The sequence below is a fragment of the Sphingopyxis sp. genome (assembly GCF_016704835.1).
Taxonomy (GTDB): Bacteria; Pseudomonadota; Alphaproteobacteria; order Sphingomonadales; family Sphingomonadaceae; genus Sphingopyxis.
On the sequence record NZ_JADIZJ010000006.1, the window covers coordinates 1 to 225,790 of the forward strand.

Below are 225,790 nucleotides of genomic sequence, written 5' to 3' on the forward strand. Positions count from 1 at the left end.
TATATGAAGGACATCAGGCGCGTCACGCGCATCAAGTCCGAGCCGATGCCGCTGCCGGAGAATTTCAATGAGCTGGTGCCCAACCTGCCCCCAAGCCGGTTGCGGGGCCCGCGTGAGCACCGGCGGCCAGGGCCGCGACCCGAACCGTCAGCGTCAGGATGCGCCGCCAGCCGGCGGCGGCCAGCCCGCGCGGTGATCGCGGTCCGCGCCGCGATACTCCGGCCGGCGAAGGCGCCGAAAGGCCAGCGCAAGCGCCGCTTCCGCCCGCGCAACAAGGCGTCGGCGCGCAAAGGTGCGGTGACGCGCGTCGGTTGATGCGCTAAACAATATTCTCTTTCCGCTCGCGCTGGGCTTGTCGAAGCACCGCTCTTTCCTTTAGCGTCGCTAAACGGAGAACGGCCTTCGACTGGCTCAGGGCGATCGGGGAAGAGGATGACCGGACCGATCAGGGCAACACCCCATCGACACGCGCCAAAGCGAACGCAAGGTTATCCTCGCCTTTGGCGCTCGGCGGCGAATATGGCGGCGCGGCGACGTATGTGGCCGAACATGCGCCCGAGGGAAAGCGTGGGCTCTTCACCAGCTTCATCAGACCACCGCGACGCTCGGCCTGTTCGCGGCGCTGGGCGTCGTCATCACCATCCGCACCCTGATCGGCGAGGAAGCGTTTGCCGATTGGGGCTGGCGCATCCCGTTCCTGGTCTCGATCATCCTGCTCGGCGTATCGTTGTGGATCCGCATGCAGCTCAACGAAAGCCCCGTTTTCCAGAAAATGAAGGATGAGGGTACGACGTCAAAGGCGCCGCTGACCGAAGCGTTCGGGCGCTGGGGCAACCTCAAATGGGTGATCATCGCCTTGTTCCGGCGCTGCCGGGGCAGGCGGTCGTTTGGTACACCGGCCAATTCTATGCGCTGTTCTTCCTCGAAAAAGACGCTGAAGGTTGACGGCGCGACCGCGAACATATTGATCGCCATTGCGCTCGCGCTCGGCACGCCTTTCTTCATCCTGTTCGGTTGGCTGAGCGACAAGATCGGGCGCAAGGCGATCATCCTGACAGGCTGTGCGCTCGCCGCGCTGACCTATTTTCCGGCGTTCCACATGCTGACCACCGCCGCCAACCCGGCGCTGGCCGAGGCGCAGGCGCGCGCCGGTGACTCTCATCACGGACGCAACATACTGCTCATTTCAGTTCGATCCGATCGGTCAAAACAAGTTCAACACAAGTCCCTGCGACGTCGCCAAGCCCTGTTGGCGAGGCAGGTGTGCCTTATCAGACGGAAGACCGGCAACTCGCGCCGGGATCGAACGAAATGCGGCTTCTCGTCGGAAATCGCATCGTGCTGGAGGTAGCGACAACGACCTTCGGCGGCTCGCCAGCGCCAATGGAAGAATCTGGGCGAGATCAGGTCCATCCAGAGGCGCTGACGGAAGCTGGCTATCCGCCGAAAGCCGACCTTGCGGCGATCAACAAACCGCTCGTCGTCGCGATCCTCTTCTACCTCGTGCTTCTGGTGACGATGGTTTATGGTCCGATCGCCGCGATGCTGGTCGAGTTGTTCCCAAGCCGCATCGCTACACCTCGATGTCGCTGCCCTATCATATCGGCAACGGATGGTTCGGCGGCTTCCTGCCGACGACCGCGTTCGCGATGGTCGCGGCGACGGGCAATATCTACTACGGCCTGTGGTACCCGGTCGTGGTAGCGGTGATCACGCTGGTCATCGGGCTGTTCTTCCTGCCGGAAACTTTTCGTCGCCAAATTCACGACTAGCCTCGCATTGACGGACTGCGCTCGCGCGCTAGGGTCGCGCCAGCCGTGAGGGGGGCGTGATGATGATCGAAGACGACGATTTCGAACCACAGCCGCCGCGGCGTCCGTTGTTCCGGCGAAAGCGGTTACTGATCCCGCTGGGGTTGCTCGTCGCGATCCTCGCCATTTTCCTCGCGCTGCGCACGTCGGATACCGATCGCGAGGCGATGATCGCCAAATATGGCGGACCGAACGCGGTGTTCGCGGCCGGACCGGCGGGGCAGCGCATCCACTATCGCGACCAGGGCAAGCGCGGCGGGCCTGCAATTATCCTCCTGCACGGGTCGAACAGCAGCCTGCACACCTGGGAACCGCTGGTGCAGCGGCTGGGCGCCGATTACCGTATCGTCACGCTCGACCTGCCCGGCCATGGGCTGACCGGTGGCACTCCGGACAAGGATTACAGCGCCGACGGCATGGCAGCGGCGGTCGATGTCGTCGCCGCAAAGCTTGGCCTCGATCGCTTCATCCTTGGCGGCAATTCGATGGGCGGTTGGGTTGCATGGCGTTACGCATTGGCACGGCCGGGGCGGGTCGATGCGCTGCTATTGCTCGACGCAAGCGGCATGCCGCCGCGCCGAGGAGAGAAGGCGCCCGAATCCAATGTCGGCTTTCGGATCCTGAAATATCCCTTCGGTCGCTGGCTCGCGACCCAGATCACGCCGCGCGCGCTGGTCGAACAGTCGCTGCGCGGATCGGTCGAAAAGCAGACGATCGTCGATGGGGCGATGATCGACCGCTATTGGGAGTTGCTGCGCTTCCCCGGCAATCGCGAGGCGACTGTGCTGCGGGCGCGGATGGACCGCGAACCCGCGATGGCGGCGCGGGTCGGTGAAATCAAGGCGCCGACGCTGATCCTGTTCGGCGATAAAGATCGCATCATCAATCCCAGCGGGGCGCAGACTTTCGGTGAAAGGATGCGGGGGTCTGAAGTGGTGCTGCTCAAAAATATCGGTCATTTGCCGATGGATGAAGACCCTGACGCGACAGCGGCTGCGATTGCCGATTTCCTTAAGCGGCGGCTTGTTGCCCCGCCGCCGGTTGAACCAGAAACGCGCTGATCCGCGCCGCAATCGCGGCGGCGTGGGTGAAGGGAAACAGGTGCGATCCCGGCACCACCTCCAGCACCGAGCCGTCGATCAGGCTGGCAAGCATCTGACCATAGCAGGCGGGCATGACGCCATCCCGTTCGCCGGTCAGTACCAGCGTCGGCAGCGCCTCCAGCTTCGGCAGACAGGCCGCGCTGGTCCAACCCGCCATCGCCGCCGTCTGATACGCTATGCCCAGCGGGGTCGCGGTCTGGATTTTCAGCCCGCTCGCCTGCATGTCGTCGTCGAACATCGCGGCCCACCCAATCCCGGGCGCGCCCATAACGGGTGTCGTTGCCATCAGGACGAGGCGGCGGACGCGGCCGGGAAACTGGACCGCAATCTGCTGCGCCAGCGCGCCGCCCCAGCTGAACCCTGCGATGTCGATCATCTTGTGATCAAAACGATCGGCGATCTCCATCACCACTGCGGCGATCGTCGATGCGCCATAGGGCAGCAGGGCGTCGGGCGAGCCGCCGACCCCGGGCATGTCGAGCGTCCACACCTCGCGGCCGTGGATTTGCGCGAGCAGCGGCGCCGCGGCGGCCAAGTCGGCACCGATGCCGTTCAGAAACAACAGCGGCGTGCCTCCCGCGCCAGCCCGCCAGCGCGCGACGCGCAGTGTCAGGCCATAGACATGTTCGGTACTGATGGCCGGCCGGCCGCTGATCCTGCTCATGGCTCCCGCCTTTGCATATCCTGGTGATGCGGGGAAGGCCGCTGCGGTTTAGTCCGCCATTTTGGCGCGCGCCGCGGCTTGTTCATAGCGCAGGCAGTCGAAAATCTTGGCTCCAGCCAGAAAAACCGCGCCGCTGCACGCGACTAGCAGCAGCTTGCCGCCGATCCCCGGATATTCGTGCAGATAGGCGCTGCCGCGCGCCATCGCGCCCACCGCCAGCGCATAGATGATCAGGCACGCTTCAAAGCGGGTCTTGATGACGAAGAGGCGTCCGATTTTTTTCCACATCATCACTTATCCAGCAAGAGCCGTGCCACCGGCGCAAAAGCGGGATTTGCTGCGCCGGACTTATGGTAAACTGTAAGTTAATCCGACAGAATGGGAAAGGGGGTAACGCGGGTGTCGCCGATCTTGACTTACCGCGGCGCAACAGACTGCTGCGCCCGCAGCTTTTGCAACGCGCTTTGCGATACGCGCTCGAGCGACGCGGCGGGCCTGCCCCTGCGCAGCCGCTCACGATCTTTCTCCGACGGCTCGACACGTCGCACGCGCACTGCGGCATGACCCTGTGCCTTGATGCCCAGAAGTTCGGCGGCGCCGCGCGACAGGTCGATAATCCGACCCTGCGCGAACGGTCCGCGATCATTGACCCGCACGATGATCCGCCGCCCGGTATCAAGCGCGGTCACTTCGACATAGGTCGGCAGGGGCAGCGTGGTGTGCGCGGCGGTGATCCAGCCGGGGCGAAACTGCTCGCCATTGGCGGTGCGATTGCCCGATTCGCTGCCATACCAGCTGGCATAGCCGAGCGCGTCATAGCCGGGGGCGGCGGCCGGCACATAGGTCGTACCGCGGATTGCATAAGCGGGGCCGATGCGGATCGGCGTGTCGGCAACTGGCCGAAAATTGTTCCCGGCGCAGGCGGACAGCAAGAAAGCCAGCGCGGCAGGGCCTGTCATGGCATGCATCCGCATGGGTGCAACCCTAGGTCCAGCGCACGCGGCGACAAACTCCTTGTCGTGGGGCAGGCTCACGCCGCTCGCGCAAACCAGATCACGTGGCGTGGACCTTTGCCATTGCTGCGGGCGCGCACGCCGACCTCTTCGACCTGAAAGCCCGCCGCGCTCAATCGGCGCATAAAGCGCGCGTCGGGCGCGGCCGACCAAATCGCCAATATCCCTCCGGGGCGCAGCGCGGCCTTGGCTATCGCCAATCCTGATGGCGAGTAAATCTGGTCGTTGGCGGCGCGCGTCAGGGCGTCGGGACCATTATCGACGTCGAGCAGAATCGCGTCATAGCGGCGCGTCGCCGCGCCAATCACGATCGCGACATCTTGCAGGACAAGCTCGACGCGCGGATCGTCGAGGCAATTTGCGGCGAGCTCAGCCATCGGCCCGCGCGCCCAATCGATGATGCCGGGAACGAGTTCGGAAACGGTGATCCGGGCGTCTGGCCCCAGCGTTGCTAGCGCCGCGCGCAAGGTAAACCCCATACCATAGCCGCCGATCAGCAGATGGGCGGCGTCCGGACTGCGTAGCCGGTCGCAGGTCATCGTCGCCAGCGCTTCTTCCGAACCGCTCATCCGGCTGCTCATCAACTCATTGCCCTCGACCGCGATGATGAAATCATCGCCGCGCCGGAAAAGGCGCAGTTCGTCGCCGCCGGGGACCTGCGCTGTGCCGAGCAATTCGCGGATTTTCATGGCTCAGGTCAGCTCGCTGATGTCGAGCGCCGCAAGCAGCGCGGCGCGCGCGCTGCGCACGTCGGAAGCCAGCGCCGCCGAAGCGAGATCGCCCGGCGCGATCGCCTCGGGCCAGTGGCTTGCCACCACCTCGGCAATCCGGTCGAGCTTCGCGTCGTCCGCCATGAATCGCGGATCGACGGTGGCGGGATCGGCGACGACGCGCAGCCGCAGGCACGCCGGGCCACCGCCGTTTGCCATCGACTGGCGAACATTGACCGGCAGCAAGCGGCGGATCGGCCCGTTGCCTGCGACATGCGCCTCCAGCCAGTTCCACACTGCGGGGATTGCCTGCGCCTCGGTCGGCAGTACCAGCCCCATGCCGCCCACTGGCAAGCTGACGAGCTGGGCGTTGAAGAGATAGGATTTGATAGCATCAGGAAGGCTCACCGCGCTTGCGGGCACCTCGACGATCTCGACCGCGGGAAAGGCGGCGCGGATTTCGGCGTGCGCGCCCTCGCGGTCTTCGAACGCGGCCTCGTGAGTGAACAGGACATGCTCGTTCGCGACCGCGACGACGTCATTGTGGAACGCGCCGCCCTGAATCGCAGTGTCCGACTGGCGGATGAAGAGTGTGCGCGCGGGGTCGAGCCGGTGGTGGCGCGCGATCGCCTTCGACGCATCGAGATGCTGGCGCGCCGGGAAGCGGCCGCCGCCAACGCCATAAACGAAGATCTCGACGCCCTGCCCGTCGTGCCCGCTGCACAACCGCATATGGTTCGCCGCGCCCTCGTCGCCGAACGGGGCTGGGATCGGTGCGTGGACGGCAAAGGCGGGGTCGGCGAAGGCGAGGCGAAGCTGTGCCAGCGTCCCCGGCCATTCGTGGCTGCGGTGCGGCATGGTGACGAGGTTGGCGACGGTCAGATGGCATTTGCCGTCGCCGCTGTCGGGCGCGGGGGAGACCGTCGCGGCATTCGCCGCCCACATCGACGACGCCGACCAAGCCTGCGCGCGCAAATGGCCCTCGGCTTGTTCCAATGTTGTGCCGAGCGTTTCCAGCCAAACCACGTCCGGGCGGTCGAGCGGCATGAAGAAGCCTTGCGGCAGCCCGAGCGCGAGATTGTGGCGCATCTTCTCGATGCCCTGCAACGCCGCGGCGCGCGGCTGCGACACGTCGCCGGCGTTGTTCGCTGATGCGATATTGCCGCGGCTGAGCCCGGCGTAATTATGGCTCGGGCCGATGATCCCGTCGAAATTGATCTCGGTCAGCATCTTTAGCGTCCGATCCAGCTGATGTTGGCGCCCTTGCCGACGCCGAGCAGCTTTGCCGCCTCGCTGTTGATCGTCGAACCTTGGCCGACCTTGCCGAAACAGCAGCGGAAATCGGCAAGCTGTCCCGTCGCGACCAGTGCGTCGTTGGCACCCGGGTCGTCGGCGCCGGCGATCCCCGAAATCTCGACATGTCTGGCGCCGGCGATGCTGGCCACTTGGTCGGTGCGCGCGGTCATCGTCGGGCCGCCGTCGAAAATGTCGACGTAATTTTCGAACGCGAAATTCTCATTCTCCAGCATCCGCATCGCGGCGCGGCCGCTAGGATGCGGCACGCCGATGACGCTGCGCGCATGTTCGCTGAGCATCGCGATATAGACCGGATGCTTGGGCATCAGGTCTGCGATGAACTGATTGCCGTGGACCGCGTTGAACTGGTCGGCTTCCTGAAAGCTCATCCCGAAGAATTTGCCCGCGACTCCGTCCCAGAAGGGCGAGCCCCCGGCTTCGTCGATCACCCCGCGCAGCTCGGCGAGGATCCGGTCGCCAAAACGCGCCCGGTGCCGCGCGATAAACAAATAGCGCGAGCGCGCGAGCAGCAGCCCGAGCCCGCCGGCGCGCGCCGCAGGGTGCAGGAACAGTCCGCCGACCTCGCTCGACCCGTTGAGGTCGTTGCTCAGCATCAGGATTTGCGCGTGAAAGGTGCGGCCGAGCTGTTCGCTATGCTTGCTGTCGGTACCGATGCGATAGGAATAAAAGGGCCAGCGCTGGCCGACCTGTCCGAAAATCTGGCAGGTCCCGCGCACTTCGCCGCTGTCGAGGTCTTCGAGCACGAGCAGGTACAGTTCGTCCGAGGGATATTCCTTGTCGCTCGCGAACGAGGCTTCGGTGCGTTCGAGCTTTGAGCGCAGCGCCTTTTTGTCGGGGGGCAAGTTGGTGAAGCCGCCGCCGGTCAGCTTTGCCATCTCGTAAATGCTCTGCAAATCGCCCGGCTTGGCTGCCCGGATCACGTAATTCACACTGTCCCCCGTTCCGCTAATCTTATCATGGTGAGTGCCGACAGCTGCGCGCGCTCGGCGAGGCTGTCGACGATCAGAAATTCGTCCGCTGAGTGGATCGCGCCGCCGCGCGGGCCCATCGTATCCACCACCGGGATGCCGCAGGCGGCGATATTATTGCCGTCGCACACCCCGCCGGTGGCGTTCCAGCGGATCGGCAGCAAGCCCAGCGCGGCGCCGCAGTCGCGCACCAGTTCAAACAGTCTGGTGCCGGCGGGATCGAGCGGTTTGGGCGGGCGGTTGAAGCCGCCGTGGAGGTGGCAGTGGACGTCGTGGTCGCGCTGGATGTTGGCTATAGTGTCACGTAGCGCGACTTCGGCGGCCACCATCGCTTCCGGGGTCGTGGGGCGCAGGTTGACGCGCAGGATGGCTTGATCGGGGACGACATTATTAGGGCCTCCGCCGTCGATCCGGGCAGGATTAACTTTTAATTCCATGGACTTGAGTGCATTCAGGCGCATCGCGAGGTCGGCTGCCGCGACGAGGGCGTTGCGGCCCTCTTCGGGGTTGCGGCCGGCGTGGGCGCTGCGGCCGTGGATGATGACGCTGAAGTTGCCGCTTCCCGGCCGTGCCCCCGCCAGCGTGCCGTCGGGCAGCGCGGGCTCGTAGGTCAAAGCGGCGGTTTTTCCGACGGCAAGTTCGGCAATCAGCCGCGCCGAGGCATGGCTCCCGGTTTCTTCGTCGCTGTTGATCATCAGATCATAGCCGACGCGTTCGGCGAACGGCGAGGCTTCGAGCGCGCCAAGCGCGGCGAGGATCACCGAAATCCCGGCCTTCATGTCGGCGGTGCCGGGGCCGTTCAGCACGCCGGGTTCGAGCCATTTCAGGTTTTGGAACGGATGATCGGCGGCGAACACGGTGTCCATATGGCCGGTGAGCAGCAATTGTACCGGTGCATCGGGACGCACTCGCACGTGGAGATGATCGCCGCGCTGGATGGTGTTGACATGGCCCGCAGCATCGACATTCTCGACCGGATCGGCGGCGACGAGGCGAACATCGCCGGGCAGCACCGCGAACGCATCGGCGAGTTGCCCTGCGATATTCTTCAGCCCCGCGAGGTTACCGGTACCGCTGTTTACCGCGGCCCAGCGCTCCACCTGCGCCAGCATCGGGGCGTCGGCGGCGCGTTCAAGCGTGGCGGTTTCGGTGGCCGTAAGCGAGGTCATCGTACGGCTATAGCGAGCGGCGCGGGGCTTGCCACCCCCACCGGGATCGAATCATCGGTCGCTTATGACCCGTGGTTATGCCGCGGCGGTCAGACCGCGAGGAGCAGCGTATCGTCGCTTTGTGGCGGTGCGGCCTCGAACGACGGCAAGGGTTCGAAGCTGTCATCGATCAGCGCGGGGTCGACAAGCCCGTCGAGTTTGAAATGGCCGAGCCGCCGTTCGTCGTCGGACCGCCAGCTCTTGTCGAGGTTGAGCGCGCTGACGAACAGGTCGCCGCGGCGTTCGAACATCTGGTGCGGCGCGAGCTTCATCTGCTGGCCGTTGTACTGCGCGGTGACGACGCGCTTGCGCGCGATCGCTTCCATCAATGTCAGTCGGGCTTCGTTCATGAGCTTGCCTGGGGGAGGAGGGGAGAGATTGCGTTGTGCATTGCAACATAATGCACATGCTGGCCGTCCCGGCAAGTGCCGAAACGAAACCCATTGCCTGAAATCCTATGCATGAAATCGCCGCCATTGCCATATCCGGTCAATCGCGGCATAGGGCGGCGGCCCTTTCCTCCCCGGGTCCACTGGCGCAGCCGCGCCGACCAGAGGGTGCTAGCATGACTGATTTTCTCGATCGTTCCGGCCTGTCGGTCGATTCGCGTCTGGCCGACTTCATCGACCAGCGCGCGCTGCCCGGAACGGGGCTCGATGCAGCCAGATTCTGGAGCGATTTTGCCGCCTTGCTGGGCAGTTTCGCGCCCGAAAATTCGGCGCTATTGGCCAAGCGCGAGGATTTGCAGGCGCAGATCGATGCGTGGCACGAAGCGCGTGTCGGACAGGCGCACGACCCGCAGGCCTATCAGGCGTTCTTGCGCGAGATCGGCTACCTCGTCGATGAGCCCGCGCCGTTTGCGATCGCCACGCAGAATGTCGATCCCGAGATTGCGACGATGGCGGGGCCGCAGCTGGTCGTCCCCGCGCTCAACGCGCGCTTTGCCCTCAACGCCGCCAATGCGCGCTGGGGCAGCTTGTATGACGCGCTCTACGGCACCGATGCGCTCGAAGCGCCGCCTGCACGGCCCGGCGGTTATGACGCCGACCGCGGCGCCGCCGTGATCGCGCGCGCCAAGGCATTTCTCGACCAAGCGGTGCCGCTGGCATCGGGCAGCTGGGCCGACTGGCAGGGCGGGCAATTGACGCTCGCCGATCCGGCGCAGTGGGTCGGCAGCAAGCCCGGCGGCATCCTGCTCCGCCACAACGGGCTGCACATGGAACTGGTGATCGACCCCGACAGCGCGATCGGCAAGACCGACCCGGCCGGCATCGCCGACGTCGTGCTCGAAGCCGCGCTGACGACGATCATCGATCTCGAGGACAGCGTCGCCGCGGTCGATGGCGAAGACAAAACGCTCGGCTACACCAACTGGCTCGGGCTGATGCGCGGCGACCTCACCGAAAGTTTCGCCAAGGGCGGGGCGACGGTCACGCGCGCGATGGAATCCGACCGTGAATGGACGTCGCCTGCGGGCGAGCCCTTCGCTCTGCACGGGCGCAGCGTGATGTTCGTGCGCAACGTTGGGCATCTAATGACGACGCCAATGATCCGGTTGCCCGGCGGGGCCGAAGCCCCCGAGGGGCTGTGCGATGCCGTGATCACCAGCCTGTGCGCGCTCCACGATCTCAAGGGGCTCGGCGCGCTGACCAACAGCCGTGCGGGCAGCATCTATATCGTCAAGCCGAAGCAGCACGGACCTGAAGAGTGCGGCTTTACCGACCGATTGTTCGACGCGGTCGAGGATATGCTCGGCCTTGCGCGCCACACGGTTAAGGTCGGGGTGATGGACGAGGAGCGTCGTACCAGCGCGAACCTCGCCGCGTGCATCCACGCGGTGAAGGACCGCATCGTGTTCATCAACACGGGCTTCCTCGACCGCACCGGTGACGAGATCCACACCAGCATGCGCGCGGGGCCGATGATCCCCAAGGGCGAGATGAAGGCGAGCGATTGGATCGCCAGCTACGAGGATCGCAACGTCCGCATCGGCCTTGCCTGCGGCCTCAGCGGCAAGGCGCAGATCGGCAAAGGCATGTGGGCAATGCCCGACCTCATGAAGGCGATGCTCGAGGCGAAGATCGGCCATCCCAAATCGGGCGCGAATACCGCATGGGTGCCGTCGCCGACCGCCGCGACGTTGCACGCGCTGCATTATCACCAGGTCGATGTGTTCGCGCGGCAGAAGGAGATCGCGGGTGAGGCGGTGCCGTCGCTCGATCGTTTGCTGAACATTCCGGTCGCCACCGGACGCAACTGGAGTGAGGCCGAGATTACCCGCGAACTCGACAATAATTGTCAGGGCATCCTCGGCTATGTGGTGCGCTGGATCGACCAGGGCGTCGGCTGTTCGAAGGTACCCGATATCGACGACATCGGGCTGATGGAAGACCGCGCGACGCTGCGAATTGCGTCGCAGGCGCTGGCGAACTGGCTGCTGCATAGTGTCTGTTCGGCGGAGCAGGTCGACGCGGCGCTGGCGCGGATGGCGGTCAAGGTCGATGCGCAGAATGCGGGCGATCCGCTCTATGAAACGCTCACCCCCGACGGGATCGCCTATCAGGCCGCGCGCGCGCTGATCTTCGAGGGCGTGACCCAGCCGTCGGGTTACACCGAGCCGCTGCTGCACAAATTCCGGCAGGCGAAGAAGGCGGTGTAGAAGGCGGTTCGACGGGGGTCAGGTTCGCTGCCCGCGAAATTGCCTTCGTTCACGAACAGTTGCGGACGTTGGAAATTCTCCCTCTCTCCCCTTGAGGGAGCGATACGAAGGCTTGGCAGCTTGCTGCCTCGCCGAAGTTGAGAGGGGTCTTCGCCCGCTGGCGGCTCACCCCCTCACCAAGCTTCGCAAGCTCCTTACGGAGCAAGCTGCGCTATCCTCTCGCTCAGGGAGAGGATTTGGATTTCGGCTCCGCAACCCAAAGCGGACAAGCCATTGTAAGCATTGCGAGACAAGCGTAGTCCATCACGCATAAATCGATCCTTTGGGTGAGCAGCTATCGTGGCGATCCAGACCCCTCGAAAAGGCCAACCGAAGGCGAGTGGCCCGCAAATGCAGTTGGGTCCGCGCGCGCGCCTTGCCGCGGCGGCGCTGCTGCTGGTCAACGCCAGTTTTGCCACCTCGCCCGCTGCCGAAGCGCAGGACAAGGTCAGCACCGTCATGCAAATTGGCGGGAGCAGGCTGGCGGTGTCGCCGCAGGAGATGCGGGCGCTGTCGAACCTTGGCAATCTGGCCCGCGCGACGCAGTCGGCGCGGCAGGACCGCGCGCTGGCCGATGCGCGGCGGATCGCGAACAGCCGCGATGCGCACTTCGCGCTGGCGCTTTACGAACTCGAGATCGGCAATCGGCGCGGCGACGACGGCATGCGCGCCGGGGCGCTGGATGTGCTGATCGCCAGCCCGTTGACGCGGCCCGAACGGCTGGCCGGCTATCTCGCGGTGCGCGGGCAGATCGCCTATCGCGCCGGGGATTTCGATACAGCGGGGCGGTTGTGGGGGCGACTGGCCGAGCTGGCGCCCTCCGATCCCGACGCGCTCGCCAATCTGGCGCAGGTCCGTTTGGCGCAAACGGATGCGCCGGGTGCCATGGACCTGTTGACGCGCGCGATCGCGGCGCGGGCCGCGCTGGGCCAGCCGGTTGCGGAGGTCTGGTATCGGCAACGGCTGAGCATCTCCCAGCAGGGTCGGCTGGTGGCACCGGGGATCGACGCCGCGCGCGCGCTGGTCGGCGCCTATCCGACGCCCGAAAACTGGCGCATCGCGCTGGTCGTGTACCGGCAGCTGGTGGCGGCGGAGGGGGCGCTGGAAATTGACCTGTTCCGCTTGACGCGCCACGTCGGGGCGCTGACGCAGGCGGCCGAATATCAGCGAATGGCGCAATTGCTGAACCAGGCGGGCGAACCCCGCGAGGCGAATGCGGTGCTGGGCGAAGGGGTGACCCGCGGGGTGCTCGACGGAGCTGTCTCGCCGACGCGCGAGATCTTCGCCGAGGTCGATCGGGCTATTACCAAGGCGCGGCCCGGCGCGGCGCGGGCGGAGTTGCCGAATGCGGCGGGTACGCAGGTGCGGCTGGGCGTGGCGCGGCTGAACGCCGGGCAGCGCGGTGAAGCGGAAGCGGCGTTTCGCGCGGCCGCGGGCGATCCGGCGGGCGGCGGTTATGCCGATCTGGGCTTTTTCTGGCTCGCGTGGCTGGGGCGGGGATTTTGATCCTCCCTGTCGCGCAGCCACGGGGAGGTGGCAGCGCGAAGCGCTGACGGAGGGGCGTTGGCGCTCCCGTTGCCGCCCCTCCACCATTCGCTTCGCGAACGGTCCCCCTCCCCATGGCGTCGCCACAGGGAGGATTTTTTCCGATGCTGGGAGATGGCAGCTCCCACCCGCGTCCCGCCGCTTCGATACAATACGCCTTGCCTCGACCCGCTATAACGCGCCATCTTTGACGCTGGGAATGCAGGGGGCAGGGCGATGACGGCACCGTTTAATTTCGGGCAACTCAAATTTCTGAAGGCGCTGACCGAGGGGCTGTTTCATGGTGCGACCATGGCGATCACCGCCGCTCAGGTCGTCGACAATATCTGCGAGTTGTTCGCCAAGGTCGGAGGGACGAAGCTCGACGAAATCCGCCTGTCGCTGACCGCGACCGAGGTCGTGCTGGGGGGGGCGTTCTTTACCGAGGATGATGTCGCGGGGCGTGCAGCCAAGCTGAAGGACCGGTTGCAGGACAGTCAGATCGACCTGTTTCAAGACATGGCGCGGCTGCGCGGGATTGTTTACGCCTGCTATTATGGCCATTGGCAGCCGGGGCTGGTGCCGGGGGATCAGGACGCCAATATCGCCAACCCGGTCCACCGCCAGATCGGGTTCACGCTGCCCAAGCACCGCGTCCGCGGCGATGACGAGGTGCCGATTAAGCCGGTCACGGGACGCGAGATCGACGATGCGCATATCCTTGATGCCAGCACGCTGGGCGATGAATATGATGTCGTCGTGATCGGATCGGGCGCGGGCGGCGGCGTTGCAGCGCATAATATCGCGGCGCAGGGCTATAAGGTGCTGATCGTCGAGGCGGGGCCGTTTTTTCCGTCGCACAAGATCCATCACCACGAACTCGACATGATCGCGAGCCTGTACAAGCATGGCGCGTTGCAGACCTCGACCAACCGCGATTTCGTGGTGTTCCAGGGGCGCTGCGTCGGTGGATCATCGACGATCAACAACGGCATCTGCCTGCGCGTCAACGAAGCGGGGCGGACACACCCTGATGCGAAGGATGTGTTGGCGAAATGGGCGAGCATCGGCGCACCGATCGACGCCGCGGCGTTTCATGCGAGCTATGACGCGGTGCAGGCGAAGCTGGGCATTGCGCGGATCGAGCCGCGCAGCGGACGGCACAACGGACCGCACCTGATCGAGGGGTGGCGCGCCTATGCCGCGGCGTCGGGCAGGCCGCGCGATACGCGGGCGATCACCGACTGGTTTGCCAAGAATTTCGGCCCGCCGAACACGCCAAACGCCTGTGCTTACTGCGGCTATTGCAATTCGGGCTGTGCCTATGGCCGCCGCATGGGGGTGGCGCAGACCTATTTGCCCGCGGCGTGCCGCGATTATGGCGCGCGCATCGTGCCCGAGACCAAGGCCGAGCGGATCGTCTGGCAAACCGCTTATGACGGGCGGCGCGAGGCCGAGGCGGTAGTGCTGGTGCTGCCCGGCGGGGCGCGGGCAAAGGTGCGGGCGCGGGTCGGGGTGGTCGTCGCGGGGGGCACGATCGCGTCGTCGAAGCTGCTCGACCGCAGCGACATTGACGGCACCGGCTATCAGGTGTCGCTCAACGTCGCCTCGCCGGTGGTCGCGCTGATGCCCGAGGGGGTTGGCGGCGACGCGTGGGACGAGGATCAGATGTCGAGCTATGTCGATGTTGGCGACTATCTGCTCGAAAGCCATTTTCAGCCGCCGATGTCGATGGCGTCGCTCATGCCCGGCTGGTTCGCCGACCATGCGAACCGGATGAAGAATTTCGGGCGGGTGCATTCGGCGGGCATCCTGTTCCCCGCCGACCGGCGCGGGCGGGTCGTGAACGACAAATTGCAGTTCCAGCTTGATGCCGCCGATGATTTGCCGGTGCTGCGCGATGCAATGGCGACGCTGACCAAGGTGCATTTCGCGGCGGGGGCGATCGAATGTTATCCGGCGCTGGCGCGGGGGCAGGTGGTCACCCCCGATATGGACGTCGATGCCTTTTTCGCGGACGCGATCGGCGAACAGGATGATGTGACGCTGTCGAGCAGCCATCCGCACGGCGGCAATGCGATCAACGAAGACCCGCAGCATGGGATCGTCGACCTCGACTGCCGCGTGCATGGGACGACGAATGTGCTGGTCACCGACGCGAGCGTGTTCCCGACCTGTATCCGCGTCAACGCGCAATGGACGACGATGGCGATGGCGCATTATGCGACCGGGCGGCGTGATCCCTTTCGTTGAGCCGCAATCGCGCCTACATGGCGCGCCGATGATCCAGGTTGCCGCCCTCTATCGTTTCGCGCCGTTCGACGATCCCGCCGCGTTGCGCCAGCCGCTGATCGACCTGTGCGCCGCGCAGGGCGTGAAGGGGACGGTGCTGCTGGCGCGCGAGGGGGTGAACGGGACGATTGCGGGGAGCGGCGATGGGGTTGCAGCAGTGCTGGGCCACATCCGCGCGCTGCCGGGTTGCGCCGAGCTCGACGTCAAATATTCGGCGGCGGCGGCGATGCCGTTCAAGCGGCTGAAGGTGCGGCTGAAGAAGGAAATCGTGACGATGAAGGTCGCGGGGCTCGACCCGGCGCGCGATGCCGCGCCTTATGTCGATCCGGCCGACTGGAATGCGCTGGTCGACAATCCGGAGACGGTGCTGATCGACACGCGCAACGGGTTCGAGGTGGGGTATGGGAGCTTTGCCGGGGCGGTCGACCCTGCGACGAATAGCTTTGGCGAATTTCCCGACTGGTGGCGCGCCAATGCGGCGCGCTTTGCGGGCAAACGGGTTGCGATGTTCTGTACCGGCGGCATCCGCTGCGAAAAATCGACCGCGTTCTTGCGGCATGAGGGGGTCGAGGATGTCGTCCACCTGAAGGGCGGGATATTGGCGTATCTGGAACAGGTCCCCGCGGAAGAGAGCCGCTGGCAGGGAAGCTGTTTTGTCTTCGATGAGCGGGTGAGCGTCGGGCATGGGCTGGTCGAGGTGGGGGAGAAGGAATAGGCGGCGGATTTGGTGCAGAAACGGCCCTCTAAACCTCGTCATGCTGAACTTGTTTCAGCATCCATCCCCTGAGTTCTCGTCTTACGCCGCGGTAAAGGAAACGACCAGCCATGGAGCCTGAAACAAGTTCAGGGTGACCAGATAAGAGGCGGCAGGTTTCGGTCGCTAGCTGACCGTCAGCGTGTACGTCACCCGGTAATCGCTGGCATCGCCGTCGAGCGTCCGCGTGAATGTCCCCCGTGTTTCGCCGAGGTTGATCGTCCCGATATTGTCGCTGCCGCCGATGTCGTCGAATTCGCGCAGCTGCAGGCTGACCGGCTGGTCGAACTCGAAGCTCTGGTTCACCGCCCAGCTTTCACCCTTCTTGATCGAGTAAATCTCGCTCTTGCCCTCGGGGAAGCGCTGGCCTGTGTTGAAGCGCAGGAACAGCTGGTCGGGGAGGCCGAGGCCGAGGCGGCCGGTCAGCTTGATGCATTCGACGCGAACGTTGGTCAGGTTGAATCTGCGCGCCGCGGGGCGAGCAGCTGCTGCCGGTTCGGTCATCGTGGTCATCGTGACGGGTGCGGTGGCGCCTCCCGGAGTTTTCAGCAACCGGCTGATATTGTCGCCCGCAATGCCCGCATATTTGCCCGCTGGAAATTCGGCGAGATAGGCGCTGAAGCCGCGGACGTTGTTTTCCGCGAGTGCGCCCTTCCACACCAGCTCCTCGAGCCCGCTGCGATCGCCCGAAGCTGCGGGCGCCGCGGTCGGGGTGGCGCGCGGGACGAGATAGACCGGGGTGCCTGTGATGCTGGCGCTGACGAACGGCCGCTGGCTGCCGCCGGTCGCCGCGAGCACATCGTCGCGGATCAGGCCGCCGAGCAGCTGGACTGGCAGGTCGGGCTGCGGCAGCCGTTTGGCGAGCGAGGTCGCGAAGGGCGAATTGCCCGTCGTGCCGTCGGCGGCGGTCTGTCCCGGCGCGGCGGCGAAGATGACGAGGACATCGTCGGCCTCGACCCCCGCCAGTCCGCTCACCACCGCGCGCGTGCCCGATCGCCACGAGCGACCGAAGGGGTTGTTGCGGCACGAATCGAGCACGACCATGCGGATCTGCGCCCCCGACACCGATTCCATCAATCGATCGAGGTTGATCGCCTCATAGGGCAGGTCGAGGTCAGATTTCAGCTGCGCGTCGGTCGGGATCAGCCAGTTCTTGCCCTGCGCCTCTATCCCGTGCCCGGCGAAATAGACCATCGCGACATCGGCGCCGTCAGCCTTGGCGCGAAAATCACGCATCGCTTTCTGGAAATCATTGACCGACACGTCGGCGGCAATGGTGACGTCGTCGAAGCCCGCCTGCCGCGCCGAGGCGGCGATGATCTTGATGTCGTTGACCGGGTTGGCGAGGCGGCTGGTGTTGGCATAGTCGCTGTTGCCGATAACCAGCGCAACCTTGCGCGCTTCCGCCGCGTTCGGCGCGATCACGAACAGTGCGGTGAGGGTGATCAGCCAGAATCGCATCATCTCGCAAACCTCTCTGTGTCAGGCCACCCGCGCCGTGCCATATTCGTACCAGCCGAACGGGCGCGGGGTTTTGGGGATGTAGGCGGCCGCCTGGCGGTCGACGGCAAAGCCCGCCTGTGCGTAAGCGCCGGAAATCAAGCGGGTCAGGTGGCAATTGCCGCCGATGCGTTTCCACACCGGCTCGATCCGCCGCTGCCATTTCGCGACGCTTGCATCGGGGGCGGCGCCATGTTCGAGGAACAGCGCGGTGCCGCCTGGCTTCAGCACACGGCGGATTTCGGCGAGCACCGCCGCCTGATCGGCAACCGAGCAAAGGGTGAAGGTGGTGACGACGGTGTCGAAGCGGCCGCTGGCGAACGGCATCGCCTCGCCGACCCCGCCCTGGATGTCCGCTACCATGCCGCGCGCCTGCGCCGCCGCGCGGCTCATCGCGAGCAGTTCGGGCGACGGGTCGAGGCCGGTGAAGCTGGTCACGCGGGCGGGGTCGTAGAATTCCATGTTGATGCCGCCACCGCAGCCGAGCTCCAGCACGTCGCCGCTGGCATGGGGCACAACCTGACTGCGCACCTTCATGATCTGCCCCTGCGAACAGGCGCATTTGATCAGGCGCGGCACCCCATGACGTTCCCACCAGCTTGCCATTTATCGGACTCCCCTTGGCGTGGAAGGTGACCCTTGCTAGCGCGGTTGGCAACACCCATCTGTGCGTGTCCGCACAGCCTTTGAAAGACCGTCATGCCCAGCATTCACCACACCAAGATGCTCATCCTCGGCTCCGGCCCCGCGGGCCTGTCGGCCGCCATCTATGCCGCGCGCGCGGGAATGATGCCGATCGTCGTGCAAGGGTTGCAACCCGGCGGCCAGCTGACGATCACCACGGACGTCGAAAACTATCCCGGCTTTGCCGAGGTGGTGCAGGGACCGTGGCTGATGGAGCAGATGACGGCGCAGGCGACGCATGTCGGCACGAGCATGATCTGGGACACCATCGTCGACGTTGACCTGTCGCAGCGGCCGTTCAAGATCACCGGTGATGGCGGCGATGTCTATATGGCCGAAACTTTGGTGATCGCGACGGGTGCGCAGGCGAAATGGCTGGGCGTGGCTGGCGAGCAGGAGTTGGGCGGCAAGGGCGTTTCGGCGTGCGCGACGTGCGACGGATTCTTCTATCGCGGCAAGAAGGTCGTGGTGATCGGTGGCGGGAACACCGCGGTTGAGGAGGCGCTGTACCTGACCAATCACAGCGATGACGTGACGCTAATCCACCGCCGCGACCATCTGCGCGCCGAAAAGATCTTGCAGGACCGGTTGCACGCCAATCCGAAAATCAAAGTGCTGTGGAACAAGCGCGTCGAGCGTTTCGTCGCGGGTGAGGGCGTTTCGGGGCTGGTCGGGGTCGATTTGATCGACACGGTGACCGGCGAGGCGAGCCATGAGCCGACCAATGGCGGGTTCGTGGCAATTGGCCACAGCCCGTCGACCGAGCTGTTCAAGGGCAAGCTGCCGCTGGATAGCGATGGCTATCTGGAAGTGACGCCGGGGACGTCGCTGACGTCGATCCCGGGGGTGTTCGCGGCGGGTGACGTGACCGACAAGGTGTATCGCCAGGCGGTCACCGCGGCGGGCATGGGCTGCATGGCGGCGCTGGATGCCGAGCGGTTCTTGGCCGAGGCGGAGTATAAGGCGTTGGTCGACGCTTAGTTCAACCTCGCAATGACGACGATTTAAGCGCGGTGAGTATTCGCGCTTTCAGCCATTCTCCATCATTCCCGGTAAAGCTGTGCGACGCGCTGTCCAGCCGTTCGACCGGCACCGCGCCCGGATGGCATTTTTCGACAAACGCCTGTGCCGTGCGGTCGCTGGTGGCGAGCAGGATCGTTGCGGGGCAGGGCAGAGTAGCGAGCGCTGCATTCAGGCGGGCCGGCAGGTTGTCGGGCGCGGCGGGTGCGGCGCGGCGTCCCAGTGCCGACAGGCCGCGCGCCAGCTTTTTGACGTCGATCTCGCCCTTGAGCAGCCGGAGCAGGCTTTTGGGGTCGGTCAGCCGCGACAGGTAGCGTGCGCGGATCGCTGCGGCGGGAGGAAGTGCAGGTTCGTCGGTTTCTTCGCTATCGTCGTTTTCGTAAGTCCACGGATTGGCGAGGATTAGCGCGTCGAGTGCGAGCGGCTGGTGGAGCAGTAGCGCACTGGCGGCGTCGCAATTGCCGAAGGCGATGATGCGGGTCAGTTGCGGCGCGGCGCGGCGGAAGGCGGCGAATGCAGCGGCGATGTCGGGGGCGCTGCTTTCGTAGCCGCCGTTCTCGCCCTCGCTGTCGCCGATGCCGCGGCGATCGAAACGGAACACGGGGTGACCGGTTTCGGCGATCGTTTGCGCCAGCGTCGCCATGCCGCGATGCGCGCCGCTGCGGATTTCATTGCCGCCCGAGATGATGAGCAGCCCGGTCGTTCCGGGCGCGTCGTCGAGCGTCGCGGCGAGCGTGGCGCCTTCGCAGGAGAAGGTCAGCTGATGCCGCAAGTCGTGCTCCATGCGGAAATGTCGGCGGCGATGGCGGCGGCCATCGTAGCATCCTCGCCGGGTTCGGCGCGAAGCCATAGCGGGGTTCCGGCGACGGCGTCGGCGCCGCTGCCGAGGGTGACGGTGCGGAACGGGGCGACGGGGTGGATTTCGGCGGCACCGAGCTGAGCGATCATGGCGGGGGAGAGTTTGTTACCGGCGAGGAGCAGCGGTGCGGTAGCGGCTTCGGCTTGCAGACTGTCTAGCGACGAGGTCACGCTGCCTTCGCGATCGGCTGCGACCCGCGCGCGCATTAGGGTGCGGAGCAGCGAGGCGCCGCCGACGGGGGCCAGACGCCACCAGGCGGCGGCCTTTGCGTGGTGATCGATTAGCGCCCCGCCGCGCAGCGAGGCGATGATCAGCGGGCCGTCGATGGTGGCTGCGGCATCGGCGAGCACGTTTTGCCAGATGGCAAGATCTACCTGTTCGAGCGGGACGAGGCTTTCGTTCTGGCCGGGGAGGTCGGGCAGCAATGTGGCGAAACCGTCGGCGGCCAGCGCGCGCATTGCGAGGACGAGGGTGCGGCGGCTGCGGTTGGCTTCCTCGAACAGCGGCGGGACGAACAGGATCGTGGCACGCGGGCTGCCGGCGGGGGTGATGTGGAGGATATGTTCGGGGGCGGCGGTGGCCATTCGCGTGCTCCCTATCGTCATCCCGGCAAAGGCCCGGATCTCACCGCGGCGTAAGTCGCGACGGCGAGATCCGGGCCTTCGCCAGGATGACGATAAACAGAGGGAGGCGTGGGCTTCAATCGGTCACCTTGCGCAGCGAGAAGGCGAGCAAATTGCCGTAGGTTTCAAAGATCTCGCCGTCGATCTCATCATCGTCGATGAGGATGCCGAGGCGGTCCTCCATCTCGGTCAACACTGTCGCCACCGCCATTGAATCGAATTCGGGGAGGGCGCCGAACAGGCCACTGTCGTGGGTGAGCGCCCCGGCGCGGTTTTCGCCAAGGCCCAGCACGTCTGCGAGCAGGGCGCGGAGGGTGGCGTCGACGGAGCTGGGTTCAGTCATGGGGCTTTCCTCAGGGCAGAACGGGCAAAGGCCTTTAATGCCGGTCCCCATGCCGCGACGCGCGACGGATTGAAAGCCTCGATCCGCCACAGCGGGTCGTGGCAGTTCATCCAGTCACGCTTGTAGGCGTCGTTGCCGGTGCCGAAGTCGATGCGTTTGACGCTGTCGATCTCGATCACATGGCGGAACAGCGCCGCGGACAATAGCGTGCCGGGGGAGGCTTTCAGACTGTCCTCGACATGCGCCAGCTTGTGGATGAAGGCAGTTCCGGCCTCGACAGTCCAGAACTGCGCGGCGACGGGGATGCCATCGATGCGCGCGATGCCCATCCGCAGGCGGCCGCCTGCGCCCTCGGCCTCGGCAAAGGCGCGGAGCAGCGCGGGGTGGCCTTCCTCGGGTTTCCAGCTCGCGGCGTAGATGTGTTCGTAAGCGGCCCAGCTGCCATCATCGAAGGCGGTGAGCAGCTGGATGTCGACGACGCCCTTTTTCGCCTTGCGCTGGACGGTGCTGCGCAGCGCGCCGGGGCGGCTGGCCCACCAGGCGTCGTGACCCATATCGCCGAGGTCGAGCCAATGACGGTCGCCCGCGGGCGTTGCTTTGACCCACCAGCCCGCGGCGCGGAGCGCGGCAATGAGGTCGTCGGGATCGCTGACGGGGTAGAGCGTCAGGTGCGTGGCGGTGCGGCGGAGATTGTGGAAGAGCGCGCGCAAGGCGGGGCCGCGGTCGCCGTCGCCGGTGTAGAGCGGGCGGATGGCGAAGCTGTACCAGTTGGTGAGGCCCGCGGCATCGCCCGGCTTTTCGATCCGCAGCGGCAGCCATGCGGTGACGCCGCCCGCGCGGCCGTGCGCGTCGATCCGCCCTTGCCCGGCAAAGCCATAAGCTTCGAGCAGGTCAAACCAGGTGGCGCGGTCGAAGGGCGAGGCGAAGCCCGCCGCGCGCGCTGCAACGGGCATGCGTTCATCGTTAGCGTGATCTTCACCGTTCCCTTGCATGGTGTCGCCCTCTATCACTTCACTCCTAACAGCCGATGACCAAAGCCGAAAAGCCATCTTCGCGACCGATCGACCATCTCGCCCGCTGCGGCGCGCCGGAGGCGGCTGCCTTGCTGATCGGCGATGGGGGCATGACCTTTGCCGAACTCGATGCCGGGGTCGGGCGGCTGGCGACGTGGCTGTGGGAACATACGGGCGGGCCGGGCGAGCGGGTAGCGAGCTGGAGCGCGAAGACGCGGCTGGCGTGCCTGATGCCGCTGGCGGCGGCGCGCGCGGGACTCGTACATGTGCCGGTCAATCCGCTGCTGAAAGCGCCGCAGGTCGCGCATATTCTGGCCGATAGCGGCGCGAAGCTGCTGATCACCAATAGCGCGCGCGCCGAGATGCTGGGCGACGGGCAGCCCGCGGGCTGCGCGGTGGTGGATTTGACAGTTGCCGAGGCGGTGATCGTTTCGGACGGGGAGAGGTTGACGCCGTCGGTGGCCGATCCCGACGATCTGGCTGCGATCCTTTATACGAGCGGATCGACCGGGCGGCCGAAGGGGGTGATGCTGAGCCATGCCAATCTGTGGCTGGGGGCAGAAAGCGTTGCATCCTATCTGAAGATCGTGCCCGAAGACCGGGTGCTTGCGGTGCTGCCGCTGAGCTTCGATTATGGGCAGAACCAGTTGTTGTCGGCCTGGTATGCGGGCGCCGCGGTGGCGCCGCTCGATTATCTGACCCCGCGCGATGTCGCGAAGGCGGTGGCGCGGCATCGCGCGACGACGCTGGCGGGGGTGCCGCCTTTGTGGGTGCAGCTCGTCGAAAACGACTGGCCGGCCGAGGCCGCGGCGCATTTGAAGCGGCTGACCAACAGCGGCGGGGCGCTGACGCCGTCGCTGATCGACGCGATGCGCGCGACGTTTCCCGGTGCCGACATCTATCCGATGTACGGGCTGACCGAGGCGTTTCGATCGACCTATCTTGAGCCGAAATTCGTTGCCGATCATCCGAACTCGATGGGGCGCGCGATTCCACATGCGGAGATATTGGTGTGCCGCGCCGACGGAACGATCACCGCCGATGAGGAGCCGGGCGAGCTGGTGCATTGCGGGCCGCTGGTCGCGCAGGGCTATTGGCGGGATGCGGAGCGAACCGCGCAGCGGTTCCGGCCGGCACCGCGCGCGTCGGAATATGGCGGGATGGCGGTGTGGTCGGGCGACACGGTCCGCCGCGACGCCAATCATCTGCTCTATTTCGTCGGGCGCGACGATGCGATGATCAAGACCGCGGGCAATCGCGTCAGCCCGACCGAGGTCGAGGATGTGGCGGTGGCGTCGGGGTTGATTTTCGAAGCCGTTGCGTTTGGGGTGCCCGATGCACGGCTCGGCGCGGCAATCATCCTGATCGTGCGCGGCAAGGGCGGGGTCGCCGATGAAGCGGGCCTGGCCGCCTATCTGCGGCAGAGCCTGCCCAATTTCATGCAGCCGCAGGCGATCGAATGGCGCGATGCACTGCCGCGGGGCCCCAATGGCAAACTCGACCGGGTGGCAATTGCCGCCAATTGGGCGCATGAGGTGGCGGCATGAAGCCGCACGGCCCCATCCCGCCCGGCTTTGCCGCCGATGACGATGGCATGCTGCTGATCGGCGGTGACCGCGCTGACTCGCTCGCCGATGTGACGGGCGATACGCCGCTGTTCGCTTATGACAGCGCGATGCTGACCGCACGGGTCGCCGAATGGCGCGCCGCGATGCCCGCCGAGGTGCAGCTCCATTTTGCGATGAAGGCGAACCCCTATACGCCGCTGCTGACGTTCATGGCGCGGCTGGTCGACGGGTTCGACGTCGCATCGGGCGGCGAGTTGAAAATCGCTATCGACAGCGGGATGGCGGCGGCGCGCATCAGCTTCGCCGGTCCCGGCAAGCGCGACCGCGAACTGGAAGCGGCGATTGTCGCGGGAGCGACGCTCAATCTGGAATCGGCGGGGGAGGCCGCGCGGGCGCTATCGATTGCGGCGCGGATCGGGGTGACGCCGCGGCTCGCGGTGCGGGTCAATCCCGACTTCGATCTGAAAGGGTCGGGGATGAAGATGGGCGGCGGCGCCAAGCCGTTCGGGGTCGATGCGCCCGAGGTTCCGGCGCTGGTCCGGCGGCTGATCGCTACAGGCGCCGACTGGCAGGGTTTTCATATTTTCGCGGGATCGCAGGCGCTTGATGCCAACGCGATTGCCAATACCCAAGCGCAGACGGTCGCACTGGCAGCGTGGCTGGCGGATGAGATTGGCGCCACGCCGCCGCTGGTCAATCTGGGCGGCGGGATGGGGGTACCGTATTTTCCGGGCGACAAGGCGGTCGACGCGATGGCGGTCGGTGCGGCGCTGGGCGAAACGCTTGCGGGGCGCGCCGACGTGCTGGCGGGCAGCCGCTTTGCGATGGAACTCGGCCGCTGGCTGGTCGCCGAGGCGGGGGTCTATCTGACCCGCGTCGTCGACCGCAAGACGAGCCATGGCGAGACGTTTCTGGTCACCGATGGCGGGCTGCACCACCAGCTGGCGGCGAGTGGCAATTTCGGGACGGTCATCCGGCGCAACTATCCGATTGCGGTCGCCCATGCCTTTGGCGCCGAGCCCGCCGAGACCGTCTCGGTCGTCGGCTGCCTTTGCACGCCCCTCGACCGCCTCGGCGATCAGGTCGGGTTGCCATATGCCGACGTCGGCGACCTGATCGCGATTTTCCAGGCGGGAGCTTATGGGGCCAGTGCGAGCCCGGCCGCCTTTCTGGGGCAGGGACCGGCGCGCGAAATGCTCGTCTGAGTCGGCGAAAACTTGTTCCTTAATGGGACAGTTCTGCCGATGTGCTAGTCAAACCTATCTCAATACTAACTCTATGTTCACCCTTTTCGCGCAAGGGTGGAAGCTGACGCAATGACGGTTGCCGCGGGGTTTTGGACCGCGGCGGCTGCCCGCGGCACGAAAGGTTGATTGATGATGGCTTCGTTCCCCTCGCTTCGCGTCGCCCGCGCCGCGCTTGTTTCCGGTATCGCGGCGACTGCGCTCTCCGGCTGCGCCAGCGGCGGCGGCAGCGCGCCGCAGCTGCCCAGCGCGAACTTTGTCCAGAATCAGGAAGGGCCGGGCGAGGAATATATCATCGGCCCGCTCGACGAACTCCAGATCTTCGTGTGGCGCAACCCCGAACTGGGCGGCAAGGTGCAGGTGCGCCCCGACGGACGGATCACCACCCCGCTGATCACCGACATGCCCGCGGTCGGCAAGACCCCGACGATGTTGCAGCAGGACATCAAGCTCCAGCTGAGCCAATATATCACTGACCCGATCGTCAGCGTGATCGTCACGACCTTCAACAGCACCTTTTCGCAGCAGGTGCGCGTCGTTGGCGCGACCGAAAAACCCGCTTCGATTCCCTTCCGCGCCAACATGACCGTGCTCGACGCAATGATTGCAGTCGGCGGGCTGGGCGAATATGCCGCTGGAAACAAGGCACGACTCGTCCGTTTCGACAAGGGCAGCGGCAAGCAGCAGGAATTTGGCCTGCGCCTGAACGACCTGATCAAGCGCGGCGATATCAAAGCCAATGTGCGGTTGCAGCCCGGCGATGTCATCATCATCCCCGAAAGCATGTTCTGAACCAGACCGACCGCCGGTAAACCCATCTCCCAAGGATTGATCGCAACCGATGACCAGCCTTTACGACGAATTCCGGGTGGCGCTGCACAGCGTCTGGACGCGCCGGTGGCTGGTTCTGGCCGTGGCTTGGGGCATCTGCATCCTCGGCTGGCTGGCGATCGCGTCGATCCCAAACCGGTATGACTCGCGCGCCCGCCTGCTCGTCGATATCAATGAAATTCTGCCCGACGATCCGCAGGGCGGCAGTTTCGGCGGGCGTCAACGGATCGACCAGATCCGCGAGACATTGACGAGCGCGCGCAACCTGGAAAAGGTCGCGGCGACGACCGGCCTGCTCCCCGCAGGTGCGGGCGAGCGCGAGAAAGCCAGCGCGGTCGCGATGCTGCAAAAAGACATCAAGGTCGTGCCGCAGCAGGACAATATCTTTGAAATCACCTCGAGCATCGGGGTCGGCAGCCTGTCCGACGCCGACAATGCCAAGCTGGCGTCGGGGGTGCTCGACAGCCTGATCACCGTGTTCCGCGACGATCAGCTGCGCGGCGGGCGGATGAACGCGCGTGAGGGGCTGAAATTCCTCGATGCGCAGATCGCCGATCGCGAAAAGGCGCTGCGTGAAGTTGAAGCGCGCCGCGCCGCGTTCGAAGCGCAGAACATTGGGCTGATCCCGGGTGGTTCGGGCTCGCCGGCGCAGCGCATCGATACGGCGCGCGCCGAACTTGGTCAGATCGATTCGCAACTCGTCTCGGCGCAGGCGCAGCTTGCAGCAGCGAATGGCCAGCTTTCCTCGACCCCCGCGACGATCAATGTCCCCGGCATGGGCAGCGTCGGCGGCGGCGTCGCGCGGCAGCAGTTGGCCGGCGCCCAGAACGAACTGTCGTCGATGCGCGCGCGCGGGCTGACCGACGCGCACCCCGACATCATTGCGCTGAAGAGCCAGATCGCTTCGCTGAAGGCCATGGCCGACCGCGAAGGCGTAGGAGGCGGCGGTGGCGGCAATTCGCAGAACCCAGCCTATGCTTCACTCGCCGCGATGCGCGCCGAGCGGCAGGCGACGGTCAGTGCGCTGAACGCGCGCAAAGCGCAATTGACCGGCGACATCACCCGCATCACCAGCCAGCAGATTCAGAACCCCGGCATCGCCGCCGAATATGACCGGATCAACGGCGAATATACCGCATTCAAGGCGCAATATGACAAGCTTCTGGGTCAGCGCGAACAGGTACGGATGCGCGGCGACGTGCAGACCGAAACCGACGCGATCAAGATCGAACTGCTCGATCCGCCGACGAAGCCAACCAGCCCCGCGGCGCCCAACCGGCCACTGTTCCTGACCCTCGTCCTGCTCGCCGGCATCGGCGGCGGTATCGGTGCGGCCTTTGGCCTCGCGCAGGTCCGCACCAGCTATGCGACCGCGGCGAAGCTGGAACGCGCGAGCGGATTGCCGGTGATCGGGTCGATCACCGAAGTGGTAACCCCTGAACGTCATGTCGAACGGCGCAAGAAGCTGGTGTGGCTGGCGAGCGGCGGGGGGGCGCTGATCGGGCTCTACGCGCTGCTGCTGGTCGCCGAATTCATCCAGCGCGGCATGGTTGCGTGACGGGGGACGATGACATGAACGACCAACGCAAAGTCAAGCGCCCGCCCTCGCTCCTCGAACGCGCAGCCGACATGTTCGGCCTCGATCCCGCTGCCAATGCGCCGACGATCGACGTGTCGAGCCTGCCGCCCGAAGCGCCCAAAAAGGCGAAGAAGGTTAAGGCCGAGCCGGTCATCGGAACGCCTTCGATCGAGATCCTTGATCCCGTTGTCGAGGCCGCACCGACGGTCGAAATGGCGCCGACGCCCAAGCCTTCGCCGCGCAAGGATGTCGCCAAGGCGGCGCCCGCAGTGGTGCCGGCGCGGCAGGGGACGATCGATCGCGCGCGGCTTGCGTCGCGCGGGATGATCGTGCCGGGCACCCCGGTCACGGGCATTTCCGAAGAATATCGCATCGTGAAGCGCGAACTGATCCGCAATTTCGGCGGCGTCGCCAATCGGCCGATCCTGCCGCGCGGTCACCGCGTGCTGATCGCATCGGCCAATCCGGGCGAGGGCAAAACCTTTTCGGCGGTCAATCTGGCGCTCAGCCTGGCGGTCGAGGCCGATCACGACGTGCTGCTGATCGATGCCGACATTGCCAAGCCGAGCGTTCTCGAAGCGCTGGGACTGGACGATGGTCCGGGGTTGATGGACGCGCTCGCCGATGCGCACCTGCCGCTGGGCGATTGTCTGATCCAGACCGATATTCCCGGGCTGAAGGTCATGCCCGCAGGAACCGGACATATGCACGACACCGAATTGCTCGCTTCGGCACGCACCGATGCGTTGCTGGCGCAGCTCGAACAGGGCGTGCCGGGGCGCATTCTGATCATCGATTCGCCGCCGGTGCTCGCGGCGTCACCCGCCGCGGTGCTCGCGGGGCATGTCGGCCAGACGATCATGGTCGTGCGCGCCGATGAAACATTGGAATCCGCACTGCGCGACGCGATCGGCCTGATGGGCGCGTGTCCGCATATCCAGCTGCTGCTCAACGGCGTGAAATATTCGCCGGGCGGCCGCCGCTTTGGCACCTATTACGGACAAGGAGGCGCGTGATGCGCACCACCACCACCCTGCGTCATATCGGCGTGCTCGCGGGCCTGCTGCTCGCGGGGACGGCGACGGGCGCGCACTCGCAATTTTCGGGCGACCCTGGATCCGGCGCCACCGATACGCCGACGAGCGCCCCGGCGGCCGAACCGGGCCGCGCGGCGAAGCGCGCCGAAGGTCGCCGCAACCAGCGGCAGGTCGATGTCAGCCCCTATCTGGAGGTCGGCCAGGTGCTGACTGCCGATCTGAAGAATGGCGGCGACGTCTTGACATATACCAATGTCGCAGTCGGGGTCGATGCGGCGATCGTGACCAATCGCGCGGAGATGGCGGCGACGCTGCGTTATGAGCATCGCTTCGGGTGGAACGGCGGGCTTGGCGATGCAGATACGATCAGCGGGCTGGCCCGCGGCCGGATCGAAGCGGCGCGCGGCCTCAATCTTGAGGGCGGCGCGCTGGCTACCCGCACGCGTGCCGATGGGCAGGGCGCCGACAGCGGCCTGTTCATCGGCAACGCCAGCAATGTCGCGAACCTTTACTCGGTTTATGCCGGGCCGACCTTGACGCGCCGGATTGGCGGGCTCGACGTCGGCGCTGGCTATCGCTTTGGCTATACCAAGGTCGATGTCGATGAGCCGGCGATCCTCGCCCCGGGCAGCCAGCCGCAGGATATTTTCGACAGCTCCACCAATCACTTTGCCTGGGCCAGCGTCGGCGCGCGGCCCGGCGACCTGCCGTTCGGCTGGCAGGTGTCGGGCGGCTACGAACGCGAAGATGCGAGCCAGCTCGATCAGCGGTTCGAGGGCAAATATGCCCGCGCCGATGTGACGATGCCGATCGGCCCGACCGTCGCGCTGCTCGGCGGGGTGGGTTATGAGGATATCGAGATCGGTCAGCGCAACCCGGTCATCGGCACCAATGGCGTGCCGGTGCGCGATGCGAACGGTCGCTTCATCACCGACAAATTGACCCCGCGCCAGCTGTCGTTCGACACCGACGGGCTAATTTGGGACGCCGGGGTGATGTGGCAGCCGAGCCGCCGCACGTCGGCGACCGCACGCGTTGGCCGCCGCTATGGCGATACGATCTACACCGGCAGCTTTGCCTATCGCGCCGACCATGCAACGACGATCCAGGTCGGCGTCTATGACGGGCTGTCGAGCCCGGGCCGCGGCTTGTCGGGCGGACTTGCGGCGCTGCCGACGCAGTTCGATCCGACGCGCAACCCGATTGGCGGGACGATCAATCCGTGCGTGTTCGGGCAGGACGGCGGCGGCTGTCTGAACAACCAGCTCGGCAACGCGACCTCGGCGCAATATCGCAGCCGCGGGGTGCAGGCGACGATTGGATCGCGCTTCGCGGGCTGGAGCTATGGCGTCGGCATCGGATATGACCAGCGCAAGCTGCTGGCGCCGTTGCTGTCGCCGATCGCCAGTCTGAACGGGATCAAGGACGAGAATTACTATCTCTTCCTGTCAGCGGGGCGCCAGCTCGACGTCGATTCGGACCTCAGCCTGACGGGTTACGTCAATTATTTCGACAATGGCGCGCCGGGGGCGAGCGATGTCCAGTCGGCGGGTCTGTCGGCTTCCTATGCACGGCGCTTCTGGCGCGGGCTGACCGGGACCGCGGCGGCCAGCCTCAACGCCTTTGATCAGGACGGCTTCAACAGCCAGCTTATTGGTTCAGCTTTGGTGGGACTGCGTTACAACTTCTGACCGAGCAACGGGAATTTCAGCGATGTACGATCAATTCTATGGTTTCACCGGGCGTCCGTTCCAGCTGACGCCAGACCCGCATTTCTATTTCGAAAGCGGCACGCACCGCAAGGCGATGTCCTATCTGGGCTATGGGCTGGCACAGGGCGAAGGCTTCATCGTCATCACCGGCGACGTCGGCGCGGGCAAGACGACGTTGGTCGGGCATCTGATGAACACGATCGATCCCAACCGCTTGACCGCGGTCAAGCTGGTGTCCACGCAGGTCGAAGGCGATGATCTGCTGCGTCTGGTCGCCGAACAGTTCGGCATCGAGTGGGAAGGCGAGAGCAAGGCCGAACTGCTTCGGTCGATGGAGCAGTATCTGCGCGAACAGGCGCGCGCGGGAAAGCGCACGCTGCTGATCGTCGATGAGGGGCAGAACCTTGCCATCTCGGCGCTCGAAGAATTGCGAATGCTGTCGAACTTCCAGCTCGGCGGCCATTCGCTGCTGCAGATTTTCCTGCTCGGCCAGCCCGAGTTTCGCCAGACCCTGTTTCATTCGCCGACGCTCGAACAGCTGCGCCAGCGGGTGATCGCGACGCATCATCTCGACCCGATGGAGCCCGAAGAGGTCGAACCCTATATCTTGCACCGGCTGGGCAAGGTCGGCTGGACGGGCAACCCGAGCTTCAGCCCCGATGCGTTCGAGGAAATTTTTGACTATTGCGAGGGCGTACCGCGCAAGCTGAACGTGCTGGTCAGCCGCCTGTTGCTCTACGGCGCGGTCGAGCAGATGACGCGGATCACGGCGCAGAATGTGCGTTCGGTGGTCGCCGAGATTGAAGCCGACCGCGGTATCGACGCATCGACGCTGGCGCCGTTGCCGGTCGAACAAGTCGTTGCGGCTGCCGCCGCTGCGGTTGCGCCGACGCCGACGTCGTTTGCGGCGCCGACCCCCGCCAACGAAACCGCGCTCGAATGGCCCCAGCGCGCTGCCGACGGGCGCCCGCCCTTTGCGGAGCCTGCGCCGACCCGGCCGGAGGCCGACGTACTGGAGCTGATGCCCGATGTGGCCCCGGCTACGGCGGCGATCGATCCCGAGCAGCTGGCGGCGCTCGAAGCGCAGATCGCTTCGCTCGAAACGCGGCTGGTTGAACAGGATGCGGCGCTGCGCCGCGTGCTCGATCTGCTGATTGAATGGGTCGAGCGCGATCCCGAGAATGCGCCGAACCCGGCAACATCGCAGACCTGGGCGGCCTGACAGCGGACGCGAAATCGGCTATCCGGTCGACGAAGGTGAGAAAAGATGCAGAACGGCCTGTCGGTCGATGTCGAGGACTGGTTCCAGGTCGGCGCCTTTGAGCGCACGATCGACCGCGCCGACTGGCCGACGCTCGAGGGCCGCGTCGAGGCGAATTGCGACGCGGTGCTGCAGATTTTTGCCGATGCGGGGGCAAAGGGGACATTCTTTACATTGGGCTGGGTCGCGGAGCGCTATCCGGCGCTGATCAAGCGGATCGTCGGCGCGGGGCATGAACTCGCGAGCCACGGCTATGATCACAAGCGCGTGTTCAACATGACCGCCGGCGAATTCGCTGCGGACCTCAGGAAGACGCAGACGATCCTCGAGGATCTCGGCGGGCTCGCGGTGCGCGGCTATCGCGCGCCGAGCTTCTCGGTCGATACGCGGACGCCCTGGGCGCACGCGGTGCTCGCCGAACAGGGCTATGCCTATTCGTCGAGCGTCGCGCCGGTCGTGCACGATCATTATGGCTGGCCGCAAAGCCCGCGCCACGCGTGGCGGCCGTTGCTGGATAGCGATCTGGTCGAATGGCCGGTGACAACCGCGCGCTTTGCCGGGCGGACGCTGGCAGCAGGGGGTGGCGGCTTTATGCGGATGCTGCCCTATGGCTTCACGCGCTGGGCGATCGCGCGAATGAACGCCGAGGGCCATCCGGCGATCCTCTATTTCCATCCGTGGGAAATCGATCCCGGCCAGCCGCGCGTTGTCGATGCGCCGATCAAGTCGAAGATCCGTCATTACAGCGGCTTGGCGGCGATGGGTGGCAAGCTGAAGAAACTGCTCGCCGATTTCGAATGGACGCGCGCCGATGCGCTGCTCCCCGCGCAGCAGCAGCGTGCCGCGCCGTGGCGCGCGGCGGCGTGAATGCGCCGATCCGTCCGATGAAGGTTGGTTTTTCCGCGGCGCCGTTGTCCGACGCGGCGGCGTGGGATGCCTATGTCGCGGCGCATCCTGACGCGACGCCGTTTCACAGCCGCGCCTGGTGTGAGGCGGTCACCGCGGCGACGGGGCATGTTTGCCATCCGGTGACGGCGCGCGGTGCGGGCGGGGTGCTGACCGGGCTATTGCCGCTGCACCATGTCCGCTCGCCGCTGTTCGGGCAGGCGTTGGTCGGCAGCGGGTTTGCAGTGAATGGCGGCATCCTGGCCGATGATCCGGCGGTTGCGGCAACACTGGCCGAGGGTGCAACGGCGATGGCAAAATCGCTCGGCGTCCCGTCAGTCGAACTGCGCGGCGGTCTGCGGCCGGATGGCGAGGGCTGGCGACGCGAGGAGGGCGTTTATGCCGGTTTCGCGCGCGATCTCGCCAGCGACGACGATGCCGAATTGCTCGTGATCCCGCGCAAACAGCGCGCCGAGGTGCGCAAGGTGCTGGAGAGCGGATTGTCCGTGACTACCGGGCGCGACGCGGCGGAGCGAAGGGACCATTATCGTGTCTATGCCACCAGCGTCCGCAACCTCGGAACACCGGTCTTCCCCAAAGCTCTGTTCGATGCGGTACTCGATGCGTTTGGCGATGATGCCGATATCTTGACCGTGCGGCAGGACGGGCGTCCGGTCGCTAGCGTGCTCAGCCTGTATTGGCGCGGCACGGTGATGCCCTATTGGGGTGGCGGAATCGCCGACGCGCGGCGGCTGCGCGCCAACGAACTGATGTATTTCGCCTTGATGCGCCATGCCCGGGCGAAGGGCTGCACGCGGTTCGATTTCGGGCGGTCGAAGGTCGGCACGGGGCCGTTTAGCTACAAGAAGAATTGGGGTTTTGAGCCGCAGCCGCTTGTCTATGGGCGCTGGCTGGCGCCGGGCGAAACGCCGCGCGACACCAATCCGAACAGCGCCAAATATCGGTTGCAGGTCGATCTGTGGAAAAAGCTGCCGCTGTGGGCGGCGAACCGGATCGGGCCGCTGATCGCGCGCGGGATTGGGTAAGTCGCGGGTGATGCCCGAAATTCTGTTCCTCGTTCACCGCGTGCCCTGGCCCCCCGACCGCGGCGACCGGATCCGCAGCTGGCATATGTTCGAGGCGCTGGCGAGGCTGGCGCCGGTGCACGTTGCGGCGCTCGCCGACAACGCTGACGATGCCGCCATCGCGCGCGAGAAGATGGCGCCGCTTTGCAAGAGTTTGGCGATCGAATCGCGCAACGTGTCGCGCCCGGTGGCGCTCGCGCAGGCGGTGCTGCGCGGCGAGCCGGTATCGAACCGGCTGTTCAAAAATGCTGCGCTCGCGCGGCACGTCGATGCGTTGGTTCGCGGTGGGGCAATCACCCACATTGTCGGCTTCTCGGGTCAGATGGCGCAATATCTGCCCGCCGATTTCGGCGGACCGGTGCTGATGGACTTTGTCGATGTCGATTCGGCCAAATTCGCGACCTATGCCGAGCAGAACAAGCGCCAGCCGCTGCACTGGGTGCATCAGCGCGAGGCGCGGGTACTCGGCGCTTATGAGGCGGCGGTGGCGCGGCGCGTCGATGCGAGTCTGTTCGTCAGCGAGGCCGAAGCGGCGCTGTTCCGGGCGCGCAGCGGGCTCGGCGCTGACACGGTGCGTGCGGTTGAGAATGGCATCGACACCGCGCGGTTCAATCCGGAGCTGATTTTTGATGCGGTCGATGGCAGCGAGGGGCCGCTGGCGGTGTTCACCGGCCAGATGGACTATCGCCCCAATATCGATGCGGTGCGCTGGTTCGCCACCGACATTCTGCCGCTGATCCGTCAGCGTCACGCGGCGGCGCGGTTTGCGATCGTCGGGCGGGCGCCGACCGACGAAGTTCGCGCGCTCGCCAAGCTCCCCGGCGTCGTCGTGACCGGCGAAGTTCACGATGTGCGGCCCTGGCTTGCCGCCGCCGATGCGGTGGTCGCGCCGCTGCTGCTGGCGCGCGGGGTGCAGAATAAATTGCTTGAGGCGATGGCGATGGCGCGGCCGGTCGTCGCCAGTGCAGCGGCAGCCGAAGGGATCGACGCGGCTGCGGGTGAGCATCTGCTGGTCGCCAGTGACGCCGAGAGTTTGGCTGCCGCCGTGGGGTCGCTGTTCGATGACCGCGAGGCCGCGGCCAAGATGGGGCAGGCGGCGCGGGCGCGGATGATCACGCGCTATGGCTGGGACGCGCGGCTGGCGCCGCTTGGCGAGCTGCTGGGGCTATCGGCATGACGTTGTGGCAACGCCATCTGGGCGCATTCGCCCTGTTGTCGGCGGCGATCCTCGCGATTTTCTGGCGCGACGCCGCCGATATGGCGGGGATCTGGTGGCACAGCTCGACCTTTACCCACTGCCTGCTAATCGTGCCGATGATTGGCTGGCTGGTGTCGCAGCGGACCGCGCTGCTCCGTCCGCTGACGCCCGCTTTTTGGGGGCCCGCGCTCGTCTGGATGGCGGGGGCGGGGCTGGTGTGGCTGGTCGGCGAGGCGGCAGGCGTCGGACTGTTCCGCCAGCTCGGGCTGGTGCTGATGCTCCAAGGCGCGATCGCGGTGACGCTGGGCGAGAAGCTGGTGCGCGGCTTGCTGTTCCCGATCGGCTATACGCTGCTGCTCGTGCCGTTCGGCGAAGAATTGGTGCCGCTGCTCCAGACCTTTACCGCGCATATCAGCGTCGTCCTGCTGCACCTGTCGGGCATTTCCGCCGAAATGGAGGGGGTGTTCATCACGACGCCCGCTGGATTCTTCGAGGTTGCCGAGGAATGTTCGGGGGTCAATTTCCTGATCGCGATGCTCGCCTATGCGGTGTTCGCGGCGCATCTGTGTTTCAAAAGCTGGACGCGGCGGATCGTCTTTATCGCCGCGGCGCTCGCGACGACGATTTTTGCCAATGCGCTGCGCGCTTATGGCACGATGGTTGCCGCCGAAATCTGGGGGATCGAAGCGGCGGGCGGCATCGATCATATCTTCTATGGCTGGATCTTTTTCGGGCTGGTGATCGTGATCGTGATGCTGGTGGCGCGGCGCTGGTTCGACCGGCCTGCGAACGATGTCGCGGTCGATATGAGCGGGCTGGAGGGTCCGTTGCGCTTTGCCGGGTCGGCGAAGGCGGTGTTGCCGATAGCGATCGCTATCCCAATGATCTTTGCGAGCTGGGCATGGCTGGTCGGCGGGCGCACCGCGCCATTGCCCGCGACGATGGCGGTCGACACGCCATCCGGATGGCGTGAGGCGCGAGCCGACGGCGTGGCATGGACGCCGCGCTTCGACGGCGCCGACCAGCGGCTGCTGCGGCACTTTGTCGATGCTGAGGGGCGCCGGGTGACCGTCGCGATCGGTGGCTACGAACGCCAGGCCGAAGGGCGCGAGGTCGTCGCGTTCGGGCAGGGCGCGGTCGATCCCGACAGCCAATGGGCGTGGAGCGCGTGGCTGCCCGCAGTCGAGGGCGCGAAGACCGAACGGCTGCTGCACTCCGGGCCGGTGCTGCGCGATGCGGCGACCTGGTATGTCGTTAGCGGCACCGTGACCGGCGACCCGCGCCGCGCCAAGCTGGCGGGACTGAAGACGCGGCTGCTCGGCGGCGATCCGCGTGCGCTGTCGCTGATCGTGTCAAGCGAGGAGCGGCTCGGCGGGCGCGATGCGATGGAGGATTTCGTTTCCGCGTCGGGCGGAGCCAAGGCAATGGCTGACCGCGCACTCGAAACGCGTTAGAGCACCGATATGTGTGGGATCGCGGGCATCTATCATCTGGAGACGGCCAAGCCGGTCGATCCGGCGCGGCTGCGCGCGATGCTGTCGCCGATGCAGCACCGCGGCCCCGATGGATCGGGCGAATGGACTGCCGCCGGGGTCGGGCTGGGCCACCTGCGCCTGTCGATCATCGACATCGAGGGCAGTCCGCAACCGATGGCGAGCGATGATGAGGCGGTGACGCTCACCTACAACGGCGAGATCTATAATTTCCGCGAGCTGCGCACCGAACTGGAGGATCGCGGGCATCGGTTCCGGACCAGCGGCGATACCGAGGTCATCATCGCGGCGTGGCGGCAATGGGGGCCGGATTGCCTGTCGCGGCTGAACGGCATGTTCGCCTTTGCCATCCACGATCACCAGCGCGGCTGTCTGTTTCTGGCACGCGACCGGTTGGGGGTGAAGCCGCTGCACTATGCGCGGCTGTCCGACGGGTCAGTGGCGTTTGCGTCCGAACTGAAGGGGCTGCTGCGCAATCCGCTGTTGCGGCAAGAAGCCAATCTGACCGCGATCGAGGATTTCCTCGCTTTCGGTTATGTTCCCGACGACAATTGTATCGTCGCCGGGGTCGAGAAGCTGCCCGCGGGCCACTTCCTTTTGCTCGAACGCGGCAAGCCGGTGCCCGCGCCGACGCGCTGGTGGGCGCCCGATTTTTCAAAGCGCATTAGAGCTTCCGAAGGTGAGGCGGCCGAGCATCTCGTTCACCTGATGCGCGCCGCGGTGACTGACCGGATGGTCGCCGACGTGCCGCTCGGCGCGTTCCTGTCCGGCGGGGTCGACAGCAGCGCGGTCGTTGCCCTGATGGCCGAAGCGAGTTCGAAGGCGGTCAAGACCTGCACCATCGGCTTTGATCAGGCGGCGCTCGACGAGACCGAATATGCTCAGCAAATCGCCGAGCGGTTCGCGACCGATCACCGCATCCGGACGGTGTCATCGGGTGATTTCGCGTTGGTCGACACGATCGCCGATCACTTCGACGAGCCCTTTGCGGACGCCAGCGCGCTGCCGACATATCGCGTGTGCGAACTGGCGCGCGAAGAGGTGACGGTGGCGCTGTCGGGCGACGGCGCCGACGAGGCGTTCGCGGGCTATCGCCGGCTGGTGTTCCAGCATCAGGAGGAACGGTTGCGCGGGCTGATCCCAGGCTTCCTGCGCCGCGGAGTGCTGGGGCCCCTGGCGAAGGTGTGGCCGCAGATGGACTGGGCGCCGCGCCCCTTGCGCGCCCGCGCGACGCTCGCCAGCCTGTCGAAGAGTGGCGCCGAAGGCTATGCCGAGGCGGTCGGGGTGACCGGAATGGGGCAACGCTCGCGCCTGTTCAACGACGCTGCCCATCATGCGCTGGGCGATCATGTCGCCGAGGCCCGCTATTGGAAAGCGATGGCCGAGGCGCCGGCCCGCGAACCGCTCGACCGCGCCCAATATGCCGACCTGATGATCTGGCTGCCCGGCGACATCCTGACCAAGACCGACCGGATGAGCATGGCGGTGAGCCTGGAAGCCCGCGAACCGCTGCTCGATTACCGGCTGATTGAATTTGCCGCGAGCCTGCCCGCGTCGATGCGCGTCAAGCGCGGGACCGGCAAGGCGATCATGAAGCAGGCGATGGAACGCTATCTGCCGCATGACATCCTGTATCGACAGAAGATGGGATTTGTGACCCCGGTGTCGCAATGGTTCCGCGGGGCCTTGGTCGAGCAGGCGCGGGGGCTGGCGACGTCGTCGACGCTGGCGCGGTCGGGGTGGTTCGACATGGCGGAGATCGAACGCATCGTTGCGGCGCATCAGTCGGGGCGGCGCGACCACGGGCGGTTGATCTGGCAGTTTTTCATGCTGGAGAAATCGCTGGCGAAATTATTCGGGATATAGCTCCCCTCCCGCTTGCGGGGCGGGGACAGCGGAATCGCCACTGCATTTTAACGCTTCCCTGCTAACCTCCACCCGATGACGGTGCATCCCGCCTTTCCCGCCAACGCCGCGTCCGCCGACCCGCTGATCGTGCGCGTTGTCGACCCGCTGGCGCTGTCACCTGAGCTGGCGGCTGCGTGGGACCGGCTGGCGGCGGAGGCGAGCGAGCCCAATCCCTTTGCCGAACGCTGGTGTCTGCAATCGGCACTGCACCTGCTCGATCCCGAGCGGCGCGCGCGGCTGGTGATGGTGCAGGGCGGCAGCGATGGACCAGTGATCGGGATTATGCCGGTTGCGCTGGCGAAACATTATGGCCGCTTGCCGTTGCGGCATGTCAGCGGCTGGGCGCATCCCAATCATTTTCATGGTGCGCCGCTGGTGCGGGCCGGATTCGAAAGCTTGTTCTGGTCGATCCTGCTCGGCTGGTGCGATGCGGCGCCGTGGGCGCGAATGCTGCTCCATGTGCCGCGCCTGACTGCGGACGGGCCGCTACACCGCGCGTTGGTCGATGTGGCGCGGGTACGCGGGGGAGAGGCTGAGGTTGTTCACCGCGAGGAACGCGCGCTGCTCGACAGCCAGCTGTCGCCAATTGATTATTGGGACGCCGCGGTGCGCGCCAAGAAGCGCAAGGAATTGCGGCGGCAGGCGAACCGGCTCGCCGAATTGGGCGCGGTGCATTATCGGCGCTGGCAGGCGGGCGAAGCGATCGAGCCATGGATTGATGCCTTTCTCGATCTGGAAGCACGCGGTTGGAAAGGGCGGGCCGGATCGGCGCTCGCCAGCCACAGCGAGACCCAGGCGTGGTTCCGCGCGATCATGGCGGGCGCCGCCGAGGCGGGGCGGCTCGATATGCGCGCGCTCGATCTGGACGACCGGCCACTCGCGATGCTGATCAATTTCCTGTCGCCGCCCGGCGGCTTTTCGTTCAAGACCGCCTTCGACGAGGATTATGCGCGTTTCTCGCCCGGGGTGCTGCTGCAACAGGCGAACCTCGACCTGCTCGGCGATCCGGCGATCGCGTGGGTCGACAGCTGCGCGGCGCCAGGCCATCCGATGATCGACAGCGTATGGCGCGAGCGCCGCACTTTGGTGTGGGTCAACGCCGCCTTGTCGGCGCCCGCCGACCGGTTCCGCTTTGCGCTGCTGACCAAGATCGAACGGCTCTGGCGGCGCTGGAAGGGTGCTGCGACGACCGAAAATGAGGTAGAAAGCCCGTCATGACCGCGCATCAATCGATTACTGCGCCCGTTTTTCCCGCCGATACGCTCGCGCGGATGGCGGCGCTGTATCCACTCCAGGCGGGATTGCTGCACCATAATCTGCCCGACCATCCGTTGCTGGCGATCGAGGCGCTGGCGCAGCTGAGCGAAAGCCTGCCCGCGAGCGAGGTCGAATATAATCCGGGCGATGTGCCGATCGGGATCCGCCCGGAAGATGTGCCGTCGAACGGCCTGTCGATCGGCGAAACGATCCGCACCATCGATAAGAATGGCAGCTGGGCGGTGCTCAAGAATGTCGAGAATGTCGCGGCGTATCGCAACCTGCTGATGGACCTGCTCGGCGAACTCAAACCGGTCGTCGAGCCGCGCACCGGGGCGATGCTGACCCCGCAGGGGTTCATCTTCATTTCATCGCCGGGGTCGATCACCCCGTTCCACTTCGATCCCGAGCATAATATCCTGCTGCAACTGCGCGGGACCAAGGTGATGAACGTCTGGCCGGCCGGCGACGAACGCTTCGCGCACCGCCGCGAGCATGAGCGGTATCACACCGGCGGCCACCGCAACCTTCCGTGGGACGAAACCTATCGAGAGGGCGCGCAGCAGGTGCCGCTCGGCGCGGGTGACGCGGTGCTGATGCCGGTCATGGCGCCGCATTTTGTCGCCAACGGCGATGCGCCGTCGATCTCGCTGTCGATCACCTGGCGCAGCGAGTGGAGTTACCGCGAGTCCGAAGCGCACGCCGCCAACGCCGCCTTGCGGCGTATGGGCCTCGACCCCGCCATGCCGCCGCGCTGGCCGAGCTATGCCTTGGCAAAGACGGTGGCGTGGCGGGTCGCGCGAAAGCTGCGGCTGGTCGCATGACAGACCGCTTTCCATCGCCGCATTTTGCGGCTATGGGCGCGCATCCTTTGATAGCGAAACCCTTTGAGGACTGATGGCGAAAGAAGAACTTCTGGAAATGCGCGGCCAAGTGGTCGAACTGCTGCCCAACGCGATGTTTCGCGTCAAACTGGAAAATGGCCACGAGATTCTGGGCCACACCGCGGGCAAGATGCGCAAGAACCGCATTCGCGTGCTGGTCGGCGACGAAGTGCTCGCCGAACTCACCCCCTATGACCTGACCAAGGGTCGGATCACCTATCGCTTCAAGTGAGCAGCGCGGCGAACATTCCCGCGCTCGTTCTGGCCTCCACCTCGCCGCGCCGCCGTGAATTGCTGGCGCGTATCGGCGTGACTCCGGCGCGTATCGCTTCCCCCGACATCGACGAAACGCCGCTGAAGGCCGAGCTGCCCCGCGACTATGTGGCGCGCCTCGCGAGGGGCAAGGCGCTGGCGGTCGAACGCGCCGCGGACGAGGTGGTGCTGGCGGGCGACACGACCGTCGCGATCGGACGACGCATTCTGGAAAAGCCTGCCGATGAGGCCGATTTGCGCCGCATGCTCGGCCGGTTGTCGGGGCGGCGCCACCATGTCTATTCGGGGCTGTGCGTCGTCGGCACCGACGGCAAGCCGCGGGTGCGCGTCGCCGACACCGTAGTGGCGTTCAAGGTGCTGAGCGCTGCCGAGATCGACTGGTATGTCGCGTCCGGGGAAGGCATGGGCAAGGCGGGCGGCTATGCAATCCAGGGACGCGCCGAATGCTTTGTCCGCTTCCTGGCGGGCAGCCATTCGAACGTCGTCGGCCTGCCGCTGTTCGAAACGCGAACGCTGCTGACCAGCGCCGGTATCCCTCTTGGCTGAATGGCTCTATGAAGCCGGGATCGGCGAGGCGCGCGCCGCGCTGATCGACGGCGAGCAGATCCTTGAGGCGCGGATCGAGCGCGAGGGCGAGGGCCCGCGCGTCGGCGCGGTACTCGCGGCGCGGCTGGTTGAGGCCGGCAAGTCACCGATTGTGGCGCTCGATTGGCCCGGTACGCCGCTGGCCTCGCTGACGGGGCTGCCACCTGCGACATCAATCGGCGCGGCGTTGACGATCGAGATCACCCGCCTGGCGCTGCGCGAACGCGGCCGCGACAAACTGGCGCGGGCGCGGGATGCCGCGGCGGGGGCGGTGATCGGCGATGGCCCTGATTTGCGAGCGCGCATCGCGGCGACCAGCTTGCCCGTCACCGAACTGCGCCCGACCGACCCCGATCGGCTGGAACAGGCGGGCTGGTCCGAACTGATCGACCATGTCCGCACCGGCCATTGGCCGTTCGGCAGCGGCGCTTTGTGGGTCGATGCGACCCCGGCGATGGTGCTGATCGACATCGATGGCGAGGGTGATGCGCTGACGCTGGCCAAGGCAGCTGCGCGCGCCGCCGCGGGCGTGATCCGGTGCTGCGACATCGGCGGTTCGATCGGCATCGATTTCCCCTCGCTGCCCGACCGTGCCGGGCGCCAGGCGATCGACGCAGCGGTCGATGCGGCGCTGCCGCAGCCCTATGAACGCACCGCGGTCAATGGCTTCGGGCTGATGCAGATTATCCGCCGCCGCGATCGTCCGTCGTTGATCGAGCAGGTGGTGCTCGATCCCGTCGCCACCGACGCCGCGTTGCTGCTGCGCCAGGCCGAGCGCGCGGTGGGAGCGGGGATCTTGACGCTGACCGCGCGGCATGCGGTAATCGATCATATCGCGGCGCATCCGACGTGGATCGCGCTGCTGCAAAACCGCACCGGCCGCCCGGTCCAGCCGATCGCCGATGCCGCCATCAAAGGAACCGGACATGCCCAGTAACCCGCCGCAGTGCCCGCTGTGCGGCAAACCGCGCGAGCCCGAATTCAAACCCTTTTGCAGCCGCGGTTGCCGCGATCGTGACTTGCTCAAGTGGTTCGGGGAAGGCTATGCCGTGCCCGCCGCGCAGGCGCCCGACGGGACCGCAGACGACGATCGTTTCGACGATCGTTGAGGCCGGAAATCGGGCATCACAAAGCCACTGGACAGGACCCAACGCCCTGCCTATAGCCGCCGCTCGCCAGCGCGACCGTCGGGTCGCAGCGGCCCTGCCCGGGTAGCTCAGTTGGTAGAGCATGCGATTGAAAATCGCAGTGTCGGCGGTTCGAACCCGTCCCCGGGCACCATTTCGCTGCTATGCATCTGGATAAGTGCTCGAGCCTGTGGCTCGGCGTGGCGGGAGGGAAAGCCGTGGGTCGCATCATCCTGTTCAACAAGCCCTATGGCGTCCTGTCGCAGTTCACAGATCGCGGCGCGCCTGAGGCACGCGCGACGCTGTCTGACTATATAGATGTCCCGCATGTCTATCCCGCCGGGCGGCTCGACCGTGACAGCGAAGGCTTGCTGATCCTAACCGATGATGGTGCCCTGCAGGCGCGCATTGCATCGCCGCGGCACAAGACACCGAAAACCTATCTGGTGCAGGTCGAGGGTGAGCCCGATGCCGCCAGTCTCGACCGGCTGCGGTCGGGGGTGGTGCTGAACGACGGACCCACCCGACCCGCGCTGGTCGAACCCGTTGAACCCCCGCAGCTTTGGCCGCGTGATCCGCCGGTTCGCTTTCGCAAGAGCGTATCCGACCGCTGGGTGGAAATCACGATCACCGAAGGCCGCAATCGCCAGGTGCGCCGGATGACCGCGGCGGTTGGGCATCCGACGCTACGGCTTGTGCGGCTGCGCGTTGGCGCATGGAAGCTGGGCGACCTTGCTCCCGGCACGTGGCGCGAGGTGAAGTAGGGCCTGCGCGGCAACCATATGGGCCGGCGCGCGACGTTTATGCGGCATTGCAAACTGTTGCTTTTCGGTCACAAATCGGCAGAAAATCGGCCTAGTGCATCGGCGCCGCGTTGACGCGGCGCGCGGGGTTACTACAGCGATCCGTTCCGGTGGGGCATCTCCCTCTTTGGCCGCAGGGCCGCGCTTGCACCGGTTTGGAGAGAGAGACATCATGACTTTGCGCAACCTTTTGCTGGGCGCCACGATGCTGTGCGCCAGCGCCACCCCCGTTTTCGCTTTTGCCCAGGACGCCGCCCCCGCCGACGAACCCGCGGTTGCGGTCGACGACAGTGATTATGGCAACGACATCATCGTCACCGCGTCGAAGCGGTCGCAGACATTGCAAGACACGCCGGTGGCCGTTTCGGTGACGTCGGCGGCGCAGCTCGAAGAATCGCAAATCCGCGACCTCATCGACCTGCAGACCGCGGTCCCCAGCCTGCGCGTGTCGCAGCTCCAGTCGAGCGCCAACACCAATTTCATCATCCGCGGTTTCGGCAACGGTGCCAACAACGCCGGGACCGAACCGTCGGTCGGCGTGTTCATCGACGGCGTCTATCGCTCGCGTTCGGCCGCTCAGATCGGCGACCTTCCCAACGTCGAGCGCATCGAAGTGCTGCGCGGCCCGCAGTCGACGCTGTTCGGCAAGAATGCGTCGGCGGGCGTCATCAGCATCGTCACGCAAAAGCCGCAGTTCGATTTCGGTGGTTCGGTCGAGGCGACCTATGGCAATTTCAACGCGGTCACCGTCAAGGGTGACGTGACCGGCCCGCTCAGCGAAACCATCGCTTTCTCGATCGGCGGCAGCTACAACCGCCGCGACGGCTATGCGCAGGATCTGAAGCTCGACACCGACGTCAACGACCGTAACCGCTATGGGGTCCGCGGCCAGTTGCTGTTCGAACCGAGCGACGCGCTATCGATCCGCCTGATCGGCGATTACGACAAGATCGACGAAAATTGCTGCATCGCCGGCAACGTCATCGCGGGTCCGACCGTCGCGATCACCAATGCGCTGGCGGGTGGCCCCAGCGTCGATGCCAACAACCCCTTCTCATTCAACGTTTACAACAATTTCCTGTCGACGAACGAGATTGAAAATTACGGCGGCTCGGGGCAGATCGACTATGATCTCGGCAACCTCGCACTGACATCGATCACTGCGTACCGCAAGGTCAAGGCGCTGACCAACCAGGATTCGGACTTCACCGGCGCCGACCTGATCGGCGAGAACAGCCAGGATCTGGGAATCAATACCTTCACCCAGGAACTGCGCATCACGTCGGATTTTGACGGCCCGATCAACTTCCTGCTCGGCGGCTATTATTTCAACGAAAAGATTCGGCAGAAGAACGACATCCGCTTTGGCACCCAGTTCCGGCCTTATGGTGATGCGCTGATCCGTGCCGCCAGCGGCAATGCGCTCAACGTCGCGCTGCTTGAGGGGACGTTCGGCGCACTCGAAGGTGCCCCGACGCGCTATGTCGGCACCTTCTTCCGCGCCGGCGACGGCCTCGACGAAGCGTATCGCCTGAAGGACGAGGCGTTCTCGATCTTCGGCACCGTCGATTTCGAAGTGACTGACCGGCTGACGCTTTCGCTGGGCGGCAACTACACCAAGGATCGCAAGAATTTCTCGACCGATGTGATCAGCACCGACACGTTCTCGGGCATCAATCTCGATGCGCCGCAATATGCGCCGTTCCGCAATCAGCTGCTGTTCCAGGGTGGCCTTGCGCAGACGATCGGCGGCCCTTCGGTGCTGAACCTTGGTCGTCCGGCGACCGCGGCCGAAATCGGTGCTTTTGCGGGAGCTAACCCGGCCGCGTTCGCGGGAATTTCGGGCCAGGTGCAGGCTTTTGCCAACGCCAACCAGAACAATCCGGCGGCCAACCCGCTCAATGGCCTGAAGGCGTTTCAGTTCCTGCCGCCGTTCCTGAACGTCCCCAATGCGGTCGAGAGTGGTAAAACCAACGACGGTGATTTCTCGTACAGCGTTCGCGCTGCTTATGAACTGACCGACACGGTCAACGTTTATGCGACCTATGCGACGGGCTTTAAGGCGAGCTCGGTCAACCTGTCGCGCGACAGCCGTCCGCTGGCTTCGGACCTTGCAGCGATCACCGCTGCAGGCCTGCGCGCCCCCAACCTGACTTCGGGTTCGCGCTTTGCGGCGCCGGAAGAGTCGACCGTTTACGAATTCGGGATCAAGGGCCAGTGGGACGTTGCGGCGGTGAACATCGCGGTGTTCAAGCAGTCGATCAAGGGCTTCCAGTCGAACGTCTTTACCGGCACCGGCTTTGCGCTGGCCAACGCCGGCAAGCAGTCGACTTTCGGGATCGAGTTCGACGGTTCGGTGCGGCCGGTCGAGGGGCTTAACTTGACGCTGGCGGCGACCTATCTCGACGCCAAGTACGACAGCTTCGTCAATTCGGCATTCGGTGACATCTCGGGAACCACGCCCGCGGGCATCCCTGCCTTGTCGATGTCGATGGGCGCCACCTATACGCATGAATTTGCGGGCGGCACCAAGGCGATCGCGCACGTCGATTATGCTTATGAAAGCCCGGTCCAGATCGTCGAAGGCCTGAGCGGCTTCCCGGCAGGCGTCGCGGAGGGTTTGCAGCGCGAGGTCAACTCGCTCAACGCATCGTTCACCATCCGCCTGACCAACGGGCTGGACGTTGGCGTGTGGGGTCGCAACCTGACCAACGCGCAATATCTGACAACGATCTTCCCGGCGGTGGCGCAGGCCGGCAGCGTGTCGGGCTATCCCAGCCAGCCGCGCACCTATGGCGGTACCGTTCGCTTCAAATTCTGACGGGGAATGGCCGGAGCGATTCATCGCTTCGGCCGCCCGATCAGCGGACAAAAGAAACCCCGGCCTCTCGATCGAGAGGCCGGGGTTTTTTGTGGCGTTGCCTGGTTGGCTTTGCCTTCTTGGCTTTAGAATTTCACGCCGGCCGCGATGCCGTAGCGGCGCGGTTCGAGGGTGAAGATGTTGGTGTAATTCCCCGACGACTGGTCGGTGATGTACAGCCCGGTGACGCTGTTGGCGTCAAAGACGTTCTGGATGAAGCCTTTGACATACCATTTGTCGTCGGCGCCGTTCAGCTGCAACTGGGCATTGACCTGCGCATAGCCTTTGATCCGGTTGACGTTGCCGTTGAAAATGCTGCCATAGCTTTCGCCCGTATAGGCGAGGTCAACACGCGGAACGAGCGTCATGTCGCCGTTTCCGAGATTCGCGGTATATTGCACGCCGGCGCTGAATTTGTAGTTCGGCGCCTGCGGCAACTGGTTGCCCTTGATGTTGACGGGTACGCCAGCGGAGAAATATTCGATCCCGCCAAATGCCGCCCCGACAGTGCCTGCCGTCGCTTCCATCACCGAACAGATGCTGAAGGCGCCGGTCGATGCGATGCCGCCGTCGGCCGGGAAGCTGGTCGTCGGTTGCAGTCCGGCGCCGGCGGCGACGCCCGGGATCAGGCCGCCGTTGATCAGCGCCTGGACCTGATTGACATAGGCATTGACCCCGGCGACGCTGCCCGAACGCGAAGCGACGGCGCAGTTGGCGGCGTTAGTGATGTCCTTGATAATCACCGCATCGGCGCGTCCACCGCCAAAGTCGCGCGGGTTGCTGGTGAACTTGTCTTCGGAAACCTTGCTGTGCAGGTAGCTGAAACCAAGGTTGACCACGACATCGGGATCGGGCCGCACGATGGCCTCGGCCTCAAAGCCATAGATATTGGCGCTGACATTGTCGTTGACCGCGGTACGGGCGACGATCTTGCTGAGCTGCAGATCCTTATATTTGTAATAGAACGCAGTCAGGTTGAGCTGGAGCGCGCCATTGCCAAAGCTGTTCTTCGACCCGATTTCGAACGCATCGACCTGCTCGGGCCGGAAGGATTCGGGGACCGCAAAGATCGGCTGCAGCGGCGGATTGATGCCGCCCGACTTATATCCGCGCGAGTAGGATGCGTAGAGCAGATTGTCGTCGGTGACCTTGAAGTCGAGCACCGCGCGTCCGGTCAGCTTGTTGAACTTCACCTGGCGTGACTGGATGATCTGGTTGCCCGGCGTTCCGGGATCGGCGTCAAACGATCCGACGAACGGCGAACCGAACACGGTGTCCGTCGTGCCGCCGTGCGGCGCCAGGAAGCTGGCCAGCGTCGAACGCGCGCTCACTGCCTTTTTGTCGTTGTTGTAGCGCAGGCCCGCGGTGAGTTTCAGCCGATCGCTGAACTCTACATAGGCTTCGCCGAACAGACCGTAAGACGTGATCTTGAGATCGTCGGTGTTGTTGCGGAAGAACGGCGTCGCGAGGAACGACGGCGGCAGCCCACCGCCCAACGCGGTGAAGGCGCCCAAGACCCCGGTGAGATAATCGATCGGGAACGCGTTCACATAATAGCTGTTCTCGGTCAGATGATAGTCGGCATAGATGCCGCCAACCAAGAAGTTGAACGGCCCGTCGAGGTCGCTCGACAGAATGGCCTCGGCCGACCAGCTGCTGTTATTCTGGTTTGAACGGTCGAACTGCAGCGATTGATCATTACAGATTTTCTGGCCGCCATAGCTGCCATAACCGGTTTCCTCAGCCAGTGAGGTGCATAGCTGCCCGGTTGGGCCATTGGGAATGATCGCGGCGGCGACGGGTGCAAAATATGGTATTAGCGCTGCGCCAAGACCGCCTGTTGCTGCGGCCTGCAACGTAGCTAAACCGCCCGCGTAGAGCGCGCGATTGCCGATGTTGCTGTTATAATCCTGCGATGCGTCGAGTTTGACCTTCTGGTACTGGCCCGACACCTGCAACGAGACGGGGCCGAAATTATGTTCGATCTGGCCCTGCAGCGTCAGTTCGCTGGTGAAATAGCTGGGCGTATATGCAGTGTTCACAACCCGCGGATCCGCGGGCACGGTGGTGTTCGCGTAAACGTCGGGGCCATAGAGGCTACCGAGTGCGAACGCCTGCGGAATTCCGCGGATCGCCAGAAATTCGCGCGAGGTGAGTGCCGCCGTGAACGTGGCATTGCCGTTGAACGGCGCGTTATCGCGCCGCGTGTTCAAACAACCGAGAATGCCGGTCGGATCGCGCTGGCACTGTTGTTTCTGGATGCGCGTGCGCTGGTCCTTTTCGTGGAAATAGGAGGCCAGAAAATCGATCGTCGTGTCGTCGCTCGGTTCCCAGCGTAGCGAACCGCGGACCGAGTAGAGATCGCGATCGTCGATGCGGGTGTTGAGGAAGGTGTTCTTGGTATAGCCGTCGCGGTTGAGGTAAATGCCCGCGACGCGGAAGGCCATGGTGTCGCCGATGGGAATATTCACCATCGCCTTGCCCTTCATCGAATCATAATTGCCATATTCGGCTTCGGCCGCGGCTTCGAAAGCGCCGAGCTTGGGTTTGGCGGTGATGACGTTGACCACGCCCGACGTCGCGTTGCGGCCGAACAGGGTGCCCTGCGGCCCGCGCAGCACTTCGATGCGTTCGAGATCGTAGAATTCGGTTTCGAACAGGCGGGTCGAAAATAACGGATCACCGTTCAAGTGAATTGCGGTCGCGCTGTCGCAGGTGGTGCCGACGCAAAGGTCGCCGATGCCGCGAATGGTAAAGCTGGCGCCGGTAAAGTTGGTTTTCGTGAACGTGACGTTGGGCAGCGTCAGCTGAAGATCCGACGGGGTCTTGATCTGCTGGGCTTCGAGCGCCTCGGTCGAGAAGGCGCTGACTGCGATCGGCACGTCCTGCAGACGTTCCGACTGGCGTTGAGCCGTGACGACGATCTCGCCGCCGAAAGCATCGCGTTCCGCTTCGTCCGCTGCATCCTGCGCAAATGCCGGCGTCGCCACCGTCATCGCAAGGATCGACGTTCCGATCAGTGCCTTGAACTTCATTTATAGCCTCCCATTTTTCGACCCCACAGGTGCGGGGCCGCCCAAATTTAACTTGTGGTAAGGGGAGGGGATAAGACCAGACGTGGCAAAGGCAGTCCGGCCAAAGCGGCCGAATGCCTGCAGGTATCCCACTTATTGCCAGCTGTGCTGGTCATCGTCCTCTCCCACCGGCGTCGGGGAAAACGCCGGCCTCTCCGGATCACGACCCGCTTAGACGGGTTCTGTAATGCAACTAAAATACGACCTAAAGGTGCGCTTAGTTGACGCGAGCGTCAAGCCACTTGTTCGATCCGGAAAGCGACATGAAATGGGGCAGTTGCAAAAATGCAAAATGCCAAGTTTCCGCAACGTAAACTTGCGCACTCGGCAATATTGTTGTTGTCCTGCCCTTGCTTATCAGGGCATTCGCACCGAAATGTGCGGCAAGAATGCAACAGTGAAAGTGGGGCGATGAGCGACAGCAAAGTTGAAGTGGGAGCCGACGGCAGGTGGTCGTTCCCGACCATGTCGCAGAAGCGGTGCGGACGCTGATTGAGTGGACGGGCGATGATCCGGCGCGCGAAGGATTGCGCGATACGCCCAAGCGCGTTGCGCGGGCGTGGAAGGAATATTGCAGCGGCTATGCCGACGATCCGGCAATCCATCTGGCGCGCACCTTTGAAGAGGTCGGCGGCTATGACGAGCTGGTGCTGCTCAAAGACATCCCTTTCCAGTCGCATTGCGAACATCATATGGCGCCGATCACCGGCAAGGCGTCGATCGCCTATATGCCGCGCGACCGCGTCGTCGGCATTTCCAAGCTGGCGCGCGTGCTCAACGGCTACGCACGACGGTTGCAGGTGCAGGAGCGGCTGACCGCCGAGGTGGCGCGCTGCATCTGGGACAATCTTCATCCGCATGGCGTCGCGGTCGTCATTGATGCGCAGCACGGATGCATGACCGGGCGCGGGGTGCGCACCCCGGGGGTGGGGATGGTGACGAGCCGTCTGCTTGGGTGCTTCCTGGACGATCAGCGCAGCCGGAAGGAAGTGCTGAGTTTGATGGGATATTGACCATGCGTTGGCGCGGGCGACGAAATCATTCGTTCCGTGCCCGGTTGCGGGCTTTTCAGGAAATGCGCGGCGAGACGCCCGACGCGGGCTTTATCGCCGATCTCGAGTTTCTCGAGAATCGCGACCTCGATCTGTCGGTGCGTATCGGGGGCTTATTGGCGTTCAATGCGCTGGCGATCACTATTGGTACGCATCCTATCTCGGCCAGCCCGGGTGCGCCGCTCAGCGTGAACGCCGCCGCACAGCCATGGCTTACGATTGCCAGCCTGATCGGCATTGTGCCGCTGATACTCTCGAGCTTTCTGTGCCTGCGCGCCTTGCTGCTCGGCGAAGAGTTCGACAGCGATGGCCTCGAAAAGGCCGATGGCCTGCGCCAGCGCCTGTTCGCCGCCTTTACTCATTCGATCGATGCGCAGGCAAAGCTGTTATCTGCAGCGGTCCGATGGACGATCGTCGGCGGCGCAGCAACGCTGGCGATATGGGTATGGATTCTGGCCGAAAAAATGGCCTGAAGGACGGCGCCGCGCCAGAAAGAAAAGGCTCCGGAACACTAGGTTCCGGAGCCTTTTTGTGTCTCCCAAAGAAGCGGAAGGAGATTAGTCCTTGTCGCCCTCTTCGTCCGCAGCGTCGTCGCTGGTTTCGACAGCGCGTTCCGACGGCGGCGTCGCGTCGGCGAATTCGTCTTCGCTGTCGGGTTCCAGGGCGGTGGCAACCGCCTCGGCCTGTTCTTCCTCGAACATCGCGGCGATGACGTCGATGCCCTGCTTCTGCATCTCGGCTTCATCGGGCGAGCGGGCCACGTTGACGCCGACCGACACGATGACTTCGGGGTGCAGCTTGACCTTGACGTCGACCAGGCCGAGCGCCTTGATCGGGCGTTCGAGGACGACCATCGACTTGCCGAGGCCTTCGACACCGTCTTCGGCCAGCGCATCGACGATGTCGCGCACCGACACCGAGCCATAAAGCTGGCCGGTGTTCGACGCCTGACGGATCAGGACGATCTGCTTGCCGTCGATATCCTTGGCGCGGGTTTCGGCGTCGGTGCGACGTTCGGCGTTGTCAGCCTCGATCTTGCCGCGGTTGGCTTCGAACAGCTTGCGGTTGGTGTCGTTCGCGCGCAGCGCCTTGTTGTTGGGCAACAAATAGTTGCGGGCAAAGCCGTTCTTGACGTTGACGACATCGCCGATGCCGCCGAGTTTCTCGATACGTTCGAGCAGAATGATTTCCATCAGATCAGCCCTCCTTACTTCACAATGTAGGGCAGCAGGCCGATGTGGCGCGAGCGTTTGATCGCTTTTGCCAGCTCACGCTGCTTTTTGGCGGACACCGCGGTAATCCGCGACGGGACGATCTTGCCACGCTCCGACAGGTAACCCTGGAGCAGACGAACGTCCTTGTAATCGATGACCGGTGCGTCCTTCGCAGTGAAGGGGCAAGTCTTGCGGCGGCGGAAAAAGGGTCGTGCCATGTTCGTTATCCTTATTCTTCGCCGTCGCGGTCACGGCCGCCACGGCCGCCCCGACGTTCCTGCTTGCGCATCATGACCGACGGGCCTTTTTCGAGTTCGTCGACCTTGATCGTCATCCAGCGGATGATGTCTTCGCTGATCGCCGCCTGACGCTCGATCTCGGCGATCGCTTCGCCTGACACTTCGGCCGACAGCATCACATAATGACCCTTACGGTTCTTCTGGATCTTGTAAGCGAGTTGCTTCAGCCCCCAGGTTTCGGTCTTGTGGACCTCGCCCTTAAATTCGGTGACGATGTTGGTGACGGTTTCCGCCAGCGCGTCGACCTGAGCCTGGCTCAGGTCCTGACGCGCGATAAAAACATGCTCGTAGAACGGCATGATGCGCTTCCTTCGATTTGGCCGATCGCTGACCTGCGCCAATCGCAGGCCCCTCCGGCTGTCGTCTCGCCTTGCGATTCGGTGCAAAGCAAACGGGGCGATGGCTCAAAGCCTCGCCCCGATGCGGCGGCCTATACAGATTCGCGTGCGGAAATCAAGCGCGCGCGGCCAGCTTTCCCAGCAGTTCCAACCCGAATTCGGTGAGCGTGTCGTCACGCGCGCCTAGGATCAGGATGCGGTCGCCCGCTTTTGCCTCGTCGAGCATGGCCGCGCCGCAATTGGCTCTGGTCGTCAGGTGGACGCCATCGCCGCCGCACGCGACGATATCGGCGACCAGCGTCTCGCTGCCGATGCTGCGATCGACGGTGCCGCCGAAATAGACGGGGTCGCAAACAAAAAGCTTGTCGCCGTCGCGCATCCCCTTGGCAAAGCTCGCCGCGAGTTCTTTGCCCATCTGGCGCAGCGGGCCGTAGCCGTGCGGCTGGAAGAACAGCAGGGCGCGGCCCGGCAGTTCGGCGACGGCACCAAGCGTGGCGGCGACCTTGTCGGGATTGTGCGCGAAATCGTCGATCACGGTGACCCCCCCCGCTTGTCCGAGCACTTCGTAGCGGCGCGCGAGACCGGTGAAATCGGCAAGCGCGGCGACCGATCGGGCAACGGGAATATTGACCGCGTGTGCCGCCGCGATCGCAGCGAGGGCGTTCATCGCATTGTGGCGGCCGGGCATCCGCAGTTGCACCGCGTGGCGGTCGCCCGCGAACCTGACGCTGAAACGGCAACCGTCAGGCAAGGCTTCGAAATCGCCGCCGCGGATCGCAGCGGCGGCGCCAAACCCAAAACGCACGACATTGTCGCCAGTGAGCAGCGGCGCCGATTCGGGATCGTCGGAGTTGATCACCGCGATGCGCGATTTCGCCGCGAAATCGGCGAACAATTCGTGAAGTTCGGCAAGGCTTTTGTGATCGAGGCTGATGTTGGTGACGACCGCAACATCGGGGTCGTAGAGCGCAATCGAACCGTCGCTCTCATCGACCTCGCTGACGTAGGTCTCCGCATCGCCCACCAGCGCGCTCGCAAATGGCAGATCATCGTTGGCGAAATTGCGCATGACCGCGCCGTTCATCACCGTTGGTTTGCGGCCCGCGCTTTCGAGGATCCAGCCGATCATGCCGGTGACGGTTGACTTGCCGCTCGTCCCGCCGACGCCGATCGCCTTGTTGGCGGCGTTGAACAGCGCGGCGTTGAGATCGGCACGGGTCATACGCGAAAGGCCGAGTGCGTTGGCTGCGGCGATGTCGGGGACGCTATCTTCCACCGCTGCCGAGGCGACAAGGACCTGTCCGGCTTTGGGGCCGCTGCCGTCCTGCGGAAAAAAAGCTATGCCATGCCGTTCGAGCCAGGAGAATTTGCACGGTGAGCGTCCCTGATCGCGGCTGCGGTCCGATCCCGCGACGCTGGCGCCGCGAGCAGCGACGATTATCGCCAGCGGCAACATGCCCGATCCGCCGATGCCGCAGAAGAAATAGGATTTGTTTTCCGACATGACGGCGCGATATGGCGTCTCGTAAGCAATGGCAACACTCCCTCTTCCGTCGGGAGAAGGTTGCGCAGACTTGGTGCGAAGCGCCTAATCGTAGTTGGGTGAGGGGATCAGCGGTGGCTTGGAAATCTGGCGGCAGACACCCTCATCCAACGTCGCCTGGCCGGCAAGCTGGCAAGGCTACGTTTCCTCCTCCCATGGGGACAAGGTTTTGATGCGTATCGGGATTGTTGCTCCCTCGACTTCCATAATGCCCGACGACGCCGAGGCCGTGCGCGCACTCGCCAGTCTTGGCTATCCCGATGTTGACCTGGTATTTGACCCGCAGTGCTTTGCCACCCACGGCCATTTCGCGGGCGAGGACGGGCATCGCTTTGCCGCGCTGGTGGAGATGGCGAACCGTCCCGATATCGACGCGATCTGGTTTGCGCGCGGCGGCTATGGCGCGTGCCGCATCGCCGAGGATGCGGTCGCGGCGATGACCGACGTCGCGCGGGCCAAGGCGTTCCTGGGCTATTCGGATCAGGGCAATCTGCTCGGCGCGCTCTATCGCGACGGTTTTGACCATGTCGCGCATGGGCCGATGGTCGCCGATATTCGCCGCGACGGCGGCGATGCCGCGGTGCTGCGCGCGCTCGACTGGTTGGTCGCGCGCGATCCGGGGGCGTGCGAGGGGGGATTGCAGCATGGTGCGCGTCATGCGGCGTTCAACCTGATGACGTTGTCGATGCTGCTGGGCACCCCGCTCGAACCTGACCTCTCGGGGCATGTGCTGCTCATCGAGGAGGTGAGCGAATATCTCTACGCCTTTGACCGGGCCTTTTTTCATGTCGCGACGTATCTGGGTCCGCGTGGGCTGGCGGGGCTGCGGCTCGGGCGGGTCAGCGACATTCGCGAAAATGATCGGCCGTTTGGGATCGAGGCTGAGACGATCGCGCAGAGCTGGTGCGCGCGGTGCGACATTCCCTATCTTGGCCGCGCCGATATTGGCCATGATGCGGACAACAAGGTCGTTCCCTTCGGCTTGCATCGCGCCGGGTGAGGGAATAGGCGCGGCACCTTTCGAAGACGATGAGGAATTTGTCATGCGCGCATTCATCTTTCCGGGTCAGGGCAGCCAGGCGGTCGGTATGGGCAAGGCGCTCGCCGACGCGTCGCCGGTGGCGCGCGAGGTGTTTCAGGAGGTCGACGACGCGCTGGGGCAAAAGCTGTTCCGGCTGATGACCGACGGACCGGAAGACCAGCTGGTCCTGACCGAAAATGCCCAGCCCGCGATCATGGCGAACGCGATCGCGACGCTGCGCGTGCTCGAAAAAGAAGGTGGCGTGACGCTGGCGGCAAGGGCCGACTATGTCGCGGGCCACAGCCTGGGCGAATATAGCGCGCTCTGCGCTGCTGGCGCGTTCGACCTCGCCACGACCGCGCGGCTGCTCAAGACGCGCGGGCAGGCGATGCAGGCGGCGGTGCCCGTCGGCATCGGTGCGATGGCGGCGCTGCTGGGCGCCGATATCGAGACCGCGCAGAAACTCGCTGACGCGGCGGCTGAGGGCGAAATCTGCACCGTTGCCAACGACAATGACCCCTCGCAGGTTGTGATCTCGGGCCACAAAGGCGCGGTCGAGCGCGCAGTCGCGCTGGTGAAAGAATATGGCATCAAGCGCGGTGTGCTGCTGCCGGTGTCGGCGCCGTTCCACTGCCCGCTGATGCAGCCCGCCGCCGACGCTATGGCCGAGGCACTCGGCGCCAACCCGCCCGCCGCGCCGCTGGTTCCCGTGGTAGCTAATGTCACCGCCAGCCCGGTGAGCGACGCAAACACGATCCGCGAACTGCTGGTCCAGCAAGTCACCGGGCGCGTCCGCTGGCGTGAAAGCATCGGCGCGATGGAGGATGTCGGGGTGATGCATTTTGTCGAATTCGGCGGCAAGGTGCTGTCGCCGATGGTCAAGCGCAGCGCTTCGGGCGAGGTCGAGACGGTGAGCGTGATTTCGATGGACGACATCGAAGCGCTGCTGAAAACACTCTAAGCTCAAAATTCAGGAGAATAACATGTTCGATCTCACCGGCATGACTGCCCTCGTCACTGGCGCTTCGGGCGGCATCGGTTCGGCGATTGCGCAGGCGCTGGCGGCACAGGGCGCGCGGCTGGCGGTGTCGGGGTCCAACGCCGACAAGCTGACCGCCTTTCGCGACACGCTCGGCGGCGATCATGTCGCTCTGCCTTGCAATCTTGGCGATGCCGCCGCAGTCGATGCGCTGGTGCCGTCGGCGGTCGAGGCGCTCGGCAAACTCGACATCCTCGTCAACAACGCCGGCGTCACGCGCGACAATTTGATCATGCGGATGAAGGACGAGGAGTGGATGGACGTCATCCGCATCAACCTCGAGGCCAATTTCCGTCTCGCCCGCGCTGCCGCCAAGCCGATGATGAAGGCGCGCTTCGGCCGCATCATCTCGATCACCAGCGTCGTTGGCGCCACCGGCAATCCGGGGCAGGCCAATTATGCCGCGTCGAAGGCGGGGGTCACCGGCATGACCAAGGCGCTGGCGCAGGAACTGGCAAGTCGCGGCGTAACCGCGAACTGCGTCGCGCCGGGCTTCATCGCTACTGCGATGACCGACGACCTGCCCGACGCGCAGAAGGAAGCGCTGAACCAGCGCATCCCGGCGGGGCGGATGGGTGAGGGCAGCGATATTGCCGCTGCGGTCGTCTATCTGGCGTCGAAAGAGGCTGGATATGTCACGGGTCAGACATTGCATGTGAACGGCGGGATGGCCATGCTGTCCTGAAGGATCGCGCGGTGACGGTGAAGGGAATATCTGCATGTTGAAGGGATTGATCGCGGGCGCTGCGCTGGCAATCACGGCACTGCCGACGATCGTCACGGCGCAGGAAGGCGCGAAGCTCGATTGCGCCGTGTCGGCGGTCGCCGCCGACACCAAGGCGTCGATCGGCGCGGCGATGGCGGGCGCGGGTGATGACGCGTCGCGCGAGGCGCTGTTCAAGCAGCTTGCGACGATAACCGAGGGCTGCGTTGCCACGCACGGCATCGCCGAAGCACAGAAGTCCGCCTATTTCGACTACAGCCTCGCACGCATTTCGCGCGAGTGGCTGGTCGGCGACATCGCCAAGCTCAACCTGCCAGCGGCAATCGTCGACAAGGCGCTCGATTTTGGCCCTACTGGTGCCAATCCCGACCTGTCGAGCGACATGTCTGAAGACCAGATCATGACGATCGTTCAGGCTTATATCGACAGCGGTGTCGACATCGAAAAGATTGATGACGCGGCGTGGGAAAAGGTCGGCGCTTATGCGGCGGCGACTTCGATTTACTGGAACAAGCGCAAATCGTTGCCATTTTGACGATCGATTAGGGAGATGCCTCCCGCCCGTCTCGTCATTGCGAGCGAAGCCAAGCAATCCAGATCGGTTACCGCCTGCTCTGGAACATTGATTCGCTCCGCGCAACGACGAGGTTTTATTCAAGCTTGTTGGTCAAAAGCTTGCGCGCGCCGTGATCCGAATATCGCGGCCGGCTAACGGCACATAATCCTTGGTAAAGCTGGCGTGGCGCCGTGCGTTGACGTCGAAGATATTGTTCGCTGCCAGCGACAGCGTCAAATTTTTCGTATCGGGCAGCGGACGCCAGCTGATGGACGCGTTGACCAGTGTGAAACCCTTGGTCGGCGTTTCGAACGCGGCGATACGGGTCTGGTCATCGGTCCATTCTACCTCGGCGCGCGCGTCGATGCGTTCGCCTTGTGCCTCCAGCCCGCCCAATATGCGCAGCGGCGGGATCCGCGGTACGTTCCCGTCGATGCCGGCACCCTTGATTTTCGCACGAGTCATATCGGCCGTGGCATCGGCGACGATGTTGAAACCGCCGATCTGGGCAATTGGTGCAGCGGCTTCGAATTCGAACCCCCAAGTGCGCGCCTTGTTCTGCAGGAACTGAAACAACGGCAGATCATCCTCGATCAGCCCCGTGTCGCTTTCATAGATGAAGCCGTCGAACCAGCTCGCATAGCCGGTCAGCGCCAGCGAATAGCCGTCGCGATTGAATTTGAGCGAGGCTTCGCCGCCCCAACTCGTTTCCTTGTCGAAATCGGGATTGCCGCGTTCGAAGGTCTGCGTCGCGGCATGCGGTCCGTCTGAGAGCAATTCTTCTGCGGAAGGCGCGCGTTCGCTGTGCGAAACCGAAACCGCCGCCTTGATGCCGTCGGCAAGCGCATAGCTGAAACCACCGGCGCCGGAAAAGGCGTTGAACGTCCGGTCGAACCCCGTGCTGCTCGCCTTGACGTTCGATTTTTCAAACCGAAGCGCGCCTTCGAGGGTCAGCGGCCCCATTTCCTTTTCCTGAAGTGTGAAGGCGGCAAGGCGGGTGGTCTCGTTGGGCGGCAGGAAGGCTTCGTCGCCGATCGCGGCGAAGTCGCGGAAGCTGTATTGTAGCCCGCTCGCGCCGCGCCAGCCGCCACGGTCGTTCTGCGCCAGCTCGGTGCGGAACTCGATCCCCTTGTTGAGGAAGGTCGTGCCGGGAACGCCGTCGTCGAACTCGGTGTGGGCATAATCGCCATAGGCGCCGCGGATGCGCAGCTTTTCGAATAGGCCGTCGCCCAGATCGACCTCGCCGCGCAGATCGACGCGGTACTGGCGCGACGAAATCGTCGGTTCTTCGCCCAGGTCGGCGCGCGGCGGGATTCCATAATCGCTTTCGAGATAACCGAACGACAGGCCCAGCATGCCGCCGTCGTTGATATAGGCAGCGCCAACGCCGGCACTGGTGCTGGTGCTCGCGCTATTGGGAATGCGGCCGCGGCTGCCCGCGGCGCTGGTCAGGCGCGCGGCTTCGTCGGCGTCTCCGTCGGCGGCGGCATCGGCAGCGAGGCCCCGCAAGTGCTGACGCAGTGGTTCGGCATAGATCAGCCCACCTGCGCGGACATCATTGGAATCGCGATAATTGCCATCGACATGGACAACAAACTGTTGCCCCAGCGGAACATCGATCGAGGCGCCCACGCTCTTGTCATCGGCGGCGCTGCCGTAGCTGGCGAGCGCGTCAACATGGAACGGCTCTTCGGGGATGGTGCGCGGGATGCGACGGTCGAAGACATTGACCGCGCCGCCGATCGCCTGGCTGCTGAACAGCAGCACTGACGGGCCGCGCAGGACTTCGATGCGCTCGGCGGTCAACGGATCGATGCTGACGCCATGATCCGCCGAGGTCGAAGAAGCGTCGATTGCGCCGAGCCCATCGACGAGCACACTCACCCGTTCACCCGAAAAGCCACGCAGGATCGGGCGCGAAGCGCCGGGCGAAAAGCTACTCGTCGACACGCCGGGCAGACGCGTCAGGCTGTCGCCAATCTGACCGCGAATATCCTGCGCCAGCTGTTCGCCCTCCATCACCGACACATTGCCCAGGATATCGAGGCTGCGAACAAAGGGCGCCGTTACCACGATGGGCTGGTCGGTGTGATAATCGTCGTCGCCCGTTTGCGGCGCCTTCTCTTGTGCGATGGCGGGAGGGGCGAGAAAGATAGCGAGAGTAAAACCGGCGGTGCAAAGCAAACGCATTTGGGAGAGTCCTGTTCTATGACGACCTGTACGCGTTCCCGTAATGATATACTGTCACAGTGACAACCCCCGCCGGAGGAAACGCACTGCCGTTCGTCGGAGGAGGGCGCCTGTTGGTCGACAAAGACTGATCTTTGCTGGCGCAAGCGAAGCTGTCTTGCGAGGCCGGGGGCGCGGCCCTAGATCATGGGCATGACTATTGCTGCAAACAGCCTCGATCTGATCGGCAACACTCCGCTGGTGCTGCTGAAGGGGCCGAGCGAAGCCACCGGCTGCGAAATCTGGGGCAAGTGCGAATATGCCAACCCCGGCGGGTCGGTGAAGGACCGCGCCGCGCTCTATATCGTCCGCGACGCCGAAGCGAACGGCAGCCTTAAACCTGGCGGCACGATCGTTGAGGGCACCGCGGGCAACACCGGCATCGGGCTGGCGCTCGTCGGTAATGCGCTGGGGTATAAGACGATCATCGTCATGCCGGATAACCAGAGCGCCGAGAAAATGGCGACGATCCGCGCGCTAGGCGCCGAATTAGTGCTCGTCCCGCCGGCGCCTTTCGCCAATCCGGGCCATTTCGTCCACACCTCGCGCCGCATCGCCGAGGAAACCGACAATGCAGTCTGGGCCAACCAGTTCGACAATATCGCCAATCGCAAATCGCATGTGATGGGGACGGCCGAGGAAATCTGGGAGCAGATGGAGGGGCGGATCGATGGCTTCACTTGTGCGGCAGGGACCGGCGGCACGATCGCAGGGACCGGGCTGGGGCTGAAGGCGCATAATCCCGACATCGTGATTGCGCTGACCGACCCGCATGGTGCGGGGCTCTATAATTATTACCAGTGCGGCGAATTGAAGGCCGAAGGCAGCAGTGTCGCCGAAGGGATCGGCCAGAACCGCATCACCGCCAATCTCGACGGCGCGCCGATCGACACCCAGTTCCGCATTTCGGATGCCGAGGGACTGGCGGTAGTCCGCGCGCTGCTTGATGACGAGGGGCTATGCCTGGGGCTGTCATCGGGAATCAATGTCGCTGGAGCGATGGCGCTGGCGCGGCAATTGGGGCCGGGCAAGCGCATCGCAACCATCTTGTGCGACAGTGGGTTTCGCTATCTCTCGACGCTCTACAATCCCGAGTGGCTGGCGAGCAAAGGGCTGTTGGAGGCCGCAGCATGACCGATATGCGGATCGACAAAAAAGCGCCGCCGGTGGCGCCGGTCCCGGCCCCTGTCAACGATACGATGCGGCGGTTGCAGATTGGCATCGCGGGGGTGCTGACGGTGTTGTTGCTCGTCGGCATGGCCGGGCTGATCGGCGACCGTGCCCGCGAAAATGTCGAGAGCGACGCTGCGGCTTCGACCGAAATCAAGATGCCCGGCGAAGAGCAGGGGAGCGGCGCACCGCTTGAAGAATTGGGGGTTCAACCGGTGTCCCCGTCGTCGAAGGACGAAAACGCCGCGACGGCGGTAAAGGTACCGCAGGCGGCGCCGTCGTCCGCGACCGTACCCGATCTGGAACCCGATCCTACTCTTCAGCGCGCGCGCAAATCTAACCCGTAATGCATGCGCCGCGCCGCCCGTTGGTGCGCGCTGCCTCGATTGCCGCGCTCGCGTTGCTGCTGGCGTGGATTGGCGGCGGGCAGGCGCTGCTCGGTCGCATTGACCCCGCGCTCGCGCTGCCTATCCTCGCGCTGCCGATGATCCTGCTCGCGTTCTGGCACCGCGGTGAAGGGGCGGCGTTGCGATGGTCCACGCTGTTCACGGCGCTCGCTCTCCTGGCGGTCGCGCAAGCGCTGCTCGCGCTCGTCCTGGCGCGTTCAGCGGATTGGCCACAACTGGCGCTGGTCTTTGTGTCGGGCGCGGCGTCGGGACGGGTTGCCGACCGGCTTGTGCAGTGGCGTCCGCGTGCGCGATGGCTACCGCGGCTCGCAGGACTCGCGCTCGCGATCGGCTGGTTCGCGGCGGGACATATGCTACTCGCGTCGCTGTATCGCCCCGCCGCCGCGTCAGCCGACGCACCTGCGGCAACGATGCTCACCGGCCTGCCGCTGCGCTGGTTGGGCAGCGGCGACATCGCGAATATCATCGCGGACAGGACGGGGGATGATCCGGCACTGGTCCAGCTCGAGGCGATGGGGCCGGTGTTGCTGATCGACAGTCTGGTCGATCATGGGGTGCCGCGGGGCGGCACGTTGCTGATCGCGCACCCGCGCGCGCTGGCGCCGCAGGAACTGGTGGCGATCGACGCCCTTGTCCGCAACGGTGGCAGGGCGGTGGTGTTGGCCGATGCGCTGTCGGGCTGGCCCGCGCCGCACCCGCTCGGCGACCCGCGCAATCCGCCGGTGACCAGCCTGCTGACGCCACTGCTCGATCATTGGGGAGTGACGCTTGGCGCAGCGCCGACCGACGACAATGAGGCGTCCGCGGCTGATGTGAATGGCGCGCGGCTGCGCCTGGCGAGCGCGGGAGCGTTTGAGCGCCTGCCGCCGACGTGCCAGACCTTTACCGGTCGCCGCGTTGCCCAATGCGGGATCGGCGCGGGCGAGGCATGGCTGGTGGGCGACGCCGACTTGCTGTTCGCGCCCTCTTGGTCGCCGCCGGTACCGGGCGCATATCATCTGCGGCGGGCCGACACGATCGAATGGTTGGCGGCGCGGCTGTGGCCCGGCGCTGGAGTCGCAATTCTGCAACCGCTGTGGATTCGCCCCCGCGCCGATTGAGGCGTCCTTTTTCACCCCATTTTGACGCAATTCGGCTGCGCCGCGCGGACACCTGAAGTCGTGCAGGCCGCGTTTCGACCGCTTATTTGGTCATTTTGCGGCAAATAGGGGTTAGATTCCCTATTTCACCCTAAATTACCCCTTTTCACCCCGATCTATAGTTGATAGTCAGGAATCGGAGAGGGGCAATCTCCACCGAGACCGAACCAACTGGAATCATGCGATTCCGGGGCCAGGGAAGTATTGCCCACAGGCGCATACGGGGGGCAGAGCGATGGCGATTGTGACGCCCGGCCAGTATGCGGGAACCAGCTTCGCCGCGATCGATGGCAAGGGACGGATCGCCGTCCCCTCTCAGTTCCGCAACAATGTGCCCCTTACTGCGGACGGCCAGCGCGTGCTTTGGGTTGGCTTCCACGAAAAACTGCCCTGCCTCGTGGCCTATGGCCATGATCAATACGACCGGCTGAACGGCGAGATCGAACGCGACCGCGACACCGCACGGTCCCGGAACCTCGATTTCGACGAAGACGCCGAGTTCAAGAAGCGCTTCAGCTACACCGACGCCTATGCGCTCGACGACAGCGGGCGTTTCTTGCCCGGCTTCACCCATCGCGACCGCGTCGGCGACAATGGCGCGACCGCCTTTGTCGGATCGGGCCGCCGTTTCGAAATCTGGTGGCTGCCGACGCTGGCTGAATGCGCCGACGCCGATCCGGTGCTGCAGCGGCTCGCCGCGGCGTGGGATGCGACCAAAGGGAAGGGGCGCAAATGAGCGACCTGTCCCGCGACCCGCGCCACGATCCGGTCCTGCGCGACGAAGTGATCGCCTCGCTTGCCATCGTGCCGGGTGAGCGCCATGTCGATGCGACCTTCGGCGCCGGTGGCTATACCCGCGCGATGCTCACCGCGGGCGCCGACGTCGTCGCCTGCGACCGCGATCCCGATGCGATTGCCGACGGGCAGGCGCTGGTCGCCGAGGCTAAGGGCAAGCTGACATTGATCCATGGTCGATTCGGCGAAATCGACCGGCTGCTCGCTGAGCGCGGGATCGATGCGGTCGACGGCATCACCTTTGATATCGGCGTGTCGTCGATGCAGCTCGACCAGGGCGAGCGCGGCTTTTCGTTCCAGAAGGACGGCCCGCTCGACATGCGGATGGCGCAGGATGGCGAAAGCGCCGCCGACTGGTTGAACCGTGCCGACGAAACCGAGATCGCCGACGTTCTGTTTCATTATGGCGATGAGCGCCAGTCGCGCCGCGTGGCGCGCGCGATCGTCGCCGCGCGCCCGCTCAGCCGCACGGCCGAGCTGGCGACGGTGATCCGCAAGGCGCTGCGCCACCCGCCCGGTGCGCCCAAGGATCCATCGACCAAGAGCTTTCAGGCGATCCGTATCCACATCAATTCCGAACTCGACGAGTTGGTCGCCGGCTTGGCCGCCGCGGAACGCCTATTGCGTCCCGGCGGCCGGTTGGCGGTGGTCAGCTTTCACAGCACCGAAGACCGGATCGTGAAGAATTTCCTGCGCGAGCGCAGCGGCGGCGATGCCGGCGGGTCGCGCCATCGCCCCGCGACCGCGGCTGCCGCGCACGCCCCGTCATTCCAGACCCCGGCGCGCAAGGTGCGGCCGGGCAAGGCCGAAGAAGCACGCAACCCGCGCGCCCGATCGGCAACGCTGCGCAGCGCGGTGCGCACCGGCGCCCCGGCCTGGCCGGGTCAAACCAATATGAAGGAGGCGATCTCATGCTGATGGCAGCGCGCAAACTTCAGGGCATCGGGCTGGTCCTGCTCGTGCTGATCTGTGCCATGATGCTCTATCCGGTGTCGCTGAAGGTCGCAGCAACGCGCAGCGAACTGACGCGCATCGAAAAAGAGATCGAGCGCAGCCAAGACAATATCCGCTACCTCGAATCCGAGCTCGCGGTGCGCGCCTCGATGCGCCAGCTGGAGCAGTGGAACGCCGACACCTTCGGCTATTCGGCGCCCGGCGCGGACCAGTATCTGGAGAGCGAGCGCCAGCTGGCCTCGCTCGACCGCTTGCCAAGGGCGCGCGGAGCCAACGAGGTCGCGCCTGTACTGATGGCAATGGTGTCGCCTGTCGCCGTTCCTGCCGCGGCCAAGGAAAGCCCAGCCGCCAGCAAGCCCTCGGCGGCCAAGCCAGTCGTGCTGGCGCAGGCCGAAACGGGGATCCGCAGCGACGCAGCGCCGCGGATGGCGCCGACCCGCCGCCGCGAACAGCTCAAGATGATCGAAGACCAGTTGCTCGCCGAATCGACACTCGCCGATTTGAAGCGCGCCGCCGCCGCCGAAGCCGCAGGAGGGAAGCCCGCGCGATGAACACGCTGGTCGTCCGTCCGACCCGGGTGCGCACCGCTGGGGTGCGGCAGCAGATCCTGCTGACCGCGCAACAGCGTCTGATGATCCTGATGCTGCTGTTCATGGCGGCATTTTTTCTGGTGTCGATGCGACTGCTCTATTTTGCGATGTTCGACACTGCGTCGCGCAATGGGTCGGCGTCGACCGCTTTCCTGCCGGCGCGGGCCGACATCGTTGATCGCAATGGTATCCCGCTGGCGCGGACGATCGACGGTTATTCGATCCGTGTCGTTCCGGCCAAGCTGCTCAACAACCGCCAATATCTGGCAGACGAGCTCCACAAGATTTTCCCCGACATGTCGCGCGCCGAGCTGCTGGCAAAGGTCAGCGGCCCGCGCCCGACTTACATCCGCCGCCGCGCACTGCCCGATCAGGTCGCGGCGGTGAACGCGATCGGCGACGTCGGATTCGATTTCCCGCGCGAAAAGGAGCGGCTGTATCCGCAACTCAGCCTCGCCGCGCATGTCATGGGTTTTACCGATGCCGCGGGGCATGGCGTCACCGGCGCCGAGGGCGCGTTCGACAGCCGCCTGCTCGATAAGGTGACGCGAGGCGATCCGCTGGCGCTGTCAATCGACGCGCGGGTGCAGGGCGTGCTCGAAAGTGAACTGGGATCGGCGGTCGCCAATCTGGAAGCGATCGGCGGCGCGGGGATCATCCTTGACGTCCACACGGGCGAGATCGCCGCGATGACGTCGCTGCCGACCTATAACCCCAACAAGCTGGTGCCCGAAAACATGGCGGCGCGGCGCAACGCGGTGACGCACAATCTTTACGAGCTCGGTTCGACCTTCAAGCCGCTTACGATCGCCGCCGCCATCGATGCGGGCACCGTGACAAGCATGGCGCGCCGCTATGACGCCACGCAGCCGCTGGCGATCGCGGGTTTTCGCATCCGCGACAGCCACCCATCGAACCGCTGGCTGAACGTCCCCGAAACGCTGATTCACAGTTCGAACATCGTTACTGCGCGCATTTCCGACGAGCTTGGCCGCGAGAAGATGGAGGCGATGTTCCGCAGTCTCGATTTTGACACCCGGCCGAAAATCGACATCAAGGAGCGCGCGTTTCCGATATGGCCCAAGGATTGGGGCCGGCTGACGACGATGACGACGGGCTATGGTCATGGCATTGCCGTGACCCCGCTGCATCTCGCCAGCGCCTATGCCGCGCTGGTCAATGGCGGCATCTACCGCCCCGCGACGATCACCAAGCTGGGCGATCAGGCACCGCCGAAGGGCCACCGCGTGTTCAAGGCCGCGACCAGCGCGCGGATGCGCCAGCTGCTGCGCCTGATCGTTTCTGACGGCACCGGCAAAAAGGCCGAAGCCCCCGGCTTCCGCGTCGGCGGCAAGACCGGCAGCGCCGAAAAACCGGGCATCGGCGGCTATCGCCGCAGCTCGGTCGTTGCGACCTTCGCTGCCGCCTTCCCGATGGACAATCCGCGTTATGTCGTGCTGGTGATGATCGACGAGCCGAAGGGCAATGCCTATAGCTCGGGCCAGCGCACCGCGGGCTGGACCGCCGCGCCGGTGGTCAGCAAGGTCGTGACCCGCGCTGGTCCGATGCTCGGCGTGTTCCCCGACGAAAGTCGCGACGTCGATGTGTCCGAGCTCACCCCGCTGTTGTGGAGAAACGGGGAAGACGAATAATGCGTCTGTCCGCACTGCTTGACGGTCAAGGGGGTGCGGGCACCGACCCGGTGGTCACCGGCCTTGCCATCGATCATCGTAAAGTGGCGCCGGGGACGATCTTCGGCGCCTTTGCCGGCGAAAAATTCAACGGCGAGGATTTTATTCCGGCGGCGGTTGATGCCGGGGCGATTGCGGTCGTCGCGCGGCCCGAGGCCGCGGTCGTGGGCGCGATGCATGTCGCCGACGCCAATCCGCGCCGCGCCTTCGCGCACATCGCGGCCCGCTTTTTCCACCGCTTTCCCGCGACCTGCGTTGCGGTGACCGGGACTAACGGCAAGACCTCGACGGTCGAAATGACGCGCCAGCTGTGGCGAATGGCGGGCTTTCATGCAGCGTCGATCGGCACGCTCGGCATCACGACGTCGAACGACAGCGCCCCGACGGGGCTGACGACGCCCGACATCGTGACCTTCCTCAGCAATATGTCGGGCTTGGCCACCGAAGGCGTCAGCCATGCGGCGTTCGAGGCGTCGAGCCATGGCCTCGACCAATATCGCACCGAAGGCCTGCCGGTAAAAGCCGCGGCCTTCACCAATCTCAGCCATGATCACCTCGACTATCATGGCACGATGCAAGCCTATCTCGCCGCCAAGCTGCGGCTGTTCAGCGAAGTGGTGGAACAAGACGGCGTGGCGGTTGTGTGGAGCGACGACGCTTATTCGTCCGCGGTGGTCGACGCTGTGCGGGCGCGCGGTATGCGGCTGATGACCGTCGGAGCGAAGGGCGAGGATCTGCGCCTGGTGTCGCGCGAACCGACCCAGCTCGGCCAGTCGCTGGTCATCGCAACTGGCGATCTGACCCAAAAAGTCGATCTGCCGCTGATCGGCGCCTATCAGGTCGCCAATGCGCTGGTGTCGGCGGGTCTGGTCATCGCGACCGGCGGCGATGTGGCCCAAACACTGGCCGATCTGGCGCGGCTCCAGCCGGTGCGCGGGCGGCTCGAGCGCGCCGCGATCACCAGGGCGGGCGCGCCGGTTTATGTCGATTATGCGCACACCCCCGATGCGATCGAGGCGGCGCTCGACGCGCTGCGTCCGCACGCGAGCGGGCGGCTGATCCTGGTGTTCGGGGCCGGCGGCGACCGCGATCAGGCCAAGCGCCCCGAAATGGGCCGCGTGGCTTCCGAGAACGCCGATGTGCTGATCATCACCGACGACAATCCACGCGGCGAGGATCCCGCAGTTATCCGCGCCGCAATTGCTGCGGGCGCGCCGACCGCGCAGGTCATCGGCGATCGCCGCGCCGCGATCGCTTCCGCGATTGCTGAAGCGCGCGCCGACGACATCGTCTGCGTCGCGGGCAAGGGGCATGAGCAAGGGCAGATCGTCGGCGCCGGTGCCGATTTGCGGATCATTCCCTTCGACGACGTTGCGGTCGCGCGCGAGTGTGCGGCATGAATCCGCTATGGACCGCGCGCGCCATCGCCACCGCAACCGGCGGCGAGGCGAGCAATGATTTCACTGTGCACGGCGTCGCCTTCGATTCGCGTGAGGTCACCACCGGCGACCTGTTTGTCGCGATGCGCGGCGAGGCGACCGACGGGCACAAGTTCATCGACAAGGCGATTGCCGCCGGGGCGGCGGGCATCGTCTGCGAAACCGCCATCGACCACCCGCATGTTCGCGTCGCCGACAGCGCCGCGGCGCTGGGCGCGCTCGGCACCGCGTCGCGCGCGCGCAGCCATGGGCGGATCATCGGGGTGACCGGGTCGGCGGGCAAGACCGGGACTAAGGAAGCGCTGTTCGCGGCGCTCGACCGTTTTCGCCCCGGCAAGGCGCACCGCTCGGTCAAAAGCTACAACAACCATGTCGGCGTACCGCTCAGCCTCTCGCGCATGCCATCGACCGCCGATTTCGGGGTGTTCGAGATGGGGATGAACCATGCCGGCGAGCTCGCCGAGCTGACGCGCATGGTCCGTCCGCATGTCGCCATCGTCACCACCATCGCCCCGGCGCATATGGAATTTTTCGGTAGCGAAGAGGCGATTGCCGACGCGAAGGGCGAGATTTTTGAGGGGCTGGAGCCGGGCGGCACCGCGATCGTCCCGTTCGACAGTCCGCACTACGCGCGGCTGCGCGCCAAGGCCGAACAGCATGCGGCGCATGTCATAAGCTTCGGCCTGGGCGCCGACGCCGATGTTCGCGCGGTCGACTGGCTGTCGGACGGCAAGGGCGGTTCGCTCGTGACCGCGCAGGTGCAGGATGCGCTGCTCTGCTTCACCATCGCGCAGGCCGGGGCGCATTGGGTGTCGAATTCGCTGGCGGTTCTTGCGGCGGTCAAAGCGGTCGGCGGCGACCTGCCCGCGGCGGGGCTGGCCTTTGCCGAAATGGCCGGGCTTGCCGGGCGCGGTGCGCGGCACCGCGTGCCGTTTGGCGACGGGCATATCTTGCTGATCGACGAAAGCTATAATGCCAACCCTGCGTCGATGGCGGCGACGATCGGCCAGCTCGGCAGCGAATCGGGCGATCGCCTGATCGCGATTCTGGGCGCGATGAAGGAACTCGGACCCGACGGCGCGGCGTATCACGCCGACCTCGCGGCTCCGCTCGTCGCAGCCGGGGTGCATTTCGCCCTGCTCGTCGGCGACGAGATGGCGCCGCTGGCAAAGGCGCTTGAGGGTCAGATCGATTTCGCGCATGTCGCCGACCATTCGGCCGCCCGAGCGCGGCTGGGCGACTTGATCAGCCCTGGTGACACGGTGCTGATCAAGGGGTCGAACAGCGTCGGCCTATCGCAGCTGGTGACCGCGCTGACCAACGGGGATTATTGATGCTATATTGGCTGGCGGAATGGCTGGGCTTTCCGGGGGTTTTCAACCTCATTCGCTATCTGAGCTTCCGCTCGGGCGCCGCGGTCGCAACCGCGCTGATCATCGGGCTGTGGATCGGGCCGCGCTTCATTCTGATGCTGCGGATGCGGCAGGGCAAGGGTCAGCCGATCCGCGAAGACGGGCCGCAAAGCCACCTCGCCAAAAAAGGCACGCCGACGATGGGCGGGCTGATGATCCTGATTTCGCTGATGATCTCGGCGCTGCTGTGGATGGACTTGTCGAACCGCTTTGTCTGGGCGTGTATCTTCGTGACCGGCGGGTTCGCTGCGGTCGGTTTTCTCGACGATCTCGATAAGGTGACCAAGGCCAGTCACCGCGGCATTCCAGGGCGCGTGCGCCTGCTGATCGAGTTCCTGATCGCCGGGGTGGCGGTGTTCCTGATCGTGTCGCGCACCGGCACCGACCTGTATTTGCCGTTTCTCAGCGGCGTCGTGCTCGAACTCGGCCCGCTCTATTATGTCTTTGCGATGGTGCTGATCGTCGGCTTCGGCAACGCCGTGAACCTGACCGACGGGCTCGACGGGCTCGCAACCTTCCCGGTGATCATCGCCAGCCTGACCTTCCTCGTCATCGTCTATCTGTCGGGCAATGTGAAATTTGCCGGTTATCTGGGCATTCCGCATGTGCCGGGAGCAGGCGAGCTTGCGGTTTTTGCGGCGGCGATTATCGGTGCGTGTCTTGCCTTCCTGTGGTTCAACGCGCCGCCCGCCGCGGTGTTCATGGGCGATACCGGCAGTCTCGCGCTCGGCGGCGCGCTCGCGACGATTGCGGTGACGGCGCAGCATGAGCTGGTGCTCGTGCTGGTCGGCGGATTGTTCGTGGTCGAGGCGCTGTCGGTGATCATCCAGGTCTTCTGGTACAAGCGCACCGGCAAGCGGGTGTTCCGCATGGCGCCGATCCACCATCATTTCGAACAATTGGGCTGGCCCGAATCGACCGTCGTCATTCGGTTCTGGATCGTGTCGATCGTCCTTGCGCTCGCGGGACTCGCGACCTTGAAACTGCGGTGATCACCTCGCGCGCCTTTGCCGGTCGCCGCTATGCGGTGCTGGGACTAGCGCGCTCGGGGCTCGCGACGGTCGAGGCGCTGGTGGCCAGCGGCGCCGGGGTCACCGCGTGGGACGACCGCGAGGACGCGCGCGACGATGCGATGGCGCTGGGCGCCGACATCGGCAACCCGCTCGATATTGACCTGATCGGTTTTGCCGGCGTCATTGTGTCGCCCGGCGTCCCGCTGAACCGCCACCCGATCGCGGCGCACGCGCGCGACGCTCATGTGCCGGTGATTGGAGATATCGAGCTGTTCGCCGAGGCGCGCGGCGACCTGCCGCCGCATCGGATCGTCGGCATCACCGGGACCAACGGCAAGTCGACCGTCACCGCGCTGATCCACCATATGCTGGAAAGCGCTGGGGTGCCGTCGCTGATGGGCGGCAATATCGGCCTGCCGATCCTGTCGCGCGATCCGCTGCCCGAAGGCGGGGTCTATGTGCTCGAGCTGTCGAGCTATCAGATCGACCTGTCGCACAGCCTGGCATGCGATGTTGCGGTGCTGACCAATCTCAGCCCCGATCATCTCGACCGCTATGACGGCTTTACGGGCTATGCAGCTTCAAAAGCGCGATTGTTTGGCCTTCAGCACCGAGATCAGGTCGCGATTGTCGCGATCGATGACGATCCGTCGAAGATGATCGCGAGCCGGATCAATCATCGGCTGCACCGCGTATCGGGTAAGGACATCGACCCCGTTGACCAGCACCGCTGGCCCGCGCTGCAAGGGCCACATAACGCGCAGAATGCCGTATGTGCGATCGCGGTGTGCCGCGTACTGGGATTGAACGACGAACAGATCGAACGCGGCCTCGCGACCTACACGTCGCTGCCGCATCGCATGGAATTGGTCGGCGAAGTCGCTGGCGTCCGCTGGTTCAACGACAGCAAGGCGACCAACGCGGCTTCCGCTGCACCGGCGCTGGCGGCGTTCCCGCCGGCGCCGGACCAGCGATTGCACTGGATTGCCGGGGGGCAGGCGAAGGGCGACGGGCTGGCGGCGTGCTGCCCGTGGTTCGGATATGTGAAGCGCGCCTATCTGATCGGCGATGCGATGGAGTCCTTTGCGACCGAGATCGGCGACGCGGTTCCGGTTGATCGCTCGGGCGATATGGCGACGGCGGTTGCGCATGCAGCGGCGACGGCGAAGCCCGGCGACATCGTCCTGCTGTCGCCCGCCTGCGCTTCATTCGACCAGTTCAAGGATTATGAGCAGCGCGGCGATGTTTTTCGCGGACTTGTGCAGGCGCTTGGGGCATGAGCGGGGGAATGGACAATATGGACGCTACGACGGAGAGGCCGGTGATCGCGGCGACGCGCACCGTCAAGCGCCGCGGCCCGCGCCTCAGCCGCGCCGACCGCACCCCGCTGGGGCTGTGGTTTTGGGAAATCGACCGAGTCCTGCTGCTCCTTGTATCGATGCTCGTCGCGATCGGGCTGGTGGCGGTCGCCGCGGCGTCGCCAGTAGCGGCGCAGAAATTGTCTACGACAACGGCGTCGCTCGACCCGCTGTATTATTTCTATCGCCAGCTGATGTGGGTGATCGTCGGGGTGCCAGTGATGCTGGGTGTGTCGATGCTGCCCAAGGCGCAGGCACGGCGCTTTGCCATTTACGGTACGATCACCTTTCTGGTCCTGCTGTTTCTCGTGCCGCTGCTCGGCACGACGGTGAACGGCGCGCAGCGCTGGATCGGCAGCGGGGCGTTCCGGTTGCAACCTTCGGAATTTTTGAAACCCTTCTTTGCCGTGTCGCTCGCCTGGATCCTGTCGCTGCGGCTGCATGATCAGAGCCTGCCAGTCGTACCGCTCAGCTTTGTGCTGACGGGCGTGATCGCGATGCTGCTAATGGGGCAGCCCGACCTGGGGCAAACGGTCATCTTTGCCGCGACTTGGCTCGTGCTCGTCCTCGTCGCCGGTTTGTCGATGCGGATCATGGGGATGCTCGCGGCGACAGGAGTGGTCGGCATCGTCCTCGCCTATTTCTTTTATCCGGTGGCGCAGCAGCGCATCAACATCTGGCTGTTTGCCGAGGGCGACAGCTTTCAGGTCGATAAGGCGCATGCGACGCTGACCGCCGGCGGTTTGATCGGCACCGGACCGGGAGCGGGGCTGGCGAAATTCCAGCTGCCCGAAGCGCACACCGACTATATCTTTTCGGTCATCGGCGAAGAATTCGGGATGATCGCGTGCATCGCGATCGCGATCCTCTATCTCGCCATCATCGTGCGGGTGCTCGTCCGTCTGCTCGACGAGGAAGACAGCTTCCTGATCCTTGCGGTCGCGGCGCTGATCGCGCAATTCGGCGGGCAGGCCGTGATCAACATGGCGGTGAACACCCAGATTTTCCCGTCAAAGGGGATGACCTTGCCCTTCATCAGCTATGGCGGCTCGTCGTTCATCGCGCTGTCGATCGGCATGGGTTTGCTCTTGTCGCTGACCCGGCGGAACCCCTATGCGGCGCGGGTGTCGATGACCCGCAACTGGAACAAGAAGTGACCGCCGAAACATGAGTGCAACGCGCCACTATCTGCTCGCCGCTGGGGGAACCGGCGGCCATATGCTGCCCGCTTACGCCCTCGCAGGTGAACTGATTGCGCGCGGTCACCGCGTTGCACTGGTCAGCGACGATCGCGGCCTGAAAATTCCCGGCGCACCGCATGAACTCGAAACGCATGTGCTACCTGCTGGACGTGTTCACGGCGGTCCGGTCGGCTGGGTGAAAGCGGCGCTCGCGATCCGCAAGGGACGCCGCCTGGCGATCGACCTGATCGGTGAATTCGACCCCGCGGTTGTCGTCGGCTTCGGCGGCTATCCCTCACTGCCAACCCTGCTCGCCGCCGGCGCGACGAAACGGCCGCGCGTGCTGCACGAACAAAATGCCGTGCTCGGGCGCGTCAATCGCATGATGGCGCCGCGCGTCGATGCGGTCGCGGTCGCGTATCACAATATCCAGCGCTATCCAGCCGGGCATGAACAGAAGAAGCATATCACCGGCAACCCGGTGCGTGACGAGATTGTCGCGATCCGGGAGGAAGGCTTCCCGCCGCTCACTGAGGATGGTATTTTTCGCCTGCTCGTGGTCGGCGGCAGCCTGGGCGCGACGGTGCTTAGCGACGTCGTTCCCGCCGCGATCGCGATGCTGCCGCGCGCGCTGCTGGACCGGTTGCAGGTCGTCCAGCAATGCCGCGACGCCGACCTAGAAATGGTGCGCGGCAAATATGCCGACATGGGCGTCGCCGCCGAATGCGCGACCTACATCGCCGATTTCCCCGAGCGGCTGCGCTGGGCGCATCTGGTGATAGCGCGTGCCGGGGCGTCGACGGTGGCTGAACTCGCCTGCGCCGGGCGACCGGCGATTTTCGTGCCCTATCCGCACGCGATGGACAATCACCAGACCTATAACGTCGTCGATATGGTCGAGGCGGGCGGCGCGCGCTCGATCCCGCAGCCGCAATTTACCGCCAGCGAACTCGCCAAGCAGATCCAGCGCATGGCGCTCGAACCCGGTGCGCTGGAAAATGCCGCCGCGCGCGCCGCAAGCTGCGGCCTGCCCGATGCGACGCGCGACCTGGCCGATCTGGTCGAATCGCTCGCCGCGCCGCCGATGATGGACGTCATCCGCGTCGGCGCGCCGTCAGGGCAGCGCGCCGCGGCGAGCGGCATGGCGTCGGCCCGCATGGGAGGCGAGTGATGCGCGGCGTCGCGACCGACATCGGCACCATCCACTTTATCGGCATCGGCGGCATCGGAATGTCGGGGATTGCTGAGGTGATGCACAATCTGGGTTATCAGGTGCAGGGCAGCGATATCGCCGACGGCTATGTGATCGAAGGCTTGCGCAAACGCGGGATCAAGGTCGCGATCGGGCATGACGCGGCGAACGTCGACGGCGTTTCGGTTGTGGTCACGTCAACGGCGGTCAAACGCGGCAATCCCGAGGTGGAGGCGGCGCTCGCACACCGCATCCCGCTGGTCCGCCGCGCTGAGATGCTCGCTGAGCTGATGCGGCTGAAATCGACCGTCGCGATCGCCGGCACGCACGGCAAGACGACGACGACGAGCCTGGTCGCCGCCCTGCTCGACGCTGGCGGGATCGACCCGACCGTGATCAACGGCGGCATCATCAACAATTATGGCTCGAACGCGCGGCTGGGCGCGAGCGACTGGATGGTGGTCGAGGCCGACGAGAGCGACGGCAGCTTCCTGCGCCTCGACGGGACGATCGCGGTCGTCACCAACATCGATCCCGAACATCTCGACCATTATGGCAGCTTCGATGCGATCAAGGACGCGTTTGTCGAATTTATCGAGAATGTGCCCTTTTACGGCGCGGCGATATTGTGCCTGGACCATCCCGAGGTGCAGGCGATCATCCCGCGCATCCGCGACCGCCGGATCGTGACCTATGGCTTCTCGGCGCAGGCGGATGTGCGCGGTACCAATGTAACGCCCGGCCCCGACGGCAACCGCTTCGACGTCGTCGTGCGCGACCGCGACGGCAACAGCCGGACGATCGAGGGCATTCATCTGCCGATGTCGGGGCGACACAATGTGCAAAACTCGCTCGCGGCGATTGCCGTGGCGCTGCACATGGGGGTGTCGGACGACAAGATTGTTTCCGGCTTCAACGGCTTCGCCGGGGTCAAGCGGCGTTTTACCAAGGTAGGTGAAATCGCTGCGGGTGAGGGCGTTGTCACCGTGATCGACGACTACGCCCATCACCCGGTCGAAATTCGCGCGGTGCTCTCGGCCGCCCGCGAAGGCGTCGGGGCAGGGCGCGTCGTGGGTGTGGTTCAGCCGCACCGCTTCACGCGCCTGCGCGACCATATGGACGATTTTCAGCAGGCGTTTAACGACGCCGACATCGTGCTGGCGTTGCCCGTCTATGCTGCGGGCGAGGCGCCAATCGACGGCGTGTCGTCTGATACCCTCGTGGCGGGTTTGCGCGACCGTGGACATCGGCAAGCGAGTGTTGTTGAGGATGTAGGGGCGCTGGCTGAGGCTATCGCCGCGAGCATTGTTGCGGGCGACCTTGGTGCGGGCGATATGATCATCTGCCTTGGTGCCGGCGACATTACCAAGATGGCGGCGGGCCTTGCCGCGGCGGTGGAGGCGGCGTGAGCACTGTCGATACCCTTCCCGCCGTGCGCGGCAAGTTGACAGCAAATGCGCCGCTGGCACCGCTCGTCTGGTTCAAGTCGGGTGGCCCTGCCGACTGGCTGTTCGAGCCGAAGGACGCTGACGATCTTGCCGATTTCTTCCGCGATCTCGATCCTGCAACCCTTGTTATGGCGCTCGGCCTCGGCTCGAACCTGATCGTCCGTGACGGTGGCTTTCCCGGGGTCGTCGTTCGGCTCGGCAAGGCCTTCGCAAAGGTCGAAGCCATCGACGCCACGACGCTACGCTGCGGCGGCGGTGCTTCGGGCATCCTCGTTTCCTCTACCGCGCGCGATGGAGGAATTGCGGGGATGGAGTTCCTGCGCTCGATCCCCGGTACTGTCGGCGGCTTTGTGCGCATGAACGGCGGCGCTTATGGCGGCGAAGTGAAGGACATACTGATCGACGCCGACGTCGTGCTGCGGTCGGGCGAACGCCGCACGCTGCCGCTCGCCGACCTTGGCTACACTTATCGCCACAGTGAGTTGCCGGAAGGTGCCGTCGTCATTGGCGCGACCTTCCGCGGCCGGCCCGGCGAACCCGCCGTCATCCAGGCCGAAATGGACCGTATCTCGGCGAGCCGCGAAGCGTCGCAGCCGCTGCGGTCGAAAACCGGCGGATCGACCTTCAAGAACCCTGACGGCCACAGAGCCTGGCAGCTCGTTGATGAAGCCGGCTGCCGCGGTTTTGCGGTCGGCGGCGCGCAGGTCAGCGAGAAGCACACCAACTTCCTGATCAATACCGGCGAGGCGACGAGCGCCGAAATCGAAGCGCTGGGTGAAGAGGTCCGCCGCCGGGTGAAGGACAACAGCGGCATCGACCTGCAATGGGAGATTCAACGCGTGGGGGTGGGGAAGTGACCCGGGGTCCGTGGCATGTCGCTGTCCTGATGGGCGGCTGGTCGGCCGAGCGCGAAGTGTCGCTGATGAGCGGCAAAGGCGTCGCTGACGCGCTGGAAAGCCGCGGCCACAAGGTCACGCGGATCGACATGGACCGCGACGTCGCGCAGCGGCTCGCCGAAGCCAAACCCGATGTCGTGTTCAACGCGCTGCACGGCGTGCCGGGTGAGGACGGCACGGTGCAGGGCATGCTCGACCTGATGGGGCTCAAATATACCCACAGCGGGCTCGTCACCTCGGTGATCGCGATCGACAAGGAATTGACGAAGCAGGCGCTGGTGCCGCATGGTATTCCGATGCCGACGGGGACCGTGGTCGACAGCGAAAGCCTGTTTACGGCCGATCCTTTGCCGCGCCCCTTTGTGCTGAAGCCCGTCAACGAAGGCTCGTCGGTCGGAGTGGCCATCGTCCACAACGACAGCAATTATGGCAACCCGATCGCGCGCGAAGCGGTTGGACCGTGGCAGGAATTCGACCGCCTGCTCGCGGAACCCTTTATCAAGGGGCGCGAGCTGACTGTCGCGGTGCTGGGCGATCAGGCGCTCGCAGTCACCGAACTGCGCGTCAAGTCGGGTTTCTACGACTATGACGCCAAAGTATACCGACGGATTGACCGAACATGTGTGCCCCGCCGACGTCCCCGCCGACGTGGCGCAGCGGATGATGGATCTGGCGCTGCAATCGCACCGCCTGCTCGGCTGCAAGGGCGCCTCGCGTTCCGATTTTCGCTGGGACGACGAGCATGGGTTGGCCGGGATCTTTCTTTTGGAAGTAAATACCCAGCCGGGGATGACGCCGTTAAGTCTGGTGCCTGAGCAGGGGCGCGCGGTGGGCATGGATTATGCCGAACTGGTCGAACGCATCGTGGGGGAAGCGTTATGAGTAACACGCGGATCAAGCGCGGCGCGTCGCCGCCACGGCGCCCGGTGCGCACGCCAAAGAAACGGCGCAAGGTGCAAACCTCGCGGCTCAACGCGATTATCAACGCGCTGCCGATCAGCCCGCAGCGATTGCAGAAGATAGCGAACTGGACGATCGGCCTCAGCCTGTTTGCGGTCGCGGGGCTCGCCGCGCACGCCACAGGGGTCACGGCCAAGATTCATGAGGAATATGCGCAGGCCGTCGGCCGCGCCGGGTTTCAGGTCAAGAAGGTGGAGGTCGTCGGTGCCGATCGCATCGACCGACTGAAAGTCTATGACATCGCGCTCGCGCAAAAGGATCGCTCGATGGCGGCGGTCGATCTTGACGGAGTGCGCGGCGACCTGATGCGCTATGGCTGGATCAAGGATGCGCGCGTCTCGCGGCGGCTGCCCGATACGCTCGTCGTCGACATTGTCGAGCGCACCCCAGCGGCAATCTGGCAGCACAACAACCGCCTGTCGTTGATCGACGAAAAGGGCGTGGTGCTCGAACCGGTGACGGTGGCGACGATGCCCGACCTGCCGCTGGTGATCGGCCCCAAGGCGAATCAGCGCTCGCAGGATCTCGACCGCCTGCTGGCCGAAGCGAGCAGCCTCAAGGAATTGCTCGCGGGCGCAACATGGGTCGGCAATCGCCGCTGGGATCTGCGCTTCCGCAGCGGCGAGACGCTGTCGCTTCCCGAAGGCGAAATCGAAGCTAAGGCGGCACTTGCCAAATTCGCTCATCTGGATGGCGCCAACCGCTTGCTTGGGCGCGGCATCCTGCGATTCGACATGCGCGATCCGAACCGGTTCGTGCTACGTCTTCCCCACGAAGGTCAGGTGGCACCTGCAAAGCTCGACGATGCGCGCGCCGCGGTCGATGCGGTCGCTACCGCTGCGTCGAACGAAGGATAGGGCATGGCGCCGCCGCGCATTGAAAAGATCATCACTGCGCTCGATGTCGGGTCGTGGAAGGTGTGCGCGCTGATCGCCGGACAGACCGCCGACGGCCAGTTGCACGTACTTGGTACCGGGCAGCGCGAAAGCCGCGGCGTCCAGCGCGGTTATGTCGCCGACATGGAACAGACCGAACATATTGTGCGCGAGGCGATCGAGCAGGCCGAACGGATCGCGGGGCTCAACATCGATGACGTCTGGGTCAGCTTTTCGGCCGGCGGCTTGCTGAGCGACGTGGCGCCGATCGAAAGCGAACTCGGTGGGCATCGGATCGAGAAGGAGGACATCGACGACCTGCTCGCCGCGGGGCGCGCCGGGATCGATCCCGAAGGCCGGATGATCCTGCATGCACAGCCCGCGCTTTACACGCTCGACGGACTGACCGGGGTCAAGAATCCGATCGGTCTTCACGCCGATCGGCTCGGCGTCGACATCCATATCATCATGGCCGACGGCGCCCCGGTGCGGAACCTGGAGGCGGCGGTCCGACAGGCGCATCTTGACGTCAACGCGGTGGTCGCTTCGCCGATCGCGGCGGGGCTCGCCTGCCTGTCTGACGAAGAACGCGACCTGGGCGTGGCGCTCGTCGAGCTTGGCGCCGCGGTGACCACGGTATCGCTCTATGCCGGCGGGATGCTGGTCGAAATGGCTTCGCTGCCCTTTGGCGCCAGCGACATCACCGACGATATCGCCTCGGCCTTTGGCATTCGGCGAAGCCAGGCGCAGCGCTTGCAGAGCTTCTACGGCTCGGCGTCGGCATCGCCGCGCGATAATAACGAGATCATCGAGCTCGAGCCCGGCGCGCCAACCAACGGCGACACCCCGCGCATCACCCGCGCGCAGTTGGTGACGGTCATTCGCCAGCGTCTCGACGCGATGATGGGCGAGATCGGCAGGACATTGAAAGATCTGCATTTCGTCGGCCCGATCGGGCGTCAGGTGGTGCTCGTCGGCGGCGGCGCAGATCTGAAAGGCATCGCCGATTACACCCAGAGCGCACTTGGCCGCGCCGCGCGGGTCGGACGGCCGCGCGGGTTGCACGGCCTGCCTGATGCGCATAGCGGCCCCGCTTTCGCGACGCTTGCGGGTCTGGTTCTCTACGCCGCGTCGGACCCGGTTGATCTGCGCGATTTGCCGATGATGTCGCAGGATGTCTATCGACCGGCGAGTACATCGATCCTCCACCGGTTGATGGCGGCCCTAAAAAGCAGTTTTTAGCGGTGAAACGCGAAAAAAGGTTAATTTTTTGGGTGATTCCCCGGTCACAATAGTGCAATGCGGGGTAAGAAAATCGGGCGGCGGGACACCCGCTCGTTTGGGTCGCAAGGTTGGGGAAGCGGCACCTGTCCGCCGCTGCAGGGAGACGTTTTGATGAGCATCAATATTGGGCCGCCACAGGTCGACGAGCTGAAGCCGCGAATTGCGGTAATCGGCGTCGGCGGAGCTGGCGGCAATGCCATCGCGAACATGATTGCAGCAAGGGTCGAGGGGGTCGACTTCATCGTTGCTAATACCGATGCGCAGGCGCTGAACGCGTCGCCGGCCGAACGGCGCATCCAGCTTGGGACCCAGATCACGCAGGGATTGGGCGCGGGTTCGCGGCCCGAGGTTGGCCGCGCGGCCGCCGAGGAAAGCATTGCGCAGGTCGAAGAAGCTTTGAACGGAGCGCATATGTGCTTCATCGCCGCTGGCATGGGCGGCGGCACTGGCACCGGGGCGGCGCCGGTGATCGCCAAAGCAGCGCGCGACCGCGGCATCCTGACCGTCGGCGTCGTGACCAAGCCCTTCACCTTCGAAGGTCAGCGCCGCATGCGTTCGGCGGACTCGGGGATTGCCGAGCTGCAGGATCATGTCGATACGCTGATCGTCATTCCGAACCAGAATCTGTTTCTGGTCGCTAACCCGAATACCACCTTCAAAGAAGCCTTCACCATGGCGGATGAGGTGCTGCAACAGGGCGTGCGCGGGATCACCGACCTGATGGTCATGCCCGGCCTAATCAACCTCGACTTCGCCGACGTCCGCAGCGTGATGCGCGAAATGGGCAAGGCGATGATGGGCACGGGCGAAGCCGAAGGCGATGGCCGCGCGCTCGAAGCAGCGCAAAAAGCGATCGCCAACCCGTTGCTCGACGGTGTGTCGATGGCGGGCGCCAAGGGTGTTATCATTTCGATCACCGGCGGCGAGGACATGCGCCTGATGGAAGTCGACGAGGCCGCGAACCATATTCGCGAGCTTGTCGATCCGGACGCCAACATCATCTGGGGCAGCGCTTTCAACGACAGCCTCGACGGCAAGATCCGCGTCTCGGTGGTCGCCACCGGCATCGACAGTACGGGCGAAATGGCAGCGCAGGCTTCGCCCGCGACGCGCAGCTTCTCCTTTGCCCCAGCGCGCGCTGCTGCGCCTGCACCGGTGGCCGAAGAGGCTTTCGAACCGGTCGTCGACGAAGAGCCCGTTGCCGACGCGCTGGCGGACGAAGTCAATGACCCGGCGCCCGGCTTTTCGCTGAGCGATGCGGCCGAAGCCGAAGCGCCCGCCGCCGAGGAAGATCCGATGATATTGTCTGAGGTCGCCGCGACCGATGAGGATCCGTCGGACGAGCTGGTCCTCGATGCCCCGGAGGCGCCCGCGACCGATTATCGCACAGCTCCGGCATCGGGCGGCGACGCGAGTGGCGGCGAGGAAGCTCCCGCGCGCTCGATGGGCGGCGGCACCTTGTTCGAGCGCATGTCGCGCCTGTCGCGCGGCGCCACGCCGCCCGAGGGTGAGGATGGCGACAAGGAAGACGGGGTTGATATCCCACGCTTCCTGGGGCGTCAGAACAACCAGTAACGGGGCTGTAAACGGCTGCCCGCAGGGCACGGCAGACCGAAGATCGGGATGAGTTGCCCATGCGGCAAGCGAAAATCACGGCGAAGCCGACTCGCGCGCGGCTCTGTGCCGGTGCGTTCGGCGCGCTGCTTGTGGGACTCGCGGCAGTACCTGCGTCCGCGCAGGTGACGCCGCCAGATGCCGCGACCAAGGCGGCGATGGAAAAGCGCACCGCGGCGCGCACCCTGCTGTCGTCGGCGCTCGCCCGCATCGCCGCCAACAACAGCGATCCCCGCGCGCTGCTCGACGCCGGCCGGGCATCGATCGAGCTTGATGACTATCGCGCCGCGCTGGGCTTTCTGGTTCGCGCCGAGCAGTCGAGCCCGCGCGACGGTGCGGTCAAGGCGGCGCTGGGGTCGGCGATGGTGCATATGGAAAACCCGACCCGCGCGCTCGACTATTTTGGCGAAGCACAGCTGCTGGGCGCGCCCGAACGGGTGTTCCTGTCTGACCGAGCGCTTGCGCGCGACCTGCTCGGTCAACAGGATGCGGCGCAGCGCGATTACCAGCTCGCGCTGGCGATCGCACCCAATGACGAATTGACGCGGCGCTATGCGCTGTCGCTCGGGATCAGCGGAGAAGCCGACCGTGCGATCCAGATGCTGACCCCGCAGCTGCGAGCACAGGATCGCGGCGCCTGGCGACTGCGCGCGATGATTCTGGCGATGAACGGCCGTGACGGCGAAGCGAGCGAAATCGTCAACGCAACAATGCCGCCTGCCATGGCGCAGAATATCCTGCCCTATCTGACCCAGATGGACCGGCTCAATCCGGCGCAGCAGGCGGCAGCGGCACATTTCGGCCGCTTTCCCAATGGCGAGTTGGGGGCGAAGCGCAAACCGGTGCAAGTCGCGGCCGCAACGCCGCCCCCTGCCGCTTCGGGCAGGCGGGCGGCGGCGAGTACGAAGCGACCGCCCGCGGCTACGGTTGCTGCGGCGCCGACCCCGACGCCCAGCGCCCGGCCGCTGGGGCCAGCCTATGCCCAGCCGCGCACGCCCTCAAGCCAGGCTGCCAGCGAACGGACGCCGACGGTAAGCCGGCCCGCGGCTGGGACGGTCGCTGAATCGGTTGTGGCGCCAGCCGCGCGCGCGGCGAAACCGGCTTCGAATGAAGCGGCATCGACGCCGACGCGCGGCGAGGTTGCGAGCGGTGCGCCGGGGTTAAAGTCACCATTTCAGCAGACTATTCGGCCCGCGCCATCGTCTTCTCCTGATCCATCTGCCGTATCGCCCGAGGCCCGCAACCCGTCAGCGCCCGTAACCGGGGGAGTCGTTTTAGCAAAGCAAGAAGCGACCGGCGTCACGGCGAACGAAAATCCCGGACAAGTCGGACCTGGCTTCTCGATTGCCGACATTGGGCGCGGTGCGCTGAGTACGCCTTCAACGCTGCCACAGTCGCCGCCGTCCGCTGCGACAGTATCAGTAGCACCGTCACCCGCGCCTCTCGCATCGCTGGCCGACATCGTTGGCTCGATCGAGATTCCGCCCGAGGAACTGACCCAGCCCGACAATGCGATCGGCGCAGACACGCTCGCCAAACTGCTTGAAGACAAGCGCCGCGCCGACGCTGCCGAGGATGCGAAGCGCGAGAAGGACGCGGTGGCCGCGAAAGCCAAGGCCGATGCCGATGCCAGGGCCAAGTCCGAGGCGGCGGAGAAGAAGGCCAATCCGGCGCGCATCTGGGTGCAGGTGGCGACCGGCGCGAACGCCCGCGCGCTCGCAACCGACTATGGCAAGTTCGCCAAGAAGAGCCCCGATCTGTTCAGGGGAAAATCGGGCGCCACCGCCGAATGGGGCAAGACCCGCCGGTTGCTGGTCGGCCCATTCAAGGACCGCAAGGCGGCGCAGGACTGGCTCACCAGCTATAAGAAAGCTGGCGGCGACGGCTTCTTGTTTAACAGCGAGGCGGGCGAGACCGTCGATCCGTTCAAGTGAGCGTTGCCGATTGCGCGAGCAATCCGGCGCAGAGTCGCGGGCGCCGCCATGCTGAGCTGGGCCGCGTTGTCCGAGGCCCGCGCGACGACTTCCAGCGCGACCGTGACCGCATCATTCATTCGATCGCGTTTCGCCGCCTGCGCCACAAGACGCAGGTGTTCGTCGCTCCTGACGGCGACCATTATCGCGTCCGCCTGACTCACAGTATCGAGGTGGCACAGATCGGGCGTGGAATCGCGCGTGCGCTGGGGCTCAACGAGGATTTGACCGAGGCCTTGTGCCTCGCGCACGACATCGGCCATCCACCCTTCGGCCATGCGGGCGAGGATGCGCTGAAAGCCGCGATGGCGGACCACGGCGGTTTCGATCATAACGGACACACGCTGCGCACGCTCGCGGGGCTGGAATGTCCCTATCCACTGTTCGACGGGCTCAACCTGACGTGGGAAACGCTTGAGGGGCTAGCGAAGCACAATGGACCGGTAACCAACCCTGGTTGGGCGCTGGCCGAGATCGATGGTGATTTTCGCCTCGACCTCGGCAGTCACGCGAGCCTTGAAGCGCAGATTGCAGCGGTTGCCGACGACATAGCCTATGACAATCACGACATCGACGACGGCTTGCGCGCGGGGTTGCTCGACCTTGAGCAGCTGATGGAACAGCCGTTTGTGGCCGCCAATTTCCGTGCCGTCGAGGACCGCTTCCCCGGCGCGCCTCGCGACCGGTTGCTGCGCGAGCTGGTCCGCGACCAGATCGGGGTGATGGTCAACAATGTTATCGCGGCGACGCAGGCCAATGTTGCTGCTGCTGGCGTCGCCAGTGTCGCCGAGGTTCGCGCCGCCGGCTGGTCGCTGGGAGGCTTTTCGCCCGAACTTGCGGCCGACGAGCGCGAGCTCAAGCGGTTCATGTACGCCAATCTCTATCATCATCCCGAACAGGTCGCCGCCGCGGAAGCGGCGAACCAGGTCGTCACGCGCCTGTTCGCCGCCTATGCCGATGATCCGCGGCTGATGGGCGAGGATTGGTCGGCGCGCGTGCCCGGCGAAGAATGCGCGACAACCCGGCATATCGGGGACTATATTGCCGGAATGACCGACCGTTTTGCCATCGATCGTTATGCCGAAATTTTCGGGCGCGCCGAAGTGCCGGAGGCGCTGGCGCATGTCTGAGGCGCTGATCATTGGGGCGACCGGACTGATCGGGCGCGCCGTGATTGCGGCGTTCGGCGACAAGACCGTCACCATCGTCGCCCGCCGTTCGGTGGATGGATTGGCGCCGCACCATGCCGAGCGCGTCGCATCGCCCGAAAACTGGCCCGATATCATCGCCGCCGAACAGTCCGCGGTTCTCATCTGTTGCCTCGGCACCACGATCCGCCAAGCCGGCTCGCAGGCCGCGTTCCGCGCCGTGGACCATGACCTGATCCTCGCTGCTGCCAAGGGCGCCCGGCTGGGCGGTGCACCCCATATGATCGTCGTCAGTTCGGTCGGGGCGTCGCCAAAGGCAGGCAATTTCTATCTGCGGACCAAGGGTGAAACCGAGGATGGACTGCGTGCTTTGGGGGTCGAGCGGCTCGATCTGATCCGTCCCGGCCTGCTGCTCGGCGATCGACCCGGGCCGCCGCGGCTGGGTGAGCGGCTGGCGACGATCGCGGCGCCGCTCGCCGACGCCTTGCTCCACGGTTCGTTCCGCCGCTACCGCTCGATCCCGGCCGCCACCGTTGCCGCGGCGATCGTGAAACTTGCCGGGCAGGGTGGTTCGGGCGTGCATATCCACGAAAACGACGCAATCCGCGCGCTCGCCGATTGACTCCGGTCGGGGGCAGCGCCAAGGCTCGGGCGTCTGTCGGGTCTCGAAAGGGATTCGACCGGCCGCGCGGGAGAGCGTGAGGGCAGGGCAACCGGCGCCTCACCACCGAAGGAGCAACCGCCCCGGAAACTCTCAGGTCAGCAGGACCGCGCAGGCTGGAACGGACACTCTGGAAAGCGTTCCGGCTGTCGGCCGGAACCACCGAAGGGGTAACTCCGGACGATTTCGCCGGGGGAAAACTCTCAGGTTCCCGTGACAGAGGGGGCAGGGCGAAAGGCGCGGCACCCCGCCGCGCATCCGCCGTGCAACCGCGGGAGACTGGCATGACCGAAACCGAACAGTTGGACGAAGACGTCGCGATCGAAGCCGCGACCGAAGTGCTGCCGCTCGACGCCTGGCATCGCGCGAAGGGCGGCCGGATGGTCGAATTCGCGGGGTATTGGATGCCGATCCAATATGAAGGCATCATGGCCGAACATCTGTGGGTCCGCGAAAACGCCGGGTTGTTCGACGTCAGCCACATGGGGCAGTTGGCGCTCTCGGGCGACACGGTTGCCGAAGCGCTCGAAGCCCTCGTCCCCGGTGACATCTCGGCACTGAAGCCCGGGCGGATGCGCTATTCGCTGCTGCTGGACGAGGATGGCGGCATCCTCGATGATTTAATGATCACCAACGAGGGCGACCAACTCGGCATCGTCGTCAACGGCGCCGTGAAGTGGGAAGATATCGGGCATTTGCGCGAAAATCTGCCTGACGACATCACACTCAATCACAACGAAGATCATGGCCTGCTCGCGTTACAGGGGCCGAAAGCCGTCGATGCGCTGACGCGGCTGGTACCCGAGGCCGCAGGCCTGGTGTTCATGCAGGCGACGCGCGCGACGTGGAACGGCCATGCGGTCGCAATCAGTCGGTCGGGCTATACCGGCGAGGATGGGTTCGAAATTTCGCTGCCGAACGAAACGCTCGAGGGATTCGCCGACGCGCTGTGCGCGATGGAGGAGGTCAAACCGATCGGGCTGGGCGCGCGTGATTCGTTGCGGCTGGAGGCAGGACTGCCGCTCTATGGCCATGATCTCGACCCAACGATTGATCCGGTCGAAGGCGACTTGGCATTCGCGATCAGCAAGCGTCGCCGGGAGGAAGGCGGCTTCCCGGGCGCCGCGCGCGTCCTTGGCCACCTTGCCGACGGCAGCCCGCGCAAGCGCGTCGGCCTGCTGGTCGACGGTAAGTTGCCTGTGCGCGAGGGCGCGAAGCTGTTCGACGGCAACACCGAAATCGGCGTCGTGACGTCGGGCGGCTTCGCTCCCAGCGTGGGCGCGCCGATCGCGATGGGCTATGTGCCACGCGACCATGCTGAACCCGGCACCGCGCTCGCCGCCGAAGTTCGCGGCAAAAGGGTGGCCTGCACCGTCACCGCCATGCCCTTTGTCCCGCATAATTATGTTCGTAAAACAGGAGCTTGATCGATGCCGCGTTATTATACCGAAGAGCATGAGTGGATCGATGTCGACGGTGACGTCGCCACGGTCGGCATCACCGATTTTGCGCAGGGCCAGCTTGGCGACATCGTGTTCGTCGAGGTTCCCGACACCGGCGCCGAGCTGAGCCAAGGGGGCGACGCCGCAGTGGTCGAATCGGTGAAGGCGGCGAGCGACGTCTATGCCCCGGTCGATGGGACGGTGACGGAAGGCAACAGCCAGCTCGAAGAAGATCCCGCGCTCGTCAATTCGGATCCCGAAGGCGAAGGCTGGTTCTTCCGCCTCGCGCTCAGCGACAAGAGCCAGCTCGACGGCCTGATGGACGCGAAGGCGTACAAAGCCTTCTGCGACACGCTCTAGCGGTATCTCCCCTCCCCTTCATGGGAGGGGCAGTGAGACAAGCGAACGTGTTCGCTTGTCGCAACGGGGTGGACCCAGCACCGCGACCCCACCCCAACCCCCTCCTCTGAAAGGAGGGCTTCTGGAGAAAATGCCATCGCCACCGATGCTGTTCTTGCCAATTGCCGCCTGATGGTTGCCACGCCTATCTATGAGGGCGCGCAGGGCACCTATGTCCGCGCGGCGCTGGCGCTGGCGCTGCGCGCGCAGGCGATGGGCATTTCGGTGCGGTTCGAGTTCATCCTTTATCAACCGTCGATCACCCGCGCGCGCAACATGCTCACCGCAATGTTCCTCGCCAGCGATTGCACGCACCTTTTGTTCATCGATGCCGACATCGACTTTTCGGCCGACGACGTGTTCTCGCTGATCCGCGCGATGGAGGCGACTCCTGGTTGCGGGGTGGTGGGCGGCGCTTATCCGCGGCGGATGATCAACTGGGCCAATGTCGCGCGCGCGGTCGAACAGGGGCTGGCGAAGGATAATCCCGCCGATCTGGCGCGCTATACCGGCGATTTCGCGCTGCATTTCCTGAACCCCGAGCAAAATTTCAAGATGGCCGATCTCGTCGAGCTGACGCGGCTCGGCACAGCGATGATGCTTATCCGCCGCGCGGTCCTCGAAGGCATGGCAGCGGCGATGCCCGAGCTTGTTTTTCGGCCCGACCCTGCCGAACGGCAGGCGCATGGCGTCGGCGAAATCGTCCCCGCCTTTTTCTGCCCCTATATCGAGCCTGATAGTCAGGCGTTGCTGTCGGACGATTATGCCTTTTGCCGCCGCGTTCGCGACGCGGGCTTTCGCATCTGGCTGGCGCCATGGATCCGCACGACCCACGCCGGTCCGGCGATCTTCTCCGGCACGCTCGCCGACACCGTCCAGCTTTTTTCCCAAAAACCAGATTCTTCTGCGGAGTAGTTCATGCGTTATCTCCCCCTTACGTCCGATGACCGCAGCGCGATGCTCGCCACCATCGGCGCGGCGTCGATCGAGGATCTGTTCGCCGACGTTCCCCTCGATGCGCGGCTCGACGGCCCGATCGCCCACCTGCCGATGCACGCCAGCGAACTCACGGTCGAGCGCCATATGGCGGCGCTGTCGCGCCAGAATCGCGCTGCGGGTGACGGTCCATTCTTCCTCGGTGCCGGGGCGTATCGCCACCATGTTCCCGCCAGCGTCGATCATCTGATCCAGCGCGGGGAGTTTTTGACTGCCTATACCCCGTATCAGCCCGAAATCGCGCAGGGCACGCTGCAGATGCTGTTCGAATTCCAGTCGCAGGTCGCGCGGCTGCTCGGCACCGATGTTGCCAATGCCTCGATGTACGACGGCTCGACCGCCTGCTGGGAAGCGATCGTAATGGCGCGGCGGATCACCAAGCGCGGCAAAGCGCTGCTGTCGACCGCGCTGCACCCCCATTACCGCAGCGTCGCGCGCACGATGGCCAAATATACCGGCGATGTCCTGGTCGATGGAGATCCCAGCCTTCAGGCCGGGACCGACTGGGCAGCGCTTGCTGCGGCGATCGATAAGGACACAAGCTGCGTCGTCGTTCAATATCCCGACATCCTTGGCCGCATCGACGATATGACCGCGCTCGCCGCCGCCTGTCAGGCGGCGGGGGCGCTGCTGATTGCGGTGGTTACCGAGCCCGTCGCGCTCGGGCTGATCAAGGCGCCGGGCGAAATGGGCGCCGACATCGTGGTCGGCGAAGGCCAGTCGATCGGGGTCGGGTTGCAGTTCGGCGGGCCTTATGTCGGTCTGTTCGCGTGCAAGACCAAGTATGTCCGCCAGATGCCGGGCCGCCTGTGCGGCGAGACGGTCGATGCCAATGGCAAGCGCGGCTTCGTACTGACGCTGTCGACGCGTGAGCAGCATATTCGCCGCGAGAAGGCGACGAGTAATATCTGTACCAATTCAGGGCTTTGTGCGCTGGCTTTCAGCATTCATATGACTTTGCTGGGCGAAGCGGGGTTGCGCCAGCTCGCCGCGATCAATCATTGTCGCGCCCAGATGGCTGCTGCCGAGCTGGCCAAGATCCCTGGCGTGTCGGTGATGAACGACAGCTATTTCAACGAATTCACCCTGCTATTGCCGACCGAAGCGCGCCCGGTGATCCACAAGCTCGCCGAGCGCGACATTTTGGGCGGCGTGTCGCTCGGTCGCCTCTACCCCGCCAACGCGGATCTGGCGAACGGCCTCGTCGTCGCGGTCACCGAAACCGTCACCGAGGCGGATATTGCCGCCTTTGCGGCCGCTCTGAAGGAGGTGCTGGCATGACCGCGCTCAACCCCGCCGGCTGGCGCCCCGAAATGACTGCTGCAGGCAGCGCCGATGATAACAAGACCTTCACCGGCAACCGCGCGCTGATGCTCGAGGAAGCGCTGATCTTCGAAATCGGCTCGACCGCCACCACCGGCGTCGATTTCGACGAAGCCACGCCCGCCGCCGATCTCGGCGCGCTGGCGCGTACCGCGCCGATTGGGCTGCCGGGGCTCAGCGAGGCCGAAGCGGTGCGGCACTACACGCGGCTGTCGCGGCAGAATTACGCGATCGACCTCGGCCTCTTCCCACTCGGCAGCTGCACGATGAAGCACAACCCGCGGCTTAACGAAAAGGTCGCGCGAATGCCGGGCTTTGCCGACGCGCATCCGCTGCAGCCGCAGGAGACGGTACAGGGCGCTTACGCCGTGATCCACGAACTCGCCGAATGGCTGATCACACTGACCGGCATGCAGAGCGTCGCGATGTCGCCCAAGGCGGGCGCGCATGGCGAGCTGTGCGGCATCCTCTGCATCAAGGCGGCATTGGAAGAGCGCGGCGAGGACCGGCGCGTGATCCTCGTTCCCGAAAGCGCGCATGGCACCAATCCGGCGACCGCCGCTTTTGCGGGCTTCACCGTTGAAGACATTCCGGCAACCGAAGCCGGCCGCGTTAACCTCGAAGCGCTGAAGGCACGCCTCGGCCCCGACGTGGCCGGGGTGATGATCACTAACCCCAATACCTGCGGCCTGTTCGAGCGCGACATGAAGGCGATTTCGGACGCGGTCCATGCGGTGGGCGGCTATGTCTATTGCGACGGCGCCAATTTCAATGCGATCGTCGGCCGGGTGCGCCCCGGCGATCTGGGCGTCGACGCGATGCACATCAACCTGCATAAGACCTTTTCGACCCCGCACGGTGGCGGCGGTCCGGGATCAGGACCCGTGGTATTGTCGGAGGCGCTTGCGCCGTTCGCTCCGCTGCCCTTCGTCACTAAGCACGCCGAAGGCTTCCGCCTGATCGAAGAGGAAAGCGCGGGCGATGATCACCCGCAGACGTTCGGCCGCATGACCGCGTTCCACGGTCAAATGGGCATGTTCACCCGCGCCCTGACCTATATTCTCAGCCACGGGGCCGACGGCCTCAAGCAGGTTGCCGAGGACGCGGTGCTCAACGCCAATTATGTATTGCGCAGCCTTGATGGCGTGCTCGACGCGCCGTTCGCGGCGTCGGGGCCGTGCATGCACGAGGCTCTGTTCAGCGATAAGGGACTGGCCGAAGGATTCTCGACGCTTGACATCGCCAAGGGACTGATTGACGAAGGCTATCATCCCATGACGGTCTATTTCCCGCTCGTCGTCCATGGCGCGATGCTGGTTGAGCCGACCGAGACCGAAAGCAAGGCGGCGCTCGATCAGTTCATCGGCGCACTGCGCAGCATCGCGATGCGCGCGAAGAACGGCGACCCAGCGCTCAAATCCGCGCCGCATTTCGCCCCGCGCGCACGGCTCGATGAGACCGCCGCGGCGCGCAAACCGATCCTAGCGTGGAACGAACCCGCTGCCGCTCCCGGCACCCCATCGCTGAGCGAGATCGGCGGCAGTTGAGCGCGGAGGGCGACAGCGGCGCGCAACGCACCGCCGCCGGCTGCCTGGCCGGCGGAGCGTTGTTCGCGGTCGTTTTCACTGCCGTCTGGCTCGCAGCGATTACGCTCTACGGTCTGATCGTCGAACAATGGGAGCTGGTCGAGGTCCGACGCGAATTCAGCTACGATTGGGCGTTTCTCTATGCCCCGCTGATCGCGCTCGGGCTGGGACTCGCCGCGGCCTTCGCGGCCACCCGGCGTCTGCCCGCGGCGCGGCTGACGCTGCTGATCGTAACGACCGGACTGGTCGTACTATTCGGCGGAATCGTGCTGTTCGGGCTTGGCGGGCTGATATGAGCTATGTTCATCCGAAACGTCGGCAGCATGCGCGCGTAAGGCGCATATCGTGGTGGATCGAGTTTTGCGGTCATGGGAGGGACGATAAATGACTTGGGATACGGTTTTTCTGCTCGTCAATTATTGGGCATTTGCTGGCTGGATTGCGCTGGTGCTCCTGCCTCGCGGTCCGAAAATTCTGGCCGCGATTCTGTACGCCGGGGTGTTTCTGCTGTGCCTGGCGTACACGGTGATGATCGTCGGGTTCCTGAGCGGCGGGATCAATCCCGGCGGTCCGGGCGGCGGTGATTTCACGACCCTGGCGGGGGTGATGAAGCTGTTCGACAGCCCCGGCGGTGCGACGTTGGGGTGGACGCATTATCTGGCGTTCGACCTGTTTACGGGGATGTGGATCGCGCGCGACGCCGATCAAAAGGGCTTCAGCCGCATCGTCCAGTTTCCGTTCCTGTTTCTGACCCTGATGGTCGGTCCGGTCGGCCTGCTCGCGTGGCTGATCGCCCGCGAACGCCGCGCGCGGGCGCAGGCCAAGGTCTAATGGCGTCCGCGCCGCCGTGGATGCCCAGCGACGGCGGGAGCGACGCAAAGCGCCACGCCCCGGCAACGCTGCGCAACCGCGATGCAATCGCGGCGGTGCTCGCAGAATGGCTGCCCGCGGCAGGGACAGTGCTGGAGGTCGCGAGCGGATCGGGCGAGCATATCGTCCATTTCGCCGCGACGTTTCCGGCGCTGGACTGGCAGCCGAGCGACCCCGATCCAGCGGGGCTGGTCTCAATCGCCGCATGGTGCGCCGACGCAGGGCTGGCCAATATCGCGCCGCCGCTCGCGCTCGATGCGTCGGCTGGCGAATGGCCGATCGCGCACGCCGACGCGATGCTGTGCATCAACATGGTGCATATTAGTGAATGGGCAGCCACTGTTGGGCTTTTCACACAAGCCGCAAAGATTCTCCAGAAGGGGGCGCCGCTAATCCTTTACGGACCTTACTTCCGCAAGGACGACCCAACCGCACCCAGCAATCTGGCCTTTGACGAAAGCCTGCGGGCGCGGAATTTGGAATGGGGTGTACGGGGCTGGAGGACGGGGCGAACTGGCTGAAAGCGAAGGCTTTGCTTTGGACGAGGTTCGGGTAATGCCCGCAAACAACCTGATGCTGCTGTGTCGGCGGATGTGATGCCCGTGTGGGTGATGGTCGGGTATATCCACTTCCAGAGTGGCAGCCCCAGATTGGCACCTGGGCAGGCGAAATTACGATTTCGATGATGCTGGGTCGAACGATATTGAACAGCTTATCACAGGATCAGCGATCGTTGGCGCGATGCTGCTGACTTGGGCTGCGGAGGAACCATCTGTGGCGACGAAGTCGATCACTTTCATGGATCGCCTCCGTTGAGAGCGCACGGTTACCGCATAGTTGCTGGTCACGTTACGCTGGGAGATCCACGGCGAGAAACATCCGATTTGAGTGAAGATTCGCAGGAGCGGTTAAGGCTTGCCGCCAAAAGTAAGTTCGATTGATGGAAGGATGAAAAAGGGGGGGTAGGGGTAGATACTTCGACAAACCTGCACAGAGCTGAGCACATGGCCGTCACCGGCGGCTGGAGCTGGGGAGTTCACTGAATCTGCCCCCTCTACCCCACACCTTCGCTCATCGTCAGCAATGGCTAACGACGATCGAATTGCAGACTCTTTCATAGACTTAGCCCCGCGCGTCACCTGCGACCGGCCGATCCGCTAGTTCAGCATCACCAATCCAAGCTGCTGTCGAAGTTGCGTCGCGGCAAGCCTGCACGGCCGTTTTTCCAAAGGCCACAGCGCCGATCCGGCCCTCTGGCACCCATGCCCTCATCAACACCCTGCGCCGTCTGGCGACCCCAATCTATCGATCATTCAAAAGGAAATTCACATGCCTGTTGTTACAATGGACGCCAGTTTCGTTCCACCGCCACTTGCCCGCCGGACAAGCGGAAGGTGGACTACTACTCGGACAAGCTGTCCGGCTTCATTCTCGAAGTCCGGTCGAACGGTGGGAAATCGTTTCACCTCCGATATAAGGACAAGTACGGGCGCCTGCGTCAAATCCGCATCGGTCCGTATCCCGACATCAGCTACGAAAAAGCGAAGCGCGAAGCGTTGAAACGGCGTTCTCGCGTCGTCGTTGGCGAAAACCCGCTGGAGGATAAGCAGGTCAAGCGACAGGTGCCGACCGTCGCCGAACTGTCGGTCCGCTATCTTGCGTATGTTCGCACGTATAAGCGCAGTCATAGCAATGACGAACGGGCGTTACGGCTCCATATCCTACCCCGGTTCGGCAAGATGCGTCTTGATGAGTTACAATCAGAAGCGATTGTGAGCTGGCTCGGATCGAAGGTCGATCAGGGTTTGACGCCCGCGTCGGTCAATTTCCTGCATGTCGTTCTGGGCTACATGTTTAAGCTGGCCAAGCAATGGAAGGTCGCGGGGGCAGCCACAAACCCCTTGGACGATGTGCCGCACTTTAAGATCGATAATGCTCGTGAGCGCTATCTGTCGGCGGCAGAAACGACGCGGGTGAAGGCGGCAATCGAAGCCTGTCCCAATCGTCAGCTTCGATTCATCATCCCGCTGCTGCTCCTGACTGGTGCGCGGAAGCGTGAATTGCTCGATGCTCGGTGGGAGCATTTTGACCTTGAACAGAGGCGCTGGCGAGTTCCACACAGCAGGTCCGGCAAAGCTCGACACGCACCTCTGTCCCAGTCGGCGCTAGACGTTCTGGCTCAACTACCTCGCTGGGATGACTGCCCTTACTTGGTGCCCAACCCGCGAACGAAGAAGCCTTACAAAGACATCTTCTATGTCTGGAACAAGGCGCGGATCGAGGCCGGTCTGCCTGATGTTCGCGTTCATGACCTTCGGCACACCGCCGCGGGCAACATGGTGTCAAATGGGCAGTCCCTGTATGTGGTTGGGCAAGTCCTGGGGCACGCTCGCGTCACCACTACCCAGCGCTATGCACATCTCAGCCAGGAAAGCTTACTAGTCGCTGTGGATGCCGGTGCCGCCGCGACCGGGATCGATTGGGCGAAACCCGCAGCCTGAAGCTTCCACCGGTTCGTCCAGGCCCCTTGATAAGGGTGGTCTGGGCGAACTGCGGAACGAACAGGTGGCGCCTGTCCCGATGCGGAACTCCTGTTAAGAAACCGCTGTTTACATTAACAGGCTGTTAAGTTAGGGGATTGAGAATCAGCGAGTTAGCCGCTGCCGGGGGAAATTTCATGAAAAAACTTTCGATGGTGTTAGCGGCGGGATTGGCTCTGTCGCGCGACTAGCGCGAACGCTGCTACAACGTTTGATACGACAAGCTCGAGCACTGCGACTTGGCAGCCGTTCGGTCGCCCAGACACATCGACTTATGGGCAAACTTTCACTGCCCCAACGGACAATGTGCTCGACTCGTTCTCATTGTTTTTGACGCCAACAGGCGGCGTCGACTTCATGGCCTACCTGTATCTTTGGGATGGAAGCAAAGCGACCGGAACATCACTGTTCTCAAGCAGCATCTTGAATTCGAACAATGGTCCTGAGTTCTCTTTCAACACTGGCGGCATCTCGCTGCTTAGTGGCGCACAGTATGTGGCTTTTCTGACAACTGCTGGGGTTGCAGGTGGGGCACTACCACCACAATGCAAACCGATAATTATCAGGACACTCTGGCTGGTGGAAGCTTCGTCTACTACAATGCCGGCAGCGATTTTGCTGCGCTAACATCGAACAGTTGGAACAAGACGGGCGGAGGAGATGACGTATTCTTCAAGGCATCGTTTTCCGCTGCGGCAGTTCCCGAACCTGAAACTTGGGCATTGATGCTGATCGGCTTGGCTTGTGGCGGCGCGATGCGGTCCGCAAAACGAGGCCGAAGGTCGCCTTTTCCTACGCTTGATTTGCGACCCTGAGAGGAGCCTGAGCGCCGCCGGTCGAAAGGCTGGCGGCGTGCTGCTGTCGGATGCGGCAACGTCAAGTTATACCGGGCGGTTTGGGCGGAGGGCGCGCCCGACGTCGAGGTGCCAAACTATACACTCGTCAGGTCGACGTAATCGGAAATGATGTGTCGTTGTAAACATCAAGCGTGTCGCTTGCTGTGAAGCGCATGCCTGACCGCGAACGGCCCAATTGCTAACGTCCCTGCATCACGCGGTGCAATTTGGTTGCGGGCACTCTACCCTCAGGGATAAGGCTGGTTCCGCAAAAACATGGTTCGGCGGAGCGCAGAACATTGGATGTGACCATCGATAGGCTCAGCGGTTCACTGGGATCGCTGCTGCTGCTTTGGGCTAGAATTGAGCGATCTGCGCGCGCGGAAGTCACTCACCCCAATGGAAGCCTCCCAAAGAGCGCATGGCATCGCCGCGCTATTGGATAATTGGAAAAGCAAAGTGGTTGCCGGTCAGCCTGCGACGTCGTTGTGCCCATCCTTAGCGACCGTGCTTGTGCCGAACTTCAGGCCCCGCTCGACGTTCGTAACGGGCTTTGCCACGGCTTGATTGGCATTTATGGCAGATGAAGAGATGCCTGCAAAACTGCGTTGGGAACTGAACGGCAAGAACGATCAACTCGGGAAGAGTTGCAGGCATCATTCGAATGGCTGTCCAAGGTTCCTGCGCCTTATCGATAATATCCAACCTATCATTGGAGCGCGTTGGAAGTCGGCAATTGATAATACCGAAAACCGTGAATGGTGGCTGACGGAGTTTGCGCTTAGGCCCCAAACGACTGACAGATTTCGCCACTTGCTTGTCGCTTTCGATCGGTCAAATGCGGATCGACGGCTGCAAGCAGGCAATCGTCCAGCGGCAGCAGCGTGCCGCTGAAATGCCACGACCATACTTGCTCGGTCGGCTTTTTGAACGAGGGGTCTCGGCCCGACTTCATATCTCCACTGTCACTGCTGGCCATTTCGCCACCGTATTGGATGATCCCCAACTGGCTCAGTGTCGCAAACAAGCGCGATCACCGTATCGCTGCGCTGAAGGCGTGCGTGGTCATGGCGCTCCCCTGACGAACTTGTCCCATATGGCTTCCTTTCATTCCAACGAAAGGGCCGCACCATCAAACCGTGGGATCAAACACCTAACAAGGGTGGTGAATTCGGCGGTTTCGCGTCGAGCCTTCGTTCCGGCTTTTGGCGGCAAAGCTCCCAAAACCATTTGATATTAAACAAGTTTTTCGTTAATAAATATTAACAATAATTTAAGGAGGTCTTATGAAAAAGCGGTTTCTGGTTGCTTTAGCCCTATCTGCTTCGTTGTTGGGCTCGACGGCCGCGAATGCAGCCTCGATTATTTATACGTTCTCGGGTGACTTTGAAGGCACTTTGGCGGGAGCGGCCTTCTCGACTCCGGCGGTTTTCACTGCCGTTGGTGACACCGACACGTTGTCGATGACGGGCTTAACCAAATACGTGAACCTGACCTCGGTCTCTGCACTAGCGGGTGGAACCACGTACAACATCCTTTCGACCACGCAGTTCTACCTAGGCGGCAATTACGCCGGGCTGTCTTTGGTTCAAACGGCGACGGAGGCGGCGCTTTTTGGCACTGGCCCAGGTTTGCCGGCTATGATGCCGTGTCCAGCTTAGCAACTACGCCCCTGACTGACTATTTTACTGGCCCTGTTAGCTTTAACGGACAAAGGCACGGTCACTTTGTCTTCGTTCTCCAATGGGTCTTTCGGTGCTGTCGCGAATGTTGCCGCAGTGCCGGAACCTGCGACTGGGCCATGATGCTGCTTGGTTTTGGCGCTATTGGCTTGGAGTGCCGCCTGGTGCGAAGACGATACAGACGCAGGTGCGATTTGCTGTCTGATCTCTAAGCATAAGCAAAATTTAACGCCGCTGGTCCCAAAGGCTGGCGGCGTTTTGCTGTCAAACGCAACCTATACCCGATGGGCCTATTCCGGCGGTTCGAAGCAGAACTAGGTGGGATACCTGCATCGCTACGGCCTGATCCGTTGCCGCTCCAATGGCTGGCCCACCGGATACGCTCCCCACGTTCAGTCGAACGGGAAATCCAAGGCTGAGCCCCACAATGAAGTGGCCCATTTCGTGCAGGACTATACCCAGCGGTGCCAACACAGCGCCGCAACTCGCTAGACTGACGAGTTCGCGCCCGACAAATCTGCGCTCGGATGCCGCACCATCGGTAGCCACCTTAAATACCCCCGTTTGCCTGCCTCCGATACTACCTGCTGATGTGGTTTGCAGAATGGCAGCTTACACCCGGTTCGGCCATAGGCGACACTGCTTCGCTGCCCGAAACCGGTCCGGCAGATCGCCTGGCAAATCGGAAAAAAGCGGCCTGCCTGAACCCGATCAAAAGGGGACCTTTGAGATCTAAGCTACCTGCCAGCCAACGACTAATGCATGGACAAAGGTCTGGGAGCGTTAGCAACAGCAGACCTGCAACTTTTCAGAGCTGGTCCGAATACGGGTAGATCTATTTTGTATTGCCGCACAGCTGGCCAAAAATGTTTGCCGCATCGGACAGAACGATCATTTCAGTGTCATGGTTGCACATATCGAATAATTTCGTTGCATCGTGATTTTCATAAAAAATCAATTAGATAGTCGCCAACCCTCGATCGTAGTGAATGCAGAATTAACTATTGCAAATTTGCATATTTCAAAAGGTTTCCCTCATGAAATCACGATATCTCTTAGCGAGCAGCGCGATCGCCGCGAGCCTTCTATCTGCTGTGCCTGCATCAGCTGCTACATTGCTTGATCTAAGCGGATCGAGAAATGCCACACACTCGAAGTCGATCCTGTGATCCCTGATCGTGTGAACAATCAGCCGTTGCTTGGTGGCAGCCAGATCTTTTTTGACAATGTCGCTGGAACATTCAACGGAGTCGCCGGAACCGGAAACATCAACTTCGGCTCAGGCGACATCCTCGCGGCATTGAACATAAATGCTCCCGGGCTGGGATTTACCCAATTTGGCGGGACGGACCTATTTTCGTTCGTTAACGGTCAGCCGGTGTTCAATACGGGAACCTTCAATTTTTCTGGCATAGTAACGGGTCGAAGCACTTTGACCATTTCAGAAGTGTCCGCAGCCGTACCTGAACCCACGACATGGGCGATGATGCTTATTGGTTTTGGTTTTATTGGCGGGGCAATGCGCAGTGCAGCGGAGGCAGAAAGTTACCGTCTCTTACGCCTGACTACCCTCGCAGATGGCTAAAGCGCCGCGAGTGGAAACACTGGCGGCGTTTTGCTGTTGCCGAGAACGGCAGCTATCCACCCCATTTCGGCGATTACGGTGACCGTTCGGTTGGTTGGACGCGGAAATTGCGATCTGGGCGGACGGTGGGCGCGATTTTTGAACCGACTTTACCAAGGCGTGACCACATCGAAACGAGCAATTCGGAAGTCAGGACAGGGTGGGTAGTCGCTGGGTTCTACCGGCCGGACCACAATAGTAGAGCGACTGCCTTGAATTTGCTCGGAATCTCGAAATGACTATCTCATCTGGTGCATATCAGCCCATGGGAGGCGACGCTGGGGCTGTTTGCGGGCGCGGCGCGGTCGCTGGCGCCCGGCACGCCTTTGATCCTATATGGCCCCTATTTCGAACCCGACGTGCCGACGGCGGATAGCAATCTGGCGTTCGATGCCAGCCTGCGGATGCGTGATCCCAAGTGGGGGCTACGCGACGTCGATGACGTCAAGGCGGCCGCTGCAGCGGTCGGGCTGCCCTTTGCCGCACGCCGCGCGATGCCCGCGAACAATCTGATGCTGTGCTTTCGCCGCACCTGATGCCGGTAGCAGGGTAGGTGATCGCCGCTTTACCTGCCGCGCGCAGCCGCTAGCCTTTCCCCAATTGCACGCAAAAGATGCGATTCGAGGAGAGATATTTCATGCCCCGCGACGTTTCGGAGCTTTTCACATTCGACGAATTCCTGACCCATTGGGCCAGCGAGCGCGCCGACCGCGTAGCACTGCGCGAGGAAGATCGCGTTTATACCTATGCCGAACTCGACGAAGCGACCGCGAAGGTCGCCTCGGCGCTGTTCGCAGCGGGGCTGCAAAAGGGCGACCGGATCGCTTGGATCGGCAAGAACAGCGACCTTTATTTCATCCTCTTCTACGGCGCCGCGCGCGCCGGGATCGTGATGGCGCCGATCGGGTGGCGGTTGTCGCCGACCGAATGGGCGTTCATCGTGAACGATACGCAGGCAAAGATGGTGTTCGCCGGACCGGGGTTCGACACGCTCGCCGATCAGCTTGCCGGCAAGCTCGACCATGCGCCCGCCATTGTCAGCTCAGCCGAGGCGCGGGCGATGATGGATGGGGCGGCGCGGACGGCCTTCGCGCCATCGGGCATCGATGATGCAGTGCTCCAGCTCTATACATCGGGCACGACCGGCAATCCCAAGGGCGCGGTGCTGTCGAACCGCAACCTGTTCGCGCTGCGCAAACATTCCAGCGACCTCGACATGCCCTATACCAAATGGGACGACGACGAGGCGGTGCTGGTCGCGATGCCGTGCGCGCATATCGGCGGCACCGGGCTGGGCATCATGGCGCTCGCTGCCGGGCTGCCCGGCGTCATTCTCGCCGAATTCAATCCCGACGGGGTGTTCGACGCGGTCGAGCAGCATGGCGTGACGCGCTTTTTCATGGTTCCCGCGGCGCTGCAATTCCTGCTCATGCACCCGCGCTGCGCCAGCGTCGATTACAGCCGCCTCAAATATATCCTCTATGGCGCCGCGCCGATCCCGCTCGAATTGCTGCGCCAGTGCATCCAGATGTTCGGGGCGCAGTTCATTCAAGCCTATGGGATGACCGAAACCACCGGCACTATCTCGATGCTGCCGCCGGAAGACCATGATCCGGCGGGCAATGCGCGGATGCGCTCGGCGGGCAAGCCGCTGCCGGGGGTCGAGATCAAGATCCTTGGCCCCGATGGCGAGGAGATGCCGGTCGGCGATGTCGGTGAGGTGGTGACTCGGTCGTCGAACAACATGCAGGGTTACTGGAACTTGCCGGAGGCGACCGCCAAGACGGTCAGCGCCGACGGCTGGATCCGCACCGGCGACGCTGGCTACCTCGACGAAGACGGCTATCTGTTCATCCATGACCGGATGAAGGACATGATCATATCGGGCGGCGAAAATATCTATCCCGCCGAAGTCGAAAGCGCGATCTTCGGCCACCCCGCGGTGCAGGAGGTCGCGGTGTTCGGAATCCCCGACGACAAATGGGGTGAGAGCGTGAAAGCCGTTTGCGTCGCCAAGCCTGGCATGACGGTCGAAGAAGCCGACATCATCGCCTGGGCGCGCGACCGCATCGCGCCCTTCAAATGCCCGCGCAGCGTCGATGTCATCGACGCGCTGCCGAGGAACGCGAGCGGGAAAATTCTGCGCAAGGATTTGCGGGCGCCGTATTGGGCGGGGTATGCGCGGATGGTAAATTGATGGTCTGCTAGCGGCCCGAACGCCAGCCGTCGCCCCCGCGAAGGTGAGGCTCGCTGTCGATTTGTGCAGCGACGCACGAATAGGCCGCTTGCGGCCCCTGCCTTCGCTGGAGCGAAGATTGAGGCAATTGTCCGCCCCCACTCTCAAGCCGCCTCAGCCGCTAAACCTTCTGCCGCTCGCGAGCCCGCACAAAACCCTGGCGCGCCAAGCACCGTGCCAGCCACGCCTTGGTTGCCTCGCCGAGCACATCGTCGGCCCCTAGCGTCGTCGCGAGAAACGCAGCATATCCGATCCCAATATCCGCAATCGTGAACCGCTCCGCGACCAGCCACTCGCGCCCGTCGCCCAGCGCTGCCTCGATGCTCTTGGCACGGCCGCCGAAGAAGGCCTTGTAATCGTCGACCGCCTGCGTCAGCCGCCGTTCGGGGGCCTCGACCCGCGTGTAACGGATCATGATTGCAAGCGGGAAGGTCAGCGTCGCGTCGCTGCGGTGCAGCCAGTTGCGATAATCCCAAAAATCGACCTCGTCGCGGCGCACCTCGAGCGGCGTGCCTTCGGCGATGCGTTCGCAGATCGCGGCGGACTCGGTCATCAGCCGCCCGTCTTCGATCCAACCGGGGATCGTCATCAGCGGGTTCACCGCGCGATAATCGGGCTCGAAGGCGCGCGGCGGGAATTTCAGGACGCGCAGGTCGACATCAATCCCGGTCTCCTCGACCGCCCACAGACAGCGCAGCGAACGGGCGTCGGGGCAGTGGTACAAAATCGGACGCGTCATGCGGCAACCTCCTTCGGTCGGTTGATATGGCGGCGATGCTCGCGCCAGGCGATGAACAGCCCCGACGCAACGATCAGCGGCGCGCCGACCCATGTCGTGTCGGCGGGCAGGGTGCCAAAGAACCACCAGCCCGCTGCAATTGCCCAAAGCAGGCTGGAATAATCCATCGGGATCACAACCGCGACGGGGGCGAGGCGCAGCGCGCCGGTCAGCGACAGTTGCGCAACGGCGCCAAGGAAACCCAAGGCGACGAGCAGCAGCCACTCGTGGCCGTTATGCGGCGTGATGACAAAGGGCAGGGCGATGCCCAGCGGAACTATCGACAGCAGGCTGAACCAGAACACGATCGTCGCGGCATGCTCGGTGCGGCCAAGATCGCGCACCGCAATCGTGATCAGCGCGGTCATGATCGCACCCGCCAGCGCGACGAGGGTGCCGACGCCATGTGCGCCGTCGAATCCGCCCGCAAAGCTCGCGAATGGATCGAGCACCACAAGCACGCCGACAAAACCGATGATCACCGCGCTCCAACGCTGCCAACCCGTCGCTTCGCCAAGCAGCAGCGCGGCGAAGATTACCGCAAAGATCGGCACTGACAGGCTGATCGTCGTCGCCTCGGCCATCGGTAGCAGGATCATCGCGCCGAAATTGCACGCCATTCCGGTCAGTCCCATCAGCATCCGCCGCGCGTGCGCGCTGATGCGGTTCGTCCTGAGCGATGCAAAACCCCCGGTCGCCTTTAACCACAGCAGCAGGAAGGGCAGCACCAGCGCCTGCCGCCAGAACAGGCTCTCGACAATATGGATGCCCGCGCGATCGACATATTTGACCACCACGAACATCAGCGACAGGCTGGCCATCGCCAGCAGCCGCAGCGCGATACCGCCGAGGATGTTTTGCGGTGCGGCGGTGGAAGGGGCGATGGCAGATGTCATGCGAATTTGCGCATATCAGGCGGCTGCGCGCGCGCAAGCCGTGATCCCCCTTGCCCCATCCTTGCAATCCGGCTAGTGGCGCACTCCGGCCTAGGGGTATAGCTCAGTTGGTAGAGCATCGGTCTCCAAAACCGAGGGTCGTAGGTTCGAGTCCTACTGCCCCTGCCAGAAACCATTGAAATCGATGAATAGATATTCACCCCTTGCGGGGCGGAAAGCATCGATTCTGTCGTTGGCCCGTTTTCGACACACCCGTTGTTTGAAATGCTGAGATCACCATATCGAGTCCTGTTGCCCCAGCCGGGTCGTAAAATCACCAAGAGGCCACGTCCTCCCTGCGTCATGCGCGGGATTGCAAGTCCGGGATGGCCCGGCGGCCCGATGCAAAGGAGGCTGTCATGGCCTGGATATATCTCGCAATTGCTGGCGCTCTCGAAATCGTCCGGGCGTTTTCGATGAAACAATCGGATGGCTTCACCCGGCTTGGCCCATCGCTGGTGACCCTCGTGGCGGCATTTGCCAGTTTCGCGTTGCTGGCGCTTTCGATGAAATCGCTGCCGTTGGGTACCGCCTATACAATCTGGACCGGGATCGGCGCCGTCGGTGCGTTCGTCGTCGGCATCGCCGTGTTGGGCGAACAGGCGAGCGCGATGCGGATATTCGCTGCGGTGCTGATCGTCAGCGGGCTGGTATTGATGAAATTGTCGTCACCGGCCTGAGCGGCCCACGGTTGTGATTGTCGGCCAAGCGCCGCCGGTATCGACGCGCGCGTCGATACCGTAGACGGCGCACAGCCGCTCGGTGGTCAGCACCTCGGCGGGCGTACCGCAGGCGACGACTCGCCCATCGTCGATCAGTAGCAGCCGGTCGCAATAGCGCGCGGCGAGGGTCAGATCGTGGAGGACTGCGATGACCAGCGCGCCGTCGGCCGCTTCGGCACGGAGCAGGTCCATGACGTCAATCTGGTGGCCGGGGTCGAGGCTGGCGAGGGGTTCGTCGACAATGAGGGCTGGCGCCTCGACGGCCAGGGCGCGGGCGAACAGCGCGCGGGCGCGCTCGCCTCCTGACAATTCGGTCGCGATCCGATCGCGCAGATGGAGCACATCGGCACGTTGCATCGCACGTTCGATTGCTGCGGTATCGGCGTTGCTGATCCGCGACATCGGCGCGAGGTGCGGCAGGCGGCCCAGCCCGACCAACCGTTCTACGGTGAGCGGCCAGTGCAGCAGCTGACCCTGCGGTACATAGGCGATCCGCCGGGCCAGATCGGCGCGCAGCATCGCGGCGACATCGATGCCATCGATGCGAATTTGCCCTGTCACGGGGACGAGCGCGAGCATCGCGCGGGCGAGCGTCGATTTTCCCGCGCCGTTGGGACCAACGATGGCCGTCAGCGTGCCGGGGCCGAATTCGGCGGACACGTCGCGGACGACGGCGCGGCGGCCGAGAGTCACGCCGACCTGGTCGAGGACTATGCTTACCATAGGCGCCGCTCCCGCATCAGGTGAAGCAGGAAGACCGGCACGCCCAAGAAGGCGGTGACGACGCCCAATTTCAACTCGCTCGTCGTTGGGATGATCCGCACCCCCAGGTCGGCGAGAGTCAGCAGAGCCGCTCCCCCGATCGCCGAAGGCAGCAGGATCGCCGACGGGCTACGGTCCGTGAGGGGACGGACCAGGTGCGGTACGATCAACCCGACAAAGCCGATTGCGCCCGCCACCGCCACCGCGCCGCCCACGCCGATGGCGGTGCCAAGCAGCAGGCGCAGGCGGGTGCGTTTAAGGTCGGTCCCCAGCGCCTGCGCCGCGTCTTCGCCGAGCGTCAAGGCATCGAGTGCGCGGCCGTCCCACAACAGCATCGTGCTGCCAACCGCGATGCAGGGCAGCGCGACCCACAAATGATCGAACGATCGATTTTCGAGGCTGCCGAGTAGCCAGGTCATGATCTCCATTGCCGCAAACGGATTCGGCGACAGGTTGAGAGCCAGGCTGATTCCGGCGCCCGCCAGCGTCGCGACGGCGAGACCGGCGAGGATGAGGGTGAGCGGGCTTTCGGCGTTGCCGGACAACAGGAACAACAGTCCCAGCGATAGGAGGGCGCCGCCGATGGCGAGCAGCGGCAAAACCGCCGGATGGATCTGCGCAAGACCAAAATATAGGGCTGCCACCGCGCCGAGCGCCGCCGCGTTCGATGTCCCGAGCACCGATGGTTCGGCGAGCGGGTTGCGCAAATAGCCTTGTAGCGCGGCGCCGGCGAGGCCGAGCATGGCGCCGACGGCAAGCGCAAGCAGAGCCCGCGGTAGGCGCAGGTCGAAGAGAATGATCGACGCGATATGGTCACCGTTGCCGGTCGCGGCAGCGAAGAGCCGGCCAAGCGACAGATTGACGGCCCCTACCAATAGGGAGGCGATCGCCGCGACGACTGCCAGCGCTGCCAAGACTCCAATCAGCAAGGGACGTGAGACGGAGCGTTTCATCGCGCGTCCCCGTCGTGCCGCGCGATCTGCGCGGCGATGCTGCGCGCCGCCTTGGTGTAGGCGGGGCCGCCGCAGACCGTCCAAGCCTCCGGCACCACGATCCGCGGGATGTCCGACAGGGCGGGATGGTGGAGCATTTCGCTGCCCTGATCGTCGATGATGGTGGTGGCGCGCTCGACGATCAGGAAATCGGGGCGTGCGGCGACCATTTCTTCAAGACTCAGTTGCGATAGTGGCGGTTTGCCGAGCTTGCCGGCCAGATTGACCAGCCCGACGCGCGCCATGATCTCGTCAACCAGCGTTTCGGTGCCGGTCAGATAGCCGCGCCGCTGATAATAAGCGGCGACGCGACCGCGTCCCGGTTTCGGCATGTCGCCAAGTTCGTGCTCCATTCGGGCGATCAAAACTGTACCACGTGCGGGATGGCCGACGGCGGCAGCGGTCTGGTCGATGGTGCGATAGATTTGATCGAGCCGGTTCGCGGTTTCCAGATCGAGCCATGAATAGCGGTCCGATGGCAATGCCGTCAGCGCTGCGCTGCCGCTGGCCGGCATGCCGACGACCAGATCGGGATCGATCGCTAATATCTGTTCGGCCGAGTTGCTGAGCAGCTTCAGCCCCTGCGCCGCCGCGGCCGCGTCCGACATGCCTGGATCGACGGCGTTGCGCGTCAGTCCGGCGATCTGGTGGCCATCGGCAAGCGCAAGGACGAGCTGGTCGGTGCAGAGATTCATCGAGACGATGCGCTGGGGCTTTTCGGCTGGCGCAGGAACACGGCTGATCACCGTCGCGGACAGGGCGCCCGCGATCGCGACCGATGCGGTCGCGGTCATGGCCAGGAGGCGGATCGACGCAATCAACTTGCCGCTGCTCGCGGCGTCAAGCGACGCTTGCTTTGCGTACCGGTCATGCTTCGTCTCCCATCCAGACGGCGCTGCCGAGCTTAACCGACAGCGCCCCCTTCATCAGAACCGCGCCCGAATGCCGCCATAGGCGGCGCGGCCATAGGTGCCATAATTGAACGCTGTCGCATAATCGGCGTCGAGCAGATTATCGATGCGGCCGTAAAGTTCGACGCGCTCACTGACGGCGAAAGCGGCGCGCACCCCCGCGAGCGCGTAACCATCGAGCCTCACCGTATTTGCGGCATTATCGAAACTGTCGCCGACCATCGTGATCGTCGCGCCGGTCGATAGCCCGAACGACCAGTCATAGTCGGCTGACAGGCTGACCGCATGTTCGGCGCGGCGGGGAAGGCGCTTACCCTCGAAGGCTGGACGCCCCGACCGGTCGCGTGCATCGGTGTAGCTGTAGGATGCGGTGACGTTCAGCGCGTCGACGGGCCGCAACGCCAGCGTAGCCTCGACGCCCTTGGCGCGAGTGTGGTCGATATTGCCATAGGCGAAGGTCGCATTGTCGTAATTGATCTGGTTGATGGTGTTGCGCAGGAATGCGGTCAGCGAGATCATCGCCCGGCCATCCGCCAGACTCTGGTCGATGCCGAGGTCATAGCTTTTGGACTGCTCGGGGCGCAGCGCCGCATTGCCGCTGAAACTGTCATAGAGCTGGTACAGCGACGGCGCCTTGAAACCTTCGCCATAACTCAGGCGGATATTGGTCGCGCCCTCATTGGGCGAATAATTGGCGTTGGCGCCGAAGGTCGTCGCACCGCCGAACTGGCTGTGATCGTCGTGGCGGATCCCGCCGGTCAATGAGAAACCGGCCACCGGCTGAACGATTCCGAGGGCATAGACGCTGTCGATGTTGGCACGCGCAGTGTCGGTCGAACCAAAGCCGAAGAAGTCGTAATCGGGGCGCTCATGCTCGTATCCGAAGATCAGCTTCGCTTGTGCGGCCGGGCTCACCACGCCCTGATATTCGAAGCGGAGGTTGGTTCCCGAATAGCCATAATCGGGTGCCGTGCCGCGCACGAAATAATAATCGCGCTCGTTGCGCAGCCAGGTCACCGCGGCGCGGCTGGTGAAGCGCCCGTCGAACAGGCCGAGGTTGACGCCCGCATAACCGACATATTGATCGAGCTTTGCGACGTCGCCGCTATCTGCGGGCGCACCAAAAAAGCTGTCATAATCGAGATCGGCGTTGATGTAATAGCCGCGCAGGTCGAGGCTCAGCGCGTCGGTGAACGCGATTTTTAATCGCGCGTTGCCAGCGAAATTCTTATATCCGTCGCGCTCGGTGCCGACCGTCGCCGACGAGATCCCGTCGGTGCGGAAATAGGCGCCGCCGATGCCGCCCGACACGGAGCCGGCCGTGGCTGACATATCGGCCTTGGCGTTGAGCGTATCGCTGTAGCCATATTCGGCCGCAGCATTGGCGGCGAAACCCTCTGCGGGGGTCGCGGTCATCAGGCTGACGACACCGCCGATCGCCTGGCTGCCGTGGACGACCGAGTTCGACCCTCGCAGCACCTCGATCCGGCTGATGTTGCCGGTCAGCAGATGACCGAAATCATAACCGTCGCCGATGCCGCTGGGGTCGTTGATCTTCACCCCATCGATCAGGACCAAAGTCTGCGTTGTTTCCGCCCCGCGGATCGAGATGCCCGCGACCGAGCCGGTGCTGCCGGTGCGGCTGAAGCGGACGCCGGGGGTGGTTGCGAGCATGTCGACGACATCAGTCGTCTGCCGCCTTTCGATGGTTTCGGCGTCGATCACGGTAATCGCCTGACCCACCTCGTCGCGCGATTGTGCGATGCCCGATGCGGTGACGACGATATCGTCCGAATTGCGAATTTCCTGCGCAGCGACGGGCGTCGCAGCGACAAGGGCTAAAAGAGAAATGCTCGAATATTTCAACATGGGAGACTCCCGCACGCCGGCAACGAAGGCGGAGCCTGCCGAAACGCGCGCGCGATCGACCGATGACGGCGTCGCAAGAGGCGTAGATGCCTGCGGCCCCGACACCGAAGCGGTTCCACCGCTTGGTCGTCGCTCGACGGAATCGTCCGTGCCGCGGCCTTTCCCTGGGCCTTGGCAGTGAGCGACCCACGCCGGCAGGTCTCCTGGCTCGCGGGTCAAGGCTTGATGCACGCCTTCCCAGGTTGCCCCAGTGGCTGTTCGGGCCGAAACCCGAACGGTGCATCTTGCTCGCCGCTTACAGTTGCAGGGACAGCCTCGGCTTCGGGGGTTCGCGACGAACCCCGTTACCGCGTTCCCATTTTAAGCCCTTTCGGGCACCGGCGCGATCTGCGCGGGGCGAACCCCGCACGCGCCGCCCATAGCGGAATGGCGGCTTTGCGCAATCGGCTTTATTGACGCTCGACGACCATCGCCGCGCCGACCCCCATCGCGCCGGTCAGTACGACGAGGCCATATCGGCCGCTGCACGCATCGAGTGCGTCGAGCAACGTCGAGATGAGGATTGCGCCGCTCGCCCCCATCGGATGGCCCTTGGCGAGATGCCCGCCGCCGACATTGACCCGCGCCGGATCGGCGTCGCGGTCGCGCAGGAACTTGGCGATGGTGACGGCGAAGGCCTCCATGAACTCGATGCGGTCGAGGTCGGCGAAGGTAAGTCCTGCACGCGCCAGCACCTTGTCCATCGCGGCAAAACCTGCAGTCAGCGATGCAGCCGGATCGCCGCCGCTTTCGGCAAATGCGACAACGCGCGCGCGGGGAGAGGGGCCAAGACCTTCGGCGCCGACCAGCGCGAGCCCCGCGCCGTCGCATATCGGCGGTGCGTGCGCGATGCTGTGGAGGGGCGCAAAGGTGGCGCCTTCGAGTGCACCGGCATATTGATGTTGCAGGTCTCCAAACGCAGCCGGAGTGGCGGCGAGCGATTCCGCTGTGGTTTGCGGACGGATGCACTCCTCGCCGCTGAGCGGTCCGGTGGCGACGCGCGACTTTTGGAGCGCGGGGTCGGCGTCGGTGGCGGCGGCCTTCTGCTGCGAGGCGAGGGCGACCGCATCAAGATCGGCGCGGGTGATGCCCTCGGCATTGGCAAGGCGGTCGGCGGCGAGAACGGGCGGGACAAAGCGCGCGCAAGGGGGGAGGCTGTCGTCCGAGTAAAACGCGGCGCGGTCACTCAAAAACGCGGTTGCGCTCATCGACTCGACTCCGCCCGCCAGAATGCAGCTGGATTCGCCGCTCGCCACTTTGGCGACGGCCTGACCGATCGCCGACAGGCCCGAGGCGCAATAATTGTTGATGCTGTGCGCCGCCGTGGCATCGGGCAGCCCCGCATGGAGCTTCGCCAGCATCGCAATATGCCCACCCTGCGCGCCGCTCTGCGTGACACAGCCGAGCAGCAGCGCATCGGGGCTCGCGGCAACATCGCCGCACCGGGCGGCGAGCGCAGCTACCTGTTGGCGCACCAGTTCCTGCGGACTTAACCCGGCGAGGCCCCCGTCGGGCCTTGCTTTGCCGCGCGGGGTGCGAACAGTGTCGTAAAGATAGACGTCGGTCAAAATCAGGTGCCGACGACGAAGCTGACCGCGGTGGTCGCGCTGCCGCCGACGTTGAAGGTCCCGAAATTTTTCGCGCCCTCGACCTGATAATCGCCCGCGTTGCCGGTCACCTGCCGCCAGCTGTCGAGCAGCATCCGCACGCCGGTCGCGCCGACCGGATGGCCCAGTCCAATCAGGCCGCCCGACGGGTTGACTGGCAATTTGCCGCCGAGCGCGATGGTGCCGTCCTCAACCGCGCGCCAGCTTTCTCCGGGCGGGGTGATGCCGAAATGGTCGATCGCCATATATTCGGTGATCGAGAAACAGTCATGCACCTCGACCCCGTCGCAGGCATAGACATCGGGCATTTCGGCGCGGCGCAACGCGTCCATCATCGCCTTGCGCACACTGGGGAAGACGTAAGGCTCGCCGCGGCTGCCCGCGACCTTGGTCGAATAGAGGAGGGGAGCTGTCGAATGGCCCCAGCCCTTTATCCGCGGAATGCTGTCGATCGGGATTCCGCGCCGCTTGGCATAGGCCTCCGCGACCTCGCGCGAGGCGAGAAAGATCGCAGCGGCGCCGTCGGTGACCTGCCCGCAATCGGACTTGCGCAGGCTACCCTCGATCAGTGGGTTGACCGCGTCATTCTCGCCGAGATGATCGTCAGTCATCGCCCAGCCGCGCGTTTGCGAGTTGGGATTCCTCTTCGCGTTGGCGAAATTATTGGCGGAGATGCCGCGGAGATGCGCGCGGTCGAGCCCGAAGCGTTCGTCATATTCCTCGGCAACGCGCGCAAACATCCACGGCCACAGATATCGTGCTTCCTGCGCCTCGCGCCCCGCCCAGGCCGCGGCGCCGAGATATTCAGCGGCGCGCTGGCTGGGGACGTTGCGCATCAGTTCGATGCCGAGCACGAGCGCGAGGCCATAGCGTTCGGCCTCGATCTCGGCGGCGGCGGCGAGGATCGCGATGCTGCCCGAAGCGCAAGCCGCCTCGTGCCGCGACGCCGGGATGCCTGCGAGGTCGGGATGGACATGGCCGAAGAATCCGCCGAGTTGGCCTTGCCCCGCGAACAATTCGCCGACGAAATTGCCGACGTGCGCAGTTTCGACCTCTTTGGGTTCGATGCCCGTCGCGGCGAAAGCTGCCTCGGCAACATCGCGGAACAGCTCGAATAGCCCGCCGCCCTCGCGTTCCATGTTGCGCGCAAAATCGCTCTGCGCGCCGCCCAGGATGAAGACGTCCTTCGCCATGTCAGGCTCCCTTTTCCAAAGTTGCGATCGCCTGCGCACGCACCTCGGTGCGCATCACCTTGTTGGTGACGTTGCGCGGGAGTGCGTCGAAGCGGAACAGGCGTTCGGGCAGTTTGAACACTGCCAGATCCTTTTCGCGCAGATAGTCGGTCACCTCGGGCAAGCCGACGTCGTTGTCACCTCGTGGGACGTAGGCGAGGCCGATGCGCTCGCCCATCGTCGGGTCGGGGAGCGAGAAAACGCACGCCTCGGCGAGCAGCGGATGTCCGCCGAGCAACTGGTCGATCTCTTCGGGCGAGATGTTCACCCCGCCGCGGATGATGAGATCCTTGCAGCGCCCGACGAAGCGATAGAAGTCGCCGCCTTCGGCAATCTCGAACAGATCGCCGGTGCGGAACCACCCGTCGTCGGTGAAGGCGGCGGCAGTCTGTTCGGGGGCGTTATGATAGCCTTCGAATAGCGACGGGCCGCGGATCTGCAATTCGCCCGATACGCCGTCACTCTCGATCGCATCGCCGCCGCCGGGCGGGACGAGGCGGCTTTCGATATTGGGTGCGCGGCCTTCGCCATAGGGTCGCTGATACTGCCCGCGACGCGGGAACAGGCTCGCGCGCTTGTCGGGGTCGGGCATGTCGCCTTCGCCGGTGATGAAGCTCATCCCCTCGTTCGAGCCGAACACGTTGACGATGATGATGCCGAGCTTTTCCTGGAAACCGCGCACCATTGCGGGCGCGAGCGGCGCCGAGCCCGATGCGATGACGCGCAGGCTCGATAGGTCGACCGATGCGAGCAGCGCCTCATTCTGGAGCAGCATATTGAGCACCGCTGGCGGCGCGATCGTCAGGCTCGGCCGCTCGGTGGCGATCTGTTTGAGGTAGATGGTGGGGTCAAAAGGATGGTGCAGCACCATCGTCCCGGCGCTCGTAAGCCAGCACATCGTGATGCCGCCGATGCTCGCCATATTGATGAGCGGAAAGGGGTTGAGTAGCACATCGCCCGGGCCGACCTTCATCGCCTCGTAGCCAGCGCCCGCGACCGCGATCCAGTGATTGTGGCTGCGCGGCACGCCCTTCGGGACGCCGGTGGTGCCCGACGTCCAGCAAATCGTGAAAATATCGTCCGCGTCGACGGGGTTGGCGGCAACATGCGCAGCGAGTGCGTCGGCGTCTCCCTTTGCCGTCGCGAGATCGAGCGCATTGGCGTGGGCGTCGGGGCCGAAGGTCATCAGCGCGATGCCGTTGAGCAGGGGCGCCGCGACGCCGACATGGTCGCAGCCCTTGACCTGCGTCGCGCAAACGAAGGCTTTGGGCTCAACCACGCCGATCATGCCCTTCAGCTCATGGCTACGATATTGCACCGCCGCCGGACTGACGATCGCGCCGATCTTTGCCGCGGCGAAATAGAGTGCGACGAACTCGCTGATGTTGGGAAGCTGAACGAGCAGCACATCGTCCTTGCCGATTCCGGCAACGACAAGGGCGCCCGCAAGCCGGTCGATTTCCGCCAACAGTTCAGCGTAGGTCAGCCGTAAAGGTTCGCCAAAAGCAAATTCAGCGCGGTTTGGCGCATCGACCAGCGCGAGGCGGCCCGCATGCGCGGCTGCATTGGCCGCAAACAGATCGGCGAAGGTTTGATCGCCCCACCAGCCGCTTTCCCGATGGCGCTGCCGCTTCTCCTCTCCAGCGACGATCACGTCAGGCGGTCAATACGCTGTTCGGACCCATGCCGATATCGTCGCCGCTCGCCCACACGCTGTGCGTTCCCGAACAGATGCGCTCGGGAAGGATGATCCGGCACACCGGCCCCGCCGCGATATTCTTGGCGTCAATCAGCACACATTCGGACTTGTCGGTTTCGAGGTCGGCGATGAACGAGACGAGATAGCCGTCGTCCTCGTCCTTGGCGTTGATGCGCGGCGCGAAGGGCGCTTCGCTGCCGAAGCGGCCGGGGCCGAATTCATATTCTTCGCTCGTGCGGTTCGCGAGGTCGTGCTTGACCAGCCCACGGAACAGAAACCAGCCCGGCTCGGGGATCGCGCTATACGCGTAACGATAGGGCTTGCCCGCATAGCGATGGTTGAACATCCCGAACTCGAGGTCGCGCTCGTCGAGCCGCTCTTCCTTGGTCTCGCCCGTCGCGAGGTTGAAGCGCCAGCGGTGCAGCCGCGGCTTGAGCAGCCCCTGATCAAGATACGCCATCATACGCTCCAAGCCCTCTGGGGCATTGGGATAGGATTTCGGCATCGGCTCTTCCTGATAATAGCCGTCGAGGATGATCTCGTCGCCTTCCTCCCACGCATTGAGCCAATGCAGCGTGTAGGTCGGCTCAGCCTCGAACCAGCGAATATCCTCCGGCTGCCCGTGGCGGGGGATGATCGCAAAGCGCGTCTTCTGGTCGGGATGAAACTGTACGACATGCAGCCGCTTTTCGAGCAGTTCTTCGTTCCAATAGAGCGGCATGTCATTGAGGATTGTGTAGTTTTTGGTGAACGCCATATCGTGCGGCAGCCGCGGTCCAGGCAGCGGCACCGGGATATAATGCTTCAACTTGTTGTCCGGCCCGACGACGCCATAATGCATGTAGGGCGCATGCTTCGAATAATTGAAAAACATAAGCTCGCCGGTCGCAAGATCGATCTTGCAATGCGCCGAAATGCCGTCGAGCGGCACCCAGCTTTCGGTGCCAAACTGCTCGAGCGTGAAAGGATCGAGCCGATAGGCTTCGCCGCACTGGTAGAAGGTCGAAATGATTTTGCCCGCGTGGATCGCGACATCGGTCGAGCTGCTATCCTTTAGCCACTCCTGCGCCCCCCAGCCGTGGCGTGTCGATTTGTGCGGCGGTTCCATGAGGCCCGCCCACAGCGACCGCCCGGCTTCCTTCTCGGCCGCAAATCCCTTGGTGCGGACAAAGCGGCTGCGATAGCTGGCGCGGCCGTCCTTGAACGAGATCGCATGGATCAAGCCGTCGCCGTCGAACGGGTGATAGCGCCCGATCGGCTCGTGGATCTGGTTCTCACCGGTGCGAACATAAACGCCGTCGATGTCGGTCGGGATAATGCCGATCACCTCGGCCTCGCCATTGGCGAAGATCGCGTTCCATTCGTTGTAGGTGGGTCGCCATGCGCCCTTCATATAGGGATGATCGTTCGGCTGGATCGTCGTTTCGATCGTCTCGACAAGTTGGGCGGTCATGCGAGGGCTCCTTCGGCGGGGGCAAAGCGCGGCCGAGCGGCGGCGGCATCATATTCGGAAACAAGGCGGTCGACGACCGCGGCAACGGGCTCGACGCCGCGCACCGTGCCGACGCCTTGGCCGGCGGACCAGACATTCTTCCATGCCTTCGCGTCGTCCTGTGCATCGGAGAAGTTCGGGCGCTTGTCCTCGGGCATGTTCGTGGGGTCGTAGCCTGCGGCGATCAGGCTGGGCTTCAGCCAGTTAGCGCTAACCCCCGTGATCCCCCTCGACGGCACGATATCCTCGGCGCCCGCGGCGACGATCATGTCCTTGTAACCCGGCACCGCCATGCTCTCGGCGCAGGCGATCAGCGACGTGCCGAGATAGGCGAGGTCGGCACCCAAAATTTCAGCCGCGCGGACCGCATGGCCGGTCGAGATCGCCCCGCCGAGCACCAGTGGTCCGTCCCAGAACTGCCGCACTTCCTCGACGAACGCGAAGCCCGCGGTCGCGCCGGTATGCCCACCCGCGCCCGCAGCCACGAGCACGAGGCCATCGACTCCTGCGGCCGCGGCCTTGCGCGCGAAGCCGACCGAATTGACATCGGCGAAGACCAGCCCGCCATAGCTGTGGATTTCGTCGACCACCCGTGCCGGGCTGCCGAGCGCGGTGATGACCAGCGGAACCTTGTGGCGGACGACGCAGGCGAGGTCTTCGGGCAGGCGGCTGTTCGACGGATGGACAACCAAGTTGACCGCCCAGGCGGCGGCATCGGGATCGTGCGATAGCGCCGCATCGATGCGGCTCACCCAATCCTCAAGGTCTTCGGAGTTCCGCGCATTGGGGGCAGGGAAGCTGCCGATCATCCCGGCGCGCGATGACGCGATGACCATCTCCGGCCCCGAAACAAGGAACATCGGCGCGGCAATCGCGGGCAGGCGCAGGTTGCGCGTCAGCGCGGGGGAAAGGCCGTGTCGCGGCACCAAATATCCTCTCAAATTATCTGACTTGCATAACGATACTTAAAGCTCTTATGAGTCGCAAGGCAAGAAAAACATCGCGGGCGGTGGTCGCCAAGACGATGCTGCGTGGGAGGATCCTTATGAAGAGCTATTTTGTTTCGCTGCTCGCTGCATCGGCGCTCGCGAGCCCCAGTATGGCTTTTGCGCAGGACGCGCCGGCTGACGATCAGGGCGGGCTCGAAGAAATCATCGTCACCGCGCAAAAACGAGCCGAAGGGCTGTCGGACGTGCCGATCTCGATCTCGGCGATCAGCGGCAAGCAAGCCGAAAATTACGGCCAGACCAACCTCGAACAGATTTCCTCCTCGGTGCCGAACCTGAAGATCACCCAGACCGCGATCGCCAATCGTATCGCGATACGGGGCATCGCCTCGGGTGACAACAAGGGCTTCGAACAGTCGGTCGCGATGTTCGTCGACGGCGTCTATTACGGCCGCGACCAGCTGTCGCGCCTTCCGCTCGTCGACATGGAGCGCGTCGAGGTGCTGCGCGGGCCGCAGCCGACCTTGTTCGGCAAAAATGCGATCGCGGGCGCGGTCAACATCACGACGCGCAGCCCCACCGACGAATTCGAAGGTTCGGTGAGCGGGTTGTACGAATTCAATCACAAGGAATTGCAGCTGACCGGGGTGCTGTCCGGACCGCTGAGCGAAGGCGTCGAGGCGCGCGTCGTCGGCTATTACCGAAAAATGGACGGCTATTTCTACAACGCGAAGCTCGATCGCGACGAGCCGAATGTCGATGAGAAATATTTCCGCGGCAAGCTCGAGTTCGATCGCGGCGGCCCCTTCGCTGCCGAGCTCAAACTCGAATATGCCGACTTTGAAATGAAGGTCAGCCGCGCGACGTGTTCGGCGCGGTCGGTAATTACAATACGGTCTTTCAGGGACCGTTTTTCGTCAGCACCAACCCCGATTATGTCCGCGAAGACAATGGCTATCAGAGCCGTAACAAGGTGTTCGGCGCGACGCTCAATGCCGACCTGGAGATCGGCGAGCATACACTGACCTCGGTCAGCTCGCTGCTCGATTACAAGACGCGCGAGATCGTCGATGTCGATTTTTCGGGGATCAGTTTCCTCGATGGCACCAATTTGCAGGAAGATTACCGGCAATTTTCGCAGGAACTGCGGCTGGCATCGCCCGGGGGAGAGGCGTTCAACTATATCGCGGGTGCCTATTATCAGCACGCCAAGCTCGATGTTGACGACCAGGTGCTGTTCAACTCGACCTTCCTCGCTTTGGGGCCGCCGTTCAACGCGATCGGCGACACCCGCAACGACCGTGTCTATTCGCAGAAGTCGGACCTGATCTCGGTGTTCGCGCAAGGCGAGCTGGCGCTGAGCGAACGCTTCCGCATCACCGCGGGCGCGCGCTTCAACCATGAGAAGAAGAGCGGCAGTCGCGCGCTGGCGATTGTGCGCGGGCCTCTTAACACCTTCAATCCGCTGGTCGTCGCCGGGACGTTCCGCGCGCTCAATATCGAGGCGCACAGCATTTCGGGCAAGCTGAGCGAAGACAGCTTCAACCCGATGGTCAACGTCCAGTTCGACGCCACCGACGATCTGATGGTTTACGCCTCGTTCGCGCGCGGCACGAAGGCGGGCGGTTTCGACATTCGCTCCAACTCGCTGCCGGGTTCGACCACGGTCGCCAAGCCCGGCGCATTCCAGTTCGAGGATGAAAGCGCCGACAATTACGAAGCGGGATTGAAATACAAGGGCCGCAATGTCGCGTTCAACCTGTCGCTTTATCGCACTACGTACAAGGATCTGCAGGTCAACATCTTCGACGGCACGCTCAATTTCAACGTCCGCAATGCCGCAGGCGCCCGCACGCAGGGGGTCGAAGCCGATTTCCGCGCCGCGATCGCCGACGGGCTGACGATCAGCGGTGCGGTCGCCTATCTCGACTTCAAATTCACCAACTTCACGTCGGGCCAATGCTATTATCTGCAGACGCCGGGGCCGGGCGGTTTCTGCGACTATACCGGGCTGCGCAATGCGCTGTCGCCAAAATGGTCGGGCAACCTCAACCTCGATTATACGACCCCGATCAGCAGCGACATGAAGGTGGCGTTCAACATCAACGCGGACTTCTCGTCGTCATACATCGCGTCGGCGAACCTTGATCCGCGCACGCATCAGGATGGCTACGTCAAGCTGGGCGCCAGGTTGGCCCTCGGGCAGATCGACAACCGGTGGGAAGTGGCGCTGATCGGGCGCAATCTGACCAACCAGCGTATCCTGCAAACCGCCAGCTCGATGCCTCTGGCCACGACGATCACGCGCAATGCCGGCAATGCCTATAACGGCATCGTCGATCGGCCGCGGACGATCGCGGTGCAATTGACGGGGCGCTTCTAAACCGGGGGGAGGGCGGTGCGCCGCCCTCCTGCCAGCCTTGTCGGTGTCCCGATCGTCGTTTAGGGGCGGCATGGACGGAAGGATGGCCAAAGCTTGCAGCACGATCGCACCATAAGGGCCTGTTCGATCTGGCGCGCGCTCGAGGTGGTCGGCGACGTGCCGGTGCTGCTGCTGATGGAACAGGCGCTGCTCGGCATCCATAGCTTCGACGAATTTGTTGCGCGCACGGGTCTCGCGCGCTCGGTGGTCAACGGGCGGCTGAAAAAGCTGGTCGAGGAAGATTGCCTGGCGAAAGTGCCGCGCAAGGCCGGTCGCGGCTTTCACTATATGCTTACCCAAAAAGGCCGCGACCAGTTTCCCAACGGCCTGATGATGCTGCGCTGGCAGCATAAATGGGAGGCCGATAGCCGCGACTTCCAAGTCCGGCTGCACCATGCGACGTGCGGCCACGCGACCGAGCCGGTGCCGACCTGTGCGCATTGCCATGCCGAAATCGACCCGCGCGACGTCGACTGGCGCGAAGGGCCGGGGCTGGCGCAGGTCGTCCCGCAGTATGAGCGTCGCCGCTTCAACGGCGATATCGGCGCGCGTCGGCCCGGCCGGCGACCGCTGGTCGACACGATGATCGAGCTGTTCGGTGATCGCTGGGCGACGCTGGTCGTCCGCGCGATGTTCACGCACATCAACCGCTTCGACGACATCCAGCGCGACACGCTGATGGCGACCAACATCCTGACCGGGCGCCTCGATCGCCTGAACCGACAGGGTATCATTCGGGCCGTGCCCTATTCCGACCGCGGCGACCGCTTCGAATATCGGCTGACCGCCAAGGGCCGCGACCTTTATCCTGTGCTGCTCGCGCTGCTCCAGTGGGGCGATCGCTGGTTCTCGGACGAGCGCGGGCCGCCGGTACTGCTCACTCACCGCCCGTGCGGTCACGACCTGAACATGGTCGTCGCGTGCAGCCATTGCGGCGACGAACTGCGACTGGACAACAGCCGCTTCACCGTCGAGGCGACGGAAACATCTGCCGCGAAATAATCATGCGCCGCCCACTGGCGCGCGCGGGGCCGACTGGTTACATGGGCCGCCACCAAACGAATCGCGCGTGCCGCCCCGAAATGCGGGACAGGCGCCGCCCGCACCAGAAAGTGGCCCCGATGGAAATCACGACCGGTCTGACCTTTGACGATGTGCTGCTGGTGCCCGGCCCATCCGAAATCTTGCCCAGCGACGCGATCCTCTCGACCCAGCTGACCAGCGAGATCAGCCTGAACATCCCGATCCTGTCGTCGGCGATGGACACCGTGACCGAGGCCGATATGGCGATCCTGATGGCACAGATCGGCGGCATCGGCGTGCTGCACCGCAACCTGACGATCGAAGAACAGGCCGCCGCGGTGCGGCAGGTCAAGCGCTTTGAAAGCGGGATGATCGTCAACCCGATCACCATCACCCCCGATGCACCGCTGTCCTATGCCACCGCGCTAATGGACCAGCACAGGATCTCGGGCATTCCCGTGGTCGAACCGGGCGGCAAGCTCGTCGGCATCCTCACCAACCGCGACGTGCGGTTCGCAGCCAATCCGGGCCAGCCGGTCCGCGAGTTGATGACCGCCGACAATCTGGCGACCGTGCGTCCCGGCGTCGGCCAGGACGAGGCGCGCAAACTGCTCCACCAGCGCCGCATCGAAAAGTTGCTGGTGGTCGATGACGATTATCATTGCATCGGGCTGATCACCGTCAAGGATATGGAAAAGGCGGTCAATTTTCCGGAGGCGACCAAGGACAGCAGCGGCCGCCTCCGCGTTGCCGCTGCGACCAACACCGGCGATTCAGGGGTTGAGCGCGCCGAAGCCCTGCTTGACGCCGAATGCGACCTGATCGTCGTCGATACCGCGCATGGCCATAGCAAGATGGTGGGCGAGACGGTCGCCAAGATCAAGAAACTGTCGAACCGCGTCCAGGTGCTGGCGGGCAATGTTGCGACCGGCGACGCCACGCGCGCGCTGATCGATGCGGGGGCGGATGGGGTGAAGGTTGGTATTGGTCCGGGTTCGATCTGCACGACGCGGATCGTCGCGGGCGTCGGCGTGCCGCAGCTCACCGCGATCCTCGACAGCGTCGAGGCTGCGTCGAAACAGAATATCCCGATCGTCGCCGACGGCGGCCTGCGCACGTCGGGCGATATCGCCAAAGCGCTGGCGGCGGGCGCTTCGAGCGTCATGGTCGGCTCGCTGCTCGCCGGCACCGCCGAGGCGCCGGGCGAAACCTTCCTGTTCCAGGGCCGCACTTATAAAAGCTACCGCGGCATGGGCAGCGTCGGCGCGATGGCGCGCGGCAGCGCCGACCGCTATTTCCAGCAGGACATCAAGGACCAGATGAAGCTGGTACCCGAAGGGATCGAGGGCCAGGTGCCGTTCAAGGGACCCGCCAAGGACGTCATCCATCAGATGGTCGGCGGCGTGAAAGCCGCGATGGGCTATACCGGCAGCCGCACCCTTGCCGATTTCCGCGACCGCGCCAAATTTGTGCGGATCACCAACGCGGGCCTGCGCGAAAGCCATGTCCACGACGTGTCGATCACCCGCGAGGCACCGAATTATCCAGCGGGTTGAATTTTTCGCTTCGTCATTGCGCGCGGAGCGAAGCAATCCATAGTCATGTATCCGCTCTGGATTGCTTCGCTCCGCGCGCAATGACGAAAGTAAAGACAGATTATGACCCCCGCCGCCCGCGTCCAGACCGCCATCGAGATCCTCGACGTCATCGCCGCCTCTGCGCGCGACGGCGGCCCCCCCGCTGACGCGATCTTTGCCGAGGCGATGCGTGCCCGCCGCTATGCGGGGTCGAAGGACCGCCGCGCGATCCGCGGCCTCGTCTATGATGCGATCCGCGCCGTGCGTTCGGCGCCGGCGTCCGGTCGCGCCGCAATGCTCGCTCTCGCCGATACCGACGCGGAACTTGCCGCGCTGTTCGACGGCGCCTCTTACGGCCCGGCCGCGGTCGGTGCCGATGAAGTGCGCGCCGAAACCGGGCTCGCCACCCCTGCGCTGATCAAACTGTTCGATCCGCTGGTCGGCAAGGCCGAGCACGCCGCGATGCTCGCCCGCGCGCCGCTTGACCTGCGCGCCAACCGCCTGCGCTCGAGCCGCGACGAATTGGCGATGATTTTCCCCGACGGCGAAGCGATCCACGGCCTCACCGACGGCTGGCGCCTGCCGGGCGAAACCGCCGCGGTCCAGCATGGCGCCTATGCGGAGGGGCAGTTCGAAGTCCAGGACGCGGCGAGCCAATATGCCGCCGCCGCGCTCGGCGCCGAAGCCGGGCAGGTTGTCATCGATCTGTGCGCGGGCGCGGGCGGCAAGACGCTCGCCATCGCTTCGGCGACGAACGACGAAGCCGCCATCCTCGCCTGCGACACCAACCGCGCGCGGCTTCAGCAGCTGGCCCCACGCGCGCACCGCGCCGGCGCGACGGGAATCGAAACGCTGCTGCTCAACCCGGGGCAGGAACGCGCGATGCTCGCTGAGCGGATGGGCAAGGCTGACCGCGTCATCGTCGACGCGCCCTGTTCGGGCAGCGGCACATGGCGGCGCAGCCCCGAACTTCGCTGGCGCTCGACCCCGGCGCGGCTGGACCGGCATGTCGCCGATCAGGCGAAACTGATGGACATCGGTGCAGCGCTTTTGGCGCCGGGCGGCAAACTGCTCTATGCTGTCTGCTCGATCATCGCTCGCGAGGGGCGCGCACAGGTGGATGATTTTCTGACCCGCCATCGCGGCTGGACCGCCGATACCGGCTATCTGCCCGACGGCGTTGGGCGCGCTGCGGGCGGCGGTTTTCTGTTCGCCCCGAAGCACGACGGGTGCGACGGATTTTTTCTCGCACGACTGACAGCGCCATGTTAGCATCCCCGCAATGAAAAGATGGGAGAATGCGATGCGCGTCGGTTTTCTGGCTCTGTCTGCGGGTTTAATCCTCGCTAGCCTGCCCACGGCATCTGATGCCCAGCGCGCCGACAACGACATCCTCCCACGTTCGATCGCGCTCCAGCAGCAAGGCCAGACGGCCCAGGAAGCTGGCGATCTCAACCTGGCGGTCGATTACTATGAATCGGCGCTCGCCGCGGATCCGCGAAACCGCTCGGCAATCATCGCGCTGGCGCAGGTCGCGCGCGTACAGGGGCTGCCGGGCAAGGCAATCGGCCTGTATCGCGAGGCGCTGGTTCTGGAACCCAATGACATCGTCGCTTTGACCGGGCAGGGCGAAGCGCTCGCCGACAAGGGCGCGCTCGAATTGGCGCGCGAAAAGCTTTCCGAAGCGCAGCGGGTTTGTGATAAAAATTGCCCGCAGGTCGCAGCGCTGGAAAAAACGATTTCATCGAGCGCATCGAAGCGCGTTGTTGCGGCGGAGGCACTGGTGCCGAAGCCGGTGGTTGCGACGGTTAGCTCGGCAAGCCAGAATTAGGCCGCGGCCAGCAGCCGGGGAACGGCAATTACCAGTCGTTTCCTGCCATTCGTCATCCCGAATCAAGTCCGGCGTGACGATGATGGAAAGGGTTCGCAACCGGTCGCCAGTTGAAATTAACCGACCAGCGCTCAGCCTCCGAGCCACCCCGTAACCTCAACTGCCACCTTATTGGCGGCGCGGGTCAGCGCTTCGCCGACCAGCTTGGCCTCGACCTCGGCGCCGATGGCTTCGCGCGCCTCGAAACGGCGCTGGCTCACGGTCTTGCCACCCGCCGACACCAGCATCGCCTGATAGACGACGACCGCCTCGCCGGTTCGCGCATCGACGCCGAATTCCATGAGCTGCCCCGCGAGTTGTTCGCCCGGCGCGGTCAGATATTGTCCCTCGTCGAGCACCACGCGCGATGTGCTGGCGGACACGGTTTCGGACACCAGCCGCTGGAACAGGCGGTTCGGGGCCTCCACCCACTGCGCGTCCTTGACGTAGGTGACGCTGCTATTGTCCTGCTGCACCGGGATGCGTGTCGTGCGCAGTTTCTGCGGTGCGGTCGGGATCAGGATCGTCAGTGTCGAGGCGTCGGCGGCGGTGCGCGCGGCGCCAGCGGATGGCGCGGCCGCTGAGTCGAGGGTGAGCAGGAAGGGCGGGGTCTTGCCGCCAAGGCCGACGCAAGCCGACAGCGAGACGGCGGCAACAGCGACGAGCAGCGGCGTGCGGAGTCGGCGGATCATGGGCTTGGTCCTCATTGCTTGTAATCGGGCAGCTTGCTGCCTCCCAGAACGGCGCCGGCGCCCTGCTGGTCGAGCTTGTCGGTCAGGCTGGACAGCGAGGCCGAGGTGCGTCGCAGGTCGCGGATCAGCGCATTGGCTTCGGGGATTGTCGTCTGGCTGAAGGTTTGCAGGCCTGGCCGCGCATCGGCGATCGCGCCTTCAAGCGTCTTCATCGATTCGTTCGCCGAGGCGAGGGTATTGCGCAGATTGGCCATTGCGGGATCGACATTGCGGTCGATCGTCCCCTGCGTTGCAGCGGCGAGGTTGCCGATCTGTTCGGCGGCAACCCCGGTCTGCTGGATTGCGATGCGCGTGTCGGCGAGCGCGCGTTCGATGGCGGGGCCATTGCGCGCGAGGATCGCGGTTGAGGCTTCGACATTGTTCAAAATGCCGCGCATGCTCGCCTGATTCTCATCGTCGGCTAGCTCGGCCAACCGCTCGGTCAGCGTCGACAGGCGCTGAAGCAATTGCGGCGCGGTATTAAGCAGTTCACCCAGCCCGCCAACGCGCGTCGGGATGACCGGTTTGCCGGCTGGCCCCTTGTCGGTGATCGGCGGCGCACCCTTGACTGCGCCGTCGAGCGAAATCTGCGAGACGCCGGTAAAGCCGACACCCTCGATCGCCGCGGTCGTGCCTTGCAGCACCGGAACGCCCTCGTTCACCTCGATGCGGACGCGGACGAACTGCGGATCGTCGGGCCACAGCGCGATTTCGCGCACCTGCCCCGACGGGACGCCGGAAAATTGCACCGCGGAGCCCTTGTTTAGCCCATCGACCGATTGTTTGAAGAAGACATCATATTCGCGCTTTTCCCCGCCGCTGTCGTTTGCCAGCCAGACGATGAAAAAGGCGAGCGCTGCGGTGAAGAGCAGGACAAAGCCGCCGACGAGGACGTTGTTCGAGCGAGTTTCCATCAGCTGTTCCTATCGCCGCTTCGCGGTTTGGTTCCCGCCGGCCGCAGCGCGGCCTCGCGGTCCGTTGAAATAATCCTGTATCCACGGATGCTCGGTGGCAAGCAGTTCCGGGATTGTCCCGACCGCGATCACCTTCTTTTCGGCGAGCACCGCGACGCGGTCGCAGGTGGCGTAGAGCGAATCGAGGTCGTGGGTGATGAGGAAGACGGTGAGTCCCATGGTGTCGGCAAGTTCGCGAATCAGCTCGTCGAACTTCGCCGCGCCAATCGGATCGAGCCCCGCGGTCGGTTCGTCGAGGAACAGCAGCGCCGGATCGAGCGCGAGCGAGCGCGCGAGCCCGGCGCGCTTGACCATCCCCCCCGAAAGTTCGGCGGGGTATTTTGGCCCGGCGTCGGGGGGCAGCCCGACCATCGCGACCTTGTATGCGGCAATTTCGTCGAGCAGCTTTTGATCGGTGCGCGGATAATATTCGCGCAGCGGCACCTGGATATTTTCAGCGACGCTCAAAGTCGAAAACAGCGCCCCACCCTGGAACATCACACCCCAGCGGCGGCGGAGGTCGCGCGATTCTTCTTCGTCGGAGATCGTGTCGAGCGTCTTCCCATACACCTCGATCTCGCCCGACGTCGGGGTCTGGAGGCCGATGATCGACCGCATCAGCACCGACTTGCCAGTGCCCGAGCCGCCGACAACGCCGAGGATTTCGCCCGACCGCACGTCGAGATCGAGATGGTCGTGAATCACTGCATCGCCGAACTGATTGACGAGGCCGCGAATGCAGATCGCGTTTTCGAAGTCGCCGGGCCGCACGGCGTCGGCAGCGGCGAGCTCTTCGGCAACCTGTTCTTCGATTTCTTCGCTCATCAATTCCATCCGATCGACGAGAAAAAGACAGCGAACATCGCGTCGAGTACGATGACGAGGAAGATCGCCGCGACGACAGCCGACGTGGTGCGCTGGCCGACTTCCTCGGCATTCTGGCGCACCTGCATACCTTCGTAACAGCCGGTGACCCCGATCAAAATGCCGAACACCGGCGCCTTGATGAGCATCGCCCAGAAGTCGGTCATCGGGATGATGTCGCGCAGCAACTGAACATAGGTGACCGGCGGAATGTCGAGCCCGATCCAGCAGAACACCCCGCCGCCGATGATCGCGCAAATGCTGGCGTAAAAGCCGAGCAGTGGCATCAATATCGTCGCGGCAGCAACGCGCGGCAATACGATTGCCTCCATCGGCGAGACGCCGATCGTGCGCATTGCGTCGATCTCCTCGGTCAGCTTCATCGTGCCGATCTGCGCTGCGAACGCCGAGCCCGAGCGGCCTGCGACCATGATCGCGGTCATCAGCAGACCAAGCTCGCGGATCGAGGCGCGGCCGACCAGATTGACGGTGAACACTTCGAGCCCGAACTGGCGCAGCTGCACCGCGCCCTGCTGCGCGACCACGATGCCGATCAGAAAGGTCATCAGCCCGATGATGGGGAGGGCGTCGACGCCAACCGATTGGAAGCGGGTGACGATGGCATGCCAGCGCAGCCGTCGCCGCGCCCGCAACTGGGTCCCCAGCGCCATGATCATCGCGCCGAAAAAGCCGATGATGCCGAGCAGCTCGTGCCACACCGCCATGCTGGCGACGCCAACCTGTTCGAGCATGCGGGTGAGGGGCGGGCGGCGGTCGCGGTGGACGCGATATTCGCTTTTGTCGCTGGCGAGCGCTTCGAGAAGTCGCTGCGCTTCGGGACTGGCGCCGGTGACTTTGGCGCCATGTTCCTTGACGGTGCGGGTGACGATCCAGGCACCGACGGTGTCGATCCGTTCGAGCGCCGACAGGTCGAGCGTGGCGATCGGGCCGAGCGCGTCGAGCCGCGCGGGCAGGTCACCCAGCCGCGCCAGCGTCAGCCGACCGGTGAAGCGGATGTCGGTGCCATTGGCACCTTCGCTTTGTTCGAAATCCGCTCTGGCCACCATCGTGCGGAGGACATTGTATTATTTGCCCCACCACGGCAAGCGAATCTGGTCCCCTTGGCCGCGGCGCGGCGGCACTCTATGACGGCCGGATGGAAACGCCTCCAATCGCCCCGCCGCCCGACTATGCCCACCGTGTGGCGATGTACGATATGGACCGAACGATAACCCGATCAGGGACTTATAGCGGTTTCTTGATGCATGTTGCGCGGCGGCGGCAGCAATGGCGTTTGCTGCTGTTGCCGTTCGTCGGGCTGGCGAGCCTCGCCTATGCGCTGCGCCTGATCGACCGATCGCGGCTGAAGGCGATCAATCTGCGGCTGCTGGTCGGACAGCGCTTTGCCCGCGCCGAAATTGCGCCGCTGGCCGAAAGCTATGCCGACAAGGTGGTCACGCGCGGGCTGCACCCCGCGGCGCTCGACCAGATCGCGGCCGACCGCGAAGCGGGCTACCGCCTCGTGCTCGCGACGGCGTCGTTCCATCTTTACGTCGACGCGATCGCCAAGCGGCTGGGCATCGACGATGTGCTGGCGACGCAGCTCGACGAGCCCGACGGTGCCGACCATATCCATGCGCGCCTGTCGGGCGACAATTGTTATGGCGACGCCAAGTTCGCGCGAATCGATGGTTGGATGGCGGCCAACGCGATCACCCGCGATAGCGCGCATATCCGGGCCTATTCGGACCATGTGTCCGACCACCCGATGCTGCGTTTTGCCGACGAGGCCGTGGCGACGACACCGTCGCGTGGGTTGAAGCGGTTGGCGCCGCAGATGGGGTGGCAGGTCGTCGACTGGCGGGGCCGGAAGTAGGCGGTCAAAACCTCCGTTATTGCGAGCGAAGCGAAGCAATCCAGAGCGGTGACCACATATTCTCGATTGCCGCGTCGCTTCGCTCCGCGCGATGAGGAGTTTAGACGGCGTCCAGCGCTTGTTCGAAATCGGCGATCAAATCGTCGGCGTCCTCGATGCCGATCGAGATGCGGACCAGATTGTCGGTGATCCCCATTAACGCCTTGCGCGCGTCAGGAACCGACAGATGCGTCATCGCCGCGGGATGGCTGGCCAGCGTTTCGGTGCCGCCCAGGCTGACTGCGAGCTTGGCGATCTTCAGCGCGTCGAGGAACCTGAAGCTTTCCGCCTCGCCGCCCGTGATGAACAGCGAGAAAGTCGACCCGGCGCCGGTGCAATGGCGGTCGAAAATGTCCTTCTGCGACCCTTCGGGCAGGAAGCCCAGATAGCCGAGGCCGTCGACCTTGGGATGATCGCGGAGATAGGCGCAAACCTTCTCGGCATTTTCGCCCGCGCGGCTCATGCGCAGCTCCACGGTTTCCATCGAACGCAGCAGCATCCACGCGGTGTGCGGGTCGCAGATCGTGCCGATGGTGTTGCGCATCATGCGGATCGGGCCGAGCCAATGCTTCGCGCCCAGCACCCCGCCCGCGACGAGATCGCTGTGGCCGCCGGCATATTTGGTCAGGCTGTAGAGAACGATGTCGGCGCCATGCGCCAGCGGTTTCGACCACAGCGGGCCGAGGAAGGTGTTGTCGATCGCAATCGGCGGCCGTGCGCCGTCCGCAAAGGCCGCATCGGTCGCCGCGCGCATCGCCTGCACGTCGACCAGCGCATTGGTGGGGTTGGCGGGGCTTTCGAGATAGACCATCGCGACCTTGCCGCCCTGATCGTCGGCCATTTTTTTGGCTCGGGCGAGGATCGCATCCATTTCTTCGCGCGATGCTTCGGCGGGGAAATCGACGTACGTCGCGCCGAAACGCGACAGGATGCGCGCGATCAGCGTTTCGGTGGCGGCATAGAGCGGACCCGAATGGACGATGACGTCGTTCATGCTGACATGCGCGAGGAGGAGGGTGGCGATCGCCGACATTCCGCTCGAGAAGACGAGTGCATCCTCGGCCTTTTCCCAGACGCCGAGCCGTGCCTCGAGGATTTCCTGATTCGGGCCATTGAAACGCGAATAGACAAGGCCGTCAGCGCCGCCGGGACGCTTGCCGGTGATCCCTTCGAAATGATGCTTGCCCGCCGCGGCGCTTTCGAACGCAAAGGTCGAGGTCAGGAAAATTGGCGGCTTTAGCGAGCCTTCGGACAGCATCGGGTCATAACCATAACCCATCATCAAGGTCGCCGGCGACAGTTCGCGGCCGCCGATTTCAGTGACATCCTGCTTGGGCTTGCGGCGCGGCGTGGTGCCGGTGAGGTCGCTGTTGTCGATCGGGGGCATGAAGATTTCCTTGGGGTCAGTTTAGTTTCGATTGCAACTAGCGCCCTTTGACCCGCGCGTCACCCCAGCATTGCAATCGCCCAGATCACCCCGATCAACAATGGCACGCCGATGACATCGAGCGCCAGCCCCGCCTTCAACATCCGCGGCAGCGCGATATGATCGGTCGCCCAGGCGAGTGCGTTGGGACCGGTCCCCGACGGCAGCATGAAGCCCCAGCTGGCCGCCATCGCGACGGGCAGCGCGAGCAGGATCGGATCGACCCCGGTCGCGGCGATCAGCGCCGCGAGCACCGGCATGATGCCGCTGGCGGTCGCGACATTACTGGCAAATTCGGTGATGAGGATGGTGAGCGCAACGATGATCGCGGCCAGCGCGATCGTCGGGATGCTGCCGAGCGGGGCGAGAACGGCGCCCAGCCAGGCGGCAAGGCCGCTTGCGGTGATTGCCGCGGCGAGCGCCAGGCCGCCGCCGAACATCATAATCACGCCCCATGGCGCGCGGTCAGCCTCTTTCCAGACCAGCAGCGGGCGACCGGTTCCGTCTGGCAGCACGAACAATAGCAGGCTTCCGGCAACCGCGATGGTGCCGTCGGTCAGGGCGCCCTTGGGCAGCAAGGGTTCGAGCCACGGCTGCGCGATCCAGGCGAGAAGGACGAGCAGGAAGACGGGGATGACGCGGCGTTCGGCGGTCGACCAGATCGCCTGCTTGCCCAGCGCCGAAGCCGCCGCGATTCCGTCGAACGGATGCGCCGAGAGCTGCTGGACGCGCGCCACGATAAACATCGCGGCGGGGGTGGCGAGCAGCACTACGGGGACGCCGTAGATCATCCAGTCCAGAAACGAGATGCGCAGTCCCAGCGCTTTTTCGATCAGCCCCGCGGCGATGGCGTTGGTCGGGCTGCCGACCAGCGTGCCGAGGCCACCGATCGACGCGGCAAAGGCGATGCCCATCATCACTGCGCCAGCAAACCCCTCGGTCGCGCCCTCACGAATGCCTCCGGCGCGGACAACCGCCAGCGCAATCGGGACCATGATGAGCGCAGTCGAGGTGTTTGATATGAACATACTGAGCAGCGCGGTCGCCGCCATGAAGGCAAAGAGTAGGCCCGTCGCGGTCGGCGCCGCGCGTTTGAGCAAGGCGAGCGCGAGGCGCCGGTGCAGCCCGACGCGCTCGATCGCCAGCGCCAGAAAGGCGCCGCCGAGGATCAGGAACAGGATCGGCGAATAATATTCCTTGGCGATGGCATTGGCATCCATCACCCCGAAGGCGGGAACGAGCAGGAAGGGCAGCAATGCGGTGACGGTCAGCGGCAGCGCCTCGGTCATCCACCAGATCGCCATCAGCACCGTCATTGCGGCGACGTGCCAGGCCGTCGTTTCCATGCCCGCCGGGGCGGGAAGCGCGAGCATGATGAGGAAGGTCAGCAGGCCACCGATCAATCCAAACAGGCGCGTGCGTGTCATTCGTCCCCCAAATGCGTGTCAGTTCAGACCGATCGCCGACAACTGGCGGCCATAGGAATTTTCCCCTTTGTGGCATGCGCGGCGATAGCTGAAATAATCTTCCGCCTCGGCATAGGTGTCCTGCCCGCCGATGGCAATTCGAGCGATGCCCGCCGCGGCAAGGCGCGCCGCGACATAGGCGGCGATGTCGAACATCGCATGACCGGGCTTGGCCGCTGCAAAGAAGCGTTCGTTGGCGGGATCGTCGGCAGTGAAGCGCTGCACAAATCCGTCGTCGACCTCATAGGACGCCCGCGCAATGCACGGCCCGATTACTGCGGATATGTTCGCGCGGTCCGCGCCAAGGCTTTCCATCGCGACCAGCGCGGCGTCGGTGACCCCGGCCAGCGCGCCCTTCCAGCCCGCATGCGCGGCGCCGATGACACCGGCGTTGCGGTCGGCGAACAGCACTGGCACGCAATCGGCGGTGAGGATGCCCAGCAGGATGCCGGGGGTCCGCGTCGCAAGCGCATCCGCCTCGGCGCGGGCGGCAAGGTCGGTCGTGTCATCGACAATGACGCAGCGATTGCCATGAACCTGATATACGCCGGTGAGCGCTGCGCCGGGCAGGACCGCATCGGCCACGCGCCGCCGGTTTTCAGCGATCAGCGCCGGATCGTCGCCCGAGCCAAGGCCGCAGTTGAGCGACGCGAGTTCGCCGGTCGACACGCCGCCGCGGCGGCCGAAGAAACCGTGCGGAATGTCGGCGAGCGGCGGCGCGGTGACGAACGGCGCGGTCACAGGTCGAGCCTGTAAAAGCGGTCTTCGTCGATATGGTTGCCGACCCGGAATGCATTGCGGCCCACATCGTAAAAGCCGTAGCGACGATAGAAAGCCTGCGCGCGATGATTGTCGGTGAAGACGCTGAGGTATAGGATCGACGCGCGTTCGCGCGCCCAGGCGACGCCCCAATCCATCAGCGCTGCCGCAACGCCGGTGCCTTTGGCGGCTTCGGCGACATAGAGCTGGTGGAGTTCGACTGCGTCGTCGGTCAGCTGCTCGGGGGGAAGGTCGAAATCGACTGGCCCCATCTTGATATAACCATGGATCGCGCCAGCGGCGTCGCGAACCAGCCCAATGTCGTGATCGGACGCGCCGATCTGGGCGCGAACACGCTTGGGTGGGTTCCAGGTGGCGAGAAAGGCGGCCAGGTCGGCGGGGTCATAGATATGACCGAAGGTGCGGGTGAAGGAGTCGGTCGCGAAGGTCGCGATCGCCTGTGCATCGCCCGGGGTCGCGAGATGAACAATGGTCAAACACTGTCTCCTGAAAACCCTGCAGGGGTGGGCCAGCCCGGTGCGGAGATGGCCATGGCTTTGAACAATTCGCCCATCGCGTCGGCCGCGACAAGCCGGTCGCGCTGGCCGTGCAATTCCTTGGCGCGGTCGGGCGCTGCGGCCGCGAGCGATTGCAGCCGCGCATCGATGCCCAGCCGCTGCAACCAATCGCCTTGGGTCGCGATGCGGCTGACGGTTGCACGAACGGGCCGGGCGGCATCGGCGAGAGCGGTGAAATCGACGTGAGTGGTCAGATCGACCTCGCCCGGATCGGCGAAGGGGTCGGCGAAGCAATGCGCCTTCACCGCTTGTAGCGTGTCGCCTGCGGCAGGGCCGCTATAGCCATAGTCGATCACCAGCATTGCGCCGCCGTGCCGGGCGAGGCGAAACGCGCAGCGCTGCATGATCGCCGCCGACACGGGCGCGGTTTCGACGATGCTGCCCTCGGCGGCGTTGCGAAGTTGGGCGGGGACAAGTTCGTCGGCAGGAGCCTCTCCCGGCACCGGAACAAGGCGCGCGCCCCGTCGCTCGACCATCAGCTCGCGCCAGCCATCACCGGTGCGGACATATTGATGGACGGGCAGGGCGTCGAAAAATTCATTGGCGACGATGATCGCTGCACCGTCGTCCGGCAGGTCGTCGATGTCGTCATGATGGATGGCGGCGGGAACGCGGTCCATTTGGGCCGCGCGAAGGGTCGGGCTGGTCTCAACAAAGTGGATGTTCTGCGGCACACATTTGAAACGCGCCATCGCCCGAAGGGCATCGGCGGCCAAGGTACCGCGCCCCGGGCCTAGCTCGACATAGCGAAAGGCCGGGGTCCCCGCGCGCGCCCACAGGTCGGCGATCCACACGCCGATCATTTCGCCGAACATTTGGCTGATCTCGGGGGCGGTGGTGAAATCGCCCGCGACGCCCAGCGGGTCGCGCGTTGCATAATAATGGCTGTTCGCGGCAGCCATATAGTCGGCGACCGTCGTCGCCCGCGCCGCCGCGATGTCGCCGATCAGCTCAGCAGGCGTCGGCGGTCCGTCACGCAACGCTGTCGGGTCCGGCGACCGGCTCGATCCGCTGGCGCCGACCTTTGGCGGTGGCGACGAGCCAGAAACCGATCAGCAGCATCGGGATGGTCAGCGTCTGCCCCATCGTCAGCCCCCACGACAGGGTACCCAGTTGCACATCGGGTTCGCGCACAAATTCGACCGCGAAACGGCTGAGGCCATAGATGATCGCCGCCATGCCGACCAGGAAGCCTGGCTTGTAGCGCGCGTCGGTGCGCCAGAAGAGGAAGCCCAAGATCGCCATCATCAGCAGCCCTTCGAGCCCAGCTTCGTAAAGCTGGCTCGGGTGGCGCGCCTCCATGCTGCCGCTGTCGGGAAAGATAATTGCCCAGGGCACGTTGGTGGTGCGGCCCCACAGCTCGCCGTTGACGAAATTGGCCATGCGGCCAAAGAAAAGGCCGAACGGAATGACGCACGCGACATAGTCGCAAAAGCGCAGGAAGCTAAGCTCCTCCTTGCGCGTCACATACCAGATCGCGATCAGCACGCCGATCACGCCGCCATGCAGCGACATGCCGCCGTCCCACAGGCGAAAGACGCCGAGCGGCTCCTTGATATATTCGCCCAGATTATAGAACAGGACATAGCCGAGCCGTCCGCCGATGATGATTCCCAGCATCGCGTAAAAGATCATGTCATCGGCATGGCGCCGCGCCATCGGGGCACCGGGCTGCGCGATCAGTTTGAGCAGATACCAGTAGCCGACGAAGATGCCGGCGAGATAGGCGAGTGCGTACCAACGGATCGGCAAGCCGAAAATGCTGAATGCAATTTCGCTGTTCTCTCCCATCAAGTCATGGAAGTTCACATATTGCGTTGCGTCGGCTAGGGTTGCAAAAAGAAACATAAAGTCGCGCGGTCCTTCCCCAGGAGAGGCCTCCCCATAAGGGGTTAGGCCAGCGAGACCAAGAGGAGAGATACAAGATGCCATCAGCGCTCGATTTGCGCCTGGAAGCCGCCTATAATCTGATCACCGGTCCGGGCGGACCGATCCAGGTCGGGTCCGTCGAACGCTTCGGCCATCAGCTTCCCTTCATCACCAATGCACCGACAAATCTGGCCGATTATGTCGCTTACTTTGCTGCACAGCATGGCGATGCGACTTTTCTAGTCGAAGGCGACGAACGGCTGTCGTTCAAACAAGTCTATATGGCGGCGCGGCAGGTCGCGGCCGGACTGATCGAAGGTTATGGCGTGCAGCGGGGCGACCGCGTCGGGCTTGCTATGCGCAACGCCAACGCGTGGTGCGTTTCCTATATCGGCATCCTGGTCGCGGGCGGCTGCGCGACCTTGCTCAACGGTTGGTGGCAGGGCGGCGAGCTGGCGGCAGGAATTACCGACAGCGAAACCAGGCTAGTCATCGCCGATGTGCAGCGCGCTGCGCGGCTGGAAGAGGTCGAGCATGGCGCCAAGGTCATCACGCTCGACCTCAGCTTGCCGATCGATCAGGCGATCGCACCTATCACCAGCGCGGGCGGCAATGCCGCGACGGTGTTGCCGGTGCTGACCGGGCAGGATCTGGCGACGATCCTGTTCACTTCGGGCTCGACCGGCCAATCGAAGGGCGCCTATTCGCGCCACGAAGCGGTGGTGCAGGCGATCTTCAACTATGTGACGCAGACCGCGAGCATTGTGCATCTGCTGACCGAAGACGGGCAGATGTTAGACATCCAGCCCGCGACCTTGATCTGCACCCCGCTGTTTCACGTCACTGCTGAAATTCCCGTGTTCCTGCAAAGCTTCGCGCTCGGTCGCAAACTCGTACTGATGCCGAAATGGAACGCCGATGAGGCGATGCGGCTGATCCAGGACGAGAAGTGCAACTATTTCGTCGGCGTGCCGCTGATGAGCTACGAGATTCTGGTCAGCCCGAACCGTCAGAACTACGACCTGTCGACGTGCAAAAGCTATGCCGGCGGTGGCGCACCGCGGCCGCCCGAACATGTTCGGCGCCTCGCGTCCGAAATGGGCGAGGCGAAGCCTTTGCTCGGCTACGGCCTCACCGAAACCAACGCCGTTGGCTGCGGCATCATCAACGAAAATTATGTTGCCAAGCCGATGTCGACCGGTCCGGCTTCCAAGCCGCTCGTCGACCTCGCGATCCTCGACGACAATGGCGAGCCGGTCGCGCAAGGCGGCGTCGGCGAAGTCTGCATCCGCTCGGTGTGCAATTTCGAAGGCTATTGGAACAATACGGCGGCGACCAAGGCGGCCTTTTTCGACAACGGCTATTTCCGCTCAGGTGACCTCGGTTATCTCGACGAAGACGGTTATCTGTTCATCGTCGACCGCAAGAAGGACATCATCATCCGCGGCGGCGAAAATATCAGCTGCCAGGAAGTCGAGGCGGCGATTTACGAACATGCCGACACCAACGAATGTGCTGTATTCGGTCTGCCCGACGAGCGACTGGGTGAGGTCGTTGGTGCGGTCGTCTGGGTGAAGCCCGGCAGCAGCCTCACTGCAGAGGATATGTGTTCGTTTATCAGCCAGCGGCTCGCACCCTACAAGGTGCCGTGCAAGATCTGGATGTCGAACGATGCGCTGCCGAAGCTGGGCAGCGAAAAGATCGACAAGGTCAGCTTGCGCAACCAGTATCGCGCCGAATATGCGGCGGAGGTCGTTGCGTAACTTTTGGCGGTAAAGGAGCGAACCGGGATCATGGCCGAGGCTAAAACTCCCGTCGCTTCGTCGGCGCCCGCGCCGCTGGCACCGGTGCGCGTCTATCGCCACCGACTGCCGACGCGCATCTGGCACTGGGTCAACGCGGTCACCCTACTCATCCTGCTGATGAGCGGGCTGACGATCTTCAATGCGCACCCGCGGCTCTATTGGGGCGAATATGGCGCCAATTTCGACCGCGCCTGGCTGGTGATCGGGTCGACGGCCGACAGCGGCTATTTGCGCGTCGGCGACTGGCGGATCGAAACCACTGGGGTGCTTGGCCGCTGGACCGATGCCGCGGGCGAGGAGAAGACCTGGGCCTTTCCGGGATGGTCGACGATCCCGACCAGTTACAGCCTGGCCGACGGGCGGCGCTGGCACCTGTTCTTCGCCTGGGTGATGGCGATCGGGCTGACGCTCTATATGCTGTGGACGCTCCTGCGTGGCCATTTGCGCAAGGATCTCCACGTTCGCCGCGCCGAATGGTCGCCGCGCCATATCTGGCTCGATGTGAAGGATCATGCGCGGCTGCGCTTTCCGACAGGCGAGGCGGCGGCGCGTTATGGCATCCTTCAAAAGCTCAGCTACATCGGCGTGATCTTCGTCCTGCTGCCGCTGATGATCGCGACGGGCCTCACCATGTCGCCGGGGCTGAACGCGAGTGCGCCGTGGCTGCTCGATCTGTTTGGCGGGCGGCAATCGGCGCGATCGATCCACTTCATCGCGGCGTGGGCCCTGGTGGCGTTTTTTGTCGTCCATCTCGCCATGGTGCTGCTCGCCGGACCGCTGAACGAAATCCGGTCAATGGTGACCGGTTGGTTTCGTTTGCCACCCGAACGAAAGGATGGCGCATGAACAATTTTGTCATACCGCGGCGCCAATTGATTGCTCGCGCCGGGGGTCTGGCTGCGACGCTGCCGTTCCTGTCTGCCTGCGATGCGATCAACGACGCGCCTGCGGTGCGCAAGATCCTGTCGATGGGCGAGGAGATGAACCGCGCAAGCCAGCGTGCCTTGACCGACCGCAATGCGCTGGCGCGCGAGTTCAGCCGCGCCGACCTGTCGCCCTATTTTCGCCCCAACGGGACGCGCCTGCCCGCGGGCGCCGCCTATGCCGCGCATGCCGCGAGCGGCTTTGCCGACTGGCGGGTCGCGGTCACCGGGCTGGTGGCGCGACCGCTGTCGCTGTCGATGGCCGATATTCGCGCGATGCCGAAGCGCACCCAGATCACCCGCCACGACTGCGTCGAGGGTTGGAGTGCGATCGGGCAATGGACCGGCGTCCAGCTGTCGCACATCCTGGCGGCAGCGGGGGTTAAGGACAGCGTGCGCTATATCGTGTTTCGCTGCGCCGACCGGCTTGGCGACGCGCTCTATTACGAAAGCTGCGACATGGTGGATGCGCGGCATCCCCAAACGATCATGGCGTGGGCTTTGAACGATGCGGTGCTGCCGATCGCCAATGGCGCGCCGCTGCGCCTGCGGATCGAACGCCAGCTTGGCTACAAGCACGCCAAATATGTCAATGCGATCGAAGCGGTCGCGAGCCTCGACGCCATCGGCGCGGGCAAAGGCGGTTATTGGGAAGACCGCATCGATTACGAATGGTATGCGGGGATCTAGGCCGGATAATATTCGTTCATACTGTCCCAGCTGAGCGCGACCAGTTTTTCCAGCACGTCGAGATCAACGTCCGCCAATTTGTTGACGTATAAACATGACTTGCCCGTCTTGTATTTACCCAGCCGCGCGAACAGCGCGTCGGCTTCATCCTGCCGATTGCAGTAGTTGCCCATTAGGTACAGCGTTAGCGCCGCCTTGCGCGGGCTGAACCCGGCGCGGCACATCGTCCCCGAATGGCCGCTGTCATATCTATAGTCATAGCTGCCATAGCCGATGATCGACGGGCCCCACATTTTTGGGTCCTGCCCGGTCACGCGGCGATGCATCGCGTCGATCACGGCGGCTTCGTCGCGGCGCCGCGCGTCGGGGACCGCGGCGATGAAGTTGGCGACATCGACTTCGGTGGCTTTGGTCTTGATCTCGGCTTTGCCCATGACGTGTCTCCCTTGCGCACAATAGCGATTTGGCGTTTCGATTCCAATCACCGGTGGCGCGCCGCAATCTGCGCGGCGAGCGCCGCGACCCGGCGGCGGAAGCTGGCGGGGGCGATGACCTCGATCTCAGCGCCTAGCGCCAGCATGTCGCGCGCGCCATGGTCGCTGTCCTCGACCATCATCGTCATCTCGCGCCAGCCGCCCGGCATCGGTGCGCCGGCCACGGCAACGGCTGCGGCGCCGCGCGGCGATAGCGCGGCCAGCCGCTTGCACCCGTCGGGGGAAGCGCGGAGGGTCGCCCGCGTTGCAAACAATTCGCCCTCGAACCGCGCCTGTTCGGCCTGCCACCAGCGCGCGAGATGAAAATCGACTGGCCGGTCGAATTGTGCGTCGCTGACTTTCAGATCGGTGAGGTTTGCAATGCGATAGATGCGGACCTTATCGCCGCTATGCGCGGCCAGGTACCAGATGCCCGCTTTCAGCACCAAGCCGAGCGGCTCGACGCTCCAGTCCCGCGCGCCCTGCCAGCTGTCGTAGCGCATCGACAGAGTGTGTTGATCGAGCACGGCGCGGGCAATCGCGGGCAGATGCGGCAGTGCCTCGGCGCCGCGAAACCAGTCGACCGCGTCGAGGTGAAAGCGCGTCGCCATCCGGTCGGCCAGAGCACCACTGTCGCTTGGAAGCGCGGCGATCAGCTTGTTGTGCGCAGCGCTGGTCGCCGCCCCGATGCCGAGCTCGCTCGCCGGTCCGGGCAGGCCGATCATCGCCATTGCTTCGGCTTCACGCGCCGACAGACCGGTGAGCTGGGTGCGATAACCGCCCAGCAATTGGAAACCGCCACCGGGTCCGCGGTCACCATAGACCGGGACGCCTGCCGCCGAGAGGGCGTCGATGTCGCGGTAAATGGTGCGTTCGGACACCTCGAACTCGGCCGCGAGCCCGGCCGCGGTCAACCGTCCGCGCAGCTGTAGGAGGATCAGGATCGAAAGGAGGCGGCTCGCGCGCATTTATGCGGTGTAGCAGAAAATAACTGACAGAAAATGTCAGGATAGGGTGTGTACAGCGGGACGGGCAAGGGAGCACCGCATGACCCCGATTGACCGACGCACCATCTTCATGATTTCCGCAGGAGCTATTATGTCCAGCCTGATCCCCGCAGCTGTTTCTGGCGCCATCAATCCGGCACCCGTCGGAAAGCCCGGCGATTTCGATTTCCTGACCGGCGAGTGGCGCATCCACAACCGATTTCGCGAAGGCGAAACATGGATTGAATTTCCCGGCGAAGCGACCGTCTTCGCCATCCTGGGCGGGATCGCCAGCGTCGAGGAACTGAGAATTCCCGCCCGCGGTTTTTCGGGCATGGGCTTGCGCCTGCTCGACGTCGAAAAGAAGATATGGTCCGACCATTGGGTCAACGCCAAGTCAGGCGTCGTCGCGGTGCCAGGCCAGATCGGTGTGTTCGAGGATGGTGTCGGCACCTTCCTGTCGGAGGGCCAAGGCGCGAACGGGCCGGAGCTTTATCGCGGCGTGTGGGACCGGATCACGCCGAACAGCTGCCGCTGGTTCCAGGGCACGTCGCGCGACGGCGGCAAGACGTGGGACGACAGCTGGTTCATGGACTGGACGCGCGTCGGCTGACCCAGCGGGGGCCATCGCGCTGCCCCCACCTTGTCCATCGCCCGGTCACCGCTTGGCGCGCTTGCCTGCCAGTTCGGCGACCAGCGTCGGGGCGCGCCAGATTTTCTCCAGCCCTTCCTGCATCGCGCGCCTTAACCAGCGCTTCACCCGTCAGCGCGGCAATCGCGCCTTGGATGTCGCCGGTCACGTCGGTGATCGAGGTGACGACCTCGGCCTGCTGGCCCGGGCATTGCCGTTCGCGTGCGCGGTCGGCGGCATTGAAGCCGCCGGCGACAAGGTCGCTGTCGGCGGTCGACAGGTTTTGCAGACAGCTGATGACGTAGTGATGGTTGGTCAGGATCAGCCCCTCGCTCAACACAAAGGACGCCGAACAGCCGCCGGTCAGCCGCACTGCCGAGGCTTGAGTGTGATCGAGCCATTGCTGATCGGGCGCTCAGCTGTAGGCCTTGCGAATCGCTTCGGTCGGAACGCCATCATAGGTCCACATGCCCTCTTCGGCGGTGGCGGGGCTCGAGGCGGCAAAGCCGGCGGCAGCGACAGTGGCTAAAGCAAGGGTCGGGCGCATGGATTTCCTCATCCGCGTAATAGGGCATCATTCAATACTCGCGAACGTCACCGGCGCGGCCAGGAGGCTTGTTATGGCGACGCATCGCGGTTGCGCCCTGGCGGGTGGACTGCTAGCCGCGCCCGCGTCTGTCCCCACGCCAAAGGTGTCATCATGTCCGAGTCATTCAAGCGCGTCGTCCTTGCCTATTCGGGCGGCCTCGATACCAGCGTCATCCTGAAGTGGCTGCAGGTCACCTATGGCTGCGAAGTGGTGACCTTCACCGCCGATCTGGGGCAGGGCGAAGAATTGGAGCCCGCGCGCGCCAAGGCCGAGCTGATGGGAATCAAGCCCGAGCATATTTATATCGACGATCTGAAAGAGGAATTTGTCCGCGATTTCGTGTTCCCGATGATGCGCGCCAACGCCCGGTACGAGGGCGATTATCTGCTCGGCACGAGCATCGCGCGGCCGTTGATTTCGAAGCGGTTGGTCGAAATCGCGCGTGAAACCGGCGCCGACGCCGTGGCGCACGGGGCGACGGGCAAGGGCAATGATCAGGTGCGGTTCGAGCTGTCGGCTTATGCGCTCAATCCCGACATCAAGGTGATTGCGCCGTGGCGCGAATGGGATCTGACCAGCCGCACCGCGTTGATCGCGTGGGCGGAAAAACATCAAATCCCGGTGCCGAAGGACAAGCGGGGCGAAAGCCCGTTTTCGACCGACGCCAATCTGCTGCACACCTCCAGCGAGGGCAAGGTGCTCGAAAATCCGTGGGACGAAACCCCCGACTATGTCTATTCCCGCACGGTCAATCCCGAGGATGCGCCTGACACGCCCGAATATGTTACGGTTGATTTCGAACGCGGCGATGGCGTGGCGCTGAACGGGCAGGCGATGTCGCCTGCAACGTTGCTCGCGGCGCTCAATGACCTCGGCCGCAAACATGGCATCGGCCGCCTCGACCTCGTCGAAAATCGCTTCGTGGGCATGAAGTCGCGCGGCATGTACGAGACGCCCGGTGGCGAAATCTATGCCCGCGCACATCGCGGCATCGAAAGCATCACGCTCGATCGCGGCGCGGCGCACCTCAAGGATGAGCTGATGCCGAAATATGCCGAGCTTATCTACAACGGTTTCTGGTTCGCGCCCGAGCGCGAAATGTTGCAGGCGGCGATCGACCATAGCCAGGAGAAGGTGTCGGGCACCGTCCGCCTCAAGCTCTACAAGGGCAATGCGAACGTCGTCGGCCGCAAGTCGCCAAACAGCCTGTACAGCGAACGCCATGTGACGTTCGAGGATGATGCCGGCGCTTATGACCAGAAGGACGCGGCAGGGTTTATCAAGCTCAATGCGCTGCGCCTGAAGCTGCTGGCGAAACGCGACCGCTGAGCCGGCGGTCGCTTGCGGTGATCCGCGGCAACGAACGAAAATTCAGTGGCTTCCTGTCCGTGAACGCTCCAGAACCGGCGCCGGGTGATCGGGCGGCGGGAGAAGCGCGGCAATGCGAATGTTCGATTTTTCATCATGGCAGAGCATCGGCACGACGCTGATGGGTCTCGCGCTCTTCACGCTGATCGGGGTTGGCATCCGGCTGATGGTGATGATGACGATCCAGCAGCGCCGCGAACGGATGAATCGCCAGATCAACGAGCGGCTGCGCACGCTGATGGCAGCGTACAAGACGCTGGGCGGCTCGTTCACCGGTGATCTGACGGTCGATCCGCGTCATCTGCGCGACAGGCGGCGCATCGCGCTCGGCGAGGGCGAGACGGCGCCGCCGATCGACATGTCAGGCGAAACCGTCGGCGATGGATCGGCGGAGGGCGAATCGGACCGCCCGCGCCGGATCCGCGACGCCGTCGAAGCCGCGCTGTCCGACATCATCCTGCTGGGCACCGAGGATCAGGTGCGGCTCGCCAGCCGCGCGGCGCGTGAGCTTGCCGACGGCCGGCCGGTACACGTCCACGACCTGGTGATCGCGCTGCGCGATTTCGTGCGCCAGGCGCTCGATCTCGATCCAGTTCCCGCCGACGTGGTCATTCCGCTGCAGGGTCCGACCCGCCCGTCGAGTGGCGGCGGCAAAAGTGGCAGTTCGGCGCGCGGTCAAGGTGGCGGCGGCGGCGGTGGACGTGGCGGCGGGATAGGCGGCGGCGGCGTGGGCATGGCGGGCGGGCTTGGTGTCGCAGGCGGCGCGACAATTGCGCACGGTTCCGCAGCCGAGGCAGGCGGCGATACTGTTAATGACGCACAACCGAAATGATGGGAATGAAGCGTTAGCATGACGCGCTGACCTGCGCTAAGGCGCGATTCGTGACTGCGACCCGCTTTTTCTCCGACAATGCTGCAACCGTTCATCCCGCGGTGATGGAAGCGATGGCGGCCGCCAACCATGTCGATACCGCCTATGACGGTGACGCGCTGAGCCGGTCGCTCGACGCGACCTTTTCCGAGCTGTTCGAGACCGACTGCGAAGTCGTGTGGATCCCCACCGGCACCGCCGCGAACAGCATCATACTCGCCCATTTCGTGCGGCCGTGGCAGGGGATTCTCTGTTACGAGGAGGCACATATCGAGGTCGATGAATGCGGCGCCCCGACCTTTTACTCGGGCGGCGCCAAGTTGATGACGCTGCCCGGACACGGAGCGAAGATCGACGCCGAGGCATTGAAAGCCCGGATTGCTGGAATCCGCAAGGACGTGCATCAGGTCCAACCCGCAGCGATCAGCATCACCAATGCGACCGAATATGGACTGGTCTGGCGCGCCGACGAGATTAGCGAGATCAGCGCAATCGCCCGTGCCAATGGCATGAAGCTGCACATGGACGGCGCGCGCTTTGCCAATGCGGTCGCCTATCTGGGCTGCGCCCCCGCCGACGTGACCTGGCGCGCCGGGGTCGATGCGCTGTCGTTCGGCTTTACCAAAAATGGCGCGATGATGGCCGAAGCAATCGTCTTTTTCGGTGGCAGCGGCGGGCCGGGGGTTCGCGAGCTCAAGAAACGGGGCGGCCATCTGCTCAGCAAGGGGCGGTTCGTCGCGGCGCAGATCCGCGCGATGCTGACCAACGACCTGTGGCTGGACAATGCGCGCGCCGCAAACGCCGGGGCGGCGACCCTCGCGGCGGCATGCGGTGACCGGTTGATGCATGCCGTTGAGGCGAATGAACTGTTCGTCCGCCTGACCGCGGCCGAGGCGGCGAGACTGCGCGGCGCCGGGTTTGATTTTTACGATTGGGGCGAAGGCGCGGCGCGATTGGTCGTCAGCTGGGATCAGGATGCGCGGGCGGTCGCGCCGTTGGCAGCCGCAATCGCCGCGCTATGAGCGCGCCGCCCAACCTGCTGACGCCGCGCGTATTTGTCCCCTTCCTCTTCGTCACCCTGATTTGGGGATCGACGTGGATCGTGATCACCGGGCAACTCGGCGTCGTGCCGCCCAGCTGGTCGGTCGCTTACCGCTTCTTCGTCGGCGCCGCCGCGATGTTTGCCTATGCGGGCTGGCGCGGCGAACGGTTGACACTGTCGGGGTTCGGGTGGGGATTCGCCGCGTTGCTGGGGCTCGCCCAGTTCGCATTCAATTTCAACTTCGTCTATCGCGCCGAACTTCACATCACGTCGGGGCTGGTCGCCGTGCTGTTTGCGCTGCTGATCGTGCCGAACACGCTGCTTGGCCGCATTTTCCTGAAAACCAAGGTCGAGGGACGATTCCTGCTCGGCGCCGGGATCGCGATCGTCGGGGTGGGGATGATGATCCTCCACGAATATCGCGCCGCCGACGTCGGTGCCGCCGAAGTGGTGATCGGCACCGCGTTCACACTATGCGGCGTGATCAGCGCGTCGGCGTCCAATGTGATGCAGGGTTCGAGCATCGCGCGCGAGCAGTCGATGGCGGTGATGATCGCGTGGGCCATGCTGTTTGGCGCATTGGGCGATGCCGTTTTCGCATGGGTAACCACCGGTGCGCCGGTGATCGAGACGACATCCGCTTATCTGTTGGGTGTGCTGTATCTGGGGGTGATCGCCAGTGCAGTGACGTTCCCGCTCTATTTCAACATCATTCGGGCGGTCGGGCCGGGGCAGGCGGCATGGTCGAGCGTGCTGATCCCGATCATCGCGATGGGCTTTTCGACGATCTTCGAAGGGTATCGCTGGGCGCCGCTGTCGATCGGCGGCGGCGTGGTTGCGCTGGTCGGGCTGGTGATCGCGGTCGCTAAGCGCCCCGAACGGCCTTCGGTCAGCGGCAACATGGTTTCCGTTGCCGTGGAGCGCGAGACTTAGGCCCTGACCCTATGTTGTCACCGCTGTGTCGTTTCGATAGGCCGGTCATATGAAACGTCGCGCCACTGCTCTCGCCCTGCTGACCACCCTCGCGGCCGCACCGGCCGTCGCCCAGACGGCCTGCCAGCCCGGCACCTATGCAGCAGCCAACGGCGATTTCGTTGTACTCGTTGCTCTGCCGACGATCCCTGCTCCGGGGCTTCGCTACCTGTTCCGCGATGGTCGCCGCGGCGCGACTTCGGACGCTGCCGTGCCACTCACTTGCAGCGGCGATGGCGTGACGGTCGGCGCTGCGACTTGGAACCGGATCGCCTTTCGCGAGACGCCGACGACCTTTGACAGCGTGGCAACAAAGATGTCGGGCGTGTTGATCGAGCCGCCGGCGGTCGACCCGAAGCGACCGCTGGTGGTCATGGTTCACGGGTCCGAACGCACGTCGCCCGTCGGCGGCGTCTATGGCTATGCGTTGGCGGCACAGGGCATTTCGGTGTTCGTCTATGACAAGCGCGGGACGGGCGGCTCTGAGGGCGAATATACGCAGAATTTCGACCTGCTCGCCGCCGATGCGGCCCACGCGTTGGACCAGATTCGCGCCGTGGCATCAGGCCGCTTCGGACGCGCCGGGTTTTTTGGCGGTAGTCAGGGCGGTTGGGTCGCGCCGCGCGCTGCGACGTTGACGAAGGCCGATTTTGTCGCGGTCGGATTCGGGCTTGTCGCTTCGCCGATCGAGGAGGATCGCGAACAGCTGGTTTCGGAGGTGCGGGCAGCGGGGCTGGGCGAGGATGAAGTGCAGCTCGTAAACCGACTGTCATCGGCGACAAGCAAGCTGCTGCTTTCAAATTTTGCTGCGGGTTACGACGAACTGGATGCGGTGCGGCGCGACATGGCCAGCAAGCCTTGGGCGGCGACGATCGCGGGGGAGCATAGCGGCGCCATGATGCGCATGTCGAATGACGAACTGCGCCGCGTTGGCCGCGCGCGCTTCGACAATCTGGAACTGATATGGGATTATGACGCGCTTGCGGCGCTGAAAAAACTTGAAGCGCCATTGCTGTGGGTGCTCGCGGGCGAGGATCGCGAGGCGCCGATCGAAACGACGCGCAGCGCGCTGCTCGGTCTCGCCAAGGACGGCAAGCCGGTCGACGTCTATCTCTTTCCCGACACCGACCATGGCATGTTCGAATATCGAACCAACGCCGACGGGTCGCGCAGTGGAACGCGCGTTACCGACGGCTACCTGAAATTGCTCGGCGACTGGATCAAAGGCGCGGCGCGCGGTCCTTACGGCCGCGCCGATCACCTGACTAAAAGCGTCAGCCCGCGCTGATCCGTTCGATGTCGGCGCCGACCGCCTGGAGTTTTTCTTCCAGTCGTTCGTAGCCGCGATCGAGGTGATAAACGCGGTTGACCTCGGTCGTCCCCTGCGCCGCCAGACCCGCGATGATCAGGCTCATCGAAGCGCGCAGGTCGGTCGCCATCACGGGTGCGCCAACAAGGCGATCAACCCCGCGCACCACCGCACTGCGGCCGCGGACATCGATGTCGCAGCCCATGCGTGCGAGTTCGGGGACGTGCATGTAGCGGTTCTCGAAAATCGTTTCGGTGAATAGCGACGCGCCGCTGCCGAGCGTCGCCATTGCCATGAACTGCGCCTGCATGTCGGTAGCGAAGCCCGGATAGGGCGCTGTGGACAGCGTAACCGGTTGGGCGCGCCCCGACATCGCGACTCGAATGCCGGTCTTGGTTTCTTCGACCGTCGCGCCGGCCTGACGCAGCGCCGATAGCGTCGCTTCCATCTCGTCGGCCTTGGCGCCGACCAACTCGACGTCGCCCTCGGTGATGACCGCGGCGCAGGCGTAGCTGCCCGCCTCGATACGGTCTGCCATGACGCGGTAGGTCGCGCCGTGCAGGCGATCGACCCCTTCGATGGTCAGAGTTTCGGTGCCGATGCCCTCGACATGCGCGCCCATCGCGACCAGGCAGTTGCACAGGTCGACGATCTCGGGCTCGCGCGCGGCGTTTTCGAGCACGCAGGTGCCTTTGGCGAGCGAGGCCGCCATCAGCGCATTTTCGGTTGCGCCGACCGAAACCACGGGGAAGGTAAACTTGCCGCCCGCCAGGCGTCCGCCCGGCGCGACCGCCTTCACATAGCCCGAGGTTAGCTCGATCTGGGCGCCAAAGGCTTCGAGCGCTTTCAGATGCAGGTCGATCGGGCGGTTGCCGATCGCGCAGCCGCCGGGCAGCGACACGGTCGCTTCGCCGGCGCGCGCGAGCAGCGGGCCGAGAACAAGGATCGAGGCGCGCATCTTGCGCACGATGTCATAGGGCGCGACGGTCGAGGTCAGCGTCGTCGTGCGCGCGGTCATCACGCGGCCGAAATCCTCGGGCCGCGATCCCTCGATCGTCGTCGAGCAACCGAGCTGATTGAGCAGATGCCCAAAGCCATCGACGTCGGCGAGCCGCGGCAGGTTACGCAGCGTCAGTGGCTCGTCGGTGAGCAGCGCGCAAGGCAGCAACGTCAGCGCCGCATTCTTGGCGCCGGAGATGGGGATACGGCCCTTGAGTCGCTGGCCGCCGCGAATGACGATTTGATCCATGGGCAGTCTTTAGCGGATGCAAGCCGCTACGCAAGCAGCGGCAAGGTCAGGCGGGCGGTGTATATCCCGCATCGTCGTCGAACTGCGCCTGCGTCTCGCGCGAACCCTTGCCCATGAAGACAAAGCCAACGAAGCCAAGGATTAGTCCCGCGAGGCCGAGCAGCGGAATGCGATCCCGGGTCATCAGCATGATTGCGATCCAGGCGACCGCAGCGATTATGCCGAAAAGGAAGATCTTTTGGTTGTTGTCGCCTGGGTAAGCAAAGATGGCGCGGCCATCGGCGGTTCGTACGGCATGAACGCCCCCGATATCCAGCGCGGTGAAGCAATAGAAGCGGCCGCTGGTTCCGGGTTGCATCGCAGCGGTGACCTTGCCCTTGGTGACCGCGTTTTTCAGACTGTGCGGCTTGCCGTCATCGCGCTGGAAGTCGATGCTGCTGAACACCGTCATGTTGCCAGCCTTGCGTTTGACGTCGGTGGCGGTGACGGTTCCGTCGATGATCGATGTGCCCAAGACCCTCGCTCCCCTGCGGTTCGCGGATCGACAGAGCCTAATGCTCTGATCGGGCAATGGAAAGCGCGATTGCGGTAATCATGGTGGTAGAGCGACCCAGTTTCCGCTCCAATTTGAGTTAGCTATTGCGTCCAAAACATGAGAATATTAGGGGTGCTTTTGGCTTGCAAAGGGCGGCAATCTGCCAAGCGGTTTCTGTCAAGAAATAAGGGGGATTGGGCATGAGGAACAGCGTCATCACCGTCGCTGCATCGGTATCGCTGATCGCCACTCAGCTGGCGGCTCCTGCTCTGGCCCAATCGACTTATCCCTATCCGCCGGCGCCGACGAAGTCGAGTGATGACGCGCGTTATGCGGGTACGATCCGCTGCGAATCTTTCGGCAATCGCCAGCAACGCTGCACCGTTCGCACCGGCAATCGCGTCGACCTGACCCGTGTGATCGGCGGTCGCTGCTCGAAAGGGCGCGACTGGGGATTCGATGCCAACGGCATATGGGTGTCGGGCGGGTGCCGTGCGGAGTTTGGTTATGGCTATGCCGGCGGCTATGATCCTGGCGGGGATTATACTGGAATGATCCGCTGCGAATCGCGCGGCAATCGGTATGAGCAGTGCGATGTCCCTACGAACAACCGCGTCGATCTGGTGCGCAAGCTTGGCGGCAAGTGCAACGCCGGGCGGCAATGGGGCTATACCGGTGACTATATTTGGGTGGACAAGGGCTGCCGCGCCGAATTTGCTTATGGCTATAGGAATGTGCAGCCGCCGGAGAAGGACAAGGACAAGGACAAGGGGCCGAGCACCGGTCTGATCATCGGCGGCGTCGTGGTGGCCGGCGGACTGCTTGCGCTGCTGCTCAGCAAGAAGAAGAAATCATCGGCTGGTGACGAAACGTCGACCGAGACGCCCACGGCCTATCCCGCCGGTCCGCCGGCGCAGCTCAGCGCAAACCTGTCTGCCCTGCCGAGCGCGGCGCGGCCGTCGGTGCAGAACTGCATGACCGACGCGGCGCGCCAGATCGGCGTGACCGGGGGGACGAAGCTGTCCTATGACAAGCTGGTATCGCTCGAACAGGGCAATGGCGGCTGGCGGATCCGCGCCGCGATGACCGCCACCTATCCCGACGGCGCGCGCTCGATCGAAATATATTGTCGCGCGACACCGCGCGAGATCATCCAACTCGATTTTTCGTAACGACGATTTTTCTCCTTGTCCGCCATCCGCCTTCGCGCGGGCGACGGGAATATCCGCAGCCACTGGATTTTGCCCATGGCTCCGCTAACACAGCTGGGATGAACAAAAGCGACGACGAAAACCTCCGCCCCGCCACCAAGCTGGTGCAGGGCGGGCGGCGGCCGGAGTGGACCGGCGATCCGCGGCTGGGCGGCGGCGTCGTCAATCCGCCGGTGTGGCGCGCTTCGACGATTCTTTATGACAATGTCGCCGACCTCGAAGCGCGCGGTCACGCGACGCACGACAAGCTGTATTATGGTCGGCGCGGCACGCCGACGGTGTGGGCGCTCGCCGACGCGCTGACCGGCATGGAGCCAGGTGCTGCGGGCACGTTGCTTTATCCCTCTGGGGTCGCGGCCAATTCGGCAGGGCTGCTCGCGCTGCTCGCGCCGGGCGATCATCTGCTGATGGTCGACAGCGCCTATGAACCGACGCGCGCCTTTTGCGATGGGCTGCTCGCGCGCTATGGCGTTGTGACCACCTACTATGATCCGCTGATCGGTGCCGGGATCGCCGACCTGATCACCCCGAAAACCAGATTGATCTTCCTCGAATCGCCGGGCAGCCTGACCTTTGAGGTGCAGGATATTCCCGCGATTACCCGGGTCGCGCGCGAGCGCGACGTGCTGACGATGCTCGACAATACCTGGGCGACGCCGCTGCTGTTCCCCGCGCTGGCGCACGGCATCGATGTGACGATGATGAGCCTCACCAAATATGTCGGTGGGCACAGCGACGCCATGATGGGATCGCTTACCGCCACGAGAGCGGTGTGGCCGCGGTTGCGCAGCACGGCATATCAGTTGGGGCAGGCGGTTTCGCCCGATGATTGCGCGTTGATGCTGCGTGGGCTTAGGACGCTCGACGTGCGGATGCAGCGGCACGGCGACAATGGCCTGGCAGTCGCGAGCTGGTTGGCAGAGCGGCCCGAGGTCGGGCGTGTCCTCCATCCCGCACGCGAAGACGACCCGGGCCATGCGATCTGGTCGCGCGATTTTAGCGGCGCCAGCGGGCTGTTCGGCTTTACCCTAAAGGGCGCCGACATCGCCGCACGCACCCGCTTCATCGACGCGCTGTCGCTGTTCGGCATCGGGTTCAGCTGGGGCGGCTATGAAAGTCTGGTCGTACCCAGCAACCCCGTCCGCACTGCGACAGCCTGGACCGATTCCGACCCGCTGGTCCGCCTGTCGACCGGGCTCGAGGATCCCGCTGACCTGATCGCCGACCTCAAGCGCGGGTTCGCGGCGAGATGAGCGCGACTGAAAATTTTCGCGACGGTGTCGGAAGCGCCGTCGAGGTGATGAAGGCGATCGGGATCGACGTTGGTTCTTATCGTCTGTCGCTCTACGGCCTGTTCTCGACGCTGGTCGTGGCGGTGCTGTTGTATCTGTCGGTGCGAATGCTGATGCGCGCGATCAAATGGCTGCTCCGCCGCAACACCCAGATCGACGCGACCCAGCGGCTGCTCACCGAAAAACTCATCGCGATCGCGTTGTTCGTTTTCGCGATGCTGTTTGGCATCGACCTGCTGGGTATCGATCTGACCGCACTCGCGGTATTTTCGGGCGCCGCGGGCCTCGCGATCGGTTTCGGGCTGCAAAAGACGGTCGGTAACCTGATTGCCGGCATCATCCTGCTGATGGACCGCTCGATCAAGCCGGGTGACGTGATCGTCGTCGGTGATGGCAGTAGTATGGGCAGTTCGGCATCGCTGAACGGCATCCCCAACGTCGGACGCGTCGCCAAGATCGGGGTGCGCGCGGTCAGCGTGGTGACGCGCGACGGCAAAAAGCATCTGATCCCGAACGAGTTGCTGATGACCCAGCCGGTGGAAAACTGGAGCTATTCCAGCCGCGAAGTGCGGGTGCGGATGCGTGTACCGGTCGCTTATGAAAGCGATCTGCGCGCGGCGCAGGTGATCATGGTTGAGACCGCGAATGCCAACCCACGCATTCTGGCGCACCCCGAGCCGGTGGTGTGGATCACCGCGTTCGGCGACCGCGCCATCGAGCATGAGCTGCGCTACTGGATTTCTGACCCCGAGTCCGGGCTCGGCAATATCCAGGGTGAGGTATTCCTCGGCATCTGGGACCGGTTCAAGGAGGTGGGGATCGTCATTCCCTATCCGCGGACCGATGTGCGGGTGATCGCAGACGAGGAGCCGGAGGCGGAATAGCCTTACATTGTCGCATCCGCCTTCGCCGGCATCACGATATTGGGGGGCTAAGTTTACGCCAGCAGCGCTTCTTCGACCTGAGAAAGTCGGTCCTTGCCAAAAAACATCGCCTCGCCGACGAAGAAGGTCGGGATGCCGAATACGCCGCGCGCGACTGCGGCTTCCGTGTTGGCAACGAGCTTCGCCTTGATCTTTGTGTCCTGCGTCCGCGCCAGTAGCGCGGGGCCGTCGAAGCCGTTCGCCGACAGAAAGGCGACGATAACTTCGGGATCGTCCATCTTCAGCCCGTCCTCCCACATCCCGCGGTTTACGGTGTCGATATAGTCGTCGAGCACGCCTTCATCATCGGCGACGATCGCGCCGCGCATGATCGTCAGCGTATTGACCGGGAAATGCGGATTGATCCGAAATTTGCTCAGGCCATGTTTTTCGATGAAACGCCGCATTTCCAAATTTTCATAAGCGAGCTTGGCTGGCGCATCGGCATATTGGATCATCGGCGCCTTGTTGCCCGTCGCCTTGAAAATGCCGCCGAGCAGGCAAGGCGTGATGACGAGGTCGGCGCCGGTGCGGTCGAGCAGCTCGGGCAGCGCCTTCATGCAAAGATAGGCATTGGGGCTACCGAAATCGAAGATCAGTTCGAGGCTTTTACTCACCATTTTTCTCCCCAGGGACGGAGGTCGAGTTCGTGCGTCCACGCGCTTTTGGGTTGTTTATGAAGCATCACATAATTGGCCGCGATCGCATCAGGGTTTAGGATCAGGTTCTGCGCTTTCGCATTGTCGAAATCGGGGTGGCGGCCCTTTATGAAATCGGTGTCGATCGCGCCGTCGATGATCGTGTGCGCGACATGGATGCCCTGCGGCCCCAGCTCGCGCGCCATCGACTGGGCGAGCATCCGCAAAGCGCCCTTCGCGCCCGAAAATGCGGAAAAACCCGATCCGCCGCGCAGGCTTGCGGTCGCGCCGGTGAAGATGATCGTCCCGCGGCCGCGCGGGGTCATGCGTTTCGCCGCTTCTCGCCCCATCAGGAAACCGCCGAGACATGCCATTTCCCAGACCTTGGTGTAAACGCGCACCGAGGTCTCGGTGATCGGGAAATTCACATTGGCTCCGATGTTGAACACCGCAACCTCGACCGCCCCGACCTCGGCCTCGACCTGGTCGAAAAGCGCGATCATCGCCTCTTCCTCGCGTGCGTCAGCGGGGAAGGCGCGCGCCTGATACCCCTCGTCGCGAATCGACCGGGCGAGCGTTTCGAGCTGGTCGGCGTTCCGCGGCCGGCGGTTGACGCAGGCGCTAAGACCTTCGGCGGCAAATGCGCGTGCAATGGCGCCGCCGGTGGCGTCTCCTGCCCCGATGATGACGGCTGCGGGATTAGGCATGCGCGAATCTCCTCTTGTGCCGGATCATAACTATGATAATCATAGTGACAAGAGGAAAGGCGAAACTTGCCCAGACGTACCGATCTCTCGGCCACCTTCTGCCCCGTTGGTCGCTCGGCCGAACTGCTCGGCGACCGGGCGGTGCTGCTGATCCTGCGCGAACTTTTCTTCGGCCGGCGCCGCTTCGAACTCATCGCGGCCAATACTGGGCTCGGACCGCAGATCGTTTCGGCGCGGCTGAAGATGCTGGTAGCCGAGGGGATTGCCGAGCGCCGCGCCTATAGCCAGCGGCCGGTGCGCCAAGACTATTGGCTGACCGACAAGGGCAAGGCGTTATTCGATATTCTGTATGCGATGCGCAACTGGGCCGAACGCTGGGCTTACGCGCCGCGGGAAATGGGCGAGGGGCCGGCGATCCGCTATGTGCATCGCGGCTGCGGCACCGATGTCGGGACGGCGACTATCTGTCCGGGCTGCGGCGCCGGGCTCGGTTATGGTGATCTGAAAGGCGAGCCGTCGTCGGCGCTCAAGGCGGAACAGATCGCGCGAACGGCCTAGCTCAGGCCTTTTCTAGCGTGCATTGCAGCGGGTGCTGGCTCTGCCGCGCCGCGTCCATCACCTGATTGACCTTGGTTTCGGCGACTTCGTAACTGAACACGCCGCACACGCCTACGCCCTGCTGGTGGACATGCAGCATCACCTGCGTCGCCTGTTCGATATCCATGTTGAAGAAACGCTGCAGCACCATCACGACGAATTCCATCGGGGTGTAATCGTCGTTGAGCAGCAGCACCTTGTACATCGACGGCTTTTTCGCCTTCGCGCGGGTGCGCGTGGCGATGCCGACGCCGGGGGTGCCGGGCGAGCCGTCGTCCTTGTCCGCCATCGCGCGGACGGTCTTTGACCCCGCCATGGCGCGGATCGGATGGAGGGTGGAAACTGGAAGCATCATGGGCAGGAATATCGCAAGCCGCGGGCGAAGCGCAAGGGGCGTGCGCGCGGTTTTTAACCTCTTGTTCGCCAGCCGCGATCGGCTGGCGGTGAAAACAAGAACCGCCCGCTTCCTGAGGAAGCGAGCGGTCTTGAAAGTGTCGGCGCAGGCGGGGAAGAGGGGGAAGTGCCCGCGCCAACGGAAGATAAGGGTGTCTTAAGCGGCCTTCATCTTCGAGGTGATCACCGAAACGCGGTTCGAGATCGGCGCGAAGCTGTCGTTGGCCATCTTGACGACCAGTTCGCTGGTCTTCGAGGTCTGGGCAACAGCGGCGTCGAACGCCTTCTTGCTGTTTTCGGCATAGAGCTTGAAGAAATCGGCCGGGGTCTTGACCGAAGTGTAACCCTTGAGCGCAGCGGTCGTGTCTTCAAAGCTCTTGCGAGCGAAGGTCACGCCTTCCTGGCCAAGAACTTCCATGTTCTTGGCAGCGATCTTACCGGCTTCGACCAGCGCTTCGACGTTCGCCTTGTTGAATTCGACGGCTTCTTCGGCCAGCTTGCTGGTCTTGCTCATTGCGTCCTTGGCTTTCGCATTGAAGTCCGCAGTCAGGGCTTCGGTGCGGGTCTTCGCTTCGTCGGCGAACTTCTTGACGGTGTCGTTCATGGTCTTGATTCCTTTGCTGACGGCGGCAACCGGCTTCGGCGCGGCCTTGGGGGCAATTTTCTTTACGGTCGCCTTCTTGGGGGCGCCCTTCTTGGCAACTGCCTTAGGGGCAGCGACCTTTTTCGCGGCCGGCTTGGCTTTTGCCTTCACCGTCTTGATCTTGGCAGGGGCCGCAGGCTTCACAGCTGCGGGAGCAGCAACCGGAGCCGGGGCAGCCGGAGCTTCCACCGGCTTGGCGGCGGTTTCCAGCGTCGCGGCTTCGAAAGCCTCTTCGGCACTATCCATCTTGGTAGCCATGGGTAAAACTCCTTTATGTTGCAGTGCACAATATAGGAGTGGTTCGGCGATTTCAAGGATATTATTGTGCAGCGCACAAAAAAATTATCATTGGCGCCCGCAGGCTGGATAATCGCTAGATATTACCGCTGTTTGACATAGCGGCCGGGGGCGTCCTCGATGGCCTTTTTGGTGCCTTTTCCGGGGATACGGGCGCCCTTGACTGCAATTTTTTCGTCATCCTGCGCTGAAATCCAGTTGATCCAGTGCGGCCACCAGCTGCCCTTGGTCTCGGTGGCGCTGGTAACAAATTCGTCGAGTGTCGCTGCGTTGCTGTCGCCGGTCCAATATTGATATTTGCCGGCAGCGGGCGGATTGACGACGCCGGCGATATGGCCCGATCCGGCGAGCAGGAAGGTTTTGGGGCCGCACAAATTGTCCATCAACCGCCAGACGCTGGCGAGCGGCGCGATATGATCCTCCCGGCCGGCCTGGATATAGGCGGGGGTCTCGATTTTCCGCAGGTCGATCGGCGTGCCGCACGCGGACAGGCTGTTCGGGATGACCATGCGGTTGTCGCGGTACAAATCGACCAGATACTGGCGGTGCCATTTCGCGGGCAGGTTGGTGGTGTCGCCGTTCCAATAGAGCAAGTCAAAGGGCGGGTAGTCGTTGCCGAGCAGGTAATTGCTGACGACATAATTCCAGATGAGATCGCGTCCGCGCAGGCTGTTGAAGGTCGCCGCCATGTAGCGGCCGTCAAGGTAGCCGGGCGTCGACAGCTGTTCGAGCAGCGCCAGATAACTGTCATCGACGAACATTTTGAGGTCGCCGGCCTGTTCGAAATCGACCTGCGCGGTGAAGAAAGTTACCGACTTCACCCGGTCGGCCTCACCCTTCGCCGCCAGGATTGCCAGCGTCGCCGCGAGGGTGGTCCCAGCGACGCAATAGCCGATCGTGTGGACCGCCGGGACGTCGAGGGCGGCGCGCACAGTGTCGATGGCGTCGATCTGCGCCGCGATATAATCATCCCAGGCAATGTCCTTCATCGACGCATCGGCCGATTTCCACGACACCATGAATACGCTCAGCCCCTGTCCGACCGCCCACGCGACAAAGCTTTTCGCTGGATTGAGGTCGAGAATATAGAAGCGGTTGATCCACGGCGGGAAGATCAGCAGTGGTACGGCGTACACCTCCTTGGTCGTCGGCGCATACTGGATCAGCTGATAGAGCTCGGTTTCGTGGATCACCTTGCCCGGGGTCGTCGCAATATTGATCCCGACTTCGAACGCGTCGGGATCGACATGCGATAGCTGCCCGCGCGACAGATCGGTCAGCATATGCTGCAAGCCCTTGAGCAGGCTTTCGCCGCGCGTTTCGACCGCGCGCTTGATGACTTCCGGGTTGGTGAGCACGAGGTTGGTCGGCGCCATCGCATCGGCGATGCTCTTTGCGGCGAATTCCATCTTCGCTCGCGCCGCGGGGTCGGCCCCCTCGAACTGGCGCGTCGTCGCGAGCATCTGTTCGGCGAGCAGGCCGTAGGTTTGGCGGATCATCGCGAACACAGGATTGCTTGCCCAATCGGGGTCAGCGAAGCGACGATCCTTGCTTGCTAAGTCTGGAGCGGGGGGAGTCATCGGATTCAGGGTCGCGAGCGAGGTCCAGAAAGCGACTCCCTGGTCCCACATTTTCGACGACTGCTGCGCCCAATGTTGTGTCGCCGGGTTTTCGAGCCATGAAGAGGGATCGAACATCGCCGTGGCGCTGGCCTTGCCGTCATTCGCCTGTCCCAGCGCATATTCGAGCATCATCTGCTGCGCGCGACCAATCACGCTGGCCCAATGCTGCATGTCATCGGGCGTCGGCAGGAAGGGGTTGGGAACGTCCGTCGTATCGCTTTTGTCTGCGTCGCTCATGTTCGTTCCTGCTGGTCAGTGCGGTTAGAAGCCTATAACAAGCCGCGGTGCGGCTGGCGAGGCGCCGTTCGCGCTTATATCCGATAACGAAAAGGAGTTGTTCTAGTTTCCCATGCCCGACGATGAATTCTATCGCATCAAGCGCCTGCCGCCCTATGTCATCGCCGAAGTCAATGCGATGCGTGCGGCCGCCCGCGCCGCGGGAGAAGACATCATCGACCTGGGAATGGGCAACCCCGACTTGCCGCCTCCTGCGCACGTGATCGAAAAGCTGTGCGAGGTGGCGATGAAGCCCGACGCGCATGGTTATTCGCAGTCGAAGGGCATTCCGGGGCTCCGCAAGGCGCAGGCCAATTATTACGCGCGCCGCTTCAATGTCGAACTCGATCCCGAGAGCGAAGTGGTGGTGACGATGGGGTCGAAGGAAGGGCTCGCCAGCCTCGCGACCGCGATCACCGGTCCCGGCGACGTCGTGCTGGCGCCCAACCCCAGCTATCCGATCCACACCTTCGGCTTCATCATCGCCGGGGCGACGATCCGCAGCGTGCCGACGACCCCCGACGAAGCCTATTGGCGCGCGCTCGACCGCGCGATGGCCTTTACCGTGCCGCGCCCGTCGATCCTGGTGGTCAATTATCCGTCGAACCCGACCGCCGAGACGGTTGACCTCGCTTTTTACGAGCGGCTTGTTGCATGGGCGAAGGAAAACAAGGTCTGGGTCCTGTCCGACCTTGCCTATTCCGAGCTTTATTACGACGGCAACCCGACCCCCTCGATCCTGCAAGTGCCGGGCGCCAAGGATGTTGCGGTGGAATTCACCTCGATGTCGAAAACCTATTCGATGGCGGGCTGGCGCATGGGCTTTGCGGTCGGCAACCAGCGACTGATCGCGGCGATGACGCGGGTGAAGAGCTATCTCGATTACGGCGCTTTCACCCCGATTCAGGCCGCTGCCTGTGCCGCGCTCAACGGGCCGCAAGATATCGTCGCACGCAATCGCGAACTGTATCAGAAGCGCCGCGACGTGATGGTCGAAAGCTTCGCGCGCGCTGGCTGGGACATTCCGAGCCCGAAGGCGTCGATGTTTGCCTGGGCGCCGTTGCCGCCAGCGCTGAAAGAAATGGGTAGCCTGGAGTTTTCCAAGCAAATGCTGATCCATGCCAAGGTCGCGGTTGCGCCAGGCGTCGGTTATGGTGAAGACGGCGAGGGTTTCGTCCGCATTGCGATGGTCGAAAACGAGCAGCGCATTCGTCAGGCCGCGCGCAATATCCGCAAATTCCTCCAACTGCACGGCGTAAACACCCCGTCGGTCGCGGCCGGCGCCGAAGGATGAGCGCGAGCGGCTCGGCGATGATCGCCGAGACGATTCAGCTGTCGGTCACCCCGGTGTTCCTGCTCGTTGCGACGGGCAGCCTGCTCAACGTGCTGACCGGGCGCCTGTCTCGCGTCGTCGATCGTTCGCGCGCGCTGATGGAGCGCTGGGCCGAGACCGAGGGGGCGGAACATGACCGGGTCGTCGCCGAACTGCGCGCCGCCGACCGGCGGATGGACGTGATCAACAACGCGATTGCTGCCGCCGTCGCGTGCGGCATCGTGGTCTGCCTGCTTGTCGCGCTGCTGTTCGCGCAGGCGATTGCGGGTTTCAACCTGGGGCTGGCGGCGTCCTGGGCATTTGCGATTGCGATGATGCTGCTTCTCGCGTCGCTGGTGTTATTTCTGATCGAGGTTCGGATGGCAATCCGCAACATCCATGTGCCAATGGAATTGCTCGAGCTTGAGGAAATGGGCTGGAAGCGGCGGCGCGATAAACGCTAGCGGCGGCATCGGTTCGACATCGTTCCGTTCGCATCGAGCCAGTCGAGATGCCCATCGAGGGGGCTTTCCAGCGCGGTGGCTCGACTTAGCTCGACACGACCGGACTTTTTACGTTCGGCTAAGGTTCGATACCCACACGATACGTCGGCGTAACGCGCTTGCGGCTCGCTTGCTCATAGGCATAGCCCGCCGCAAGCACATTGGCGTCGGCCCATTTTCCGCCGATGAACGACACCCCGATCGGTAGCCCCGCGACCGCGCCCATCGGTACGGTGAGGTGCGGATAGCCCGCAACAGCGGGGAGCTGGCTGACGCTGGGACCGCTGTAGTGATCTCCGTTCACGAGGTCGTTGGTCCAGGCGGGGCCGTTGGTAACCCCGACGAGCAGGTTGACGTCATGCTCTTCCATCAGCCGGTCGATGCCTTCCGCACCGGCGAGCCGCGCTGCCTTTTCGCGCGCCGCGATATAGGCGGTGCTGTCGAGGCCTCCCTTGCTCTCCGCCAGCTCGAACAACGACTGGTCGAACCATTTCAGTTCGGCGGGATTCGCCCTGTTGAACGCGATCAGGTCGGCGAGCGTTTTAGGGCCGTCGTTGGCGGGAAGGCCAGCGAGATACGTTGCGATGTCTGCCTTGAGTTCGGTCATCAGCACTTCAAATTCGGCCGCGCCCAGTTCCTCCAGCCCTTTGCGACTATCGGCGATCTCGACGACCGTCGCGCCAAGGTCGGTGATCTGCTTCAACGCGGCGTCGAACAGCGCGGCGATGTCGGCTCGGTCGCCGACGCGATCGCGCAGCACTCCAACGCGCTTGCCCTTCAGCGCATCGGCCGACAGCGCGGCGGTGTAATCAACCTTGCGGGCGTCGGCTTCGGCGGTTGCCCGATCGGCAGGGTCGCTGCCCGCGATCACGGTCATGACGGCCGCAGCATCGCGCACGGTGAGCGTCATCGGTCCCGCCGTATCCTGGCTATGGCTGATCGGGACGATATGCGTGCGGCTGACCAACCCGACGGTGGGCTTGAACCCGACGATCCCGTTGACCCCGGCGGGGCAGGTGATCGAGCCGTCGGTTTCGGTACCGATCGCGAGCGGCGCGAGGCTGGCCGCGACAGCAGCGGCGCTGCCTGCGGACGAACCACATGTGTTGCGATCGAGCGCATGCGGATTTTTGGTCAACCCGCCAACCGCGCTCCAGCCGCTGGTCGAATTGTTCGAGCGAATATTGGCCCATTCGCTGAGGTTCGTCTTGCCAAGGATGACCGCACCGGCATTGCGCAGACGGGCAATAATCGGTGCGTCGCGTCCCGTGACATTGCCCTGAAGCGCTAGCGAACCAGCGGTCGTTGGAAGTGGACCGGCAACTTCGATATTGTCCTTGATCAGGATGGGGATCCCATGGAGCGGGCCACGCAGCTTTCCTGCCTTGCGCTCTTCGTAAAGCAACTTGGCTTCCGTCATCACATCGGCATTGGGAAAAGTCGCGACGACCGCGTCGAGCTTTGGTCCATAATCGTCGACCTTAGCGATGCGATCGAGATAGAGGGTCGCGAGCAGCCCCTCGTACATCCCCCGACTTTCCATCTCGGCTTGCAGCGTCGCGGCGTCCTTGCCCTCTACCGGTGGCAGCGGCGGCGGCATTGCCATTGCGGGATCGATCACGAGCAGGGCGGTGGCGGCGAGCAGCGAAATTTTTTGCATGGACAACACGCTGCCAGCCGTAGCGGCAATTGCAAGCGGCGATTTTCGGGATGCCGCAACGGCGTTGACACCGATCCCCCCGGTCTGCTCCCATGAGCGTGGGAGATAAAAATGAACGATAAAGCTGCCTTGTCGCAGGGCACCGTTACGCCGGTCACCGGTGTATCCGCGCAAACGCGGTCGATGCTGTGGATCCTGCTGATCGTCTATATCTTCAACTTCCTCGACCGGCAGATCGTCAATATCCTGGCCGAACCCATCAAGGCCGACCTTGGGCTTTCGGACACGCAGCTTGGCTTGCTCGCGGGACCGGCCTTTGCGGTCTTTTACGCGCTGCTTGGTATCCCGATCGCGCGCTACGCCGACAAGGATGGCACAAACCGGGTGCGGCTGATTGCCATTTCGCTGGCGATCTGGTCGGCGATGACTGCGGTGTGCGGGTTGGCGCAGAACTTTGTTCAGCTGCTGCTCGCGCGCGTCGGGGTTGGCGTCGGCGAGGCAGGCTGTACCCCCGCCGCGCATTCGTTGATTTCGGATAGCGTGCCCGTCGAAAAGCGGTCGTCGGCGATTGCTTTTTATGGGCTGGGGGTGCCGATCGGGTCGCTCCTCGGTCTGATCATCGGCGGGGTGGTCAACGACCTCTATGGCTGGCGCGTCGCGCTGATGATGGTCGGTGCGCCCGGAATTTTGCTCGCGCTCATCGTGCTGTTCGTCATGCGCGAACCGCGGCACAGCCGCTCGGCCGAAGCGGTCGCGACCGCCCGCGCCGTCGTGCCGCTGTCGACGGGTGAGGCGCTGCGCGAAATTTTCAGCTCGCGCGCCTTCATCTATATCCTGATCGCCGCTTCGGTCGTCGCGGTGCTCGGCTATGGCAAGGCGCTGTGGACGATCAGCTTCTTCATCCGCAGTCACGGGCTATCGACAACCGAGGCGGGGCTGTCGATGGCGGTCGTGCTCGGGCTCGCGGGGGCATTCGGCACCTGGCTGGGCGGCAAGATGGCCGACAAATATGGGCCGCGTGACAAAAAGCATCTGCTCACTTTTCCCGCCTATGGAATGGCCGTCGCGGCGCCGATCCTGTTCCTTGGTTATTATATGGAGGACTGGCGCGTCGCGGTGGCGATGCTGATCATTCCGACGATTCTCAATTCGGCCTATTATGGCCCCGCCTATGGCTGTGTGCAGGGGCTGGTCCAGCCCCGCGCGCGCGCGGTTGCGGCGTCGATCATGCTGTTCGGGCAAAATCTGATCGGGCTTGGCCTCGGGCCGTTCCTGTTCGGCGTGCTATCCGACGCGCTTCAGCCGCTGGCGGGCCAGGAAAGCGTGCGCTGGGTGCTTTACGGCGCGGCGTGGCTCGGCCTCATCCCCGCCTTCTTCTTCTGGCGCGCCAGTCTGCGGCTGAAAGCGGAGCTGAAGTCGGGTTAGTGCGTCATTGCGAGCTCAGCGAAGCAATCTTCCAGCTATCGTCGATCGATGCCGATAGCTGGAGATGGCTTTGTCGCCTTCGGCTGCTCGCAACGACGAGCGTCTAATAGGGGGATCCTGTTTCGCGCGCTGCGTCTTGGCGGCGTCGATCCACCAGTTGAGGTCAGCCGCGAAGCGCGGGAAGCTCTTTACCAGTCGCGCGCCGTCGTCGCCGGTGGGCTTACCGTCCGCGTCGAACACCCCGCCAATCCGTCCGACCGGCAGGATCGACGAGGTCACCGCCATCCCCATCTCGCCGAGCGTGTCGCGCCATCCCATCATCGCGCGTACCCCCGACCAGGGGCCAGCCGAATAGCAGGCGATCGCGGCGGGTCGCCAGAACCATTCCTCCAGATAATGGTCGGTCAAATTCTTGAGACCCGGCTGCGGACCCCAATTATATTCGCCGGTGACGAAGACGAAGCCGTCGGCCGCCCGGATTTTCCCGCCAAGGTCTTCCATCGCCGCCGGCGCTTCGCCCTTCGCATATTCCTTGTACATCCGGTCGAGCATCGGCAGGTCGACCGCCTTGGCGTCGATCAGTTCGGCGCTGTCGCCGCGTGCGATGATCGAATCGACGAGCCAGTGCGCGAGCTTGATACCCTGGCGATCGCGGCGATAGCTGCCATAGAAGACGAGGATGTGGCGGGACATAAAGGTTCCTAAGGTCGGATGGTGATCGGGATGCCGTCGGGCACGATATCCCACAGCTGCTGTATCTCGGTGTTCGAAAGCGCGATGCAACCGTCGGTCCAGTCGCGCGCGATGGGTGGCCCGGGCCAGGCGTTCGGCTGCCCGTGGATGAAGATATCGCCGCCCGGCGAGCGCCCTTTTGCCTTGGCAAAGGCGCGGTCGGCGGCATTGGGATAGGATATGCGCAGCGACAGATGATAGGCGCTCGCCGGGTTGCGGCCGTTGATACGATATGTCCCCTCGGGCGTGCGCTCGTCGCCCTCGAACCGCTTGTGCCCGGTTGGCGCGTCGCCGAAGCGGATATTCGTATAGCGGACGATCTCGCGGTTCGCAGCATAGGCGACCAGCAAACGCTCGCTCTTGTCGACGAACAGCCGGTCGACCTTCGTCCCGACGGCCGGCGACGGCTGCGAATGCGCGGTGCCGCACGCGGCGAGCAACAGGCAGGCGAAGGGCATGACACGGCGCATCGTGCGATCCTACGGCTTTGGCGCGTTCGGGCAAGTGGTTGCCAGCGCCGTGCCGCCGGCTAAGGTGGCAGTGGGGGGATCGATCACATGACCATATATCGCACGCCGGACGCGCGCTTCGAAGCGCTAGCCGATTGGCCTTATGCGCCAAAATATACCGAAATCACGGACGGGCTTCGGGTCCATTATGTCGATGAGGGCGCCGCCGATGCGCAGCCGGTGCTGATGCTGCATGGCGAGCCGACCTGGTCCTATCTCTATCGGCATATGATCGGCCCCGCGGTGGCAGCGGGATTCCGAGTCGTCGCGCCCGATCTGATCGGCTTCGGCCGCTCGGACAAGCCGATCGATCGCGGCGCACATAGCTATGCGGCCCAGGTCGCGTGGATGCGGCAGTGGATCGAGGCGCTCGACCTCAAGAACATGATCCTCGCCTGTCAGGACTGGGGATCGCTGATCGGCCTTCGCCTCGTTGCTGAAATGCCCGAGCGCTTCGCGGGCGTCGCGCTGTCGAACGGCGGCCTGCCCGAAGGCCAGCCCGCGCCCCGCGCCTTTGCGATCTGGCGCGCCTTTTCGCGTTACAGCCCGCTATTCCCGATCGGAAAGATCGTAAAAGCCGGCACCAAGCGCGAACTGAGCGCCGCCGAGATCGCCGCCTATGACGCGCCCTTTCCGACGCGGGCGTCAAAGGTCGCGGCGCGCGTCTATCCATCCTTTGTGCCGCTCGGTGACAATGCCGCTGTGCCCGATCAGAAGCGCGCCTGGGCGGCGCTGGAGCGATTCGACAAGCCGTTCCTGTGCTGCTTCTCCGACGGCGACCCGATCACGCGCGGCGGCGATTCATTGTTCACCAGCCGCGTTCCGGGAACGCGGGGCGCCGCGCACCGCACGCTGCAGGGCGGTCACTTCATTCAGGAAGACGACCCGGGGGGCTTCGTCGCGGCGATCCGCGACGTCGCTACCACCGGGGCGGTCGTCAGTCGCTGAACGGGTCGCGGATCAGGATCGTGTCTTCCCGCTCGGGGCTGGTTGATACCAGCGCGATCGGGGTTTCGATCAGTTCCTGGACGCGCTGGATATATTTAATCGCCTGCGCGGGCAGGTCGGCATAGCTGCGTGCGCCCGCGGTCGTTTCCTGCCAGCCGTCCATTTCCTCGTAAATCGGCTCGACCTCGGCCTGATCGGCGGAATGCGCGGGGAAATAGTCGAGGATCTTGCCTCTGAGCCGGTAGCCGGTGCAGATACGGATCGTGTCGAAGCCGTCGAGCACGTCGAGCTTGGTGAGCGCGATGCCAGTGACGCCCGAGACGGCGCAGCTCTGGCGCACGAGCACGGCGTCAAACCAGCCGCAGCGGCGCTTGCGCCCGGTGACGGTGCCGAATTCATGCCCGCGTTCGCCTAGCCGCTGGCCGACTTCGTCCTCGAGCTCGGTCGGGAAGGGGCCACTGCCGACGCGTGTCGTGTACGCCTTGGCGATCCCGAGCACGAAACCGACCGCGCCGGGGCCGAGGCCCGAGCCGCTGGCGGCGGTACCGCTGACCGTGTTGCTGCTGGTGACGAAGGGATAGGTGCCGTGATCGACGTCGAGCAGCACGCCCTGCGCGCCTTCGAACAGTATGCGCGCGCCGGCCTTGCGGACCTTCTTGAGGCGTTTCCACACCGGCTGTGCATATTCGAGCACATAGTCGGCGATTTCGGTGAGGTCGGCGATCAGGCGTTCGCGGTCGATCGGCGGTTCACCGAAACCGGCGCGCAGCGCGTCGTGGTGCGCGGTCAGGCGGTCGAGCTGCGGATCGAGCTTGTCGAGATGCGCGAGGTCGCAGACGCGAATCGCGCGGCGACCGACCTTGTCTTCATAGGCGGGCCCGATGCCGCGTCCGGTGGTGCCGATCTTGCCCGCGCCCGCCGCGGTCTCGCGCAGCGCGTCGAGGTCGCGGTGGAACGGCAGGATCAGCGCGCAATTGTCGGCGATCGCGAAATTCTCGGCATTGATGACTACGCCCTGGCCGCGCAGCTTGGTGATCTCGTCGCGCAGCGCCCACGGATCGAGCACCACGCCATTGCCGATGATCGACAGCGTGCCGGTGACGATGCCCGACGGGAGCAGCGACAGCTTGTACACCTGCTCGCCGACAACGAGCGTATGACCGGCGTTATGCCCGCCCTGAAAGCGCACCACGGCATCGGCACGGCTGGCGAGCCAGTCGACGATCTTGCCCTTGCCCTCGTCGCCCCATTGCGACCCGATGACGGTAACATTTGCCATGATGCTGTCCTGCTGAACGGGGTCATCCTGACCCGGCGCGGCCTTAGCGGATTTCGCCGCAGAGGCAAGCGCGCTGGGATGAATTTGCGACATTTGCGTTGGACAAGACAGGCGCGCCGGGGGCGATGGAGGCATGAATATGAGCAAGCGATACTGGATCGGGTTGTTGGCGGTGACCACCGTGGTGGCAAGCGGCATGTCGGCGAGCGACGCGCGCGAAAAACTGCGCGACCGCCTACGCGAGCGAGTGGCCGAACGCATGGGTGCCGACGAAGGTGCAAAGGTTCCGGGCAGCGCAACGATAGCCTATGGCAGCGATCCGTTGCAGATACTCGATATCTGGCGCGCCCGAGGTTCGACCCGAGCGGCGCCACTGATCGTCTATGTCCACGGCGGCGGGTGGAAACGCGGCAGCAAGGACAATGCGACTGGTCGCTTCAAACCCGATCATTTTCCCGCGCAAGGCTATGCCTTTGCCTCGATCAACTATCGACTCGTTCCCGCCGCGACGGTCGAGCAGCAGGCGGCGGACGTCGCGAGCGCGGTCAAGGCACTGGTCGATCGTGCCGACGCGCTGGGGATCGATCGGCGGCGGATCGTGCTGATGGGGCATAGCGCGGGCGCCCATCTGGTCGCGCTGGTAGGGACCGACGAGCGCTATCTGAAAGGGGCAGGGCTGTCTTTCGCCGACATCGCCGGGGTGATCCCCAACGACGGCGCCGCCTATGACGTGCCGGCACAGATGAAGGACGGTCCGCCGATCATGCAGCAGACCTACGCGCAGGCGTTCGGCACCGATCCGGCACGACAAACGGCCTTGTCTCCCACCGCGCATGCGGCGGGACCCAACGCACCCGACTTTTTGCTGCTCTATGTCCAGCGGCCCGATGGCGTTCGGCAGGCCAAAGCCTTGGGAAGTGCGCTGGTTGCAGGTGGCAGCCGCGTCGAGCACGGCAGTTTTCCCGGCGAGGGGCTGAAGGGCCATGCGGAAATCAATCGCAGCCTGGGCGATCCCACCTATGCGGCGACCGCGACAGTCGATGCGTGGTTGAAGCGGGTGTTTGGGCCATAGAGCGGCGGTTTAGCGTTGGGAAGCGGACCTCATCCTCCCCGGCGAAAGCCCGGCCCCAGTGCGTTGGAGAACAGGCGCCGCGTAGTGACGCTCTGGGTCCCGGCTTGCGCCGGGGAACGGCAGTTGCTGGTCGTTGGCGGACACAGTTCATTCCCGTTCGTGTCGAGCGAAGTCGGGATACCCTGCAACCTTCGCCGCTCCGATAGGCATCTCGGCTTTGCTCGATGCGAGCGGGATTATATAGGTTTAAGGCGCTCTAACAGAAAAGGGCCCACCGGCGTGGCTGGTGAGCCCTTGGTCCTGGGAATATGCGGGCCGGTGCGACAGCGCCTGTAAGGCGTCCGGCCCTTGTGCTGCCTCCTAGGGCGCGAGGATTGCGACCGCGAGGTACAGCAGCAGTGGGAGGCCGAAGCCGAGCAGCGTCAAGGCGACAAAGCCGACGCGCGTCCACAAGACGTCGAAGCCGAACTGGTCTGCCATCCCGGCGCAGACGCCGAAGATCATCCCGTCGCGACGATTCTTGCGAAAACCCTGTTTCATTTCTTTCCTTTCCATCCCGGCCAATGGCCGGCGTTATTGAGCGCGAAGGCCGGTCAGGCGACCAGGCCATTCGGGCCAGCAGCGGCGAGGAACATGATCGAGCAGTAAAGCGAAGCAACGGCAGCGATCGCGTAGCTCTTGAACGAATCGACATTGAAATGGGCCATGATATTTTCCTTCCTTGAACCTTCCATCCGGGCCATCCGGTGGATGCCGACACTGTTGCAGGGACCGTGCCAAATTCGTTCATTGGCGGTTAAGCGCGGTTTTTCCGTCTGTGAACGTTCATTTTTGAGCAAAATATCCGCTATGCTGGTGAAATTTCCCGCTACTCGGAAAAATTTTCGCAAAATCTCGCAATCCGGCCGGGGCGGCGTCGCCGGGTTGCGTTTGGACGGAGGGCGAGATCCCGGCCTTCGCCGCGATGAGGAGGACGGCTGCGGACGGCTGTGGGCTGGCGTGGTCGGAGCAGCTGCGGTAGGCGGCATGAACGATGACGCTGATCCGCCTTTCGCTGACCGATTTTCGCAATCATGCCGCGGCGGAACTGATGGCCGGGCCGGGGCTCGTCGCGCTGCACGGCGACAATGGCGCGGGCAAGACCAATATATTGGAGGCGATTTCGCTGCTTGCACCCGGAAGGGGGCTGCGACGCGCGGCGCTGGGCGACATGGTGCGTGACGGCGCAAGCGGCGGCTTTGCGGTGTTCGCCGAGGTGCTGGCGCGGGACGATCTGGCGCCGGTGTCGCTCGGCACCGGGATTGACCCCCCGCATCCCGGACGGCGGGTCGTGCGGATCAACGGCAGCGCCGCGGCGGCGGCGTCGCTCGGTGAATGGCTGGCGGTGCTGTGGCTGACCCCGGCGATGGACCGGCTGTTCATCGAGACCGCGGGCAACCGGCGGCGCTTCCTCGACCGGCTGGTGCTCGCGCTCGACCCGCGCCATGCGCAGCATAGCAACCGGTATGAAGCGGCGCTGCGCGCGCGCGGCAAGCTGCTGGCCGACCTGTCCAGCGCCGATCCACAATGGATCGCGAGTCTGGAGGCGCAGCTCGGCGAGCATGGGGCGGTGATGGACGCGGCGCGGCAGGCAACGCTAGCGGCGCTGTCGGTCGAACTGGCCGATCAGCCCGACGCGCCCTTTGCCCGCCCGCTGCTGACGCTGGTCGACAGCGAAGGCATGGCGCGGACGGTGGCGCATGACGAGGAGTCGTTGCGGGCGCTGTTTGCGGCGCGCCGTCGGATCGATGCCGTTGCCGGCCGCGCCACCGCGGGACCGCACCGCGATGACCTGATGGCGGTCCACGCTGCGACGGGCCGCACCGCCGCGCGCTGTTCGACCGGCGAGCAAAAGGCGATGCTGCTGTCGCTGGTGCTGGCGCATAGCGACTGCGTCGCGCGCGCGCGCGGGCAGCGACCGGTGCTGCTGCTCGACGAGGTTGCAGCGCATCTCGACCCACTGCGCCGCGGGGCGCTTTACGCGCGATTGGCGGCGCAGGGGGGGCAGGCATGGCTGACCGGGACCGAGGCGGCGCTGTTTGCCGATATGCCAGGGCCGGTGACGCGATTCGCGATTGCGGGCGGTCGGATCGCGGCGGGCTAGGACATCGCCCGCAGTGACAATCGCGCCAATCTGGCGATAATTTCGGACGGACTGCTCTCGACCCCGCATTGCATTACGCGTTCGCTGCGTTATAAATCCTGTGGTGGAACAATAGAGTAGCGTAATGCCAAGTCGCTCCACACAAGCTTTTCCAGCCAGGGAGTATAGTATGAATCTGTTCAAGAAGGCGGCGGTTAGCCTTGCTGCAACGTCGTTGATCGCGGCCCCCGTCGCGGCCTCGGCGGCACAGAGCGTTCGCGCTGCTTCGGCCGTCGAAGGCCAGAGCGAGCTGGAAGGCGAAACCAGCTGGATCCTCATCGCGCTGGCAGCCGTCGGCATCGTCGCAGCGATCGTGCTGCTCACCGACGGTGACGACAACCCCACCAGCCCGTAATCGGATATACAATTCGAATAATGGCGAGGGGCTTCGGACATCGTCCGTGGCCCCTTTGCTTTGCGGGGCGGAACGCAGCCGTCAGGCCCCGACGACGAGCGGCGGTCGAGAGAATCTCGTGCACGACGTCCTGCGGGCGGCATAGCCGCACGCCTTTGTCAGTCTTGACGATCGGGCGTTCGACATAGGCGGGGTTGGCCGCCATCGCGGCAATGATGACGTCCTCGTCGGCCTCGTTCAGCCCGCGTTCGTCGGCATCTGTGCCGCGCATGCGCAGCGCATCGCGCGCGGTCAGGCCCGCCGCGGCGAACAGCTGGCGCAGCTGGTCCGCAGAATAGGGATGTTTCAGATACTCGATGACGGTTAACTCGACGCCGGACGTGTCTTGCAGGATGGCCAATGTCTTGCGCGACGTGCCGCAGGCTGGGTTGTGCCAGAGTATTGCGTTCATGGACGGCGTCCTAAAGAAGCGTTGCCGCACCGTAAACCCGCTATTCATAGCATATATGGCACATTTGCTCGCATGACAGGGAACGATCTGCTTGCCTTTCGCGGCGAACATCCGACTTATACAGGGTCGAGGGACGGCCGCAGGCGGCCAATGCGGGGTTGGGTGACAAGTGAGTGAATTAATCGATCGCAGGGCGATGCTGGCCGGACTGGCCGTCGCGGGTGCCGCGGCCGCGGTTCCGGTGCGCGCGCAGTTGCCCGACTGGATTCGCCAGCCAGTGGCTCCGATCGCGCCGCCGGTGGATTATCTCGCCGTCGCGCGCAAACAGTTCGCGCTGCAAGGTCGCCATATTCCCCAGGCCGACCGCGTCGGTATCGTCGATTTCGGGCTACCGTCGGCACGCCCTCGTTTCGCACTGGTCGATATGATCGCCGGCAAGATCGAGATGTTCCCGGTCACTCACGGCCGCGGATCGGACCCGCAGCACGACGGCTGGCTGAAGAGCTTTTCGAACCGGGTGGGCAGCTTGGCGACCTCGCGCGGCGCCTACCGCACCAGCGATTATTATTGGGGCGCCAACGGATCGTCGATGCGGCTTGCGGGGCTGGAACCCGACAATAACAACGCGGATGCGCGCGCGATCGTCGTCCACGGCGCCTGGTACGCCGACCCGTCGCTGATCGTGACGCAGGGCAAGCTGGGGCGCAGCGAAGGCTGCTTCGTGTTTGGCGAAGAACTGTTGCCGATGATCCTTTATAAGCTGGGGCCGGGGCGGCTGCTGTTCGCCGACCGCCTGAGCGAAATGCCGTCGGTGCCGACTCCCTTTCAATTGCCGCCCGCCGACCCGCTACCGGGGATGGAGAATCTGCGGCGCGCGAGCTCATTTAGCGGGAAGTTGCCGACGACCGCGGATTGATGGCAGTCGATCGTCATTTCCATCACTGTATCATGGCAGGAATGTTTAGTCGTAGATGTTCCAGCTGAACATGCTCTCGAAGAAGCGAGGCTGATCTGTTCCGCCCGTTTTGACGAAGCGCGCGCGTCGCGAAAGCAAGCGGCAGGTTTGCGCATCGAGGTCGGCATGACCGGTTGATGCGGTGATCTCGCAACGACTGACGCGCCCGGATGCGTCGATGGTCAATTTGTAGCTCGCACGCCCTTCGCGCCTTTCACGCAGCGCCGTAGACGGATAGTCGGCGTTGGTGATCCAGCGAAGCGGACTTCCCACAATGCTCGGTTGCGTTTGCGCCCCGGCAGGCAAGGCAAAGCACGAGGCCGCGCCGACAAGCAGCGGCAGCGTCATGAACGCCCGCCCGCCAAGATCGACAGAGGTCAATCTTCAATAAATCCCGTCGGTCGCCGGCGTCGTCGCGCGCGCGGTGGTGGCCACCGTCGGCACGACGGGTGGAGCGACGGGCGCGATGATCGCCGCGGTGGGGCGGCCCGGTTGGGCAAAGCTGGCCACCACCGGCGCGTCGCGGCCATAGAGGTCGGCGAGTTTCTTGACCCCGCCCTTGCCGTCTGGGATCACCGTCCAATAGGCGACGTAGACAGGGAAGGGGTTGTCGAAGCCGAAGCGTGTCGTTGCACCGCTCGCGATCGCCTCGCCGAACTCTTCCGGGCTTTTGCCCGCGAACATCACCGCCATCAGGCCCGAGAAATGTAATGCTCGTTCGGTGCGGATGCAACCGTGGCTGAAGGCACGGGCGGCGGCGTTGAACGCTCCCTTTGACGGGGTGTCGTGCAAGTAGATCGCATGCTCGTTGAGCATTTCCATCTTCATCACGCCCAGCGCATTGCCCGGCCCGGCCTTTTGAACCACCGACAGCGTCTTGCCGCTGCCCGTCCAGGTATAGCCCTGCGCTCGCGCCGCGGCGGGGTTGCGCGCGATTGTCGCGCCAATGCCTTCGTTGATGATGCTGCGCGGCAGCGTCCAGGTCGGGTTGACGATGATCCCGGTCGCCATCGGGTTGAGCTGCGGCGTCGCGGTTGTCGGCTTTCCGACCACCGCCTTGTGCGTCGCGATGATCGTGCCGCCATGGACGACACGGGTCAAATATTCAGGGACGTTGCTGACGACATAGCGTTCACCCAGTGCGCGCGGCATCCACCGCCAGCGTTCCATGTTGACGCGGATCGCGTTGGCGTCGGCGGGTGCCTTGGCCTTGGCGAGCGAAGCTTTGAGCACCGCGAAGTCGGGATGCACTGGGTTAAGGCCGATGAGCGTTTCGCGGATCGACCCGGCATTCAGCGCGGTTCCGAGCAGCGCCAGCAGCGGCTCGCTGTCGCCATCGCTGTCGACCATGAACCATTGTTTGCGCGCCGCATTGGGCGTGCGACCATCGCGCAGGTGGGTGGCAAGCAGCAAGAAGGTGTCGGTTGCGGTCTTGTCGAGCCGCGCCTGATCGTCTGCGAGGATCGCTGCGGCAAGGGCGTCGGGATTATAGTCCCTGGCGAACAGGCCTTCTGAGCCGATTTTTTCGATCGCGCTGAGCAGCGCAGTTGCATTTTCCTCCGACCAGTTCGGCAAGGCCACCTGCGCGGCGATCACCGGCGCGTCGTCGGCAACCTTGTCGGGTTGCAGCACGACCGAATCCTCTTTGACCCCGGTTTGGGCGAGCGCGGGCGCGGCCAGCAGGCTCAGCGTGAGAAGGAACGTTGCGGCGGGCCGCGCTGAAAAAGAGGAGTTTTTGACCATGGTTAAGGCCCATAGCCAAAAATCCGCGGCAGTGAAAGTGAGGTGGCGCGCAGCTGGGCGCATCGCGAATAATATCCGTCCTTCCGGCGGAAGCCGGGATGACGGCGGTGCGTCAGAAACAGCCGGTGCGACCTCGACCTCCGCCGGGGTTCCATAGCGAATTAGGATTTGGCCTCGTCATCCTGCCGCGCGAGCCAGTCTTCCAGCCATTTGATTGTGTAATCGCCGTTGATCACGTCAGGATCGGCGAGCAGAGCCTGATGCAGCGGGATGTTCGTCTTGACCCCGGCGATCACCATTTCCTCGAGCGCCCGGCGCATCCGCATCATGCAGCTCTCGCGGGTGCGGCCATAAACAATCAGCTTGCCGATCATGCTGTCGTAATAGGGCGGGATCGAATAGCCGGCGTAAAGCCCGCTATCGACGCGCACATGCATGCCGCCAGCAGCGTGATAATTGGTGACCTTGCCCGGCGAGGGCATGAAGGTGCGCGGGTCTTCGGCATTGATGCGGCATTCCATCGCATGGCCGCGAAATTCGAGATCTTCCTGTTTGACCGACAGGTCGCGGCCGCCTGCGATGCGTATCTGTTCGCGCACGAGGTCGAAGCCGGTGATCATTTCGGTGACCGGATGCTCGACCTGGATGCGCGTGTTCATTTCAATGAAGAAAAACTCGCCATTTTCCCACAGGAACTCGATCGTCCCAGCGCCGCGATAGTGCATCGCCGCCATCGCGTCGGCGCACACCTTGCCCATGCGAGCGCGTTCGTCACCTGAGATAATCGGCGAAGGGGCTTCCTCGAGCACCTTTTGGTGACGGCGCTGGAGCGAACAGTCGCGCTCGCCGAGATGGATCGCGGTACCCCGGCCATCGCCGAACACCTGAAACTCGATGTGGCGCGGGTTGCCGAGATATTTTTCCATGTAAACGGTCGGATCGCCGAACGCCGCCGCCGCCTCGCTCGATGCCTGGCTCATCAGGCTTTCGAGACTGTCGGCGTTGGGGACGACCTTCATACCGCGCCCGCCGCCGCCCGATGCCGCTTTGATGAGCACAGGGTAGCCGATGTCTTGCGCCGTCTTGCGGCATTCGTCGCCATAGGTGACCGCGCCGGGCGAGCCCGGAACGACGGGCAGGCCCAGCGCGACGGCGGTGCGCTTTGCCTCGACCTTGTCGCCCATGGTGCGGATATGTTCGGGTTTCGGCCCGACAAAGATCATGTCATGCGCTTCGATGATCTCGGCGAACCGCTCGTTTTCCGACAGGAATCCGTAGCCCGGATGAATTGCGTCGGCACCCGTAATCTCGGCGGCCGAGATGATCGCCGGGATGTTCAGATAGCTGTCCTTGGCCGCCGGCGGCCCGATGCACACCGCTTCGTCGGCGAGCCTTACGTGCATCGCGTCCGCGTCGGCAGTCGAATGAACCGCCACCGTCTTGATGCCCATTTCGTGGCATGCCCGGTGGATACGCAGCGCGATCTCGCCGCGGTTGGCGATCAGGAGTTTTTCAATGGCCATTGCCGAATGTTCCCTTCGCCTCAGGCGATGGTGAACAGCGGCTGGTCAAACTCGACCGGCTGGCTGTTTTCGACATGCACGCCGGTGAGCGTGCCCGATGCGGGGGCGACGATAGGGTTCATGACCTTCATCGCTTCGATGATCAGGACGGTGTCGCCGGCCTTTACCGCCGCGCCGATGCTGGCGAAATTGGGCGCGCCGGGTTCGGGTGACAGATAGACGGTGCCGACCATCGGCGATTTGACCGCGTCGGCGAAGCTCGCGGCCGCGGGGGCGGTCGCGACGGGGGCTGCGGCGGGCGCGGTCGCGGCTGGCGCGGCTACGGGAGCGGGGGCATAGGCGACGGGCGCCGCGGCGACCGCGGCCTTGCGCGCGACGCGGACCTTGCGATCACCGTCCTCGACTTCGATCTCGGTCAGGCTGGTGTCGTCGAGCAGCTCGGCGAGCGCGCGCACATAGGCCGGATCGATATTGATGCCATCGTCTTTATGGTCACCCATGAGAATTTTCCTGTTGTTGCGGCGCCGACGTTGCGGCGCTCAGACCTATTTTGATGCGCCCTATTGTCAGAGACGCGCGGCGGCGTCCAGCGCCAGCATATAGCTGTTCGCACCATGGCCTGCAAAATGGGCGACCGCAGCCATGCCGACATAGCTGATATGGCGGAACGCTTCGCGCTTCATCGGGTCTGACAGATGGACCTCAATCACCGGCACCTTGATCGACTTGATCGCGTCGTGGAGCGCGATCGAGGTGTGGTGTAACCGCCAGCGTTGAGCAGCACCGCCTTGGCGCCCGCGACATAGGCTTCGTGCAGCCAGTCGATTAGCACGCCTTCGTGGTTCGTCTGGCGGCATTCGAGGCGGAGACCGAGTTCGGTCGCTCGCGCTTCGAGCTGTGCGTGGATGTCGTTGAGCGTGTCGTGGCCGTAAATCTCCGGCTCGCGCGTGCCGAGCAGATTGAGGTTGGGGCCTGAGAAGACAAAAACGGTCGGCTTGTCGGTCAATGCGGGGGCTTTCGGTTGCGGCGCTATGCGCTCCCCCTATATGGGCTGCTCGGCAAAAGGCAAAGCAAGGCGGAAACTGCAGTGATTTCGATCATGCTCAACGGCGAACAGCGGCAGGTGCGCGAGAGCATTGCCGATCTCGTCGCCTCGCTCGGCCTTGATGTCAAAAAGGTCGCGGTCGAACGCAATCGCGAAATCATGGCGCGCTCGACGCTCGTCGACATCGCGCTCGCCGAGGGCGATGCGCTGGAAATCGTACATTTTGTAGGAGGCGGTTGTTGACCGACACTTGGAGCGTTGCCGGACGGACATTTACGTCGCGGCTGATTGTCGGGACCGGCAAATACAAGGATTTCGAGCAGAATGCCGCCGCGGTCGCGGCATCGGGGGCCGAGATCGTCACCGTTGCGGTGCGCCGGGTCAATGTGTCGGACCCCACCGCGCCGATGCTCACCGACTATATCGACCCAAGTAAGATTACCTATCTGCCGAACACCGCGGGCTGCTTCAACGCCGACGATGCGATCCGCACGCTGCGGCTGGCGCGCGAGGCAGGGGGCTGGGACCTTGTGAAGCTCGAGGTGCTCGGTGAGGCGAAGACCCTGTATCCGGAACATGCGCGAGACATTGGAAGCGACAGAGGTGCTCGCCAAGGAAGGGTTCCTGCCGATGGTCTATTGCGTCGATGATCCGATCGCCGCGAAGCAGCTCGAGGATGCAGGCGCGGTTGCGGTGATGCCGCTCGGCGCGCCAATCGGGTCGGGGCTGGGGATCCAGAACCGGGTGACGATCCGCTTGATCGTCGAGGGCGCATCGGTGCCGGTACTCGTCGATGCCGGGGTCGGCACCGCGAGCGATGCCGCGGTGGCGATGGAACTCGGCTGCGACGGGGTGCTCATGAACACCGCAATCGCCGAAGCGAAGGACCCGATTCGCATGGCGCGCGCGATGCGGTTGGCGGTCGAAGCGGGGCGCGACGCCTATCTGTCGGGGCGGATGGGGCAACGCAAATATGCCGATCCGTCGAGTCCGCTGGCGGGACTGATCTGAGCGCAGTCAGAAGGACGCAGGCGGGCGGTATAGCATTTCGATCCGCTCGATCTCGCCGTTGATGCCAAGCACCACTTCGACATCCCAAAGCAATCTTGCGGGGCCATCGGGCAGGATGATGATCCGGTACGGTTGCCACAGCTTGTTGTCGGAGATTTTGCGCTCGATGCTGAATATCTTGGTGAGCGGCAGGTCGAGGAAGGCGTCACGTGGGGCGACGCGCGTCATCGGATAAGATGCGGGTGCGCCGCAGAGCAGATCGAAAACGACCTGCTCGTCGTTCTTTAACTTGAACTGCGCGTCGGCGACTTTTTCAGTCAGCTTCGCTGCTTCATTGGCGGTGAGTCCCCGCAGCTGCGGCTGTGTTGCGACCTTGGTCGGGGCGGTCTGTGCGAATGCGCCGGGGGCGAGCAGCGGCGCGATCGCGGCGAGTAGGACTAAGCGCAAAATTATCATGTTGCCATTCAATCCCATTTGAGCGGAAGGTCAATTGCCCTTTTTTCATAACGATTTGTCAGTTGGCGGGGAACATTGGCGGTGGCCACTCGTTGGACAGACAAGAGGCGCTACTGCCTCGGCCAAGAGCAAGGAGATATTCCATGGGTGAACTCACCGACAAAGCAAAGGGCCTCGCCAACGAAGCCGCGGGTAACACCAAGCAGGCGATCGGCAAGGCGACCGACAACGAGAAATTGAAATCTGAAGGCGTGGCGCAGGAGCGCAAAGGCGAAGCCCAGAATCTCAAGGGCGAAGTCAAAGGCGCGCTCGGCGACAAGGTCTGACGATCCGATAGGTCCGACTATAAGAAAAGGCCCCGGGACACCGGGGCCTTTTTTTTGAGGATCCACCCGGTGGCGCCTCGATGGAAAAGGGGGAGCGAGGGGGAAAAGGAACGCGCAGGGCGCATCGCTGCCGCGAGGCCGCCACGCGGATCGTGAAGGACCTTGCGATGGTTGCGCCAAAGCCCCTCCGTCAGCGCCTCGCACTGCCACCTTCCCATGGCTTCGCCACAGCGCGCGTATGAATTACTTCCCGCCCGATGCCACCAGGTCGACGTCGGTCATCCCGCCGTCGCGGCGTGCCATAATGACATAGGCGAGGTCGCCCTTCGTCCCACCGAGCATATGTTCATTGCCGTTGACGCGGTGATCGCTGGTGTAGCCAGCACGGACCGCCATCGTGTGGTAATAGTCGAACACGCCCTGAATCGACGCGGCAGTCTGGAAATTGATGACGCGAATGTTGCACTTGCCTCCGGCGATGCCCGCAGCTTCGCGCAGCGTCGCGCGCGGATAGACTTTGAAGGCGGCGGGCAGGCGATCGGCCCAAGCGTTGCCATAGGTCAGCTTGGCGTCACAGTCTCCCTTTTGCTGGTTGCGGGCGAGCGCGCCGATGGTAACCGGACGCGGCTTGGCCTCGCAACCTTCGCAACCTGCCTCAAGCGGCAAAGCTTTTGGAGCGGCGAGCAGCTTGCCGGCCTTCAGCGCGGCGGCGGCTTCGGTGACGGTGGCGGCCTTGCCGCCAGCGACACCGGGAACGCCGCCGTCGACGGGACGATTGCCCGGTCCGACAGCATTCTGGTTCGCCTGACCCGCGAGCTTGGGGTCGACCATGATCTTGTCTTCGAGCGCGCCCTTGATCGCAGGATCGGCATTCGTCAGTCCGTCGTCGAGCGGCGCGAGTTCGGATTTCGCTTGGGGATTGTCCCGGCACCCGGCGAGCGGTGCCGCCGCCATCAGCAGGCCGGTGACCAACCATTTTCCGCGCAACATCATCGCTAACACTCCCTTAATCTTTGACCGGGATTGCCCGATCCTGGTTAAAAAGGCGCAAAGAAAATGCGTTAACGGGTAACCCTTTGTTAGCCGAAAACTGTGCCGTAACGAGACGCTTCCGGGTTGCAGCGGATCAGCCGCGACGTGTCGACCGCCGCTTGGCGGTGGACGACGGCCTGCCGGTACGCAGGGTCGGTGACCATTTCCATGAAGGCGCCGCTGGTCGGATATTCAGCGATGAATACCGCATCCCAATACTCAGCATCTGGGCCAATCACCATCGCTTCCATCGTACCGCGCCAGACGATGCGGCCGCCGACGCGCTGGAATATGGGGCCGCTGTCGGCGCCGTAATTGGCATAAGCGTCGGCACCGGTAAGCGTTTCGCCCGCAAGGGGATGGTCGGCGGGATAGGTAGCGGCGGCCTTGAAGCGGACCAGGTTGAGCATATGGATTGGGGTGTCGCGCGGCAGGGCCTTGAAGGCGTCGAATTGCGCGCGTTCGGGATCGACGTGACGGTCGGTCATGGCAGCAACTCCTTGCGCTTGATCCGCCAGGCATCGGCGCTCTGCACCCACGCATCGACGGGCGCATCCTCGAACGGTGCGGGGAGGCGGGTCGGGCCGCTGTTGGTGGCGCCCAGCCGGATCGCAAGCGCCTGGGAGCGGGTGTTGGCGGGGTCGATGCTGTGCATCAGTTCGGGCCATTTGAGAAACTCGACGGCAAAGTCGCACGCAGCGACGCATCCTTCAAAGGCATAGCCCTTGCCCGCGAATTTTGCGCGCACGCCATAGCCGATTTCGGGGGCTGGCCAGCCGTCGGGTTCCCACGGGCCGAGGCGACCGACCCATTCGCCGCTGTCGCGCTCGATCACCGAAAACATCGAAAAACCGCGGATGTGCCAGGCCCCGGCGAGCGTACACCAGATGCGCCACGCGGCGGCGCGCGGGCAGGTTCCGCCGATAAACTGCATGGTTTCGGGCTCAGCGCACATGTCAGCGAAGGCGCCGAAATCCTCGGTCGCGGGTGGGCGCATGATAAGCCGCTGGGTAACGAGCAGGGGGCCATTGAGCATGGTATTTCTCTCGCGGGGGACGGGAGCATGCTTTTGCGACAAGAGCGGCAGGCGGGCAAGGGTGAACCGGGCCCGGAGCGCACACGCGGTCGAGGGCGCCGACGACCAGGTCGGCGCCCTCTTCCATCTACGTTTGCGGGCGGAGGGGTCTCGGACCCGCAATCGAGACGGTAGCTCTATCGCTTAGCGGCAGCGATATTTGTCGCGATCAATCTCGCGGCCCAGCAGCGCGCCAGCGCCTGCGCCAATCACGGTGCCAAGCAGCTTGTCGCCGCGACCGGCGATTTCATTGCCTGCAAGGCCGCCGACAGCGCCGCCGATCAGCAGGCCGGTGGTCCCATTGTCTTTCTTGCAACGATAACGGCCATCGCCATCACGCCACACGCGGGTGTTCGCATTGACGCGCTGGTCGTGGTAGTGACGCTTATTGCGCTTGTGAAAGCTGCTCGACTGATCAAGCTGATGAAAACCCTCGGCCTTCGCGGGGGCAACCATGCCGGCATAGGCCGGTGCGGTGAGCGCAACGCTGACGGCGGCCAAGCCACCCATCAGGCCTTTGTTGAAATTACGCATGCTAATCCTTTCCTGGTTCTACGCCTTGTTCCGCAGGGCGGTACCGGGCGCTTCGACAGGCAAAACGAGCCAGCCCCGGATGGCGTTGCATGAACCCCCGGCAACGAGACGAAGCGAGTGTTATCGTCGACGAACCGAAAGGCACTTGCTGCTTTCGCGGCGGCATGCGACAACCCCGAAATGCTCAATATTGCCTCGCTCGTCATCGGCGCCATCGCCTTGGTTTTGGCCGTTTTTGCTTTCATTCCTTTGCTAGGCTGGGCGAACTGGGTGATTGTACCTTTTGCCGTCGTCGGGCTGGCGCTCGGCGCGATGTCGAGCAGCACCAGTGGGCGCAATCTGAACATCGTCGTGATCGTCATTGGCGTGATCCGCCTGATGCTGGGCGGTGGTATCATCTGATTTTCGGCCGAAAGGCAGGTTTCACCTTATGAATCAGCCGACCGCCCCGGCGGCGAGCGAGCAGCGCGGCTTGCCCTATGCACTGGGTGCTTACGCGATCTGGGGTTTTGTCCCGTTGTTCTTCAAACTGCTGGAGACGGTGCCGCCGGTCGAGGTGCTGGCGCAGCGTATTGTCTGGTCGCTGCCGCTCTGTTTCGTGATCATGGCGTTCCGCCGCCAGATCGGCGACTATATGTCGGCGCTGAAGAATTGGCGCGCGCTGCGCCTGCTGCTCGCCAGTTCGGTGCTGATCGCGCTCAATTGGCTGGTGTATATCCACGCGGTGTTTACCGACCATGTGCTCGCGGCGAGTCTGGGCTATTATCTTAATCCGCTGGTCAATGTGCTGCTGGGAATGATCTTCCTGGGCGAGCGACTGTCGCGGTTGCAGGGGGCGGCGGTGGTCATCGCCGCGATTGGCGTCGCGATCCTGCTGGCGGGCGCGCTCGATACCTTGTGGATCAGCCTGACGCTGGCGCTCAGTTTCGGCACCTATGGCCTGATCCGCAAGGTGGTGCCGGTTGGGTCATTGCCGGGGCTGGCGATCGAGACGACGTTGCTGTTGCCGCTGTCGCTCGCCGCGGCGGGCTATTATCTGTGGCTCGGCGATGGGCGCGGGTTCGGGGCGGACGTTGAAATCAGCTGGCTGCTCGCGGCAGCGGGCGTGGTGACCGCGGTGCCGCTGCTGCTGTTCGCGACTGCGGCGCGGAGGATGAGCTATGCGGCGCTGGGTTTTGTCCAGTATCTGGCGCCGAGCATCGCGTTCCTGCTCGGGCTGTTCGTGTTCGACGAGCCGCTGAAACCCGCGCAGCTGTTCTGTTTCCTGCTGATCTGGATCAGCATCGCGGTGTTCAGCTTCGATATGTGGCGCAAGATGCGCGCGGAGCGGATGATCGAGATCGCCTAGGAGCCCGTCCACGAACTCTTTTTCGCAGGTGTCGCGGCGGACATGACGGCGTTCGCGCCGGGTTTTGACCTGAGGGGTGGTAGAATCGCGGTGATTGGGCCCGAATGCCGGGTTGGTTGCGGCCTGTGGCGCTGAAGGGACGCAATCGAAGAGGGCAGAACTACGCTACGGCCCAGAGCTTGGTGATATTGTGGGCGATGCAGACGAGGCTCCATTCGTCTTGGACTTTGTCGAGACCGCGCAGGAGGAACTGACGGAATCCGGCGCTGATCTGTCCGAAAACGGTTCGGGCAGTTGTTTGCGTCGATAGCGACTGCGGTGTCGCCAAGCTTGGCTTCTGGCGCATCGCCTGGGTGGCGGTCCGCCACCTTGCCTCGGTCGTCGGGCGCTTGGCCTGGCCCGTGGCGATGTAAGCGGAAATCTCGCGATCCTGGGCCCGGCCAGATTGGCTTCGGAGCAATAGCCGGCGTCCGCCGAGATCTCCCTGGCCTCTTGCCCTCCATGTTCCGGGTGACAGCGTCGGTGAGCGGGATCAGGCAAGGGGATCGCGCGAGTTCGACAGCGAATGCGCCACGATTATTGCGCGGTCGCATCGACGGCGATCTGACCGTTATACGCCTGAATGAAGCCATCGCCCGGCATGATCCGACTGTCCGGGTCGGTGAAATTGCGCTGTGCCGGGCTTGGGCGTTCCTGGCGGATGCTGGGGCTTGCGGCCTGGCGGTCCATCGCTGCGTCGTCATCATCGCCCTTCGCCTTGGCCTTGGCATCTTCCTTTGCTCGGGCGGCTCGGGCGCGGCTCTCCGGATCCGGGTCAGGCGCTGCTGTTTGTCGCACCAGTCGGGCCCCGTCGCCGCGCTGGCCGGCCCGGGCTCGCATCATCGCGGCGGTCAGCGGCCTCGGCAGACTTGAGCCAGCTTGACTTCGGCCGCAAGCGCCGCTTCGGCCTTCTGCATGCGGGCATGCTCATCGCCTGTGCTTGGACGCATTGGCTTTGATCTTCGTACCGTCCGGCGTGGCCGGCCGGCCAGCCTCGGCGCACAGCTTCGCACCTTGACAATCCCGACAGCGCTTTGAGATGCCGCTTGCGAAACTCTGAGATCGTCCGAAAATCCGGTGAACTGGCCGTCACCGCAGGAAATCCCGGCTTGCAAGCGGGTCGTCGCGAGTAGGAGGCCCTGCGTGTCGGGTAGCAGCAGCGCCGTCATCATCGCAGGATGAAACGCCGGCGCCCCGCATCGTCACGATGCTAGCGCCGAGATCCAGCTCGTCGCGCCAGATCCCGAACAAAATGGGCAGGGTGCGAGACCGGGACATAATCACCCGAAGGCGGAAACAGAGATACCTGATCAACATCCCAGGAAGAAGCGCTTGCCATCCCCCGACTGAATCAAAACTCATCGCCGCAGTCAGCCCAAATATCTAAATCGTGGACGGGCTCCAGGCGGCGCTCGCAGGGTGGGTTCGGTTTTGTGTCTTCGTGCGAAGCAAACTAAACCAGCTTCCACCCCAGCGTCTCACCCGCATGGAAAGGCACGACCTCGCCGATGCGGTCGGGAACCGGCGTTGCGCCGCGTTCCAGCGTTACCGTGCCTTCATTGAGCGGCAGACCATAGAAGCGCGGCCCATGTTCGCTGGCGAAACCCTCGAAATGGTCCAGCGCACCATCCTGGTCGAACGCAGTAATATAGCTTTCAAGCGCGAACGGCGCGTTGAAGATGCCCGCGCAGCCGCACGAGGCTTCTTTCGTGTGCACCGCGTGCGGGGCGCTGTCGGTGCCGAGGAAAAATTTGGGGGAGCCCGAGGTTGCAACGGCGCGCACCGCAAGGCGGTGATGTTCGCGCTTGGCGACGGGAAGGCAATAGGCGTGCGGGCGGATGCCGCCGACGAGCATCGCGTTGCGGTTGATATGCAGATGCTGCGGGGTGATCGTCGCGGCGACATTGGCGGGGCGTCGGCGACGAACTGCGCCGCCTCTGCCGTCGTGATATGTTCGAACACGATTTTGAGCACGGGCAGGGCGCGGACGAGCGGTTCCAGCGTGCGCTCGATAAACACCGCCTCGCGATCGAAAATATCGACGTCATGGTCGGTGACCTCGCCGTGGATTAACAGCGGCATGCCGATGGCCTGCATCCGCTCGAGCACGCCCATGATGTTCGCGATGTCGGTAACCCCGTGCGCGCTGCCGGTGGTGGCGTGGGCGGGGTAGAGCTTGGCGGCGGTAAAAACGCCCTCGGCATGGCCGCGGGCGATCTCTTGCGCGTCGGTGGCGTCGGTCAGATAGGCGACGATCAGCGGGGTGAAATCGAGCTCGGCAGGGACCGCAGCGTTGATGCGGTCGCGGTAAGCGCGGCCTTCCTCGGCGGTGGTTACCGGCGGCGACAGGTTGGGCATGACGATCGCGCGGGCAAACTGGCGCGCGGTGTAGCGCGCGACATCGGTCAGCATCGCACCGTCGCGCAGATGGACGTGCCAGTCGTCGGGGCGGCGGATCGTCAGGTGGTCGGTCATGGTCTTCTCCTCCCATGGCGGGGAAGGGCTTTAAGTTCGCTTCCGCGCTCCCTATTGTCGGGGCATGGCCAACACAACCCTCATCGACCGCGCCCTGATCCGTCTGTCGGGGGACGATGTCCGCGGTTTCCTGCAAGGGCTGGTCTCCAACGATACGTCGGGCGAGCTGCCGGTCTGGGCGGCGCTGCTGTCGGCGCAGGGCAAGGCGCTGTTCGATTTCCTGATCTGGGGCGACGGTGACGACATCTTGATCGATTGCGAGCGCGATGCCGCGGGCGATCTGGCGAAACGCCTGACGCTTTACCGGTTGCGGCGCGCGATCACGATTGAGCGAGAGCCCGATCTGTGCGTTCACTGGGCGCCGGAGGGCGGTGTCGGGGTGGTCGATCCGAGGCTGCCCGAACTTGGACAGCGCTGGCTGGCGCCGGCGGATGGCGACGTTGGCGCGGATGATGCGTGGCGCGCGCACCGACTGGCGCTTGGCGTCGCCGAAGGCCGCGCGGAGCTGGGCAACGGAACGACCTTGTGGCTCGAATGCAACGCCGCCGAACTGAACGGCGTCAGCTTTACCAAAGGCTGCTATGTCGGACAGGAAAATACGGCGCGGATGAACTGGCGGCAAAAGATCAATCGGCGGCTGGTCGTGGTGCCGATCGCCGATGCCAATGAAAAGCGGCAGGTGATCGCCTATCCGGACCTTGGCTGCTCGGTCGAGCATCGCCGGGTCGAGAGCATCGACGCCGCCGCTGCGCCGCTTTGGATGCGCGGCGCACTGGTGCCAGCGGGTGCCTGACAGGGGTGGCGTTTCCTGCTATGTCGATGACATGCGGGCTTTCCTGATCTCATCGGCGCTGGTCGCCGCACTCGCCACGCAGGCCCTTGCGACCGAGGCGGGCGCACCCGTTTCGTTACTGTCGGTCGAGACCGAGGCGCCCGTCCCGCGGGCGCGGTTGGTACCGCTCGCCACCGATTCGGTATGGACGCCGCGCTTTGCCGCTGCTGCCGACGATCTCGCGACGGCGCTGCGATCGCGCGATGACGCGCGCTGGGCGCCGCTGCTCGGCGGGCCATGGCTCGCAGCAGCCGACCGTGCACAGATCGCCGCGCTGCTCCGCGATGGCGATAGCCCCTTGCGACACGCTTTGTTTTCAAAGGGGGTCACGCACCGCGCGATCCTCGGCTGGAGCGCGCCTGCATCGCTGAACGCCGACGAGCGCGCCGCGATCGAGACGGGGAAAGAGGCGGAAGCTTTGGTGTGCTGGTCGGCGGGCGGCGCTGGCGACCAATGGCCGGCGACCGCCGCTGACGCCGACAATCGGCCGGATCGCCGCTATGCGTGTGTGCGGATCGCGTACAGCATTCGCGGCGGCGCGCCGACGTGGCGGGGCTTCATCGAACAGCCGCCCGCTTAACCAATCCCCAACCCTAAGCTGCGACAACGCTCGCCATGTTGGGGCGCTTTCTTGGCTTGGCCGCGATCATCGCGGCGGTGTCGATCGGCATGGCGGGGGTCGCCAGTCGTTCTGCGCCCGGTGAAGCTGTCGAGACAACCGCTACCATTTCCGGCAATCACGACAATTGACGACGCACAAGCTGCGCAAGGATCGGTCTTTGGCTGCCGCCGCAGCCGCAGCCAGCGGCAGTTCAGGCCGACCGAGGGAGGTCTTGCTCGGCCGTTCGGGCGATTCGCATTTCTATGCCGATACCGAGATCGACGGGCGAAACATTCGCATGTTGGTCGATAGCGGCGCATCGATCGTCGCACTGACCCGCGACGATGCCGAGGCGATCGGCATCAAGGTCGATGATCTTCCTATCGGCGGTAGCGCGAGCACCGCAGGCGGCGTCGTGCCGATGCGGCTGGTTACCCTCGATAGTATCGAGGTCGAGGGGATCGAGGTGCGCGGCGTGCAAGCGGCGGTGATCGACGCCGATATGGGCGTGTCGCTACTCGGGCAGAGCTTTTTGTCGCGGCTCGCCGCGGTGAATGTCGAAGGCGACACGATGACCCCTGCGTTAAGGCGCGCTACTTCGCTTTTCTGTCGATCAAGACCGCCTGCTGCCAGCGGCTTGGCGCCTTGTCGGCGCGGTGGATGCACCCGGCCCAGCAACAGGGTCGCTTTTTCCCCTCGTGCATTTCCTCCACCGTCCGTACGATCCGGCGCGCGCGGGTTTTGGCCTGCTTGGCATCCTCCACCCAACAGATAAACTCGTTGCGGCCGAGCGGGGTCAGGCTTTCCCACAGCGCCAGTGTAACGGGATCGGAAGCCAGCGCCGCCTGCATGTCATCGCGCGCCTCATGGACGGTGCCGTGAGAAATGGCTTTGGTCATGGCGCTAACCAATATGCCTGCAACCGCGGTGGGTCAAATCGGCGCAGTGGCACGGTCAATGCGTGATCCGGTGGCTTGCCATTTTGGCTATGTTTCCCACATCACCGACATGAACGCTCCCAATCCTCCGATGCGCGCAGCGATCGTGCCGGTCACCGCTTTCCAGCAGAATTGCACCCTGTTGTGGTGCACCGAAACCAACAAGGCGGCCTTCGTCGATCCGGGCGGCGATCTCGACAAGCTGAAGGAGGCGGTGCGCCAGACTGGGGTCGAGGTCGAAAAAATCCTGGTGATCCACGGCCATATGGACCATTGCGGACAGGCGGGGATGCTGGCGAAGGAATTGGGCGTGCCGATCGAGGGGCCGCATGAGGACGACCGGTTCTGGATCGAACAATTCGCCGAGGACGGCGCGCGCTTCGGCATGGTCGGCGAGGTTTTCGAGCCCGATCGCTGGCTGGTCGAGGGCGACACGGTGACGGTCGGCAATCTGACGATCGACGTCATTCACTGCCCCGGACACACCCCGGGCCATGTCGTGTTCCATCATGCGCCGTCAAAGCTCGCGATTGTCGGCGACGTGATTTTTCAGGGGTCGATCGGGCGCACCGATTTTCCGCGCGGCAATCACCAGCAATTGCTCGATTCGATCACCCAGAAACTGTGGCGCTCGGCGGCGACACGACCTTCTTGCCGGGGCACGGCGCGCACAGCAATTTCGCGCACGAACGGCGGACGAACCCGTTTGTGGGCGATATGGCACTGGGGGCCGCTGGTTAAATTCCATCGTCATTGCGAGCGCAGCGGAGCAATCCGGAGCGGCTTGTCACGCCCTGGATTGCTTCGCTGCGCTCGCAACAACGGAGCGCTTATTTCGGTGCCACCACCATGGTTTCCTCGATCTCGGTCGTCGTGATGCTGGTCGGCGTCAGATAGACGATCGCCAGCGCGCCGAGCGCCAGACCGAGTTGGGTCAGCATCGTGACGATCGTCCCGACCATGCGGCCCCACATCATGCCGTCCATGCCAAGCGCGTGCAGGATGCGGCCGACCAGATAGAGCGCGCCGACCCCCCACAGCCACATCGACGACCCCAAACCGAGCTCGACAAGCGCAAGCAGGATCAGCACGAAGGCCGTGTTCTCGACAAAATTGCTGTGCGCGCGCATGCGCCGCGTCACCAGCTCATTGCCGCCGTCGCCGACAAAGACTTTTTCCTTGGTCCGCACGCGGCCAACGCGGATCGACAGCCACAGGTTGAGCAACGCCGCTCCGGCGGCAATCGTCAGGCTGATCGGCAAGATTATCATATGTGTCCCCCATTTTGGCCGTTGCTGTTGTCACCCGGCGCTCGACGTGGTGTGGCATCGCACGGTGCGATCGGCAAGGGCGACGCTTTTGCCTGCGCATTGTCATCCACAGGGCTTGCCTTTGCGGGCAAAAACGCTATAGCCCCGCCCGATCCGGCACCCGACACCTTCTGGCGTTGAGGCACCCTTCGGCGGACGATTTTCTCGCTATAATGCGGCGGGAACAGCGTTTCGTACGGCGGGCGGGCCAGTCATTTCCGGCAACGGGGGTGACAAATCCGGGTAGCCGATTCGTAACACACTATTGAGAATGCAGGAAATAACATGGCCGTTCCCAAGCGAAAAACCTCGCCCTCGAAGCGCGGCATGCGTCGCAGCCACGACAGCCTGAAGGTTGAAGCCTTTCAGGAATGCCCCAATTGCGGCGAGCTGAAGCGCCCGCACACTTTACAACGCCTGCGGCCATTACAATGGCCGCGAAGTGGTGTCGGTCGGCGCCTGATCCCTAGCCGGAGCGCAAATACATGGCACTGACACCGCGAATCGCGATTGATGCGATGGGCGGTGACGTCGGCGTGCGGATGATGCTCGCCGGCGCCGCAATGGCGCGCCACAAGCACGATGGTCTGCGTTTCATCCTCGTCGGCGACGAGGTGCGGATCAAGTCGGCGCTCGACAACCACCCGAATTTGCGTGCGGCGTCGGACATCATCCACACCGACGGCGTCGTAACGGGCGAAGACAAGCCGAGTCAGGCGCTGCGCAAAGCGAAAAGCACCTCGATGGGGCTTGCGATCGACGCGGTGAAGCGCGGCGATGCCGGCGGCGCCGTGTCCGCGGGCAACACCGGCGCGCTGATGGCGATGGCCAAGGTCGCGCTACGCACGATGCCGGGAATCGACCGGCCGGCGCTTGCGGCGCTGCTGCCAACGCTCGGCGCCAACGACGTCGTCATGCTCGACCTGGGCGCCAACACCGAATGCGACGCGACCAACCTGACCCAGTTCGCAGTAATGGGCGCGGCCTATGCGCGCACCGCGATGGGACTGCAGCGCCCGCGCGTCGCACTGCTCAACATCGGCACCGAAGAGCTGAAGGGCACCGACGAGATTCGCGATGCCGCGGCGATGCTCAGGGCCGCCAAAGCGCTGCCGATGGAGTTTATGGGCTTTATCGAGGGCGACAAATTGTCGCGCGGCGATGTCGATGTGATCGTCCACGACGGTTTTTCGGGCAATATCGCGCTCAAAACGATCGAGGGGACGGCGCGTTTCGTCACCGATCTGCTCCGCCGCGCGTTCACCAGCTCGACGCGCTCGAAGATCGGCTTCCTGATCTCGCGCCCGGCGACCGAGTTGCTTCGCCATCATCTCGACCCCAACAACCACAATGGCGCCGTGTTCCTGGGCCTCAACGGCGTCGTGCTAAAGAGCCATGGCAGCGCCGATGCGAAGGGGGTCGCGAACTGCGTCCACCTTTGCGCTGAGCTGATCGAGAAGGATATCACGCGCCAGGTGACCGAGGATCTGGCCAATTTTCAGAGCGGCAACACGGCATGACCTTGCGCGCGATTCTAGCGGGTACCGGGTCGGCGCTGCCGCGCAACCGCGTGTCGAACGCCGAACTGGCGGAGCGCGTCGATACCAGCGACGAATGGATTGTCGAGCGCACTGGTATCCGCTTCCGCCATATCGCCGAGCCCGACGAGACGACAGCGACGCTGGGCGCCGCGGCGGCGCAGCAGGCGCTGGCGGCGGCGGGGCTTGAGCCGTCGGATATCGGCTTGATCATCCTCGCCACCGCTACCCCCGACAATACGTTTCCGGCCAGCGCGACCAAGGTGCAGGCGCTGCTCGGCGCCCCCGATTGCATCGCGTTCGACGTCGCCGCGGTCTGCTCGGGCTTTCTTTACGCGGTGTCGGTCGCTGATGCGATGCTGCGCACCGGCGCGGCCAAGCATGCACTGGTAATCGGGTCTGAAACCTTCAGCCGGATCCTCGACTGGGAAGACCGCACGACCTGCGTCCTGTTCGGCGATGGCGCCGGGGCTGTCGTGCTGTCGGCAAAGGACGTCGACGACGATCAGGGCATATTGGCGACGCGGTTGCATGCCGAGGGCAAATATTCGGGGATGCTTTATGTCGATGGCGGACCGTCGACCACCGGCACCGTCGGCCATGTCCGCATGCAGGGCCGTGAGGTGTTCCGACATGCCGTCACCAATCTGGCATCGGTGCTGGGCGAAGTGATGGCCGATGTCGGCCTGTCGCCCGACCAGATCGACTGGGTTGTGCCGCATCAGGCGAACAAGCGGATCATCGACGCGACCGCCAAAAAGCTGGGTCTGCCGTCCGAACGTGTTGTGCTGACCGTCGATCAGCATGCCAACACCTCGGCGGCGTCGGTGCCGCTGGCGCTGGACCTCGCGGTCCGCGACGGGCGGATCAAGCGCGGCGATCTGGTCGTGCTCGAGGCGATGGGCGGCGGCTTTACCTGGGGCGCCGCGGTTCTGCGCGTCTGATTTGTGCTTTTGCCGCATTAACTCTTCGCTCCATCCGTTTCAGTTTGGCGGATTAATTCGCTTTTGTTACATAGGGGCACGGGACTCGTGACGGTGGGGGCTGTCCGGGACCGGTTCGACCATTTTCGCTTTACGAGGGGGAGGGACCATCATGACCGCAGGGACGCTTACGCGAGCCGACATTGCGACGCGGATCAACCAGCAAATCGGGTTGTCGCGCAACGAATCGGCGACGATCGTCGAATCGATTCTCGACCATATGTCCGACGCGCTGGCGGGCGGGCAGAATGTCAAAATCTCCGGCTTCGGCACCTTTGTCCTGCGCGACAAGGCGCAGCGGGTCGGGCGCAATCCCAAGACCGGCATCGAAGTGCCGATCCTGCCGCGCCGCGTGATGACCTTTCGCGCCAGCCAGACGATGCGAGCGCGCGTTGCCGGTAAGTAACCCAGGCCTCGGCCATGGTGGGGTTTGACGTGCCGGACGACAGCGGCAAGGCGTCCGGCGCCATGCTCGCGATCGGCGAGCTGGCCGATCGGATCGGGGTGCCGACGCACGTCCTGCGCTATTGGGAAACCCGCTTTCCGCAACTGAAGCCGCTCCAGCGCTCGGGCCGCCGCCGCTATTACCGTGCCGAGGATGTCGCGCTGGCCGAGCGGATCCATTATCTGCTGCATGTCCAGGGGTTCACGGTCGAGGGTGCGCGCAAGGCGTTGTCCGAGCCGGGGGCGAAGGTAGCCGAAGCGCCGGCCGTTGAAGCCCGCGCCGAGCGGGCGACCGGGAATGGTGCGATGGGGCACGCATATGGTGTGCCGGTCGCGGCGCTCGTCGCGCTGCGCCAGCGATTGGCCGCGGCGCTGGATTAGCGCGGCGGGGTCCGCGATCCGGTCGGTGCATGAGCCGCCTGATCATGCCAAAGTACAGGAAAGTTCAGGCTATTGCAGCCCCGGGTTTGTCGCGTTCGGCGGACAGATGGCGACCTGTTCTTGGCCGCATCCGTAATCCAAGTGGCAACCGTTTCTGGTTCACATATTGAATGAGCTGAGGCCAAGGCCGGCACAGCGGAATAATGTAGGACAGCATTTTTTTGTGGCGGATGGCTGTTTTAGGCTGGGAAAGGGTCTGCCCGCTCTTCTACGATGCGTGAGAATAGCGGACAGAACACTCAACGGGAGCCGCTATCATCCACACGCCAGAAGTCGCGCGCCTCAGCTGGCATCTTGCCCAAGGCGGCGCTGAGCCGCTGCTTGTCTACGTGCTGCCACAGCGTTGCAGCCGCGGCGGCAATGCAACCTTGCTGCGCTAGTTGATGGTCGCGATGGTAGGCCATCACCTCTGCATCGAGTGTAGCTCGGCTCGCGAAGGGTGGCGCTTGATTCAGTATATGCCAGTCCTGCACGAAAACCGATCGCAGGAGAGGGGGCAGCGCCCGGGCGAATCTGAGTGCGTCTTTCGCTCCCAGGCGACGGCGGAAGGTATTGAAAACGCCCAACAGAACGCCCCAAGCCTGATGAGTTGTCTGAAGGTCAAGGGCCTCGCGCAGATCAACCATGAAGCGGTCAAAATCCGCACTTGCCTGCTTATAATCGATCGGCACTGTCATGTGTCGATAAATGACGGGTCTGGGAAACAGTTACAAGCCGGAGCTACGACCAAGTATGGCCGGTTCCAGACCCTCGTCATCCCGGACTTGATCCGGGATCCATGACGACAGTGCAGCTATGGATCCCGGATCAAGTCCGGGATCAAGTCCGGGATGACGATGAGGAGATAGTCCTCCCTGCCGCGAAGCGACGGAGAGGGGGGACCGTTCGCGAAGCGGACGGTGGAGGGGCCGCGACCTTAGCGCCATAGCCCCTCCGTCAGCGCTACGCGCTGCCACCTCCCCATGGCTTCGCCACAGGGAAGAATAATGGCCGCGACCCAAATTTCGGATTAATCGTGATCCATCGCGGGCGCCAGCGCTGGGTCGAGGTCGCGGGGGCGGATGAAGGCGGCGAAGCGAGCCATGCCGATGTCGAGATCGTGCCAGTCGGCGATGTCGAGTTCGAGCCGCGCCAGCGCCGACGTCGGCAGCTTCTCCTCGACCTCACCGCGCAGCTCGTCGCCGCTCGTTTCCGGCACGAGCATCAGGATCAGATCCTCCAGCCCGGGATTGTGCCCCGAAATCAGCAGATGATCGGCATCGCGGCCGGTGTCGCGGATGACGTCGATCAGCGTCGCGGCGGAGGCAAGATAGATGCGGCGGTCCCAATGCGGTTCGATCGTGTCAAGCTCGGCGGCGGGCTGGAAGATGTCGAGCGTTTCGGTGACCCGCACCGCGGGCGACGCGATGATGCGGTCGATGGGAAGCTTCTGACGCTTCAGCCATTGCCCGACGATTTCGGCGCCACGCTGGCCGCGCTTGTTGATCGGGCGGTCGAAATCGCGCTCGACCTGGACATCCCAACCCGATTTGGCGTGGCGCAGGATCGTCAAAGTCTTCAAAATCTTCCCCCGCGCCTTCGCGCTTATGCCGTCGTCCGGCAGCCTTGTGCCGCAAACTTATGACGGTGAAAAGGCTGGAAAGGCGGTTTTTCGCCTTTCGACATTCGCCGTCGCGACATGATTGACCGCCTCGTCGAGTGGCAGGCGGCGGATCGGGGTGTCTTCGGGAAAGGCACTGAGTAGCCTCGACGGGAAGCTGGGCGAGAGCATCACGAACTGGCCGAAATCGTCGGCGCGGCGGATCAGGCGGCCGAACGCCTGCCCGATGCGGCCGCGAATGACCATGTCGTCATGGGCACTGCCACCCTGCGCCGCGCGGCGGGCGGCGTGCAAAATCGTCGGGCGCGGCCATGGCACCCCCTCCATGATCACCTGCCGCAGTGATTCGCCGGGGACATCAACCCCGTCGCGCAAGGCGTCGGTGCCGAGGAGCGAGGCGTGCGGATCGGCGCGGAAGATGTCGACAAGGGTGCCGGTGTCAAGCGGATCGACATGCTGGGCGTAAAGCGGCAGGCCCGCGCGTGCCAATCGGTCGGCGATGCGGGCGTGGACGATGCGCAATCGCCGGATCGCGCTGAACAGCCCCAGCGCGCCGCCGCCCGATGCCTCGATCAACCGGCTGTACGCCCCCGCGAGCGCGGGCAGGTCGCCGCGCGCGATGTCGGTGACGATCAGCACCTCCGACTGGCGGGCATAGTCGAACGGGCTGGGGACAGCGAAATGCTGGACCCCACCGTCCATGTGGCGCGCGCCGGTGCGGATGTCGGCTTCGGTCCAGCCGCTCGCACCATGGCCGCTGCGCAAGGTCGCCGAGGTGACGAGGACGCCTTGCGCGGGGCGATAGACGATTTCGGCGATCGGCCGCGCGGGGTCGAGCCAGTGGCGGTGCAGCCCGGTGTCGAACTCGCGCCCGTCGTAGCGGTCGATCGCCAGCCAATCGACAAAATCGGGGTTGGCGGGGCCGCCGACGCGCCCGAGCAGCGACAGCCAGCCGCCGAGCGTGTCGACGCGGGTGCCAAGACTGTGGCGCGCGCCATCGACGCGCGCGCGCGCCTGACCGTCGAGCCAGTCGGGCGGGTCGTCGACCAGCGCGTCGAGCCGCTTGCCGAGCGCCAGCAGCGGCCGCAGCAGCGCCTCGACCGCGTCGCTGGCGGCGGCGGCGGCGGAGACTAGCGCCGCGTCGGGATCGGCAAGCTCGGTCTCGAGGCCATAGCCCGCGTCGGCGGTGCGGGTATCGACCGCGCGTGCATAAACCTGCCCGCGCACCGCAGCGAGCAGCCGCTCGATCGCGCCCCACGGATCATTCTCGGACAAACGGCCGAGCCAGCCGTCGCCGGGCAATTCGGCGGCAGCGGTGATCGCCGCCTGGATCGCGCGCTCGCCCGCCTCGTCATAGCTCGCGACATCGGCGAGCCTTGCGGCCAGCCCGCGCCGCCTCCCGCGCGACTTGCCCTCTGGTCCCAGCACCCAGCGGCGGATTTCAACCGCTTCCTGCCCCGTCAGGGCGGCAGCGAACATGCTGTCTGCGGCGTCCCACAGATGATGGCCTTCGTCGAAGATCAGCCGCGTCGCGGGCGCCCCGCCATCACGCGGACGCGCCGCCTGCACCATCGTCAGCGCATGATTGGCGATGACGATGTCGGCCTGCGTCGCCGCCCGCGCCGAGCGTTCAATGAAGCATTTGCGGAAATGCGGGCAGCCCGCATAGATGCACTCGCCGCGCCGGTCGGTCAGCGCGGTGGTGCCGTTGCGGCGGAACAGCGCGGGCAGCCAGCCGGGCAAGTCGCCGCCGACCATGTCGCCGTCGCGCGTATAGGCGGCCCAGCGCGCGACGAACTGCGCAAGGATCGCGGCGCGCCCCGAAAAGCCGCCTTGCAAGGCGTCCTCCAGATTGAGCAGGCAAAGGTAATTTTCGCGGCCCTTACGCACGACGACCTTTTCGCGGTGGGTCGCGGCGTCGGGGTAGAGCCGTTCGGTCTCGCGCGACAGCTGGCGTTGCAGCGCCTTGGTAAAGGTCGATATGCAGACGCTGCCCGCCGACTGGTCGATCCACTGCTTGGCGGGGGCGAGATAGCCGAGCGTCTTGCCGATCCCCGTTCCCGCCTCGGCAACCAGCATTTGCGGCGCGTCCTTGCGCTCGCGCGGTTCGAAAATCGCGGCGGTCGCCTTGGCATATTCCTGCTGCCCTGAGCGGCGTTCGGCGCCGTCGCCGGTCAAGCGGTCGAGCCGCGCGGTGACATCGTCGGGATTGATACGCACCTGTCGCGGCGCGGGGCGCGGCGGCGATTCCTCCCATTCGGGCAGCCGAGCGAACAGCCAGCGTTCATTGGCATCCGGCACCGTCAGTCGCGACTGGACCAGCGGCGCCCACGGCCAGCGCTGGCGCGCGAGGGCTTGCATCCCGTGCCACGCGCCCTCGCGTTCGGGCCAGGCCGGATCGTCTATCCCGGCCAGCATCGCGGCAGTCGCGTGCGGCAGAAAGGCGGCGACGTCTTCCTCGGCCGTCGGCGGGGTGACGCCGATCGTGGCGGCGATTCCCGCTGGGGTCGGCACGGCAAAGCGCGCGGGATAGAGGAAGGCGAAGAGTTCGAGCAGGTCGAGCCCCGACAGCTCGGGATAGCCGAGCCGATCGCCGGTCAGCGTCGCGCCGAGCAGCAGGTGCGGGGTCGCCGCGACCGCAGCAATCGCCTCGCCCCGCCCGACCCGCTGCACGCGCCCCTGCGCATCGGCAATCCAGATGCCGACGTGGCTGGCATGGATCGCGGGCAGGGGAAGGAGCGCGGGGGGCATCGATGAAGAGTAGGGACAAAAGGCGAACGCGGCAAGGCGAATGGCGGCTTCAAGCTACTTTTCATCCGTTCGTCGTGAGCTCATCCTGATCCGCGTAAGAGAAAGAACGGCCCTTCGACCAGCTCAGGGCGAACGGATTTGGGGCCGTTTTGGTTCAGCTCAACCCGCGACGCCCGAACACCGGCGCGCGATTGGTCAGGAATATCTGGGCCGGGTCGATCATCACCGCGTTCTGCGCGCGTTTCAGGGCATTGTAGAGCGGGCCGTGGGTCAGTTCGTAGGGGAAACGCACCCCCATGCGATCGACTTCGGACCACATGACCACAGCATAGGTGACATCGCCGCCAAAATGGATTTCGCAGCGCGAGCGCGCCGGCATGCTGGCGCCGTCGATCCGCGCCCCGCCTTCGGACAGATCGGTGATGTGGCCTTCGACGAAGTTGAGGACACCATTGACCGTCACCTCAAGCGCGACGGGGGTTCGGGTCTGGCGGCGTGGCTGCGGGATTCGGGTTGTGTCCATGGCGCGATGCTAAGCCCCGGATGGTAAATTTTTCGGTAACGATAATTGGCGCGGTGGCGATGCCCCAGTACACCGCGGCGGCTGGCGCGCTGCGCCGAAAGATGCACAACAATGCCGCCCCTTCCTCATAGTCAGGATTCGCCAATGAAAGCCGTGGTCTGATCGCGCTATGGCGGCCCCGAGGTGCTGGAATTTCGCGACGTGCCGATGCCCGAACCTGCCGCGGGCGAGGTGCGGGTCAAGGTCATGGCGACGTCGGGTGACAGCCGGCTGCGTGCCGCGCGCTTTCCTGCGGGCATGAACCTGATCGCACATGGGCTTTTCGGCTTTCGGAGGCCGCGCCAGCCGATTTTGGAGACCGAGATCGCCGGGATCGTCGATGCCGTAGGCGCGAGCGTGACCCGATATCGTCCCGGCGACGCGGTGATGGCGTTTCCGGGCGGAAAAATGGCGTGCCATGCCGAATATCGCTGCGTCGCCGAAACCGGGCCGATCGCGCGCAAGCCGGAGATGTTGAGTTTTGCCAAGGCGGCGACGCTGTGTTTCGGCGGTAGCACCGCGCTGCATTTCCTGGACGTCGCCGCGGTGGCGGCGGGCGACCGGGTGCTGGTGGTCGGGGCATCGGGAGCGGTGGGATCGGCGCTAGTCCAACTGGCGCGGCACCGCGGCGCGCACGTCACCGCGGTGTGCAGCGCGCGCAATGCCGATCGGGTGCGGGAGCTGGGGGCGGAGGCGGTGATCGACTATGCGACCACCGATTTCCGCGGCACGCTGACCGCCTTTGACGTCATTTTCGAAACCGCAGGTAGCATGACCACTCGCGAGGCGCTGCCGTTGCTGCGCCCGCATGGCCGGTTTGTGGCGATCGCAGCGGGACTGCCCGACATGCTGGCGACGATCGGGGCGCCGGGTCGACAGGGGCGGCGGGTCATTGCTGGTCCTGCGACAGAGAGGCCGCAGTATGTCCAGCAGCTTGCCGACCTCGCCGCGGGCGGCACGTTGCGTCCGGTGGTCGATGGCACTTTATGCGTTTGACGACATTGCCGCCGCGCACGCCTATGTCGATACCGGGCGCAAGCGCGGGTCGGTGGCGATCCTGCTCGACCCGGCGGCGCGCGACTAGGGGCGGCAACGGGGGGCATCAGTCTGCCAGCCACAAGCCGGATCAAGGCAGCACGTCGCACCGACGCAATATTGCCAGCACCCGCCGATCATGGTCTAACTCGATCATGGTCCGCTCGATCATCCTTTATGGCACCGGGCTGGCAGGCGCCGCGTTTCTGCTAGAGTGGTTGAACTACAAACATGTCGTGCACCGCTGGTCGACCGAATTTTATATCGCCTGCATCGCGGTCCTTTGCGTGGCGCTCGGTATTTGGGCCGGCAATCGCCTGACCGCCAGGCCGCGCCAAGCCTTTGTGCGCAACGACGCGGCGATCGCGGAGCTTGGGATAAGCCCCCGCGAGTGCGAAGTGCTGAACATGCTGGCGGCGGGCCATGCGAACAAAGTCATTGCGCGGCAGCTTGATATCTCGCCCAATACGGTGAAGACGCATGTTGCTCGAGTGTATGAAAAGCTGGCGGTTACCAGCCGGACCCAGGCGGTGCAAAAGGCGCGGACGCTCGATATCCTGCCGTAGAAATCGGGCTATCATCGACAAATCACCCGTTTGGGCGATGGATTTTGCCCTTGGTCTGGTCCCATCCCGCATGCATCGACCAACGGGGAGAAGATTGTCATGGGAAGAACTATCGCAGTTTATGGGACCATTTCCGGCACCATCGTCATTCTTGGCATGTTCATCAGCATCACTTTCGTTGCCGACCATGGTACGATGGGCATGGTTGCCGGCTATCTGTCGATGCTGGCGGCGTTGCTGTTCGTTTTTATCGGCGTGAAACGATATCGGGACGTCAATCTGGGTGGAGTCATCACTTTCTGGAAAGCACTTGGCGTCGGTTTGGGTATCGGGCTTGTCGCGGCGCTCTTCTATGTCCTCAGCTGGGAAGTTTATATGTGGCAGTCGGGCGGAACCTTCATGACCGAATATATCGCCAAAACGATCGAAGATATGCGCGCGGCCGGAAAATCCGGGGCCGAGATCGAAAAATTCTCGTCCGAGATGGGCGCGATGGCCGAACAGTATAAGAATCCGTTGTTCCGCATGGCGCTGACGCTGACCGAGATATTGCCCGTGGCGCTGCTCGTTGCGCTCGTGTCGGCGGCGTTGCTGCGCAAGAGCAGCTTTTTGCCGGCGACCCAACCCAGAGGATAAATCGAAGCGGCGCAGCAAGGGCGCGGGGTGGCCGAATATTCGGCTTTCCCACATTGTTCCGCCATGCATCATAATGCAGATGCAGCCGGCCAATGCCTCGCTCGTGAAGCCATAAGCGACGCATCTGGGGTATGCGCATGCGGGGGCATGGTGGCTTTAAGCCTTTGTCGGAACGGTGCAGCAGGCAAATCGCGAGTGAAGTTGCGCAGTTTTCTGGGCTTCTTCCCATCGGGGCATCTTGCCGCTATGGCGCGGCGCATGACTGACCTGCACCTTCATCCTTCGCTGCGCGAGTCCGCGCAAACGTCCAAGGCCTGGCCGTTCGAGGAAGCGCGCAAGCTGGTCAAACGCTACCCGGACGGCAAGCCCGGCGGCGCGCCGGTGTTGTTCGAGACTGGCTATGGTCCGTCAGGGCTGCCGCATTTCGGCACCTTCAACGAAGTGCTGCGCACGACGATGGTGCGCCACGCCTATGAAGCGCTGAGTGGCGGCGCGTCGACGCGGCTGGTTGCCTTTTCGGATGATATGGACGGAATGCGCAAGATCCCCGACAATGTTCCGAACCACGACATGCTGCGCCCTTTCATGGGCAAGCCGCTCAGCCAGGTTCCCGATCCCTTTGGTACGCACGAAAGTTTCGCGCACCATAACAATGCGATGCTGCGTGACTTTCTTGACCGTTATGGTTTCGAATATGAATTTGTGAGCTCGACCGAACAATATCGGTCGGGGGCGTTCGACGACGCGTTGAAGAATGTCCTTCGCAATTATCAGGCGATCATGGACATCATGCTGCCAACGCTGCGCAAGGAACGGGCTGCGACCTATTCGCCGGTGCTGCCAATCAGCGAAAAGTCGGGCGTGGTGCTGCAGGTGCCGATCGAGGTCGTCGATGCCGAGGCGGGGCTGATCCGCTTTGACGACGAGGGCGAGACCGTGACCCGGTCGATCCTGGGCGGCGCTTCGAAGCTGCAATGGAAGGTCGACTGGGCGATGCGCTGGGTCGCCCTCGGCGTCGATTATGAAATGTCGGGCAAGGATCTGACCGACAGCGTCACCCAGTCGAGCAAGATCGCGCGAGCGCTCGGCGGCCGTCCGCCCGAAGTCCTGATCTATGAGATGTTCCTCGACGAAAAGGGCGAGAAGATTTCCAAGACCAAGGGCAATGGCCTCGCGCTCGAGGACTGGCTTAGCTATGGCCCGCCTGAAAGCGTCGCATTTTACGCTTATCGCGAGCCCAAGCGCGCCAAGCAGTTGCATCTGGGCATCATTCCCGGCGCGGTCGATGAATATTACAAGTTCCGTACGCAATGGCACGAACAGCCGCTCGACAAGCGGCTCGGCAATCCGGTGCACCATATCCACAATGGGTCCGTTCCGGCCGACGCACCGCCGGTGACCTTCGGGCTGCTCCTCAACCTGGTCGGCGTCCTCGGTATCGGCGCCAGCAAGGAGCAGGTCTGGAATTACCTTGGCAACTATGTCGAGAACGCGGCGGTGACGCGCGACTCCGAGCTGGGCGCGCTGATCGACCATGCGCTTGCCTATAATCGTGATGTGGCGTCGGCCGCCCTCAGCCGCCGCAAGCCGGGAGGGTCTGAAGCTGCAGCATTGCGCGAACTCGACGCGGCGCTCGCGGCGCTCGCCGACGATACCCCCGCCGACGAGATCCAGAACATCGTGTATGAGATCGGCAAGAACGAGGCCTATGGCTTTGAAAATCTGCGAGATTGGTTTAAGGCGCTGTACGAAACGTTGCTCGGGTCGAGCGCCGGGCCGCGGATGGGCAGCTTTATCGCGCTGTTCGGGATCGACAATACGCGGCGGTTGATTGCCGAAGCTTTGGCGTGAACCGCATGATCGAAATCTTCACCACCGGCGGGACGATCGACAAAGTCTATTTCGACGCACTGTCTGAATTCCAGATCGGCCCCGCTGCGATCCCCGATCTGCTGCGCGAGAATAATGTTCATGTCCCGCACCGCGTCACGCAGTTGATGCGCAAGGATAGCCTGGAACTGGGCGATGCCGACCGCGCCGCGATCCGCGCGGCGGTCGAGGGCAGCGAAGCGCCGCATATCCTGGTCACGCATGGCACCGACACGATGGTCGTCACTGGCCGCGCGCTGGAGGGGATTGCGGGCAAGACGATCGTGATGACGGGGGCGATGCAACCTGCGTCGGTGCGCGCCAGCGATGCCGAATTCAACGTCGGCTTTGCGCTGGCGGCGGCGCAGATTTTGCCGCCGGGGGTCTATATCGCGATGAACGGTATGATCTTCGATCCCGCGACGACGGTGAAGGATCGGGCTGGCGCGCGCTTCGTCGCCCGCGACGAATAAAGTCCGCGCGGCTGTAACATCTTTAGCGCCCATCCGAATATCACAGCATGGAGGCACGTTTTGCCCTCCATCCGTCATCGGAGGATTATCATGACCAACACTAAATTCGCCGCCGCCTTTGCCGCATCGGCGACCGCGCTGGCGCTCACCGGCGCCGCCTTTGCCGCCGACCGCCCGGCCAACAGCTCGGGCGCCGCCGTCGGCGCAAATGACACGATCCATTGCTACGGCGTCAACAGCTGCAAAGGCACCGCCGACTGCAAGACCAGCGCCAACGAGTGCAAGGGCCACAATGAGTGCAAGAACCAGGGCTTCAAGGCGATGGCTGCGGCGAAGTGCCTGACCGCCGGCGGCGTCATCGGCGACATCGGCTGACCGCTTCGCGTTCCGCGCGGCGTGTCGCGCCGCGCGGAACGCCATCCATGGCCAGATCGATGACCTGCACCAATGACCGCAAGGCGCTGGCGTACCCGGGCTTCGGCCTTGGTCTGCGTCCCCATCATTACCGCGATTTTCTGGAGGGGCCGCAGGCGGTTGAATGGCTCGAGATCATTTCGGAAAATTTCATGGTGCCGGGCGGTAAGCCGCTGGCGATGCTCGACGCGATCCGCGCCGATTATCCGATAGTCATGCACGGCGTGTCGCTGTCGATCGGGTCGGCCGAGCCGCTGGACGTGGATTATCTGGGTCAGCTCAAGGCTCTGGCCGATCGCGTCGAACCCTTGTGGGTGTCGGATCATCTGTGCTGGACCGGGATCAACGCGCACAACAGCCACGATCTGTTGCCGCTGCCCTATGACGCGCCGACGCTCGATTGCGTCGTCGACAATATCTCGCGGGTCCAGGACTATCTTGGCCGCCGCATCCTGATTGAGAACCCTTCCAGCTATGTGACGTTTCGCGCGTCCGATCGCAGCGAGTGGGAGTTTCTGGCCGAGATGGCCGAACGTGCCGACTGCCTGCTGCTTCTCGACATCAACAACGTGTATGTCAGTGCGCGCAATCACGGCTTTCATCCGCATGACTATCTGGGCGGGCTGCCCGCCGCGCGCATCCAGCAATTCCACCTCGCCGGCCACAGCGACATGGGGGATTATGTCATCGACACCCACGATGCCGACGTCTGCGAAGCGGTATGGGAATTATTTGCCGACGCCTGCGGCCTGTTCGGGCCGGTCGCAACGATGATCGAGCGCGATGACGACATCCCGCCGCTTACCGCGCTACTCGCCGAACTCGATCGCGCGCGCGGGGTCGCGGCGCGGATGTGTGAACCCCATTATGGATGAGGGGTTACGCGTGATGCAGGCCCGGTTCCTGGCCGGGGTGATCGATGATGCCGCCGATGCCGAGCTGTTTATCGTGGACGACAACCATGTGGGCGCGCGCAAGCGGCTCGACATCTATCGCCACAATTACCGCGCCAGCCTGACCGGCGTGCTGACCGATCATTTTGCGCGGCTATTTGCCTATCTTGGTGATGAACAGTTCGGCCGCGTGGCGCGCGCCTACATCGCCGGGCATCGGTCGACGACGCGCAACCTGCGCGATTATGGCCACGAATTCGCGACGTTTTTGGGCCAGAATTTTCCAGAGGATGGCGAGCTTGCCGAACTGGCTGCGCTCGACTGGGGGCTGCGCGCAGCGTTCGATGCGGCGGATGTCGCGCACCTCGACACCGCGCGGGTCGGTGCGCTCGGCAACGGCTGGATTGACCGACCGCTATCGCTCCACCCATCGGCGCGGATGCTGAATTTCAGCTATAATAGCGCCGCGATCTGGAGCGCCCTCGACGCGCGGCGCGAGCCGCCACCGGTGGCGGAGCTGGCCGGACCGGTGCGCCTGCTGGTCTGGCGGCGCAGGCAACAGCCAAGCTTTCGTAGCCTGACAGCAGAAGAGGCCGAAGCGCTCGACCGGTTGGCGACGGGCTGCAACTTCATCAATTTGAGCGCTCGCGCCATCGAAGCCTGCGGCGAGTCTGCGGCGATGGCGGTGATTGCGGAATGGCTCGGCACCTGGCTTGCGGATGGAATTTTGGTGACCGCCGACTAATTTGGTGACGTGACCTGGGCCAGCACCGCGGCATAGCCGGGCGCGATCGTCATCGATTCGTGACGCCCGGCGCGGCCAAGCACCGAATGGACCGCGGCCAGCCGATAGCAGGGCACCCCCATAAACAAGTGGTGTTCCGAATGATAATTCACCCAATATGGCGCAACCGTAGCGCGCGCGATCCAGCCAGCGCGGGTGGTGCGCGCGTGGGTGAACGGGTCGTCGCTGCCCGTCGCCGTGCAGGCATGCTCGGCGATGTTGCGGATGCGTAGGTACAGCTGAAACGTCGTCGCCAGCCCTGCGAGCCAAAGCAGGTAAGGCGTCCAGCCGTAGAGCGCGAGCGAGGCGGTCAGCAGCACCGCCTGGACAAGCAGGAAACGCCCGACCGCGCGCGCCACCGCCATCGCGCCTGCGACATCGACCGTCGGTGACGTCATGCCGTCGGCGGACTGTTTGTTGAACGGGGTCCCCGCAGTGGTGCTGGCGCGGCCCTTTTCGACCGCTTCGCCGCGCAGCATCGCTGTCAGCCCCACCAGGGCAAAGCCGATTTGCGCCATACGCTGTTTGAAGAAAGTCTGGCCGGTCAAGTCGCGCATCACCTTGCGGCCCAGGCTGGCGCGCGTGGTCGGAAAGGGTTTCGACAGCGCCAGATCTGGGTCTTCGGCCTGCTGGGTGAATTTGTGATGCTGGAGATGATAAGTGCGATAGGCGATCAGGTCCGAACCGACCGCCGCACCGGTGAGCCATTGGCCAAGGAAATTGTTGGTCTTGCGCACCGGATGCAGCAGTCCGTGCGCGGCGTCGTGCATCAGGATGGCCAGGCCGAGCTGGCGCCCGCCGACGAAGACGATCGCGATCAGCCACGCGGCGGGGTTCTGTAGCCATGCCGCCACCCCCACCAGCGCGATGCTGACGATCCACGCATGCGCAACCAGCCAGACCCCGCGCCAGCGCGATGCGGCAGTGATCGCCGCCCATTGGCTGCGGTCGAAAAAGCGGTCGGGCGGGAGCAGGCGAACGGCGGGCATGGCGCGGTTATAACAAGTTGCGATGCGAAACGGAACAACATCCATAATGGCACAATAATGGGGTTAACGCCCGAGCCGCGATAAGGAATTGGTAACCCCTATCTGACCACTGGACCGGGTGGATCAGATGAGCAGGACAAGCAGGAAATTGGGGGTTCGGCATAACATCTTCCGGGTGAGTGGCGGTGGGCAACCGAGGGACGAATCGATGTTCGATTCGCCCGAGTTTGTAACGCGCCTGCTGCGCGTGGCGCAGCTGTGGCATTATGTACTGATCGGCCGCGTCCTGGCGTTTATCACCTTCGCATTTGTTCCGGGGGTTCCCGGGTTTCTGGAATACACCTCGCAGTGGCTGATCATGACGGCAGGCCTGTCTTGCGACCTGGCGCTGACGATTCTGGGGCAGGTCATGCGCCGACCCGGCGTGCGGCTGCAACGGCAGCTGCAGTGGCTGGGAATGGCGTGTCTGGGACTGATCGCACTGGGCAGCCTGCTCGATGCGGCAGCGATGTTCGCGGCGATCGCAGTTCCCGACGGTCGCTATTATTTCGATGCGTTTACCGCGATCCAGGTCGGGTCACTGCTCGTTGCCGCCTCAGCGGTGGCGATCGTCCGTCCCGCCTTTTTCGCCTTTGCCGGTGCGACCGCGCTGGGCGGTGCGATCGGCGTTGCTTCCTGGCCCTTTGCGATCGCGGGCTGCGTTTTCCTCGCCCTGCTGATCGTGATGATGCGCGACGATATTCGCCATCAGCGCCGCGCGACGCAGGCGCGGCGCCAGTCGGTGAGCGACCAGCAGCGCGCACTCAATCTCATGCGCGATTTCGAGCGCGCCGGACGCGGCTGGTTCTGGGAAACCGATCGCCATGGCCAGCTTGTCTATATCTCGCCGACGGTCGCGGCGCGGCTGGGCGGCGCCCCAACAGACCTCGTTGGTCGGCCGTTCACCGAAATCATCCGCAAAAGGATCGGCAACGACGAGAGTGAGGAGCGCACGCTGGGGTTCAGCCTGTCGTCGCGCACGCCGTTCAAGGAGCTGACGGTGCAGGCGGCGGTCGCGGGCGAGGAACGCTGGTGGTCGATCTCGGGGCAGCCGATCAGCAACGAACTCGGCAATTTTCAGGGTTTTCGCGGCAGCGGCACCGACCTGACCGACAAGAAACGATCGGAACGCGAGATAAATCAGCTCGCGCGCTATGATACGCTCACCGGGCTGGCCAATCGACCGCATATCACCGGCCTCCTCGAACGCGCGCTCAAGAGTCATATCGGCCAGCCGCAGCCGTGCGCATTGCTGCTGATGGACCTCGACCGCTTCAAGGCGGTGAACGACACGCTCGGCCATCCGGTAGGCGATCAGCTGCTACAACAGGTCGCCGGACGGCTGACCCAGATCGTCGGTGACAAGGGGCAGGTCGGGCGGCTGGGCGGCGACGAGTTTCAGATCGTCGTACCGCAGCTGAGCCAGCCCGAAAAGCTGGCGGCGATCGCCAATGCGATCATCCTGAGTCTGGCAAAGCCCTTTTCGATCGAGGGCGAGCAGGTCCGTATCGGCTGTTCGGTTGGCATCGCGGTCTCAGACGGGCAGGGGGTGTCGGCGTCGGCGCTGGTCCGCAACGCCGACCTCGCGCTCTACGCCGCCAAGGATGCGGGGCGCGGGGTCTATCGTTTCTATGCCGACGCGATGCACAATCAGGCCAGCGAGCGCAAGGCTATCGAGGACGCGCTGCGTGATGCGCTGGTCAAGGACGAGCTGCGGCTGCTCTATCAGCCGATCGTCGATGTCAGCAGCGAACGGATTACCGGGTTCGAGGCGCTGATCCGCTGGCATCACGCGACCGAGGGGATGATCAGTCCGTCGAAATTTATCCCGATCGCCGAGGAATCGAACCTGATCGTGCCGATCGGCGAATGGGTCATCCGCACCGCCTGCGCCAGCATCGCGCTGCTCGGCCCCTGCTACCGCGTTGCGGTCAACGTCTCGCCGCGCCAGTTTGCCAATGAAAAATTACCCGCGACGATCCTGAGCGCGGTGTCCGCCGCGGGAATACGCCCCGAACAGCTCGAGTTGGAGATTACCGAGGGGGTGTTCCTCGACGAGAGTCCCGAAAATCTGGAGATGTTTCAAAGGCTGAAACGCACCGGGGTGCGGCTGGCACTCGACGATTTTGGCACCGGATACTCGGCGCTCGGCTATCTGAAGAAAGCGCCGTTCGACAAGATCAAGATCGACCAGAGCTTTGTCCTTGGAGCCGCCGATCCGAGCAGCATGAACGCCGCCATCATCTCGTCGATCGTCGGGCTTGCGATCGCGCTGAAAATGGAAACGACCGCGGAAGGGGTCGAGACCCACGACGATCTGGCGTTGATCCGCGGCCTGGGGTGTAGTCATGTTCAGGGCTTCATCTATGGCAAGCCCATGGAACTGGCCGAGGTGCTCGCGCTGCTTCGCGAGGGCGGCGGGCGGGCCGTGGCGCGCGGTTTCAAAAGCGCGCGCGCGCCGCGGCTGACGATCTTCCGCACGATTCAGGTGGCGAGCGGCGGGCATCAATATGAAGCGATCGTCCGCAACATGTCCCCGCGCGGGGCGCTGATCGAGGGGCTGTGGAACGTGCCGCCGGGAACAGTGCTGACGCTCGAGTTCGGCGCGGATCAGACGTTCGATGCCGAGGCGCGCTGGTCGGCGGGTAACCGCGTGGGGGTAAAGTTCGAGCAAGCGGTGGATATGGACGCGTTGCTGGGGCCGAAGACAGTGACGCCAGTTCGCGGGAGAGTGCGGCGCGCGGCTTGAACATATTTGCTATCCCGGCTTGCGCCGGGATGGGACCTGGGGAATGTCAGTCTGCCACTCTTCCGCGCACCATCACCCATTCGACCTTTTCCAACACCGTGACATCGGCCAGCGGATCGCCGCTGACCGCGATCATGTCCGCCGACATGCCGGGGGCGAGGCGACCGATTTCGCTCTCCATCGACAACGCTTTGGCCGCGACCGTGGTCGCGCTCGCCAAGGCCTCGCGCGGGGTCAGTCCGGCCTTGACCAGTAATGCGAACTCGCCGCCGTTGCGGCCATGTTCGAATACCCCGGCATCGGTGCCGAAGGCGACGGGTACGCCAAGCGCCTTGGCGCGGGTCACCGCCTTGCCGACGCTGCCCAGCGTCATGCGGACCTTTTCCTCGACCGTCGCGGTGTAGATGCCCTTGCCGAGCCGTTCGCGGATGCCCTCAAACGCCATCAGCGTCGGAACCAGATAGGTGCCCTTGGCCTTCATGACCTTCAGCGCCGCATCGTCGGCGAAGGTGCCATGATCGATCGTGTCGATGCCCGCCGCCGCGGCCGCTTCGATACCGCGCGCGCCGTGGGCGTGCGCCATGACCTTCAGCCCTAGTGAGTGAGCAGTGTCGGCGATGCTTTGCAGTTCGAGGCTAGTGAAATGGCCCTCAAGCCCACGTCCTTGCTGCGACAAGACGCCGCCGGTCGCGGTGATCTTGATGATATCGGCGCCAGCGCGCGACGCCTTGCGGACCTTTTCGGCGCATTCGAGCGCGCCGGTGCAGGTATAGCCCTGATCGAGCACGGCATGGACGTCTTCGCGAAAGCCCGTAACGTCCCCATGCCCGCCGATGATCGCCAGCGCCGGACCGGCGGCGATGATCCGCGGCCCCTCGATAAAGCCGTTCGCGGTGCCGCGGCGAAGCGAGAAGGCGCTATATTGTGCCGACCCCGCTTCGCGCACCGTCGTAAATCCGGCGCGCAGGGTGATGGCAGCATTTTTGACGCCGACAACGACGCCCCATTCGTCGGGATCGACGGCCTCGCTGCGATAATCACCACCGGGGTCGCCGGTCAGGTGGACGTGAAGATCGATCAGGCCGGGGAGCAAGGTCTTGTCGCCCAAATCGACGACTTCGGCGTCGGCGGGGGCGGAGCTGCGGCCAGCGGTGATCGAGGTGATGCGGTCATCGGTGATGATGATCGTCGAAGGACCCTGCGCCGGCTTGTCGGCGTCGGTGATGATGCGGCCGGCATAAATGACGGTAGTTTTGGCGTTCGCCGTGGTGCCGAGCAGCGCGAGTGTCAGCGCCGCAAGCAATCCGTATTTTTGCATGGATAATCCCCTGTCCTGATCCGTCATCGTGACGCTTGGGGTGGAGCAGCGCAAGGGCGAAAGGCGTGGGAGCGGGGCCGGCGCTTTTGCGGGCGCGTGGCGGCGCTAAGCGAGCCGAATCCTCTGTGTCGAGCAGCGACAGGGAGGATCAAAAAAGAGGGGCCGACAGCGTCGGCCCCTCAAGTTTGTCTTCGGGTAATCGAAAGGACTTACCAGAAGAAATCGTGGATCACGTCGACCACTTCGCCGCTGTAGGTATCGACGAGGATCGCGTCGTTATAATAGCGGACCCAGCGATAGCCGTCGTAAGCCGGCGGCAGACGATACTGCCACGGATCGTTGATCCAGTAGCGGCTGCTGTAGAACAGCGAACCCAGGCTGAAGCCGATGCTGAACCGCGTGTAGCGATGGTTGCGGTATGGCGAATAATAGCTGCCCAGGCGATAACGGCTGCCGTATTGCTGGCGATAATCGCGCCAGTTGTAGCGTCGGTCGTCGCGCCATGACCGGTTCCAGTTGCCGCGGCGGTCGCTGTACCGGCGATCGACGCGGTCGTTGTTGTTGCGGTCGTAACGCCGATCGATCTGGCCGTCGCGATTGCGGTCATACCGCGGGTCACGCTGGTCGAGGCGATTGTTGTTGTTGCGATCGAGGCGGCGATCGAGATCGCCGTTGCGGTTGCGGTCGTAGCGACGATCGACGCGGCCATTGTCATTGCGATCGTAACGCTGATCGACCTGGCCGTTGCGGTTGCGATCCCACTGGCGGTCGATGCGACCATCGTTGTTGCGGTCATAGGTGCTGCCGCGCTGACGCTGGGCTTGCGCCTGACGCTGGGCAACCGACTGTCGCTGTACCTGGGCTTGACGTTGCGCCTGGGCCTGACGTTGAGCCTGGGCCGCACCGTTGTCGATGCCTGGACGGTTGACCCGATTTTCAGCGCGCTGCTGCTGCTGGACGCCACGCTGCGGGCGCTGCGCCTGCCGTTCGCTACGCTGTTGTTGCCGGGCAGCCCGTTCGGGGCGCTCGGCTTGGCGTTCACTGCGCTGCTGCTGACGCTGCCCTTGTCGGTCGGCGCGATCGCCGCGCTGCGCCAGCTGAATTCGCTCGCCAGACGCCTGCGCGGCGGCGGGGGCAATGGGGGTCAGGATCGTCGCAGCGATCAGCAACCCTCCGAACATCTTTTTCATTATGCCATACTCCAATTCAGGTCCCGCGCACTGGAGAAGGCCAGCCGGGATGATGAATCGTTAGTTACCGGGGGCAAGATGATCGGCGGCTGAACCATGCTGTTGCCTGCGGTTCAGCTACATGAACGAAACCGAGTCAGGTGCCGGGGGGCAGGCGCAGGGCGGGGACGGCGCGCGCGGCATCTTCCGGGCGGATACCGGGAGGCGGAGCGGCGGCAATCCGTTCCTCCCCGCGCAGCACGCGGCCGGCGCGGCGGATCGCGGTGCGGATGCGCGGATAGGTGCCGCAGCGGCAGATGTTCGTTATCGCCGCGTCGATGTCGGCATCGCTCGGGTTGCTGTTCGCCCGTAGCAGAGCGGCGGCGGCCATGATCATCCCCGACTGGCAAAACCCGCATTGTGGCACCTGTTCGGCAACCCACGCCTGCTGCACCGGATGGCTGCGATCGCGCGACAAGCCTTCGATCGTGGTGACGAAGCGGCCTTCACATTCGGCGATCGTGACCAGGCAGCTGCGAATCGATTCGCCATCGATGTCGACGGTGCAGGCGCCGCATTCGCCGGTGCCGCAGCCGTATTTGGTCCCGGTCAGGTTCGATGCGTCGCGCAGCGCCCACAACAGCGGCGTTTCGGGTTCCATCCGATATTCGACCGGACGGTCGTTGACTGAGAATCGCGTCATTGACGAAGGTTTAGCGGGGCCGCCGGATTAGTCACGCCAACTGCTGTCGATCTTGTCGACCTTGCGCACCATCGCATCGAATTCGGCCTTGCCCGACTGACCGGGAATCGCCGCCATATACAGGTCGCGCTGGTGGACCTTGATGACGTCCTCGTCGACGATGATCGGCTTGCCCATGCTCATCGTCGCGAGCTGGATTTCGCAAGCGCGCTGGAGCGCCCAATATTTGATGAAGGCATCGGACAGCGATTTGCCCATCACCACCGGGCCGTGGTTGCGCAGCATCAGGATGCGCTTGTCGCCGAGATGCTCGACCAGCCGCGCGCCCTCTTCCTCACGCACCGTCACGCCCTCGAAATCGTGGTAGGCGAGCTGGCCCATGAAGTTGCAGGCGTAGAAGTTAACCGGCTGGAGCCCGCCCTCAAGCCCGCACACCGCGACCGTCGCGGTTGTGTGGGTGTGGATGATCGCATGCGCGTCGGGCAGGACGCGGTGGAACAGGCTGTGCTGGACGAAGCCCGCCTTGTTGACGTGCCAGGGATTGTCTTCGTCGACCTTGTTGCCGTCGATGTCGATCTTGATCAGGTTCGACGCGCAGACCTCGCTGAAATGCAGACCATAGGGGTTGATGAGGAAGGCGCCGTCCTCGTCGGGGACCTTCACCGTGATATGGTTGAAGATCATCTCGTCCCAGCCCATCATCGCGAAAATCCGGTAGCAGGCGGCGAGTTCCTGCCGCGCCGTCCATTCGGCTTCGCTATATTTGCTGTTGCGCTTGAGCTGGGTCGCCATGGCCTGTCCCTTTGTCATGTTAGTTTCGTCCTGCTACCTATGCCATAAGGCAAGGGGGCGGCACAATCCCGCACAGACCGGGTGGTTCGTCAGCAGAGCGGGGGGTTTTGCCGCGCAGGGGCTTGCATTTCGCCGCGAATCCTCTTATCGGCCCAGCCATCGGAAGGTCGCGGCTTCGCGGCGCTTCTTTTATTGCCCTCATATCGGCGATTTATGGCGGACCGGATATCCGGTGGCCGTTGATCGTTGGACGAACCGGAGACGACACGGCACATGCAGATCATCGTTCGCGACAATAATGTCGACCAGGCCCTTCGAGCTCTCAAGAAAAAGCTCCAGCGTGAGGGCGTGTATCGCGAAATGAAGCTGCGCCGTCATTACGAGAAGCCCAGCGAAAAGCGCGCGCGCGAGCACGCCGCCGCCGTCCGCCGCGCCCGCAAGATGGAGCGCAAGCGGATGGAGCGCGACGGGATCAAGTAAAACCCGTCCTCTCTTGAAGGATTCGGATCGTGAAAAAGGCGCTGCGGGCAACCGCGACGCCTTTTTTTTGTTTCCAACGTCATTGCGAGGAGCGAAGCGACGCGGCAATCCAGAGTGGCATAAACCGCGCTGGATTTCTTTGCCTCGCTCGCAATGACGACGGTTCGAACATGCATCGTAACTTCACGCTGGACCGTTCCACGCTGCTCCGCCTATAGGCGTGCGCGATAAACTTGCCCGTTAGGGCAGCGGTAAGGATCAGCGATAATGAGCGTGACGACGGTTCCCCTGCGCCCGGTGAACAAAAAAGGCCTGTGGCTGATCTGGATCGGCGTGTTTGCGCTGCTCAGGGCGGCGGCAGCCTTTGCGTATCATGTGACCCCGCGCATCGGGTTTGAGGTCGTCAAGGAAGGTACGGGTAAAAGCCCGACCAAAGCGGATGTCGTGCTGGTGAAATATGAAGGCAAGCTCGACGACGGCACCGTATTCGACGCCAACGAACAGGCGCCGATGCAGGTGGCGCAGGTCGTTCCTGGCTTTTCCGAAGCATTGACGCGGATGAAAAAGGGCGGCCAGTACAAGATCACGATCCCACCGCAGCTGGGCTACGGTGACCGCGAAGCCGGACCGATCCCGGCCGGTAGCACGCTTCATTTCGACGTCACCTTGCTCGACTTCCGTTCGGAAGCCGAAGTGCGTGCGATGCAGCAGCAGATGCAGCAACAGCAGCAGATGATGCAGCAGCAGCAGATGATGCAGGGCGCGCCGGGCGGCGCCGGCCCGGCTGGTCCGCCGCAGGGTTCGCCCCCGCAGCCCTGACCCTTAATTCTGTCATCCCGGCCAAGGCCGGGATCTCATTCGTAGCGGAATAACGAACCGTCGAAATCCCGGCCTTCGCCGGGATGACAAAGGAAAGGTTGCAGCGGCCGTTACCCTGCCGCTTTCTCAACCTTCGCTGCTGTCCCAGCATTGCGCTCGGCCTCGCGTTCCAGTGCGACCTTGATCATCGCGACGATCGGGTCGGCCAGAAACAGCCCCATGATGCCGAGCAAGGCGCCGAACAGGATCTGCGCGCCGAGCACCAGCGCCGGGGCGAGATCGACGGTCTTTTTGGCGACCATCGGCACGATCAGATAGCCATCGACGGTCTGCACGACGAGATAGATGACGATCGCCCACACTCCAGCGTCGGTTCCTGCCGAAAAGCCGACGAGCACGAGCAACACGCCCGATACGATCGCGCCGATATTGGGAATGAAGGCGAGCAGGCCGGTGAGCAGGCCGAGTAGCGCCGCCATCGGGATGCCGACCGCCATGCACGCGAGCCAGGTTCCGACGCCCTCGACGAACATGCCGAGCAGGCGGCCCGCCATCAACCGTCGCAAGGTGAACCCCATCCGCGCGGTGGTGATATAGAAATTCTCGCGATTCTTCATCGGCAGCATCCACGCGACGCCGCGCTCGTACAGCCGCGGTTCGATTGCAATGAAAACGCCTAGGACGAGGATCATCACCAAGCTTGTGAACGCGCCGACGACCGAGCCGACCGCCGCGGTGACGCGGCCAAAGGTGCCGGCGAAATTGTCGGAGATCGTTTTGGTGTCGAGCTGGAAGCTGCCCATGCCATGATCGCTGGCCCAAGCCGCCAGCCGCTCGATCTGCGCCACCACTACGCTTTGCAGGCTCAGGGCCTGCGCTGCGATCTGCGACCCGGCGAACATCGCCGTCCAGATCATGAAGAGAAGCACCGAAAGGCAGACGATCAGGAGGCGCCAGCCGCGTCCGATCGGAAGAACGCGGCCGAGCAGGCGCGCGCCGCCATCGAGGATCGCGGCCGTGACGATTGCGGCAAAAATCAGCAGGATCGGCTGAATCAGGACGATGCACGCGGCGATGAGCAGCGCTAGGCCGAGCCAGACGCTTGCCTTTAGCAACTCGGTGCGAACGAGGTGGCTGCGTATCTCGGTGGGACCGGGGGCGTTTGCCGTCGCCTTGGCGCGCGCCTGAGCGCGCTCTTTTCGCTCGACGCGCTCGACCATGCTCGCGCTCCCTATTTTGCTGAACTGCTACGTTCGGGCCGCAAGTCGGTTCCCGCACGGTCGGGCCGCAGCGCATTGAACCAGCTGAGCGGATTGTACCATATCGCGGTGCCCTCGGTGGAAAAACTGATGATCTCGGCGCGGCCGGCGATACTGTCGAACGGGACCGGACCTCCGAGCCCTTTCTGTGACGTATCGACACGGCTGTCCGCGCTGCCGTCGCGGTTGTCGCCCATCAGGAACAGATGATCGGGGGGCACGGTGATCGGACCATAATCATCGGTTGTATAGCCTGGGCCCATGTCGATGGTGTCGAACGTTGCACCGCTGGGCAGCGTTTCGCGAACGATCGGCAGTTCGAGCATCTCGCGCCCGTCGGCGCTGCGGGTGATAAAGCGGTCGAGACTGCTGTCGCCGCTGGGCAGATTGGGATCGACGGGGATCGCCAGCAGCGGCTGGATCTCGCGCTTGACCGGCTTGCCGTTGATGCTGAGTTCGCCATTGGTGAGCTGGATCGTGTCGCCGGGGAGGCCGATAACGCGTTTGATATAGTCGATCCGCGTCACCGGATGTTCGAGTACGACGATGTCGCCGCGTTCGGGCAGGTTGGAGAACCAGCGACCTGCCGTCTTAGGCGCCAGATGAAAGCTGACCGAGGCATAGGACCAACCATAGGGAAATTTGCTGACGATCAGGCGGTCGCCGTTGCGCAACACGGGCATCATCGAATCGGACGGGATATAGAAGGGCTTGGCGACGCAGCTGTGGATGCCGAGCACGAGCAGCAGTATCACAACAATATCGCGGATCAGCCTGCCCCAGCTGCCGTCGTCCTTCGTTTTGTCTTTCGCCATTATCGGGTCAGTCCTTGATCGCTTCGATGATGACGAACGCCTGCGCCCAGGGATGATCGTCGGTCAGTGTCAGGTGAATGTTGGCGCTATGACCCGCCGGGATCATCGCGGCGAGCCGCTCGGCGGCGCCGCCGGTGAGCGCCAGCGTCGGCGCGCCCGATGGGGCGTTGACGACGCCGATATCCTTCATGAACACGCCGCGCTTGAACCCGGTTCCGACGGCTTTAGAAAAGGCTTCCTTGGCGGCGAAGCGCTTGGCGTAGGTGCCGGCGCGAGTGAAGGGCCGACGCGCCGCCTTGGCGCGTTCGACATCCGTAAAGACACGATTTTCGAAACGCTCGCCGAAACGGTCGAGCGAATTCTGGATCCGCTCGATGTTGCAGAGGTCGGATCCGAGGCCGATGATCATGACGGCAACCAAAGACCGTCATTGCGAGGAGTCGAAGGCGACGCGGCCATCCAGAGCGGGGCAGGGCCACCCCTGGATTGCTTCGTTTCGCTCGCAATGATGAAATTAATCATCAGGGCCTCTCGCCTCATCCATCAGCGCGCGCATCCGGCGCACCGCATCCTCCAGCCCGGTGAAAATCGCCTCGCCGATCAGATAATGGCCGATGTTGAGTTCGGCCAGTTGCGGGATCGCCGCAACCGGGACGACATTCTCATACGTCAGGCCGTGGCCGGCATGCGGCTCGATGCCATTCTTCCACGCCAGTGCAGCCGCGTCGGCGATGCGGCGCAGTTCCACCGCGCGCTGCTCGCCTTCGCAATGGGCGTAGCGGCCGGTGTGGAATTCAACGACGGGTGCGCGCAGCATCATCGCGGCCTCGATCTGCCGCGGATCGGGTTCGATGAACAGGCTGACGCGGATGCCGGCGTCGTTCAGCCGCGCGACGATGGGGGCAAGGTGGTTGTGCTGTCCCGCTGCATCGAGCCCGCCTTCGGTCGTGCGCTCCTTGCGCTTTTCGGGGACAATGCACGCGGCGTGCGGGCTATGGCGCAGCGCGATCGCGACCATCTCGTCGGTCGCAGCCATTTCGAGGTTCAGCGGCAGGTCGGTCGCAGCCTGGATGCGCGCGAGGTCGTCGTCGCGGATATGGCGCCGGTCTTCGCGCAGATGCGCGGTGATGCCATCGCCGCCGACCGCCGCGACGATTTCAGCGGCGCGCACCGGGTCGGGATGCTCGCCGCCGCGCGCGTTACGGATCGTCGCGACATGGTCGATGTTGACCCCAAGCCGGAGGCGGCCGCTCAATTCGCGCGGCTCCCAGGTTTGATCGCTTCGGTGCCCGCTAGATGTTCGGGAAGCTCGTCAGCGCCGTAAGTCGGGAAGTTAATCGCGACGAGGGGATAGAAGGGGACGCCGAGGTCGACATTGCTGCCAGCCGAGCGATCGACCAGCGCCGCCTCGGCGATCACTTCGCCGCCCGCCGCCGCAACACACGCCATCGCTTCGCGCGACGACAGGCCGGTGGTGACGACATCCTCGACCATCAGCACTTTCGCGCCGGGTTCGATGGTAAAGCCGCGGCGCAGCTCGAAGCTGCCCGTCGGGCGCTCGACGAAAATCGCGGGCTTGCCGAGCGCGCGACCCATTTCATGGCCGATGATGACGCCGCCCATCGCGGGTGACACCACGACGTCGATCGCTTGTTTGAGGTCGCGGGGCAGTTTGGCGGCGAGTGCCACGGCCAGCCGTCCGGCGCGTGTCGTATCCATCAACACGCGCGCGCATTGCAGATAATATTCGCTGTGCCGCCCCGACGAGAGCAGGAAATGCCCTTGCAGCAAGGCATCGGCGGCGCGGAATTCGGCCAGAATTTCATCATCGGTCATGGGAGAATTTTTCTTTTATCCAGTGCATCGCCCTTTGCCGGCGACCGGGTTTTGGCAGCGAAGATTATCCAGCCGTAAAATAGTGTTAGAGATGCTTGAGGCAAGCGGCAAGCGGGTCTATAGCGCCGGCGAGATTCAGCCCATCCTCCGGCTGTCGCGACGCCTGTCCGACTGCTGCCGAAGAGGGGTGAAGCGTCATAAAGAACAACAGGCAACGGGCGGCACTATCCTTATGAAGAGCTTGAAAACCCCTGTAATCAAGGTGTTAATTGCGGCAGCTTTGTCGCTGGGCGCGGTGGGCGCCGGGCATGCGCAAGCACCCGCTGCGGCACCGACCGAAGCGCCCGTCGCGACGACTGCGGCGAATCCGGCTCCGGCAGCGGTCGATGCGGCCGCGCCGACGGCGGCACCCGTGGCAACCGAAGCCGCTGTCCCGGCTGGCGACGCCACTTATGTGCCGATGAAGCCGACCCCCGGGATTGGCCAGCCGATCGACGCGGGAATCGATTTTCAGCCGCAGGTCAGCCCGGTCGGCGAACAGGCCTATTGGTTCAACCACGTCATCCTGTTGCCGGTGATCACGATCATCACGCTGATCGTGCTGGGACTTATGTTGTGGGCGATGTTCCGCTTCCGCGCCAAGGCGAACCCGGTGCCGTCAAAGACGACGCACAACACATTCATCGAAATCATCTGGACCGCCATTCCGGTGCTGATCCTCGCGGTGATCGCGGTGCCCTCGATCCGCCTGCTCGCGCAGCAATATGAACCACCGTCGAAGGAAGCGCTGACGATCAAGGTCACCGGATACCAATGGTATTGGGGCTATGCCTATCCCGACCAGGGCATCGGTGAATATGTGTCGAAGATGCTGCCGAAGGAACAGGCGGATGCAGCGGGCGAACCGCACCAGCTCGCGGTCGATAACCGCATGGTTGTTCCGGTTGGCCGTCAGGTGAAGCTGATCATCACCGGCGCCGACGTGATTCACAGCTTTGCCGTCCCGGCCTTCTGGACCAAGATGGACGCGGTTCCCGGCCGCGCCAACGAAACCACATTCACCGCGAACAAGGTCGGCGTCTATTACGGCCAATGTTCGGAACTGTGCGGCGTCGATCACGGCTTCATGCCGATCGCCGTTGAGGTGCTGCCCGTAGACAGATGGGAAGCCTGGGTCCGCTCGAAGGGCGGCAATCCCGCCGGTCCGGTGGCGGCCGCTCCTGCTGCCGCTGCTCCGGCACCCGCCGCGACGCCGGCTGCCACCACGACCGAAGCTGCCCCGGCAGCGGCACCCGCCGCCGCCCCGGCTGCCACGAATTAATAAGGGGTCCGACAGATGACCGATATCGCCGCAACTGCACCCACCCATGGTCATGCCGATCACGCGCATGATGACCATGATCACGACACCCCGGGCTTTTTCGTTCGCTGGTTCATGTCGACAAACCACAAGGACATCGGCACCCTCTACCTCATCTTTGCGATCGTCGCCGGTATCGTCGGCGGCGTGATTTCGGGGATGATGCGCCTCGAGCTCGCCGAACCCGGAATCCAGTATCTGACCGGCTGGGCGCAGTTTTTCGACGGCGCCGCGGGTGAAGTACAGGGCAAGCATTTCTGGAACGTGATGATCACGGCACACGGCCTGATCATGGTGTTCTTCATGGTCATGCCTGCGATGATCGGCGGTTTCGGCAACTGGTTTGTGCCGCTGATGATCGGGGCACCCGACATGGCGTTCCCGCGCATGAACAACGTATCTTTCTGGCTGACGTTCGTTGCATTCGTCATGCTGGTCGGATCGATGTTTGTCCCGGGCGGCAGCGGTCTTGGCGCCGGAACCGGCTGGACCGTATATGCACCGCTGTCGACCAGCGGTTCGGTGGGGCCGGCGGTCGATATGGCGATCTTCTCGCTTCACCTTGCGGGCGCAGCGTCGATTTTGGGTGCGATCAATTTCATCACCACCATTTTCAACATGCGCGCACCGGGGATGACGATCCACAAAATGCCGCTGTTCGTGTGGTCGGTGCTCGTCACCGCCTTCCTGCTGCTGCTGGCGCTGCCGGTTCTGGCAGCCGCGATCACCATGCTGCTGACCGACCGCAATTTCGGTACCACCTTCTATGATGCGGCCGGCGGCGGCGATCCTGTCCTCTACCAGCATCTCTTCTGGTTCTTTGGCCATCCCGAAGTGTACATCATGATCCTGCCGGGCTTCGGCATCGTCAGCCAGATCATCTCGACCTTCAGCCGCAAGCCGGTATTTGGCTACCTCGGCATGGCCTATGCGATGGTCGCGATCGGCGTCGTCGGTTTCATCGTGTGGGCGCACCACATGTTCACCGTCGGCATGAGCGTGAACCTGAAGATGTATTTCACCGCTGCGACGATGGTCATCGCGGTTCCGACCGGTATCAAGATCTTCAGCTGGATCGCCACCATGTGGGGCGGCTCGATGAGCTTCAAGACTCCAATGATGTGGTCGCTCGGCTTCATCTTCATGTTCACCGTCGGCGGCGTGACCGGCGTCGTGCTCGCCAATGGCGGCGTCGATACCAACCTGCACGACACCTATTATGTCGTTGCCCACTTCCACTATGTGCTGTCGCTGGGTGCGGTGTTTTCGCTGTTCGCTGGTTTCTATTACTGGTTCCCGAAGATGTCGGGGCGGATGTACAACGAGGTTCTGGGGCAGCTGCACTTCTGGATATTCTTCATCGGCGTCAACGTTCTGTTCTTCCCTCAGCACTTCCTGGGTCAGCAGGGCATGCCGCGCCGTTACCCCGACTATCCCGAAGCCTATGCCTTCTGGCACCTGATCTCGTCCTATGGCTATGTCATCATGGCGGTCGGCGTGCTGATCTTCTTCGTCAACATCCTGTGGTCGCTGGTCGCGGGCAAGAAGGCCGCCGACAATCCGTGGGGTGAAGGCGCGACGACGCTCGAATGGACGCTGTCGAGCCCGCCGCCGTTCCACCAGTTCAACGAACTACCCCGGATCGCGTGACGTTTATCGCCTGATTGCGCTCGCCCCCTGCTAGTTCAGCAGGGGGTGTTCGCGTCCCGGGCTGGAGTTATCATGGCGCAGAGCCTCACCCACGGCGAAACGGCCCTACCGGCCGACTGGCGCGACCTGTTCGCGCTGACCAAGCCGCGCGTCATGTCGCTGGTGGTGTTCACCGCGCTGTGCGGGCTGCTCGCGGCGCCGGTCAGCTTACCTCCCGTCCTCGCCTTTTCGTCGATCCTCGCCATCGCGCTGGGGGCAGGGGCGTCGGGCGCGCTCAACCAATGGTATGAGGCGGGGCTGGACGCCAAGATGAAGCGGACCGCCGGACGGCCGCTGCCTGCCGGACGGCTCGACCCGCAGACCGCGCTGCAATTCGGCATCGGGCTTGCCGCTTTCTCGTTGTTCCTGATGCTGTTCGCATCGAACTGGCAGGCGACACTGCTCCTTGCCGGCTCGATCCTCTTTTACGTTTTTGTCTATACGATGTGGCTTAAGCCGCGGACGCCGCAGAATATCGTCATCGGCGGCGCCGCGGGTGCGTTTCCGCCGCTGATCGGCTGGGTTGCCGCTACGGGCAGCATTGCGCCGCTGCCGGTCATGCTGTTCCTGCTGATCTTTCTGTGGACGCCGCCGCATTTCTGGGCGCTCGCGCTGTTCATGCGCTCGGACTACGCCGCCGCGGGCATCCCGATGATGCCTGTCGTTGCAGGTGAGAAATCGACGCGGCGCCAGATCCTGTTCTATGCACTGATCATGGCGGGAGCAGCCGTCGCGCCATGGCTGCTGGGATATACCGGCGCGCTCTACGGCTGGACCGCAATCATCCTGTCGGCGCTGTTCGTGGGGCTGTCGGTGCAGGTCGGCACGCGCACCACGGGCGACGCCGATTTGATGCAGCCCGAAAAGCGGCTGTTTGCATACTCAATCGCCTATCTTTTCATCCTCTTCGGCGCCGTCGTTGCCGACCATTGGTGGCCCCTATGACCGAAAATCCAAATCTCGAGCCCTTCGACGAGGTCGAGTACCGCCGCCGCCAGCGCAGCCGCGCCAATATGATGGCGTGGATGCTCGGTGGGCTGGCGATCCTGTTCTTCTTCATCACCATCGCCAAGATCCAGATATTTGCATGATCGCGCGGCTGTCTCCCAAAGCCAAGACCGCGAGTCTGGCGTCGGCCCTTGCGCTCGCAATGGTGGGCCTCGGCTTTGCGGCGGTGCCACTCTACGATCTGTTTTGCCGCGTCACTGGCTTTGGCGGCACGACGCAGCGTTATGACCCGGTCGCGGCAGCGGCAGAGCCGGAGATACTGTCGAACACCATTTCGATCCGCTTCGACGCCAACGTGTCGCCGGGGCTGCCGTGGAAATTCTATCCCGAACATCCAACTGACACGGTCAGCATCGGCGCGCGCGACATGGCGATCTTTATCGCCGAGAATAACTCGTCGAAGCCGGTCATCGGTACCGCAGGGTTCAACGTCACGCCGACGCAGGCGGGAAAATATTTCACCAAGATCCAGTGCTTCTGCTTCACGCAGCAGCGGCTGGAGCCGGGGCAGCAGATGCGCATGCCGGTGCTATTCTTCGTTGATCCGAAGATCATGGATGACCCCGACGCGCGCGATGTGCAGGAAATCACCCTCAGCTACACCTTCCACCCTGTAGACGAGGGTAAAAAGGCGAGCTAAGGCCGCGATCAGAGTCACTTCAAGGACCGGCGGGCGATGGGGAATCGCGATGCTGGGGCTGCAAAACGGGAAAAACGCAATGTCCGGTGCCAAACATCATGACTATCACCTGGTAAATCCCAGCGTCTGGCCGCTGATCGGCTCGATTGCGGCATTGACGATGTTCTTCGGCCTCGTGATGTTCATGCACGCCGATTATTTTGGCGGCGTTGGAAAATGGGTGCTCGGTCTTGGTTTTGCGGGCGTCATCCTAACTTTCTTCAGCTGGTGGTCGGACGTTATCAACGAAGCACATGCCGGTGACCATACCCCGGTTGTCCAACTTCACCTGCGCTACGGTATGATCCTGTTCATCGCGTCCGAAGTGATGTTCTTCGTCGGCTGGTTCTGGGCGTGGTTCGATTTCTCGCTGTTCCCGGTGCCGATCGAATATGCCGAAGGCGTGGTCAGTTCGATGTTCGGTCAGGACGGCGCAGCCGCGATGACGATGTGGCCGCCGAAGGGCATCGAGGTGATTGATCCCTTCTCGCTGCCGCTGCTCAACACGTTGATCCTGCTCTGTTCGGGGACGACGATCACCTGGGCGCACCACGCGCTGATCCATGGCGACCGCGACGGTCTGAAGAAAGGCCTCTGGGCGACGATCATTCTCGGCGCGATCTTCTCGGCGATCCAGGCGTATGAATATGCCCATGCCCCTTGGGGTTTCGGGCAGAGCAACTACAGCTCGGCCTTCTACATGGCGACCGGCTTTCACGGCTTCCACGTGCTCGTCGGCACGATCTTCCTGATCGTCTGCCTCGCACGCACTTATAAAGGCCACTTCACGCCCAAGCAGCATTTCGGCTTCGAGGCCGCGGCCTGGTACTGGCATTTCGTCGACGTGGTGTGGCTGTTCCTGTTCATCATCGTCTATGTCTGGGGCGGCTGGGGCGCGCCGGTCGCCGCGCACTAAATTGTCCGACGGCACGATCAATCCAAAAGGGCAGCCGCCGGTCTGGCGCGCTGCCCTTTTTGGCCTCTGCCCCGAATGCGGCGCAAAAGCCTTGTTCGACGGGCCGGTGCAGTTTCGTGCGAAATGCGAGGCCTGCGGGCTCGATTATGGTCGCTATAATGTAGGCGACGGTCCCGCGGCCTTCCTCACCCTGATCATCGGTGCCTTGCTTGTCGCGGCGGCGCTGGCGCTCGATGCCGCGGTGCAGCCCCCCTTGTGGGTGCATGTCCTGCTGTGGGTGCCACTGACCGCGGCCGCGGTGGTTTATGGCCTGCGCGTTGCGAAGGGCGCGCTGCTGGCGAGCGAGCACCAACGGCAAGCGGCCGAGGGCCGGCAAGTCGACGAACCGCATGACTGAACCTGCCACCCCACCGGCGCGGCGCTGGCCGCTGATCCCGACGATTGTCGTCATCGCAGCAGCGCTGGTGATGATCGCGCTCGGCGTTTGGCAACTTCAGCGCAAGAGCGAGAAGGAAGCGCTGGTTGCGCTGTATCAGCGCAACATGGCGATGTCGTCGCTGGTCACCTATCCTGAAATGCCGCCGGTTGCCGATGCGTTGCTATTCCGCAAGAGCAGCGTCGTCTGCCTCGAACCCGTGCGCTGGGACCCGCGCAGCGGCACCGACCAGAAGGGCAAGGCCGGTTTCCGCATGATTGCCGACTGCCGTACCGGTGCCGAAGGTCCGGGGGTCCTCGTCGATGTCGGTATTGGCGATGATTTTGCGCCGCCGAAATGGATCGGCGGGATTGTGCAAGGGACGATCGTCCCCGGGCCCGATCAGCCGACGTTAGTGGAGCGCGCCGCGGGAAAAGGTACCCCCGCGCGGGCGATGCTGATCGCTGATACACCCGCTGCCGGACTGCGCGCGAGTGCGGTGCCTTCGGCCGACAATACGCCCAACAATCATCTGGCCTATGCGGTGCAATGGTTCCTGTTCGCCGCCGCAGCGCTGGTCATCTACTTCCTGGCCGTCCGTCGCCGCTTGCGGCCTTGATGTTGGCCCGCTAGGCGCTGGGCCGCCATGGAATATATCAGCACCCGCGGCTCTGCGCCGACCCTCGACTTTCGTGCCGCCACGCTGGCGGGCCTCGCCAGCGACGGCGGTCTCTATCTGCCCGCGCATTGGCCGCAGATGGCGATCGAAGATATTCGCGCGCTCGCGGGGCTCGACTATGCCGAAACCGCGGTGCGCGTCATGCGCCCGTTCGTCGAAGGCGTGCTGACCGAGGACGAGCTGCGTCAGCTCTCCCGCGCTGCCTATGGCAGTTTCAGCCACGATGCGGTGACCCCGCTGGTGCAGCTCGACCATCGCCACTGGCTGCTTGAACTGTTCCACGGCCCGACGCTGGCGTTCAAGGACGTCGCGCTGCAGCTGCTGGGTCAGCTGTTCGAGAAATTTCTTGCAGATGGCGGCACCGATATAACGATCGTCGGCGCGACCTCGGGCGACACCGGGTCGGCGGCGATCGAGGCGGTCGCGGGCCGCGAGCATATCCAGATATTCATGTTGCACCCCGAGGGCCGGGTCAGCGACGTCCAGCGCCGCCAGATGACGACGGTGCTCGCCCCTAACGTCCATAATATCGCGATCGACGGCAGCTTCGATGACGCACAGGCGATGGTGAAGCGGCTGTTCGGTGACGAAGAGGCGCGCGGCCAGCTGACTCTGTCGGCGGTGAACAGCATCAACTGGGCACGGCTGATGGCGCAGGTCGTCTATTATTTCTACGCCGCGGTGCGCCTTGGTGGTCCCGACCGCCCGATCGCGTTCAGCGTGCCAACGGGCAATTTCGGCGATGTGTTCGCGGGCTATGTCGCGGCGCAGATGGGGCTACCGATTGCGCGGCTGGTCGTCGCGACCAACGTCAATGACATTCTCCACCGCGCGCTGACTCGCGGTGATTACAGCGCGGGCACGGTCACCGCGACCGCGACCCCCAGTATGGACATTCAGGTCAGCAGCAATTTCGAACGCTTGCTCTTTGACCTGTCGGGTCGCGACGGCGCGGCGATCACGGGCATGATGGGTGAATTCGATCGTAATCGCGCGATGACGATCCCCGCCGACATGCTTGCGGGTGCAGCGGGTCTGTTTTCGAGCGCGAGGATCGACGGCGATGCGATGGCGCTGGCGCTCCGCTGGGCGCAGGAACATGGCGGGCAGATCATCGACCCTCACAGCGCCGTCGGGCTGGCCGCTGCGCGCGCGCTGGAGATCGACGCCGATATTCCCGTCGTCACGCTGGCGACCGCACACCCGGCAAAGTTCCGCGAGGCGGTCGAGCGCGCAACCGGGGTTCGCCCGCCGCTGCCTGCGCGCCTCGGTAACCTCTTCGAGCGCGAAGAACGCTTTACGAAGCTTCCCGGCGACTATGATGCGGTGAAGGCCTTCGTCCTGGCAGAAGCGGCGCGTGGCTGACCTTCTGCCCCTCGTCACGCTCGTTGGTGAGGCGTGGGACGATTATGGGCTGGTCGACAGCGGCAACGGTCGCAAGCTCGAACGCTATGGCTGCTATCGCTTCATCCGGCCCGAGCCGCAGGCGATGTGGGCACCGGCGCTGCCTGCGGGCGAATGGGAAGCGGCGGACGGCGAGTTTATCCCGGCGTCGGACGACGACGGCGGCGGGCGCTGGTATTATAACAAGCCGGTGCCGACCGAAGGCTGGCATCTGGCGTGGCGCGAAACGCGCTTCACCGCGCAATGCACCCCGTTCCGCCATCTTGGCTTCTTCCCTGACATGGCGCCGGTGTGGGACTGGCTACGCGCGCAGATCGCTGACAAGTCCGATCCCGCCTTCCTCAATCTGTTTGGCTATACCGGCGTCGGCAGTCAGGCCCTGGCCGCTGCGGGTGCGGCGGTAACGCACGTCGACGCATCGAAGAAATCGGTCGGGCAGGCGCGCGAAAATGCGGCGCTGGCGGGGATGGCCGATAAACCGGTACGCTGGATCGTCGACGACGCCGGCAAGTTCACCGCGCGCGAAGTGCGGCGAGAGAAACGCTATGACGCGATCCTGCTCGATCCGCCCAAATTCGGTCGCGGCCCGACCGGCGAACGCTGGCAGCTCGAAGAAGGGCTGGCGCCGCTGCTGACCGACTGCCGCCAGCTGCTCGATGCCGACAGCCGCGCGCTGTTCCTGACCGTCTATGCCGTACGGATGTCGGCGCTCGCGATCGGCGAGCTGCTGGCGCAACTGTTCGCCGATCTGCCGGGCAAAGTCGAATGCGGCGAGCTGGCGGTGCGTGAAGAAACGCGGGGGCTTTTGCTGCCGACGGCAATTTTTGCGCGCTGGAGTCGCTGAATACGAATGCCCCGGTCGCGCGCGGGAAATCCGCCTTGCCCGCTGCCTGTAAAACGACAAGTGTCGCATAAGGGTTCGCCCATAAAATATTGGGGAGAGAGGCATGGCTTTAGTGCCGGAAATATCGTCGAGCGCTGACCCGGTTGCGATCGAGGGTCAGGGGACGCACGTTGATGCGCCCGAACTGCGTCTATTTGTCATGGGGCTGTTCTTCATCTTCGGCGGGATAACCAGCCTCAACGATGTGATCATTCCAAAGCTCAAAGAGCTGTTCACGCTCAATTTCACGCAAGCGATGCTGGTGCAGTTCTGCTTCTTCACCGCCTATCTGGTGATTGGCATCCCGGGCGCAAATCTGGTGAAGACGATCGGCTATATGCGCGGCGCGGTCGCGGGGCTGCTTACGATGATGGTCGGCTGCCTGCTCTTCATCCCCGCTTCGCAATATGCGGTTTATGGCCTGTTCCTGTTCGCCTTGTTCGTGCTCGCAAGCGGCGTAGTGATCGTCCAGGTTGTCGCCAACCCGCTGATCTCGCTGCTCGGTAAGCCCGAAACGGCGCATAGCCGCCTGACCTTTGCTCAGGCGTTCAATTCGTTGGGAACGACGATCTTTCCAATCGTCGGCTCGATTCTGATCCTCGGCAGCCTCGCTGCCGTGACCGCCGATCAGCTTTCCGGTCTGGCGCTCGATGCCTATCGCGTGGCCGAGAGCAAGGCGATTATGCATGGCTATCTCGGCATCGCTGCTGCGCTCGCGGTGGTGGCGGCAATCGTTTGGACGTTCCGCAACAAGTTGCCACACGATACGGCGAGTATGGCAGGAAAAGAACTGGTTCGGCCTCTGCGCTATGCTTTGGGTCTGGCGCTGGTAATCGCAGGCGCAGTTGTTGCAGCGCAGTTCCATGCCGTCATCGGCCTGTTGCTCATCCTGCTCGCGCCAGTGGTCTGGCTTTATGACAATGATCTTCTGCGGACCCGCCAGCGCTTCGGTTTTGGAGCTCTGTGCATCTTCCTTTATGTCGGCGCCGAGGTGGCGATCGGATCGCTCATCATCAACTATCTCGCTCTTGATCGGGTGCTTGGAGAGCCCGAAGCCGTCATTGGCTGGATGGTCGCCATCTACTGGTTCGGCGCGATGATGGGCCGTTTTATTGGCTCGGGATTGATGTATCTCGGCATCAGCCCGGGCAAACTGCTTGCCTGCGTTGCGGGCGGCGCGATTGCCCTGATCCTCGTGTCGGCGAACACCAGCGGCGGGGTCGCGGCGTATTCGCTGCTGGCGATCGGTCTCATGAATTCGATCATGTTCCCCACCATCTTCAGCCTTGCCTCTGAAAAGCTTGGTGTCCGCGCAGCCGACGGATCGGGGATCATCAATATTGCGATCTTTGGCGGCGCTGTGGTTCCGCTCGCGACTGGCGTGCTGGCGGATATCACCGGGAGTCTTGCGATGGCGCTGACGTTACCCGCGCTCTGCTATGCCATCATCGCGGGGTTTGGCATCTATGCTCGTCGACCGGCCGTCTGAAACGGCAATGGCCGCGGGTCGGCGCGCTCTGGCGTGCGCTGACCCGCGGCGTCCCGCCCCCTCGCGGGAAGCTGGCTACGCTTTTGCAGGGCCCGCGAGTTCGATGCGGTTGCGGCCGCTGGCTTTTGCTTGGTACAGCGCATCGTCGGCGGCCTTCAGCGCACCGCGCGTTTCACCATAACCAAAGACATCGGCGACACCCCCCGAGAAGGTGATCTGGCCGAACGGCTCGTCGGTCTTACGATTGATCAGGCGGCGTTCGGCAAGTCCCTCGCGCGCTTCGTCGAGGCGTTCGGCGGCCTGCGTGGGGGTCAGGCCGCGGAATAGCATGACAAATTCCTCACCGCCATGCCGCGCGACGTGGCACCGGTCGTCGGAGATGCGCGCCAGCGTGTCGGCTATCGCCTTTATGACGCGGTCGCCCGCCTCATGGCCGTGCAGATCGTTGACCTTTTTGAACTCGTCGATGTCGCAGAAGGCAACGCTCAGCGGCTCGCATGCCGCGCGGGCTTCCTTGTAGTGGCGTTCGAGCAGGATTTCAAAGGCGCGGCGGTTGGGCAGACCGGTCAGGAAGTCGAGCTCGGCGTCGCGCTTGGCGCGTTCGAGGCTGCGGCGCAGCGCTTTCGCCTCATCCTCGCTCTTGCGCATATGATCCTCGGCCTTGCGCGTTCGCTCCAGCATCACCTTGGCGAGATCCGCGAGGCTGGAGACGATCCGGCCGGTTTTCTGAAGCTGCTCCAGATCGTCGACATGCTGTTCGAGTTCGGTGCCGTAATCGCTGGTGACCGTCCGCGCTTCCTTGGCGTGGACGTGAAAGGATTCGAGGTTGGTTTCGAGCCGCGTCATCAGTCGGTCGAGGTCGGCATGATCGGCGGGGGCGGTACTTTGTTCGCCCAGTTCATTGAGCCATTGCTGGGTAATCCCGTCGGGCGAATGCGAGCGGGTGGTGATCTGGCGCGCCAAATGCGGGTTCATCCCCGAAAAGGCGGCGTGCGCCAGCAGCAGGTTGGCCGGTGATACGTCGAGATCATTATCGACGAGAAATGCCATGATCGTGCCGATCAGCTGGTGCCGCGCGAGCTGCGCTAGGTCGCGCGTGCCCCCACTATCGGGCGGCGCATGCCGTCCTGCAGGGGGCGCGCCAAGTGTTCGGCGTAACCCCAGCCAATCCAGGAGCCGTCCTACCGGCTCGTTCGAAGGTGTCGCGTTGGTGGTCATGCGACAATTAACGGGCCTGGCGCAGTGGATTTAAGCCCGCGCCGTGGATTTTGCCGCCGAAAACCGTCGATATTGAACTCGCACGGCCAAAGCCTTGTCGAATCAGGTGTTTAGGCAAGCCTGCTATTCGCAGCGGTTCCAGCCAGCACCGCGCACCGCACGCCCCGGCGTCGCGCCGCTGTGTTCGCCGCTGCGCAATACGGCGACGCCGTTGACGAACACATCGCGCATGCCGATCGAATATTGATGGGGTTTCTCGAAGGTCGACAGGTCGGCGATTGTCGCAGGGTCAAAGACGACGACGTCGGCGTAATAGCCGGGCTTGAGCGCGCCGCGATCCTTGATCCCCAGATTCGATGCGGGAAGGGTGGTGAGGCGGTATACCGCCTGCTCCAGCGAGATCAGGTGTTCGTCGCGGACATAGCGCCCGAGCAGGCGCGCGAAATTGCCATAGGTGCGCGGGTGCGTGCCCGACTTCAGGAATACGCCCTCGGGCGCCTGCGACGAAGCGTCGGAGCCGAAGCTCATCCACGGCAGCTGCACCTGCTTGCGGACATTATCCTCAGACATCAGGAAATAAACGGTGCCGACGCGCGAGCCGTCTTCCACGACCAGGTCCATTGCGGTTTCCTCGGACGACTTGCCGCGCATCACCGCGACTTCAGCCAGCGTCTTGCCGGTAAGCGGTTTGAGCGCTTCGTTCTTGAAGCCCGACAGGATCATCTTGTCGGCGCCGGCGCCGAAATAGAGATTTTCCCAATCGCTGCCGGGCTTCTTCATTTCGGCTGCGACGCGGGCACGGATCGCGGGATCCTTCAGTCTTTCGATCCACGATTCCAGGCCGCCCGCCTGCACCCAGGTTGGCATGGCCGCGTCGAGTCCCGTTGCGCCGGCGGTGTAGGTGTACATGTCGGTGGTGATCCGCTGGCCCGCTGCACGCGCGGCCTCGATTTTTTTCACCACCGCATCGAGCTTGCCCCAGTTGCTCCGCCCCGCCATCTTGAGGTGATAGATTTCGGCAGGGGCGCCCGAACGGCGCGAAATTGCGATCAATTCGTCGACGGCCTCCTCCAGCCGGTCGCCTTCGGACCGCATGTGGCTGATATACATGCCGCCACATTTGGCCGCCTCGCTGGTCAGCGCGACCAGTTCGTCGGTCTCGGCATAGGAACCGGGGGCGTAGATGAGCGAGCTGCCGACGCCCATCGCGCCCTCGTTCATCGCCTGCCGCACCAGCGCACGCATCCGGGTCAGTTGTGCGGGGGTGGGGTCGACATCGCCTTCGCCCAGCTCATGAACGCGCACCGTCGCCGCGCCGACGAAGCTTGCGACATTGGTCGAAACGCCACGCTTTTCCAGGTAGCTGAGGTAATCGCCGAGGCTGGTCCATTCGATCGGGAATTTGAGGTCGCCCTGGCGTTCGGTCTCCTGCGCCTTCATGGTCGGGCTCAGCGGCCCCATCGACCAGCCTTCGCCCATCACCTCCAGCGTCACGCCCTGCCGGACGTCACTCTGGCTTTTGGGGTCAACGATCAGCGATTCGGTCGCCCAACTGAGCATGTTGATAAACCCCGGCGCTACCGCCATGCCCTTCGCCTGCACTTCGCTTTTCGCCGTTCCGGCGACCTTTCCTACGGCGACGATCCGGTCATCCTTGATCGCGACATCGCCGACGACCGGGGGCTGGCCCGATCCGTCGTAAAGAGTGCCACCGCGAATGATCAGGTCATAGGCAGGCGCCTGCGCGGCAACCGTTGCCGACAGCAGCATCGAACTGCACAGCAGCAACAGGGACGGTGTAAAGCGCCGGGGCAGTGCCATAGATTTTCTCCGTAAAGGGGTCAGCCGTGCAGGCTCATCAGCGAATCCATCAGCCCATCGTCGGCGCTCGAACAGACGCCCAGCACCAGCGCCTCGTCAAAGCCGTCGGCGACGACATAGGCGTGGCCCATCGACGAATCGAGATAGATGCCCTCACCGGTCTTGAGCGCGACGGGGTCGTAGAACTCCGTGTGAATCTCGATCTCGCCCTCCAGCACATAGATGAACTCTTCGCCCTGATGGCGGACGAGTTCGCCGAACTCGCTGGCGCTATGTGCGCGGATGCGGGTGATGATCGGGATCATCCGTTTCTGGCGCAGGTCGGTACACAGATAGTGATAGTCGTAGTTATCGGTGGTGACGCGCACCGCCTGATCCATCGTTCCGACGCTGCGCCGGCCGGTGACGCGCGGCGCGCTGTCGCTCTGATCCTCGGCAAAAAGGTCCGACATGCGGATGTTCAGTCGCTGGCTGAGCTGTTGCAGCTTGTCGTAGCTCAGTGTCAGCCGGTCATGCTCGACCTTCGAGAGTGTCGATACCGGGATGCCCGACTTCGCGCTCATTTCCTTGAGCGTCCAGCCGTTTCGCGAGCGAATGCTCTTCATAACGGTACCCAATGTGGGCGGGGCCGCACGATCGGCCATCAATATTTCCATTCCATGTTTGACAATTTTCTAATCAGGATCATTATGTCCCTACTGGGTTAACAGATGTTGACCCTTGGTAAGGGGTCGCGCGGCTTGCTGCAAGGTCAGACAAGGCGTGCCGGACAAAAGGGGAAAGTGATGCGTTTCATCCGCAAAGCGATGATCGGGCTGGCGGCGCTCGCCGCGTTGCCGCTGGCGGCGCAGGGGCCGCTGCCCGCGCCAAAGGCAAAGAAAGTCGAAGCCGTCGCGGCGACGGCTCCGGCGGCAATGACCAAGCCCGTCACGCTCGATGCCGCCGACCTCGAAGCGTGGATGGACGGCTATCTGCCCTATGCGCTCGAACGCGCACGAATTCCCGGCGCTGTCGTCGTCGTTGTGCGTGGCGATCAGGTCGTGCTGCAAAAAGGCTATGGCTATGCCGATGTTGCCAAGCGCACTCCGGTGCTGCCCGAAACCACATTATTTCGACCGGGATCTGTGTCGAAACTGCTGACTTGGACCGCAGTGATGCAGCAGGTTGAGGCAGGCAAGATCGACCTCGACAAGGATGTGAACGCCTATCTGGATTTCAAGATACCGCCTTTCGAGGGCAAACCGATCACGATGCGCAATATCATGACGCACACCGCCGGTTTTGAAGAGTCGGTACGCCTTCTGATCAGCAGCGATCCCAAGGCGGTGATGACGCTGAAAGAACAGGCGGCGCTGGCCCTGCCGCAGCGCGTTTTTGCACCGGGGACGACCCCGGCCTACTCCAATTATGCGACAGCACTCGCGGGCTATATCGTCGAGCGCGTCAGCGGCGAATCTTTCGACAATTACATCGAAAATCATATCTTTACGCCGCTGGGAATGACCCATTCGACCTTCCGTCAGCCGCTGCCGGCGCGCCTCGCGCCGCACATGTCGAAAGGCTATCCTGACGTCACCCAAAAGCCCAAGCCGTTCGAGATCGTC

Annotated in this window: 213 protein-coding genes, 2 tRNA genes, 15 pseudogenes and 3 riboswitches (1 of these 233 cut by a window edge); of the genes and pseudogenes, 139 read left to right on the top strand and 91 right to left on the bottom strand. The window is 64.0% G+C overall.

Translation table 11 applies throughout. The annotated features are described in order from the left end of the window. The 4 genes and pseudogenes from IPF76_RS11435 to IPF76_RS11450 form a co-directional block, all read left to right on the top strand. Window positions 1-315 (top strand): annotated as a pseudogene (locus tag IPF76_RS11435) (DEAD/DEAH box helicase); the annotation flags it as partial. Between the two features lie 307 nt (window positions 316-622). After that, entirely contained in the window at window positions 623-1,351 is a 729-nt protein-coding gene (locus IPF76_RS11440) for an MFS transporter (protein ID WP_293844627.1), read from the top strand. Between the two features lie 68 nt (window positions 1,352-1,419). Further along, a pseudogene (locus IPF76_RS11445) lies at window positions 1,420-1,772 on the top strand (MFS transporter); the annotation flags it as partial. A gap of 59 nt (window positions 1,773-1,831) precedes the next feature. Then, entirely contained in the window at window positions 1,832-2,872 is a 1,041-nt protein-coding gene (locus IPF76_RS11450) for an alpha/beta hydrolase (protein WP_293843864.1), read from the top strand. Here the strand turns inward: IPF76_RS11450 and IPF76_RS11455 are convergent. The 8 genes from IPF76_RS11455 to IPF76_RS11490 all read right to left on the bottom strand — a co-directional run bounded on the left by IPF76_RS11455 (window position 2,823) and on the right by IPF76_RS11490 (window position 9,144). Continuing rightward, window positions 2,823-3,578, bottom strand: a complete 756-nt coding sequence (locus IPF76_RS11455) for an alpha/beta hydrolase (RefSeq protein WP_293843867.1) — start codon at window positions 3,576-3,578, stop codon at window positions 2,823-2,825. The two genes, IPF76_RS11450 and IPF76_RS11455, sit on opposite strands and share 50 nt — an antisense overlap. A gap of 48 nt (window positions 3,579-3,626) precedes the next feature. Then, window positions 3,627-3,866: a hypothetical protein gene (locus IPF76_RS11460; protein WP_293844630.1), complete on the bottom strand. Its 240-nt coding sequence runs from the start codon at window positions 3,864-3,866 to the stop codon at window positions 3,627-3,629. Between the two features lie 128 nt (window positions 3,867-3,994). Beyond that, entirely contained in the window at window positions 3,995-4,546 is a 552-nt protein-coding gene (locus tag IPF76_RS11465; RefSeq protein ID WP_293844633.1) for a septal ring lytic transglycosylase RlpA family protein, read from the bottom strand. Window positions 4,547-4,608: 62 nt separating this feature from the next. Further along, window positions 4,609-5,280 carry a spermidine synthase gene (locus IPF76_RS11470; RefSeq protein ID WP_293843870.1) on the bottom strand — a complete coding sequence of 224 codons (672 nt, stop codon included), beginning with the start codon at window positions 5,278-5,280 and terminating at the stop codon, window positions 4,609-4,611. A gap of 3 nt (window positions 5,281-5,283) precedes the next feature. Further along, entirely contained in the window at window positions 5,284-6,531 is a 1,248-nt protein-coding gene (locus IPF76_RS11475) for an N-succinylarginine dihydrolase (RefSeq protein ID WP_293843873.1), read from the bottom strand. 2 nt (window positions 6,532-6,533) lie between these two features. After that, on the bottom strand, window positions 6,534-7,547 hold the full coding sequence (locus IPF76_RS11480) for an arginine N-succinyltransferase (RefSeq protein WP_293843876.1): 1,014 nt from the start codon (window positions 7,545-7,547) through the stop codon (window positions 6,534-6,536). Further along, complete coding sequence (locus IPF76_RS11485; RefSeq protein WP_293843879.1) at window positions 7,544-8,755, bottom strand: hydrolase; 1,212 nt, start codon at window positions 8,753-8,755, stop codon at window positions 7,544-7,546. Before IPF76_RS11485 ends, IPF76_RS11480 begins: the two co-directional genes overlap by 4 nt. Before the next feature lie 89 nt (window positions 8,756-8,844). After that, window positions 8,845-9,144, bottom strand: a complete 300-nt coding sequence (locus IPF76_RS11490) for a WYL domain-containing protein (protein WP_293843882.1) — start codon at window positions 9,142-9,144, stop codon at window positions 8,845-8,847. Between the two features lie 215 nt (window positions 9,145-9,359). Here IPF76_RS11490 and IPF76_RS11495 point away from each other — a divergent pair, with 215 nt between their 5' ends. The 4 genes from IPF76_RS11495 (at window position 9,360) to IPF76_RS11510 (ending at window position 16,023) form a co-directional block, all read left to right on the top strand. Then, window positions 9,360-11,453 carry a malate synthase G gene (locus tag IPF76_RS11495; RefSeq protein WP_293843885.1) on the top strand — a complete coding sequence of 698 codons (2,094 nt, stop codon included), beginning with the start codon at window positions 9,360-9,362 and terminating at the stop codon, window positions 11,451-11,453. Between the two features lie 390 nt (window positions 11,454-11,843). Continuing rightward, complete coding sequence (locus IPF76_RS11500; protein ID WP_293843888.1) at window positions 11,844-12,998, top strand: tetratricopeptide repeat protein; 1,155 nt, start codon at window positions 11,844-11,846, stop codon at window positions 12,996-12,998. A 255-nt stretch (window positions 12,999-13,253) separates the two neighbouring features. Next, window positions 13,254-15,269: a GMC family oxidoreductase N-terminal domain-containing protein gene (locus IPF76_RS11505; protein WP_293843891.1), complete on the top strand. Its 2,016-nt coding sequence runs from the start codon at window positions 13,254-13,256 to the stop codon at window positions 15,267-15,269. A gap of 28 nt (window positions 15,270-15,297) precedes the next feature. Then, complete coding sequence (locus tag IPF76_RS11510) at window positions 15,298-16,023, top strand: rhodanese-related sulfurtransferase (protein WP_366499567.1); 726 nt, start codon at window positions 15,298-15,300, stop codon at window positions 16,021-16,023. 165 nt (window positions 16,024-16,188) lie between these two features. Here the strand turns inward: IPF76_RS11510 and IPF76_RS11515 are convergent, their stop codons facing one another. Further along, the gene (locus tag IPF76_RS11515; RefSeq protein ID WP_293843894.1) at window positions 16,189-17,526 is read right to left on the bottom strand and encodes a caspase family protein; all 1,338 of its coding nucleotides are present in this window, start codon (window positions 17,524-17,526) and stop codon (window positions 16,189-16,191) included. Window positions 17,527-17,544: 18 nt separating this feature from the next. Beyond that, on the bottom strand, window positions 17,545-18,168 hold the full coding sequence (locus IPF76_RS11520) for a class I SAM-dependent methyltransferase (protein WP_293843897.1): 624 nt from the start codon (window positions 18,166-18,168) through the stop codon (window positions 17,545-17,547). A gap of 93 nt (window positions 18,169-18,261) precedes the next feature. On the opposite strand from IPF76_RS11520, the gene trxB reads away from it, so the two are divergent. Beyond that, the gene (trxB, locus tag IPF76_RS11525; RefSeq protein ID WP_293843900.1) at window positions 18,262-19,227 is read left to right on the top strand and encodes a thioredoxin-disulfide reductase; all 966 of its coding nucleotides are present in this window, start codon (window positions 18,262-18,264) and stop codon (window positions 19,225-19,227) included. Window position 19,228: 1 nt separating this feature from the next. Here trxB and IPF76_RS11530 read toward each other — a convergent pair whose 3' ends face one another. The 4 genes from IPF76_RS11530 to IPF76_RS11545 all read right to left on the bottom strand — a co-directional run bounded on the left by IPF76_RS11530 (window position 19,229) and on the right by IPF76_RS11545 (window position 22,044). Then, on the bottom strand, window positions 19,229-20,038 hold the full coding sequence (locus tag IPF76_RS11530) for a hydrolase 1, exosortase A system-associated (protein WP_293843903.1): 810 nt from the start codon (window positions 20,036-20,038) through the stop codon (window positions 19,229-19,231). Beyond that, entirely contained in the window at window positions 20,023-20,709 is a 687-nt protein-coding gene (locus IPF76_RS11535) for a hypothetical protein (protein WP_293843906.1), read from the bottom strand. The genes IPF76_RS11530 and IPF76_RS11535 overlap by 16 nt, the downstream gene beginning before the upstream one ends. A gap of 115 nt (window positions 20,710-20,824) precedes the next feature. Continuing rightward, window positions 20,825-21,091, bottom strand: a complete 267-nt coding sequence (locus tag IPF76_RS11540; RefSeq protein WP_293843909.1) for a phosphopantetheine-binding protein — start codon at window positions 21,089-21,091, stop codon at window positions 20,825-20,827. Next, on the bottom strand, window positions 21,088-22,044 hold the full coding sequence (locus tag IPF76_RS11545; protein WP_293843912.1) for a GNAT family N-acetyltransferase: 957 nt from the start codon (window positions 22,042-22,044) through the stop codon (window positions 21,088-21,090). Before IPF76_RS11545 ends, IPF76_RS11540 begins: the two co-directional genes overlap by 4 nt. Before the next feature lie 74 nt (window positions 22,045-22,118). Here IPF76_RS11545 and IPF76_RS11550 point away from each other — a divergent pair, with 74 nt between their 5' ends. The 21 genes from IPF76_RS11550 (at window position 22,119) to IPF76_RS11650 (ending at window position 45,655) form a co-directional block, all read left to right on the top strand. Then, window positions 22,119-23,651, top strand: a complete 1,533-nt coding sequence (locus IPF76_RS11550; protein ID WP_293843915.1) for an acyl-CoA ligase (AMP-forming), exosortase A system-associated — start codon at window positions 22,119-22,121, stop codon at window positions 23,649-23,651. Beyond that, a complete protein-coding gene (locus IPF76_RS11555) occupies window positions 23,648-24,877 on the top strand; it encodes a pyridoxal-dependent decarboxylase, exosortase A system-associated (protein WP_293843918.1) in 1,230 nt (409 codons plus the stop codon). The genes IPF76_RS11550 and IPF76_RS11555 overlap by 4 nt, the downstream gene beginning before the upstream one ends. A 174-nt stretch (window positions 24,878-25,051) precedes the next feature. Then, entirely contained in the window at window positions 25,052-25,708 is a 657-nt protein-coding gene (locus IPF76_RS11560) for an XrtA/PEP-CTERM system exopolysaccharide export protein (RefSeq protein ID WP_293844636.1), read from the top strand. A gap of 49 nt (window positions 25,709-25,757) precedes the next feature. Next, on the top strand, window positions 25,758-27,305 hold the full coding sequence (locus IPF76_RS11565) for an XrtA system polysaccharide chain length determinant (protein ID WP_293843921.1): 1,548 nt from the start codon (window positions 25,758-25,760) through the stop codon (window positions 27,303-27,305). Between the two features lie 14 nt (window positions 27,306-27,319). Beyond that, window positions 27,320-28,342, top strand: coding sequence for a P-loop NTPase (locus tag IPF76_RS11570; protein ID WP_293843924.1), 1,023 nt, complete (start codon window positions 27,320-27,322; stop codon window positions 28,340-28,342). Next, window positions 28,342-30,054, top strand: a complete 1,713-nt coding sequence (locus IPF76_RS11575; RefSeq protein ID WP_293843926.1) for a hypothetical protein — start codon at window positions 28,342-28,344, stop codon at window positions 30,052-30,054. Before IPF76_RS11570 ends, IPF76_RS11575 begins: the two co-directional genes overlap by 1 nt. A gap of 22 nt (window positions 30,055-30,076) precedes the next feature. After that, on the top strand, window positions 30,077-31,297 hold the full coding sequence (locus IPF76_RS11580; protein WP_293843929.1) for an XrtA/PEP-CTERM system-associated ATPase: 1,221 nt from the start codon (window positions 30,077-30,079) through the stop codon (window positions 31,295-31,297). A 45-nt stretch (window positions 31,298-31,342) separates the two neighbouring features. Beyond that, entirely contained in the window at window positions 31,343-32,203 is an 861-nt protein-coding gene (locus tag IPF76_RS11585) for an XrtA system polysaccharide deacetylase (protein ID WP_293843932.1), read from the top strand. 17 nt (window positions 32,204-32,220) lie between these two features. Continuing rightward, on the top strand, window positions 32,221-33,267 hold the full coding sequence (locus IPF76_RS11590) for a FemAB family XrtA/PEP-CTERM system-associated protein (RefSeq protein ID WP_293844639.1): 1,047 nt from the start codon (window positions 32,221-32,223) through the stop codon (window positions 33,265-33,267). A gap of 10 nt (window positions 33,268-33,277) precedes the next feature. After that, complete coding sequence (locus IPF76_RS11595) at window positions 33,278-34,483, top strand: TIGR03087 family PEP-CTERM/XrtA system glycosyltransferase (RefSeq protein ID WP_293843935.1); 1,206 nt, start codon at window positions 33,278-33,280, stop codon at window positions 34,481-34,483. Continuing rightward, a complete protein-coding gene (xrtA, locus tag IPF76_RS11600) occupies window positions 34,480-35,958 on the top strand; it encodes an exosortase A (RefSeq protein WP_293843937.1) in 1,479 nt (492 codons plus the stop codon). Before IPF76_RS11595 ends, xrtA begins: the two co-directional genes overlap by 4 nt. A gap of 9 nt (window positions 35,959-35,967) precedes the next feature. Next, the gene (locus IPF76_RS11605; RefSeq protein ID WP_293843940.1) at window positions 35,968-37,863 is read left to right on the top strand and encodes an XrtA/PEP-CTERM system amidotransferase; all 1,896 of its coding nucleotides are present in this window, start codon (window positions 35,968-35,970) and stop codon (window positions 37,861-37,863) included. 75 nt (window positions 37,864-37,938) lie between these two features. Then, window positions 37,939-39,123, top strand: a complete 1,185-nt coding sequence (locus tag IPF76_RS11610) for a GNAT family N-acetyltransferase (RefSeq protein WP_293843943.1) — start codon at window positions 37,939-37,941, stop codon at window positions 39,121-39,123. Next, entirely contained in the window at window positions 39,120-39,986 is an 867-nt protein-coding gene (locus IPF76_RS11615) for a cupin-like domain-containing protein (RefSeq protein ID WP_293843946.1), read from the top strand. Before IPF76_RS11610 ends, IPF76_RS11615 begins: the two co-directional genes overlap by 4 nt. A 73-nt stretch (window positions 39,987-40,059) precedes the next feature. Continuing rightward, window positions 40,060-40,278 carry a translation initiation factor IF-1 gene (infA, locus tag IPF76_RS11620; protein WP_088439331.1) on the top strand — a complete coding sequence of 73 codons (219 nt, stop codon included), beginning with the start codon at window positions 40,060-40,062 and terminating at the stop codon, window positions 40,276-40,278. Further along, window positions 40,275-40,865, top strand: coding sequence for a Maf family protein (locus IPF76_RS11625; protein WP_293843949.1), 591 nt, complete (start codon window positions 40,275-40,277; stop codon window positions 40,863-40,865). Before infA ends, IPF76_RS11625 begins: the two co-directional genes overlap by 4 nt. After that, window positions 40,858-41,841, top strand: coding sequence for a ribonuclease (locus IPF76_RS11630; protein ID WP_293843952.1), 984 nt, complete (start codon window positions 40,858-40,860; stop codon window positions 41,839-41,841). Before IPF76_RS11625 ends, IPF76_RS11630 begins: the two co-directional genes overlap by 8 nt. Then, window positions 41,831-42,013, top strand: coding sequence for a DNA gyrase inhibitor YacG (gene yacG / locus IPF76_RS11635; RefSeq protein ID WP_293843955.1), 183 nt, complete (start codon window positions 41,831-41,833; stop codon window positions 42,011-42,013). Before IPF76_RS11630 ends, yacG begins: the two co-directional genes overlap by 11 nt. Window positions 42,014-42,109: 96 nt before the next feature. After that, a tRNA-Phe gene (locus IPF76_RS11640) sits at window positions 42,110-42,185 on the top strand. 64 nt (window positions 42,186-42,249) lie between these two features. Next, window positions 42,250-42,795 carry a pseudouridine synthase gene (locus IPF76_RS11645; protein WP_293843958.1) on the top strand — a complete coding sequence of 182 codons (546 nt, stop codon included), beginning with the start codon at window positions 42,250-42,252 and terminating at the stop codon, window positions 42,793-42,795. Window positions 42,796-43,006: 211 nt separating this feature from the next. Then, entirely contained in the window at window positions 43,007-45,655 is a 2,649-nt protein-coding gene (locus IPF76_RS11650) for a TonB-dependent receptor (protein ID WP_293843961.1), read from the top strand. Between the two features lie 125 nt (window positions 45,656-45,780). Here IPF76_RS11650 and IPF76_RS11655 read toward each other — a convergent pair whose 3' ends face one another. Beyond that, window positions 45,781-48,729: a TonB-dependent receptor gene (locus IPF76_RS11655; RefSeq protein WP_293843964.1), complete on the bottom strand. Its 2,949-nt coding sequence runs from the start codon at window positions 48,727-48,729 to the stop codon at window positions 45,781-45,783. Between the two features lie 488 nt (window positions 48,730-49,217). Between IPF76_RS11655 and folE the strand changes: the two genes are divergently transcribed. Then, on the top strand, window positions 49,218-49,781 hold the full coding sequence (gene folE / locus IPF76_RS11660; protein ID WP_293843967.1) for a GTP cyclohydrolase I FolE: 564 nt from the start codon (window positions 49,218-49,220) through the stop codon (window positions 49,779-49,781). A gap of 62 nt (window positions 49,782-49,843) precedes the next feature. Continuing rightward, window positions 49,844-50,293: a hypothetical protein gene (locus tag IPF76_RS11665; RefSeq protein WP_293843970.1), complete on the top strand. Its 450-nt coding sequence runs from the start codon at window positions 49,844-49,846 to the stop codon at window positions 50,291-50,293. 84 nt (window positions 50,294-50,377) lie between these two features. On the opposite strand, the gene rplI is transcribed toward IPF76_RS11665, so the two are convergent. From rplI to IPF76_RS11685, 4 genes are all read right to left on the bottom strand, one after another. After that, entirely contained in the window at window positions 50,378-51,013 is a 636-nt protein-coding gene (gene rplI / locus IPF76_RS11670; RefSeq protein ID WP_293843972.1) for a 50S ribosomal protein L9, read from the bottom strand. A gap of 14 nt (window positions 51,014-51,027) precedes the next feature. Next, on the bottom strand, window positions 51,028-51,252 hold the full coding sequence (gene rpsR / locus IPF76_RS11675) for a 30S ribosomal protein S18 (protein ID WP_088440322.1): 225 nt from the start codon (window positions 51,250-51,252) through the stop codon (window positions 51,028-51,030). Between the two features lie 11 nt (window positions 51,253-51,263). Continuing rightward, window positions 51,264-51,632 carry a 30S ribosomal protein S6 gene (rpsF, locus tag IPF76_RS11680; RefSeq protein ID WP_293843975.1) on the bottom strand — a complete coding sequence of 123 codons (369 nt, stop codon included), beginning with the start codon at window positions 51,630-51,632 and terminating at the stop codon, window positions 51,264-51,266. 154 nt (window positions 51,633-51,786) lie between these two features. Further along, window positions 51,787-53,175, bottom strand: coding sequence for a Mur ligase family protein (locus tag IPF76_RS11685; RefSeq protein ID WP_293843978.1), 1,389 nt, complete (start codon window positions 53,173-53,175; stop codon window positions 51,787-51,789). Between the two features lie 211 nt (window positions 53,176-53,386). Between IPF76_RS11685 and IPF76_RS11690 the strand changes: the two genes are divergently transcribed. Genes IPF76_RS11690 through IPF76_RS11705 form a run of 4 tightly spaced genes read left to right on the top strand, consistent with a single transcriptional unit; the run spans window position 53,387 to window position 56,533 of the window. Then, on the top strand, window positions 53,387-54,214 hold the full coding sequence (locus IPF76_RS11690; protein WP_293843981.1) for an LD-carboxypeptidase: 828 nt from the start codon (window positions 53,387-53,389) through the stop codon (window positions 54,212-54,214). Window positions 54,215-54,257: 43 nt separating this feature from the next. Next, window positions 54,258-55,196, top strand: a complete 939-nt coding sequence (gene fabD / locus IPF76_RS11695; RefSeq protein WP_293843984.1) for an ACP S-malonyltransferase — start codon at window positions 54,258-54,260, stop codon at window positions 55,194-55,196. Between the two features lie 22 nt (window positions 55,197-55,218). Then, window positions 55,219-55,959 (top strand): 3-oxoacyl-[acyl-carrier-protein] reductase, encoded by a 741-nt coding sequence (gene fabG / locus IPF76_RS11700; RefSeq protein ID WP_293843986.1) that lies wholly within the window; start codon window positions 55,219-55,221, stop codon window positions 55,957-55,959. 34 nt (window positions 55,960-55,993) lie between these two features. Beyond that, window positions 55,994-56,533: a hypothetical protein gene (locus IPF76_RS11705; RefSeq protein ID WP_293843989.1), complete on the top strand. Its 540-nt coding sequence runs from the start codon at window positions 55,994-55,996 to the stop codon at window positions 56,531-56,533. 132 nt (window positions 56,534-56,665) lie between these two features. Here IPF76_RS11705 and IPF76_RS11710 read toward each other — a convergent pair whose 3' ends face one another. Next, window positions 56,666-58,744, bottom strand: coding sequence for a TonB-dependent receptor (locus IPF76_RS11710; RefSeq protein WP_293843991.1), 2,079 nt, complete (start codon window positions 58,742-58,744; stop codon window positions 56,666-56,668). Window positions 58,745-58,936: 192 nt separating this feature from the next. On the opposite strand from IPF76_RS11710, the gene IPF76_RS11715 reads away from it, so the two are divergent. From IPF76_RS11715 to IPF76_RS11870, 32 genes and pseudogenes are all read left to right on the top strand, one after another. Continuing rightward, window positions 58,937-59,917, top strand: coding sequence for a cysteine synthase A (locus tag IPF76_RS11715; RefSeq protein ID WP_293843993.1), 981 nt, complete (start codon window positions 58,937-58,939; stop codon window positions 59,915-59,917). After that, complete coding sequence (locus tag IPF76_RS11720; RefSeq protein ID WP_293843995.1) at window positions 59,914-60,300, top strand: hypothetical protein; 387 nt, start codon at window positions 59,914-59,916, stop codon at window positions 60,298-60,300. The genes IPF76_RS11715 and IPF76_RS11720 overlap by 4 nt, the downstream gene beginning before the upstream one ends. A gap of 23 nt (window positions 60,301-60,323) precedes the next feature. Then, window positions 60,324-61,460 carry a hypothetical protein gene (locus tag IPF76_RS11725; protein ID WP_293843997.1) on the top strand — a complete coding sequence of 379 codons (1,137 nt, stop codon included), beginning with the start codon at window positions 60,324-60,326 and terminating at the stop codon, window positions 61,458-61,460. A 274-nt stretch (window positions 61,461-61,734) separates the two neighbouring features. After that, window positions 61,735-62,235, top strand: coding sequence for a division/cell wall cluster transcriptional repressor MraZ (locus tag IPF76_RS11730; protein ID WP_293843999.1), 501 nt, complete (start codon window positions 61,735-61,737; stop codon window positions 62,233-62,235). After that, window positions 62,232-63,212: a 16S rRNA (cytosine(1402)-N(4))-methyltransferase RsmH gene (gene rsmH, locus IPF76_RS11735; RefSeq protein WP_293844001.1), complete on the top strand. Its 981-nt coding sequence runs from the start codon at window positions 62,232-62,234 to the stop codon at window positions 63,210-63,212. Before IPF76_RS11730 ends, rsmH begins: the two co-directional genes overlap by 4 nt. After that, on the top strand, window positions 63,206-63,799 hold the full coding sequence (locus tag IPF76_RS11740) for a hypothetical protein (RefSeq protein WP_293844003.1): 594 nt from the start codon (window positions 63,206-63,208) through the stop codon (window positions 63,797-63,799). Before rsmH ends, IPF76_RS11740 begins: the two co-directional genes overlap by 7 nt. Then, on the top strand, window positions 63,796-65,490 hold the full coding sequence (locus tag IPF76_RS11745; RefSeq protein ID WP_293844005.1) for a penicillin-binding protein 2: 1,695 nt from the start codon (window positions 63,796-63,798) through the stop codon (window positions 65,488-65,490). Before IPF76_RS11740 ends, IPF76_RS11745 begins: the two co-directional genes overlap by 4 nt. Continuing rightward, window positions 65,490-66,929, top strand: coding sequence for a UDP-N-acetylmuramoyl-L-alanyl-D-glutamate--2,6-diaminopimelate ligase (locus tag IPF76_RS11750; protein ID WP_293844008.1), 1,440 nt, complete (start codon window positions 65,490-65,492; stop codon window positions 66,927-66,929). The genes IPF76_RS11745 and IPF76_RS11750 overlap by 1 nt, the downstream gene beginning before the upstream one ends. After that, window positions 66,926-68,302, top strand: coding sequence for a UDP-N-acetylmuramoyl-tripeptide--D-alanyl-D-alanine ligase (murF, locus tag IPF76_RS11755; protein WP_293844011.1), 1,377 nt, complete (start codon window positions 66,926-66,928; stop codon window positions 68,300-68,302). The genes IPF76_RS11750 and murF overlap by 4 nt, the downstream gene beginning before the upstream one ends. Further along, a complete protein-coding gene (gene mraY / locus IPF76_RS11760) occupies window positions 68,302-69,372 on the top strand; it encodes a phospho-N-acetylmuramoyl-pentapeptide-transferase (protein WP_293844014.1) in 1,071 nt (356 codons plus the stop codon). Before murF ends, mraY begins: the two co-directional genes overlap by 1 nt. Next, the gene (murD, locus tag IPF76_RS11765; RefSeq protein WP_293844017.1) at window positions 69,369-70,673 is read left to right on the top strand and encodes a UDP-N-acetylmuramoyl-L-alanine--D-glutamate ligase; all 1,305 of its coding nucleotides are present in this window, start codon (window positions 69,369-69,371) and stop codon (window positions 70,671-70,673) included. Before mraY ends, murD begins: the two co-directional genes overlap by 4 nt. Beyond that, window positions 70,670-71,908 carry a putative peptidoglycan glycosyltransferase FtsW gene (locus IPF76_RS11770; protein WP_293844019.1) on the top strand — a complete coding sequence of 413 codons (1,239 nt, stop codon included), beginning with the start codon at window positions 70,670-70,672 and terminating at the stop codon, window positions 71,906-71,908. The genes murD and IPF76_RS11770 overlap by 4 nt, the downstream gene beginning before the upstream one ends. Before the next feature lie 10 nt (window positions 71,909-71,918). After that, on the top strand, window positions 71,919-73,103 hold the full coding sequence (murG, locus tag IPF76_RS11775; RefSeq protein WP_293844022.1) for an undecaprenyldiphospho-muramoylpentapeptide beta-N-acetylglucosaminyltransferase: 1,185 nt from the start codon (window positions 71,919-71,921) through the stop codon (window positions 73,101-73,103). Beyond that, entirely contained in the window at window positions 73,103-74,533 is a 1,431-nt protein-coding gene (murC, locus tag IPF76_RS11780) for a UDP-N-acetylmuramate--L-alanine ligase (RefSeq protein ID WP_293844025.1), read from the top strand. Before murG ends, murC begins: the two co-directional genes overlap by 1 nt. Next, the gene (gene murB / locus IPF76_RS11785) at window positions 74,530-75,429 is read left to right on the top strand and encodes a UDP-N-acetylmuramate dehydrogenase (RefSeq protein WP_293844028.1); all 900 of its coding nucleotides are present in this window, start codon (window positions 74,530-74,532) and stop codon (window positions 75,427-75,429) included. The genes murC and murB overlap by 4 nt, the downstream gene beginning before the upstream one ends. Beyond that, window positions 75,426-76,350: pseudogene (locus IPF76_RS11790) on the top strand (D-alanine--D-alanine ligase). Before murB ends, IPF76_RS11790 begins: the two are co-directional and overlap by 4 nt. Next, window positions 76,347-77,285 carry a cell division protein FtsQ/DivIB gene (locus tag IPF76_RS11795; RefSeq protein ID WP_293844030.1) on the top strand — a complete coding sequence of 313 codons (939 nt, stop codon included), beginning with the start codon at window positions 76,347-76,349 and terminating at the stop codon, window positions 77,283-77,285. The pseudogene IPF76_RS11790 and the gene IPF76_RS11795 overlap by 4 nt, the downstream one beginning before the upstream one ends. A 3-nt stretch (window positions 77,286-77,288) precedes the next feature. Then, complete coding sequence (gene ftsA / locus IPF76_RS11800) at window positions 77,289-78,545, top strand: cell division protein FtsA (protein WP_293844033.1); 1,257 nt, start codon at window positions 77,289-77,291, stop codon at window positions 78,543-78,545. Window positions 78,546-78,698: 153 nt separating this feature from the next. Then, window positions 78,699-80,162, top strand: a complete 1,464-nt coding sequence (gene ftsZ, locus IPF76_RS11805) for a cell division protein FtsZ (protein WP_293844036.1) — start codon at window positions 78,699-78,701, stop codon at window positions 80,160-80,162. 59 nt (window positions 80,163-80,221) lie between these two features. After that, window positions 80,222-82,135 carry an SPOR domain-containing protein gene (locus IPF76_RS11810; protein WP_293844038.1) on the top strand — a complete coding sequence of 638 codons (1,914 nt, stop codon included), beginning with the start codon at window positions 80,222-80,224 and terminating at the stop codon, window positions 82,133-82,135. Continuing rightward, entirely contained in the window at window positions 82,132-83,304 is a 1,173-nt protein-coding gene (locus IPF76_RS11815; RefSeq protein ID WP_293844042.1) for a deoxyguanosinetriphosphate triphosphohydrolase, read from the top strand. Before IPF76_RS11810 ends, IPF76_RS11815 begins: the two co-directional genes overlap by 4 nt. Continuing rightward, window positions 83,297-83,944: an NAD-dependent dehydratase gene (locus tag IPF76_RS11820; RefSeq protein ID WP_293844045.1), complete on the top strand. Its 648-nt coding sequence runs from the start codon at window positions 83,297-83,299 to the stop codon at window positions 83,942-83,944. The genes IPF76_RS11815 and IPF76_RS11820 overlap by 8 nt, the downstream gene beginning before the upstream one ends. A gap of 57 nt (window positions 83,945-84,001) precedes the next feature. Further along, window positions 84,002-84,103, top strand: a riboswitch (glycine riboswitch). After that, window positions 84,104-84,213: riboswitch (glycine riboswitch) on the top strand. Window positions 84,214-84,267: 54 nt separating this feature from the next. Beyond that, window positions 84,268-85,410, top strand: coding sequence for a glycine cleavage system aminomethyltransferase GcvT (gene gcvT / locus IPF76_RS11825; RefSeq protein ID WP_293844048.1), 1,143 nt, complete (start codon window positions 84,268-84,270; stop codon window positions 85,408-85,410). Between the two features lie 3 nt (window positions 85,411-85,413). Next, a complete protein-coding gene (gcvH, locus tag IPF76_RS11830) occupies window positions 85,414-85,785 on the top strand; it encodes a glycine cleavage system protein GcvH (RefSeq protein WP_293844051.1) in 372 nt (123 codons plus the stop codon). Between the two features lie 171 nt (window positions 85,786-85,956). Continuing rightward, on the top strand, window positions 85,957-86,739 hold the full coding sequence (locus IPF76_RS11835) for a hypothetical protein (protein WP_293844054.1): 783 nt from the start codon (window positions 85,957-85,959) through the stop codon (window positions 86,737-86,739). Between the two features lie 3 nt (window positions 86,740-86,742). Next, window positions 86,743-88,101, top strand: a complete 1,359-nt coding sequence (gcvPA, locus tag IPF76_RS11840) for an aminomethyl-transferring glycine dehydrogenase subunit GcvPA (protein ID WP_293844057.1) — start codon at window positions 86,743-86,745, stop codon at window positions 88,099-88,101. 32 nt (window positions 88,102-88,133) lie between these two features. Continuing rightward, on the top strand, window positions 88,134-89,690 hold the full coding sequence (gene gcvPB, locus IPF76_RS11845) for an aminomethyl-transferring glycine dehydrogenase subunit GcvPB (RefSeq protein ID WP_293844642.1): 1,557 nt from the start codon (window positions 88,134-88,136) through the stop codon (window positions 89,688-89,690). Beyond that, a complete protein-coding gene (locus IPF76_RS11850; RefSeq protein WP_293844061.1) occupies window positions 89,687-90,025 on the top strand; it encodes a hypothetical protein in 339 nt (112 codons plus the stop codon). Before gcvPB ends, IPF76_RS11850 begins: the two co-directional genes overlap by 4 nt. An 88-nt stretch (window positions 90,026-90,113) precedes the next feature. Continuing rightward, on the top strand, window positions 90,114-90,560 hold the full coding sequence (locus tag IPF76_RS11855; RefSeq protein ID WP_293844064.1) for an ABA4-like family protein: 447 nt from the start codon (window positions 90,114-90,116) through the stop codon (window positions 90,558-90,560). Then, window positions 90,560-91,196, top strand: a pseudogene (locus tag IPF76_RS11860) (DUF938 domain-containing protein). The gene IPF76_RS11855 and the pseudogene IPF76_RS11860 overlap by 1 nt, the downstream one beginning before the upstream one ends. A gap of 797 nt (window positions 91,197-91,993) precedes the next feature. Then, complete coding sequence (locus IPF76_RS11865) at window positions 91,994-93,100, top strand: site-specific integrase (protein ID WP_293844067.1); 1,107 nt, start codon at window positions 91,994-91,996, stop codon at window positions 93,098-93,100. Window positions 93,101-93,684: 584 nt separating this feature from the next. Further along, window positions 93,685-93,954, top strand: coding sequence for a PEP-CTERM sorting domain-containing protein (locus IPF76_RS11870; RefSeq protein WP_293844070.1), 270 nt, complete (start codon window positions 93,685-93,687; stop codon window positions 93,952-93,954). 802 nt (window positions 93,955-94,756) lie between these two features. Here the strand turns inward: IPF76_RS11870 and IPF76_RS11875 are convergent. Next, complete coding sequence (locus IPF76_RS11875; protein ID WP_293844073.1) at window positions 94,757-95,002, bottom strand: hypothetical protein; 246 nt, start codon at window positions 95,000-95,002, stop codon at window positions 94,757-94,759. A 259-nt stretch (window positions 95,003-95,261) separates the two neighbouring features. On the opposite strand from IPF76_RS11875, the gene IPF76_RS11880 reads away from it, so the two are divergent. The 4 genes and pseudogenes from IPF76_RS11880 (at window position 95,262) to IPF76_RS11895 (ending at window position 99,478) form a co-directional block, all read left to right on the top strand. Then, the gene (locus tag IPF76_RS11880) at window positions 95,262-95,636 is read left to right on the top strand and encodes a hypothetical protein (protein WP_293844076.1); all 375 of its coding nucleotides are present in this window, start codon (window positions 95,262-95,264) and stop codon (window positions 95,634-95,636) included. A 1,186-nt stretch (window positions 95,637-96,822) separates the two neighbouring features. Further along, on the top strand, window positions 96,823-97,242 hold the full coding sequence (locus tag IPF76_RS11885; RefSeq protein WP_293844079.1) for a PEPxxWA-CTERM sorting domain-containing protein: 420 nt from the start codon (window positions 96,823-96,825) through the stop codon (window positions 97,240-97,242). A gap of 284 nt (window positions 97,243-97,526) precedes the next feature. Then, window positions 97,527-97,817 (top strand): annotated as a pseudogene (locus IPF76_RS11890) (DUF938 domain-containing protein); the annotation flags it as partial. Between the two features lie 101 nt (window positions 97,818-97,918). Next, complete coding sequence (locus IPF76_RS11895) at window positions 97,919-99,478, top strand: fatty acid--CoA ligase (RefSeq protein ID WP_293844082.1); 1,560 nt, start codon at window positions 97,919-97,921, stop codon at window positions 99,476-99,478. A gap of 160 nt (window positions 99,479-99,638) precedes the next feature. Here IPF76_RS11895 and IPF76_RS11900 read toward each other — a convergent pair whose 3' ends face one another. Both IPF76_RS11900 and IPF76_RS11905 read right to left on the bottom strand, forming a co-directional pair. Next, a complete protein-coding gene (locus IPF76_RS11900) occupies window positions 99,639-100,256 on the bottom strand; it encodes a glutathione S-transferase family protein (RefSeq protein WP_293844085.1) in 618 nt (205 codons plus the stop codon). Further along, window positions 100,253-101,191 (bottom strand): DMT family transporter, encoded by a 939-nt coding sequence (locus tag IPF76_RS11905; RefSeq protein ID WP_293844088.1) that lies wholly within the window; start codon window positions 101,189-101,191, stop codon window positions 100,253-100,255. Before IPF76_RS11905 ends, IPF76_RS11900 begins: the two co-directional genes overlap by 4 nt. Window positions 101,192-101,283: 92 nt before the next feature. On the opposite strand from IPF76_RS11905, the gene IPF76_RS11910 reads away from it, so the two are divergent. Together IPF76_RS11910 and IPF76_RS11915 are read left to right on the top strand one after the other, a co-directional pair. Continuing rightward, a tRNA-Trp gene (locus IPF76_RS11910) sits at window positions 101,284-101,359 on the top strand. A gap of 230 nt (window positions 101,360-101,589) precedes the next feature. After that, a complete protein-coding gene (locus IPF76_RS11915; protein ID WP_293844091.1) occupies window positions 101,590-101,910 on the top strand; it encodes a multidrug efflux SMR transporter in 321 nt (106 codons plus the stop codon). Here IPF76_RS11915 and IPF76_RS11920 read toward each other — a convergent pair. The 9 genes from IPF76_RS11920 to IPF76_RS11960 form a co-directional block, all read right to left on the bottom strand. Beyond that, window positions 101,899-102,675 (bottom strand): ABC transporter ATP-binding protein, encoded by a 777-nt coding sequence (locus tag IPF76_RS11920; protein ID WP_293844094.1) that lies wholly within the window; start codon window positions 102,673-102,675, stop codon window positions 101,899-101,901. The two genes, IPF76_RS11915 and IPF76_RS11920, sit on opposite strands and share 12 nt — an antisense overlap. Further along, window positions 102,669-103,667, bottom strand: a complete 999-nt coding sequence (locus tag IPF76_RS11925; RefSeq protein ID WP_293844097.1) for an iron ABC transporter permease — start codon at window positions 103,665-103,667, stop codon at window positions 102,669-102,671. Before IPF76_RS11925 ends, IPF76_RS11920 begins: the two co-directional genes overlap by 7 nt. Continuing rightward, window positions 103,664-104,500: an ABC transporter substrate-binding protein gene (locus IPF76_RS11930; RefSeq protein WP_293844100.1), complete on the bottom strand. Its 837-nt coding sequence runs from the start codon at window positions 104,498-104,500 to the stop codon at window positions 103,664-103,666. Before IPF76_RS11930 ends, IPF76_RS11925 begins: the two co-directional genes overlap by 4 nt. A 132-nt stretch (window positions 104,501-104,632) precedes the next feature. Next, window positions 104,633-106,486 carry a TonB-dependent receptor gene (locus IPF76_RS11935; RefSeq protein WP_293844103.1) on the bottom strand — a complete coding sequence of 618 codons (1,854 nt, stop codon included), beginning with the start codon at window positions 106,484-106,486 and terminating at the stop codon, window positions 104,633-104,635. A gap of 175 nt (window positions 106,487-106,661) precedes the next feature. Further along, window positions 106,662-106,883, bottom strand: a riboswitch (cobalamin riboswitch). Between the two features lie 52 nt (window positions 106,884-106,935). Beyond that, window positions 106,936-108,093 (bottom strand): acetyl-CoA C-acyltransferase, encoded by a 1,158-nt coding sequence (locus IPF76_RS11940; protein ID WP_293844106.1) that lies wholly within the window; start codon window positions 108,091-108,093, stop codon window positions 106,936-106,938. A 2-nt stretch (window positions 108,094-108,095) separates the two neighbouring features. Next, the gene (locus tag IPF76_RS11945; RefSeq protein ID WP_293844109.1) at window positions 108,096-109,325 is read right to left on the bottom strand and encodes an acetyl-CoA acetyltransferase; all 1,230 of its coding nucleotides are present in this window, start codon (window positions 109,323-109,325) and stop codon (window positions 108,096-108,098) included. A 1-nt stretch (window position 109,326) separates the two neighbouring features. Beyond that, window positions 109,327-111,018 carry a class I adenylate-forming enzyme family protein gene (locus tag IPF76_RS11950; RefSeq protein ID WP_293844112.1) on the bottom strand — a complete coding sequence of 564 codons (1,692 nt, stop codon included), beginning with the start codon at window positions 111,016-111,018 and terminating at the stop codon, window positions 109,327-109,329. A gap of 1 nt (window position 111,019) precedes the next feature. Beyond that, window positions 111,020-112,516 (bottom strand): carotenoid oxygenase family protein, encoded by a 1,497-nt coding sequence (locus IPF76_RS11955; protein ID WP_293844115.1) that lies wholly within the window; start codon window positions 112,514-112,516, stop codon window positions 111,020-111,022. Then, window positions 112,513-113,481 (bottom strand): nitronate monooxygenase, encoded by a 969-nt coding sequence (locus IPF76_RS11960; RefSeq protein WP_293844118.1) that lies wholly within the window; start codon window positions 113,479-113,481, stop codon window positions 112,513-112,515. Before IPF76_RS11960 ends, IPF76_RS11955 begins: the two co-directional genes overlap by 4 nt. 173 nt (window positions 113,482-113,654) lie before the next feature. On the opposite strand from IPF76_RS11960, the pseudogene IPF76_RS11965 reads away from it, so the two are divergent. From IPF76_RS11965 to IPF76_RS11990, 6 genes and pseudogenes are all read left to right on the top strand, one after another. After that, window positions 113,655-113,996: pseudogene (locus tag IPF76_RS11965) on the top strand (TonB-dependent receptor plug domain-containing protein); the annotation flags it as partial. Window positions 113,997-114,367: 371 nt separating this feature from the next. After that, window positions 114,368-115,885: a TonB-dependent receptor gene (locus tag IPF76_RS11970; protein WP_293844121.1), complete on the top strand. Its 1,518-nt coding sequence runs from the start codon at window positions 114,368-114,370 to the stop codon at window positions 115,883-115,885. A gap of 93 nt (window positions 115,886-115,978) precedes the next feature. Continuing rightward, on the top strand, window positions 115,979-116,926 hold the full coding sequence (locus IPF76_RS11975) for a winged helix-turn-helix transcriptional regulator (protein WP_293844124.1): 948 nt from the start codon (window positions 115,979-115,981) through the stop codon (window positions 116,924-116,926). 119 nt (window positions 116,927-117,045) lie between these two features. Beyond that, window positions 117,046-118,503, top strand: coding sequence for an IMP dehydrogenase (gene guaB, locus IPF76_RS11980; protein WP_293844127.1), 1,458 nt, complete (start codon window positions 117,046-117,048; stop codon window positions 118,501-118,503). A 102-nt stretch (window positions 118,504-118,605) separates the two neighbouring features. After that, on the top strand, window positions 118,606-119,796 hold the full coding sequence (locus IPF76_RS11985; RefSeq protein ID WP_293844131.1) for an RsmB/NOP family class I SAM-dependent RNA methyltransferase: 1,191 nt from the start codon (window positions 118,606-118,608) through the stop codon (window positions 119,794-119,796). Window positions 119,797-119,827: 31 nt separating this feature from the next. Continuing rightward, window positions 119,828-120,355 (top strand): tetratricopeptide repeat protein, encoded by a 528-nt coding sequence (locus IPF76_RS11990; RefSeq protein ID WP_293844134.1) that lies wholly within the window; start codon window positions 119,828-119,830, stop codon window positions 120,353-120,355. Between the two features lie 131 nt (window positions 120,356-120,486). Here the strand turns inward: IPF76_RS11990 and IPF76_RS11995 are convergent, their stop codons facing one another. The 4 genes from IPF76_RS11995 to IPF76_RS12010 are packed head-to-tail and all read right to left on the bottom strand — an operon-like array spanning window position 120,487 to window position 124,009. Next, window positions 120,487-121,086 (bottom strand): ABC-type transport auxiliary lipoprotein family protein, encoded by a 600-nt coding sequence (locus IPF76_RS11995; protein ID WP_293844137.1) that lies wholly within the window; start codon window positions 121,084-121,086, stop codon window positions 120,487-120,489. A gap of 11 nt (window positions 121,087-121,097) precedes the next feature. Continuing rightward, entirely contained in the window at window positions 121,098-122,039 is a 942-nt protein-coding gene (locus IPF76_RS12000; RefSeq protein WP_293844140.1) for an MlaD family protein, read from the bottom strand. 9 nt (window positions 122,040-122,048) lie between these two features. Then, entirely contained in the window at window positions 122,049-122,903 is an 855-nt protein-coding gene (locus IPF76_RS12005) for an ABC transporter ATP-binding protein (protein WP_293844143.1), read from the bottom strand. Continuing rightward, the gene (locus IPF76_RS12010) at window positions 122,903-124,009 is read right to left on the bottom strand and encodes an ABC transporter permease (protein WP_293844146.1); all 1,107 of its coding nucleotides are present in this window, start codon (window positions 124,007-124,009) and stop codon (window positions 122,903-122,905) included. Before IPF76_RS12010 ends, IPF76_RS12005 begins: the two co-directional genes overlap by 1 nt. Before the next feature lie 89 nt (window positions 124,010-124,098). On the opposite strand from IPF76_RS12010, the gene IPF76_RS12015 reads away from it, so the two are divergent. Further along, a complete protein-coding gene (locus IPF76_RS12015) occupies window positions 124,099-124,818 on the top strand; it encodes an HAD-IB family hydrolase (RefSeq protein ID WP_293844149.1) in 720 nt (239 codons plus the stop codon). Window positions 124,819-124,918: 100 nt separating this feature from the next. On the opposite strand, the gene IPF76_RS12020 is transcribed toward IPF76_RS12015, so the two are convergent. From IPF76_RS12020 to lgt, 6 genes are read right to left on the bottom strand one after another with little or no spacing between them, the layout of a single operon-like run. Next, window positions 124,919-126,244, bottom strand: a complete 1,326-nt coding sequence (locus IPF76_RS12020) for a cystathionine gamma-synthase family protein (RefSeq protein WP_293844152.1) — start codon at window positions 126,242-126,244, stop codon at window positions 124,919-124,921. A gap of 59 nt (window positions 126,245-126,303) precedes the next feature. Then, window positions 126,304-127,710 (bottom strand): DASS family sodium-coupled anion symporter, encoded by a 1,407-nt coding sequence (locus tag IPF76_RS12025; protein ID WP_293844155.1) that lies wholly within the window; start codon window positions 127,708-127,710, stop codon window positions 126,304-126,306. An 18-nt stretch (window positions 127,711-127,728) separates the two neighbouring features. Next, window positions 127,729-128,490 (bottom strand): peptidoglycan editing factor PgeF, encoded by a 762-nt coding sequence (gene pgeF / locus IPF76_RS12030; RefSeq protein ID WP_293844158.1) that lies wholly within the window; start codon window positions 128,488-128,490, stop codon window positions 127,729-127,731. Then, complete coding sequence (locus IPF76_RS12035) at window positions 128,487-129,005, bottom strand: GNAT family N-acetyltransferase (RefSeq protein ID WP_293844161.1); 519 nt, start codon at window positions 129,003-129,005, stop codon at window positions 128,487-128,489. Before IPF76_RS12035 ends, pgeF begins: the two co-directional genes overlap by 4 nt. Then, window positions 129,002-130,066, bottom strand: coding sequence for an SAM-dependent methyltransferase (locus IPF76_RS12040; protein WP_293844164.1), 1,065 nt, complete (start codon window positions 130,064-130,066; stop codon window positions 129,002-129,004). Before IPF76_RS12040 ends, IPF76_RS12035 begins: the two co-directional genes overlap by 4 nt. Then, window positions 130,059-130,934, bottom strand: coding sequence for a prolipoprotein diacylglyceryl transferase (gene lgt, locus IPF76_RS12045; RefSeq protein ID WP_293844167.1), 876 nt, complete (start codon window positions 130,932-130,934; stop codon window positions 130,059-130,061). The genes IPF76_RS12040 and lgt overlap by 8 nt, the downstream gene beginning before the upstream one ends. A gap of 77 nt (window positions 130,935-131,011) precedes the next feature. Between lgt and IPF76_RS12050 the strand changes: the two genes are divergently transcribed. The 3 genes from IPF76_RS12050 to IPF76_RS12060 are packed head-to-tail and all read left to right on the top strand — an operon-like array spanning window position 131,012 to window position 134,373. Further along, the gene (locus tag IPF76_RS12050; protein WP_293844170.1) at window positions 131,012-132,718 is read left to right on the top strand and encodes a class I adenylate-forming enzyme family protein; all 1,707 of its coding nucleotides are present in this window, start codon (window positions 131,012-131,014) and stop codon (window positions 132,716-132,718) included. Between the two features lie 30 nt (window positions 132,719-132,748). Beyond that, window positions 132,749-133,606, top strand: a complete 858-nt coding sequence (locus IPF76_RS12055) for a cytochrome b/b6 domain-containing protein (protein ID WP_293844173.1) — start codon at window positions 132,749-132,751, stop codon at window positions 133,604-133,606. Further along, the gene (locus IPF76_RS12060) at window positions 133,603-134,373 is read left to right on the top strand and encodes a molybdopterin-dependent oxidoreductase (protein WP_293844176.1); all 771 of its coding nucleotides are present in this window, start codon (window positions 133,603-133,605) and stop codon (window positions 134,371-134,373) included. Before IPF76_RS12055 ends, IPF76_RS12060 begins: the two co-directional genes overlap by 4 nt. Here the strand turns inward: IPF76_RS12060 and IPF76_RS12065 are convergent. After that, window positions 134,370-134,807 carry a DUF1801 domain-containing protein gene (locus tag IPF76_RS12065; RefSeq protein WP_293844179.1) on the bottom strand — a complete coding sequence of 146 codons (438 nt, stop codon included), beginning with the start codon at window positions 134,805-134,807 and terminating at the stop codon, window positions 134,370-134,372. The two genes, IPF76_RS12060 and IPF76_RS12065, sit on opposite strands and share 4 nt — an antisense overlap. A 47-nt stretch (window positions 134,808-134,854) precedes the next feature. Next, entirely contained in the window at window positions 134,855-135,814 is a 960-nt protein-coding gene (locus tag IPF76_RS12070; RefSeq protein ID WP_293844182.1) for a WYL domain-containing protein, read from the bottom strand. Window positions 135,815-135,893: 79 nt separating this feature from the next. Here IPF76_RS12070 and IPF76_RS12075 point away from each other — a divergent pair, with 79 nt between their 5' ends. Continuing rightward, a complete protein-coding gene (locus tag IPF76_RS12075) occupies window positions 135,894-136,445 on the top strand; it encodes a hypothetical protein (protein WP_293844185.1) in 552 nt (183 codons plus the stop codon). Here the strand turns inward: IPF76_RS12075 and IPF76_RS12080 are convergent. Together IPF76_RS12080 and IPF76_RS12085 are read right to left on the bottom strand one after the other, a co-directional pair. Beyond that, a pseudogene (locus tag IPF76_RS12080) lies at window positions 136,420-136,863 on the bottom strand (S46 family peptidase); the annotation flags it as partial. The gene IPF76_RS12075 and the pseudogene IPF76_RS12080 overlap by 26 nt on opposite strands. 15 nt (window positions 136,864-136,878) lie before the next feature. Then, the gene (locus IPF76_RS12085; RefSeq protein WP_293844188.1) at window positions 136,879-137,010 is read right to left on the bottom strand and encodes a hypothetical protein; all 132 of its coding nucleotides are present in this window, start codon (window positions 137,008-137,010) and stop codon (window positions 136,879-136,881) included. Window positions 137,011-137,163: 153 nt separating this feature from the next. Between IPF76_RS12085 and IPF76_RS12090 the strand changes: the two genes are divergently transcribed. The 5 genes from IPF76_RS12090 to IPF76_RS12110 all read left to right on the top strand — a co-directional run bounded on the left by IPF76_RS12090 (window position 137,164) and on the right by IPF76_RS12110 (window position 142,593). Further along, window positions 137,164-138,381, top strand: a complete 1,218-nt coding sequence (locus tag IPF76_RS12090; RefSeq protein ID WP_293844190.1) for an argininosuccinate synthase — start codon at window positions 137,164-137,166, stop codon at window positions 138,379-138,381. Between the two features lie 118 nt (window positions 138,382-138,499). Beyond that, a complete protein-coding gene (locus IPF76_RS12095; RefSeq protein ID WP_293844193.1) occupies window positions 138,500-139,252 on the top strand; it encodes a hypothetical protein in 753 nt (250 codons plus the stop codon). 50 nt (window positions 139,253-139,302) lie between these two features. After that, the gene (locus IPF76_RS12100) at window positions 139,303-140,313 is read left to right on the top strand and encodes a beta-eliminating lyase-related protein (RefSeq protein ID WP_293844196.1); all 1,011 of its coding nucleotides are present in this window, start codon (window positions 139,303-139,305) and stop codon (window positions 140,311-140,313) included. Beyond that, a complete protein-coding gene (locus IPF76_RS12105) occupies window positions 140,310-141,266 on the top strand; it encodes a DMT family transporter (RefSeq protein ID WP_293844199.1) in 957 nt (318 codons plus the stop codon). Before IPF76_RS12100 ends, IPF76_RS12105 begins: the two co-directional genes overlap by 4 nt. 49 nt (window positions 141,267-141,315) lie before the next feature. Continuing rightward, window positions 141,316-142,593 carry an alpha/beta hydrolase gene (locus IPF76_RS12110; RefSeq protein WP_293844201.1) on the top strand — a complete coding sequence of 426 codons (1,278 nt, stop codon included), beginning with the start codon at window positions 141,316-141,318 and terminating at the stop codon, window positions 142,591-142,593. Here the strand turns inward: IPF76_RS12110 and murA are convergent. Together murA and IPF76_RS12120 are read right to left on the bottom strand one after the other, a co-directional pair. Then, window positions 142,580-143,863, bottom strand: a complete 1,284-nt coding sequence (gene murA, locus IPF76_RS12115) for a UDP-N-acetylglucosamine 1-carboxyvinyltransferase (RefSeq protein WP_293844204.1) — start codon at window positions 143,861-143,863, stop codon at window positions 142,580-142,582. The genes IPF76_RS12110 and murA overlap by 14 nt on opposite strands. Window positions 143,864-143,909: 46 nt before the next feature. Then, window positions 143,910-144,377, bottom strand: coding sequence for a hypothetical protein (locus tag IPF76_RS12120; RefSeq protein ID WP_293844207.1), 468 nt, complete (start codon window positions 144,375-144,377; stop codon window positions 143,910-143,912). A 221-nt stretch (window positions 144,378-144,598) separates the two neighbouring features. Here IPF76_RS12120 and IPF76_RS12125 point away from each other — a divergent pair, with 221 nt between their 5' ends. From IPF76_RS12125 to IPF76_RS12135, 3 genes are all read left to right on the top strand, one after another. Then, window positions 144,599-145,570 (top strand): DUF3011 domain-containing protein, encoded by a 972-nt coding sequence (locus tag IPF76_RS12125; RefSeq protein ID WP_293844209.1) that lies wholly within the window; start codon window positions 144,599-144,601, stop codon window positions 145,568-145,570. Window positions 145,571-145,668: 98 nt separating this feature from the next. Next, on the top strand, window positions 145,669-146,862 hold the full coding sequence (metC, locus tag IPF76_RS12130) for a cystathionine beta-lyase (RefSeq protein WP_293844212.1): 1,194 nt from the start codon (window positions 145,669-145,671) through the stop codon (window positions 146,860-146,862). After that, window positions 146,859-147,785 (top strand): mechanosensitive ion channel domain-containing protein, encoded by a 927-nt coding sequence (locus tag IPF76_RS12135; protein WP_293844215.1) that lies wholly within the window; start codon window positions 146,859-146,861, stop codon window positions 147,783-147,785. The genes metC and IPF76_RS12135 overlap by 4 nt, the downstream gene beginning before the upstream one ends. Window positions 147,786-147,838: 53 nt before the next feature. Here the strand turns inward: IPF76_RS12135 and IPF76_RS12140 are convergent, their stop codons facing one another. After that, window positions 147,839-148,444: a 2-hydroxychromene-2-carboxylate isomerase gene (locus IPF76_RS12140; RefSeq protein ID WP_293844218.1), complete on the bottom strand. Its 606-nt coding sequence runs from the start codon at window positions 148,442-148,444 to the stop codon at window positions 147,839-147,841. Beyond that, on the bottom strand, window positions 148,438-149,169 hold the full coding sequence (locus tag IPF76_RS12145) for an SDR family oxidoreductase (RefSeq protein WP_293844221.1): 732 nt from the start codon (window positions 149,167-149,169) through the stop codon (window positions 148,438-148,440). Before IPF76_RS12145 ends, IPF76_RS12140 begins: the two co-directional genes overlap by 7 nt. A gap of 66 nt (window positions 149,170-149,235) precedes the next feature. Between IPF76_RS12145 and IPF76_RS12150 the strand changes: the two genes are divergently transcribed. Further along, window positions 149,236-149,727: a helix-turn-helix domain-containing protein gene (locus IPF76_RS12150; RefSeq protein WP_293844224.1), complete on the top strand. Its 492-nt coding sequence runs from the start codon at window positions 149,236-149,238 to the stop codon at window positions 149,725-149,727. Between the two features lies 1 nt (window position 149,728). On the opposite strand, the gene clpS is transcribed toward IPF76_RS12150, so the two are convergent. The 3 genes from clpS to phaC form a co-directional block, all read right to left on the bottom strand. Further along, entirely contained in the window at window positions 149,729-150,055 is a 327-nt protein-coding gene (gene clpS / locus IPF76_RS12155; RefSeq protein WP_293844645.1) for an ATP-dependent Clp protease adapter ClpS, read from the bottom strand. A gap of 261 nt (window positions 150,056-150,316) precedes the next feature. Further along, the gene (locus tag IPF76_RS12160) at window positions 150,317-151,060 is read right to left on the bottom strand and encodes a phasin family protein (RefSeq protein WP_293844227.1); all 744 of its coding nucleotides are present in this window, start codon (window positions 151,058-151,060) and stop codon (window positions 150,317-150,319) included. Window positions 151,061-151,182: 122 nt separating this feature from the next. Continuing rightward, window positions 151,183-152,958, bottom strand: a complete 1,776-nt coding sequence (gene phaC / locus IPF76_RS12165) for a class I poly(R)-hydroxyalkanoic acid synthase (RefSeq protein WP_293844230.1) — start codon at window positions 152,956-152,958, stop codon at window positions 151,183-151,185. A 112-nt stretch (window positions 152,959-153,070) separates the two neighbouring features. On the opposite strand from phaC, the gene IPF76_RS12170 reads away from it, so the two are divergent. Together IPF76_RS12170 and IPF76_RS12175 are read left to right on the top strand one after the other, a co-directional pair. After that, window positions 153,071-154,291: an LL-diaminopimelate aminotransferase gene (locus tag IPF76_RS12170; protein ID WP_293844233.1), complete on the top strand. Its 1,221-nt coding sequence runs from the start codon at window positions 153,071-153,073 to the stop codon at window positions 154,289-154,291. Continuing rightward, window positions 154,288-154,773, top strand: coding sequence for a DUF2721 domain-containing protein (locus tag IPF76_RS12175; protein WP_293844236.1), 486 nt, complete (start codon window positions 154,288-154,290; stop codon window positions 154,771-154,773). The genes IPF76_RS12170 and IPF76_RS12175 overlap by 4 nt, the downstream gene beginning before the upstream one ends. A gap of 118 nt (window positions 154,774-154,891) precedes the next feature. Here the strand turns inward: IPF76_RS12175 and IPF76_RS12180 are convergent, their stop codons facing one another. Next, complete coding sequence (locus tag IPF76_RS12180; RefSeq protein ID WP_293844239.1) at window positions 154,892-156,472, bottom strand: amidase; 1,581 nt, start codon at window positions 156,470-156,472, stop codon at window positions 154,892-154,894. A 111-nt stretch (window positions 156,473-156,583) separates the two neighbouring features. On the opposite strand from IPF76_RS12180, the gene IPF76_RS12185 reads away from it, so the two are divergent. Continuing rightward, complete coding sequence (locus IPF76_RS12185; RefSeq protein ID WP_293844242.1) at window positions 156,584-157,897, top strand: MFS transporter; 1,314 nt, start codon at window positions 156,584-156,586, stop codon at window positions 157,895-157,897. Window positions 157,898-157,912: 15 nt separating this feature from the next. Here the strand turns inward: IPF76_RS12185 and IPF76_RS12190 are convergent, their stop codons facing one another. Together IPF76_RS12190 and IPF76_RS12195 are read right to left on the bottom strand one after the other, a co-directional pair. Next, window positions 157,913-158,590: an NADPH-dependent FMN reductase gene (locus tag IPF76_RS12190; RefSeq protein WP_366499603.1), complete on the bottom strand. Its 678-nt coding sequence runs from the start codon at window positions 158,588-158,590 to the stop codon at window positions 157,913-157,915. Window positions 158,591-158,598: 8 nt separating this feature from the next. Further along, window positions 158,599-159,099 carry a L,D-transpeptidase family protein gene (locus IPF76_RS12195; protein ID WP_293844245.1) on the bottom strand — a complete coding sequence of 167 codons (501 nt, stop codon included), beginning with the start codon at window positions 159,097-159,099 and terminating at the stop codon, window positions 158,599-158,601. Window positions 159,100-159,186: 87 nt separating this feature from the next. Here IPF76_RS12195 and IPF76_RS12200 point away from each other — a divergent pair, with 87 nt between their 5' ends. Continuing rightward, complete coding sequence (locus IPF76_RS12200; protein ID WP_293844247.1) at window positions 159,187-160,086, top strand: haloalkane dehalogenase; 900 nt, start codon at window positions 159,187-159,189, stop codon at window positions 160,084-160,086. Here IPF76_RS12200 and IPF76_RS12205 read toward each other — a convergent pair. Next, a complete protein-coding gene (locus IPF76_RS12205; protein ID WP_293844250.1) occupies window positions 160,076-161,365 on the bottom strand; it encodes an adenylosuccinate synthase in 1,290 nt (429 codons plus the stop codon). The genes IPF76_RS12200 and IPF76_RS12205 overlap by 11 nt on opposite strands. Window positions 161,366-161,504: 139 nt before the next feature. Here IPF76_RS12205 and IPF76_RS12210 point away from each other — a divergent pair, with 139 nt between their 5' ends. Continuing rightward, the gene (locus IPF76_RS12210; protein WP_293844253.1) at window positions 161,505-162,437 is read left to right on the top strand and encodes an alpha/beta hydrolase; all 933 of its coding nucleotides are present in this window, start codon (window positions 161,505-161,507) and stop codon (window positions 162,435-162,437) included. A gap of 360 nt (window positions 162,438-162,797) precedes the next feature. On the opposite strand, the gene IPF76_RS12215 is transcribed toward IPF76_RS12210, so the two are convergent. Together IPF76_RS12215 and IPF76_RS12220 are read right to left on the bottom strand one after the other, a co-directional pair. Next, the gene (locus tag IPF76_RS12215; RefSeq protein ID WP_293699438.1) at window positions 162,798-162,977 is read right to left on the bottom strand and encodes a PspC domain-containing protein; all 180 of its coding nucleotides are present in this window, start codon (window positions 162,975-162,977) and stop codon (window positions 162,798-162,800) included. A 53-nt stretch (window positions 162,978-163,030) separates the two neighbouring features. Continuing rightward, window positions 163,031-163,327 carry a hypothetical protein gene (locus IPF76_RS12220; RefSeq protein WP_293844256.1) on the bottom strand — a complete coding sequence of 99 codons (297 nt, stop codon included), beginning with the start codon at window positions 163,325-163,327 and terminating at the stop codon, window positions 163,031-163,033. 143 nt (window positions 163,328-163,470) lie between these two features. On the opposite strand from IPF76_RS12220, the gene recF reads away from it, so the two are divergent. Beyond that, complete coding sequence (recF, locus tag IPF76_RS12225) at window positions 163,471-164,580, top strand: DNA replication/repair protein RecF (protein WP_293844259.1); 1,110 nt, start codon at window positions 163,471-163,473, stop codon at window positions 164,578-164,580. 169 nt (window positions 164,581-164,749) lie between these two features. Continuing rightward, window positions 164,750-164,974, top strand: coding sequence for a hypothetical protein (locus IPF76_RS12230; RefSeq protein ID WP_293844262.1), 225 nt, complete (start codon window positions 164,750-164,752; stop codon window positions 164,972-164,974). A 109-nt stretch (window positions 164,975-165,083) separates the two neighbouring features. Here the strand turns inward: IPF76_RS12230 and IPF76_RS12235 are convergent. Then, window positions 165,084-165,425: pseudogene (locus IPF76_RS12235) on the bottom strand (arsenate reductase family protein); the annotation flags it as partial. Window positions 165,426-165,594: 169 nt separating this feature from the next. On the opposite strand from IPF76_RS12235, the gene IPF76_RS12240 reads away from it, so the two are divergent. Then, complete coding sequence (locus IPF76_RS12240) at window positions 165,595-166,341, top strand: murein L,D-transpeptidase catalytic domain family protein (RefSeq protein ID WP_293844265.1); 747 nt, start codon at window positions 165,595-165,597, stop codon at window positions 166,339-166,341. Window positions 166,342-166,386: 45 nt separating this feature from the next. Here the strand turns inward: IPF76_RS12240 and IPF76_RS12245 are convergent, their stop codons facing one another. From IPF76_RS12245 to IPF76_RS12265, 5 genes and pseudogenes are all read right to left on the bottom strand, one after another. After that, the gene (locus IPF76_RS12245; protein ID WP_293844268.1) at window positions 166,387-166,728 is read right to left on the bottom strand and encodes a TonB family protein; all 342 of its coding nucleotides are present in this window, start codon (window positions 166,726-166,728) and stop codon (window positions 166,387-166,389) included. 36 nt (window positions 166,729-166,764) lie between these two features. Then, entirely contained in the window at window positions 166,765-168,123 is a 1,359-nt protein-coding gene (locus IPF76_RS12250; RefSeq protein ID WP_293844271.1) for a L,D-transpeptidase family protein, read from the bottom strand. A 161-nt stretch (window positions 168,124-168,284) separates the two neighbouring features. Further along, window positions 168,285-169,646, bottom strand: coding sequence for an acetyl-CoA carboxylase biotin carboxylase subunit (accC, locus tag IPF76_RS12255; RefSeq protein WP_293844274.1), 1,362 nt, complete (start codon window positions 169,644-169,646; stop codon window positions 168,285-168,287). A 20-nt stretch (window positions 169,647-169,666) separates the two neighbouring features. Then, the gene (gene accB / locus IPF76_RS12260) at window positions 169,667-170,146 is read right to left on the bottom strand and encodes an acetyl-CoA carboxylase biotin carboxyl carrier protein (protein ID WP_293844277.1); all 480 of its coding nucleotides are present in this window, start codon (window positions 170,144-170,146) and stop codon (window positions 169,667-169,669) included. A 66-nt stretch (window positions 170,147-170,212) separates the two neighbouring features. Beyond that, window positions 170,213-170,652: pseudogene (locus IPF76_RS12265) on the bottom strand (type II 3-dehydroquinate dehydratase). Between the two features lie 93 nt (window positions 170,653-170,745). Between IPF76_RS12265 and thiS the strand changes: the two are divergent. Further along, window positions 170,746-171,702 (top strand): annotated as a pseudogene (gene thiS / locus IPF76_RS12270) (sulfur carrier protein ThiS). 6 nt (window positions 171,703-171,708) lie between these two features. Here thiS and IPF76_RS12275 read toward each other — a convergent pair. After that, the gene (locus IPF76_RS12275) at window positions 171,709-172,158 is read right to left on the bottom strand and encodes a hypothetical protein (RefSeq protein WP_293844280.1); all 450 of its coding nucleotides are present in this window, start codon (window positions 172,156-172,158) and stop codon (window positions 171,709-171,711) included. Window positions 172,159-172,301: 143 nt separating this feature from the next. On the opposite strand from IPF76_RS12275, the gene IPF76_RS12280 reads away from it, so the two are divergent. Further along, a complete protein-coding gene (locus tag IPF76_RS12280; protein ID WP_293844283.1) occupies window positions 172,302-172,484 on the top strand; it encodes a CsbD family protein in 183 nt (60 codons plus the stop codon). 243 nt (window positions 172,485-172,727) lie between these two features. Here the strand turns inward: IPF76_RS12280 and IPF76_RS12285 are convergent, their stop codons facing one another. From IPF76_RS12285 to IPF76_RS12300, 4 genes are all read right to left on the bottom strand, one after another. Next, complete coding sequence (locus IPF76_RS12285; RefSeq protein ID WP_293844286.1) at window positions 172,728-173,477, bottom strand: hypothetical protein; 750 nt, start codon at window positions 173,475-173,477, stop codon at window positions 172,728-172,730. Window positions 173,478-173,563: 86 nt separating this feature from the next. Further along, window positions 173,564-174,004, bottom strand: coding sequence for a DUF1330 domain-containing protein (locus tag IPF76_RS12290; protein WP_293844289.1), 441 nt, complete (start codon window positions 174,002-174,004; stop codon window positions 173,564-173,566). After that, window positions 174,001-174,552, bottom strand: a complete 552-nt coding sequence (locus IPF76_RS12295) for a GNAT family N-acetyltransferase (protein ID WP_293844292.1) — start codon at window positions 174,550-174,552, stop codon at window positions 174,001-174,003. The genes IPF76_RS12290 and IPF76_RS12295 overlap by 4 nt, the downstream gene beginning before the upstream one ends. Window positions 174,553-174,735: 183 nt before the next feature. After that, a complete protein-coding gene (locus tag IPF76_RS12300; protein ID WP_293844295.1) occupies window positions 174,736-175,125 on the bottom strand; it encodes a glycine zipper 2TM domain-containing protein in 390 nt (129 codons plus the stop codon). A 180-nt stretch (window positions 175,126-175,305) separates the two neighbouring features. Here IPF76_RS12300 and IPF76_RS12305 point away from each other — a divergent pair, with 180 nt between their 5' ends. Beyond that, window positions 175,306-175,527 (top strand): hypothetical protein, encoded by a 222-nt coding sequence (locus IPF76_RS12305; protein WP_293704331.1) that lies wholly within the window; start codon window positions 175,306-175,308, stop codon window positions 175,525-175,527. 28 nt (window positions 175,528-175,555) lie between these two features. Beyond that, window positions 175,556-176,473 (top strand): EamA family transporter RarD, encoded by a 918-nt coding sequence (gene rarD, locus IPF76_RS12310; protein ID WP_293844298.1) that lies wholly within the window; start codon window positions 175,556-175,558, stop codon window positions 176,471-176,473. A 160-nt stretch (window positions 176,474-176,633) separates the two neighbouring features. Here the strand turns inward: rarD and IPF76_RS12315 are convergent. Then, window positions 176,634-177,851: pseudogene (locus IPF76_RS12315) on the bottom strand (transposase). A gap of 114 nt (window positions 177,852-177,965) precedes the next feature. Continuing rightward, a pseudogene (gene pyrC / locus IPF76_RS12320) lies at window positions 177,966-178,987 on the bottom strand (dihydroorotase). A gap of 64 nt (window positions 178,988-179,051) precedes the next feature. Here pyrC and IPF76_RS12325 point away from each other — a divergent pair. The 3 genes and pseudogenes from IPF76_RS12325 to IPF76_RS20835 form a co-directional block, all read left to right on the top strand. Next, window positions 179,052-179,780 carry a folate-binding protein gene (locus IPF76_RS12325; protein WP_293844301.1) on the top strand — a complete coding sequence of 243 codons (729 nt, stop codon included), beginning with the start codon at window positions 179,052-179,054 and terminating at the stop codon, window positions 179,778-179,780. Next, entirely contained in the window at window positions 179,773-180,399 is a 627-nt protein-coding gene (locus IPF76_RS12330) for a hypothetical protein (protein ID WP_293844303.1), read from the top strand. Before IPF76_RS12325 ends, IPF76_RS12330 begins: the two co-directional genes overlap by 8 nt. A 253-nt stretch (window positions 180,400-180,652) precedes the next feature. Next, window positions 180,653-180,934 (top strand): annotated as a pseudogene (locus IPF76_RS20835) (retropepsin-like aspartic protease); the annotation flags it as partial. Window positions 180,935-181,013: 79 nt separating this feature from the next. On the opposite strand, the gene IPF76_RS12340 reads toward IPF76_RS20835, so the two are convergent. Further along, window positions 181,014-181,319 (bottom strand): YdeI/OmpD-associated family protein, encoded by a 306-nt coding sequence (locus IPF76_RS12340; protein ID WP_293844309.1) that lies wholly within the window; start codon window positions 181,317-181,319, stop codon window positions 181,014-181,016. Between the two features lie 109 nt (window positions 181,320-181,428). On the opposite strand from IPF76_RS12340, the pseudogene IPF76_RS12345 reads away from it, so the two are divergent. After that, a pseudogene (locus IPF76_RS12345) lies at window positions 181,429-182,099 on the top strand (MBL fold metallo-hydrolase). A gap of 89 nt (window positions 182,100-182,188) precedes the next feature. Here the strand turns inward: IPF76_RS12345 and IPF76_RS12350 are convergent. Then, entirely contained in the window at window positions 182,189-182,629 is a 441-nt protein-coding gene (locus IPF76_RS12350) for an MAPEG family protein (RefSeq protein WP_293844312.1), read from the bottom strand. 324 nt (window positions 182,630-182,953) lie between these two features. Here IPF76_RS12350 and rpmF point away from each other — a divergent pair. The 5 genes and pseudogenes from rpmF to IPF76_RS12375 all read left to right on the top strand — a co-directional run bounded on the left by rpmF (window position 182,954) and on the right by IPF76_RS12375 (window position 186,014). Further along, window positions 182,954-183,131: pseudogene (gene rpmF / locus IPF76_RS12355) on the top strand (50S ribosomal protein L32). 22 nt (window positions 183,132-183,153) lie between these two features. Next, a complete protein-coding gene (plsX, locus tag IPF76_RS12360) occupies window positions 183,154-184,188 on the top strand; it encodes a phosphate acyltransferase PlsX (RefSeq protein WP_293844315.1) in 1,035 nt (344 codons plus the stop codon). After that, window positions 184,185-185,150, top strand: a complete 966-nt coding sequence (locus tag IPF76_RS12365) for a beta-ketoacyl-ACP synthase III (RefSeq protein WP_293844318.1) — start codon at window positions 184,185-184,187, stop codon at window positions 185,148-185,150. The genes plsX and IPF76_RS12365 overlap by 4 nt, the downstream gene beginning before the upstream one ends. A gap of 151 nt (window positions 185,151-185,301) precedes the next feature. Continuing rightward, window positions 185,302-185,595 carry an integration host factor subunit alpha gene (locus IPF76_RS12370; RefSeq protein WP_188682454.1) on the top strand — a complete coding sequence of 98 codons (294 nt, stop codon included), beginning with the start codon at window positions 185,302-185,304 and terminating at the stop codon, window positions 185,593-185,595. A 14-nt stretch (window positions 185,596-185,609) separates the two neighbouring features. Beyond that, on the top strand, window positions 185,610-186,014 hold the full coding sequence (locus IPF76_RS12375) for a MerR family transcriptional regulator (RefSeq protein WP_293844324.1): 405 nt from the start codon (window positions 185,610-185,612) through the stop codon (window positions 186,012-186,014). 299 nt (window positions 186,015-186,313) lie between these two features. Here the strand turns inward: IPF76_RS12375 and IPF76_RS12380 are convergent, their stop codons facing one another. The 4 genes from IPF76_RS12380 to IPF76_RS12395 form a co-directional block, all read right to left on the bottom strand. After that, window positions 186,314-186,751 carry a DUF2267 domain-containing protein gene (locus IPF76_RS12380; RefSeq protein WP_293844327.1) on the bottom strand — a complete coding sequence of 146 codons (438 nt, stop codon included), beginning with the start codon at window positions 186,749-186,751 and terminating at the stop codon, window positions 186,314-186,316. 332 nt (window positions 186,752-187,083) lie between these two features. After that, on the bottom strand, window positions 187,084-187,635 hold the full coding sequence (locus tag IPF76_RS12385) for a histidine phosphatase family protein (RefSeq protein WP_293844330.1): 552 nt from the start codon (window positions 187,633-187,635) through the stop codon (window positions 187,084-187,086). Window positions 187,636-187,692: 57 nt separating this feature from the next. Then, on the bottom strand, window positions 187,693-190,425 hold the full coding sequence (locus IPF76_RS12390; protein WP_293844333.1) for an ATP-dependent DNA helicase: 2,733 nt from the start codon (window positions 190,423-190,425) through the stop codon (window positions 187,693-187,695). 154 nt (window positions 190,426-190,579) lie between these two features. Beyond that, a complete protein-coding gene (locus tag IPF76_RS12395) occupies window positions 190,580-190,948 on the bottom strand; it encodes a PilZ domain-containing protein (RefSeq protein WP_293844336.1) in 369 nt (122 codons plus the stop codon). Window positions 190,949-191,131: 183 nt separating this feature from the next. Here IPF76_RS12395 and IPF76_RS12400 point away from each other — a divergent pair, with 183 nt between their 5' ends. From IPF76_RS12400 to IPF76_RS12435, 8 genes are all read left to right on the top strand, one after another. Further along, complete coding sequence (locus tag IPF76_RS12400; RefSeq protein WP_293844339.1) at window positions 191,132-191,983, top strand: NAD(P)-dependent alcohol dehydrogenase; 852 nt, start codon at window positions 191,132-191,134, stop codon at window positions 191,981-191,983. Between the two features lie 194 nt (window positions 191,984-192,177). Beyond that, window positions 192,178-192,588 (top strand): response regulator transcription factor, encoded by a 411-nt coding sequence (locus IPF76_RS12405; RefSeq protein WP_293844342.1) that lies wholly within the window; start codon window positions 192,178-192,180, stop codon window positions 192,586-192,588. A gap of 99 nt (window positions 192,589-192,687) precedes the next feature. Beyond that, entirely contained in the window at window positions 192,688-193,224 is a 537-nt protein-coding gene (locus IPF76_RS12410) for a DUF4199 domain-containing protein (RefSeq protein WP_293844344.1), read from the top strand. Window positions 193,225-193,482: 258 nt separating this feature from the next. Beyond that, window positions 193,483-195,075, top strand: a complete 1,593-nt coding sequence (locus IPF76_RS12415; protein ID WP_293844347.1) for a lysine--tRNA ligase — start codon at window positions 193,483-193,485, stop codon at window positions 195,073-195,075. Between the two features lie 5 nt (window positions 195,076-195,080). After that, entirely contained in the window at window positions 195,081-195,566 is a 486-nt protein-coding gene (locus IPF76_RS12420; RefSeq protein ID WP_293844648.1) for an asparaginase domain-containing protein, read from the top strand. A gap of 90 nt (window positions 195,567-195,656) precedes the next feature. After that, window positions 195,657-195,941 carry a hypothetical protein gene (locus IPF76_RS12425; RefSeq protein WP_293844350.1) on the top strand — a complete coding sequence of 95 codons (285 nt, stop codon included), beginning with the start codon at window positions 195,657-195,659 and terminating at the stop codon, window positions 195,939-195,941. A gap of 59 nt (window positions 195,942-196,000) precedes the next feature. Then, on the top strand, window positions 196,001-196,855 hold the full coding sequence (locus IPF76_RS12430; protein ID WP_293844353.1) for a DUF692 domain-containing protein: 855 nt from the start codon (window positions 196,001-196,003) through the stop codon (window positions 196,853-196,855). 13 nt (window positions 196,856-196,868) lie between these two features. Beyond that, window positions 196,869-197,618 carry a DNA-binding domain-containing protein gene (locus tag IPF76_RS12435; RefSeq protein WP_293844650.1) on the top strand — a complete coding sequence of 250 codons (750 nt, stop codon included), beginning with the start codon at window positions 196,869-196,871 and terminating at the stop codon, window positions 197,616-197,618. Here the strand turns inward: IPF76_RS12435 and IPF76_RS12440 are convergent. Next, the gene (locus tag IPF76_RS12440; protein WP_293844356.1) at window positions 197,615-198,646 is read right to left on the bottom strand and encodes a fatty acid desaturase family protein; all 1,032 of its coding nucleotides are present in this window, start codon (window positions 198,644-198,646) and stop codon (window positions 197,615-197,617) included. The genes IPF76_RS12435 and IPF76_RS12440 overlap by 4 nt on opposite strands. A gap of 208 nt (window positions 198,647-198,854) precedes the next feature. On the opposite strand from IPF76_RS12440, the gene IPF76_RS12445 reads away from it, so the two are divergent. Then, window positions 198,855-201,434: an EAL domain-containing protein gene (locus IPF76_RS12445; RefSeq protein WP_293844359.1), complete on the top strand. Its 2,580-nt coding sequence runs from the start codon at window positions 198,855-198,857 to the stop codon at window positions 201,432-201,434. Window positions 201,435-201,480: 46 nt separating this feature from the next. Here the strand turns inward: IPF76_RS12445 and IPF76_RS12450 are convergent, their stop codons facing one another. The 4 genes from IPF76_RS12450 to IPF76_RS12465 form a co-directional block, all read right to left on the bottom strand. Next, complete coding sequence (locus tag IPF76_RS12450) at window positions 201,481-202,752, bottom strand: amidohydrolase family protein (protein ID WP_293844362.1); 1,272 nt, start codon at window positions 202,750-202,752, stop codon at window positions 201,481-201,483. Between the two features lie 209 nt (window positions 202,753-202,961). Next, window positions 202,962-203,942 carry an RcnB family protein gene (locus IPF76_RS12455; RefSeq protein ID WP_293844365.1) on the bottom strand — a complete coding sequence of 327 codons (981 nt, stop codon included), beginning with the start codon at window positions 203,940-203,942 and terminating at the stop codon, window positions 202,962-202,964. A gap of 136 nt (window positions 203,943-204,078) precedes the next feature. Next, window positions 204,079-204,624: a (2Fe-2S)-binding protein gene (locus IPF76_RS12460; protein ID WP_293844368.1), complete on the bottom strand. Its 546-nt coding sequence runs from the start codon at window positions 204,622-204,624 to the stop codon at window positions 204,079-204,081. Between the two features lie 27 nt (window positions 204,625-204,651). Continuing rightward, on the bottom strand, window positions 204,652-205,416 hold the full coding sequence (locus IPF76_RS12465; RefSeq protein ID WP_293844371.1) for a class II aldolase/adducin family protein: 765 nt from the start codon (window positions 205,414-205,416) through the stop codon (window positions 204,652-204,654). Window positions 205,417-205,689: 273 nt separating this feature from the next. On the opposite strand from IPF76_RS12465, the gene rpsU reads away from it, so the two are divergent. The 3 genes from rpsU to IPF76_RS12480 are packed head-to-tail and all read left to right on the top strand — an operon-like array spanning window position 205,690 to window position 206,715. Further along, window positions 205,690-205,896: a 30S ribosomal protein S21 gene (rpsU, locus tag IPF76_RS12470; RefSeq protein ID WP_037510267.1), complete on the top strand. Its 207-nt coding sequence runs from the start codon at window positions 205,690-205,692 to the stop codon at window positions 205,894-205,896. Between the two features lie 29 nt (window positions 205,897-205,925). Further along, a complete protein-coding gene (locus IPF76_RS12475; protein ID WP_293844374.1) occupies window positions 205,926-206,114 on the top strand; it encodes a hypothetical protein in 189 nt (62 codons plus the stop codon). Window positions 206,115-206,163: 49 nt separating this feature from the next. Continuing rightward, on the top strand, window positions 206,164-206,715 hold the full coding sequence (locus IPF76_RS12480; RefSeq protein WP_293844376.1) for an FKBP-type peptidyl-prolyl cis-trans isomerase: 552 nt from the start codon (window positions 206,164-206,166) through the stop codon (window positions 206,713-206,715). Window positions 206,716-206,825: 110 nt separating this feature from the next. Here the strand turns inward: IPF76_RS12480 and IPF76_RS12485 are convergent, their stop codons facing one another. The 5 genes from IPF76_RS12485 to pyrE all read right to left on the bottom strand — a co-directional run bounded on the left by IPF76_RS12485 (window position 206,826) and on the right by pyrE (window position 210,625). Beyond that, window positions 206,826-207,935 (bottom strand): AI-2E family transporter, encoded by a 1,110-nt coding sequence (locus IPF76_RS12485; RefSeq protein ID WP_293844379.1) that lies wholly within the window; start codon window positions 207,933-207,935, stop codon window positions 206,826-206,828. 11 nt (window positions 207,936-207,946) lie between these two features. Continuing rightward, on the bottom strand, window positions 207,947-208,789 hold the full coding sequence (gene lepB, locus IPF76_RS12490) for a signal peptidase I (RefSeq protein ID WP_293844382.1): 843 nt from the start codon (window positions 208,787-208,789) through the stop codon (window positions 207,947-207,949). A gap of 7 nt (window positions 208,790-208,796) precedes the next feature. Beyond that, entirely contained in the window at window positions 208,797-209,198 is a 402-nt protein-coding gene (gene acpS, locus IPF76_RS12495) for a holo-ACP synthase (protein ID WP_293844385.1), read from the bottom strand. A gap of 105 nt (window positions 209,199-209,303) precedes the next feature. Then, window positions 209,304-210,044: a pyridoxine 5'-phosphate synthase gene (locus IPF76_RS12500; protein ID WP_293844388.1), complete on the bottom strand. Its 741-nt coding sequence runs from the start codon at window positions 210,042-210,044 to the stop codon at window positions 209,304-209,306. Beyond that, window positions 210,041-210,625 (bottom strand): orotate phosphoribosyltransferase, encoded by a 585-nt coding sequence (gene pyrE, locus IPF76_RS12505; protein WP_293844391.1) that lies wholly within the window; start codon window positions 210,623-210,625, stop codon window positions 210,041-210,043. The genes IPF76_RS12500 and pyrE overlap by 4 nt, the downstream gene beginning before the upstream one ends. A gap of 232 nt (window positions 210,626-210,857) precedes the next feature. On the opposite strand from pyrE, the gene coxB reads away from it, so the two are divergent. The 11 genes from coxB to IPF76_RS12560 all read left to right on the top strand — a co-directional run bounded on the left by coxB (window position 210,858) and on the right by IPF76_RS12560 (window position 221,147). Then, entirely contained in the window at window positions 210,858-211,946 is a 1,089-nt protein-coding gene (gene coxB / locus IPF76_RS12510) for a cytochrome c oxidase subunit II (RefSeq protein ID WP_293844394.1), read from the top strand. Window positions 211,947-211,961: 15 nt separating this feature from the next. Then, the gene (ctaD, locus tag IPF76_RS12515) at window positions 211,962-213,635 is read left to right on the top strand and encodes a cytochrome c oxidase subunit I (protein ID WP_293844397.1); all 1,674 of its coding nucleotides are present in this window, start codon (window positions 211,962-211,964) and stop codon (window positions 213,633-213,635) included. 72 nt (window positions 213,636-213,707) lie between these two features. Next, entirely contained in the window at window positions 213,708-214,619 is a 912-nt protein-coding gene (locus IPF76_RS12520; RefSeq protein WP_293844400.1) for a heme o synthase, read from the top strand. Further along, window positions 214,616-214,765 carry a hypothetical protein gene (locus IPF76_RS12525; RefSeq protein ID WP_171003905.1) on the top strand — a complete coding sequence of 50 codons (150 nt, stop codon included), beginning with the start codon at window positions 214,616-214,618 and terminating at the stop codon, window positions 214,763-214,765. Before IPF76_RS12520 ends, IPF76_RS12525 begins: the two co-directional genes overlap by 4 nt. Next, the gene (locus IPF76_RS12530) at window positions 214,762-215,322 is read left to right on the top strand and encodes a cytochrome c oxidase assembly protein (RefSeq protein WP_293844406.1); all 561 of its coding nucleotides are present in this window, start codon (window positions 214,762-214,764) and stop codon (window positions 215,320-215,322) included. The genes IPF76_RS12525 and IPF76_RS12530 overlap by 4 nt, the downstream gene beginning before the upstream one ends. A gap of 79 nt (window positions 215,323-215,401) precedes the next feature. Then, window positions 215,402-216,277: a cytochrome c oxidase subunit 3 gene (locus tag IPF76_RS12535; protein ID WP_293844409.1), complete on the top strand. Its 876-nt coding sequence runs from the start codon at window positions 215,402-215,404 to the stop codon at window positions 216,275-216,277. Between the two features lies 1 nt (window position 216,278). Then, entirely contained in the window at window positions 216,279-216,674 is a 396-nt protein-coding gene (locus tag IPF76_RS12540; protein WP_293844411.1) for a DUF983 domain-containing protein, read from the top strand. Continuing rightward, on the top strand, window positions 216,667-217,311 hold the full coding sequence (locus IPF76_RS12545) for an SURF1 family protein (protein ID WP_293844414.1): 645 nt from the start codon (window positions 216,667-216,669) through the stop codon (window positions 217,309-217,311). Before IPF76_RS12540 ends, IPF76_RS12545 begins: the two co-directional genes overlap by 8 nt. 27 nt (window positions 217,312-217,338) lie before the next feature. After that, window positions 217,339-218,736, top strand: coding sequence for a threonine synthase (gene thrC, locus IPF76_RS12550; protein WP_293844416.1), 1,398 nt, complete (start codon window positions 217,339-217,341; stop codon window positions 218,734-218,736). 4 nt (window positions 218,737-218,740) lie between these two features. Next, entirely contained in the window at window positions 218,741-219,619 is an 879-nt protein-coding gene (locus IPF76_RS12555) for a class I SAM-dependent methyltransferase (protein ID WP_293844653.1), read from the top strand. A 103-nt stretch (window positions 219,620-219,722) separates the two neighbouring features. After that, the gene (locus IPF76_RS12560) at window positions 219,723-221,147 is read left to right on the top strand and encodes a sugar MFS transporter (protein WP_293844419.1); all 1,425 of its coding nucleotides are present in this window, start codon (window positions 219,723-219,725) and stop codon (window positions 221,145-221,147) included. Between the two features lie 75 nt (window positions 221,148-221,222). On the opposite strand, the gene IPF76_RS12565 is transcribed toward IPF76_RS12560, so the two are convergent. From IPF76_RS12565 to IPF76_RS12575, 3 genes are all read right to left on the bottom strand, one after another. Beyond that, window positions 221,223-222,365 (bottom strand): GGDEF domain-containing protein, encoded by a 1,143-nt coding sequence (locus IPF76_RS12565; protein WP_293844421.1) that lies wholly within the window; start codon window positions 222,363-222,365, stop codon window positions 221,223-221,225. Window positions 222,366-222,488: 123 nt separating this feature from the next. Next, complete coding sequence (locus IPF76_RS12570) at window positions 222,489-224,186, bottom strand: D-aminoacylase (protein ID WP_293844424.1); 1,698 nt, start codon at window positions 224,184-224,186, stop codon at window positions 222,489-222,491. Window positions 224,187-224,206: 20 nt separating this feature from the next. Then, window positions 224,207-224,830: an XRE family transcriptional regulator gene (locus IPF76_RS12575; RefSeq protein ID WP_293844427.1), complete on the bottom strand. Its 624-nt coding sequence runs from the start codon at window positions 224,828-224,830 to the stop codon at window positions 224,207-224,209. A gap of 141 nt (window positions 224,831-224,971) precedes the next feature. On the opposite strand from IPF76_RS12575, the gene IPF76_RS12580 reads away from it, so the two are divergent. After that, window positions 224,972-225,790: the 5' end (the start) of a serine hydrolase domain-containing protein gene (locus IPF76_RS12580; protein ID WP_293844430.1), read on the top strand. 1,161 nt of this gene lie beyond the right edge of the window; 819 of the gene's 1,980 nt are visible here — the first part of the coding sequence; its start codon is at window positions 224,972-224,974; its stop codon lies beyond the right edge, outside the window.

What these genes read in the sequence shown, in the direction of transcription:
- IPF76_RS12280 (WP_293844283.1), top strand. Translation starts at nt 172,302, where the DNA reads ATGGGTGAACTCACCGACAAAGCAAAGGGCCTCGCCAACGAAGCCGCG.
- rpsU (WP_037510267.1), top strand. Translation starts at nt 205,690, where the DNA reads ATGCAGATCATCGTTCGCGACAATAATGTCGACCAGGCCCTTCGAGCT.
- IPF76_RS12340 (WP_293844309.1), bottom strand. Translation starts at nt 181,319, where the DNA reads ATGACCAAAGCCATTTCTCACGGCACCGTCCATGAGGCGCGCGATGAC.
- acpS (WP_293844385.1), bottom strand. Translation starts at nt 209,198, where the DNA reads ATGATCATCGGCCTCGGATCCGACCTCTGCAACATCGAGCGGATCCAG.
- IPF76_RS12070 (WP_293844182.1), bottom strand. Translation starts at nt 135,814, where the DNA reads ATGCGCGCGAGCCGCCTCCTTTCGATCCTGATCCTCCTACAGCTGCGC.
- IPF76_RS11870 (WP_293844070.1), top strand. Translation starts at nt 93,685, where the DNA reads ATGCAAACCGATAATTATCAGGACACTCTGGCTGGTGGAAGCTTCGTC.
- IPF76_RS12435 (WP_293844650.1), top strand. Translation starts at nt 196,869, where the DNA reads ATGCAGGCCCGGTTCCTGGCCGGGGTGATCGATGATGCCGCCGATGCC.
- ftsZ (WP_293844036.1), top strand. Translation starts at nt 78,699, where the DNA reads ATGAGCATCAATATTGGGCCGCCACAGGTCGACGAGCTGAAGCCGCGA.
- accC (WP_293844274.1), bottom strand. Translation starts at nt 169,646, where the DNA reads ATGGCCATTGAAAAACTCCTGATCGCCAACCGCGGCGAGATCGCGCTG.
- IPF76_RS11740 (WP_293844003.1), top strand. Translation starts at nt 63,206, where the DNA reads ATGCTGATGGCAGCGCGCAAACTTCAGGGCATCGGGCTGGTCCTGCTC.
- IPF76_RS12110 (WP_293844201.1), top strand. Translation starts at nt 141,316, where the DNA reads ATGAAACGTCGCGCCACTGCTCTCGCCCTGCTGACCACCCTCGCGGCC.
- IPF76_RS11515 (WP_293843894.1), bottom strand. Translation starts at nt 17,526, where the DNA reads ATGATGCGATTCTGGCTGATCACCCTCACCGCACTGTTCGTGATCGCG.
- IPF76_RS12425 (WP_293844350.1), top strand. Translation starts at nt 195,657, where the DNA reads ATGACCAACACTAAATTCGCCGCCGCCTTTGCCGCATCGGCGACCGCG.
- clpS (WP_293844645.1), bottom strand. Translation starts at nt 150,055, where the DNA reads ATGGCGGACAAGGACGACGGCTCGCCCGGCACCCCCGGCGTCGGCATC.
- IPF76_RS12060 (WP_293844176.1), top strand. Translation starts at nt 133,603, where the DNA reads ATGAACAATTTTGTCATACCGCGGCGCCAATTGATTGCTCGCGCCGGG.
- infA (WP_088439331.1), top strand. Translation starts at nt 40,060, where the DNA reads ATGGCGAAAGAAGAACTTCTGGAAATGCGCGGCCAAGTGGTCGAACTG.
- IPF76_RS12275 (WP_293844280.1), bottom strand. Translation starts at nt 172,158, where the DNA reads ATGATAATTTTGCGCTTAGTCCTACTCGCCGCGATCGCGCCGCTGCTC.
- IPF76_RS11650 (WP_293843961.1), top strand. Translation starts at nt 43,007, where the DNA reads ATGACTTTGCGCAACCTTTTGCTGGGCGCCACGATGCTGTGCGCCAGC.
- xrtA (WP_293843937.1), top strand. Translation starts at nt 34,480, where the DNA reads ATGACGTTGTGGCAACGCCATCTGGGCGCATTCGCCCTGTTGTCGGCG.
- IPF76_RS12075 (WP_293844185.1), top strand. Translation starts at nt 135,894, where the DNA reads ATGACCCCGATTGACCGACGCACCATCTTCATGATTTCCGCAGGAGCT.
- IPF76_RS11505 (WP_293843891.1), top strand. Translation starts at nt 13,254, where the DNA reads ATGACGGCACCGTTTAATTTCGGGCAACTCAAATTTCTGAAGGCGCTG.
- IPF76_RS12190 (WP_366499603.1), bottom strand. Translation starts at nt 158,590, where the DNA reads ATGTCCCGCCACATCCTCGTCTTCTATGGCAGCTATCGCCGCGATCGC.
- IPF76_RS12170 (WP_293844233.1), top strand. Translation starts at nt 153,071, where the DNA reads ATGCCCGACGATGAATTCTATCGCATCAAGCGCCTGCCGCCCTATGTC.
- IPF76_RS11820 (WP_293844045.1), top strand. Translation starts at nt 83,297, where the DNA reads ATGTCTGAGGCGCTGATCATTGGGGCGACCGGACTGATCGGGCGCGCC.
- trxB (WP_293843900.1), top strand. Translation starts at nt 18,262, where the DNA reads ATGCCCAGCATTCACCACACCAAGATGCTCATCCTCGGCTCCGGCCCC.
- IPF76_RS11710 (WP_293843991.1), bottom strand. Translation starts at nt 58,744, where the DNA reads ATGCGTTTGCTTTGCACCGCCGGTTTTACTCTCGCTATCTTTCTCGCC.
- IPF76_RS11570 (WP_293843924.1), top strand. Translation starts at nt 27,320, where the DNA reads ATGAACGACCAACGCAAAGTCAAGCGCCCGCCCTCGCTCCTCGAACGC.
- IPF76_RS12410 (WP_293844344.1), top strand. Translation starts at nt 192,688, where the DNA reads ATGGGAAGAACTATCGCAGTTTATGGGACCATTTCCGGCACCATCGTC.
- IPF76_RS12185 (WP_293844242.1), top strand. Translation starts at nt 156,584, where the DNA reads ATGAACGATAAAGCTGCCTTGTCGCAGGGCACCGTTACGCCGGTCACC.
- ftsA (WP_293844033.1), top strand. Translation starts at nt 77,289, where the DNA reads ATGGCGCCGCCGCGCATTGAAAAGATCATCACTGCGCTCGATGTCGGG.
- IPF76_RS12365 (WP_293844318.1), top strand. Translation starts at nt 184,185, where the DNA reads ATGACCTTGCGCGCGATTCTAGCGGGTACCGGGTCGGCGCTGCCGCGC.
- IPF76_RS12020 (WP_293844152.1), bottom strand. Translation starts at nt 126,244, where the DNA reads ATGCCCCCGATCGACAACAGCGACCTCACCGGCACCACGCCGCGCCGC.
- IPF76_RS12560 (WP_293844419.1), top strand. Translation starts at nt 219,723, where the DNA reads ATGGCTTTAGTGCCGGAAATATCGTCGAGCGCTGACCCGGTTGCGATC.
- IPF76_RS11565 (WP_293843921.1), top strand. Translation starts at nt 25,758, where the DNA reads ATGACCAGCCTTTACGACGAATTCCGGGTGGCGCTGCACAGCGTCTGG.
- IPF76_RS12390 (WP_293844333.1), bottom strand. Translation starts at nt 190,425, where the DNA reads ATGCCCCCCGCGCTCCTTCCCCTGCCCGCGATCCATGCCAGCCACGTC.
- IPF76_RS11490 (WP_293843882.1), bottom strand. Translation starts at nt 9,144, where the DNA reads ATGAACGAAGCCCGACTGACATTGATGGAAGCGATCGCGCGCAAGCGC.
- IPF76_RS11580 (WP_293843929.1), top strand. Translation starts at nt 30,077, where the DNA reads ATGTACGATCAATTCTATGGTTTCACCGGGCGTCCGTTCCAGCTGACG.
- coxB (WP_293844394.1), top strand. Translation starts at nt 210,858, where the DNA reads ATGAAGAGCTTGAAAACCCCTGTAATCAAGGTGTTAATTGCGGCAGCT.
- IPF76_RS11500 (WP_293843888.1), top strand. Translation starts at nt 11,844, where the DNA reads ATGCAGTTGGGTCCGCGCGCGCGCCTTGCCGCGGCGGCGCTGCTGCTG.
- IPF76_RS12465 (WP_293844371.1), bottom strand. Translation starts at nt 205,416, where the DNA reads ATGGCGACCCAGCTCAAGCGCAACAGCAAATATAGCGAAGCCGAATGG.
- IPF76_RS12140 (WP_293844218.1), bottom strand. Translation starts at nt 148,444, where the DNA reads ATGGTGAGTAAAAGCCTCGAACTGATCTTCGATTTCGGTAGCCCCAAT.
- rarD (WP_293844298.1), top strand. Translation starts at nt 175,556, where the DNA reads ATGAATCAGCCGACCGCCCCGGCGGCGAGCGAGCAGCGCGGCTTGCCC.
- IPF76_RS12125 (WP_293844209.1), top strand. Translation starts at nt 144,599, where the DNA reads ATGAGGAACAGCGTCATCACCGTCGCTGCATCGGTATCGCTGATCGCC.
- IPF76_RS11665 (WP_293843970.1), top strand. Translation starts at nt 49,844, where the DNA reads ATGCGCGGCGAGACGCCCGACGCGGGCTTTATCGCCGATCTCGAGTTT.
- IPF76_RS11545 (WP_293843912.1), bottom strand. Translation starts at nt 22,044, where the DNA reads ATGCCCGTTGCAGCGCGCGCGGCGGGCTTCGCCTCGCCCTTCGACCGC.
- IPF76_RS11900 (WP_293844085.1), bottom strand. Translation starts at nt 100,256, where the DNA reads ATGACGCGTCCGATTTTGTACCACTGCCCCGACGCCCGTTCGCTGCGC.
- IPF76_RS11945 (WP_293844109.1), bottom strand. Translation starts at nt 109,325, where the DNA reads ATGGCGAAGGACGTCTTCATCCTGGGCGGCGCGCAGAGCGATTTTGCG.
- accB (WP_293844277.1), bottom strand. Translation starts at nt 170,146, where the DNA reads ATGGGTGACCATAAAGACGATGGCATCAATATCGATCCGGCCTATGTG.
- IPF76_RS11655 (WP_293843964.1), bottom strand. Translation starts at nt 48,729, where the DNA reads ATGAAGTTCAAGGCACTGATCGGAACGTCGATCCTTGCGATGACGGTG.
- IPF76_RS11925 (WP_293844097.1), bottom strand. Translation starts at nt 103,667, where the DNA reads ATGAAACGCTCCGTCTCACGTCCCTTGCTGATTGGAGTCTTGGCAGCG.
- fabG (WP_293843986.1), top strand. Translation starts at nt 55,219, where the DNA reads ATGTTCGATCTCACCGGCATGACTGCCCTCGTCACTGGCGCTTCGGGC.
- rpsR (WP_088440322.1), bottom strand. Translation starts at nt 51,252, where the DNA reads ATGGCACGACCCTTTTTCCGCCGCCGCAAGACTTGCCCCTTCACTGCG.
- lepB (WP_293844382.1), bottom strand. Translation starts at nt 208,789, where the DNA reads ATGGCGAAAGACAAAACGAAGGACGACGGCAGCTGGGGCAGGCTGATC.
- IPF76_RS12450 (WP_293844362.1), bottom strand. Translation starts at nt 202,752, where the DNA reads ATGCAAAAATACGGATTGCTTGCGGCGCTGACACTCGCGCTGCTCGGC.
- IPF76_RS11720 (WP_293843995.1), top strand. Translation starts at nt 59,914, where the DNA reads ATGACCGATATGCGGATCGACAAAAAAGCGCCGCCGGTGGCGCCGGTC.
- IPF76_RS11450 (WP_293843864.1), top strand. Translation starts at nt 1,832, where the DNA reads ATGATGATCGAAGACGACGATTTCGAACCACAGCCGCCGCGGCGTCCG.
- IPF76_RS12295 (WP_293844292.1), bottom strand. Translation starts at nt 174,552, where the DNA reads ATGCTCAATGGCCCCCTGCTCGTTACCCAGCGGCTTATCATGCGCCCA.
- IPF76_RS11955 (WP_293844115.1), bottom strand. Translation starts at nt 112,516, where the DNA reads ATGACCGCCCAACTTGTCGAGACGATCGAAACGACGATCCAGCCGAAC.
- IPF76_RS12015 (WP_293844149.1), top strand. Translation starts at nt 124,099, where the DNA reads ATGGAAACGCCTCCAATCGCCCCGCCGCCCGACTATGCCCACCGTGTG.
- IPF76_RS11590 (WP_293844639.1), top strand. Translation starts at nt 32,221, where the DNA reads ATGAAGGTTGGTTTTTCCGCGGCGCCGTTGTCCGACGCGGCGGCGTGG.
- IPF76_RS12160 (WP_293844227.1), bottom strand. Translation starts at nt 151,060, where the DNA reads ATGGCTACCAAGATGGATAGTGCCGAAGAGGCTTTCGAAGCCGCGACG.
- IPF76_RS12250 (WP_293844271.1), bottom strand. Translation starts at nt 168,123, where the DNA reads ATGGTCAAAAACTCCTCTTTTTCAGCGCGGCCCGCCGCAACGTTCCTT.
- IPF76_RS12180 (WP_293844239.1), bottom strand. Translation starts at nt 156,472, where the DNA reads ATGCAAAAAATTTCGCTGCTCGCCGCCACCGCCCTGCTCGTGATCGAT.
- IPF76_RS11495 (WP_293843885.1), top strand. Translation starts at nt 9,360, where the DNA reads ATGACTGATTTTCTCGATCGTTCCGGCCTGTCGGTCGATTCGCGTCTG.
- recF (WP_293844259.1), top strand. Translation starts at nt 163,471, where the DNA reads ATGACGCTGATCCGCCTTTCGCTGACCGATTTTCGCAATCATGCCGCG.
- ctaD (WP_293844397.1), top strand. Translation starts at nt 211,962, where the DNA reads ATGACCGATATCGCCGCAACTGCACCCACCCATGGTCATGCCGATCAC.
- IPF76_RS12575 (WP_293844427.1), bottom strand. Translation starts at nt 224,830, where the DNA reads ATGGCCGATCGTGCGGCCCCGCCCACATTGGGTACCGTTATGAAGAGC.
- IPF76_RS11540 (WP_293843909.1), bottom strand. Translation starts at nt 21,091, where the DNA reads ATGACTGAACCCAGCTCCGTCGACGCCACCCTCCGCGCCCTGCTCGCA.
- IPF76_RS12325 (WP_293844301.1), top strand. Translation starts at nt 179,052, where the DNA reads ATGGCCAACACAACCCTCATCGACCGCGCCCTGATCCGTCTGTCGGGG.
- IPF76_RS11610 (WP_293843943.1), top strand. Translation starts at nt 37,939, where the DNA reads ATGACGGTGCATCCCGCCTTTCCCGCCAACGCCGCGTCCGCCGACCCG.
- IPF76_RS12010 (WP_293844146.1), bottom strand. Translation starts at nt 124,009, where the DNA reads ATGGTGGCCAGAGCGGATTTCGAACAAAGCGAAGGTGCCAATGGCACC.
- IPF76_RS12215 (WP_293699438.1), bottom strand. Translation starts at nt 162,977, where the DNA reads ATGAAACAGGGTTTTCGCAAGAATCGTCGCGACGGGATGATCTTCGGC.
- IPF76_RS11835 (WP_293844054.1), top strand. Translation starts at nt 85,957, where the DNA reads ATGGTTGCCACGCCTATCTATGAGGGCGCGCAGGGCACCTATGTCCGC.
- IPF76_RS12380 (WP_293844327.1), bottom strand. Translation starts at nt 186,751, where the DNA reads ATGACAGTGCCGATCGATTATAAGCAGGCAAGTGCGGATTTTGACCGC.
- IPF76_RS12000 (WP_293844140.1), bottom strand. Translation starts at nt 122,039, where the DNA reads ATGGAAACTCGCTCGAACAACGTCCTCGTCGGCGGCTTTGTCCTGCTC.
- rplI (WP_293843972.1), bottom strand. Translation starts at nt 51,013, where the DNA reads ATGGAAATCATTCTGCTCGAACGTATCGAGAAACTCGGCGGCATCGGC.
- IPF76_RS11560 (WP_293844636.1), top strand. Translation starts at nt 25,052, where the DNA reads ATGGCTTCGTTCCCCTCGCTTCGCGTCGCCCGCGCCGCGCTTGTTTCC.
- IPF76_RS12350 (WP_293844312.1), bottom strand. Translation starts at nt 182,629, where the DNA reads ATGATAATCTTGCCGATCAGCCTGACGATTGCCGCCGGAGCGGCGTTG.
- IPF76_RS12230 (WP_293844262.1), top strand. Translation starts at nt 164,750, where the DNA reads ATGAATCTGTTCAAGAAGGCGGCGGTTAGCCTTGCTGCAACGTCGTTG.
- IPF76_RS11995 (WP_293844137.1), bottom strand. Translation starts at nt 121,086, where the DNA reads ATGATCCGCCGACTCCGCACGCCGCTGCTCGTCGCTGTTGCCGCCGTC.
- IPF76_RS12195 (WP_293844245.1), bottom strand. Translation starts at nt 159,099, where the DNA reads ATGCGCCGTGTCATGCCCTTCGCCTGCCTGTTGCTCGCCGCGTGCGGC.
- IPF76_RS11510 (WP_366499567.1), top strand. Translation starts at nt 15,298, where the DNA reads ATGATCCAGGTTGCCGCCCTCTATCGTTTCGCGCCGTTCGACGATCCC.
- IPF76_RS11895 (WP_293844082.1), top strand. Translation starts at nt 97,919, where the DNA reads ATGCCCCGCGACGTTTCGGAGCTTTTCACATTCGACGAATTCCTGACC.
- IPF76_RS11745 (WP_293844005.1), top strand. Translation starts at nt 63,796, where the DNA reads ATGAACACGCTGGTCGTCCGTCCGACCCGGGTGCGCACCGCTGGGGTG.
- IPF76_RS12520 (WP_293844400.1), top strand. Translation starts at nt 213,708, where the DNA reads ATGGCGCAGAGCCTCACCCACGGCGAAACGGCCCTACCGGCCGACTGG.
- IPF76_RS12090 (WP_293844190.1), top strand. Translation starts at nt 137,164, where the DNA reads ATGTCCGAGTCATTCAAGCGCGTCGTCCTTGCCTATTCGGGCGGCCTC.
- IPF76_RS12395 (WP_293844336.1), bottom strand. Translation starts at nt 190,948, where the DNA reads ATGGACACAACCCGAATCCCGCAGCCACGCCGCCAGACCCGAACCCCC.
- pyrE (WP_293844391.1), bottom strand. Translation starts at nt 210,625, where the DNA reads ATGACCGATGATGAAATTCTGGCCGAATTCCGCGCCGCCGATGCCTTG.
- IPF76_RS12420 (WP_293844648.1), top strand. Translation starts at nt 195,081, where the DNA reads ATGATCGAAATCTTCACCACCGGCGGGACGATCGACAAAGTCTATTTC.
- IPF76_RS12105 (WP_293844199.1), top strand. Translation starts at nt 140,310, where the DNA reads ATGAGCGCGCCGCCCAACCTGCTGACGCCGCGCGTATTTGTCCCCTTC.
- IPF76_RS12485 (WP_293844379.1), bottom strand. Translation starts at nt 207,935, where the DNA reads ATGGTCGAGCGCGTCGAGCGAAAAGAGCGCGCTCAGGCGCGCGCCAAG.
- IPF76_RS11455 (WP_293843867.1), bottom strand. Translation starts at nt 3,578, where the DNA reads ATGAGCAGGATCAGCGGCCGGCCGGCCATCAGTACCGAACATGTCTAT.
- IPF76_RS12545 (WP_293844414.1), top strand. Translation starts at nt 216,667, where the DNA reads ATGACTGAACCTGCCACCCCACCGGCGCGGCGCTGGCCGCTGATCCCG.
- IPF76_RS12370 (WP_188682454.1), top strand. Translation starts at nt 185,302, where the DNA reads ATGACCGCAGGGACGCTTACGCGAGCCGACATTGCGACGCGGATCAAC.
- IPF76_RS12375 (WP_293844324.1), top strand. Translation starts at nt 185,610, where the DNA reads ATGGTGGGGTTTGACGTGCCGGACGACAGCGGCAAGGCGTCCGGCGCC.
- IPF76_RS12095 (WP_293844193.1), top strand. Translation starts at nt 138,500, where the DNA reads ATGTTCGATTTTTCATCATGGCAGAGCATCGGCACGACGCTGATGGGT.
- murC (WP_293844025.1), top strand. Translation starts at nt 73,103, where the DNA reads ATGCGCGGCGTCGCGACCGACATCGGCACCATCCACTTTATCGGCATC.
- IPF76_RS12440 (WP_293844356.1), bottom strand. Translation starts at nt 198,646, where the DNA reads ATGCCCGCCGTTCGCCTGCTCCCGCCCGACCGCTTTTTCGACCGCAGC.
- IPF76_RS11605 (WP_293843940.1), top strand. Translation starts at nt 35,968, where the DNA reads ATGTGTGGGATCGCGGGCATCTATCATCTGGAGACGGCCAAGCCGGTC.
- gcvPB (WP_293844642.1), top strand. Translation starts at nt 88,134, where the DNA reads ATGACTGCTGCAGGCAGCGCCGATGATAACAAGACCTTCACCGGCAAC.
- IPF76_RS11935 (WP_293844103.1), bottom strand. Translation starts at nt 106,486, where the DNA reads ATGTTGAAATATTCGAGCATTTCTCTTTTAGCCCTTGTCGCTGCGACG.
- IPF76_RS12210 (WP_293844253.1), top strand. Translation starts at nt 161,505, where the DNA reads ATGAGCAAGCGATACTGGATCGGGTTGTTGGCGGTGACCACCGTGGTG.
- plsX (WP_293844315.1), top strand. Translation starts at nt 183,154, where the DNA reads ATGGCACTGACACCGCGAATCGCGATTGATGCGATGGGCGGTGACGTC.
- gcvH (WP_293844051.1), top strand. Translation starts at nt 85,414, where the DNA reads ATGCCGCGTTATTATACCGAAGAGCATGAGTGGATCGATGTCGACGGT.
- IPF76_RS11705 (WP_293843989.1), top strand. Translation starts at nt 55,994, where the DNA reads ATGTTGAAGGGATTGATCGCGGGCGCTGCGCTGGCAATCACGGCACTG.
- lgt (WP_293844167.1), bottom strand. Translation starts at nt 130,934, where the DNA reads ATGTTTCTTTTTGCAACCCTAGCCGACGCAACGCAATATGTGAACTTC.
- murA (WP_293844204.1), bottom strand. Translation starts at nt 143,863, where the DNA reads ATGGATCAAATCGTCATTCGCGGCGGCCAGCGACTCAAGGGCCGTATC.
- murG (WP_293844022.1), top strand. Translation starts at nt 71,919, where the DNA reads ATGAGTGCAACGCGCCACTATCTGCTCGCCGCTGGGGGAACCGGCGGC.
- IPF76_RS12300 (WP_293844295.1), bottom strand. Translation starts at nt 175,125, where the DNA reads ATGCGTAATTTCAACAAAGGCCTGATGGGTGGCTTGGCCGCCGTCAGC.
- IPF76_RS12025 (WP_293844155.1), bottom strand. Translation starts at nt 127,710, where the DNA reads ATGACACGCACGCGCCTGTTTGGATTGATCGGTGGCCTGCTGACCTTC.
- IPF76_RS12205 (WP_293844250.1), bottom strand. Translation starts at nt 161,365, where the DNA reads ATGGCAAATGTTACCGTCATCGGGTCGCAATGGGGCGACGAGGGCAAG.
- IPF76_RS12005 (WP_293844143.1), bottom strand. Translation starts at nt 122,903, where the DNA reads ATGAGCGAAGAAATCGAAGAACAGGTTGCCGAAGAGCTCGCCGCTGCC.
- IPF76_RS11460 (WP_293844630.1), bottom strand. Translation starts at nt 3,866, where the DNA reads ATGTGGAAAAAAATCGGACGCCTCTTCGTCATCAAGACCCGCTTTGAA.
- yacG (WP_293843955.1), top strand. Translation starts at nt 41,831, where the DNA reads ATGCCCAGTAACCCGCCGCAGTGCCCGCTGTGCGGCAAACCGCGCGAG.
- IPF76_RS12050 (WP_293844170.1), top strand. Translation starts at nt 131,012, where the DNA reads ATGCCATCAGCGCTCGATTTGCGCCTGGAAGCCGCCTATAATCTGATC.
- IPF76_RS11535 (WP_293843906.1), bottom strand. Translation starts at nt 20,709, where the DNA reads ATGGCCACCGCCGCCCCCGAACATATCCTCCACATCACCCCCGCCGGC.
- IPF76_RS11575 (WP_293843926.1), top strand. Translation starts at nt 28,342, where the DNA reads ATGCGCACCACCACCACCCTGCGTCATATCGGCGTGCTCGCGGGCCTG.
- IPF76_RS12460 (WP_293844368.1), bottom strand. Translation starts at nt 204,624, where the DNA reads ATGACGCGATTCTCAGTCAACGACCGTCCGGTCGAATATCGGATGGAA.
- IPF76_RS12565 (WP_293844421.1), bottom strand. Translation starts at nt 222,365, where the DNA reads ATGACCACCAACGCGACACCTTCGAACGAGCCGGTAGGACGGCTCCTG.
- IPF76_RS11585 (WP_293843932.1), top strand. Translation starts at nt 31,343, where the DNA reads ATGCAGAACGGCCTGTCGGTCGATGTCGAGGACTGGTTCCAGGTCGGC.
- IPF76_RS11770 (WP_293844019.1), top strand. Translation starts at nt 70,670, where the DNA reads ATGAGCGGGGGAATGGACAATATGGACGCTACGACGGAGAGGCCGGTG.
- IPF76_RS11750 (WP_293844008.1), top strand. Translation starts at nt 65,490, where the DNA reads ATGCGTCTGTCCGCACTGCTTGACGGTCAAGGGGGTGCGGGCACCGAC.
- IPF76_RS11595 (WP_293843935.1), top strand. Translation starts at nt 33,278, where the DNA reads ATGCCCGAAATTCTGTTCCTCGTTCACCGCGTGCCCTGGCCCCCCGAC.
- IPF76_RS12290 (WP_293844289.1), bottom strand. Translation starts at nt 174,004, where the DNA reads ATGACCGACCGTCACGTCGATCCCGAACGCGCGCAATTCGACGCCTTC.
- IPF76_RS11615 (WP_293843946.1), top strand. Translation starts at nt 39,120, where the DNA reads ATGACCGCGCATCAATCGATTACTGCGCCCGTTTTTCCCGCCGATACG.
- IPF76_RS11550 (WP_293843915.1), top strand. Translation starts at nt 22,119, where the DNA reads ATGACCAAAGCCGAAAAGCCATCTTCGCGACCGATCGACCATCTCGCC.
- IPF76_RS11880 (WP_293844076.1), top strand. Translation starts at nt 95,262, where the DNA reads ATGAAAAAGCGGTTTCTGGTTGCTTTAGCCCTATCTGCTTCGTTGTTG.
- IPF76_RS11905 (WP_293844088.1), bottom strand. Translation starts at nt 101,191, where the DNA reads ATGACATCTGCCATCGCCCCTTCCACCGCCGCACCGCAAAACATCCTC.
- IPF76_RS11690 (WP_293843981.1), top strand. Translation starts at nt 53,387, where the DNA reads ATGCGTATCGGGATTGTTGCTCCCTCGACTTCCATAATGCCCGACGAC.
- IPF76_RS12175 (WP_293844236.1), top strand. Translation starts at nt 154,288, where the DNA reads ATGAGCGCGAGCGGCTCGGCGATGATCGCCGAGACGATTCAGCTGTCG.
- IPF76_RS11475 (WP_293843873.1), bottom strand. Translation starts at nt 6,531, where the DNA reads ATGCTGACCGAGATCAATTTCGACGGGATCATCGGCCCGAGCCATAAT.
- IPF76_RS12200 (WP_293844247.1), top strand. Translation starts at nt 159,187, where the DNA reads ATGACCATATATCGCACGCCGGACGCGCGCTTCGAAGCGCTAGCCGAT.
- IPF76_RS11465 (WP_293844633.1), bottom strand. Translation starts at nt 4,546, where the DNA reads ATGCATGCCATGACAGGCCCTGCCGCGCTGGCTTTCTTGCTGTCCGCC.
- IPF76_RS11685 (WP_293843978.1), bottom strand. Translation starts at nt 53,175, where the DNA reads ATGTCGGAAAACAAATCCTATTTCTTCTGCGGCATCGGCGGATCGGGC.
- IPF76_RS11730 (WP_293843999.1), top strand. Translation starts at nt 61,735, where the DNA reads ATGGCGATTGTGACGCCCGGCCAGTATGCGGGAACCAGCTTCGCCGCG.
- metC (WP_293844212.1), top strand. Translation starts at nt 145,669, where the DNA reads ATGAACAAAAGCGACGACGAAAACCTCCGCCCCGCCACCAAGCTGGTG.
- phaC (WP_293844230.1), bottom strand. Translation starts at nt 152,958, where the DNA reads ATGAGCGACGCAGACAAAAGCGATACGACGGACGTTCCCAACCCCTTC.
- IPF76_RS11810 (WP_293844038.1), top strand. Translation starts at nt 80,222, where the DNA reads ATGCGGCAAGCGAAAATCACGGCGAAGCCGACTCGCGCGCGGCTCTGT.
- IPF76_RS12055 (WP_293844173.1), top strand. Translation starts at nt 132,749, where the DNA reads ATGGCCGAGGCTAAAACTCCCGTCGCTTCGTCGGCGCCCGCGCCGCTG.
- guaB (WP_293844127.1), top strand. Translation starts at nt 117,046, where the DNA reads ATGGAAATCACGACCGGTCTGACCTTTGACGATGTGCTGCTGGTGCCC.
- murF (WP_293844011.1), top strand. Translation starts at nt 66,926, where the DNA reads ATGAATCCGCTATGGACCGCGCGCGCCATCGCCACCGCAACCGGCGGC.
- IPF76_RS12535 (WP_293844409.1), top strand. Translation starts at nt 215,402, where the DNA reads ATGTCCGGTGCCAAACATCATGACTATCACCTGGTAAATCCCAGCGTC.
- fabD (WP_293843984.1), top strand. Translation starts at nt 54,258, where the DNA reads ATGCGCGCATTCATCTTTCCGGGTCAGGGCAGCCAGGCGGTCGGTATG.
- IPF76_RS11920 (WP_293844094.1), bottom strand. Translation starts at nt 102,675, where the DNA reads ATGGTAAGCATAGTCCTCGACCAGGTCGGCGTGACTCTCGGCCGCCGC.
- IPF76_RS11470 (WP_293843870.1), bottom strand. Translation starts at nt 5,280, where the DNA reads ATGAAAATCCGCGAATTGCTCGGCACAGCGCAGGTCCCCGGCGGCGAC.
- IPF76_RS12480 (WP_293844376.1), top strand. Translation starts at nt 206,164, where the DNA reads ATGAGCGTGACGACGGTTCCCCTGCGCCCGGTGAACAAAAAAGGCCTG.
- IPF76_RS12145 (WP_293844221.1), bottom strand. Translation starts at nt 149,169, where the DNA reads ATGCCTAATCCCGCAGCCGTCATCATCGGGGCAGGAGACGCCACCGGC.
- IPF76_RS12570 (WP_293844424.1), bottom strand. Translation starts at nt 224,186, where the DNA reads ATGGCACTGCCCCGGCGCTTTACACCGTCCCTGTTGCTGCTGTGCAGT.
- IPF76_RS12085 (WP_293844188.1), bottom strand. Translation starts at nt 137,010, where the DNA reads ATGCGCCCGACCCTTGCTTTAGCCACTGTCGCTGCCGCCGGCTTTGCC.
- IPF76_RS12405 (WP_293844342.1), top strand. Translation starts at nt 192,178, where the DNA reads ATGGTCCGCTCGATCATCCTTTATGGCACCGGGCTGGCAGGCGCCGCG.
- IPF76_RS12455 (WP_293844365.1), bottom strand. Translation starts at nt 203,942, where the DNA reads ATGAAAAAGATGTTCGGAGGGTTGCTGATCGCTGCGACGATCCTGACC.
- IPF76_RS11930 (WP_293844100.1), bottom strand. Translation starts at nt 104,500, where the DNA reads ATGACCGCGACCGCATCGGTCGCGATCGCGGGCGCCCTGTCCGCGACG.
- thrC (WP_293844416.1), top strand. Translation starts at nt 217,339, where the DNA reads ATGGAATATATCAGCACCCGCGGCTCTGCGCCGACCCTCGACTTTCGT.
- IPF76_RS12530 (WP_293844406.1), top strand. Translation starts at nt 214,762, where the DNA reads ATGATCGCGCGGCTGTCTCCCAAAGCCAAGACCGCGAGTCTGGCGTCG.
- IPF76_RS12305 (WP_293704331.1), top strand. Translation starts at nt 175,306, where the DNA reads ATGCTCAATATTGCCTCGCTCGTCATCGGCGCCATCGCCTTGGTTTTG.
- IPF76_RS11520 (WP_293843897.1), bottom strand. Translation starts at nt 18,168, where the DNA reads ATGGCAAGCTGGTGGGAACGTCATGGGGTGCCGCGCCTGATCAAATGC.
- gcvPA (WP_293844057.1), top strand. Translation starts at nt 86,743, where the DNA reads ATGCGTTATCTCCCCCTTACGTCCGATGACCGCAGCGCGATGCTCGCC.
- gcvT (WP_293844048.1), top strand. Translation starts at nt 84,268, where the DNA reads ATGACCGAAACCGAACAGTTGGACGAAGACGTCGCGATCGAAGCCGCG.
- IPF76_RS12135 (WP_293844215.1), top strand. Translation starts at nt 146,859, where the DNA reads ATGAGCGCGACTGAAAATTTTCGCGACGGTGTCGGAAGCGCCGTCGAG.
- IPF76_RS11795 (WP_293844030.1), top strand. Translation starts at nt 76,347, where the DNA reads ATGAGTAACACGCGGATCAAGCGCGGCGCGTCGCCGCCACGGCGCCCG.
- IPF76_RS11985 (WP_293844131.1), top strand. Translation starts at nt 118,606, where the DNA reads ATGACCCCCGCCGCCCGCGTCCAGACCGCCATCGAGATCCTCGACGTC.
- IPF76_RS11855 (WP_293844064.1), top strand. Translation starts at nt 90,114, where the DNA reads ATGACTTGGGATACGGTTTTTCTGCTCGTCAATTATTGGGCATTTGCT.
- rsmH (WP_293844001.1), top strand. Translation starts at nt 62,232, where the DNA reads ATGAGCGACCTGTCCCGCGACCCGCGCCACGATCCGGTCCTGCGCGAC.
- IPF76_RS12245 (WP_293844268.1), bottom strand. Translation starts at nt 166,728, where the DNA reads ATGACGCTGCCGCTGCTTGTCGGCGCGGCCTCGTGCTTTGCCTTGCCT.
- IPF76_RS11915 (WP_293844091.1), top strand. Translation starts at nt 101,590, where the DNA reads ATGGCCTGGATATATCTCGCAATTGCTGGCGCTCTCGAAATCGTCCGG.
- IPF76_RS12065 (WP_293844179.1), bottom strand. Translation starts at nt 134,807, where the DNA reads ATGGGCAAAGCCGAGATCAAGACCAAAGCCACCGAAGTCGATGTCGCC.
- mraY (WP_293844014.1), top strand. Translation starts at nt 68,302, where the DNA reads ATGCTATATTGGCTGGCGGAATGGCTGGGCTTTCCGGGGGTTTTCAAC.
- rpsF (WP_293843975.1), bottom strand. Translation starts at nt 51,632, where the DNA reads ATGCCGTTCTACGAGCATGTTTTTATCGCGCGTCAGGACCTGAGCCAG.
- IPF76_RS12430 (WP_293844353.1), top strand. Translation starts at nt 196,001, where the DNA reads ATGACCTGCACCAATGACCGCAAGGCGCTGGCGTACCCGGGCTTCGGC.
- IPF76_RS12415 (WP_293844347.1), top strand. Translation starts at nt 193,483, where the DNA reads ATGACTGACCTGCACCTTCATCCTTCGCTGCGCGAGTCCGCGCAAACG.
- IPF76_RS11990 (WP_293844134.1), top strand. Translation starts at nt 119,828, where the DNA reads ATGCGCGTCGGTTTTCTGGCTCTGTCTGCGGGTTTAATCCTCGCTAGC.
- IPF76_RS11715 (WP_293843993.1), top strand. Translation starts at nt 58,937, where the DNA reads ATGACTATTGCTGCAAACAGCCTCGATCTGATCGGCAACACTCCGCTG.
- IPF76_RS11555 (WP_293843918.1), top strand. Translation starts at nt 23,648, where the DNA reads ATGAAGCCGCACGGCCCCATCCCGCCCGGCTTTGCCGCCGATGACGAT.
- IPF76_RS12445 (WP_293844359.1), top strand. Translation starts at nt 198,855, where the DNA reads ATGTTCGATTCGCCCGAGTTTGTAACGCGCCTGCTGCGCGTGGCGCAG.
- IPF76_RS11485 (WP_293843879.1), bottom strand. Translation starts at nt 8,755, where the DNA reads ATGACCTCGCTTACGGCCACCGAAACCGCCACGCTTGAACGCGCCGCC.
- IPF76_RS12285 (WP_293844286.1), bottom strand. Translation starts at nt 173,477, where the DNA reads ATGATGTTGCGCGGAAAATGGTTGGTCACCGGCCTGCTGATGGCGGCG.
- IPF76_RS12525 (WP_171003905.1), top strand. Translation starts at nt 214,616, where the DNA reads ATGACCGAAAATCCAAATCTCGAGCCCTTCGACGAGGTCGAGTACCGC.